The following is a 225334-nucleotide window of genomic DNA, read 5'->3' as shown; positions in this document are numbered from 1 at the left end:
CGCGCTCATTCCGCGTCCGGTCAGTGCGTCGCCGAGTGCGACGAAGTCGTAGGTCGGGCCGGGGATTCCGCCGACGCGGCAGATTTCGGCCAAAGCGTCGTCGTCGGCCAGCAGCGCACGGTGGATCCGGATGAGATCGGCATCGAGCGATCCGGTCCGTCGCTCCGCGTACGCGACCATCAGATACAAGCACAGCTGCTGTGCCGGGGTGTCCGGATGCGGGGCGAGTCCCCGCGACAGCTTCGTCCGCAGCGCGTCGAAGGTCTGCTCGATGTAGTGCAAGAATACCGGCCGCGGGCTGTGCAGGATCTTCGTCCGCACCTGATCGACCAGTGCCTCGCCTGCACCGAGCAGTGCGTCGACGGTTCGCGGTGTGAGACCGGGGACCTCGTTGTCGCTCATATTCTCTCCTAGCGCAACGGCCCCGGACCGTGACTGCGCACCGAGGCTCTTTGTCGAGCGCCACCGCTCTGCGCTGTCAACGGTAAGACATTCAGTATCTCGGTGCAAGTAGTCGGCGATGTGCTGGTCGGCGCACGTAATTCGTCTGCGGGAGCAGTGCGCTCAGGGCGTCTCGCTGGATCGTCTCGCTGACGACTGTGTGGTGTTTCCAGTTCTCGAGTCGGACGTTCCGCATACCCGCAGTTGTGTGCGCTGCTACAGTTGATATTACTGTATCGCCCACTATTTCGCTTCGGCGCGCCAAGACGCGACGGCGGACAACAGGATCTGGGTCGGCCTTCGGTGCGGAGGCGCGATCGCCCGCACGATCTCCGCTGAATTCCGATTGGAAACACATCACACATGAGCACTGGAACCGCCGAGGAGCCGATCAGCGACAGCGTGCTGGCGCCCGCCGCGATCCTGGAACTGCAGCGGCAGGCCTATCTGCGCGAAGGGCCACCCTCGGCGGCGGTCCGGCGGCACCGGATCGACCGGTTGCTTGCCATGGTTCTGGACAATCTCGACTCGTATGTCGACGCGCTGGCTCGCGATTTCGGCACCCGATCCCGAACCGGGATTCTGTTCGCGGAGATCATGGGCATGCTGTCCATCATCGAGCACACGCGCTCGCATACCGGCAAATGGATGCGTCCCCGTAACCCCAAGCCGACGGCTCGCCTATACGGGATCCGTGCCCAGGTGCAACCCACTCCGCTCGGTGCGGTCGGCATCATCGGACCCTGGAATTTCCCGCTCCAACTGGTCGTCGTGCCTGCGGCGGCCGCCTTCGCCGCCGGTAATCGGGTGATGATCAAGATGTCGGAGATCACCGCGCACACCGCGGAGCTGACCCGATCGCTGGTACCGGAGTATTTCGATCCGTCCGAGCTCGCGGTGGTGACCGGCGGTCCCGAGGTGGGCGCCGCCTTCGCCGAATTACCTTTCGACCATGTGTTTTTCACCGGATCTACCCGGGTCGGCCGACTGGTTCAGCGGGCCGCCGCGGCGAATCTGGTTCCGGTGACCTTGGAGCTCGGCGGGAAGAATCCGGTGGTCGTGGCACCGGATGCCGACATCGCCAGGGCGGCGGCGCGAATCGCTCGCGCGCGGATGATCAACGGTGGGCAAGTCTGTGTGAGTCCCGATTACGTCTTCGTGCCCGAAGGCCGCGTCGATGCCTTCGCTGACGCGCTCGGCGCGAGTTTTCGCGACATGTTCCCGGCCATCGCGGCCAACGAGGACTACACGGCCTGTGTCGACGAAGCGAATTACGACCGGGTTCGCGCCCTCATCGACGAGGCGCGTGCCCAAGGAGCGCGGGTCGAACAGATCGTGCCACCGGATGAGACGCTGCCCGATCCGAGCACTCGGAAGATCCCGCCGACCGTCGTCCGCGACATCACCGATGACATGCGGATCGCCACCGAGGAGGTCTTCGGGCCGGTTCTCGTCCTGCGGTCGTATGTGAAGCTGGCCGATGTCGTCGACAACCTGAGTGGAGGGGACTCGCCGCTGGTCGCCTACTGGTACGGGCCGGGAGGGCGGGACTTCCGCGCCTTCGTCAGGAATACGCGCAGCGGCGGTGTCTCCCGTAACGACTTCGCGCTCAATATGTTTCCGGAGAACGCACCCTTCGGCGGGGTCGGGGCCAGCGGTATGGGGGCGTATCGCGGGAAGGCGGGCTTCGACACGTTCACCCATTACCGCACCGTGGTCGGCACCGATCTCCCTTTCGTGGTCACCGCGCTGGCCGCACCGCCGTTCTCGCGGTTCATCCATCGCGTCATCGATATCGCGGTGCGCACTGCGCACCGGCGCACGCGTCGCCGTCTTGCGGCTCGTGATTCCGGACGCTGAGTCCCGGGCTCGAATCCTTCCCGGTTTCTCTAGAAATCGCTACCGTATGACTTACAGTTAGATCGACCGACTGCCTGCGCAGCACACGACCGAGGAGCCACTGTTGTCTCGTTCCGTGACCAGATCCGAACTGTCGACGACGCAATTCACGCTCGCGGCCGCCGCTGATGCCGCCGCGGCCGCCATTCCGGACCGGGAACTGATCTGCCAGGGCGATCGGCGCCACACCTTCGCGCAGATCGCTGAGCGTTCCAAGCGGTTGGCGGCCTACCTGTACGCCCGGGGACTGGGCTGCCACACCGAACGTTCGGCACTCGCGGACCACGAGGTGGGGCAGGACCTGCTGGGGATCTACGCCCACAACGGACACGAGTACGCGGAGGCGATGATGGGCGCCTTCCGGGCGCGGGTCGCACCGTTCAACGTCAACTATCGATATGTCGAGAGCGAACTGCGCCATCTGCTGGCGGATTCCGGTGCGACCGCGCTGATCTATCACGCCGCGTTCGCGCCACGGCTCGCCGAGGTGCTGCCCGAGTTGCCGGCACTGCGCGTACTGATACAGATCGCCGACGAGTCGGGTAACGAATTGCTGGACGGCGCGGTCGATTACGAGACCGTCATCGCCTCGACCGCGCCGGAACCGCTGCCCGTGCAGCCCTCTCCCGACGATCTCTATGTGCTCTACACCGGCGGCACCACTGGTATGCCCAAGGCTGTCCTGTGGCGCCAGCACGACATCTTCATGGCCGCCTGCGGCGGGCGGGATATGTTCAGCGGATCGCTCATCGGGTCGAACGACGAGGTCGCCGCTCGGGCGGCCGCGAATCCCGGTGTCCGGCTCATGCTCCTGCCGCCGCTGATTCACGGTGCGGCGCAGTGGGCGGTCCTGACGGCAATGATGACCGGCCAGAGCGTTTTCCTGTCCTCGGTTGTGGACCGCATCGATGCCGAGGAAATCGTGCGCACCATCGAGCGGGAGCGGGTGGCGATTCTGATCGTGGTCGGCGACGCGATGGCCCGTCCGCTGCTCGCCGCGATCGAGTCGAGTGCGGCGGACGTATCGTCGCTGGTGGCATTGGCCAGCGGTGGCGCCGTGCTGAGCCCGTCGGTCAAACAGCGGTGGATTGCCGCGGTTCCCGGTCTGGTCGTGATGGACGCCGTCGGTTCCTCGGAGGGCGGCACCCAGCTCAATCACGTCTCGTCGTCTGGATCCGTATCGACCGGCACATTCATCCCGGGGGCGGACACCTGCGTGGTGGCCGAAGACTTCGGTTCGGTGCTGGCAGCGGGCCACGACGGTATCGGATGGCTCGCGCAACGCCGCTTCACACCGCTCGGGTACAAGGGCGACGCTGCCAAGACCGCGATCACCTTCCCGGTCATCGATGGTGCGCGGTATGTGCTGCCGGGCGATCGGGCACGACTGCTGGCCGACGGATCCATCGAACTGCTGGGACGCGATGCGGTGACGATCAATTCCGGGGGCGAGAAGATTTTCGTGGAGGAGGTCGAGTTGGCGATCTCGTCGCATCCGGCCGTCGCCGACGTCGTGGTGGTCGGCCGCCCGAGCCAGCGTTGGGGTCAGGAGGTCGTCGCGATCATCGCGCCGGTCGACGGGACCGAGCCGACTGCCGAGGAATTGATTGCCCATGCCGCGGAATCCATTGCGCGGTACAAGCTTCCGAAGGCAGTGGTGTTCCGCCCGGAGATCGTGCGCAGTCCCGTGGGCAAGGCCGACTACCGCTGGGCGCGTGAACAAGCGATCGCCGCAGGCTGATTCGCGACAGAGATAAAGGAACCGAAGTGGACTTTGCCAGGGTCGAGCCGACCGCCGAAGATCAGGAATTCCTCGATCGGGCCCGGGATTTCCTCGCGGCCACCGTGACCGAGGACGTGCTGCGCCGCGCACACGAGTCCGGCGACGGATTCGTCGAGGAACTGCATCTGGCGATGGGGGCACAGGGGTGGCTCGAACGGGAGGCGAAAAGCGCGGCAGACGGGGGACTGACGCCGGTGCAGCGCCGGATCTGGGATCTCGAGCGGCGCCGGGCCGAGGTGCCACTGGTGACTTGGGGTGCCACCATGATGATCCTGCGCGCGGTCCGCGAGTTCGGCTCACCGGAGCTGCTCGAGGAGGTGCTGCCCGGGGTGTATCGCGGCGAGGTCCGGTTCGCCATGGGCTACACCGAACCCGAGGGCGGATCCGATATCGCCAACTGTGCGACGCGAGCTGTGCGCGCGGGTGCGGACTGGATTGTCAACGGGCAGAAGATGTTCACCTCCGGCGCGCACAACTGCGGGTACGTATTCCTGCTGACCGATACCGATCCGGACGGGCGCAGACATCGCAATCTGACCATGTTCCTGGTGCCGCTGGACTTACCCGGCATCGACATCCAGGGCCTGCGGACCGTGGACGGTGAACGCACCAATATCACCTACTACCAGGATGTTCGGGTTCCGGACCGGTACCGGCTCGGCGAGGTGAACGACGGCTGGCGGGTGCTCAACGGTCCACTGTCCGCCGAGCACGGCGCCGGGGGCGCCGATCCGAACGGGCTGGCCGATATCGCGATCATGAGCGGTTTCGGCACCACGATGGCCGCGGCCGCCGACCGCGTGACGGCAGTAGCGGCCGAGGCCGCGCCGGACGGCCGACGGCGCCTCGACGACGGATCGATCGCGTATCGGCTCGGCCGAGCCCACGCCCGGATCGAGGCGGCGCTGAGCGCGCCGAGTCTGTTCGGGCGCGTGGCCATCGCGCAGACCATGCGGGATATCGCCCCGGATCTCATGGATGTCCTCGGTGATGGGTCGGCGCTGACCGCGGGTGGCGGGGGAGCGGTGGCCGACGGCGCGGCCGAATACCTCTACCGGTGGGCGCCGTTGATCGGTATCTACGGCGGGACGCTGGATGTCTTCCGAAATATGATCGCGCAGTACATTCTCGGGCTGGGACGTCCGAACTACTCGGCTGCGAAATAGTCCGAAACAAAGCAGCCTTCCCCGCGCGAAACTCGAGGAATTGCAGCCCGAGGCGATGATGCTGCGGTTCGCACAGCACCGATCCCACCTACCACTACGGCAGCGGCTTCGGAATGCTGTCGTTCGCAACCCATCTGGGCCGGTGTGGTGAGCATGATATTCGGCCCGGTCGCCGGTGTGCTCGCGCGCCGGATCGGCGCCCGGATCCCCGCGATCATCGCCTGTGTGGTGATGATCGGCGTCGGTATCGGCTTCGCGCTGGCCACACCGCATTACAGCTGGCAGCTGTTCGGGGTACTCAACGGACTGTTCGGGATCGGTTTCGGATTGTTCTTCGCCGCCGCATCCATCCTGATGGTCGATGCGCTGCCCGAGGAACAGCGGGGTATCGGATCCGGCATGCTCGGTGTGACCATCGGCATCGGATCAGCGGTCGGGGCCGCCATCATGGCCGCTTTCCAGTCGGCCAATCCGATCAATGCCGAGGTCAGCGCGATGGGTCGGGGTGCGACACAACCGATTCCACAGGTTTTCGCCGACCAGGGCTATGTGCTCACTTTCTGGGTCATGTCGGGGTTGGCGCTGGTATCGCTGATCATGCGCCACGGACGCAGGCCGAGTACGGCGGGAATCGTCCACTAGCCATACAAAATTCGTCGTCTCGGCAGGCGGGTGCCCAGCCGGGACGACGAACCGTATCGGACAGTGCTACGAGGCCGGTGTGGCGTCACCGGTATTCGCGTGCGCCGACGAATTCAGCTGGATCAGCAGGCTCGCGTGATCGAGGATGCAGCGCAGACCGTATTCGAAATTGCGGTCGTCCGGTGCACCCGATCGCAGGCCCTTGGCCATGGCCTCGGCGAGCAGCGGTGTCGTCTCGGGTTCGACCAGAATGCTGTCGTAGTACGCCCGGCCCTCCGCCTCCAGCTCCTGGTTTTTGTCGTAGAGCCGTTGCAGCACAACCGATCCGCGAATATGCAGATTGACCGCCGAGTAGATGTCGAAGGCCTGCTCGACAGATAGGCCCGCTTCGACCAGACTGGCCACCGTCCGTTCCACCTGCTCGGCGCCCACCCGCCCGGCGTGCTGACTCAGCGCCGATCTGACCAGAATCAGATCGCAAAGGATCGGGCTCGCCAAAAAGGTGCGCCGCATGGTGCGCGCGTGATTGCCCAGCGTCTCACGCCAATTGCTCGCTTCGACGGACGGATAGGGCACGGCATACACATACAGTCGCAGCGCGCGGTCGGTCATCGCATTGAGCAGATCGTCCTTCTTGCGGAAGTACCAGTAGATACTGGTGACCCCGACATTGAGATGTTTACCGAGCAGCGGCATGCTCAGACCGTCGATCGAAACCTGTTGTGCGAGTTCGAAGGCGCCATCGATGATGTCCTCCGGATTCAGCGAGCCGCGTTCGCGTCGCTGCCGCCGCTCGACGGTGACCCGTTTCGCCATTGCTAACCTCCTGTGCCCCATGCCCCGGTGAAAACCGGCTCGCGTTTCTCGGCGAACGCGGCGAACGCCTCGATCACATCGGCGCCGGACAGGTTGATGGTCTGGGCGCGTGCCTCGTTGGCGAGCGCCTCGCGCATCGTCCGATCCGTTCCGTCGTTCAGCAGCGCCTTGGTCTGCGCGAGTGCCAACGGCGGTCCCGCCGCCAGCCGCACCGCCAGCTCGTCGACGAACTTGTCGACAGCCTCGTCGGGTTGTATCCATGTCACGAGTCCGAGGGCGTGCGCTTCCTCGGCACCGATCATGTCGGCCAGCAATGCCAGGCGCTTGGCCTGCTGCATGCCGATGAGTTTGGGTAGCAGCCAGGAGCCTCCGCAATCCAGTGACAGCGCGCGCCGGGAGAAGATCTGGCAGAACCGTGCGTCGGGGGTGGCCACCACCAGATCGCACCCGAGCGCGAGATTCCACCCCGCGCCCGCCGCCGCCCCGCGTACCTTCGCGACGGTGGGCACCGGCAGGTCGTGCAGTTGCTGCACGACCTCGTTGATGGTGCGCAACTCCCGGCTGGGATCGGGAAACTCGTCCATGCCCGCGGCATCGGAGATGTCGGCGCCCGAACAGAACGTGCCCGCGGACCCGGTCAGGACCACGGCGCGAACCTCACGACCGTGTGCGACCCGGCGGAACTGCTCGCGCAGCCCCGCCCACACCTCGCGGGTGAGCGCATTCTTACGGTGCGGGCGATTCAACGTCAGTGTCAGCACTGCACCCACTTGCTCGATGAGCAATACCGGTTCATCGGTCACAACATCGTCCTTTCATGTCCGGATCACGGGTTGGTCGGCACCGGGTCCGATGGCACCCCGGTCACGTAGGCGGGCAATGTCGTCAGAGCTGAATCCGGCTGCGGCCAGGACGGTTTCGGTGTGCTGCCCCAATGCGGGAATGGCCCCCATGGGCGGGTCGTATCCGGCGATGACGGGTGGTGGCAGCAGAGCCGGTACCGGACCGGCGGGCGTATCGATCGGCCGCCAACGTCTGCGGGCCGCGAGATGCGGATGGTCGATCACATCGGCGGGGGTGTTGTAGCGGGCGTTCCCGATTCCGGCGGCGTCGGCGCACAGCTGGACGGTGGCCAGGTCGTGCCGCGCGCACCACTGCGCGATCGTTGCGTCGAGTTCGCCCCGGTGGCGCACCCGTCCGGCATTGGTGGTGAATCGCGGATCATCGGCGAGATCGGGCCGGTCGAGAATGTCGCGGGCCAGGCGCTGCCATTCCCGGTTGTTCGTCGTGCCGAGCACCACGGTGTGGCCGTCGCCGGTGGGATAGGCGCCGTAGGGGGCAACCGCCGGGGAACTCATGCCGAGCGGCTGCTGATCGATTCCGGTGTGCCGGGTGTAGTTGAGCGCGTACCCCATCAATTCGGCCGCCGTATCGAACAGGCTCACCGACGCCGCAGTGGGTTTCGCCGCGGGCCCGCCCGGCGCTCGTCTGCCGCAGATCATCGCCACGATCGTCAACGCCGCGTACAGGCCCGAGCACACATCGGCGATCGGCGGACCGGGTTTGGCGGGGGCATTCGGGAATCCGGTGACCGCGCAGACCCCCGATTCGGCCTGAATCAGCAGGTCATAGGCTCTCTTGTCGGACAGCGGCCCGCCGGGGCCGTAGCCGTCGATCTCCATGGCGATCAGGTCCGGATGCCGCACCGCCAGATCATCTGCGGCCAGGCCGAGTGCGCCCGTCGCACCCGGTGTCAGATTCGAGACGAATACGTCGGCGGATTCCAGCAACCGGTGCAGAACCGCTTGTCCCTGCGGATCTTTGAGATCGAGCGTCACCGATTCCTTGCCGCGGTTCACCCACACGAAATGCGCGGCGAGGCCGTTGACCACATCGTCGTAGTCGCGCGCGAAATCGCCGCCGCGCGGATTCTCGATCTTGATCACCCTGGCACCGAAATCGGCCAGGGCGCGGGTGCACATGGGTGCGGAGACGGCCTGCTCCAGCGCCACGACGGTGACTCCGGCGAGTGGACCCGCGGTCGGATCGGCCATCACATCACCAGGCCACCGTCCACCGGCAGTACCTGACCGGTGATATAGGAGGCGGCATCGGAGGCGAGAAATACGAAGGCCCCCGCGACCTCGTCTGGTTCGGCCCACCGGCGCATCGGAATTCGATTCAGCATCTGTTCGGCGAACTTCGGATCGGTGCGGATCTTGGCCGTCATGGCGGTGGCCGCCGCGGGCGCCAGCGCATTGACGGTGATCTGCTTGCGCGCCAACTCACGGGCCAGCGATTTGGTCAACCCGACGATGGCGGACTTCGCGGCCGAGTAGTTGACCTGCCCGAGCGCCCCGGACAGACCTGCCGACGAGGTCACGTTGATGATGCGGCCGGTGCCGTCGGTGGGCAGATATTCCAGCGCCGCCTTCGCGCAACGGAACGCACCCAGCACGTGGATGTCGAGCAACAACTGCACCGACTCCTCGGTGGTATTGCCGAACATCGCCGGCGCGGTGACCCCGGCGTTGTTGACCACGATATGCAAAGTGCCACCGGCCAATTCGGCTGCCGTGGCGACGGCGGCGTCGGCGGCCCAGGCGTCCCGGACATCCAGTGCGGTGCTCGCGGCCCGCCCGCCGTCGGCAACGATCTTTTCCGCCGTGGTCGCGGCTGCCGCCGCGTCGAGATCGGTGACCAGCACCGCCGCGCCCTGATCGGCGAGCGCGGCGGCGACGGCCGCACCTATGCCGCTGCCTGCGCCCGTGACCAGTGCCGCGCGGCCGGACAGATCGAATCGGGTGCGATTCTGTTGCGGCTCAGGCGATGACATCGAAAGTCACCGGGAGTGTGTTGGGCGACCGGAACGGCTGGCCGAAGATATGTGGATCGCCCTCGGCTACCAGGGTGAATCCGGTCAGCCGACTCAGCAGGGCCTCCATGGCGACACGTGTCTCCATCCGGGCCAGGTGCAGGCCGAGACAGGTGTGCGCACCGGCGGTGAAGCTGATGTGCGGAATGTGGGTCCGGAAGATATCGAATTCCTCCGGTCGCTCCCAGCGGGTTTCGTCGCGGTTGGCCGAGCCCAGGCACAGATCGAGCACCGCGCCCCGCGGAATGGCGACGCCTTCCAGTTCGGCGTCCTCGGTCACATACCGCTGTACCAGTGTGAGCGGCGTTTCGTAGCGCAGCCCTTCCTCGACGGCCTGGGCGATCAGGTCGTGGTTGCGCTGCACCGCCTCGAATTGTTCTGGGTGCGTGAGCAATAGGTACAGCAGATTTCCGGATGACCGATACGTGGTTTCGAGTCCGGCGGGCAGCAGCAGCCGCAGGAACGAGTAGATGGCCTCCTCGGTCAGCTTCTCCCCGTCGATCTCGGCGGTCACCAGATCGCCGATGATGTCGTCGGTGGGTTCGGACCGCCGCTGTTCGATATGCCTGAGAAAGTACTCCTTCAGGTCGTTGGAAGCCTGCAGCGCCTGCGGAACCTTGTTGGCGTAGCTGATGATCGACACTGCCGCCGCGCGGAAGAAGGGCAGATCTTCTTCGGGGAGTCCGAGCAGGCGTGCGATGACACGGGTGGGGAATTCGAAGGTGAATTCCTTGACGAGGTCGGCGCTGCCGCGCTCGGCGAACTCGTCGATGAGCGCGTTGCAGATCGGCCGGACGATTTCCGGTTCCCATTGCAGCAGTGATTGCGGCTTGAATGCCGTGGCCACCAGATTCCGGTGCGCCCGATGATGTTTGCCGTCCATGGCGAGAATGGTCGGGCCCATGAACACACCGATCGTGGAATCGTAGAGCGTGGAACTGAATACCCGGCTGTTGCGTAGTGCGGTGCTCACCGCCGGGTAGGAGACGGCGGCATAGCTGTCCGATGGGCGCAGCGATTCCGGGGTCCGGGAGTAGTCCATGACCGTTCCGTGGAAGACACCACCGTCGCGCCGCTTGGCGGCGAAGAACGGGTAGGGGTCACGCAGGTCGAGGGCTTCTTCGGCCGATTGGTCTCGAACAGGGATATCCACAGCTCACCTCTACGTCGTCACAGCGGTCGGCACCTTGCCGGTACAAGCTACTGTAATATATACAGTATAGCTGTATCGACGGCATGCCGAGCTGGCGGAGATCGTTGTCGCGACAGGTCGTCGGCTATAGCTGAATGGGTGCCCCCGCGACCAGCGGCGCGACGAATCCGCCGTCTACGTGGATGTCCTGTCCGTTGATCCAGCGTGCCCGCGGTGAGCCGAGGAAGGCGATCACGGGCACGATGTCGTCCACGGTGGCATGCCTGCCGATCGTCGCCTTCACGGTGTCGAGGACGTCCTTGCCCATCGACGCCTCGAAGTCGGCCAGGATCGGCGTCTCGGTCGGTCCCGGACTCACGGTGTTCACCCGGATTCCGTACTTCCGCCATGCCGTCGGCGCCAGCCGCTTCGTGTAGATGATCGCGGCCTGCTTCGATGTGCTGTACACCGGATAGGACGGATCTTGGCTCTGCTGCCAACGCTCGACGGTCTCGGCGTCGGTCGCGGCGAGCAGCCCGGCCAGTTCGTCCGTGCGCTGCTGCCAGCCGAGGGCCGCTACCGAGGCGACTGTGACGATCGCGCCGCCCTGTCGCAGCCGCGGCAGCATCCCCTCGACCGTCAGCCGCATGCCGAGATAGTTCACTTTCAGAACGTCTGCGGCGGGTGCCGTGCCGGGCACACCGGCGACGTAGGCCAGTAGATCCCAGTGCGGACCGATCCGGTTCAGCAGCGCCGTGATCGCGGCGGCGTCGCGCAGGTCGCACTGTTCGTGCTGTGCGGCCCGGGTTTCGTTGGGGCGCAGATCCACCGCGAGCACGTGGTCGCCGTTGTCGTGGAAGTGGGTGGCGGTCGCTGCGCCGATTCCCGATCCGGCGCCTACCACCACGATTTTGCGTTGCCCGGAGTCCATGAATACCACCGTTCCGCTGCACGGATGTGCGTTATAGAATGCTTGACAGTAAGGGTCACTATAAATCAGGCTGTTGGCCGATACAAACGATCTGGGACGCAGTGCGCCCGCCGGATCGGACCCGCGTGAAGACGGATGGAACGGAAGTCCCGCTGATGAGCATGCCGATCGTCGACGAAGCCGCCAATGTTCTCGCGGACCCGACCGCGTATACCGACGAGGCACGATTGCACGGCGCGCTCACCGCGCTGCGGGCGAAGGCTCCGGTATCGCTGGTCGAGGTGCCCGCGTACAAGCCGTTCTGGGCGATCACCAAGCATGCCGACATCATGGCGATCGAGCGGGCCAACCGGCTGTTCACGAACTGGCCTCGACCGGTGCTCATGACAGCCGAATCGGATGACATGCAGGCGGCGGCCGGAATTCGCACGCTGATCCATATGGATGAGCCGCAGCACCGGGTCGTGCGCGCCATCGCCGCGGACTGGTTCAGCCCGAAAGCCATGAAGGCACTGGGTGAGCGGATCGACCAACTGGCCAAACGCTACGTCGACAAGATGCGCGATGCCGGTGGGGAATGCGACTTCGTTCAAGAGGTTGCGGTGAATTTCCCGCTGTATGTGATCATGTCGCTGCTCGGCGTCCCCGAAGCCGATTTTCCCCGGATGCTGAAGCTCACGCAGGAATTGGTCGGCAACGACGACGCCGAATTGCAGCGCAGCACACCGACGGACGAGAAGATGAACTCGCTGCTCGAAATGTTCGCGTACTTCCAGCATCTGACCGCGTCCTGGCGGGCGAATCCCACCGGAGACCTCGGATCCACGATCGCCAATGCGCGTATCGACGGCGAACCGCTCTCGGATGTCGACACCATGTCCTACTACGCCATTATCGCCACGGCCGGACACGACACCACCAGCAGCAGCATCTCCGGTGGCGTGCGCGCGCTGATCGAGCATCCCGATCAGCGTGAACGATTGCGTTCGGATCTGGATCTGATGCCGCAGGCGACCGAGGAGATCATCCGCTGGGTCACGCCGGTCAAGGCGTTCATGCGGACCGCTGCCGAGGACACCACGGTCCACGATGTGCCCATCGCGGCCGGGGAATCGGTACTGCTGTCCTACGTTTCGGCCAATCGTGACGAGGATGCCTTCGATGGCCCGTTCCGCTTCGATATCGAGCGTGAGCCCAACAAACACGTCGCATTCGGGTTCGGCGTGCATTTCTGTCTGGGTGCCGGACTGGCCAGGATGGAGATCAACAAATTCCTCACCGAGCTGCTGCCGAGATTGACCTCGATCGAGCTGAACGGTGTGCCCGAACTCAGTGCGACCACATTCGTGGGCGGGCTCAAACATCTTCCGATTCGCTACTCCCTGATGTGACCGGAACGCCGGACTCGAATCGACGAACGATCAATGCGGATTAGGACATAGCGATGACGAATGCCCAGACCTGGGACGAAACCCTCGAAGACCTCGGGCGCCGCCGTGCGCGCGCACAGGCCATGGGCGGGCCCGAACGGGTCGCCAAACATCGCGGCAAGGGCAAGCTCGACGCCAGGGCGCGCATCGAGCGGCTGCTCGATCCCGGCACCTTCCACGAATTCGGCACCCTGGTCGGTGGTGAGGTCGCCGCCGACGCGGTCGTGACCGGTTCCGGACTGATCGACGGCGCGCCCGTGATGGTGGGTGCCGAGGATTTCACGACCCTGGCGGGCAGTATCGCGCCGGGCAGCAATTCCAAACGCTACCGGTTGGCCGAACTCGCGCTGCGCAATAGGGTGCCGCTGATAATGCTGTTGGAGGGTGCGGGATTTCGGCCCACCGGCGACCATTACGGTCGGACACCGACCGATTTGCTGGCCCAGGCTCGATGCTCCGGCCGGGTGCCGATGGTCACCGGGGTGCTCGGCCCCTCGGCCGGACACGGTGCGCTGATCGCTCCGGTGGCCGATTTCGCGATCATGAGCCGCCAGGGCGCGATCTTCACCGCCGGGCCGCCGGTAGTGAAAGTGTCTACGGGGGAAGATATTTCGAAGGAGGAGCTCGGCGGTCCGGATGTCGCGCTGCCGAGTGGTCTGATCCACAACCTCGGCGAAACCGACGAGGATGTGCTCGATGCGATCCGCCGCTACCTGTCGTATTTCCCGTCGAGCGCCTGGTCTTATCCACCAGCGGTGGCACTTGACGAATCGGCGGACCCGCGGTCGACGCCGGAACTGCTCGACATCATCTCCCGCGACAATCGGCGTACTTATGATATGCGTGCGGTGCTCGATGTGGTCTTGGATCATCCCGACTGGTTCGAGGTGCAGCCCGACTTCGGCGAGGCGATCATCTGCGCGCTGGGTCACCTCGGCGGTCACCCGGTCGCGGTCCTAGCGAATCAGCCGCAGGTACTGGCCGGGTCGATCGATGCCGCCGCCGCTGACAAGGCCGCCCATTTCATCACCGTCGCGGACTCGTTCCACCTGCCGATCGTGTTCCTCGCCGACAATCCGGGCATGCTGCCGGGCAGCGAATCCGAGCAGGACGGCGTATTGCGTAGTGGCGCACGGATGTTCGTCGCACAAACGGCGGCAACGACACTGAAGCTGCATCTCACCCTGCGCAAGGCGTATGGATTCGGGTCCATGGTGATGTCGCTGATCGGATTCGACAGCCAGGTGGCCACCTTCGCGTACCCGGGCGCGACCATGGGCGCGATGAGCGCCGCCGCCCTGAGCAGTGCCTCGCATGCCGAGCAAGATCTCTCGGCCTCCCTGCGCGCCATGGAGCTGCAGGCGTCGTACCACTCGGCCGAGCATATGGGCTTCGACGAGCTCATCCGTCCCGAGGAGACGCGCAACGCGCTGCTGGTGTCACTGCAGCGGGGGATCTATGCTCGGCAGGCCGCCGCCGAGCCGGTTTCTCGCACGGTCATCGTGCCCTGATCGATGCCGGTACGGGGGCGCCGGACAGGTGGGCGGCGACTTTCGGTGTCCGCCAAAGGTATTGCGGATCAGTGTGTTTCGGCGGCAGCGCTGGCGGCGCGCCCGAGGAATGCGGCCACCACGCCACCGTCGACCAGCAGGTCGGTGCCGGTGACGAAGGCCGCGTCCGGGCCGAGCAGGAAGGCCGCCGCGGCAGCGATATCGTCCGGAGTACCTGCTCGCTTGGCCGCCGACATGCCGATCATGGCGCGCATCCCGTCGCCGGTGGCCGCCGAGGACAATTCCTGACGCCCCATCGCGGTGGAAATGACGCCGGGACTGATGGAGTTGATCCGGGCGCCACGTTCGCCCCATGGCACGCTCGCGGCGCGGACCTGTAAATGGTTGGCCCGCTTCGCGATTGCGTAGGCCAGGCCCGGTTCGGTCAGCGCCGCCGGCGCGAGGGCAGGCAGATTGAGCAACTCGTCGGTCGGCGTGGTGGCCAGCGCGGCCTCCAGATCCGCGGGCAGGGTGCCCATATGTCCGCCCATGCTCGCGATGACCACACCGGCTCCGCCGGGCGCGACGACCTGACCGAATTCCTCCAGCACCAGGCCGACGCCGACGAGGTCCACCCGCAGGATCGCCGCCGTCGGCGCCTGTGCGGGGGAGAGTCCGGCGGTGTGCACGATCTGGGTGACCGGTCCGAGGGACTCCGCCGTCTTTGCCAGTTCGGCGACCGAGTCGCGCGCGGAGACGTCGACGCTCGCGGCGATGACCGTATGACCGTCGTCCGCCATGGCGTCGGCGGCCGTCCGCAGTGTGGTTTCGTCGAAATCTGCGAGCAACACCTGTTTGCCACCGGCCTGCCGCCGTGCGATCGCTCGGCCCATTCCACCGGCGCCGATCACCACCAGCACGTCACGAATCATGCTTATCTCCATTCGTGCGACCGGGCACCTGCGCCCGGTAATCGGATTCTCTTCGATGGTAACGCTCTTGCGTAGGTGGTGTGCGTTGGCCCGTCTTGGCGCCAGCTTGGGTCATATTCGCACGAAATCGGATCACCCTGCCGTGGACCTGCCAATGGTCGGCCCGACCGGCGCTGGTGCCATGGCCGGGCAATACGTCGGGAACGAAGGTTGGTCGTCACTATTTTTGGGAAATCTAATTCTCAAGTACGGAAACGTCGTTATACTTCCGTGCGTGCTGGCGGCGGCGTCGGCTCGGGTGGCCTTCGGGTGGACCTGGGCAAAATTCGAGCAATCCGCCAGTCAACCATACTGTATTAACTACAGTATGTAAGTTGGCACTCGAGATGAGGATTTCCATGCGTGATTCACTCCTTCGCGCTGCGGTGGCGTGCTGTGGTTCGGCGGTCATTGCGGCCGCGGTTCTGACCGGTTGTTCGGACGACTCGAGTGCTGTGGCATCGACGTCGGCCGCATCGTCCAGCGCCGCCACTGCGGCAGCTTCGGTTGATTCGGCGACCACTAAGGCCGTTACCGATGCGTATGTGACCTTCTTCAACGGCGGGGCGCCCGCGGACCAGCGGATCGCGGTCGTGGAGAAGGGGCAGGTCTTCGCGCCGGTGCTACAGGCGCAGGCGGGCAACCCGCAGGCGCAGGGCACCTCGGCCACGGTGTCCGCGGTCAAGCCGGTCGACGCAACCCATGCCGATGTCACCTACACCCTGCTGATGGGCGGTAATCCGGTGCTGCCGGATCAAACCGGCCAGGCGGTAAAGGATGGCGCGCAATGGAAGGTTGCCGCCACGACATTCTGCGCCCTGCTGGCACTCCAGGGCGGTCAGTCCCCGGCCTGCTGACCGATCGCGAACCCGGAGCGCCCGGGTGCCGGAACGAATATCCGGCACCCGGGCGCTTTGCGTTTTCGGCGGCTGACGTCCGGATCCGGCCTTCGTTGGAACCCTTGTGCAATGCACTACCGATAGGTATACAGTAGACGTATCTATTCGACCTGCGGCAAGTTGTTCGACAGCAGCAGGTGGCACCCGGAATGGGCTGTCACACCGCACTATTCGGCCAACTCGGACCGCGCTACGAGGCTGCGCAAACCGCTGTCGTCGAAGCCGGTGCTCGGGCCACCGGACAGGTCGAAACGACCATCCGGCGAATTGAAAGGACGCTGATGACTGCGCTCGACCACAAGGCGATCGACGTCGACAACCACTACTACGAGCCGCTGGACGCGTTCACTCGGCACCTGGACAAGAAGTTCCGGCGGCGGGGTGTGCAGATCGTCCAGGATGGCAAGTACCACACGGCGATCATCGGCAACCGGGTGAACCGGTTCATTCCCAACCCGACCTTCAACCCGATCATTGTGCCCGGCTGCCTGGATCTGATCTTTCGCGGTCAGGTCCCCGATGGCGTGGATCCAGCGACACTGATGCAGGTCGAGAGCCTGGAAATGCGGCCCGAATACCAGGATCGGGATGCGCGCGTGGCCGTGCTCGACAAGCAGGGCATCGAAACGATCTTCATGTTCCCGACCTTCGGCTGCGGCGTGGAAGAGGCCCTCAGGGACGATGTCGAAGCGACGGCTGCATCCTTGCACGCCTTCAACTTGTGGCTGGACGAGGATTGGGGTTTCGACCGGCCGGACCACCGGATCCTGTCGGCCCCGATGATCTCGCTGGCCGATCCGGCGGCCGCGGTCGCCGAGGTTGAATTCGTGCTGGCTCGGGGTGCGCGCGTCGTCCATATCCGGCCCGCCCCGGTGCCCGGTGTCGGCAAGCCGCGCTCGCTCGGTGATCGCTCGCACGATCCGGTGTGGGCGCGACTGGCGGAGGCGAATGTGCCGGTCGCATTCCACCTCGGCGACAGCGGATATCTGAAGATCGCCGCAATGTGGGGCGGTAAGGATACGTTCGAGCCGTTCGGGCCGGGGGATGCGCTGGACAAGATCGTCGTCGACGACCGCGCCATCCACGACACCATGGCCTCGCTGATCGTCCACGGTGTGTTCGATCGGCATCCGAAGTTGCGGGTCGCCAGTATCGAGAACGGCTCGGACTTCGTGCATCGGCTGGCCAAGCGGATGAAGAAGCTGGCCAATCAGTCGCCGCGCGCATTCCCGAACGATCCGGTCGACACCCTGCGCGAGCACGTGTGGGTGGCCCCGTACTACGAGGACGATCTGCCGCTGCTCGCGGAAAAGATCGGTGCCGAGCGCATTCTGTTCGGCTCGGACTGGCCGCACGGCGAGGGGCTGGCCGAGCCGGTGGCCTTCACCGACGAGCTGGCTGCCTTCGACGCGACCGACGTGCGGAAGATCATGCGCGACAACGCTCTCGAATTCCTGGGGCTGCCCGTCGCAGCCACCGCGTGAGATCGAGGCCGCGTTGACCGAATGGAGTATCGGTGCCGTCTTCGACGCTGTTTCGGCGGCGGTGCCGGACCGGGCGATGACCGTCTGCGGCGAACGGCGCAGCACCTTCGGTGAGTCGGCGCCACGCATCCGGCAATTCGCGAATTTCGTTGCGGCACAGGGCTTCGGAGAGCACACGCCGCGGCACCGGCTCAACCGGTGGGAGTGCGGTCAGGACCGCATTGCCCTGCTCATGCGCAACGACCAGTATCTCGATGTGCTGCTCGGGTGTGTGCAGGCGCGCGTCGTCCCGGTGAATATCAACTACCACTACACCGCGCGCGAGATCCGGGAGCTGCTCGCGTATGTCCGGCCGCGCGGCATCGTCTACCACCGGTCGTTCGGGCCGGTCGTGGCCGAGACCGCGCCGGACGGCGTGGAACTGCTGATATCGGTCGACGACGGCAGCGACGCCACCGAACCGGCGGGCACGGTGGCATTCGAGGATGCCGTGCGCCTCGGGGACGCGGACCGGGTCATCGCGACGACACCCGACGATCTGGTCATGCTGTGCACCGGCGGCACGACCGGACGGCCCAAGGGTGTGCTGTGGCGGCAGAGCGATCTGTATGTGTCATCGATGAACGGCGCCGACCACGACTCCGCCGGTCCGCTACGCGATCTCGCACGGATGACCGGGCAGGTCTGGTTCGCGGTGTCGCCGCTCTCGCACGCCGCGGGCATCATGACCGCGCTCGCGGGACTGCTGGCCGGGCAGACGATCGTCCTGTACGACGATCGCGATCCCTTCGATCCGCGCATCGCGCTGGAAACCACGCAGCGTGAGAACGCCGCGCTGATGACGATCGTCGGTGACGCCTACGCCGGGCCGTTGGTACGCGAAATGCAAACGCGCCCTTACGATTTGTCGTCCTTGCTGGTCCTCGGGACCGGGGGAGCGGCGACCAACCCGCTGCACAAACGCCAACTGCTCGAGTTGCTGCCGCACGTCATGCTCGTCGAGGGTTATGGAGCCTCGGAGACCGGCGGTATGGCCTACGGGCGTAGTCGGCACGGCGCCGAGGTCGAGACGTTTGATCCAGGCCCCGGCGCGACCGCGGTGTCACCGGACCGCACCCGTTTTCTCGCACCCGGGGACGCCGAGATCGGGTGGGCGGCACGAATCGGCCGGGTTCCCCTCGGCTATTTCGAAGACCGCGCGGCCACCGAGCGCACATTTCCGGAGATCGATGGTCAGCGCATGGCTATCCCCGGCGACCGGGCGAGCGTCGATGCCGACGGCACCCTCCGATTGCTCGGCCGCGATTCGCTGGTCGTCAATACCGGCGGCGAGAAGGTTTTCGTCGAAGAGGTCGAGGAGGTGCTGCGGGCGCATCCGGGGATATTCGACGCATTGGTGGTGGGGCGGCCGAGTCAGCGCTGGGGGCAGGAGGTCGTCGCACTGATCTGCGGTCGGGTGGGGGAGGAAGTCACCGATGTGGCACTGCGGCAGGTGTGCAAACTCGAGCTTGCCGGATTCAAGGTGCCGAAGGAATTCATTTTCGTAGCGGAGATCCGACGCCTCGGCAACGGTAAGCCTGATTACCGCTGGGCCGCGAAACGGGTGGTGCGGGGCGTCGCGGAGGAAATTGGGGCATGACTGTGCGCAAAGTAATCGATGGTCTGGTGAACGTGCATTTCGGTGAGCGCGACCAGCCGGATTGGATGCTGAAGGTCCGGGACGACTATTTCAAGGGTCCGGCGTCGTTGTACACGCAAGTCGATCTCGCCGAATTGCTCGACGAGATGGATGAGCAGGGCGTCGAGAAGGCGGTCCTGATGTATTCGATGGCGAAACCGTCGAAGACCGCCCTGAAATTCGTCGAAGCGCGCCCGGACCGATTCGGTCTGGCTATCAACGGGGTCGACCTCCTGCATCCGATTCGGTCTCTGCGTGAACTCGATGCACTGGTCAAGGATCTGCCGGTGGTCTACACGACGGCCGGGCCGAGTTTCTGGGGCGACGGTCGATATCCGCCGACCGACGCGGTCTACTATCCGCTGTACTACAAATGCGCCGAGCTGGGTCTGCCATTGTGCATGAATACCGGAATACCGGGACCGCCGATTCCGGGCGAGGTGCAGAATCCCATCTACCTGGATCGGGTGTGCTTCCGGTTCCCGGAGCTCCGGCTGTGCATGATCCACGGCGCCGACCCGTGGTGGGATATCGCGATCCGGCTGCTCATGAAATACGAGAATCTTCGGCTCATGACCTCGGCCTGGTCGCCCAAACGGCTGCCGGAAAGTTTAGTGCATTTCATGCGGACCCGGGGCAAGCAGAAGGTGATCTTCGGCTCTGATTGGCCGGTGCTTCGCATGAGCCGGGTGGTGCCGGAAGCGCTGGCGCTCGACCTCCCCGAAGACGTGCTGGACAACTATCTCTACAACAACGCACAGGAATTCTTTTTCGGTGACCGAGCGGTCGCCGGCTGAGCCGCGCGGAACGAGGAGCAAGGGAAATATGGACCGCTACGAATTGCGCAGGCAGGATTACAGCCTGTCGGAAGACCAAACGGAACTCCAGGCCGCGTATGCGAAGTTCTTCAAAAGCCGGTGCCCCTTGGAGGTCGTGCGCGCGGCCGAGCCGACGGGTTTCGACAAGAATCTGTGGGAGCAGTTGTGCGGTACCGGCGCGACCTCCATGGCGCTGCCCGAAGCCGTGGGCGGCGACGGCGCGACGCTGGTCGACCTCGTGCTGGTCGCGGAGGAACTCGGCCGCGCCATCGCACCGGTGCCGTGGATTGATCACGTCTGTGCGGCTCGTCTGCTCGGGTGCCTCGGTGTATCAGGTGCCGAGGCGGCCGATGTGGTCGGAGGCAGACAAGTGGTCGCGCTGGATCCGCGCCTCGATGCCGTCGCCGGAATCCGGCTCATCCCGTCGGGGTCGGTTGCCGATCGGATCATCGTGCGCGACGGCGACGATATCGTCGCGCTGAGCTTCGCCAGCCGACCCGCGAAGGTCGACAATATCGGCCGTCTGCCGATGGCATGGGTCGATCCGGCGGCCGCCGACAGGCGGGTCGTGCTGGCCAGCGGCGGTGAGGCGCTCGCGAACTACGAGCTCGCCCTTGACGAATGGCGCGTGCTCACCGCGGCCGCGCTGGTCGGACTCGTCGAAGAGACGATGCGCATCGCGGCCGAATTCGCGAAAACCCGCTACACCATGGGGGTTCCGATCTCGACCCTGCAGGGCATCTCCCATCCGCTGGCCAATATCGCGATCGTCGCGCAGAGCGGGCGCAACCTGGCTCGGCGGGCCGCCTGGTTCCTCGAATACGAACCCGATGTCCAGCCCGGACTCGCGGCGGCGGCCTTTGTGTACATGGCCGAGGAAGCCGCCAAGGCGGCCACCATGGCCGTGCACGTCCAGGGCGGACTGGGTGTGACGAACGAGTCGGCCGCCTCGGCCTATTTGGTGCGTGCCCGGGGCTGGCCGCTGGCGGCGGGCGATCCGGGCGCCAGCGCCGTGCGAGTCGCCGAACTGTTCGCGCGAGCCTAGGACGGAGCTACCGATGGACTTTTCTCTCGTTGAACTCTCCGCCGAGGACGCGGCCTTCCACGACCGAGTGCGCACGTTTCTCGACACCCACGTCACCGACGAGGTGCGCCGCCGCGATCGCGAAACCGGTGACAACTTCGACGCGGGCGTGCACCTCGCCATGGGCGCCGAAGGGTGGCTTACGGCCGAGATGAATACCGGCGCCGACGGCGGCATGACCCGTGTACAGCGGCGGATCTGGGATCTGGAGAAGCGGCGCGTGCACGTGCCCTGGGTTACCTGGGGCACCACCATCATCGTGGCGCAATCCGTCGAACAGTTCGGATCGGCCGAGCTGCGCGAGGAGGTGTTGCCGCGCGTACTCACCGGCGAGGTCCGGTTGTGCCTGGGCTACACCGAGCCCGAGGGCGGTTCCGATGTCGCGATGTGCAAGACCCGCGCCGTCCGCGACGGGGACCAGTGGATCATCAACGGCGCCAAGATGTTCACCACCGGCGCGCACAACTGCCAGTACGTCTTCCTGATCACCAATACCGATCCCGAGGCGCGAAAACACAAGAGCCTCACCATGTTCCTGGTCCCGTTGGATACCCCGGGCATCGAGGTCCAGGGCATCCGGACGGTGGACGGCGATCGCACCAATACCGTCTACTACAGCGACGTCGGGATCGACGACAAATATCGGCTCGGCGAGGTGAACGGCGGCTGGCGCGTGCTCATGGAGCCGCTCAGTGTCGAGCACGGCGTGGTCGACGTCGCCGCGGACGGCCTGCAGGACGTGTCGGTGCTGGTGCATCAGGGCTTGGTGATGGCGACGTCGGCCGACAAGGTGGCGGCGATAACCGCGCGGCCTGGTCCGGACGGTCGTCGGCTGCTCGACGACGGGTCGGTCGCGTATCGACTCGGCCGCAGCATCGCCAGGATGGAGGCCGCGCTGTCGGCGCCGAATATGTTCGGCCGGGTCGCGATCGCACAGGCCATGCGTGACATCGCCCCGGATCTGATGGACATCCTCGGGTCCGCCTCGGCGTTGCCGATCGACACCGAGGGCGCCATCGATGACGGCGGCGCCGAATACATCTATCGCTGGGCGCCGCTGTGCGGAATCTACGGCGGCACCCTGGAGGTCTTCCGCAATCTGATCGCGCAGCACGTGCTCGGTCTCGGACGTCCCGACTATGCCGCGCCGGTGAAGGCGAAGGCGCGCTGAAGGGGGGAGCGCGGCACTCGACAAGGACACCAGCGCAATGAAATACGTACTCGAATACCCGAGCGAATTGCCGACCGCCTCGGATGCGTTCCTGCGACCGGAGGTGATTCGCGCGGTCGTCGCGGCGGCCGAGGAGTCCGGATTCTCGGCGGTGGCATTGAGCGATCATCCGGCCCCGTCGCTGAAATGGCGGCGCAGCGGCGGGCACAACACCCTCGACCCGATCGCGGCGCTGAGTTTCATGGCGGGCGTCACCACGCGAATGCGGTTGCTGACCAACCTGTATGTCCTTCCGTTCCGTAACCCCTATCTGTCCGCGAAGGCGCTCGGCAGTCTGGATATCGTCTCGGGTGGGCGGTTGATCGCCGGTGTGGGTGCGGGCTATCTGCGGGCGGAGTTCGCCGCCGTCGGCGTGCGTCACGAACGCCGCGCCGAACTGCTCGACGAGGCTTTGGGCGCGCTGCGGCGGATTTGGACCGAACCCGAAAAGCCGGTTGAGGGCCGAGATTTCGCGGCACCGGGGCCATTGTGGCTACAGGCCCCGGCGCAACGACCGCATCCGCCGATCTGGATCGGCGGCAATGGTCCGGCGGCCCTGCGGCGGTGAATTTCGTGCGGACGTTCGGGAAGGTCGTCATCGGCGAACGATGACCGCAGGGGTCGCGATACTCATGCCATATATATTACTGTAACACTATCAGTATCGGCGGTTTCCGCCCTGGCACGACTGGAGGTGTCACGTGAAGGTCCCCTTCACCTGGAAGGTCACCGGGTGGTTCATGGTGGGGTGGTCGGCCGAATTCCCGCAAGGTGAGGTTCGCCCGCTGCGATACTTCGGCGAGGATCTCGTCGCCTACCGTGACGAATCCGGTGAACTGCACATATTGACCGGGCACTGCCGCCATCTCGGTGCGCATATCGGCTACGGCGGCAAAGTGGTCGGCGACTGTGTCGAATGCCCGTTCCACGGCTGGCGCTGGGGCCCGGACGGCACCAATCGCCGCATTCCCGGCGAGGACCGGACCAACCGCGGTCTGCGATTGCGGGTCTACCCGGTCAACGAGCAGAACGGCTGCGTGTTCATGTGGCATCAGCCCGACGGCAAGGAACCACAGTGGGAGATGCCCGATATCCTGCGGCTGTTCCCGGAACTCGAGACCGACCCGGACAACTTCTATCGGCCGTATCCGGAGTTCTCCCGCAAGACCGAACGCGAGCCGGTGCATCCCCAGGTCGTGCTGGAGAACGGTCCGGACAGTTTGCATTTCGAGTATGTGCACGGCGCCACCGTCACCCCGCGGATGCTGGACTACAGCGTTGTCGACCACACCTGGAACTTCCTCACCGGCTGGCCCGACGCGCGCAGTGACGATCCGGACAAGATGGCTTTGAAGATCCACGCGCAGATGTTCGGTCTGGGTGGCTCCATCAGCGCGTTCGACGGATCGTCCAAGCACCGGCTGATTTTCGCCACGACGCCGGTCGACGACGAATGCTCGGACCTGTTCTATTCGATCTGGTGGCCGCGCAATCCGGGTGACGATTCCGACGTTCCGCCGCCGGAGGTTCGCGAACGCGTCGAGAAGCAGTTCCTGGTCACCGTGTGGGAAGACCTGAGCATCTGGCGGCATCAGAAGTACGTCGAGCGGCCGCCGCTTTCCCCCAAGGACGCGAAACCGTATCTGTCGCTTCGCAAGTGGGCAACCCAGTTCTACGATGTTCCGCCGGTCGGCACCGCATGAGTCGGCTCCCGCTGCCGGATCTGGTCGCACCCGAGCACACAGCCATCCTCACCCAGGAGTGCCAGGGCGCGGTCGTCGGGCCCGAGGCCGGTCTGCCCGCTCTCGCGGACGAGGCGCGCCGCGAGGCACTGCCCAATATCGGCAAGCTGCTGCCCGCAGCGCGCGCGGCCGGAGTTCGGGTGGTGCACTGCCTGGTATCGCGGCGGGCCGACGGCCAAGGAGCCAATCACAATGCCGAACTCTTCGCCATCGGCCGCCGCGGTGTCGCTGTCACTCCCGGCAGTGCCGGTGCGGCGCTGCTGCCCGAACTCGGCCCGGAACCGAGCGACCTGGTGCTCACCCGGGGACACGGCCTCGGGCCCATGGGCGGCACAGATTTGGACGCGGTGCTGCGCAATCTCGGTGTCTCGACCATTGTCGCGGTCGGGGTGTCACTCAATGTGGCCATCCCGAACCTGGTCATGGACGCGGTGAATGCCGCCTATCACGTTGTGCTGCCCCGCGATGCCGTCGCGGGGGTGCCGCGCGAGTACGGCACCGCCGTTATCGAGAACACGCTGTCTCTGCTCGCCACCGTGACCACGACAGCGGACTTGCTGCACGCTTGGGGACGCTAGCGACTGACCGTACCCGTACAGCTGATCGGTCCCGCGGCGGTTACTCGGCGATCTCGGCCAGTCGGATCCGCGCCAGCAGTGTGCGGATGCGGCCAGCCTTGCCTGCGCGCCCATGGCTTTCGGTGGTGCGAAATGGTTTCCGGGGTGCATCTGGCGGCGGCCATCGCCACCGCCGGCATCGCCCGGTCCGGAACGTTGGAGATCAGGTGGTGACAATCGTTGCCCCGGCCGTTCCCGGAGCGCCGTACAGCAGCGCGAAACCGGCCTTGGGAGCACCGGATACCTGACGATCCCCGGCGGTCCCGCGCAGTTGCAGCACGAGTTCGTGCAGTTGGCGCATTCCCGAGGCGCCGATGGGTTCGCCGTTCGCGATGAGTCCGCCGTCGGTGTTCACCGGCATCGCACCGGAGATCTCGGTGACACCGTCGGCGATCAGCTTCTCCTGGTCTCCGTCGGCGCAGAATCCGGCCTCGGCCATGTGGATGACCTCGGCCGCGGCATCGGTGTCCTGGAGTTGGAGGACGTCGATGTCCTTCGGTGCGATACTCGCGGACTCGAACGCCGCGCGCGCTGCGTAGACCGAGGGGGACACGTCTTCCTGCACCGGTGCGTAGGTCGTATTGACCTCGTACGCACCGTATTTGCGCGTGCGCACCGCGACAGCCCGCACGTATATCGGCTTGCTGGTGTAGCGGTGGGCGATGTCGGCTCGGCACATGATCACGGCGGCGGCGCCTTCGTCCGGCGCGCAGAACATGTAGTGGGTCAGCGGGTAGTTGAGCATCGGCGCGGCCAAGATGTCCGCCTCGGAGACCGCCTTGCGGCGGAAAGCGTTCGGATTCGATACGCCGTTGCGGTAGTTCTTGGCGGCGACCTTGGCCAGGGTCTGCACGGAGATCCCGTGGTCGTGCAGGTAGCGGTTGGCCTTCATCCCGAAGAACTTCGTGGTGAGGTATTGGCCGTTCTCGCCGTACCACTTGGGCATGCCGACGAGGGTGGGGTCGACGGTGAACGCGCCGCGTGGATGTTTGTCCATGCCGATCGCGATGCCGATGTCGTATTTGCCGAGCCGGATTGCGTCGGCGCAGGCTTCGGTGGCACTGGCCGAGGTGGCGCAGGCGTTGAAGACATTGGTGAAGGGGATCCCGGTCAGTCCCATCAGGCCCACGATCGCGTCGGGATTGGCGACCTCCCAACTGCCGCCGACGGCGAATTGGATGTCTCGCCATTTCAATCCGGCGTCGGCGAGCGCGGCGCGAATGGCGTCCGTCCCCATCTGCATCGCCGTCTTGCCTTCGAAGCGGCCGAATGGATGCATACCCACGCCGATGATCGCTACATCGTTGGTCATGTGAAAAATCCTGTCCCTCAGGCTGGTTGGAAGGCGAAGGTCAGCACCTCGTTGCCTTCGGGGTCGGTGCCGAGCGGCACTGCCGTCAGCGCTACTTCCATTCCGAATTCCAACTTGTCCGGGTCGTTTTCGGTGAGCCGAGCTTCGACCCGGATGACATCGCCGAGCTGCACCAGACCGACCCCGAAGGGAACGAAGGTTTTCGCCGTCTCGTCGCCGAGGTAGGGGGCTCCCGGGAGGAACCCCTGGGTGGTCCAGGCCACCAGGGTTCCGTTGCGCGGCAGTGTGATCGATTCGATCGACTGCCGACTGCACCGCGGGCACAGGTCTTGGATGGGGAAGACGGTCGCACCACACTCGCCACACGACCCGCCGACGAGCCGGAACTCTTCGTCCGGCCAGTTGGAGATCTCAGGGGCAATCATTCTGCGCATATTCGTTCCTCCAGCTTGTGGATACTTATACAGTAAGCCATACCGGAAGTGCTGTCACAACCGGCGGATCGCGAGGTCGAGCTGTCGCCGGTGCTGCTTGCGGCGGTCTCTAGAGAGCATTACGGTATTCATTTCGATACTATTGGCGAACGGTGGTGGATGATGTCGAAAGTGCCTGCTGGATTCGAGGACCTGCTGCGGCGTCCGATCGTCGGCGTGCTCGCGACCGTGACCCCGCACGGATCCCCGGATCAGACGCCTATGCGGTTCACCTGGGACGGCGCACATCTACGCATGAGCCACACGATTCCGCGGCGGAAGTTCACGAGCCTGCAGGCCAACCCGAACTATTCCTTCCTCATCACCGACCCGGACGCCCCTTCCCGGGTCTTGGAGGCGCAAGGATGGCTGGTCACCGTGAAAGGGGATGCGGACGGCTCGTTCTATTCGACGTTGAACGAGTTGTACGGCGAACCCGAGAAGGGCCTGCCCGCCGACGTGAACGATCGGGTCGTGCTGCTTCTCGACGCAACCAGGTTCATCGCCAAATAGCCAAGGAGACAAGACATGACGCAGCCGATTGATGCCCCGATCTTCGATGCCGATTCACACATGTACGAGACCGTCGAAGCTCTCACCCGATACCTGCCCGAGCAGTACCGGCAGGCCGTCCAGTATGTCCAGATCGGACGGCACACCCGGATCGCCATCAACGGCCGGATCACCGACTTCATCCCGAACCCGACCTTCGATCGTGTCGCCGCGCCGGGCGCACACGAGAAGTTCTTCGCCGGTGCGAACACCGAGGGCCTCACCCTGCGCGAAATGCAGGGCGCCGCAATCGAAGCACCCGCCGCCACCCGGAATCCGGACGACCGGATCATCGAACTCGACCGCCAGGGTGTCCGCGAAACGCTCAACTACCCGACACTGGCGAGCCTCGTCGAGCACTCCGCGGCCGATGATCCCGAACTGACCCTGGCCATCATCCACGCGCTCAACCAATGGATGCTGGAACACTGGACCTTCGCCTACCGTGATCGGATCTTCAGCACGCCGATCATCAACTGCGCCGAAGTCGACGGCGCCCGCCGCGAACTCGCGTATCTCCTCGACAACGGGGCGAAGGTGGCCTTGATCAAGCCGGCGCCGGTAAAGGGACTGCACGGATGGCGATCCCCCGCGCTGCCGGAGTTCGATCCGTTCTGGCGTGACGTGGAGAACGTAGGCCTGCCGATCGTGCTGCATGCCAGCCAGCCGCCGCTCGATGAGTACATCAACAAGTGGGAACCGCCCGCCACCAAGAACTTCATGGCCATGAGTTCATTCCGATGGCTGGCGCTCGGGCATCGGGAGATCTCCGACATGATCGGCAGCCTGATCTGTCACGGCACCCTCACCCGATTCCCCGAGCTGCGCATCGCCAGTGTGGAGAACGGCAGTTCGTGGATTCATCCCCTCTTCCACGATTTGGCGGACCTGACCAAGAAGATGCCGCAGAACTTCCCCGAAGACCCCCTGGAAGTTTTCCGGCGCAATATCTGGGTCAGCCCGTTCTGGGAGGGATCGGTCGCCGATGTCGTCGAGACGGTCGGGTGGGACCGAGTGATGTTCGGTTCGGATTACCCACACCCCGAGGGACTTCCGGAGCCGAAGAGCTATTGGAAATACGCCGAGGGTATGGACGAGCGCCGCACGTGGGACTTCATGGGCGACAACGCGCGCCGATTCATGGGACTACCTATCGCGAATCCCGATCCCGCCGCGCAGCAGCCACCGGTATTCGAGAGCAGCCGGTGAGCGTGACGCGTCCCCAGCCGTCCATCACACCCGACAACGAATTCTTCTGGACCTCCGGCGCGGACGGCCGCCTGCGCATCCGGGAATGTCTGTCCTGTGCCGCGTTGATCCATCCGCCGCAACCGGTCTGTCGCTACTGCCGCGGCGACCGGATGGGCGTGCGGGTGGTGAGCGGTTTCGCCACCCTCATCGGTTTCACCGTGAACCACCGCTTCCAGGTGCCCGGCCTGCCCACCCCATACGTAGTGGCACAGGTTGCCCTGGAAGAGGATCCGCGCGTACGGCTGACCACCAATGCGGTGGGATGCGAAGCGGGGCAGCTGACTCTCGGTATGCGCATGCAGGTGGAGTTCGAGCAGCTCGGCGACGTGTGGCTGCCACTGTTCCGCCCGGCGGATGAGCAGAAGCCGTTGGCTCCCTTGCCAATCGATGACATCGAGCCTGCCGCGGTGTCGCGCCACGTCCGGCCGATGGCGTCACCGGAGAAGTTCGAGGACAAGGTCGCGCTCACCGGGATCGGGATGTCGGAGCTCGGGCGGCGGTTGATGGCCGATCCGCTGTCGCTGACGGTGCACGCCTGCCGGGCGGCGGTCGAGGACGCGGGCCTGCGCCTGGAGGATATCGACGGGCTGTCGACCTATCCGGGATCCGGTGGCTTCGGCCCATTCGGCGAGGGCGGTGTCACCGCCCTCGAATCGGCCCTGGGTATCCGCCCGACCTGGTACAACGGCGGCGCCGAAACCTTCGGGCCCGGTGGTTCGGTCATCGCCGCGATGCTGGCGGTGGCCAGCGGGCTCGCCCGGCACGTGCTGTGCTTCCGCACCGTATGGGAGTCGACCTACGGAGAATTGATTCGTGCCGGGCGTATTTCGCCTTCCGGCGGGATTGCCGACGGCTGGTTCGTGCCGTTCGGCGCGGTGTCGGCGGCGCATCTGCTGGCGCAGACCGCGCAGCGCCACTTCCACCGGTACGGCACCGATCGCGAGACCCTCGGCGGGTCTGGCGATCGGATGCCGCCGCCATGGCCGAGATCCGGCAGATGTTCAGCGCCGCACCACGATTCGTCACCAATGTGCAAACCTAAGCCGGACACAACCTGAGTCTCGGATTGAGCGCGGCCGCATACCATCTCGGCACGTTGTCGTTCGTGGAGGAATGCGCAGTCGTTACGCGGGCCGAGAATCCGGCTTCCCCGCCTCGGCACTGAGCCAGCCCCCGGCCCCGTCGCTCGAATGACCACGACCGAAGATCTGCTGTAAGGCTGGATGGCGGTAGCGCGGAAGATCTGTTGCGAGCCTGGGGCCTAAGCGAACGACGCAAAGCTGCTGCGGTGCGGGTGCTTCTGTCCGCCCCGGTCGACGCTCGCTCCTGACCCGCCGGAGGCCCGAAGTTGGTCTGAAATGGCACTAAGACGAAAAGTCCCGAGAAGTTTCGGGGCGCCTCCCTCGGTATCGCTTTGAGCTGCGCGTTCGGCGATTTGTGGTTGGGTGAGTAGGGTGTCAAGAACGCAGGGCATTAGTTATCCACGCTCGTTTGGGGGCATAGTAGTAAAAATGAGAACTTTATTTAAGATTTATGTCGCAGTATTCTCATTGGGAATGTCCGCAGGCATTGGCTTCATGATCGGCCGAGCAATCGCAGTTCCGGGCACCACCGAGTGGTGGAAATCTGCGACTCAGCCAACAACAGTTTTGGTTGCAACACTCGGCGCCGTGACCGCAGCTCTGGTTGCCTACTTGAACGGACAGCTCACTCGTGAGCAGGATGACAGGCGAAAGAACATTGAGAGGCAGGACGAGCGACGCTCAGAATTGCACGAACGATATTCTGGTTCAGCAAAAATGCTTGCGGATGATAAACCAGAAATCCGTGCGGCAGGAGCGCATTCTTTAGTTGGACTGGTTGATGACTGGCATTACTTTGGAGAATCCAGTACTGCGGATGATTCAACGTTACCGGAGATGCAGGCATGCGTCCAGCTGCTTTGTTCGTATCTCCGCGGTGAGCGCCGTTTAAGCACTCAGTCGAATGAGCATCTATATGAAAATGGCGTTCGCTCGACAATTTGTGATCTAATCCGCGTAAATAGCGCAAAATGGAGGCGGCATGGCATTGAAGAACTTCACCTCGCCGGAGCGAACCTGCAGGGCAGCGATTTTCATGATGCAGATCTAACTGGCGCAAATCTTGAGTTGGTGGACTTTACCTCGGCGGATCTCACCGGAGCTACGCTAACTGGCGCCAATTGTTGGCAAACCAAGTTCGTTGAGGGTTCACTGCATGACGCAGATCTTTCGGGCGCAATACTTGTCAGCGCAAATTTCTATAAAGCCTCTCTGATTCACGCAAATCTAAGTGGTGCTGAGCTGTCGACTCACAAATTGGAGACGGAACTTTATCCGGCTCTTGCGCAATTTTTAGGTACAGAGGGACCATTTGAATATGCATTTAACTTCGACCCAGACAGAGAAATGTCGGATGAACGCCATGGTGTAAATTTTTCCGAAGCAGCACTTTTGGGCCTGAATCTTCGTGGTGCGGATCTGTCGGGCGTCAATCTGACGAATGCGATGATAGCTAGCGTAGAGCTAAATGATGCCAATCTCACGGGAGCGGAGTTGTCCGGTGCGACGTTGTTGAAAGTTATTCTGGCGGGTGCCACTGTGTCTCAAGAACAACTCGAATCTGCCTATATCCTATCCGCGATTCTCCCGAATGGGGAGCAGATTGGATATTTGACCGAGCTTGCAGCGATAAGGGCTGAGATGCAAGCCAGCAAGATTCGGTTTGAGGATCTAGTCCGACGCGCAGATGAAGTCACCGCGGAAACGCCTGCGGCCGAAAAGGAAACCATTAGTAGCGAATTTGACGCGCATCTTAAGAGTCTCGAAGAAAGGCGTGATAGATTTCTACGCTGGGAAGAAGTGCGCGAGCGTTGGTCTCAACGCAGCAGCGGCGGAAGGCCGCCTTCTGCCGAAAATATTAGTTCCCAAGGGGGCGGGACGCAGGCCGAGTCATCGAGTTGAAGCACCGTGGAGATCTGGGGCACACGCTATGAATAGTCGTGAACGACCAGTACATCCGTAGGCTTGCCGACGCGGACGCTATTTGAACCGAGTGGGGGCAAGCGGGGCACCTTCATGGACTGAGGTCTCGCCAACGTCTACGCCAATCCTTCTTCGTCGGTGTCTCGGGCGGGCATACCGTCTCTTCCATCGATGACTGTCACACGGATACCCGCATGTGTCGGCTCTACCGGGACTCGCACGCCTACCACCCATCCGGGCCATGCTCCGAGATCGAACCGGATTTGGAGCGTCACGAATTCCAAGGCCACATCCGATTCCCCAATAGCTAGCTTTGACTTTGCAGCGTTCGATAAAAGCGGTGATCCGTTGCACTTTTCACTTGCAATCTGACTACGGAGGCCGGCGGCGCGGTGCAGGTACGACCGCGCCCACCGACGCGGCTCCGCACGGTCGAACACCCCCGCTACCCGCGAACACCTCATCGAAACCCGCTCGCCCCGCCAAAGCATCCTCGGCCACTACATCATCTAGCACCAGCGACAAGCTGCTGCAGAATGAATAACCATGCAGCACAATGAAATACAACATCGCTCTATCCCCGACCGTAGCGGCCTTACCTTGAGTCAGTGACCGAAAAGGGCACTGGCGAGAGTAAGGCCTGCGTGGGCCTCTGGGACTGATCCTCACTCGACGCGAGGTCGGTCGTGTCCTCTGGCGAGGCCGCTCCCTCCGATCCTTGGCACCTCTAGCGGCCTGTCCGGCACGCTTGGTCGCTGCTGCCACTCGAGCAAGCACCGGCAATGTTACTGATTCAGCCAAGGCGGTTTCCTGATCGGCGTCGCCCGCAGCGGCGGCACGATGTCTTGTATCCGTGGCAATACCTCCGTGTCGTGCTCAGCCGTCGGAACTTCAGGGGCTGAGGTCGGTTGTGGTGGTAGCGAAGAGGTGTCTCCACAATGCGCTTCCGCCTCCATGTACTGCTCGTCATCCTCGCTGTGACGGATACTGGGCATGACCTCTGGTACGGCTGGAACGTGAATTACTCTCCACCACAACCCAATCCGAAAGCTCAATGCTGCCGTGAAGAGCACCGAGGCTGGCCAGAGGGTGGGGACAAGATGCAGCGACATGTTGGCTAGTCGTCCTCGGCCAGCAGCAAAAGATACGCCGCCTCCAAGTGCACGATGCACTCGTCCGGGTGGTGGAACCGGTGGATCTGCCGAAGCTCCCGAGCGCGTTCAACCGTCAACTCCATCAGCGAGACCTGGCACATGAACTCGGCGACCTTGCCGTCTGCTGACACAAATGTCCTGTGGCTCGGGGGATCTGACATCCCGTCGTGACTCATTACGTCACCCGCTCACATATGAGGTTCCCCCGCCTGGCCGGAGAGCGAATTATCTGGTTCCGGCTGGAACCCGTTGATGGTAGCTGGCTTCGAACTCGTCCGGTGATCGCCAACCCAGCTTCTTCTGGATGCGCTGGCTGTTGTACCAGCCGTCGATGTAGGCGAACAGGGCGTTCTCGGCTTCGTCGCGGGTGCGCCACGAGTGTCGGTAGACCAGCTCGGTCTTCAAGGTCGAGAAGAAATTCTCCATCAACGCGTTGTTATAGGATTATCCGGCTAATCAGGGCTGATCTTGTTCTGCCGGTTGGGTTTCGTGGTTATCCGGCTGATTTCTGGATGTCGGTGATGGCGGCGTCGAGTCGGGCGATGAGTTTGTGGTGTCGGTCGGCTTCGGTGATCCAGCCGCGGCGTTGGGCGTCGGCGGCGAGTTTGGTGGCGTCGGCGCGTTGGGCGGCGAGGATGGGCAGGTAGGTGAGGTCGGTGCGGAAGTTCGGGCAGTGTTCGCAGATGTTGGCGTAGGGGCAGGCGCCCTGGGCTGGTGCGCGCAGGCAGAATCCGCCTGCCAGACGGGATTTCAGTGCCGGGGTGTCGGTCCAGTTGTTGCCGCCGGTGATGTCGGCCAAGGGTAGGGCTTTGGTGCCGGCGGGTGTGGTGGGCAGGGCAGCGAGGTGGTCTTTGGCGAGGGTGAGGGCGCGTTCGTATTCGGTGCGGACGGTGGTGTCGAACAGTTTTCCGTAGCGCAGGCTCATCTGCGCGGACACGTGTCCGAGCAACGCCATCAGCGATTGCAGGGAGACACCAGCGTTGACCAGTGCGGTGGCGTAGGTGTGGCGTAGCTGGTGTGGGGTGACGTGGCCGATTCCGGCGGCTGTGGCGGCGCGGTCGAGTTCGTTGCGGACGGCTTGTTGGGCCAGGCGGCCGCCGTGGTGGGTGAACAGGAACTGGGCTGGTTTCCCGGTCCGTGGGTGCGGTAATGGTCTTCCGGGACTACGGATTTCGATGATCCGGTCGATCAGTTCGACGGTTTCCTCGTCGAGGGGGACCATGCGTTCGGTGTCGAGTTTGCCGAGCGGGACTTTCAGCCGGGCTCCTTCGCCAGCAATCTCGTGGAGGCAGTCGATTTCGAGGTCGAGTAGTTCCCCTATCCGTAGGCCGCAGGCGCGTGCGAGCAGCAATGCGGAGGCGGCGAGTTCGTGGTCGCTGGTGTGCAGGGCGTCGGTGAGGCGGCGGTCGGCGTCGAGGGGTATGTAGCGTGGCAGCGGGCGCGGGAGGCGGGGGATGTCGTTGCGGAACAACAGTTTCCGCTTCGGTGCGTGGTTCCATCCCCATTCGGTGATTTCGGTGAGGAAGGTGTTGACCGCGACGACGCGGCGGGCGTGGTCGGCGACGCCGATAGGTTCGCCGGTCTTGGTGCTGACCGCGTCGGCCAGGCTGGCCAGCCAGGGTTCGATGTGGCGGCGCCGGTCCAGCTGCGACAGCTGGGTCAGGGTGGGGTCGAGATCGGTGAGGAACCGGCCGAACCCGGTCAGGCGGGTGGCCATGCTGGAGACGGTGTGGCGGGTGCAGGTGCCGCGCTTGGCGTGCAGGTAGTCGATCATCGCCTCGGCGATCGCGGGGGTGATGCCGTCGAGGCGGACCGCGAAGTCCCAGGGGCCGCCGCGGCGGGGCGGTTCGGGCAGGATGCCGAGGTGGAACAGCACCAGATGTGTGTTGGCCAGTGCGGCCTTGTAGTGGTGCCAGCCTTTGCCGGTGCGGTGCTGGCGGTCGCGGCAGGCGTCGGCGAACTCGTCGAGATCGCCGGTGGTGAGTTGGTGCAGGCGGCGGCCGGTCTGGATCAGCAGCCGCGCCGGCGCCTGTGAGCCGGTGGCCGTGCGGACCCGTTCACTGAATCCGAGTTCTCTTGCGGCGGTGAGGTATCGAGCGAGATCGGGTCCGATCGGGGAGGCGTCGATCTCGCGCCAGAGGCTGGAGATCTTGCGTTCCAACAGATAGTCGTAGCCGGGCCGCAACCAGTCGTGCAGCATCAAGAACGTGATGAACGGCCGCGTCGAGGAATTCGCCGACAGCCGCAGCTCGAGCGGCTCGTCTGCCCAGTCTTGCGGGTTCGGGCCAACGTTGCAGGAACGTGCGCGCCGAACTGTAGTAGGGCGCGCTGCCGCGGTCTGTGCGCGCCAGTTCGGCCAGGTAGGTGTGGTAGATGTCGTCGGCGTCAGACCTGGCGGCGAATACGTGCGCGTGCGGCATCGAATTCCTCCTTCACCCGCTTCGGGGCCAGATGGATGTAGCGGGCGGTGGTGTCGACATGGGTGTGCCCGAGCAGTGCCTGCATCACCGACAGATCGACCCCGGCCTCGGCCAGCGCGGTGCCGAACGAATGCCGCAACGCGTGTGGATGCCCGGCCGTGACACCGGACAGTTGCCGGTGATAGCGGAAGATCGTCCGCAACCCGGCCGGGGTGAGCGGTTGCCCGCGGTGCGGGCCCTTGGCGACCAGAAACAAACGCGCTGAAGCCGATTCGGGTCGCTCGGCCAGCAGATAGCCCTGGATCACGCGGGCCAGGTCGCCGTCGAGCGGGACGGCGCGTTCGGTGGCGCCCTTGCCCCAGACCCGGATCCAGCCGCGACCGATGTCGACATCGGTGACGTCGAGAGCGAGCACCTCGCACGACCGCAACCCGCAATACAGCATCAGCCCGGCGATCGCGCGGTCGCGCCAGGTCCGCAGACTCGCCAGCAACCGTGCCGCCTCCGACACCGCCAAAGGCCTCGGCAGCCGTCGTGGTTCCCGCAGCCGAAGTGCCGATCGTGGTCGCGGTTTGCGCACCAGATGCGCCAGCAGTCCGGTCTTCTCACCCGGCACGAACCGTTGCGCTTCACGGCCTTTCGGCACCGGACTCGGCAAGGCCGGGTCGCGCATCGCGCGGAAGGCGAACAACCCCGACACCGCCACCAGCCGCCGGTTCACCGTCGCCGCCGCGTACCCGTCCAGGCGCCGGCCCGCCAGGTCCACCACGTTCGGTCCCGGCCGTCCCGGCAACCGCGCCGCCCGGCACGCCGCCAGATACCGCAGCAGCACCGGCGTGGTCACATCGTCGACCCCGAGGCCTTCACCGAGCAGCCATCGGCCGAACATCACCAGGTCGAATCCATAGGCCCGCACCGTTTTCGGTGAATAGTTGCGATCAGCCAGATAACCCAGATACTCATCGATCACCCGCAACCCATCGGCACCCGGTCCGGCCAGATACCACCGTCCGGCGTCGTGTTCCAGGCGCAGTCGATCACGGTTGTCCGTGCTCATGCCCGACAGGTCTACTCCAGGTCAGCCGACACGCGAACACACGAATCGCCGAACACCCCCGTACCCCCCTTGACCAGGGGAATCGGAGGATATTAGCCGGATAAGGGGCAATCACCGACCGAGCCCATGGATTGCGCAATCCCGTTGTCGGCCAACCGATTAGCGAACCGGATCGCCGTGTAAGTCGAACCCCTGTCGGAATGATGGACCAGTTCGCCATCGCGGACATCACGCGACCACACGCCGTATTCGAGCGCACCCAGCACCAGGTCGGTGTCGCAGCGATCGGAACTCTTCCAGCCGACGATCCGATTGGAGAATGCATCGCGCACCGCCGCCAGCCAGAACACCCCTTCACCGACCGGGATCCGCGTCGCGTCGGCCACCCATAGTTTGTTCGGTGCATCGGCGGTGAAATTCCGTTCGACCAGATCCGGAGCCGGTATGGCCCGCGGGTTCTGCCGCGTCGAGGGAATTCGCCATCTGCGCCGCCCGAACGCGCCCTGCAGGCCCGCCGAACGCATCAGCCGCTCGACTCGTTTGCGGCTCACCCCGATGCCGCGACGGACCAGCATCGCGTGCACGCGCGGAGATCCGTAGGTGCCGCCGGAGCTGGTATGAATGTCGACGATCTCAGCCAGCAACTCCTCGTCGGCGAGCTGCCGCGCCGACGGCGTGATCGTCCTCTTCCTCCATTCATAGAACGTCGAGGACGCGATACCGAGAACCCGTAATACGAGCTCGACCGGGAACTGCGGATGGTCTTTCACGAACCGCACGATCACCTCCGGGTCTGGTCGAGCTCCGAGGCGAAATACGCACTCGCAGAACGCAATACCGCGTTGACCCGCTCGAGCTCAGCGACGCGCTTCTTCAACTGTTTGTTCTCTTCGACCATATCGGTCGTCGGCCGGTCATGCCGTTCGCCGACATCAGCCTCGGCCTGGCGGATCCAGTGCCGCAACGCCTCGTGATGCACCCCCAACTGCGCCGCCAGCTTCCGAATCGTCGGCTTAGGATCCGACTCCCGATACAGCCTGACCGCCCGCGCCTTCAACTCGTCGGGGTACTTCTTCGGTGCCGCCACTGATGAACTCCTTCCGGTCCAATCGGACCACAGCTTGGAGCTCTCCAAGAAAGTGGGGGAACCTCACATATCCGGTGGCAGGCGTCTGCCCTCGGCAAGCTCCGTAATCAGGCAGTTGTAGGCGTCGCTCATCCGCGCGACCCGGAAGGCGTCTTCATGCGCCTGACTGTTGATGTAGCTCAACCACAGTTCGGCCATTCGGGAAATGACGAGGCCAACGGTCTCGGTATGCCAGACGCCTGATACATGCTGGCGCCCCTGTAGGGCGGTGGCGACTGAGCGGTCAATGGCCGTGGCGAGAGAGGCGAGGGAAGATTCTGCTGCAGTGAAGTCGCCGACAGCTCGGCGAAGTTCATTGCCGGACATGCCGTCCGGCTGCTGCATTCGTCGGATCGCTTCCTTGCGCTTGTGATGGATCGGGATCATCCGCGAGGCTGCGTCGATCACACTCGTCAGCGCTGCGTTGCCCTCTCCGCGAAATGCCTTGTGCAGTTGTTCCGCATTGGGGAGCATCACATCAACCGTCATGGTGGACTGTCCCTTACCGCGGTTTGCTTGCGAAGGGAACGGCGCAGCAGGCTGTCACCAAAGCCCGAAGTGCGGCAGCCTTTCTCGGGCAGCGCTTGGCGCGGCAGTTGACATGAAATTGCATCATGCGCTGCACCTCGGAAACGCAAAAGCTGTCTGGTACCTGATGACTTACTTGCTCGGCCTGAGCGGCACACTGGTGGATAGAGAAGATATTGAATGGCATCGGTGATGCGCCTTTCAACTGACGCGGCGGGGGCAAAGGCACCCGGCACCAAGGGCTTTCGCCACCTTCCCCAGCTCTCTGGGGAAGGTGCGCCGCCTCAGGAAAAACGGCGTCGACTTGGTACCGGGTACAGGTCTAACCGTGCCTGTTGGGCTGATTTCGGCGCGATCGTATAGCGGTGGGGTACCGTTGGGGTAATGACCGCATTTTCCCAGTTCAGACGGTTAATTCTCAATTCAACGCTATGGTCGACGATTGGAATTACCCAACGTACGCAACTTATTTGGCGCAAGGCGGCCTGCGACATGGAAAAGCCCGCCAGCTATACAGCTGGCGGGCTCGCGTTGTGCGTCGGTGTGGACTACCGCGCAGTGCGAGGAAATCCTAGATCCGAACTGCCGACGAAGGTGAATGCGTCACCGCTGGCGGCCAGCACATCGCCAATTCGCGCCAGCGTCAACGTGAGTGCCTGGACGGAATCGACCCCGACCGTGTAGCCCTCCTCCAGCAGCTCTTTTCCGCTGATCCGGAAAGGGCAGAAATAATCCTCGCTCTCCAGATACGACTGCGGCGAACCGATCTCGACCGTGACAGGTTCGTCGCCTCGATGCAGTGTTCGGACGGCAATCGGCTCGCCCAACTCCCAGCTGATCGGCATCTGACAATCCTATGCCGTCTGTGGGGGCAGCGTGGCATACGGCAGCGTGAGTGTGGCCCAACGGAAGGGATTGTGTTTGCCTGCAAGGCAATCGGCGTACCACTGGGCTATCAGTTCGTAGCACTCTCGCCGCCTATCCGAGGTGCTGAAGCGCGCTTGACAGCCGGGGATGAGTTCGTCGTAATACTGGTGCTCGCACCACTTTTTGACGGATTCCGGCACACCGGTATGCACCACGACCGTGGCAGTACAGTGGGCAGGCGTTGGTGTGGCCGATCCGTCCCCGATGCCAATGAGTACCGATCCGGTCAGAGCTGTGGCCAGGAGACAGACGCGAAAGATGTTGCGAAGCATGGGAAATCCCCCTTCGAGAGCTGTCGGTGTTACCTCCTAAGGGTCGCGGTGCGGGCGTTTTCGGCGCGATCGTGTATCGGTGGGGTAGTGTTTGGCTACCGTGTGTGTTTGCCCAGGTCAGGCGACGTAACGTAGGTGGGGCCATGGTGAGAGGGCGGGAGTGGACCGGGTTCGAGGCGGCGGCGCTGCAGGAAGCTATGCGGCGATCAGTCCGCGATTTTGCCGTGCTACTCGGCATCGAGACCACCACGGTTATCAACTGGCGGACGGGTTTGGGTGCGGTCAAGCCGCGTTCAAACACTCAGGCGATTCTCGACACCACGCTTGACCAGCGTGCGACGGTTGACGATCGTGCCCGGTTCGAGCAAATTTTGGTCGAGGGCGAAGCCTCCTGGCGAGAGCGGCACCAAGCGCTCCGCCGAAAGGAAGCGACAAAACATCAGCTGACCAGCCACGATCCGCCTCGAAACCCGACCAGCCCGTTTGTTGGTACGACCGTGCCGACTACTGTGGAGGACAGCCACCCCGCCATACCCGGCGGTGACTACCCCACGGAGATTACGGACATGAACCGACGCGAACTGTTGCGGCTCCTCAGCATCGCCACAACCGCGCTTGTCACGCCGGTGGTTGTCGACTGGGATCGCGTGCAGTTCACGGTGGCGTCGGGCCATGTCGACGCTGGCGTCCTCGATCAGTACGCCAGCCTCAATCGGTTGCTCTGGAAGAACTACGGCGAGGCGGAGACGAAGGCGGCGATCTTCAGTGCTGCTCGTGAACACCTGACCGTCCTGGTTGACGGGCTCCGCAGTCCCCATAGCGCCAAGCTCGGCCGTCGTCAGCTCGAACTGATCGCTGACGCTCTCCAACTGACCGGCGAAATTTTGCTCGACGGCAACCACTTGACGGAAGCTGCCCACTGCTATGCCTTGTCCGGCACATTCGCGGCCAACGCTCGCGCCCACGATCTGTGGGCCTGCGCGTTGACGCGCCATGCTTACATCGGCATTTTCGACAACAGATTTGATGATGCTCTGCCGCTGGTGGAGGAGGCGGCCGAGGTGGCTCGTCGGGGCGACAGTCTTCTCCCAACGCGCTATTGGGTCGAGAGTGTTCGTGCCCAGGTTCAGGCGGGGCGTGGTGAGGCCAACAAGTGCCAGCGGGCATTCGACACGGCGCGGGGTGTGCTCGACTTGGCGGAAACGCCGTCGCTGGGCTGGTTGCGCTTCTCGGGCGAACGCATCGATGAAGAGCAAGCCAGCTGCCTGATTCAGCTTGGCCAACCGGAACCGGCCGAACGGATCCTGACGCCGCTTCTAGAGCGTCCGCTGTCTACACGACGCCGGGCCAGTGTGCTCGTCGACTTGGCCGCGGCCGGGGCGCTCCGTGGCGATCCAGTGCAAACGGTGTCGTATGGCAGTGCGAGTGTCGACATTGCTCGTCGCACCCGGTCTGGATACCTCGGGCGTCGGCTCGGGCAGTTGCGGCCGCATCTGGCGGAACTAGAGGCTGATCGTCATGTGGCCCACCTGGAGCGTGAAATAACTAGGCTGGCAACGTCACCCACACACTGATGAGGAGCACTGTGAGCAGCGACAACGATCACGGCGGCAAGGTCTTTCGCGAAGCCTGGATCACTGGCGTTACCACGCATTACCCCGGTAAGCCGAAGGACAGCTACATCACGCCGTGGGAGAACACGCCGGACTGGGAGCGTGCCAGTGCGGCGGCGGTCTACCGTCAAGTGGTCGACTTCATCAAGCTCACCGATGGCGCCGCGACCCGTTTGAACCCAGAGTTGAAAGGGCAATTTGTCGCGATCTGCTGGATCGGACAAATTCTGGCGCGTATCCCGGATCCGAAACCGGGCTACATCGCGCCTTGGGATCAACTGCCGGAGTGGCAGCAGAAGACCGATATCGGCGTCTTCGAGGCGATCGAGCACGATGTGACGGCGTCCAAGTCGTAGGCTCCTTCTCCATCGTTCGGCGAAAGGTTCTCTCGCCCAACGACTTCACAGGCGCCGACGAAGTCGCCGACGCCTGGCGGCCTTCGAATCAGTTGTTGGGCGTGCGGCTGGTGAAATCGAAGGAGCCGCCGTCGATGCCCCAGGAGATGATCCGGTCGGGATGGATCCGAATGATCGCGCGCTCCTGGGGTGGGAACGGCGGCTCCTGGTCGTCGAGCGCCTCGGCCGTGCCGCGCACCTCGATGCCGCGAATAACGTACGGCTCCAACGAGACCTGCTGGTCGACGACGAACGACACCCGACTGCCCGCCTCGACGTTGCGGTACTTGCGGCTGTTCTGCATGCGCATACCGCCGATGTCGATGGTGCCGTCGGCATTCACCCGATAGCTGGTCGGGTTGTTCTGCACAACGCCGTCGGGCGATACCGTGGCGAGCCGACCGATCCCGGCCTCCGCGAGGAACTGCTGCTCGTTCGTAGTGAAAGTCACCGATGAAGCGTAGCGGGATGCCTCGGCAGCGATCACGCCATCCTTGGGTGCACGATTGCTCCTGCGCGTCAGTCGCTGGACGGCAGAGCTTTGGCCTGCTTGAGCTCCAAGGGGATGTCGTGCACCGCGAGCGTGCCGGATCCCGGTCGGGTGACGAGGATTTCGGCTCCCGTCTCGTGGACGTACCGTTTTCCGAGCGCGGTGCCGTCGGCGAAACGCGGGTCGAGATCGGCGGTCGTCTTCTCGGCTCCGACCGGCACCATGGGAGCGCCGCCGCAGCGCAGTCCGTCGAGAGCGTCGGTGGCTCTGATGACGATCACCTGGGTTTCGCAGACCTGACTTTCCAGCCGGGCGCCACTGTTGATCACGATGCTTCCTCGATGGTCGGGGTGAGTTCTTCGATCAGGTTGCGCCGCAGCACTTTTCCGGTCGGTGTGGTGGGCAGCTGATCGCGGAATACGATGCGGTCCGGTGTTCGCGACCCGCGTAGGTTGGCGCGGACGTGATCGCGCAGCACTTCCGGTTCCGGGTCGCAGTTGGGTGCCGGGACGACCACCGCGACGATGATCTGGCCCCATTGCGGGTCGGGGACGCCGACCACTGCGGTCTCGTGGACGTGCGGGTGTTCGACGAGCACATCCTCCAGTTCGGCCGGTGCGATGTTCTCACCGCCCCGGATGATGGTGTCGTCGCCGCGGCCGCCGAGGAACAGGTAGCCGTCTTCATCGAGGGTGGCGAGATCGTTGGTGGGGAACCAGCCTTCGCCGTCGAGCACCGAGCCGACATCGGTGTAGGCGCCTGACACCTGCGGGCCGCGGACGAACAGCGCGCCGGTCGCGCCCGGGGCGGCGATAGTGCCGTCTTCGGCACGGATCTGCAGTTCGATGCCGGGGACCGCGCGGCCGACCGAGCCGAGCCGTTTCGCGACGGCGGGATCGTCGGCGTGATGAGCGTTCTGGTGATCTTCGGGGGTGAGTACCGCGATGGTCGAACTGGTCTCGGTCAGGCCGTAGGCATTCGCCAAGCCGACATCGGGCAGCAGCTCGAGGGTCTTGCGCACGAGCGGCAGTGGCGCCTTCGAACCGCCGTAGGCGAGGGTACGCAGGGTCGGCAGTGTCACCGGCGCGCCCTCCAGCGTGCTGACGATCCGATCGAGCATCGTCGGCACCACGGTGGCGTTGGTGATCTGCTCGTCGTTGACCAGCCGGATCCACTCCCGTGGCTCGAACTGCCTGAGGTACACCATTTTTCGTCCCGCATAGAGATTCGACAGTGCCGCGCCGACGCCCGCGATGTGATACGGCGGCACACAGATCAGCGCGGCGTCGCCGGGCTCGGCCGAGCCGAAGTCGACGGTGCCCATGACGTAGCTGATCAGGTTGGCATGGGTCAGCTCTACCGCCTTGGGACGTGCGGTCGTGCCGGAGGTGAACAGTATGACCGCGACGTCTTCGGGTGCTGCCTCGACGATCTCGCTGTCCGATGCCGCGGCCCGCGTGGCGGCGAGGAACAGATCGGTGTCGATGACCTGTTTGCCCGAACCTTCGACCGCTTCGGCGTATTCGGCGTCGACCACCACCAGCGGCGCGGGCAACCGGTCGATCAGCTCACGCAGCGCCGAGGCGCTGAGACGGTAGTTCAGCGGAGTGAAGGCCCTTCCGGCTCGGGCGGAGCCGAACAGCAACAGAGGCACCATGACGCCACCGGTGCCGACGTATGCGACGTGTCCGACGCCCGACGAACCGATCAGTCCCGCCGCGCCGCGGGCCATCGCATCCAGTTCCGCGGTGGTGACCCGAACAGCGCCGGATACCACCGCGAGGCGATCGGGATCGTCGGCCTCGACCATGTCGAGCAATAGCGCGATGCTCAAACCTCAGCCCGCGTTCTGGGCGGTCGCGGCTTTGATCTGCGCCTGGAACTGCCGCAGCTTCTCCTCCGCCGCGGTCGACTTGTGGCTGCGAGCCTGAATGCTGACATCGTGGTCCCCGGCGGCCGCGCGCAACGCGCCGACGGTGGCCTTCTCCCTCGGCACATGGGCGAACGGGTCGAAGGAGTACCAGCGCATGGCGTTCAGGTGGGTCATCTTGTCGATCTCGTCATCGGGCACCTGCTCGCGCTGCAGCACCTCGTGCAGTGCCTCCGGAGCATCGGGCCACATCGAGTCGCTGTGCGGGTAATCGGCTTCCCACGAGATGTTGTCGATGCCGATCTCGTTGCGCAATCGCACACCGATCGGATCACTGATGAAACAGGTCAGGAAGTGGTCACGGAAAACCTCGGACGGCAGCTTGCCGCCGAAATCCTGCATGGTCCACGTCGAATGCATTTCGAAGGTGCGGTCGACGCGTTCCAGGAAGTACGGAATCCAGCCGGTGCCGCCCTCGGACAGTGCGATCTTGAGATCCGGATAGTCCTTGACGGGCCTGGACCACAACAGGTCCGCGGCGGCCTGCACGATATTCATCGGCTGCAGCGTGATCATCACATCCGGCGGCGAGTCGACCGCGGGAATCGAGAGCCGTCCCGATGATCCGATGTGGACGCTGCATACGGTATCGGTGTCGACCAGGGCCTGCCACAGCGGATTCCAGTACGGGTCGTGGAAACTGGGGTAGCCCAATGCCGCCGGGTTCTCCGTGAACGTCAGCGAATGCACACCCTTGTCCGCGCACCGGCGCACTTCCGCGGCGCACAGTTCGGCATCCCAGATCACCGGCAGCGCCATGGGAATGAAGCGCCCGGGGTAGGCGCCGCACCACTCATCGATGTGCCAGTCGTTGTAGGCCCGCACCAGGGCCAGCGAGAAGTCCGAATCGTCGGTGGCGAACAGCCGCGCCGCGAAGCCCGGGAACGACGGGAAGTTCATCGACGCCAGAATGCCGCCCGCGTTCATATCCTTGACGCGCTCATCGACGTCGAAGCAGCCGGGCCGGATCTCGTCCAGCCCTTCGGGTTCGAGCCCGTACTCTTCCTTCGGTCGCCCCGCCACCGCATTGAGCGCCACATTGGGAACCACGATGTCGCGGAACTTCCACATGTCGGCGCCGTCGTCGGTGTGTATCAACCGCGGCGCGTCGGCGGCGTACTTCTTCGGCAGGTGGTTTTCGAACATGTCCGGCGGTTCGATGATGTGGTCATCGACGCTGATCAGAATCATGTCGTTCTTGTCCATGTCCACACTCCTTCGTGGATATTACAGTATGGTTTACAATATAGCCCATGGCAGGGCCTCGCGGGATCGCCGACGGGATCCGGTTCAGAGGACCGCGCCCGCATCTTTGGCGGCGACGATCTCGTCCCAATTCATGCCGAGTTCGAGCAGGATGGTCTCGGTGTGCTCGCCGTACTCCGGCGAGCGGCTCGGCGGCGCCGGTGTCTCATCGAATTGCACTGGGGCGCTGACGGTTCGGTAGGACTTACCGGCGCTGTCGGTCAATGTCATCAGATAGCCATTGGCGGCCACCTGGGGGTCGGCGAGCACTTCCTGCGGGCTGGCGATGGTGGCCCATACGCCCGGCTCGTCGGCCAGGATCTTCTGCCATTCGGCGAGATCGCGTTGGGCGAAAGTCTCGCGGAGCTCGACCGTCGCGGCTTCGTGGTTGACGACCAGATTCGCCAGCGGAACGAACCGTTCGTCGGTGGCCATATCGGCCCGGCCGATGCGCTCGCAGAATCCCTGCCAATAGCGGTCCGCCTGCAGCAGCATCATCTGCACCCAGCGGCCGTCGCGCGTCTTGTACCGGTTGACGGCGGGATTGAGTGCGGTGCCCGCCGGGTTCGGCGGAATCCGGTCGATATCGTAGTAATCGGCCGCCGCGATATCCGGGGCCACGGCCCACATGCCCTGGGCCAGCAGTGAACTGTCGACGATCGGGGCGTGTCCGGTGCGCTCCCGGTGGAACAGCGCCGCCGTGACGCCGCCCGCCAGGGTAATGCCGCCCTGGAGATCGCCGAAGGCTGGTCCTTGGGCCACCGGATACTCGGCGTCGGGCGGGGTGAGAGCGTAGGCGGCACCGGCGCGCGCCAGATAGCTGGCACCGTCGAATCCGCCGCGCTCGCGTTCGGGTCCGCGGCTGCCGTGGCCGCTGCCCCGGGCGATGATGATCCTCGGATTGAATTCGCGAATTCGTTCGACGGACAAACCGGCGCGTTCGAGCGGCCCTGGCAGCCAATTGGTCAGGAACACATCGGCATTCGCGATCAGCTTGCCGAGGATCTCGTGTCCGCGCTCGGATTTGATATCCACGCCGATGCTGCGCTTGCCGTGGTTGCCGAGTTCCATCATGTAGTTGGCCCGCACCGGCGAGCGCGCGGGATCCAGACCGCCGACGACCAGGGCACGACATGGATCGCCGCCCCTGGTGTCCTCGATCTTGATCACATCCGCGCCCCAATCCGCCAGTGCGGCACCGGCGCTGGGCACATACGTCCACGACGCCAGTTCGACTACTCGGACGCCATTGAGCAGACCCGACATAGCAGCTCCCTTTCCTGCGATTGCTCACCGTCTGGAAGTAATATACGGTAATGCTTACAGTTGAGCATCCAGGATGGACAATCCCGGGCGGGTCTCGGACAACGTCGTCCGAAGGGGATCAGCGTTGCTTCCCGCGCACCCGGAGCTCACCGCCTGCCGCGCGCCGAGGCGATGACGCTCGGTAACTGCTGCCCGACGATCAGGAGGACATGTGAGGGAGCGCAGCGAGCGAACCATCCAGCGCAGCGTGCGGTGGCGCACGGCGGAGCCGAGCGCCTGCGAGGTGGAGTCGTGAGCGAGCGTCAGCGAGTGAACCATCAGCACAGTGCGCCTTCGCGCACGGCGGAGCCGAGCGTCAGCGAGGTGGAGTCGTGAGCGAGATCGTCGGGGAGGCGGCGGCGCCCATCGTCGAATTGGGTCGCCGCGCCGCCGAGCGAGCCGAATTCCGGATGCTGATCGACGGCGAGCTGGTCGCGGCGGCCTCGGGTGCCGCGTTCGACAACATCAGTCCCGCCACCGGCAACGTGCTCGGTAGCACGGCTGCGGCGGGTTCGGCGGATATGCTGCGGGCCATCGCGGCCGCGCGCCGGGCCTTCGATGAAACCGACTGGTCGACGAATCGGGCGCTGCGGCAGCGCTGCCTGGACCAACTGCAGCAGGCCCTCGAGGCCGAAAAGCATGAGCTGGGTGAGGAACTCGTCGCCGAGGCCGGAGCTCCGGTGATGACGCTGCGCAATGCGCAACTGGACTGGCCGCTGGCGGAGTCCCTGCGCTATCCGTCGCGGCTGATCGACGAGTTCGGCTGGGAGCGCGTGCTCGAAGGCGGCGGTCTGTTCGGTGATCGCAACGCGCGCACTGTGATTCAGGAACCGGTGGGTGTGGTCGCGGCGATCTGCCCGTCGAATTTCCCACTCGAGGTCGCGCTCAATAAACTCGGTCCCGCGCTGGCGGCGGGAAATACGGTGGTGCTCAAGCCCGATCCGAATACGCCGTGGCATGCCACCCGACTCGGACGGCTGATCGCCGAGGCCACCGACTTTCCGCCGGGGGTCGTCAGTGTCGTCCCAACGCCGTCCAACGAGGTCGCCGGATTGCTGGCGACCGATCCACGGGTGGACATGATCTCGTTCACCGGGTCGACGGCGGTCGGGCGCACGCTCATGCGGCTGGGCGCGGACACCATGAAGCGGACATTTCTCGAGCTGGGCGGCAAGTCGGCGCTGATCGTATTGGACGACGCCGACCCGGCGGCGGCGCTGCGCAGCGCGGTCGGTGTCTGCGTGCACGCGGGTCAGGCGTGCGCCGCGACCAGCCGGATGCTGGTGCACCGGTCGAAGTTCGACGAGATGGTCGCGAGCGTGGCCGCGGCGTTCGATGCGGTGCCGGTGGGTGATCCGGCGTTACCGGAAACCCTGGTGGGGCCGGTGATCAGCGCGGCGCAGCGCAGCCGCGTTCTGGATGCGTGCACGCGCGCGACGGTCGACGGCGCGCACCTGATCACCGGTGGTGCGGCGGTGCAGAATCTGCCGTCCCCGCTGACCGATGGCTATTTCGTCCAACCGACGGTATTCGTCTGCGACGATCCGAGCCTGCCGATCGCCCAGGAAGAGATCTTCGGCCCGGTCCTGGTGCTGATGCCGTTCTCCGATGACGAGGAGGCCGTACGCGTCGCCAACAACAGCGCCTACGGTCTTGCGGGCGCGGTGCTCTCGGGGTCGCTGGAGCGGGGGATGGGTATCGCGCGGCGCATCCGGACCGGCGCGATCGGTGTCAACGGGGGCATGTTCTACGGCGCCGACGCCCCCTTCGGCGGCTACAAGAACAGCGGCGTCGGCCGCCAGTGCGGCCTGGAGGGTTTCCAGCAGTACCTGGAGACCAAGACCATCGGCAGTCGAATTCCGAGGCGGCACTGAACAATTCGCGACGCCGTGGCCACTGCGGCGCGCGGCCCACCACTGAAGACGGAAAGGGTGTAACCCGTGGGGAAATTGGACAACAAGGTCGCGGTGATATCGGGTGCCGCGCGCGGGCAGGGACGTTCGCACGCGGTCAATCTGGCCGCCGCGGGTGCGAGCATCATCGCGCTGGATATCTGTGCCGACCTCGAGGGGAATACCTACCCGCTGGCCCGTCCGGAGGATCTGGAGGAGACGGCCCGGCTGGTCGAAAAGGAAGGTGTCCGCGTCCATCCCGTGGTCGTGGACGTGCGAGAACGCAGCGCGGTCTGGAGTGCCGTCGCGGCGGGTGTCGAGGCGCTGGGTCGGCTCGACATCGTGGTGGCCAATGCGGGTATCTCCGCGATGGGCAAGGGCCAGACCATGCGGTCGTGGTCGGATACCGTCGATACCGATCTGGTGGGCGTGTTCAATGTAATCCAGGCCAGCATCCCGTACCTCGGTGCCGGAGCGTCCATCATTGCGACCGGATCGCTGGCGGCCCAACTGGGCAGCTCCACCAAGCAGGGGCCTGGCGGTTCGGCCTACAGCTTCGCGAAACAGGTTGTCGCACACTACGTCAACGATCTGTCGATCCAGTTGGCGAAGCAGTCGATCCGGGTAAACGCTGTTCACCCGACCAATGTGAATACCGATATGCTGCACAACGAGGGCATGTACAAGGTCTTCCGGCCCGATAAGGAGTCGCCGACTCGCGTGGACGCCGAGGCGGCATTCCCCGCGATGCAGGCGATGCCCATCCCTTATATCGAACCGCAGGACGTCTCCAATCTCGTTGTCTTCCTGGCCGGTGACGACGCGCGCTACATCACCGGCAGCCAATTGCGGGTGGATGCGGGCGGTTTCGTCAAAGCCGTACCATGGGGCAAGGGCCGATGAACGAGACGGCGACCACCTACCGGCTGTTCCGCTGCCTGATCTGCGGATTCGAATACGACGAGGAACTGGGCTGGCCCGATGACGGCATTGCGCCCGGCACGAGGTGGGACGAGATTCCGGACGACTGGACGTGTCCGGACTGCGGCGCCGAGAAATCCGACTTCGAAATGGTCGAGGTCGCGCGATGAGCGTCCCGCGTCGGGGGCGGGACGATCCCGTCCAGATAGCAGGTATACCAAGATGATTCGGTGTACCGCTGGTGGCCGTGCCGCGTGAGTAGTGACATGCCGGCTTGTACTGTATGGCTAACTGTAAGGTGTATAAAAGGAATTGAGAACGCCGCGCCCTCGGGTGCGGCTCGATAGCTCAGAGGTTGAGAGATATGGCCAAACCTGTCATCGTCAGCGCCGTCAGGACTGCGATCGGACGATCATTCAAAGGGGCGCTGGCGAATGTGCCCTCCGAAACCCTGGCGACCACGATCCTGCCCGAGGCGGTCCGGCGGGCCGGTATCGACCCGGCCGCCGTCGACGATGTCATACTCGCCGAATTGAATTATGGCGGTGGCGATCTGGCGCGCCATGCCGCCGTGGCCAGCGGCATGCTGACCGTGCCGGGCCAGGCGGTCAATCGGCACTGCACGGGCAGTCTCACCGCGATCGGGAACGGCGCCGCGCACATCGTCTCGGGAATGGAGCGGGTGATCGTCGCGGGCGGTGTGCAGTCGCTGTCGACCGCGCCGATAATGAAATGGCGGGTGCCGGGCCGAGTCGAGCTCGAGTTCATCGAACCGTGGATGCCGCCGTCGCATCCGGAGACGCCGGACGCGCCGACCCTCGACATGGCGATCACCGTCGGCTGGAATACGGCCAAGAAGGCAGGCATCAGCCGCGCGGAGATGGATGCATGGGCACTGCGGTCGCATCAGCGCGCGGTTGCCGCGATCGATGCCGGAAAGTTCGTCGACGAGATCGTGCCGATGAAGATCCAGCAGCTCGATGGCTCGGTGATCGACTTCGCGGTCGATGAATTCCCGCGCCGCGATACCACTTTGGAACGGCTGGCGGCCCTGCCGGTGCTGCATCCGGAGATCGAGGGCTTCTCGATCACGGCCGGTAACAGCAGCGGGATCAACGACGCCGCGGCGGCGGTGACGCTGGTCGGCGACGACTATGCCGCCGCCGAGGGGCTCGAGGTCCTCGGCACGGTGCGGGCCTGGGCCAATGCCGCCGTCACCCCGGCCGACAACGGGCTCGCCGCGGGCAAGGTGATCGGCAAGATTCTGGACCGCGGGGGTCTGAAGCCCGCCGACGTGGCGCTGTGGGAGATCAACGAGGCCTTCGCGTCGGTGCCGATCGCCGCGGTGCGCGAGCACGGAATCGACGAAGAGTTGGTGAACTTCTCGGGCAGCGGATGCAGTCTGGGACATCCGATCTCGGCGTCCGGTGCACGCATGGTAGCCACTTTGCTCTACGAACTGCGCAGGCGCGGCGGCGGCATCGGCGTTGCGGCGATGTGCGCGGGTGGCGGCCAGGGCGGCGCGCTCATCGTGGAGGTCTGACCACCCTCGGCCGGGTTCCGGTTCGCTCGGTGCGGACCGGAGACCGGCCGCGGTGCTCATACTGAATGACTTATAGTAAGTATTTCTAAAGCTGTTGGAACGAGTGGAGGCTATCGGTGTCGGATGAGGTTCTGCGGGAACGCCGCGGGCGCACACTGGTGATCACGATCAACCGGCCGGATGCGCGCAATGCGATCAATACCGCGGTCAGTCAGGGGCTGGCCGACGCGGTCGACGAGCTCGACGAAAGCCCCGAACTATCGGTCGCTGTGGTGACCGGCGCCGGTGGGAATTTCTGTGCGGGAATGGATTTGAAGGCATTCTCGGCCGGTGAAATCGTGATCGTACCGGGGCGTGGCCTCGGCTTCACCGAAAAGCCGCCGGTCAAGCCGATCATCGCCGCGGTCGAGGGGTACGCGCTGGCGGGTGGCACGGAGGTGGTGCTGGCGACCGATCTGATCGTCGCGTCGAAAACCGCGAAATTCGGTGTGCCCGAGGTCAAGCGCGGCTTGGTCGCCGCGGGTGGTGCGCTGCTGCGGCTGCAACGCCGCATCCCTTATCAGAAGGCCGTCGAACTGGCGCTGACCGGTGACAATTTCACGGCCGAGGAGGCCGCGGCCTACGGCCTGGTGAACGTGCTCGCCGAGCCCGGTAAAGCGCTCGAGGAAGCACTGGCCCTGGCCGAGCGGATCACGGCGAACGGACCGCTTGCTGTCGCGAAAACCAAAGAGGTCCTGGTCAAATCCAGCGACTGGACCTCCGACGAGATGTGGCAGAAGCAGCTGGAACTGGTCATTCCGGTGTTCCAGTCGAAGGACGCGCAGGAGGGGGCGCTGGCCTTCGCGGAGAAGCGCGCCCCCAAATGGACCGGTGCGTAAGGGCTTTCGGCTCGCGCGCCGCATCACAATCGACCCATGAAGTAAGGAGACGCTGTGTCGTTCGAAGGTGAAGTTGTACTGGTGACCGGCGGTGCCGGTGGGTTGGGCGATGCCACGGTGCGCCGGTTGCACGGTGCGGGCGCCGCCGTCGTCATCGCCGACGTCAACGATGAGAAGGCGACGGCGCTGGCCGATGAACTCGGTAACAAGGTCGCCTATGTGCGCACTGACGTGCTCGATGACACAACCATCGAGGCCGCGCTCGCGAAGGCGGATGAGCTGGGTGTGCTGCGGTACGCGGTTATCGCCCACGGTGGTTTCGGTGTGCTGGAGCGCGTCATCAACCGGGACGGCAGCCCGGCGACGCTGAAGGGCTTCGCCGATACCATCGCGTTGTATCTCACCGGCACCTACAACGTGTTGCGCCTGGCCGCCGCCCGGATCGCGAAGCTGGACCCCAAGCCGAACGGCGAGCGCGGCGCGATCGTGATGACGAGCTCGATCGCCGGGTACGAGGGACAGATCGGTCAGTCCGCCTACTCGGCGGCCAAGGGCGGGGTGATCTCGCTGACCTTGTCGGGCGCACGGGATCTCAGTTCGGTGGGCATCCGGTTGAACAGCATCGCACCGGGCACCATCCATACGCCGCTGATGGACTTCCTCGGCGAGGAGCGGCTGGCGAAATTCGCCGCGTCGGTGCCCTTCCCGAAGCGGCTCGGCGCGCCGGACGAGTACGCCTCGCTCGCTCAGCACCTGCTGGAAAACCCGTACATCAACGGCGAGGTCGTGCGGATCGATGGTGCGCAACGATTCCAGCCGAGGTGAGTTGGGTCTGATGGGTGGGGGAGCGGGGGAGCCCGGCCCGGTGCACCGCGCAGCTCGGAGGCGCGGCTGCGTAGGTGGCACCTCGATCCCTCGCCGCAGGTGAACGGACGTTCGCGTGACGCTGTCGACGAGCCGATCACCAGCACGGTTCGCGAGGTTCTGAACACATCGCGGTCGCCGTTCCGAATTATGGGACGGCGATCGTTGTATTTCGGCCTCAGCGTACGGCTTTGTCGCGCCGTTTGGGTGGCCGCGCCACCAGCGTGGTGTCGGTGGATTCGGAACTATTCGACTGCGCTTCGGCTCGGACGCCCGCGAGCAGCCAGCGAATCGACATCGCGAAGTTCTTCTCGGTTTTATCCACCCGCGCCGCGGATTCCTCGGAAAGCTTCGGTTCACGCAGGCCGCGAACCTCCACGATGGTGTGATTGATCGTGAGATTGGCCAGCGCGCGACAGCACTCGACCGCAAGGCGAAATGGAAAGCCTTCGCGCCGAGTGGCATCCACCAAATCGTGGACATAGTCCATAACCGCATTGCGATCGTCGATCGTCATCAATTCGGTGAGGTACGGGTGTGCCCGCAATGCGTCATGCAGGGACAGGCACCACTGCAGTGCCGTCGACTCCCAATCCTCGTATTCGTGAAAGTCCAGTCGCAACAGCGAGAAATGCCGGGCCACCAGGGCGCGGATGAGTTGTTCCCGATTGCCGACCTGCTGATACAGCGTGCGCGTCGAGATCCGGAGTTCGGTGGCCAGCCGCCGCGTGCTCAGCGCAGCGGTACCCTCGGCATCCAGCAATGCCAGCGCATGATCGTAGATCGACTCGACGGGTATGAGCGGCTTGGCCATCGTTGCATTCTACGTGCGCTCGCCTGTCACGCTATTTCCCGCGATGGACCGCAGGGCTTCGACCAGATCGGCGATATCGGCGCTGTCGGGCGCATAGCCCGGAAAATAGCAGCAGACATCGGATGCGTACTCGCCGTAGCGCTCTCGAACCTGGTCCGCGCATTCCTCCGGAGTGCCGACGATCCCGTAGGCACGCACCATCGGCTCGGTGATCAAGGCCCGCATCTCGGCGTACTTGCCCTGTTTCGACAGCTCGTTGAGTTCGGGCTGCAATTGCTCCCACCCGTGCACTTCCAGAACCGCACGGTAGGGCGGGGTCGATCCATAGAAGGCGATGAGCGAGGCCACCCGATCGACGGCCGTCGCGAGTTTAGCCTCGGTGCGCCCGACCGCAACCATCGCCTGGGCGATGACCTGGAACTGGTCCAGCCCCCGCCGCGACTTCCGTAATCCCGCGGTAATGGCGGGCACGGTGCGCTCGGCGAAATGCCGGGTGCTGTTGAACGGCATGACCAGCAGGCCGTCGGCCACTTCGGCGGCCCTGCGGGTCATCACCGGCCCCAAGGCGCCCATGAGTACCGGCGGTGGTCCGAACGGGTTGGGACCAGGATCGAAGTTGGGCGGCATCAGCGTGTGGGTGAAGTACTCGCCGCGAAAGTCCAACGGCGCCTTGCGCTCCCATGCGGCGAAGATCGCCTTGACCGCGGCGACCGATTCCGCCATCCGATTCGCCGGTTTTCCCCATTGGCTGCCGTAACGCTTTTCGATGTGCACGCGGACCTGTGACCCCAGGCCGAGCCGAAATCGCCCGCCGCTGTATACCTGCAGGTCGTATGCGGCGTGTGCCAGATGCAGCGGACTGCGTGGCCCGGCTATCGCCACATTGGTCATCAGTTCCAGATCGGTTTCGCCCGCCGCCAGCACCAGCGGGAAGAAGACGTCGTGCTGTCCCTCGAAGGAAAAGATTCCATCGGCGCCCAGTGCGGCGATCGCACGGGCGCTGTCGCGGACTTCGGTCGGTGATCCGTCCACCTGCAAATGCACTTTCACCGGAATTGTTCCTCTCGATCATTTCGACCACGGCCGGGCAGGTCGAGCCCTTGTGGCCAGCCCGTGAAGTCTGATAAGAAATCACTGTAGTTTTATCCTGTGCAGCGTCTTCCGGCAACCGTCGACAAATGTGATGAGACGAGAGCGTGAGCGAATATCTTCATTCCCGGCAGCGGGGCGCGGTACGCGTTCTGACCATCGATCGGCCCGATTCGAAAAATGCACTGCACGGTCCCTTACGAAATGCCCTGTGCGAGACCATAGCCGACGCCGCCCGCGACGACACCGTGCGCGCCGCGGTGCTGACCGCGGTCGATCCGGTATTCAGTGCCGGGGTCGATTACAAACAACTCGCCGCGGTGGCCAGCTCGCCCGAGATCAATCCGGCCGCCGCCGCACGCGCGGCGCGTAAGCCGGTGATCTGTGCGGTGAACGGGGCATGCGTCTCCGGTGCGCTGGAGATCGCGCTCAGCTGCTCGTTCATCATCGCCTCGGAACGTGCTCGCTTCGCCGACACACACGCCTTGCTCGGCGTGGTGCCGACCTGGGGACTCAGCGCACTGCTGCCGCGCGCGGTCGGCATCCGGGCGGCCCGGCAGATGTCGATCACCGGTGCCTTCGTCGACGCCGACACCGCACTTCGGTTCGGCCTGGTGAATCATGTTGTGCCGCATAAGGATTTATTGCCGTTCACCCCCCGACTGGGGTCTGACGGTGCGCAATCTCGACGGTCTGGCGCGGGTCTGACAGCAGTCCGACCGGCACTGCGCTTGCGGTGCCGGTCGGTGCGGTGCCTATAGGCGGTAGTCGCGCAGTACGCCCTTGCTGATAATCCGTTTCTGGATCTCACTCGTACCTTCGCCGATCAGCATGAACGGCGCCTCGCGCATCAGCCGCTCGATTTCGTACTCGGTGGAATAGCCGTAGCCGCCATGGATGCGGAAACTGGCCTGGGTGACTTCGTTGCAGAATTCACTGGCCAGGTATTTGGCCATGCCCGCGGCCACATCGTTGCGTTCACCCGAGTCCTTGAGCCGGGCGGCATTGACCATCATCAGATGTGCCGCTTCGACTTTGGTCGCCATCTCCGCCAGGCTGAAACCGATGGCCTGGTGCTCGACGATGGGTTTGCCGAAGGTCGAGCGTTGCTGGGCGTAGCGGGCGCCGAGTTCGAATGCGCGGATGGCTATGCCACAGGCGCGCGCGGCGACATTGACACGGCCGACTTCGATGCCGTCCATCATCTGCTTGAAGCCCTCGCCCGGAATGCCGCCGAGCACCGTGGCCGCGGCCGCGACGTAGTTGTCGAACAGCAGCTCGGTGGTGTCGATGCCCTTGTAGCCCATTTTGTGGATCTTGCCGGGAATGGTCAAACCGGTTGCCACGGTGCCGTATCCGGCGGGCTTTTCGATCAGGAAGGCGGTGAGGTTGTCGTGCGGACGTTCGCGCCCTTCGTCGGTGCGGACCAGAACCGCGACCACGGTCGCCGTCGAGCCGTTGGTCAACCACATCTTCCGGCCGTCGATGACGTAATCGCCCGCCTCGTCGCGGACCGCTTTCGTGCGAATGGCGGCCACGTCCGAGCCGAGTTCGGGCTCCGACATCGAGAACGCACCCCGAATCTCGCCCGTGGCCATCCGGGGCAGAAAGTGCCGCTTCTGCTCGGGGGTGCCGTGGTGCTGAAGCAGATACGCCACGATGAAGTGGGTGTTGATCACCCCGGAAATGCTCATCCAGCCCCGGGCGAGTTCTTCGACGCAGAGTGCGTAGGTGAGCAGCGATTCGCCGAGTCCTCCGTATTCCTCGGGGATCATGAGGCCGAACAGCCCCATCTCCGCCATGCGGTCGACGATGGCCTGGGGGTAGGTGTCGGCGTGTTCGAGTTCCTGAGCGCTGGGAATGATCTCCTTGTCCACGAATGCGCGGACGGTATTCAGGATTTCGGTCTGGATCTCGGAAAGACCGTGCGTTCGTGCGAGTTTCACAGCACCACCACCGTTACCGTTTCCGCGACGCATGCGGGTTTGGACTGTCCTTCGTTCTCGATGGTCCAGCGGACGGTCAGCTGTGCCCGTGACTGCTCGACGCGCAGGTCCGCGATGGTCGCGCTGGCACGGATTCGGGTGCCCGAGCGGACCGCCGACGGGAAGCGAACGGTGTTGCTGCCGTAGTTGATTCGGGCCGTGCCGAAGTCGAGGCCGTAGATGTCGCGGCCCAGCAGCGGGATCAGTGAGAGCGTCAGGTAGCCGTGGGCGGTGGTCGCACCGTATGGTCCGCCCGCGGCGCGCCGGGGGTCGACGTGGATCCACTGGTCGTCGCCGGTGGCTTCGGCGAAGGCATCGATGCGCGCCTGGTCGACAGTCAGCCACGGGCCCGGTCCGATGGATTCGCCGACCGCGTTTCGCAGCTGGTCCAACGAGGTGAATACGCGCTTGGTCATGCCACCCTCTCGAAGACGGCGGCAAGGCCCTGTCCGCCACCGATACACATGGTTTCCAGCCCGTAACGCAGTTCGCGCCGGTGTATTTCGCGCGCGAGCGTCGCGAGCATTCGTCCGCCGGTGGCCCCCACCGGGTGGCCGAGCGAGATGCCGGAGCCGTGCACATTCGTGCGTTCGAGATCCTGCTCGCCGAACTTCCATTCGCGCAGTACGGCGAGGGCCTGGGCGGCGAAGGCCTCGTTGAGTTCGATCAAGTCGATATCGGCCAGGGTGAGCCCGGCCCGGCTCAGCGCCGCCTCGGTCGCGGGCACCGGGCCGATGCCCATGATGGCGGGTCGCACTCCCGCCACCGCCCACGATTTGAGGGTGACCAGTGGGGTGAGCCCGAGTTGTTCGGCTTTCTCACGCGTGGTGACCAGGCACATGGCAGCGGCGTCGTTCTGGCCGCTGGAGTTGCCCGCCGTCACCGTGGCATCCGAATCCCGCTGTGCGCGAATGGGTTTCAACTTGGCGAGTGCCTCGACGGTGGTATCGGCGCGCGGGTGTTCATCTATCTCGATCCGGCTTTCCGCACCCCGCGCGGATACGGTGACCGGGATGATCTGCTCGGCGCTCGCGCCGCTCTGCTGGGCCGCGACCGCACGCTGATGCGACAGCACGGCGAGTCGATCCTGCTCCACACGGCTGATCTCGTAGGTCTTGCGCAGGTTCTCCGCGGTCTCCAACATGCCGCCGGGGACCGGATGATGTTGTCCCCCCGCCGTTTCGCGGCCGCGCGCGAGACCGTCGTGCACCTGGACACCCCCGCGTGCCCCGCCCCACCGCATATCGAGCGAATAGAACGCGACATTGCTCATACTCTCGGCGCCACCCGCGACGACCACCTCGTTGGCGCCGCTCTGCACCTGCAGCACGGCCTGGATGACGGCTTGCAGACCCGAACCGCACCGCCGGTCGACCTGCATCCCGCCGACCGTGACCGGCAACCCGGCATCGAGTGCGACCACCCGGCCGATGGCGGGGGCCTCGCTGTTCGGATAGCAGTGGCCGAGCACAACGTCCTCGACCAGTTCGGGATCGATTCCGGTGCGCCGCAACAGACCTTGTAATGCGACGACGCCGAGGTCGGCCGCGGACAGCGACCGCAACGATCCACCGTAGCGTCCGATGGGGGTGCGGACGGGTTCGCAGATCACAACTTCACGCATGGAATTCGTCTCCAGGAGCAGGGAAATCGACGCCTCGGATCGCCCCGCGGCGGCTACATGAACCGCCCACCGGTCACCTCCAAGGTGGTGCCCGTCATATAGGAGGACAGGTCCGAGGCCAGGAACAGCGCGACATTCGCGACCTCGATCGGCTCACCGGCGCGTGACATCGGAATCTCGGACATCTTCTGCGCCCAAACATGTTCGGGCATCGCCAAGGTCATCGCCGAACGAATCAACCCGGGCTGGATGGCATTGACCCGTACCCCGTGTCCGGCCGTTTCCTTGGCCGCGGCCTTGGTCAATCCGATGATGCCCGCCTTCGCGGCGGAGTAGTTGGTCTGACCGGCCATCCCGACCTTGCCCGAGAGCGAGGATATGTTCACGATGCTGCCGCGCCGGGCTTCCCGCATGATCGCCGCGGCCAGCCTGGTGCCGTGCCAGGTGCCTTTGAGATGTACCGCGATCACCTCGTCGAAGTCCTCTTCGGACATCTTGCGCATGGAAGCGTCGCGGGTGATGCCCGCGTTGTTCACCATGATGTCGAGCGCGCCGAATTCGGTGAGCGCCGTATCGAGCAGGGCTGCGATATCGGTTGCCCGGGTGACGTCGCAGCGCACCGCACGCGCGACATCGGCGCCCAGAATTTGTTGTGTGTCACGGGGATTCAGATCACCCACCACCACACGTGCCCCGTGCTGCACGAATGTTTCGGCGATGGCGAGTCCGATGCCCTGGGCGCCGCCGGTGACAACGGCGACGCGGCCTTCGAGTAGCGACATGGATATGTCCTTAGTACTGAGCTCAGTATTGAGTGGAACCTAGGTCGACCGATATCTGGGCTGCGGTGATGAAGCGCGCTTCGTCGCTGGCCAGCCAGCACACGGCATTGGATACGTCCTCCGGCTCGGCGACCCACGCCGGGAGGAACGGCGTGGTCATATGTGCCAGTTGCGGATTCGATTCGAACGCCCGGCCCAGCGCGTTGACCATGTCACCGCTGCCCATGGGCGTATTGACCGCGCCTGGGTGCACGCTGTTCACGCGGATGTCGTGTTTGCCGAGTTCGGCCGCCAGTGATCGGGCCATTCCGGTGATGGCGTGCTTGCTGGCCGTGTAGTGCACCATGAAAGGCTGCCTCTTCACGCCCGCGGCGGAGCTGATCAGAATGATGGACCCGCCGCGGCCGCCATCGATAATGTGCTGGGCGCCTGCGACGACGGTATTCCAGGTTCCGATGACATTGACGTCGATGACATCCCGGAATGATTCGGGGGTGATCGCGTCCCAGGTTTCCGGGATGCAGATTCCGGCGTTGGCGACGATGGTGTCGAGGCGACCGAGGGTGTCGATACCCTCGTTCACGGCCTTGCTCAATCCGTCCAGGTCCCGGATGTCGACGGTGGAGGCAAGTATGCGGCGGCCGGTCGCTTCGACCAGGCGAACCGTCTCGGCGAGATCGTCGGGCGTCGCTGAATCATAGGGAACCGCTGGTGGGAGTGGGCCCGCCAGGTCGACGGCGATGATGTCAGCGCCTTCGGTCGCCATGCGCACCGCGTGCGCGCGGCCCTGACCTCGCGCTGCTCCGGTTATGAACGCCACCTTATCCGTGAGTCGGCTGGTCACTTGCTCTCCTTTGCCTGCGGCGTCGTATGCGGATGGATCATATCCGCGAGCGGAGAACCGGCCTCTCGTTACCGTATCGCCGATCGCCGAAATGTATATCGTATTGTCTATCGTAAGTGCAACGGTAGCCACTGTGGAGGTTGCCGCCTGGATCGAGTGAGGAGTGCGCGGATGTCGCGAGTCATCGGTTTTGTCGGTGCGGGACAGATGGGCGAACCGATGGTGGTTCGGCTGGTGCGTGCGGGCTATCGGGTGGTGGTCTACGCGCGCCGTGAACCGGTGCGGAAACGTTTGCGGGAATGCGGTGCGGAGGTGGTGGATTCGGTTGCTGTGGCGGCCGCGGCCGATATCGTGATCGTCTGTGTGTTCTCCGACGCGCAATTGGTCGAGGTCGTGGGCGGTCCCGACGGAGTGTTGGCGGCGGCGGGCCCGGATACGGTCGTGGTGTCGCATACGACGGGCGCGGTGTCGACGGTAAAGCAGTTGGCCGCAACGCATCCGGACGGACCGGTGCTGTTGGACGGGCCGGTGAGCGGTTCGGCCGAAGATATCGCGGCAGGGAAGTTGACGGTGCTGCTGGGCGGTCCGGCGTTGGCGGTGGAGGCGGCGCGCCCGGTGCTCGAGGCCTATGCCCGAACAATTGTCGCCACGGGTGGGCTCGGCAGCGCATTGGGTGTGAAACTGGTGAACAACGCGCTGTTCGCCGCGAATGCGCAACTAGTGGCACTCGGGGCGGAGGTCGGCAGGCGATTGGGCATCGAGGACAACGATTTGCTGGATGCGCTGGCGGCGTGCAGCGGTAACAGCTTCGCGGCCAGCTCTATTCGGCGCACCGGAGGATTCCCGAAATTCGAACAGTTGGCGGCGCCTTTCCTGCGCAAGGATGTTGCGGCCTGTGTCGCCGCGACAGCCGATCTCGGCGTCGATCTCGGCCTGCTCGGCACCGTCATCGCCGACGGGCCGTTCGAGCTCGGGTGATCACCGGTCCGAACAAGCCGGTACCGAGACGTCGTCGGTAGGCATCGCGACGTCCGATTGCCTCACGCGAGGCCGTCGACAACCGGCCGAGCACGTCGTCCCGTAACCCCATGTCCCACAACCGATCGCAGCGGATTCGTCGCTGGCGGGCAACAAGCCTGGGGATTTCCCGCGCAACGGGCAGCCCGCCGTGTTCGAGTGACCTTACCCACAGATACTGTCCGATCGGACAGTATCTGTCCGATCGGACAGTATCGTCGGTGTTATGGCAGGTCATCGAATCACTCTGCGCGACCAGCTCTTGGACGCGGCGTTGCGACTGTTCACCGTGCACGGCTTCGGCGGAACGTCGCTGCAGGACATCGCTACGGAGGTGGGATGTTCGAAGGCGTCGCTGATCTATCACTTCGCCAGCAAGGAAGCGATCGCCACCGAGTTACTGGCACCGACCTGGGACGCGGTCGAAGAACTACTCACAAGGCTTGATTCGCTGCCCGACGACCAAGTAGCCGCAGCGGCGGTCACGGGCTTCGTGGACCTGGCGATCCGCTATCGCCGCCATATGGCGCTACGGATGCTGCGAACAGCCGAGTTCGACGCCAATCCCGCACTGCGCAGCCGCACCGATCAGAACGTGCGCCTCCACGGGGCCATCGCGGGCCGGTCCCGGACGCCGGTACACCAGCTGCGCGCACGGATGGCGCTCGGCGCAGTCGTGGTGGCCATCACGACGGGACCGGATCCCTTCCCTGAGCACCTGCAGCACGAAGTGCTGCAGGGTGCGCTGCGACTACTCGAAACCAGTTCCGCCACAGCGGAACTGGACCACTGAGCGAGAAGGAGATACCGAATGGATTTCCCACGCAGGCGACTGCTGGGCACGACCATCCCGGCACTGTTGGTCGTCGGCGGGCTGATCGCGGCGACGACGGCATGTTCCGATGGCGATAGCGGCTCTCCCGGTCGGGCTTCGGGCGCGGCAGGTCCGGGAATGTCGTTGCTGACCCCGCAGCAACACCAGGTCGACGAGATCGCGTTGAAGCTGCTCGAAGATCCCGCCGTCAAGGCCGCGCGGGACGACGGCAAGAAGATCCTGGCCGCGCTGCCACAGGCGCAGCTGGAAGCAGGCAAGGCCACCCTCGACGGGGCCGTCGACGAGGCGGAATACCTCGCGGTGCGTTCGGTGGCTGCCCGCGTCCCCTCGACACCGACAATCATCTGGACCTCGGGTCCGGGATACTCCTGGGGCAACCAGCAGGTGCCGGGCAGTCGCTGGGCCGGTGACGGCCCCGACCGGATCTACCGATCGTTCGCCGCCGCACCGCAGGGGAGCTATGTCATCCACGGGCGCCGGGCCGCGAACCCGTCCAACGACGACTTCAGCTTCGAAGCCCGCTCCACCGCCACCATCGGGCCGAACCCGTCGGCCACACTGACCGGCCACGACATCGACATCGCATCCGATGGAACCTTCACAGTCACCGTCGATGCCCAGCCCACCGCACCAGGGCAGCGCAATCACCTCACGCTGGCTGCGGGTTCGCAGACCGTCGTGATGCGCGACACCCTTACCGACTGGTCGACCCAAACTCCCAACCAGCTGACCGTTACCCGCACCGACTCCAACCCGACAACCACCACACCACCCCCGGCCGATCTGGCGAACCAGGCCGCCGCGGAAGTGGTCCGGATCATCGAGCAGGATGCCGGATTCATCGCCGCCGCTAACGCGCAGCCGGTGAACTCGGCGCGCACCAACATCCGCCAGGCTCGAGACGGCGTGCCGGGCACCGCCGGATCGTGGGCGCCGTTCCACCTCGGACCCGATCAGGCGCTCGTGTTCACCATTCACCCGCACACCGCGTCCTATGTCAGCATCCAACTGACCGACCCGTGGTTCCGGTCCATCCCCTACTGGAACCACACCAGCAGCCTGACCAACCAGCAGATCAAACCCAACTCGGACGGCTCGGTCACGTACGTCGTGTCGCTCGAAGACCCCGGCTACTACAACTGGCTGGATCCCGACGGGCTCACCGACGGCATCTACCTGCTGCGCGTCGAAGATTTCGCCACTCCGCCCGCCGACCCCGGCGCTATCGTCGACGCCCCCGAGCTGATCGACCGCGCCGCGCTGCCCAGCGTGCTGGACCCCGGTATGCCGCGCGTCGACGCAGCCGGACGAGCAGAGCAACTCGACCAACGGGCCGTCGGCTATCAACGCCGACTCGCGCAATAACGGTCGCGCATCCAGATCCTCCGGCACTCACGAGGACACGTCCATGGCCCATCGCAATGCTCCGCTATTCGTCGAGAGCCGTCGCCGCCCAGTGCGTCGCTGCCAGACCCGGCCGATCGCGCACGTGGCCGCAGAGGTGGGCATCTCGCGTCAGTGTGCCTCGAAGTGGGGCAACCGACACCAGTTCGGTGACCTCGGTCTCGAAGACCGGTCGAGCGTGCCACATCGCCAGCCCACCGGGACCGACGCCGAAACAATCACCGCGATCGAGGCGATGCGTCGCGCGAACAAGTGTCCGCGCGTTGCATCGCGTTCGAACTCGGTGACCAGGGCCGGGCAATTGCGGTGCGCACCAGATCCCGGCACCTGGCCCGGCTTGGCGTCAACCGGCGGCGCTTCATCGACCCGACTGGCGAAATCGACCGCACCCCAGCCAAGATCACCGGACGATGGTCGGGCCACATGGTGCACATGGACGTCAAGAAGGACGGGCACATCCCCGACAGCGGCGGATGGCGAGTGCACGGCAAGAACTCCGAGCAGGCTGTGCGGTCGAGCGCGCCAAGAAGGCCGGAACCAAAGCGGGATATGTCTACCTGCGCTCGGCAGTCGACGGCTTCTCCCGCTTCGCCTACACCGAGGCGTTGGCCGATGAGAAAGGAGCCACCGCAATCGGATTCATGCACCGAGCGCGCGCCTTCTTCGCCGAACACGGCATCATCCACGTTCACCGCATCGTCATCGACGACGGAAGCTGCTACCGCGCACATAATTTCGCGCGAGCGCTACTGGGAGCCCACATCAGACCCCAAACCTACACTCCCCGCCGCAACGAGAAAGTAGAACGCTACCAAAGGATTCTGTCCGAAGAACTGCTCCTTGCCCGCGAATGGACCTCAGAACACCAACGCCGTGCCGCAATCGCCGTATGGAGTGTTCGCTCCAACTACCATCGACCCCACTGCGCCATCGAAAACCAACCTCCCGCCTCCACACACGCGTCACCAACCTCACGCCCTCATACGGCTAGCGCGAAAACATTAACGGCCCCAGCCCATTACGTGTTGGGCTGAGGCCGTTGCCTACGATCAGGTCTGGTTTACGCCGTGGGGCGGGTGAACTCACCGTCTTGCACGCCCGCGGTGAAGGCGTCCCACTCGCCTGGGGTGAATACCAGTGCCGGGCCGGTCGGATTCTTGCTGTCACGAACCCCTACGCCACCACCGTCCAGGAATGCCACCTGCACACATTCGTGGTTTCCGGAGCTGCGGGTGCTCTTGAACCATTTCGCACCCGCTAGGCGGTCATCGCTCACTGTCTCGAGTCCTTCCGTGCTACCTGCCGCAGCAGTGCCCTGCTGGCCACCGCATCCAGCGCTGTGTGCTGGATCGTCGCAGACGCCCGCCGGTGCAGCTCGACGTCCGTCTCTTCCTCAAGGTACATGTCGCCGGAGTAGTTCTCGACGTAGACGACGGTCGGTTCGGCTACACCGTTCGGTTTGGGTTCGAAGTCGAGGATTACGAACGGTCCGACTGGTGTGCCAAGTGGAAAGCCTGCCTTGAATGGCAGGATGCGGATCGAGATGTTCGGGTTGGTGCTCATATCCGCAAGATGTCGGCATTGAGCCGCTGTGATCGCCTCGCTTCCGACGATCGTGTGCAGAACACATTCGTGCAGGACGAGATCGACGGTGACCGGTGACTTCTTGCGGGTGAGGATTTTCTGGCGCTGCATCTTCAACTCGATCCGGCGATCGTGCTCCTCCTCGGATTCCTTCGGGAAGTGGATCCGATTCAATGCGCCAGCGTAATCGGCCGTTTGGAGCAGTCCGGGCACCAGATCAGGTCGCCAGATTTCCATCAACCGCGCGTCGGTCTCCAAGCGCATGTAGACGTCGAGGTTGGCTCGAATGAGATCGTTGTACGGGTTGTACCAAGTCTTTTCGGCCACCTGCCGCGCCAGCTCGATCATGGCCGCGACTTCATGGTCCGGGATTTCGAGGATCTTGCCGAGCTCGACGAGATCCCGGTCCAGCACCTTGCCGGGTTCTCCTCGTTCGAAACGCGCGTACCTACTGTGGCTCCACTGCATCGCTTTCGCGACCGCCTCCTGGGTGAAGGACGTGTTCGCCTCGCGCTGTCGGCGGACGAACTGCCCCAGCTGGCGTCGTGGCAGTGAAGTGTGTCCCGCAAAGACCATCGCAGCTCCTTGGCACTATCAGAAATGACAGGGGTCGAATGCCATAGTGGCAGGCGCCCTGCGGTTTTGAATCACTTTCGGAGAGTTGCTGATTCGGCAGTGTCGATTTGGCGGTCGAGTGATCTGATGTGGAGGCGCCTGGGCGGAAGGCTTTGATGCGAGACCCCGCCCGCTGGCTCGACGGTTCCATCCCATTCGAGGCCGGGTGCCCAAAGACTCGGTACGACCGGAGGTTCGCAATGATAACGAATAAGGAAGTGGCAGAACTGGATACACGCCGAAGTGCCCGGCCGAAAGCTGTCGGATTCGTGCGCGGTGACGTGTCCGGACTCGCAGCACCCCAGCACGCGAGCGTTGTGACACGGCATGCCGAGTCGTTGGGCTATCAGTACGTTTACACGATACGGCCGCCACAGGACACGCCCGATCCGATCGGATATGCCATCGGTATCGCGGCCGGGCTCGATGTGGCCGCGCTCGTTGTCTACGACCTGGCTCACGTCGACGATCAACCGGCGCGGGTATGCGAGGGCTTCGATCTCGAAACCGTCTGTCCCGCAACAACTTGGGCACGGGCAGCGGGCCCTGGGCCTTGTGCGGTGGGTGCGGCGTGATGAGCCAGGAATTGACCTTCGCCCTGCCGGAGATCTGCGAGTGCGCGGACATCGAACTGGCGCACGAACTGATGCGCAGGCACCGTACCTGCCGGATTCATCGGTGCGCGTGGAAGGCGGCGGCGTATTACACGCTGGTCGATGCCGGACGGCTCGTCCCGCAATCGGTGACCCCGCGCGAGCGGACCGCCGCCCGGGGGATCGCGTTCCCTCCGTCGGACAGCGAGCCGCGCGCCCGCCATGGGCTGCCCTTGCGCACATTGCACGAGGTGCTGGACAAGCTCAACGAGCTGGCATCGCCGATCTCCGGCGCATTCGCGAACGATCACGGCAACGACTGACTTCGAACGGGGGCCGGAATGAGCGAGCGTCGCAGCGAGATCGACGGCTGGCGGGCCGACTGGCGGATCGACCGGCACCGCATCCGAATAATGCTGGTCCGCAACCTATCCGAAGCGCAACCGCTACTGTCCGCCGCGACCCCTGCCGCCGCACCGGATCTGGCCGACCTGCGCGAGCGATTCCCGGAACTCTCTCGATTGTGGGATGCGATCCGGCATGAATATTGGCTCGAATTCTTTGTCCCCCAAGAATATTCACAGGGAACCATCTAGTGAAAGGTGTATCCGGTGACTTCCGATCCGGAATCGGTCCGAGAGCAGCAGCTCGCCAGTCGCGCCGAACGAGCGGGTTACCTGCTGGTGCGCGATCAGCGCTGGACACTGCTCGAAGCGGAAGACGGCGAAGCGCTGTATTCGACAGCGTCACTGGACCTCATCGAGCAATGGCTGTCCCAATGACACATCCGGCGGATACCCACCGCACCCCCGCAACTCGGTTCGCTGATAATTGTCCAGCAATTCGAGTCATTACGGGCGGTCCGGGACGAGCAGCTCGGCGCGTGAATCGTCCTGGCGTGCAACGTCGCTCGCCCGGCTACCGTGTCGGTGGGCGGTAGTACGGTGCGCCACATGGCCGCGAACCCGTCGAACCCGCACGACGCCTACTTCCGCAACGTGCTGGGCCGACCCGCCGAGGCGGCCTCGGAACTACGGCTGGTATTGCCGAAGGAGATTGTGGCGCGCCTGGATTGGTCCACGCTCGAGGTGCAGTCGGGCACCTTCGTCTCCGATGAGTTGCGGTCCCGCCAGAGTGACCTACTGTTCCGCACTCGCCTCGACGGCCGCGACGCGTTCGTCTATATCTTGCTGGAACATCAGAGCCGCAGTGACAATCTGATGCCGTTCCGGATGCTCGAATACGTCGTCAACATCTGGAACCATTACCTACGCTCCCAGCCCGATGCGCGACTGCTGCCGCCGATCATCCCGGTTGTCGTGCACGTCGGCCCGAACGGATACCGATGGACGGCCCCCATGGACGTGGTGGACCTGATCGACGCTGACGCCGACGTCCGAGCGGCGCTCGGAGAGTACCTGCCACGGTTGCGCTACGTACTCGACGACGTCAATGCCGTCGATCTGCCCGCACTGCTGCGACGGCCGCTGACACCCGCGGCCAAGGTGATGCTCTGCCTGCAGAAGATTGTGTCGGGCAACCCCGACCTGGTGACGCAGCTGCTGCTTCTGCGCCCCGAACTGCGGGCCATTATCGCAGGTCCAGGCGGGAAACAGGCCTTCAGAGCCATCGTGAAGTACATTTTGTTCGTCGGCGATATAGACGCCGACGACCTCGATCCCCTCACCGATCAACTCGGGACCGAAGCCAAGGAGGTCATCGTGACTACTGCCGACAAATTGCGTGCAGAGGGCGAAGCGCGTGGGGAGGCCCGTGGTGAAGCCCGTGGTGAAGCCCGTGGTGAAGCCCGTGGTCGGGCGGCGGCGTTGATTGAGCTGTTGACGTTGAAGTTCGGTCGGTTGCCCGCGTCGGTGGAGCAGGTGATCCGTGATGGTGGGTTGGAGCAGCTGAAGGTATGGACCGCGCGGGTGCTCACGGCGAGCAGTCTTGATGATGTCCTGGCCTGAGCGAGCGCGGATCGATCGACTCGGCCCGAAGCCGAGGAGGTCATTTTGACTGCCGCTGACAGGTTGCGCGCAGAAGGTCGTGAAGAAGGTCGCGCAGAAGGTGAAGCGCGGGGTGAGGCGCGGGGGCGCGCGACGGCGTTGATCGAGCAGTTGACGTTGAAGTTCGGTCGGCTGCCCGATTCGGTTGAGCAGGCTATTCGTGATGGTGGGTTGGAGCAGTTGAAGGTGTGGGCAGCGCGGGTGCTCACGGCGAGCAGTCTTGATGACGTGCTGGCTCGAGAGGGCGCGGCTCGAGGACGCGAGCGCCGACCGATCAACTCGGGACCGAAGCCAAGGAGGTCATCGTGACTACTGCCGACAAATTGCGTGCAGAGGGCGAAGCGCGTGGGGAGGCCCGTGGTGAAGTGCGCGGGCGGGCGGCGATGTTGATTGAGCTGTTGGCGTTGAAGTTTGGCCGGCTGCCCGATTCGGCGGAGGGGGCTATTCGTGGGGCCGGGTTGGAGCAGCTGAAGGTGTGGGCAGCGCGGGTGCTCACGGCGAGCAGCCTAGATGATGTGCTGGCATGATCGCCGTTTCAAGCCTTCGTGCTGTCGATACGGGTCTATTGCTGACGGCGTTGGGCGTTCTTGACGAGTCTGCCGCCGATGATCAGGCGCTGGATCTCGCTGGTGCCCTCGTAGAGTCGCAGCAGCCGGACATCGCGGTAGATGCGTTCGACGGCCACATCACGCATGTAGCCGGTGCCGCCGTGTACCTGTACCGCCAAATCGGCTACCTTGCCTGCCATTTCGGTGCAGTACAGTTTTGCGACCGATGGCGCGATGCGCCGGTCCTCACCCGCGACCCAACTGTGCGCCGCATCGCGGACCAGCGCCCGGCCCGCCATGACCCCGGTCTGCATGTCAGCGATCATGGCCTGCACTAACTGGAACTGACCGATCGCAGTGCCACCCTGAGTGGCGGTCGCGGCGTAGGCCACCGACTCGTCGAGGGCGCGTTGTGCGGCGCCGACCGCGAGTGCGGCGATATGGATCCGGCCGCGGGCCAGTGAGGTCATCGCCGCGCGGTAGCCGATATCCTCGCTGCCGCCGACCAGCGCCTCGGGGCCGACGCGCACATCTCGGAATCGCACCTCCGCCGTCCACGCGCCCTCCTGACCCATCTTGCGGTCCTTGGGTCCGACCTCGACGCCGGGGGAGTCCGCAGGCACGAGGAATACCGCGATGCCTGCGCCGTTTTCGTCGGCCGGACGGGTGCGTACGAAGGCGACGAACAGATCCGCCACGGGAGCATTGGTGATGAATCGCTTCTCGCCGTTGATGATCCAATCCGCACCGGAACTGACCGCCGTACTTCGCAACGATGCCGGATTGGAACCTGCCCCGGATTCGGTGAGTGCGAACGAGGCCACCACCTCACCGGAGGCGATGCGCTCGAGCCACCGAGACTTCTGTTCCTCGGTGCCGAATCCGACCAGTACCTGGCCCGCGATCCCGTTATTGGTGCCGAACATCGATCGCAGGGCGAGCGTGGTGTAGCCGAATTCCATTGCCAATTCGACGTCCTGTGCGAGATCGAGGCCGAGCCCGCCCCATTCCTGGGGGATCGCGTAGCCGAACAGCCCCATGGCCTTGGCCTGTTCGACGATATCGTCGGGCATCCGGTTCTCTTCGGCGATCTCGCGCTCCCGCTCGACGACGACGGTTCGGACGAACTTCCTGGTGTGAGCCAGGATTTCGCGGAAATCCTCCGGTGCGACCGCACAGCCGCCGGTGGACGAACTCGTCATGACATGGCCTCCTGGTTGACCGCCCGGCAAGTGTGTATGACCATTACTGTAATACCAGCGGTATGGAATACGGTAGCGCTCGTGCCCAGCCCCGGCGGACCGGTGCCAGACCTCCGTTCTCCATGTATTGGTGCTGTGATGAATGCATACGACGTCGGTCTATTGCTACTGCGAGCGTGCCTCGGTCTGACCATGGCCTCGAACGGATACGGCAAGATCTTTTCCGGCGGACGTCTCGCCGGAACGGCCGCCTGGTTCGACAGCATCGGGATGAAACCCGGGGCGCTGCACGCGCGCCTGGCGGCGGGCTGCGAGGTCGGCTTCGGTATCGCGCTCGCGCTCGGCCTGCTCACCCCGGTCCCCGCGGCCGGATTCGTCGCGCTCATGCTGGTGGCGGCGTGGACCGTCCATCGGTCCAATGGATTCTTCATCGTGGGCAATGGCTGGGAGTACAACATGGTGCTCGCGGTGGCGGCGATAGTCGTAGCGACGCTCGGCCCCGGGCGGATCAGCATCGATCGGCTGCTCTTCGATGCCGATCAACCCGATGGCTGGGTAGGTTTCGCGATCGCGGCCGGTCTCGGAGCGGCATCCGGCATCGGGCAACTCGCGATCTTCTACCGGCCGCAGGCTACGACGGATTCCTGATGACCAAACACAAGCGCGACGAAAATGCCAGCGGCACTGCCGAATTCGCGGACCAATTGGCGGCTCGACTCGCCGACTACGGCGACCGGCCGTGTATCGAGTTCGAGCAGCGGTGGTACACGGGCGAGGAGATCGTGGACTGCACCGTTGCCATCGAACTCGCGCTCGCCGATGTCTCCACATCCGAGCGGGTCGCCATCATTGTTCGCAACCGCGTACCGCATGCGGCGGCGGTGCTCGGATGCATCGCCGAGTCGCGCCCGATCGCGATGATCAACTCCTATCAGTCCACCGAGTCCATGGCCCGCGATATCGAGCAACTGCGGCCGAGCGCCGTGATCGCCGACCACCAGGATTGGACCGCGCCGGTGCTCGCGGCGTGCGAACGAGTCGGTAGTGCCGGAGTTGCGCTTTCATCGGATCCGCCGCGGATCGAGACGGTGCTACCACGCACTCGCAGTGCGGATCCGGTGGCAGAGGTACCCGGCTTGCATATCTTGACCAGCGGAACGACGGGACCACCGAAACGGGTGCCGATTCCGCTGTCCGCACTTGAACATACGGTCCGGACGATGACCGGCGGCGAACCCGCCGCTCCCGACGATCCGCCGGAACTGGTGTACTGGCCATTCGGCAGTGTCGGCATCTGCCAGTTGCTCGCCGGTCCGTTTCTCGGCAAGCGCATGGTGCTGCTGGAGAAGTTCAGCGTCGAAGAGTGGGTTCGCGCGGTCAAGACCTACCGGATCAGGCGCGCTGGCGTGCAGCCGACCATTCTGCGAATGATTCTGCAGGCCGATGTCCCACGCGAAGACCTGGCCTCGCTGGAATATCTGCCCGGTGGTTCCGGGCCGCTGGAACCGGAACTGCGCGCGGAATTCGAGCAGCGCTACGGTATTCCGCTGCTATGGGCATACGGCGCGACCGAATTCGCAGGCTCGGTCTGCGCGTGGACACCCGAGTTGCATCGGCGATTCGGTGCCACCAAGCAGGGCAGTGTCGGCAGGCCGCTGCCGGGTGTGCGGGTCCGCGTGATCGACGCGGTGACCGGATCCGAAGCGGCGGTCGGAGCGCAGGGCTTTCTGGAAGCCGAAGTGGCTGTGCTGGGCCCGGATTGGGTGCGCACGACCGATCTCGCTTCGGTGGATGCCGACGGTTTCGTCACGGTGCACGGCCGGGGTGACGGCGCGATCAATCGCGGTGGATTCAAGATCCTGCCCGAGACCGTACGCAAGGTGCTGCTCGGACATCCCGCGGTCCGCGACGCCTGCGTGGTCGGTGTGCCCGATGCGCGCCTCGGTCAGGTGCCCTTCGCCGCGGTGGAGGTGCGGCGCGACGCGCGTGTCCCGGTTGAGTCCGAACTGAAAGAACTGGTCCGGCAAGTACTCCCGAGCCATCATGTGCCGGTCGAGATAGCGGTGGTCGAACGATTGCCGCGCAATGCGGCATTGAAGGCGAAGCTGGACGAGGTGGCGGCCATGTACGGCCGCGAATGACTGCGCGGGCGAGTTCGCCCGCGGCACTGGCTCGCATCGCGGCAGACTTGACCGTGCTCGGCTACGGTTCTGGCCGACGAGTCCGGCCGCGCTCGGCTGCGGTTCCGGCTGGTGAATGCGGCTGCCCTCGGCTATGGTTCCGGCCGGTGAACCCGGCCGCGCACGGCTACAGCTCCGACGTACCGGTGTTGAAATTGACCGTGGCGAAGTTGACGGTCGCGAGTGCGGCCAACTCATCACCTGGGACGCCCCGCACTTCGACCTGAACGACTACCGACCGCTTACCCGCGTGCACGATCTTGGTCACGGCGCGCGCCGCGCCGTCGGTGATGGGACGGAAATAGCGGACACTCAGATCCGAGGTGACCACGCCGCCGCCGTTGGGTCGCGTCGCCAATGCCGCTGTGCCCGCGGCGATATCGGCCAGTGTCGCGATGAGCCCGCCCTGTAGTCCGCCCGAGGTGTTGACCACGTGTGGCGCGACCGGAAGCTCCCAAACGGGTGAGGCGTCCGTGCCGCCGTTTCGGCGGAATCCGATGTGGTCGAGGAGCCCACTGATCGCTTGCATCGCTGTCATGTCTTCGCTCACCTTGTCGTCGAACGCGCTGTATTTCAGTTGCTGCCGAGACGCGACAGCAGGTCGCGCAGTGCCGTGATATCGACCTTGCCCGTCGATCCGCGCGGGATGCCCTCATCGGATTCCAGCAGCAACCAGATCGTCGGCACCTTGAAGGCGCTGAGGCGTTGCCGGGCGTCGATGCGGAGTTGATCGACGGCGATACGGCCCACCACGGCCGCGGCCACCTGATCGCCGTGTCCCTGAAAGACATTGGTGACAAACGCGTTCTCGACACCGCCGATACCGCGCAGGGCTTGCTCCACTTCGCTGGGATAGACGGTGGCGCCGCTGACCTTGAACATATCGTCGGAGCGGCCGTGATAGAACAGGAATCCGTCTTCGTCGAGATGGCCGAGATCTCCGGTGGGGTAGAACCCGTCGATGGTCAGCAGGTCTTCGCGACTGCGTCGGCATATGCCGCGCAGCGTATGCGGTCCGCGGAGCTGGATCTCACCGACTATGCCCGCGGGTGCCGGGCGGCCGTCCGCCGGATCGACGATGCGCACCTGCATACCGGCGAACGGTCGCCCGCAGCTGCCCGCCGCGGTGTCGGGCATATCGGTGTCGGCGCGGTAACCGCAGTAGGGGCCGAAGGATTCGGTCATGCCGAACAGGTTGGCGCGTGCACCGCGTCGCGAGCGCTGCTCGGGCGGCAATAGTGCCTCGAGGCTGCCCGGCCGCAGCGCCGAGAGGTCGGCGCCGATCGTATCCGCTCGGCGCGCAAGTGCTTCGGCCTGATCGGGCCAACCGCGAAAGAGGGTGACCCGCTCGCGTTCGAGCAGTCGCAAGGTGGTTTCCGGTCGCGGAATCGCCTCGGTGATCAAGGTGGCTCCCGCCAGCATTGCGGACAGAATGCCACCACCGAAGCCGCCCACCCAGAAGAAGGGCATCGGCAGGTAGAGCCTGGTGCCGCGGTCGATGCATCGACTGGCGAGTCCGGAGCGCACGGCCCCGAATGCATTGCCGTGCGAGTGGATTACGCCCTTGGGCAGACTCCGGCTACCAGAGGTGAACATGATCGTGAGCGGATCGGCGGCGGCAACGGTGCGCGCCAGAGCGACGGCGACTTCGGTGGCCGCCGCGGTGACAGGCAGCCCAATCGCCTGATCGACCGTCCATACCCGCCGTAGCGCGGGTAGCGCCGGGTTTTGGATCGGCGCGTCGTCGGGTAGTCCCAGCTCGGTTCTGAGGCCCGCGATGTAGCGGTGCCCACGGAACTCCTCGACCGTGATCACGAATTCCACTGCGGCGACGCGTAATTGCACAACCAGTTCCGGCGTCTTCAGCAAGGTGCTGAGTGGGACCAGCACCGCACCGATACGCGTGAGCGCGACCGCGAACTGCACCCAGCGGACGCTATTGGGCATGATCAGCCCAACCCGGGTACCTTTCCCGACACCGGCCTCGACGAATGCCGCGGCCAGCTCGCGTGTCGTCGCGTCCAGTTCGGCGTAGGTCAGCCGCGTGGTCGGATCGATGACCGCCGCGTCGGCTCCATTGTGGTCGGCGCGCAGTCGCAGCAGTGCGTCGACGGTGCGTGCGCTCGCCGCGCCATCCTCAGGCATCGAACATCTTTCGGAGTCGTCGGACATCGACCTTGCCGCTGGAGAGCATCGGTATGTCCGCGGCGCGCGCGAACACGAACCGCTGGGGAATCTTGTACGCCGACAGTTCCGATCGCAGTCTTTCCCGCATGTCGTCGATGGCGCCGCCGTTCGGTGTCACGATCACCGCCGCGACCGTCTGACCTCGATCCGGACCGGGAATGCCGAGCACATGCGCGGTGGCTGCGGTGATCTTGGCGATGGCCTTCTCCACCTCGCCGGGGGAGACGTTCGCGCCCGCGGTCTTGATCATCGAAGCGTGTCTGCCGATGAAGTAGACGAAGCCGTCGGCGTCGACGCGCACCAGGTCACCGGTGCGGAACCAGCCGTCGGCGTCGAAACTCTCCTCTCGGCTGCGCTTGTAGTAGCCCTGCATGACATAGGGCCCACGGATGCACAGCTCGCCGATCTCACCGGTCTCGACGTCGGCACCGGTGTCCGGGTCGACGATCCTGATGTCGAACCCGGGAGCGGGCTTGCCGAATGATCCGCGGCGCTGCTCCGGCTGATCGGATTCGTCACCGCTGAGCAGCACGACACCGCCCGCCTCGGTCATACCGAGCATATTGTGGCGCAGCTCGGAATCGCGCGGGCGCACTTCTTCGGCCATGATCGAGTACAGGTTGCCGCGGCGCATGCTGGACAGATCGCGATCGGCGTAGCTGGGATGCCTGGCGAGGTGGGCGATGGCTGCCGCGAAACCATTTGTCATCGTGGGCTTTTCGGCCTCGAGCAGATCGAGGGTCGCACCGGCGTCGGTGGCGTTCGAGCACACCAGCGTCGATCCGGCGACCAGGGTCGCCAGCAGCCCGAAGGTGAATCCGCCGATCCAGAAGAACGGGGAGTTGCAGAACAGGATGTCCGCCCCGGTGAGGCCGCGGATCTCGTTCAAGTTCTGCTGGTGGTCGAGCAGCGCGGCGTGCGTGTGCACGACTCCCTTGGGCGCGCTGGTGGATCCGGAGGTGTAGATGATGGCCAGCGGGTCCGAGCCGTCGACATCGTTTTCCATCGCGGTCAGCAGCGCTTGGTCGACGGACTCGGCGAAGTGGGCGAGACCCTCGATGCTGCGGACGCGGTACAGGTCCGTGCTGTAGCTGATCGCGACGTGGCGCAGCTGCGGGACCATACTGCAGAACAACCTGCCCCCGGAGCCGAATTTCGAGCTGGTGAGCACCTCGGTCAGCCGTCGGACGTAATCGTGGGCGCGAAAGCTGTCGGCGGCCAGCAGAATTCGGATATCACCGTCGACCAACTGCTCGCGCATTTCCCTGGCGGTGGCGAAGGTCGAGAACGGGACGATCACGGCGCCGATCCGCGCGGCCGCCAGCGCGCCGACGACGAAGTCGGCGCTGTTGGGATACAGCAACCCGATATGTGTGCCTTTACCGGCCCCGAGCGCGATCAATCCGCGGGCGAGCCGGGCCGAGCGGCGCTGCGCTTCGCCATAGCTGAGGCGTTCGTCGTCGCAGATCAACAGCGGATGATCGGGGCGGGTTCGGGCATGCCGGTGCAGCAGCCGCGCCACGGTGGGGGACTCAGCGGCCATTGTCGCCTCGCGCGGCAGCCGCGGGTTCGGTGAAGTGCCGTCGCACCGCGCTCAGATCCGCTTTTCCGGACGGTGTTCGTGGAATGGCGTCGATGATGACGATCCGAGTGGGAATCTCGTAGGCCGCCAAACGAGTTCGGAGGAACACGACCAGCTGGTCGGTTTCGGCGGTCGCGCCGTCGCGCAGTTCCACCATGGCCACCGGTGTCTCCCCGAGACGCTGGTCGGGCCGGGCCACCACCGCCGCCCCCCGCACAGCGGGATGGCTTTCCAGGGCGTTGCGCACATCGTCGGGCATGATCTTGAACCCGCCCCGGATGATCGCCTGATCGGCCCGCCCCAGGATCCACAGAAATCCGTCGGCATCGAGGCGAGCGATATCGGTGGTGCGGATCCAGTCCGCCGACGGTCCCAGCTGGCCGGGGACAACCTCGAGCAGACCGGGCTGGTCGGCCCCGAGGACCGTACCGTCCTCGTCGACGACCCGCAGCCGAGCACCGCCGCTCGCGCGACCCACGCTGCCGCGCTTGACATTCCAGTATTGCCGGTGATCGGCGAGCGTCCAGCCCGCGACGCCGCCACCGAATTCCGTTGCGGCATAAGACGTCAAGACCGGGATCCCGAACTTCTCGTAGAAGGCATCGGCATCGGCGGCCGATAGCGGTGCCGTGCCGGAGGTGACGACGCGGATGCCCGCCAGATCGTCCTTGCCCAGATCCGAATGCAACACCGTGCGCAATGCGGCGGGCACCAGCGATACCGCGGCCGGGTGATGCGCACGCACCGCCTCGGCCCAGCTGCCGAGTTCGAACCGCGGCAACAACACGAACGGCCGGGCCTCGATGACACACTGCAGTATTCGGAATATGCCGCCGATGTGGACCAGCGGCGCATTGACGATCGCGACACCACGGCGGGGTTCGCTGGGCGGCGTCGCACGACTCGGGTCGGGGCCCAGTACACTGCGCGCGAGCATGTCGTAGGTGATATCGACGCGCTTCGGGGGCCCGGTCGTCCCGCTGGTCAGCATGTGCATCGCCACCCCCGGCTCGGCCGCGCCGAAATCGTGCGGCTGCCCGGTCGAGTGCGGTTCCACATCCAATTCCGATATCGACACCGTCGCCGTGCCCGATTCGGGCGTGACCAGCGCCGCGAGATCGCTGGCGCGACCGATGACCAGTGGTAGCCGCAGTGCGGCGATATCGGCTCGGATCCGGTCGTCACCGCGTCCCGGATTGATCACCACGACACTGCCGCCACCGAGCAGGACGCCGAGAAACGCGGCGACATGCTCGGGCCGGTTGCGCAGCAGGATGCCGACCTTTCGCGGCTCGGTCCCGGGCTCGGTGGTGTATGAGCGGATCCGGCGCGCCATATCGCCGAGCAGCCGCCACGAGAACCACCGATCGTCGTATTCGATCGCGGGCGCGTCCGGCCGTAGGTCGAGCACATCGGCGATGCGTCGGATCAGTGGATGGTCCGCGCCGGGGTAGTCGTTCATCACCGGATCCTCGGCTCGGTCGAAACACGGTGTGGCGCAGAATCATCAGCGAGTTGGGCGGTACCGATCGGATTGCCCAGGCGGGTGTAGATGAGGCCGTGGTCCAGCGCGGCTCGATAGGGCTTGTCGAGTGATTCCCAGATCGCCTTGACCGTGCCCTGCGTGGCCGCGGGCGGTTTGGCGGCGACGGTGGCCGCGATCTCGTGCGCGCGGGCCCAGAGTCGATCGCGCTCGACCACTTCGGTCACCAACCCTATGCGCAACGCGGTGTCCGCGCCGACGCGTTCGTCATTGCCCATCAGCGCCATCCGCAAGGTATCGCCGAGACCGACGCGTCGCATGAGCCCGACGGGTTCCAATGCGGAGACCAGCCCCGCCGAGACGTGCGAGTCGAAAAAGGTGGCCTCGGTCGAACAGATCACGATGTCGGCCTCGTTGACGAAATAGAACGCGCCTGCGGTGCAGAGACCGTGCACGGCGCACACCACCGGCTTCCACATCTTCTGCCACTTCGGGCTGAGTGCCTCACCGGGATCCTCGTGATGCCACACACTGGCGGGCTGCCCATAGGGCTTCTTGATATCCAAACCGGCACTGAATGCCCGATCACCCGCCGCACGCACCACGACGGCATGGACCGCATCGTCCAATTTGACGATATGCCAGGCACGTTCGATTTCCTCGCACATGGTGCGATCGAAGGCGTTGAGGCAGTCGGGCCGGTTCAAGGTGATGGTGGCGACCCGGTCGACCTGATCCACCTGGAGCAGAATGGTCTCGAACTCGGTATTCATCGGCACTGCCAATCCGGGGGCCGCTTCTCGATGAAAGCCTTGGGTCCCTCGAGCGCGTCCTCGGTGCGGGTGACGCGCTCGCGGAACGATTCGGCCAGCATCTCCGCTTCGTGCAGCGGCACGTCCAGGCCCTTGACGATGGCCAGGCGGGTGCCCCGAACCGCAAGCGGCGCATTGGAATTGACGATGTCGGCGATTTCGTGTGCGCGCTCGAGGAGCCGCTCGTGCTCGACCACCTCGGTGATCATCCCCAAGTCGTAGGCGCGCTGCGCGCTCATCCGTTCGTGCTTACCCGTCAGCGCCATGCGCAGCGCGACCGAACGCGGCAGCACCCTGGCCAGGCGCACCACCTCGCGGCCCGCGACCAGGCCGATGCTGACGTGTGGATCGAAGAAGCTCGCGCGCTCCGAGGCGATGACGATATCCCCGGTGGTGACCCAGTCGAGCCCTGCGCCGCAACACAATCCATTGATCGCGGCCAGGATCGGTTTGGTCATGGCGCGAAACGGCGGTGTGCCCTCCTGCGGTGCTTCCCATTGCTCATAGGTGGACAGATACGGTCGCTCGTTGATCACCTTGCCGTCGCCGGGGATCGCCTTCACGTCCGCGCCGGTGCAGAAGGCCCGCCCGACGCCGGTGACGATGATCGACCAGATCTTGTCGTCGTGCTCCGCCTCGTCGTATGCGGCCCGCAACTCGGTGATCATGTGCGGGCTGAGCGCGTTGAGGGCGTCCGGCCGGTTCAGTGTGACTGTGGCCGTATGCCCGTCGACGTCGTATCCGATGGTGTCGAACGGCATGGGATTCCTTCCTCGGCACGGCTGCTGACGCACGCTACTGATATATATACAGTAGACAGTACCGTTAGCCTTCTGCAAAGGTAGCGGATACGCATCGACGACGAAAAGAGGTCCGATGGCCGAGCATGGGCAAACACCCCCGGACGGCGCCACGGCCACGGCCGCGACCGGATCGGCGATTCGTTTCGGCGAACAACCGCTGCCGCAGACCATGGCCGCGGCCGCCGCCATCCGCAGGCTCAGCGGGTTACTGCTGTCGTTGGAACATCCCCATCCGACCGTCGACGCCATGCTCGGGCAATTCGGCGAATGGGAGCGCGAACTGGTCCTGGCGATCCCGCCGGATCCGGCGCCGCGGGTCGGCGCCACCCAAAGTGCTTCGCAGCGGGTCTATCTGGACCATGCCTCGGATATCGGCGCATACAATCCGTGTTTCCCGGAATACCGATTCGACCATCTCGGCATCGGCGCGGCCGTTGGCCGGGTCACCTTTCCGCTGGTGCACGAGGGGCCGCCCGGGCTCGTGCACGGTGGGTTCCTCGCGGTCTTCTTCGATGCCGTCGTCCAGCACCAGAGTTGTGCGGTCGGCCTGACCGGCAAGACTCGCTCGTTGCATGTCACCTATCGCCGTCCGACGCCGATTCTGGTCGAGCTGCGATTCGAGATCGTCCGGTCGGTGGGGGAGACCGGCATCGAATCGGCGGCGCGGCTGATTCTGGAAGACGAGGTGCTGTGCACGGCGGTCGTCCAGACGGTCGCGTTGCCACCCGAGCGGCTGACCGGCGCGCGATACGGAAAGCGATCGCCGAAAGAGAAGGAAGAGACACACAGATGACCAGTTCGAGTGCCGCCGACGGCCGCGTGCTCTACGACGTGGACCCGGACAACAGGATCGCCACTGTCACGCTGAACAATCCGAGTCGGCGCAACTCCTACGATGCGGCCATGCGTGACGGTCTGGCCCGATATCTGGACCAGATCGCCGAGGACGACGACATCACCGTCGTGCTGCTGCGCGGGGCGGGCGGTGTGTTCAGCACCGGCGCCGATATGAACAATGCCTACGGCTGGTACGGCGAAGGGGCCGGAAACGGCAAGCGGCCCACCAAGAGTCGCCCCAGCCAACGGCGGCGGCTGACGGTAGACCGCAAATCGTTCGACTTCTACCACAATTTCCTCGGCTTTCCGAAGGTCACGGTCGGCGAAATCAGTGGCTACGCACTCGGCGGCGGTTTCGAAATGGCGCTGATGACCGATATTTCGGTGATCGCGCGGGATGCGAAAGTCGGTATGCCCGCGACCCGCTTCCTCGGTCCCGCGCTCGGCAGCCTGCATATGTTCTTCCACCGGCTCGGTCCGGTGCTCGCGCGTCGGCTGCTGTTGACCGGCGACATCATCGAGGCGGGCGGTATCGAACAGCTCGGTGTCTTCACCGAGACGTGCGAGCCGGACGCGGTCACCGCGCGGGCGCGGTATTGGGCCGAGAAGGCCGCGAAGATGCCCGCGGACGGCGTCGTCATCGCGAAAGAGGCGTTCCGGCTCGTCGAACAGAGTCAGGCATATCAAGGCGAGGAAGTGGCCAGCTATCTCTTCCACGCATTCGGCACCAATCTGCAATTCGCCCCGGGTGAATTCAACTTCGTCAAGACACGTGCGGAGCACGGGACCAAGGAGGCATTCCGGCTGCGCGACGAACACTTCCATGTCAAGGAACCCGACGTGCCGTAGCGAGTCAGCTCACGGACGGCCCGGCGCGTTCGTTTCTCGCGGGGCCTCGATCAGCCGACTCGCGTCATCGAGAATGCATTTCAGACCGTATTCGAAGTTCCGCTCATCGGGTGCGCCCGATTTTCCGGTCCTTGGCCATCGCCTCGGCGAGCAGCGGAGTCGTTGTCACATTGGCGAGGTGGAGCCGCTTGCTATCGCCCCTGGAAATCCGGCGGGCGACGCTGCTGGAAGGCGGTCAGGCCCTCCTTGAAATCCTTGGTGCGGCAGGCGAGTTCGAGCGCGAAGAGTTCGTGGTTGAGTGCTTCGGGCAGGCTGGTGTGCTGGTTGTGATGGATGGCCTGTTTGGTGAGTCCGAAGGCGATGGTCGCCGCCGCGTTCAGGCGGGTGAGTAGCGCGTCGGTGTGCTGTTCGAGTTCGGCGGGGTCAGTGGCCTGATGGATCAGGCCCCAGTCGGCCGCGTCGGTGGCCCCGACCTTCTCGCCGAGCAGCAGTAATCGTTTGGCTCGGGTGAGGCCGACGAGGCGGGGCAAAAGCCAGGTGGATCCGGTGTCCGGGCTGAATCCACGGGCCAGGAAGGGCTCCCAGAACACAGCATCGGCGGCGGCGATGGTGAAGTCGGCCGCGAGCGCGAGGTTGCATCCCATACCCGCCGCCCAGCCGCGGACAGTGCAGACCACGGGCAGCTGAATGGTGTGGACGAGTTCGATGACGCGGTGCGCGGTATGCGGTATGCGGCGAACGAGGTCACCGGTCCGGGCGCGCTTGCCATTGCTGTTGGTGGCGACCCAGTCCACCCCGGAGCAGAAATCATTGCCCGCACCCTGGATGTGGATGACGCGCAGGGTGTCGTCGGTAGCGGCGGCGGTGAGCACGCCGACCAGATCATCGATCATGGTGGAGCTGAGTGCATTACGCCGGGCAGGGCGGTCCAGGGTCAGGCGCAGCAGGGAGCCGTCGCGGTGACTGTGCACCGTGCCGTCGGTGGTGTCGTCATCGCTCACTGTTGTACCCGCGCCTTCTCCGGCCGCTTACGGTCCGCGGCCTACTGTTAGAGATACAGTATCTGATACTGTCAGAGTCGGTGCGCTACGGGATGACCTGACCGATGCCGAGCAGATTGCCCTCGCTGTCACGGAACCACGCGCCTCGCTCGGCACGTCCCTTGCTCGGATAGTTGCCCTCGATGTCCATGATCCCGTTCACGGTGCCGTGGTATTCCTCGAACACCACGCCACGGGCACGCAGGCCCGCGACGGTTGCCTCGATGTCATCGACGTAGAAGCCCATTTGGGTGAACGAGCCGTCGGACGCACCGGCAGAGGCGAACAGGCAGAAGACACCCGTGGCGCCTTCATAGCGCAAGCCGCCCTCGCGTTCCTCGACCGGTTCGAGGCCGAGTTTTTCGGCGTACCAGCGGCGGGCTCGGGCCAAGTCCTGGGTGGGTATGCGGGCTTCGATGTGTGCGTTGCTGAGCATCCTCGTCATGGTAGCCAGCTGCTTGCACGGTTTCTGCCAGATCGCCGTTGCCTCGGATTCTCCTGTCGGCGAGCGACGATGCTGGAAGACTCGTGGGTCGAAACGGTCACCGTGACTGAGGGAGTGTGCGACGTGGAGGTCGTGTACAACATCGTCGTCGTCGCCCATCTGCTGGGTATGGCTGCGGTTGTCGGTGGGTATGTCGCCGGGCAGCCGGGTGTATCCGAGCTGATGGTGTGGGGTGCGCGGGCGCAGCTCGTCACCGGTCTGATCCTGGTGGGGATGGCGGATTCGATCGATTCGCTCGGCAAGGATCCGAATATGGCGAAGATCGGTACCAAGCTGGTCATCTCCGTGCTGGTCGCCGCATTCGCCGAGATCGGTCGTGCGGATGCCAAGAAGGGGAAGCCGGTGCCGTGGATGACGCACGCGTCCGGTGGTCTGGCGATCGTCAACGTATTCATCGCGGTGCTGTGGACCTGATCTGCACGCGCGCACGGCCTTCGACAGCGCGTCATCCGCGTCGTACCTTCGTTACAGGACGGAAGTAATGGAGGACATCGGATGCGGGTCGATATCGAATTCACCAGCGGCGCAGTGGCATTGCGGGGCTGGCTCTTCAGGCCGGAAGCGGCGTCGGGCCCCGTCCCGCTGGTGGTGATGACACACGGCTTCGCGGGCGTCAAGGAATGGGTGGCCCCGTTCGCCGAGGTGTTCAGCAAAGCGGGCCTGGCTTGTCTGGTGTACGACCACCCTGGATTCGGGACCTCCGATGGCGAACCGCGCTACGAGGTCGACCCCGTCGCCCAGATCGAGGGCTATCGCGATGCGATCACCTTCGCGCAAACCCTGGAGGGCATCGATCCGGAACGCATCGGCATCTGGGGAACCAGTTTCGCGGGCGGCCACGTGTTGGTGGTCGCGGCGACCGATCGACGTGTGCGCGCGGTGGTGTCGCAGGTGCCACTCACCAACGGCTGGGCCAACTTCCGCAGTCTGGTCCCCTCCATCATGCTGCCCGCGGTCCATGCGGCCATCGCCGCCGACCGGCAAGCCCGCGCCTCGGGCAAACCGCATCAGATGATCAAGGCGGCCTCCGACGATCCCACCGAACTCGTCGCCATGCCCGGTATAGAGGTCTACAACTGGTTGATGGCCAACGGCCCGCAGATCCCCACCTGGCGCAACGAGGTCACCCTGTCCAGCGTCGACAAGTTCCAGTCCTACGCCCCGGAAGCCTTCCTGCGGCGCGTCTCGCCGACGCCACTGCTGATGGTGATCGCCGATCAAGACACTCTGACGCCCAGCGATATCGCCCTGCAGAGCTACGCCGAGGCCCTGGAACCCAAACAACTGGCGCTGATCCCGGGTCCACACTTCGCCGTCTACCAGGAGCAGTTCGAACGAGCGTCGAGCGTCGCCCGCGACTTCCTGTTCGCCCAGCTGAGCGGATAACGCCTTCGAGCGAGTGGGTCGCGCGGAGCCTGGAACAGCGAGGGCGACGGCGTCGGCAGGGGCCAGCGTGTGGCCGAGAGCGCTCAGGTGTAGCCGGTCCGCGGGTCATACGCATGGATGTGTCGTGGCGGCGACGGGTTCGAAGTCGATGATGGTGACGCTCGACAGTCGGCGCATTCGGCATCGAGTGCACGAACGGATAGCCCGGAATGGGGCCCATGAACTCAGAGTGGCCGGAACCCGGCACCGACGGCGTCCGACTGATTCATCTCATCGAGGATTACGCCGATGTCGATCGCGACCGCCGGATCGTGCACCGCCGGCGCGGCGCCGCAGGCGACGTCGAAGACGGTCACGCCGGCCACCACGATCCCGATGTGCCCGATATTCATCCCGACCAGGCGGTCGCCGAGGGTGACCGGCCCACCCGAATCGCCCGGCCTGGAGCAGAGCTGGCTCCGGAACCACCACTCGTGCGTATCCCACACCACGCCACAGTCGAAGCCGGAGGTCCGGCCGTTCTTGCAGACGATATCGCCCGGTCGCGGCGGTGCACCGATGCCGCCGATGAAGGTCTGCGCCACCTGGCGAACCGGCGTGACCTTGGTGCGGTCGAATTCGATGACGGCGTAGTCGTTGCTGTGCCCGACCGCGGCGACGGTGCCGATGATGCCCACCTGCTGTGTCTCGGCCTGGACGGACATACCGAGGTCGGCGCAGTGTCCGGCGGTGAGTCCGACCATCCGGTCGGCGCTGTCATAGCCGACCGTGGTGAGCGTGCATACCGCTCGGCCCTCGATCAGGATGCCCGAGCCGCCGCCCAGGGGCGCCATCTGTGCGGCCGTCGCGTCGCCGGGGAGCCCCGAGGGCGCGATGACCGCGATGACCGCGGCCACCAGCACGCGTATCCCGATCCGGCCGATGGCAACCATGTCGCTAACTGTCCGCCGTGGTCGCAGCTTCTCGTGTTCGCTTTCGTTGCAGGTGGGAAACAGTTTGATGTCGCCAGCTGTGTCGTCCTGCTCGAGCGCGCCTGCGGTGCACACGGAATCTCCACAATTGACGCGGGTTCTCTCCACAGCGGGTGGCTAGGGTTTCGGTTCATGGAACAGCACGCGGCGGGCAATGGGCAGGCGGCGCGACGGATTCTGGTGGTCGACGACGAGGTGACCATCGCCGAATCGGTGGCGGTACGTCTGCGAGCCGAGGGTTTCACCGTCGATCTGGCGCATGACGGTCCGGGAGCGGTCGCGACGGCCGAGGCGGTGGTGCCCGATCTGGTCGTGCTGGATGTGATGCTGCCCGGCTTCGATGGTCTCGAGGTGTGCCGCCGCATCCAGGCCGCGCGTCCGATCCCGGTTCTCATGCTCACCGCGCGTACCGATGAAACCGATCAGCTCATCGGCCTCGGTGTCGGCGCGGACGACTACTTGACCAAGCCGTTCTCGCTTCGTGTCCTCACCGCTCGCGTGCACGCCCTGCTGCGCCGGGTGGATCGCGTCGCCGAGCGTGACGGCGCCACCATCATCGTCGGCGATCTACGCATCGATGTGGACCAGCGTCGTGTGTGGCGCGCCGATATAGAAGCGCAACTCACTCCGCTCGAATTCGACCTGCTGGCTCGCCTCGCACGACGCCCCCGCGTGGTGCTGGCCCGGGAACGATTGCTCGAAGAGGTGTGGGACTGGGCCGACGCCGCGGGCACCCGTGCGGTCGACAGCCATATCAAGGCATTGCGTCGCAAACTCGGCGCGGACGTGATCCGCACGGTGCACGGTGTCGGCTACGCGTTGGACGCGCGATGAGCGATCAGGCCACCGAGGATGTCGCGCGCGTGGGGGTGCAGTGGCGCGCAACTGTTTCGCGGAAGCTGCGCGGCATATCGGACGCGGTAGCGGAAGTGGTGCCGCGACCGTTGGATCCGGTGAAATCGATCAAGCTGAAGTTCGCGATTCTGATGCTCGGGTCGGCCGGGGTGGCATTCGGCTTCTTCCGGCTGCGGATCGGCTGGCTGCCGCCGAAGACGACGATCGCGGCGACGGTGATCGCGCTGATCACCTCGCAGATCCTCGCGCACGGCACCACTCGACCGCTGCGCGAGATGACCGCGGCGGCCAAGCGGATGGCGCAGGGCGACTACACCCGCCGGGTGCGGGCCAGCTCCCGCGACGAGGTCGGCCAACTGGCGGTGGCGTTCAATCAGATGGCCGCCGACTTGGCCGCCGCCGACCAACAGCGCCGCGACCTGATCGCCAACGTCTCCCACGAACTGCGCACCCCGATCACCGCGCTGAATGCGGTGCTGGAGAACATGGTCGACGGCGTATCCGAACCCGACGACAAAACCCTGCGCACCGCACTCGCCCAAACCGAACGGCTCGGCCGACTCGTCTCCGAACTGCTCGACCTGTCCACCATCGAATCCGGCGCGCGCGCCCTCGACCGCGAAGAGCTCAGCGTCACACCGCTATTGGCCGAGGTCATCGCCGAGGCCGAGGTGGCCGCTGCGGCGCTCGGGCGCGGCGTGCGTTTCCGCACCGATGTGCAACCAAGCAGTGCAAGCGTTTTCGCAGACCGCGCACGTTTGCATCAGGTGCTGCTCAACCTGCTCGACAACGCCGCCCGCCACGGACCCGCGGGCGGGGAGGTTCGCATCGAGGCCCGCGCCGACCGGGGCGGTCTCGTCATCGACGTTCAAGACCAAGGCCCCGGCATCCCGATCGCCGAGCGCGCCACCATCTTCGACCGCTTCACCCGCGGCGGGCGCACCGATGGCGGCGGCACCGGCCTCGGCCTCGCCATCTCGCGTTGGATAGTCGATCTACACGGCGGCACCATAGCCGTCGCCGATCCGGGCTCCCGCATCCGCGTGGTACTTCCGGCCCCTTGACGCTCAACATTCCGCAACCCGGACCTCGGAGGGTTCCGGGACGATCTCGCACACCCGTAGGAGGGGATATTCATGCCAGACCAAGTCGATCCATCGCAACCCGAATCACCGTCGCCATCCGCAGCGATATCGGAGCCGACGGTACGAGCCGAATCGGCAGCCGACGCACCGAACGCGGCCGACACGGGGACACCGTCCGAGCCCGACAACCTGTCCACGTCCGAATCCGTGGGTGATGCGCCGACCTCAACCGAGAATCCGGTTGCGGAGGCTGTCGTGGCGTCGTCCGCGTCGTCCGCTGAACGGGCGTCGGACGCATCGGATTCGACGAGCGCGGCTGTGGTGCGGACGGAATCGGGCGAACCTACTGGCATGTCGACGGCGGATCGGGGAGTGCTGTCGAGTATTGCCGACACGCCATCAGCAACGCCGCCGACCGCGCCGAGTGTGTGGTCGAGCCCGTCGAGTGTGCCGATTAGCCCGCCATCGAGTGCACCGCCGCCCATGATGCCGCCGGTTCCGCCGCCGAACTCCGCGTTGCCCGTGCCGCGACCGTGGCCTGTACAGGTGCCGAGATGGCGGCGGATCGCCTGCCCGCCAGGCGTATTGCCCGCAGCGGGCATCGCGGGTCTCGCGGGCGCGGTGTTCATCCCGTTGGACCGCCCCGGAATCGGCTGGGTGCTCGCCGGTTCGGTGGCAGCGGCCGCGGTATTCACAGTGGATCACCGCGCTCGTCGTACGGCAGAAGCGGCGGACTCGGCACAGCATTCGGCCGCGTCCGAGGAGACGAGGCGCGCCCCCGAGATACCCGGTGGGCGGACATTACTCGAAGATGCAGCCGCGCAGTCCGATCGCTCTGACATGAACAGCGGCGGTTCGGTGGAGGCCGATGCAGCGTCGATACCGAACTCGCCGGAATCGCCCATCTCGAAAGCGACCGAGCGCGGATCGGGGAGCTCGGATCCGGTCGGTACCGGCGGTCGGACGACTGTGGAAGACGGTGGTGCGGACGCTGATCCAGCTGGATCAGGATTCGGTGTCCGCGCTGTGAATTGGGGACGAGTGTGGTGGACGACCCTGGCGTTGGCGCTGCTGGCAGTCGGGGCGGTCCGGGCGGCCGGGTGGCTGTTCGCGCTGTGTGTCGTCGGGGCTGGGGTGGCCGGGTCGCTGGCTGTTGTCGGGCGGCGGTCGGTGTATGGCGCGTGGTACGACGTGATCGCGGTGCCGATCGAGTCGATCGCGGGCATTCCGTGGGTGTATTCGGCGTTCGGGCGGATCGGTGACGGTCCGGCGCGCCGGTCGTGGCGAGCCGGGATGTCGGTTGCGGTGACGCTGGCGTTGTTGGCGGTTTTCGTGCCGTTGCTGGGCGGCGCCGACGCGACATTCGCGAAACTGCTCGACGCGGTGACGCCGGAGATCGACGCGCCATCGGTTGTGCAGTGGATCGTGCTGTTCGCGGTACTCGGTCTGGGCAGCGTCGGGGCCATGTATCTGCTTGCGGGTCCGCGAGCCGCCGCGACGGGTGCTCCGTCCGCCGGAGGCCTGCGACGGTTGGAGTGGGCACTGCCGGTGGGCGCGTTGACCATCCTGTTCGCGGTCTTCGTCGCCGCCCAGTTCGTCGCGCTGTTCGGCGGTGACGACTACGTGCAGCGCACCGCGAATCTGACCTACGCCGAATACGCGCGCAGCGGATTCTGGCAGCTTTCGATCGTCACCATCCTCACCCTCGCTGTAATCGCCGTCGTGTTGCGTTGGGCTGCCAGGGAATCTGCCGCCGACCGGGCCTGGCTGCGGATCCTGCTGTGCGCGATCAGCATGCTGACGCTGATCATCGTGGCCTCCGCCCTCGGCCGCATGTGGACCTACCAGCAGGCCTACGGCTTCACGGTCCTGCGCCTGCTGGTCGAGGTATGTGAACTCTGGCTGGGGCTGGTGTACCTGTTGATGATCGCCGCCGTCCTTCGCTTGGACGGCACCTGGCTGCCGCGCGCCGCCATCGGCACCGCCATGTCGACACTGTTCGCGCTGGCCGTGCTCAATCCGGAAGGTCTTGTCGCGGAACGGAATATCGACCGCTGGGAGCACGGCAAGAACCTCGACACGCTCTACCTCGGCAGGCTCTCACCCGATATCGTCCCCGCCGTCGAGCGGCTTCCCGAACCGCAGCGCAGCGCAGCGCTCTCGACGATCCGCTTCGATCTCGACGAAGATACGTGGCAGGGGTGGAACCTCTCGCGCGCGAACGCTCGTTAGGGTCCATGGACTCAGCGCCCATTTCTGTCCTGATCCCGCGGATTCGTCGCGGGAGTGGGCGCTGAGTTCGACGGTATCCGCTAGCGCGGCGCGAGCAGCCCGGGTGTGTCCATCGTGTCGACCAGCCAGCGCCCATCGGGCTGCTCGGCCAGGTTGATCACGATGGACAGCTGCGAGATCTGGGGTTCCTGGGTGGCGTTCCCGAGGCGAAGCACTATTCCGCCAGGGTAACCACATCGCATCACGCCCCTGCGACACTGACCGAGTGATCGTCGGACTCGCTCGTCAACAGGACATCCCAGCCCTTCTGTCACTGGCGGCCCAGGTCGAGCACTGGTTCGGCCCGATGGTCGATGCCCCCGGCTTCCGCGAGGCCATGGAAAACAACATCCGGCGCGGCACGGCCCTGATCGCATCCTCGGGACCGAATGTCCTCGGCGGCTTGTTATTCGGTATCCGCGGAGCCCCGATCTACCACATTCGCTGGCTGGTCGTCTCCGAACACGCACGCGGCCGCGGTGTCGGCCGTGCATTGATAGCGGAGGCACAGCACAGATTCGTCCGAGCTCCCGCCACCATCGAGGTAGTCACTTTCGGCGTCGGTCATCCCGCCGCCAGCCCCGCCCGCGCGTTCTACGAAAGCCTCGGCTTCACCTCGGCCGAAATCGCCGCCACGGGCCCGGAAGGCGGCCCACGTCAGACCTTCCGGCGAACGGTCCCCATGTCGCCAGGGCCGCCGAGTGGCGCTGGTGTGCCGAAGCGCTGAAGGTTTCCGGCCTAGGTGAGAGCGCGGTGGACGGCGTCGGCGGGGTCGGTGGCGAGTTGGGCTGTGGGCATGGGATTTCCGGTGGCGTCCTGGACTTGCCAACCGCCGAGCGAGATGACGGGGATGGTGCCGCGGTGGCGGGCGAATGCGAGCTCGGAAAGGGTGCCCCAGGAACCACCGATCACGATGACGGCGTCAGCGGAGTGAATGAGGATCGCGTTTCGGGCCTCGCCCATACCGGTGTACAAGACGGCGGACAGGCCGCGACAAGCAGCAGACCGGTCGGTATCGGGGCGAACGCCGATGACGAGACCGCCCACGCCGGAGGCCCCCTCGGCGACCGCCGCCATAACGCCGCTACCACCGCCGCACAGCACAGTGGCACCGGCAGCCGCGAGCAGTCGCCCCACCTCCGCGGCCCATTCGGCCTCGATGGTTGTGCAATCGCGCGGTCCGCACACCGCGACCTGCGGAGGTATATGGGGACCCATGAAGTAGACAATAGTTGCCGGCAATCTCGGTCATCCGCGTGTGCGGCCCGGCCTCGCATGCCTGGTCCAGTCCCTTTCGCGCCGTAGGTCGGGCGAGTCTTCTACGCGCCTCAGCACCGTCCCGCCGCGGACGCCGCGGCAGGTCGGCTCAGTCCTGGACGCCCTGCAGGTCAGTCCGATTCGGCATGCCCTGTGGCTCGGCCCAGCGCGTACGCTGCACAGCGTGGTCCCGGCCCTGTCCGTCCACGCGCGGACCGAGGACGGCCAGGTATCACCGTCCACGAGCGCGCCGACGAGAAGGCCCTGCGCCCCGGCAGTTCGGGCCTGGACTCGTTCGCGCTGGAGGTCAGGTCCGTGATCCGCGACCAGCAGTCGGCCGCGCGGCCAGTATTTCCGCCTTGCGGAAGGCCTTCGATTCGGATATTCGGCCTCAGCGCGCCCAATCGGACTGCCTACGCGCGCTTGGCGAGCAACGTGTCGAGCTGTGTCGCGAATTCTTCGGTGGCGCTTCGGTATCCGACGTGGTCACCTGCGAATTCCACGATGTCGAGTCCGAGCCGCTGGCCGAGCACCGCATTGGGCAGCGCCGGGAAGGTGTCCTTCGAATCGTGTCCGACGACGAGGACGAGCTTCTCGGCGACGTGTTGCAGGGCGTCGAAATCCGGTGTGTATCGGACGTACTGGCGCATCTCGTGCTCCATCCAGAACAGCATGTTCTGCTGGACGCGCGCACTGATCGCGGCGGCTTCGGGCGTGGGCTCTTGGGCACCGGGCTGTTGCTGGCGCAGCCCGATTCCCTCGGCGAATTGGGAAATGGCGGCGACGAAGCCCTCGGACTTGCTGGTCCGGTAGACGTCGTCCAGAAAGGTGAGCCATTTGTCGGCATCGGGCAGTACGGTAGCCAGCGGCGGTTCGTGTGCGATGAGCGTGTGCACGAGTTCCGGTCGCGTCGTGAGCAATTCGAGCGCGACGATGGCGCCGGAACTGCTGCCGAGCACGGCGGCAGGTTGGTCGCCGAGGTGAGTGAGCAGCGCGGCGGCGTCGGCGCCGTCGAGTTGGACGTTGTGGTCCTGCCCTGGGCTACGGGAGAAGCCGCGCCGATCGTAGGAAACCACCGTATAGCGATCCGCCAGTCGCTCGGCGATCTGGTCGAAACTGCCCGCGTCGCCATTGCCGCCAGGGATGAGCAGCAGCAGTGGTCCGGTGCCGCGGATCTCGTAGTACAGCGTCGCGCCGGGCACGGCGAGGGTGTGGTTGGTGGGGACGTCCATGGGAAAGGCTCCTGGTAGATAGGACAGTTGCCGCAGCGCTTCCCGGATGACGGGCAGTGCCGCGATCGGCGGGTCGGCATCGACCCAGCGGTCGATGCCGACCTGCAGTGCCGTCGCGATCGCGCCCGCCATGATTCGCGGGAACATATCGGTGTGCAGGTCGCGGCCGGTGCGTGCGGCGATGGCCGTCGCGATGGCCTCCTGGATGACGGCCTGCGCCTTGAGATATTCACCCTGCAGCGCGGATTCGGCGGTGATCAGCCGGACGCCGCGGGTCCATGCCGGATCGGGAAGTTCGTCATCGCGGAATTCGGCGAGTACCGCGTGGATTACCGCGGGCCACAGCGCTTCGGCCGCCGGACGAGCGTGCAGTCCGTCCGCGATCCGCCGGGCCCGGTCGACCGCCACCGAGCACACGGCCTCGTACTTACTGGCGAAGTAGTTGTTGAACGTGCGTGGCGAAACACCCGCCGCCGCAGCGATGTCCTCGACCAGCACGGTGTCGAGCCCATGCTCGACCGCCAGCCGCAGCGCCGCGAATCCGAGCGCCTCCCGAGTCGCGAGCTTCTTGCGTTCCCGCAACCCGAGTACGAATGCCACACCCTTCACGATACGCAAACTTGCGTGCCCCGCAAGATTGCGCGATCAGAAAGTTTTGCGCCACAAAGGGATCGCAATCTCCGCAATCACTGTCATCCGAGACCAGAAGTGCCGCCACCTGTCTCGGCGAATTGCTCGCCGAACATCTACCGACTCTGGTCATGCGCTGCAGAATCAGTCGGTACTCGCGAGTCGGTCGATCACGTCATGCAATCCGGTGAAGTCCTCGCACATCCGGTGAGCTCCGGCAGAGGCTGGGGCTAATGCGGGGTGCTCAACTGAGATATTCGACAGCGCCGCCGTCCTGGATTCGGCGTGAATGCGCCGCGGCCGGGTCCGTCGACCCGGCAGGGCGCGAGTTGGCGACCGGCGGCCCTCGCCGCGTTGTTCCGAGGTCTAACCTGACTTGCGCAGCAACGAAATCCGCCCCACGCCCCAGGCGACTGCCACGGCGGCCAGGAGCGACAGCAGCGACGCGCTCATCCACGCCTGCTTGGTGAAGTGCTTCTCCTGCACGTCCACCCAGAAGTCGGTCCACACTCCGGCATCGCCCGGGTTGATCAGCTGGTAGACCGAAAGCCCCACCAGCCAAGCGAAAACCATGCCCCACCGTGACGGTGCGTCCGCCGAGGTGTCCCACTGGTCGCGCGCCCGCAGGAAGAAGTCCGCGACGAGCACGCCCAGCAGCGGCACGAAGACCGATCCGATCAGGCCGAGGAAGCCGAAGTAGTTCGCCATGTTCAGCCGCAGCGCGAGCAGCGTGATGAGGATGCCGAGACCGATCGAGAGCACCCGGCGGTCGACTCGCGGCGCGAGATTCTGGATCGAGACGGCCGTCGAGTACACATTCGCGAACGACTGGTCGGCCTCACGGAATACGAAGATGAAGAAGAACACCGCTCCGAGGGTGACGGTCAGGAACGGCGAATACACCCCGCCGTCGCCGGATGCGAGCGCCAGCGCGAACAGTCCGAGCACATACGCGATGATCTGGGTGAACGCATACGCCCCACTGGCCGCGCCGAATGCCGCGCCGGTGCTGCGGGAGTGCCGGGTGTAGTCGGCCGCCACCGGCACCCACGAGATCGAAACCGCGAGCGCCGCATCGGTGGCGACCCAGAAGAGATTCCAATCCACGCCGAACGGTCCGCCGCCCTCGGTGCCCGGGTTGGTGGTCAGATCCGGCAGACCCGCGCGGACGAACTGGATATAGAACCAGATCAACGCGATCACCACGCCGACGGTCACGAACCGCCGCAGCATCCGCACCGAACCCAGCGGCCAGATCGTCAGCACCGTTGTCAGCACACCCGCGGCGACCACGTAAACCCAGTGCGGACCACCGTCGAACAACTCTTCGGCCGCATCGCCGATGACGATCAATTCGAAGGTGCCCCAACCGATCAGCTGGGCGATATTGAGCACCGTCGGCAGGTAGCTGAGCTTCGCGCCGAACAGTCCGCGCAGCAACATCATCGCGGGCTTACCGGTCTTGGCTCCGGGCACCGCGGCCAGGCCGAGCATGAGCCCGCCGACCACCGTGCCGATGATCATCGCGAGAATGCCCGCGGCGATGGAGATCTGCGCGCCGCCATCGGAATTCGGCGCGAGCACCGTGTACGCGCCGGAGAATGCGAACAGGCTGACCCCGAGGTTCGCCCAGAACGCGCTCTGGTCCCAGAACGAAAGGACCTTCGGTGCAGGCTGGTCCAGGGTCAACGGTGCTTCGCGCCGCTCGGATCGATCAAGGGTGGGTGCAGACATCCCGGTACCGCTCTCCCTACGCCGGCATTACCCGGACAGGTTCATGCGGTCGGCGAAACGTGGGGTCCGCCCTCTCAGCCCGGCCGTGCCCGAGCTCCCGCGTTGGGGTTATTCGGGCGAAATGCTACACCCGCGCATCGGCGCGCCGGGCCGCGCCTTCGGACATTCCAGACAGGTTCCGCGGAGACGGCCCGAAAATCGCAGTCACCGCTCATACTGTGCGGGTATCGATGTGGTTATCGCTCGGTTATCTGCCGCTCATCGCTCACCTCGACTGGAATGAGTATGTGCCCATGATGCTGATTGCCTTGCACGAGACCGTCCTTGCTCAACTCGGGAATCCGACGCCCGAGGCCCCGCCCAATTCGGAGAAGATCCTGCAGATGGTTCGCTACCTGACCTGGTTCGTCCTGCTGTCGGGTGTCTCCGGAATCACCTACGCGGGCGGCCGGTTCGCCTGGGAGAAGTGGAGCGGCGGCACGCTGGACTCGCCGAAGATGCTCGCCGGCGCGATGGTCGGTGGTGTGATCGCGACCAGTGCGGGCACCATCATGAATGCTGTCGTGGGGAGCTGAAAGCCGTTGCGGGTGTTCGGCTGACGGTGGCTCCGGCCGTGGCGGCGGCGCGCGCGAAGACGACCGCGTCGCGAACCGCCGCACCGCCGGGATCATTGTTGAAGTAGACGTACACCCGCTCGCGATCCGACCATGTGTCGGACAGCCGTCGCGCCCAACTGGAAAGTGCCGTACGTCCGTAGCGCGGTGCGGGTGCCGCGCGTCCGGAATGCAGTCGCAGATAACCCCAGTCCGTCGTGCGCCACAGCGGCACGACGGGACGGGACTGGACGTCGGCCCAGCACAGCGTCGCGCCGCATTCCGTCAGCACGGCACGAACTTCCGGAATCCACCAGGACTCGTGCCTGGGTTCGACCGCGATCCGGACGTCGGGCGGAAAACAGCGTAGGCAGGCGTCGAGCAGTGCCGGATCGACCTGCAGCGTCGGCGGAAGCTGCAACAGCACCGGTCCGAGCTTGTCGCCCAGCGCGCGGGCGTGCTCCATCAAGCGTCCGACCGGCTCCTCGGGTTCGCGCAGCCGCTTGATGTGGGTGAGGAAGCGGCTTGCCTTGACCGCGAAACAGAAGTCCGGCGGTGTCCGCTCCCGCCATGCCGCGAAGGTCTCGCCGCTGGGCAGTCGATAGAAGGCATTGTTGCTCTCGACCGTCGCGAAGCCCGCGGCGTAGGTTTCGAGCCACGCACGCTGCGGAACGTTCGCCGGATACAGCACGTCGCGCCAGTCCCGGTACTGCCAACCCGACGTGCCGACGAGTAAGGGCACACCTCCATCGAAGCACTTTCCGATGACCCCCATTTCAACTACGCTGTGTAGTAGATACGGTCAGGGAGGGCGCGATGAGCGAACAATCGGTGGTCGAGCGGCGAATCGACTGGACGCGGTGGAGTTTTCTGCAGTGGGCCGTCTTCGTGATCGGTGTGGTCCACATCGTGTGGGCGATCGCGGGGTGGATCGCCGAGCCCAGTTTCGAACTCGGCGAACACGCACCGGCGACACCGGTGCTCGGCATGGACTACAACGGCTGGCACGCGGTCGCCGGGCTCCTGCTGTTCGGCCCCGCGCTGATCGTCGCGACCCGCAAGTCGTGGTCGGCCTGGTACTGCGTGCTCGCCGCAGTGGGCGGGGGGTTCGCGGTCGGGGTGTGGGCGCTGTTCTCGCACCACGTGCTGATCTTCAGCTTTCCGAGCCATGTCACCGACGCGATCGAGCACATGGTGACCGGTGCGACGCTGCTGGCGATCGTGGCGGTACAGGTCGTCCGGGACGGCGGTTTGCGTCCGGTATTCGGCCTGTCTCAGTAGCACCCTTCGAGGGTGGCGGCGGCGACCACATCGATGACGTCGCTGACATCGTCGTGCGCGCGCATAGCGGTGCGTTGTCGCCGGGCGCCGTTCCCACGTGCAAGAACTGTTTTGACGGTATCGGCGACGAACTGCTGGTCACCCGACTGCTCGAGCGCGGGGGTGAGGTAGTCCACGAGCTCGGCCAGCAGGGTGTGGGCCGGGAGGGCGCGGCCGCTGATCGTGTCGAGCCCGTCTCCGTCCAGGCCGGATCGGGCGGCCTTCCAATACGCGGCTCGCAAAACCTCCGCGGGCACCGGTGGCGGTGGCAGCCCGTCGTGGATCGCCGTCTGCGCCATCACGACCGCGGCGCGAATCAGCGTGGCCAGCAACGCCGTTTCCTCCACCGTCGCCGGTACGTCACTGACGCGCACCTCGACGGTCGGGTACGAGACCGAGGGCCGCACATCCCAATACACCATCGCCGTATCGAGAATGCTTCCGCTGGCGAACATCATCCGCACCATATCGTCGTAATCCGCGACCGAATCGAAGAACGGTGGGGGACCGGCACTCGGCCACCGCCGCCACATGATGCTGCGCCAGCTGGCGTATCCGGTATCGGTGGCGCGGTAGACCGCGGAATTGGCCGTCAGCGACAACAACACCGGTAACCAGGGCCGCAAATAATTCCCGACCAGCACCGCGATATCACGTGAAGGCACCCCGACATGGACATGGCAGCCGCACAAACCCTGCTCATGGGCGAGCAACCCGAAATGGTGTTCGATGAGTCGATAGCGCGGGGTATCGGTGACCGGATACGCGTCCGGCACCGTGGGCGGCACCGCCACCGCGAGCAGCCTGGCGCCGTTCTTCTCCGCGCAACTCGCCACGCTGCGGCGCAGTCGGCGCAGGTCATCGAGTATTTCGGAGGTCTGGGTGTGCACCCCAGTATTGATCTCGACCTGACAGCGCGTCAACTCCAGCTGCAGATCGATGCCGACGTCGGCGGCCGCCGACGCGACTTCGACATTCCGCGGACTCGGCGCACCCGTGATCGGATCCGCCAGGAGGAATTCCTCTTCCACGCCGACAGTGGGCAGGGCCGCGGCCATTACTGGAGTTTACTGCGCAAATCGCTGATCCGGACGGGTGCCGGAATCGTTTGAGTGCCCCCCGCCGGGGTAGGCCGACCGTAGTGAAGGATCGGCGAGAAAGGGGTCCGGTATGTCCGAGGAATTGCGCGGTGTGCGCGCATTGGTCATCACCGCGAATACCGGCGTCGAACACGACGAGCTGCTGATGCCGCTGGACTGGTTGCGCGGACACGGCGCCGTCGCCGTGCACGCGACCCCCGAACGTGGCGAGGTCCAGACTTTTCGACACGATGTCGACAAGGACGAGGTCGTGCAGCCGGATGCGGCGCTCAACGATCTCGAGGTCGAGGATTTCGACCTGCTCGTCGTGCCGGGCGGAACTGTCAACGTGGACAAATTGCGCGTCTGCGATCGCGCCGTGGAAGTGGCACAACAGTTCGTGCAGGCGGGCAAGCCCGTTGCGGCGATCTGCCACGGCCCATGGCTGCTCGTGGAGGCCGACGTCGTCGCAGGCAAGACCCTGACGTCCTACCACTCGCTGCGTACCGATGTCGTCAATGCCGATGGTCGCTGGATCGATCGGGCGGTGGTGCGTTCGGACGAGAACGGCTGGCCGCTGATCACCTCGCGCAGTCCCGGCGACCTCACCGAATTCACTGAAGCGATCGGCGCCGAGCTCACCGCGGGCCAGTCGGCCCAGGCCTTCGTCGGCGATGAGATCTTCTGATACCGATGAGTTCGCCGGACACGGATCGTCGTAGCTGATATGGACACGATCAACCTCGCCGACCGCTACGAGCTGCCGCCGATCGACTGGGACAGCATTCGCGAACGACTCGACGCGAGCATCGAACAAGCCCCCGGCGGCGGTGGCCCCGATCGGCACACCTGCTGGCTGACCACGATCAATCCCGACGGCAGCCCGCACGTCACCGCACTCGGCGCGCTCTGGGTGGACGGCGCCTTCTGGTTCACCACCGGCGCCCGAAGCCGCAAGGGCCGCAACCTGGCTCGCGATCCGCGCTGCTCGATGAGCGTGGCCACCCACGAATTCGATCTGGTCGTGGACGGTACCGCGACCAGGATCGCCGATCCCGCCGCCGTCGCCGATATCGCCCGGCGCTGGGCCGACGGCGGCTGGCCCTGTCGCGTCGACGACACCGGCGAGGCGCTCACCGCGGAATACAGCGCGCCCTCCGCGGGCCCGCCGCCTTGGCACGTGTACCGCCTGACCGCGCTCACCGCCACGGCGCTGTCCACCGTGGAACCCGGCGGCGCGACCCGCTGGCGGTTCTGATTCGCCGCACGTGCATTACCTGACGGGTAATCGTGTCGGGGCCGTGGGCTTCGTAGGATCGGCAGGGTGAGTACGCAGACAGCCGGTGACCTGTTGCGCCACTGGCGGCTCGAGCGCAGGCTCAGCCAGCTGGAATTGGCCGGGCGCGCCGAAACCTCCGCGCGGCACCTGAGCTTCATCGAAACGGGTCGCGCGAATCCGAGCCGCACCATGCTCGTGCACCTGTGCGAGCAGTTGGAGATTCCGTTGCGGGAACGCAATCGGCTGCTGCTCGCGGCCGGATTCGCACCCGCCTACGCCGAACCAACCCTCGATACGCCCGCGATGGATGCGGTGCGCGGTGCGATGCGCCAAATCCTCGCGGGCCACGACCCCTATCCCGCGCTGGCCATCGACCAGAGCTGGAATATGATCGACGCCAATTCCGGTGTGGCACTGCTGTTGACGGGCATCGACCCGAAGCTGCTCACCGCACCGGTCAATGCCCTGCGCCTGAGCCTGCACCCCGACGGTATGGCGAGCCGCATCGTCAATCTCGCTGAATGGCGCGGCCATATTTTCGAACGCCTGTCGCGCCAGATCGAAGTCACCGGTTCACCCGACCTGATCGAGCTCCGCGACGAACTGCGCGAATATCCCGGCGGCACAGTCGATCTCACCCTTCCCGAACCGGACCAGGCCGTGGTGCCGCTGCGCCTGCGTCACGAAGACCATGAACTGTCCTTCGTCAGCGTCACCACCGTCTTCGGCACACCGATGAACGTGACGGTCGCCGAACTCGCCATCGAATCGTTCTTCCCGGCCGATGACGAGACGAAGAAGCGCCTCAACGCTGCATCGTGATGAGCGGTGTCGCAGAGAGCGTGCCTCGTGCGTGATCGGTGATCGATGCGAGTGACAAGGCTGATTGCTCCGGCATTCGGCATGGCCGAGCCGGATACGCCCGCACTGAACCGAGCACACGGCGGCGATGCGCGCTGTTGTGTCCGGAGACTTCCCGGCACGAGCGAAAGCGGCGTCGCCAGCAGGCCCGACTATTTGCTGCGAACAACACACGGGCGCAGCGCATTCGGGTCCACCGAGCCTGTGACAACCCAGCGCGGTGATTTCGGACGCGGGAAAACTCGGTGAGGGCATGGCGCGCCGACGGACTTCTTCGTCGAAGTGGGGGGCCGGGCGGGTAGGTTCGGGAGCGTGGGCAGGGGACCGAGGTGAGGGGCGCGGCGAATCTCGCGGCACTGGTCGGCGTGACGGTGGAATCGATCACCGATCTGGGATCACAGCATTCGTGGACGTTGCATCGGGCAGTGCTCGGCGATGGTCGCGAGGTCTTCGTGAAGGCCGCGCACGACCAGGCGTCGGTATTCGAGGCAGAGGCGGCGGGGCTGCGGTGGCTCGCCGCGGGGGTGCCGGAGTTGGTGCCCGAGGTGCTGGCTGTCGATGCCGGGATGCTGGTGCTGCCCTGGGTATCGGCGGCCACGCCGACCGCGTCGGCCGCGGCGCGTTTCGGGCGCGAACTTGCTGCGCTGCACGCGGATTCGCCGGGATCCTTCGGTGCGCCGTGGTCGGGTTGGATCGCCGATCTGCCGCTGGACAACACCCAGCTCGGCGGTTCATGGGCGCGCTGGTACGCCGACTACCGCCTCGCACCCTACCTACCGCGTGCGGCCGCCGATCTCGGTCGCGACGGAATTCGCTTGCTGGAACGCGTGATCGAGAACATCGAAACCCTCGCGGGTCCACCCGAACCACCCAGCCGCATCCATGGCGATCTGTGGTCCGGCAATGTGCTGTGGACCGCCGACCGCGCGCTCGTCATCGACCCCGCCGCCCACGGTGGTCATCGCGAAACCGACCTCGCCATGCTCGCCCTCTTCGGCGCTCCGCACCTGGACCGAATCCGCGCCGCCTACCACGAAACCCACCCACTCGCCGACGGCTGGCGCGAGCGCATCCCCCTGCATCAGCTGCACCCACTCCTCGTGCACGTCGTCCTCTTCGGCGGCTCCTACCGATCCCGAACCCTCGCCGCCGCCTCGGCCGCCCTCGCCGCTGCGCACCCGTAAATGCCGAGATCGGGCGCGATCTCGAGGCCGAGTATCTGCGCCGAAAGCGAGTGCATGTCTCACTCGGGCCAGGACGCAGGCACGACCTCGTGCCGGGCGTGCTCGCCGTAATGCACGCCTGCCGCTCAGCCGCGCACCGTATTGGTGACGTTGTGCGCTGAATGATCGACCATGCAGATGGCCGCGCCTGTGTGGCGCGGCTGCACGGCGACACAAACCGGGTCCTGGCCGTTGCGCGGATTGCCGCAGTGGTGGTGCGCCTGAGCGCAGGGGCGAGTGAAGGTTCTTCGCCGAGGACGGTCCTGTCTGCTCCGAGGCTTCGGACTCAGCGGCGCAAGGTGCTCTCCCGTTGCATATGCGACAGTTTTTCGGGGTTTCGAACCGAGTAGATGCCGGTGATGAGGCCGTCGTCGATGCGCACCGCCATGACCGTGTCGAGCTCGTCGTCGAGCCGTATGACCAGCGCCGGGTAGCCATTGACCTGGGCCGGTTGCAGCGACAACGCAGCAGTGATTCTGCCCGGGAAGGCGGCCAGGAGGCGGGCCACCTTGTCGGCTCCGGTGACGGGCCGCGGCAGGGCTTGTTTGATTCCGCCGCCATCGCCCAGGAGCACGACATCGGGCGCGAGCATATCGAGCAGACCCTGGATGTCGCCGTTTTCGAGCGCCCGCTGGAACGCCGCGAGCACATCTCGGGTTTGGGCCGCCGAAACCGGCCCGCGAGGTCGGCGCGCGGCCACATGTGCTCGGGCCCGGTGGGCGATCTGACGGACCGCGGCCGGGGTTTTGTCGACGGCTTCGGCGATCTCGTCGTAGGGCAGATCGAACACCTCGCGCAGTACGAATACCGCGCGTTCGGTCGGGGCGAGTGTCTCGAGTACCAGCAGCATCGCCATGGAGACGTGCTCGGCGAGTTCGACATCGTCGGCGACGTCGGGTGTGGTCAGTAGTGGTTCGGGCAGCCAGGGGCCGATATAGGTTTCTTTGCGGCGTCCGAGTGTGCGTAGCCTGTCGAGTGATTGGCGGGTGGTGATCCGGACCAGGTAGGCGCGGTGGTCCTGCACGGTGTCGAGATCCACGCCTGCCCAGCGCAGCCAGGTTTCCTGTAGGACGTCTTCGGCGTCGGCGGCCGAGCCGAGCATTTCGTAGGCGACGGTGAAGAGCAGGTTGCGGTGGGTGACAAAGACTTCGGTGGCAGGATCCACGCTCACGACTGCGCCCCCGGCATCCGGAAGTGTGTGGCCACGGGTGGCTCCTGTCTGTTGGATCTCGACTGCGTCGTTCACCAGACGCCGGACCACCACATTCTGTGACACCGGGAGTTCGTGACGAGCCGCACCCCGGTTCAGCTCGTCTTCGCGATGACCTTCTCCGCGAACCGGGACAGGTGCGCGATCTTGGTGTCCAGCGATTCGGTATCCGGTTCGGTGGTGTACGGGTAGCGGAAGCCGACGATCACGTCGGTGACCCCCTTGTCCTCCAACCGCTTCACACCGTCCACCGTGAACCCGTCCAGCGAGATGACGTGGATCTCGAAATCCTTGCGGGTGCCGTATTCGGCGCGCAGGACATCGAGTTCGGCGAGCAGCCGGTCCAATTCGGCCGGATCGCCCCCGGCATGCATCCAGCCGTCGCCGCGCTGGGCCGCGCGCCGCAATGCCGGACCGCTGTGTCCGCCGATCAGAATCGGAATCGGCTCGGTGGGCACCGGGCTGATCTTGATGGGCGGCAGATCGTAGAACTCCCCGTGGTATTCGAAATAGCCGCCCGCGGTGAGTCCGCGCACGATGTCGATGCACTCGTCCATGCGCGCGCCGCGGCGTTCGAACGGGACACCCATGATTTCGAAATCATCCGGCCACGGGCTGATGCCGACACCGAACCCGAACCGGTTCCCGCTCAATGCGGCGATCGACGCGGCCTGTTTGGCCACCAGCACCGGTGGCCGGATGGGCAGCTTCACCACGAAGGGCGTCAGCCGCAGTGTCGTTGTGGCCGCCGCGATGGCCGCCGACAACACGAAGGCCTCGATGAACGGTTTGTCCTCCAGGAACTCGCGATTGCCGTCGGGCGTGTAGGGGTAGGTGGCATCGGATTCCTTCGGATACGCCACACTGTCGGCGATCGTCATCGACGTGTACCCGGCTGCCTCCGCGGCCTGTGCCAGCGGCACATAGAAGGTCGGGTCCGTCATGGTCTCGGCATAGGTGAATCGCATCTCAATCGCCTTCCATACTTTCGGCGCTGTGCGCCCTGTTCGATGCGGCGGACAGTCCCGCCGCATGTGCACCCGCGCGTCGCCCGAAGTACGACGCCTCGCCCAGACACGTCCCGCTGGAATAGCCGGAACTGTCCTGCGCCAGATTCGAGGCGCAGGCGCCCGCCGCATACAGCCCGGAGATCACCGATCCGTCGGCGCGAAGCACCGCACCATCGACCGAGGTCCGCAGCCCACCGAGGGTGAACCCGACGTACGTCGCCCGACCAGGTGTGAGATCGAAGGCACCCCATGGACCTTCCGCCAACGGTGTCAGCCAGTCGGGATGCTTACCGAACTCCGGATCGCGCCCCTGCGCCGCCGCGGCGTTGTAGTCCTCCAACGTCTTTCGCAGCGCATCGCTCGGCATGCCGAGCGCCGATGCCATCTCCGCTACCGAATCCCACCCGTCGACGGACTTCACCATCGGTAGCTCCGGCCACACCATATGCTTGTTGTCTACTATCAGGTACGCAGTCGAATCCGATTGTGCGACAACAGCAGCCGCGGTTCGACCGTGATAGGAATCCTCCGCCACGAACCGCCGCCCCGCCTTGTTCACGATCACCCCGTACAACAACTCGGCCGGAGGATAGAACGACGCGGTCATGAATGCCCCGTCCATCTGCGCCACATCACCGCCCGCCGACTGCCCGAGCCGAATGCCGAGCCCGTCATCGGACGGAACGCCCAGCGGCAGAAAGTGTTCGGCCAGCCGCGGCGTGTACGCGGCGATCATCTCCTGATTCATCACGTATCCGCCCGCGGCGAGCACTACCGCGCCGGCGGCCGCGCCGTCACGCCATCGCGCCCCGGCGACCCGGCCGTCCGCATCGACGACGAGCTGTCGCACCTCGGTCTCGCACCTGACCTCGATCCCCAACTCGCGCACCCGTTCAGCGAGCACCGTCATCACCTGCTGCCCACCACGCTCGGCGCGCGCATTCACCTTGTGCCCGCGCGGCGCGGGCCGCGCCTGTTCACGGTAGGGCCACACCTTCTCGTTGCCGGTCCACATCAGCCCCTCGGTGCCCGGCTGCACCACCGCCTTTCCGGGATAGAACGACCGCTCGAACTCGACCCCGTGCGCCTCCAGCCAGTCGAAATGCGCCACACTCTCGGCGCAGTACGCGCGAATCTTCGCCGCATCGGGCTCGGGAGTGACCGCCTCGAAGTAGGCGATCATCGCCTCGACACTGTCCGCATACCCGGTCGCCTGCTGCACCGCAGTACCCCCACCGAGATAGAAATGCCCGGCCGCCAACGCCGAAGCACCGCCCGCCGCACCCGTGCGCTCGAGTAGCAGCACCCGCGCCCCCGCTTCGGCGGCGCTGATCGCCGCGCACGCTCCGGCGATACCGAATCCGACCACGATCACCTGCGCGGTCCCATCCCACTCGACCGGTTCGGTAATGAGCTGGGGGAGTTCGGTTCCTACGCCCATGGGTTCGAAAACCCCTCCGGAATCAGGTAATCGAACATCGCCCGCATATCCGGCGACAGCCGCATGAGCTCGACGGCGGAGCCGAGTGCGCCGCCGTCGAGATAGGCGAACTCCATCCCGACGCCCTCGAACGCGCCGCGCGCGAGGATCTCGGCTCCGCTCGCGTTCGCCTCGGCCAGCGCCGCGTCATAGTCCTCGGGCACCCACGCGACGTGGTGCAGTCCGGGCCCGACTCTGTCCAGATGTTCGGAATACAGACTGGTCCCGGACTTGGGCTCGATCAACTCCAACTGCTGCCCGCCCGCATACCCCAATGCCACCGTGATCGTGTAATCGGCGGGCGCGCCACGCAATTCGCACGACTGCGGCCCGAAGCGCACGTCCGGGATGGTGAACCACTTCGCGACGCCGTATCGCTCGGCGAACTCGCGCTGGGCCGCCTCGATATCGCGCACCACCCAGCACAGCTGGAAGATCGGGCCCCGCGCGATGGTCATCGGATCACCTCGACTCTGCTGTGCAAAGACTGCTTCGTACCGCCCAATTAAGCACCTACGCTTAATGTAGTCAACACTCGGGTTTAGTATCGTGCTGATATGGCCACCGAGGATCCGCGTTCCGCACTGCTCGACGCGGGTGAACGACTCATCGCCGAACGCGGCGTGGACGTCCCGCTCCGCGATATCGCCGCGGCCGCGGGCCAGCGCAACAACTCCGCGGTGCACTACTACTTCGACTCCCGTAGCGGTCTGCTCGAGGCCATCGTCGACCGCCGCATGAACTGGCTCGAAGACCGCCGAATGGGACTGCTCGCCCAGTACGAGGCCGAGGGCACCGCACACGAGATCCGCACACTGGTCGCGATGCTCGCCGCCCCCATCCTCGAACTCATCTACACGGCACAGGTCACCCACTATGGCCGCTTCCTCGAGGTGGTGCGTGCCCATCCCGTGATCGCCGACGCCCGCCGTCTCGCCGGTGCCGACCGCGCCGCCGTCCGCATCATCGCCACCCGCCTGGACGCGGCCCTCCCGCAACTCCCGCCCCGCCGACGCCGCCAGCGCCTGGAAACCATGGCGACCGTCATGTTCGCCTTGATCGCCGACTACGAACGTGCGCTGGAAGCGGGCGTGCGCACCCCGGTCCCCAGCAGCGACAGCGCCGAGATCATCGACATGATCGTTGCGATGCTCACTGTGCCGGTGCGCGAAGCGACATCGGGCGGTTAGGTCAGGAGGTGATCGGGAGATCGAGGCTGGCCAGCAGATCGATCACACGCTGCTGGATATCGTCGCGGATCGGGCGCACGTCGGCCACCGGTAGCCCGGCCGGATCGTCCACGCCCCAATCTTCGTACCGGATGCCGGGCACCAGTGGGCACACGTCGCCGCAGCCCATGGTGATGATGACGTCGGCGGCCAGGATGATCTCGTCGGTCCAGGTCTTGGGGAACTCGTGGGAGATGTCGATGCCCACCTCGGCCATGGCCGCGACCGCTGCCGCGTTGAGCGCCCCGCTCGGCTCGGACCCACCGGACCAGGCCAATACCCGACCCTGTGCGTAGTGCTCGAAAAAGCCCAGCGCCATCTGCGAACGTCCGGCATTGAATGTGCACAGGAACAGCACCACCGGGACCGCGTGCTCGACGCGGCCCTCCACCTTGGCTCGTGCGTGCAGCTGCTGCCGGGCGAAGCGCTCGGCCAGCAGCGGCACGTACAGCTTCACCGGCGCGTGTGCCGTGATCTGCGAGTAGGAGTCGTGCAGGAAATGGTGAATCGTGTTGGCGTCGAACAAGATCGTGAACTCGCGGTGCAGCCGCCGCTCGGCACGGGCGAGTGCCGTGCCGTGCACTATGTCGAGGAGTCGGTACGCCGGGGTGATCTCGGCGTATCCGGCCCGGTTCGTCCGCTCGGGCGTAGACACAGTAGTGAGGGTGACACCGACGCCCCTGCGCGGCAACCAAACTGAGGATGAACCGTATCGAACCTGCAGGCCACAATGCGGCGTATCGCCGAAGAAGCCCCCTCGATACGGCGGCCGTCGCGAAAACCGTCAGCGCAGAGAACCTTCCGTCGGAGCGGATCGGTCACTGCGTCACGATGGCGTGTTCGGGACAGGCGCTCGCCGCGTCGGTGACTGCCTCCTGGTACCGGGTGGGAACCGACGGATCGATGGTTTCGGCATAGCCGTTGTCGGTGAGCCGAAAGACGGCCGGGCACAGCGCAACACATACGCCGTGCCCGCGGCAACGGTCGGCATCGACGGTGGCCTTCACCGGGGATCACCGGAAGTCCGGACAGGGCTGTCGCGCATCACCGGTCCGCCTCGGTGAAGGTGATGTGCAGTTCGCGCAATCCGCGTAGGAGGAACGTCGGTTCGTATCGATAGGTGCGGTGCTGGGCGGGGCCGTGGGCGCTCTCGTCGATATCGATGTCCTGGAGACGGTCGAGCATCCGGTCCAGGGTGACCTGTCCTTCGGTCCGGGCGAGCGGTGCGCCTGCGCAGGTATGGATGCCGCGGCCGAATGCGATGTGCTCGCGGGAGTTGTGGCGATCGAGCCGGAACTCGTCGGGATCCTCGAATTTGCGAGGGTCACGGTTGGCCGCGCCGATGCAGAGCATGACGACCGTACCTGCGGGGATCTCGACATCGCCGACTCGTGTGGTCTTGCGGGTCAACCGGAAGTCGACCTTGGTGGGGCTGTCGGTGCGCAGCGATTCCTCGATGAAAGGACCGACCAGGCTGCGGTTTTCACGTAGCAGCTGCTGGAACCGCGGGCGTTCGGCGAGCACCCGCACGGCCGAGCTCAGCAGTTTGGTGACCGTCTCCTGCCCTGCCGCGAACAAGAAGGTCGCCGGTCGCACGATATCGATGAGATCGGGTAGTGATCCGTCCGGATAGGTCGTGGACGCAAGGATGCCGAGGATGTCGTCGCGGGGCGTGGTTCTGCGGTTGCTGATGTATTCGCCGAAGGTCTCCTCCAGCCATTGCAGCGGGTTCGTGCCCACCGGTTCGTGGTCGAGCGCTCCCACTCGACTACCCGGCTCTTCGTAGCCGCCCAGCCGGGCTCGGAATTCGTCGCGGTCGCTGTCGGGAACGCCGAGCAGGTCAGCGATGGCCAGTGTGGCGAAGGGTTTGGCGTAGTCGCCGAGGAATTCGCACCGGCCCCCGGCGACGATGTCGTCGAACTGGCGATCGGCCAGCCGCCACATGTAGTCACGGTTCTCGGTGAGCCGTTTGGGAGTCAGCAATCGGCTCAGCAGGGTGCGGGTGCGCGTGTGCTGCGGCGGGTCCATGGTGACCATGTGCTCGAAGATCGGGAACTGGTGCCGGTGTTCATCGATCTGGGTGCTGATGTCGTCACCGACCGGAACAAAGGGCAACGGTGGGAAAGGTCCGCCGATAGCGACGCAGGCCGAGAAGGCATCGGCGTTGCGGAACACCTCGTTGGCTTCCTGATAGCCGGTGACCACCATGACCCCGTAGTGGGGTTCGCGGAACACCGGGTTCCGAGTTCGCAGATAGGCCAGATATTCGTACGGACTCTGGGCGACCGATTCATCGGAAAAGTAGTCGACGGAAGCCAAGTCGGCCATTACTCCCACCCTCTTCAGGTCAAGAATACATTGTTTGATCGATCGATCAGATTAGAGTGGGGAAGTAGTAGCACGCGCCGCGTTGGACGGTCAAGAGCGGCGAGAACCGCCGGGGATCCGCGAATGCTGATCCGTGCGAGCATCTGATGTCGGTAAACAGGTGTAACCTGTGCTTTCCGTGGATCTTTCCAGTCTGGGTGATGCTCGGGTGTTGTCGGCGAGATGCGCGGCGGCGCGTCGTTCGCAGCCGGGGTGCTGATCAGCCATTGACATCACGACGCCGCAGGTGTCCAATTTGATCGATCGATCAGAAATTGATGAAATGGGATCGGATTCGATCCGCGAACGAACGAGGTGCTTCATGGTTGGACGGGTCGAAGGCAAGGTCGCCTTCATCACGGGCGCGGCGCGCGGGCAGGGCCGCAGTCACGCGGTGCGGCTGGCACAGGAGGGCGCCGACATCATCGCCATCGACGCGTGCAAGCCCGTCAGTGGCAGCGATCAGATCGCGCCGTCGACCCCGGAGGATCTTGCCGAAACCGCGGAACTGGTGAAGGGGCTGGGCAGACGCATTGTCACCGCCGAGGTCGATGTCCGGGATTTCCAGGCGCTGAAGGCCGCCGTGGACAGCGGTGTGGAGCAGTTGGGGCGCCTGGACATCATCGTGGCCAACGCGGGCATCGGCAACGGTGGTGCGACGCTGGACCAGACCAGCGAGCAGGACTGGACCGTGATGATCGACATCAACCTTTCCGGCGTCTGGAAGACCGTGAAAGCCGCTGTGCCGCACCTGCTTTCCGGAGGAAACGGCGGATCGATCATCCTGACGAGTTCGGTGGGCGGACTGAAGGCCTACCCGAACACCGGGCACTACATCGCCGCCAAGCACGGAGTGGTCGGCCTGATGCGGACGTTCGCGGTCGAATTGGGACAGCACTCGATCCGGGTCAATTCGGTGCACCCGACCAATGTCAACACGCCGATGTTCATGAACGAGGGCACGATGAAGATGTTCCGTCCGGATCTGGAGAATCCGGGCGTCGAGGACTTCAGGCCGGTGGCGGAGTTCATGCATGTATTGCCGGTGGGTTGGGTCGAGCCGGAGGACATCAGCAACGCAGTGTTGTTCCTGGCCTCCGACGAAGCCCGCTACATCACCGGCCTTCCCATGACCGTCGATGCGGGGAGCACGCTGAAGTAGGGGCGCTCGCCCGCCGGATCCGTCGGGCGCATGCCGACGGATCCGGCAACAGAAGGGGCCTCACCTGGGCCGATCCGGTCTGCCTGCGGAATTTATCGACCGATCAAATGTTAGAGTGCCTTATGCGTAGCGCGATACGGCGAGGACAGTCAGGGTTCGGCGGCGCGGCGCGAAGGTGCGGCTGATGGCGGGGCGCAGCACCGCGAAAACGGCCGACATCGGCACCCGCCAGCGGTTGATGGCGGCAACCGAGGAAATCATGCGTGAGGATGGTTATGCCGCGGCGACCTCACGGCGGGTAGCCGAGCGAGCCGGAGTGAAGTCGGCACTGGTCTACTACTACTTCCCCACGATGGACGATCTGTTCCTCGCGGTGCTGAGCGACTCCGGCGATCAGGCGCTGGAGCGGATGCGCCAAGCCCTCACCGACGACGATCCACTGCGGGTGTTGTGGCTGATCAACACCGACACCGGTTACACCCGGCTCAGCACCGAGTGGATGGCGCTGGCCAACCACCGCAAGGTGATCGGCGCCGAACTGAAAACCTATGCCGAACGGGTGCGCGACATCGAGACCGCGGCCGTCACCATGGTCCTGCGCTCACACGGCGTCGACCTGTCGGTGTATCCGCCGGTGGTGATGGCAATCCTGCTCACCGGGGCAGCGCGCATCATCTGCAACGAAGGAGCGGTGGGCATGGTGCAAGGCCACGACCAACTGCGCGAATTCGTCGAGGGGTTCATCGCTCGATTCGCTCTCACGTCCACACCTGTGTCGACCGGTTCGGACTAAGGGATCAGGTCCAGCACGGTGGTGGATTTCACCTGCATGATCGCGGTGTTGATCGCCACCGCAGACGCAAGGACAAGGCCGGCCATCGGTTCGCGCAACGGCTCGTCGATCACCAGCGCGTAGGTTTCGGCCGACACGATCGCCCGTCCCAGGCCGGCGGTGGTTCTGATGATCCGGGCGATTTCCGCGTCGGTGTGATCGACGATTGTGAACCTTCGCGGTTCGAACAGCCGGTCCGCGTGGATAGTCCCGATCCGGGTGCCGTCGGCAAGCAGCGCGAAACGCTTCTTGCCCATCCAGTTCTCCTGGACAATCCGACCGATCGGCTCTCCCGCGGGCCCGTCGACGATGACCTTCGACTTGAACACTTTTCGGGGGCGCGTCACCGTGAGCGCAGGATTGTCCAAGGCATCTCGCATTTCGAGCCGGTGGGTGAAGAAATTATTGAATTCACCGAAAAAGCGAGTGGCCTTCTTTAGGCGACTCTGACCGACCTCCACTACGGACCCGAGCCGCTGGCCGTTCTCGTCCAGCACCGCGTACTCGGTAGACATCTCGATCAGCTTGGGCTTCTGATCGATAATCAGCACCGGCTCGGTGTAAAGCGTTCCACCACAATGTCGTCCGGCTATGGTCGGTTGTTCAGAAATTGGCATTGCTTTCCTCGTGATTGCGGCCCGGGGAAGCCCGGCTATGAATAGACTCCGCGACCGGCAGCGCCGCATCAAGGCACCCAAGGGTGGGGTCAGTGCCCCCGCTGCCCCCTATGACCATGCAGATGGTCCGGTTCGGAGAAACCCGTCGGGGTGGGCGATGTCCACCCCATGGGTGGCTATCGGCAACTGCACACGTGACCGAATCTATTTCTGCAACGAAGAAGTCTCACATAAGGGAGGACGCGCATACTGTGCATCTCATCGCCGTCATTGTGCTGACCGCAGTCATCGCCGGGCTCGTGCGCAGGTTGGTGATTCCGACGCGAAGTCGCAGCCTGGCCGCGCTTCCTGACGGGCCACAGCATCGGGTGCCGAATCTCGTTTACGCCCCGGTGCGTCCGATGCGGCTGCGTGGCCCGTTTATCGCACTCACCGCGCTGTGGTCGGCGCTGCTGGTGACCGAGATCGCAACGAATCCGGACGCGAGCAATCCGATGCTGTACATCTATTTGCTCGCGCTCGTCGCCTCGGCTGTCAACCTCACCGCGATGCACCTCCAATGGCGTTTCGCGGACGGAATCTTCGACCATCCCGCCTACACATCGGGTATGTGAATCGCGGTCGTGGTCATCATCGTGCTGATGCTCAGGTGGCGACGGGAGCCCGCCCGGCTCGTTCGATGAGGTGCTGGACCAGGTTGAGTAGTACGTCTTTGCAGGAGGTGCGGTCGCGGGCGTCGCACAGCATGACGGGGATGTGGTTGTCGAGGTCGAGTGCGTCGCGGACTTCGTTGATGGTGTAGACGGGTGCGCCGTCGAAGCAGTTGACGGCGACGAGGAATGGGAGTCCGCGTCGTTCGAAGAAGTCGACGGCGGCGAAGGAGTTGTCGAGTCGTCGGGTGTCGGCGATGACGATGGCGCCGAGTGCGCCGCGTGAGAGTTCGTCCCAGAGGAACCAGAATCGGTCTTGGCCGGGTGTGCCGAAGAGGTAGAGGACGAGGTCTTGGTCGATGGTGATGCGGCCGAAGTCGAGTGCGACTGTGGTGGTGGTTTTTTGTTCGACGCCGGATAGGTCGTCGATTCCGGTGCTGACTTCGGTGATCAGTTCTTCGGTGCGTAGTGGTGCGACCTCGCTGATCGAGGAGACCATGGTTGTTTTGCCGACGCCGAATCCACCGGCGATGAGAATTTTGACCGAAGCCGCCAGCTGCAGTGTCGTCATGGCAGCCGCGCTGGGGTGGATAGGTAGGTGCCGACACGTTGGACGGTGACGTTCATTTCGTAGGCCACCATGCCGAGGTTGGCTGATTCGGCTGCTTGTAGTGCCAGGCAGGCGTTGTCGCCCGCGGAGGTCACGAACAGCACCGCGCGGTCGAGTTCGATGACGGCTTGGCGGACCCCGCCGCCGTCGAAGCGGCTTCCGGCGCTGCGGGCGAGGCCGTAGAGGGTGGAGGACATGGCGGCGAAGTGTTCGGCGTCTTCGCGGGTCATGGTGGTGGAGCGGCCGAGGAGCAGGCCGTCGGTGGACAGGACCACCGCGTACCGGACACCGGCCAGTCGGTCGACGAGGTCGTCGAGGAGCCAGTTGAGATCACCGGGGCTGGAAGAAGTCACCGTTGCCTTCCTGTTCATCCGAGGGGTTGCCGATCGATGCGCCGAACCCTTCGGCGGATGTAGCGATCCGGCGTTGATCGGGGATGGCATGGCGGCCCTGCCTGGTCCCGTTTTCGATGGCGGACATGAGGTCTCGGGCCTGTTCCGCCGAGCGCGCTCGGTGTCGCGGTTGCTCGGCTGGAACCGGATTCGCCAGTTGCGGTGCGATACTTGCTTGTCGGCGCCTGCGGGGCAGGGCGGGCCGACTATCGAATTCGGTCGTCGGTGGCCCATCGAACGTCGGCTGCGCGTGCGGTGGCATGGGTGCCACCGCCGCCAGGGCAGTGCGTGTCCGGATTTCGGCGACCGTTGTGGTGGCCGAACGGTCGGTGGCGAGCATCAGCGGCCTGCTTCCCTCAGCCGATATCGTCGGCTCCGAAGCTAGTGGCGGCGCGGCCGTGTCAGGGGTCAGTACGGTCGCGGGGATGAGCACGATCGCGCGGATCCCGCCGTAATCGGACTCGGTCAGCCGCACCGAAATGCCCTGCCGAGCCGCCAGTTTCGCGACAACGAACAAACCCAGCCGAGAGTCCGCCGATAACGCCGCCAGACCGAAATGCGGTGGCTCACGAAGTATCTCGTTGATTCTGGCCGTCTCGGACGGCGGTATCCCCATACCCTGATCGTTGATCTCGACCGCCACCCCTTTTCCGACAACTGCGCCGGTCACCTCGACTCGCGATTGCGGCGGTGAAAACGAGGTCGCATTGTCCATGAGTTCGGCGAGCAGATGTGTGACGTCGGCGACAGCCGCGCCCGACACCTGGGTCTCGGGTAGTCGAGCGATGCGGACATGTGTGTAGTCGAGGGTTTCACCGACGGCGCTGCGCACCACGTCGATCAGCCGCACCGGATTGCGCCACTGTCGTCCCGGCTGCCCGCCGCCGAGCACAATGAGGTTCTCGGCATTGCGGCGCTCGCGGGTCGCGAGATGATCGAGCTTGAACAGCGTGTCCAGCATTGCTGGATCCTCTTCACGCGCTTCGGCTTCGTCGAGGATCTCGAGCTGTCGGTGCACCACCATCTGGCTGCGGTGAGCGATATTCAAGAAGACCGCCTTGACACCCTCACGGGTACGGGCTTCGTTCACCGCGCCCGCCACGGCCGCGGCATGCGCATGCTGGAATGCCTTGGCCACCTCACCGATTTCGTCGTGACCATAGTCCAGATCCGGTGATTCGGTCGCGGGGTCGATCACTTCACCCTCACCCAGCCGTCGCATCATATCGGGCAGCCGCTCGTCGGCGAGGGCGAGCGTTTCCCCGCGCAGTCGCCGCAGCCGACGGATGAATTGATTGGCCAGGACCACCGCGATCAGAAAGGCGACCAGGCTGATCGCGACCACACCGCCGCCCGCCCACGCGGATTTCGTGGTGGCGTCGGCGGCCTTGCTCTCGGCCAGCTGTTGCGCCTGCTCATTCTGCGCGAGCCAGATATCGACCAGGCCGCGATTCACCTCGGCGACCGAACTGCGCCAGTCCTCGGTACTGAACGGCAGCGGCGAGGATTGTCTGCCGGGTGTGCCGGTGGTGCCTGACGATCCGTTACCCGGTCCTACCGTATTGCGTTGGACAAGAGCATCTTCCATAGCCGTGAGTCGCTGCCACGCTTGGCTCGAGGTAAGAGTGTGCAGGCTCTGTTTCTGGTCCGGGCCGAGTGCGCTGGTGAGACTCACGACCTCGGAGTGGTAGAAGCCGATCTCACGCAGAAAATCCGCTATCGGAATGAGCGTCGTCCCGCTCGCGGCGGCCAGCACGCCTGCCAAAGCATCACTGCGTGACATCGCTTCGACTATTCGGAACAGTTGCACCCCGTCGGCGAGTTGTGCGGCGATTTCCGCGTCCGGCGCGGTTCGTGCGATGACTCTGGAGCCTTCGACGATGCCGTCGAGGAGTCGGTTGTAGAAAGCATATGCGTCGGCAATCGGCAGTTGGTCCGTGTCGATAGCAGTACGCGCCCGGGCCAGTTGGGCGTCGAGGGTGAGAAAATTCTCCGCGGTCGCACCGATTTTCGAATCGTCCACCGCGCGCACTCCGGTCGACCCGGCAATGAGGCTTTTGAACGCATTATCCAACTGCAGGCGCGCCGTACCCAGCGCGGGTACGGCCGCCTCTTCACCACCGAGAGCCGCCAACGTCAACTGACGTTCTTCCTGCACCGCCGCCACGAACACCCGAGCTGTCGGAATCACGTTGCGATTCTGCGAGGCCCACTCCTGAGCCTTATTCCCCTCGGCGACCAGGTATCCCGCGGTACTCGCGCCGACCACGAGCAGGGACAGGCTCGGGATGAGCGCGATCGCCAGAATCCGCGACCGGACCCCGAGTCTCACTCTGAACATCGGCCCAAGGTAGTACGGGCCGGACCGAATTGATTGTCCTCTTTCCATGCGGTGGAAACCGCACGGAGCGGTATGTGCGACAGACCGCCCCAGCAGAGGGCGACAGTGATTTCGACGGCTTGTTCCTTCGGTACGGGCCGCTCCGCGGACAGCCAGTAGCGCGCGGTGAACTGGCTGGCGCCGACAAGCCCGACCGCGAATGCCCACGCGCGCTGTGGACCGAGGCCGGAGTCTCGGACGAGTAGATCGTGTACCGCACCGACACAGGCCGCGGTGGCCTGCCCTATGCGCCACTGCACGGACGGCTCGGTGGGCACCTCGGACTCGAAGACCAGCCGGAATCCGTCGGGATCATCGTCGGCGAAGTCGAAATAGGCCTGTACCGCTGCCGATAGCCGCCCATGATTGTCGGCGGTCGAATGCAGGGCGTCGTGGACGGTGGACACGAGTCGGTCGAGATGCTGTTGCAATACCGTCAGATACAGCGTCAACTTGCTCGGAAAGTACTGGTACAGACTGGGTTTGCTGATACCTGAATGTCTCGCGACCTGATCCATGCTGGTCCCGTGGTAGCCGCGGGCCGCGAAAACCTCACCGGCGCTTGCGACTATCTCGCGGCTTCGCGCGGCACGAGCCGATCTGACCGCATGTGCCCGGGCCGTCGCCGCGTCGGTCGGCCCGGGCTGTGACATGTGGTCAGCGAGATCGGTCATAGGAAGCTCCCATCGGTGTCCGCGAGATACGCCGGTGCGACGGCTGCGCGGCGTTGCCGTCCGTATTGGATGACACCGATTGAGTATACTGTTATATGCTCAACTGAGTTCGATTCGTCAGCCCTCGCGCGACCGCCGTGTCAATTCGACTGTCGCCGCACGCAATTCGTCTGCCGAATCGATCGGGGTCGCATAGCCGACCCGTGTCCGCGCCACTCCGCGCGGCGTCACTACTCGCAGATCGAGCCCATAGCGATCGGCGCGTTCACAACTCGCCTCGGTCGCATCCGGATACCCGCCCAATACCTGCGCCATCGACAACAGCGCATCCGCATGATCGTCATTGAGGTGCGTGATCGCCCGCCCAGCCACCGGAACAATCGGATCCGGCGCGGCCGCCAGATACTGCTCCGCCGTCGCGGAATCCATCCGCCCGTACCCGCCGACCCATCGAACTCGCCGCACCCGCAACACCCACAGCGAGAAATCGCTGTAATCCACGTAGTACTTCGCCGCGGGCACCGCGGCCAGATGCGCCTCGCGCGCCGCCGCGGCCTCGGCACCGACCGGCCGCTCCGCCACCCCGGCCAGCGTGATCCTGGTACCGGCCAGCGGATCGGCCGGAACATCGGGCGACACCACCGACAAGCTGGCGCGCGGATCCGCCGCGAGATTGCGCCCGTGCTCGGCCATCCGCGATACGCACAGCACCGGCTGACCATCCAGCAGCCCGTAGGTGACGAACGACGCCCACGGGCCGCCGTCCTCGCTCAAACTCGCCAAGGTCGCGATATTCGTCGTCGCCGCAACAGTCCTGGCCTCCTCGGCCGCCGACGGACGAGCGGAATTCACCACGGGCGTGGTCGGCTGTGGAATCGAAGGCGCGTCGCCGGGATCACCGTGATCGAGAGTCATAGCGTCCATCCTCGCAGGGACCACGGTAGGGCCGACATCGCACACTGAAACGCCGAAGACCGCATCTCGAACCAGGCGATCGCGCGCGCAACGGCCGCGGATCGGCAAGACTGGCGTGCGTGACCCGATACGCATTCGACGCCGACCGCAACGCCCTCGTCGCCATCTGGGCGACCGGACGCGGCGATCTCTCGACCACGGTGGCCCAGCTGCCACCGATAAACCATGACCAGGCAACGAGTTTGGCGTCGAATCTGACCACCCTGTCCCGGTTCCAGTGGCGCACCTATACGCATCCGGCAAGTGCCGCAGGCGATCCCGACGTTCCCAATAGCGAGGCCTGGCGGCGCGCCGAAGAGCGCCGCAACTTCAAGGAGGTCGAGGCCGGAATCCGCACCCCCAACCTGCCGACCGACCACGGCCTCGTCGTTTCCTACAGCGGTGTGGTCGAATCCGCGCACCGTGTAGGCCGCACCCTGCACGCCGTCGACGATTCCGGCCTGCGTGACACCATCGCGGCCGAGGTCCGCACCGAACAGGCCGCCATCGAATCCGCCGAGCTCGGCGACCTGTCCGGGCGCGCGCGCCAAGCGGTCGAACTCTCACGCCCGGATGTCTCACCGGCCCAGGTCCAGGCCGCCGACGACCTGCTGCGCGCCGATCCCCTCGGCACCGTGGAACTGTTCACCGAACTCGACCCCGCCTCCGCATCCGTCGCGGCCGCGCACTGGCTCTACGCCGCCGCCGAGGTCGCGGGCGAACTCGCGGGCGTGCCCACCGCCGATGTGGTCGTCGAAGCCGACGATATCGAGGCACTGCAGGTCGAAACCCCGACCCTGGTGCTGGAGCGCCTGATCAGCGGTGAGACACCGACCGAGATCGTCGTCGACCTCATCGCCGAGGCCATGGCCGTCTCCGAAGGACACGTGCCCGCACCATGGGCGGTGGTGGCCCGCGTCGCCGAAATCGAAGAGCAGGCTCGCAAATTCGATCTCGACAGCGCCTCCCGCGCCGCCCTCCTCGATGAGTTCCGGATCAGCCGCCTCGACCCCACCCGCCCTGCCCTCGACCTCCTCGAAGATCTCCTCGACGGCATCCGCGGCTGCCTACTGCTCTACTCGGCCCACACCGCGGGCGACGACGCCGAAGTCGAAGCCCAATTCGCCGCCGACGTCAGAGGGGAAGCCGACACCCACTCCGACCAGCTGTTCTGACCCGGGCACCGCTGCTCAACCACAGCGCGCAGACATCTGACGCGCATCGGCGCCCAGCCAGCGGAGCAGCGCGTCGTAAACGGCGTCGTGGTTGAGCAGGGTGAAGTGGTTGGCTCCGGGGAGATGCAGGCCGTTGGCGTCATCGAAACCGATGCGGCGGGCCCGATTTCGGCCGGAGCCGCTGGCGGGCAGGACCAAGCCGTCGCCGATGATCCGGCCGAGCGGATGACGCGGGCTGTGGGTCACCGAGGCGGTGACGAAGTAGTGGTCGGCGCAATCGAGCAGCGGTATCTCGCGAATGACTCTGCGGCGCAAGGCGTCCGCGTCCATATCATGCCAATCCTTATCGACGAGCGACCCCTGGCGCAGGTCGCGAATGCCCGCACTGCGGCGGCGCAACAGCCGACCGAAGGGGCGGGTCTCCGGTACGTTCACCAATGCGGCCGAGGCATAGTGGACGAGCTGCTCCAACGGTGCACCCAAATGCGGTGATCCGAGACAGACGATCTGCCGCACCCGGCGCACCCACGGCAGGTCGGCCTGATCGGCGTCGTAGCAGGCGCCCCGCGCGATCAGGCCGCCCATGGAATGTCCGACGAGTGCGATCTGCTCGACCTGCACCGGCCAGTTCTCGACCAGCCGCTGCAGCATCCCGTTCAGCAGACGGGCGTTCTCCGAGATGTGCAGCCCGCTGTTGTATCGAACCATCAGCGCCGTGCAGTCGAGATCGGCTTCGAGCCGCTCGGCATAGCTGGGCCGCCCGCCGAGTCGCCAAGCGTGTTCGGTCTCCACCAGACCGTGCAGGAAAACCACGATGCGCGGGCGCGGGTTCGACACCACATCGCCGACCCACCCCGGCGCGACCGGTTCCCCATTGATCCGAAATGTCATCGGCCCGGCCAGAATCGGCAGCTCATCCTCGAGACTGTCGCCGATCAAACCCTGCAATGCCGCCAGGAATCCGGCCCCGTAGACCGTGCGTGAGGGCACCGGGGCGCCGGGTACGTCCACGGTGCGCTCCGCCAGGGCTCCCGCAGCTGCCGCGGTTCCGCCGACCAGCCGATACACCCCATCGGTAATCGCATCGTGCACCACCTTGACCGGCTGCGCGGCCGGTCCGACACCTAGTCGCACCGCCGCGAACACCCGGTCCGAGATGGCTCGATGCACCGCGGCGATCCCCTCGATCGCACCACCCAGTTCATCGCCCGCCAATCGCGCGAGCGCTTGCATCTCCGCCTGTCGTTGCCGCTCGGGCTCACTCATTCATTCAGTGTACAACTGTTCACTGAGATTTTCGTGTCGAAGCGGCGGCCTAAGACGGTATGTGGCTGACTCCGACCGCCCTTTCGGTGAGACTGCCGAGGTAGAGGGTGCCGTCGTGTTCGACGACCCCGGTGACCATCGCATAGTCGGTGCCCTCGGCCTGTAGGTCGTGCACGACCTTGCCGTCGAAGTCGACGGCCATCACCCAGACGGTGCGCGGCGGTTTGGGCTGTACCCATTCCGGTAGCGCCCAGACGATCCGGCGCAGGATACCGGGCAGGGGAAGTAGACGGTCCAGCAATGGATTTCGTGGGGACGGCAGGGTGATCCATACCAGACCATCGCTGCCGAGAGCCATATTGTCCGGGAAGCCGGGCAGGTTCTCGATCAGGCGGTCGTAGGTGCCCGCCTTCGGCCCGGTGAGCCAGTAGCGGGTCACCCGGTAGCCGCCGGTCTCCGCGACGAGCACGCTGGAGCCGTCGGGGGACAGGACCACGCCATTGGCGAATTGCAGTCCGTCGATGAGGGTTTCGAGCTTGCCGGACGGATCGAGGCGGAACAGGCGGCCGGTGCCGGAATGCTCCAGCAGGTCGCCCATCCATTCGTCCAGCGGATAACGACGCGACGACGAGGAAAAGTAGATGGTGCCGTCCGCGGCGCGAACCACATTGCTGGCGAAGGGGAGTGGTTCGCCGTCGACCTCGTCCACGAGCACCTCGATCTCGCCCGCACTGTCCAGCCGCAGCAGTCCGCGATGGAAATCGCAGATCAGCAGTGACCCGTCGGCATCGGCATGCATACCGAGCGGACGGCCGCCGGTATTCGCCAGCAGGCTCACCGTGCCGTCCGCGGGATCGATGCTGTAGACCGAACCGTCATCGACTCCCGCAATGATTCGCCCCTCGGCGGTGCGCACCACATCCTCGGGCGCCGCGCCGGGCAGTTCCCATCGCGTGATCTGGGGAAGTGGTGTGGCACTACGTGTTTCGCGAGCCCGGGGTGGGGTAGGTGGTGGTGTCCAGCGCTGCGGCTGCATTGTCGATCCGGCGACCATAGCTCACCCTATCCCGGTGCCGACGACCAGCTGCCGAGAACCGGCCCTCAATTACAACATATCGATACGTAGATATGCGCATCTAAACATAGATTGCCACACCTTGAATTCGAGAGCGAACAACGAAATCCGTCCGGCTCCGCCGAACGCAGCACGGATCAGGGGGAGGGCTCCCTTCGAGTAACGAAGGGGCGGCGAGTCGGAGTAGAGGGCAAGGAGATACGCGATACCAAGTCGTGTCGCAGGCATGGGGGAGAGGGGAGGCCGGTGCTCGACACCGGATTTCGGGAGTGGGCGCTTCCAGGCGTGTCAGCGGTGCAGGGCGGTCTCGTGCTGCAAACGCGACAGTTTCTGGGGATTGCGCACGGAGTAGATCCCGGTGATGAGGCCGTCGTCGATGCGCGCCGCTACGACGGCATCGATCTCGCCGTCGAGTCGCAAGATCAGCGCCGGGTGGCCGTTGACGAAGGCAGGCTGGGCCGATCGCGTGGTGAGGTTGCCGAGTGCGGCGGAGAGGAGGTCGGCCACTGCATCGGCCCCGACGATCGGCACCAGCGCGGCCTGTGCGAGTCCGCCACCGTCGCCGAGGAAGACGACATCCGGCGCGAGAATGTCGAGCAGGCTCTGCAATTCGCCGGTTTCGACGGCTCGCTGGAATGCCGCGAGCGCGTCTCGGGTTTCGGCCGCGGAGACCATCTCGCGTGGTCGGCGCGCGGCGACGTGGGACCGAGCCCGGTAGGCGAGCTGGCGGACTGCGGCCAGACTCTTGTCGACCGCTTCGGCGATCTCGTCGTACTCCAGATCGAATACTTCGCGCAGTACGAACACTGCCCGCTCGACGGGTGTGAGGGTCTCCAATACCAACAGCATCGCCATCGATACGCTGTCGGCAAGCTCGATGTCGTCGGCGACGTCGGGTGCGGTCAGCAGCGGTTCGGGCAGCCAGGGGCCGACGTAGGTCTCTTTGCGGCGCCCGAGCGTGCGGAGCCGGTCGAGCGACTGACGGGTGGCGATTCGGACCAGGTACGCGCGTTGATCTTGCACCGTGTCGAGATCGACGCCTGCCCAGCGCAGCCAGGTTTCCTGGAGGACGTCTTCGGCGTCGGCGGCCGAGCCGAGCATTTCGTAGGCGACGGTGAAGAGCAGGTTGCGGTGCGCGACGAATGCTTTCGTCGCGGGGGCCGGACGGCCGCTGTTGATGTCGCCGTGGTCGGCGGGCGTGGTCTGCGACATGCCGGGCATGGGCGGCTCCTGTTCGCTCTCGGGTGCGTCACCCATCAGACGTCCGATCCTGCTGTTTCATAACAGCGGGGCAGTGGTGGTGTGGGTCACATCGAAGCGCTGTTATGTGAATCGGGGTGCCGCCGTCTCATGGTCGTTCACATCAACACCGGAAGTTAGGACCGAAGTCATGGAACCCCGTTTCAACCTGAACGACAACGAGCTCGGCGCCAAGATCGGCAAGCGGTTCGCCAACACGAGCCTGGCGATCATGCAGTCGTCGCTGCCGAAGTCCACGGTGGAGCTGGTGGAGTTGCGCGCCAGCCAGATCAACGGCTGCGGTTACTGCGTCGACGCCCACACCAAAGAGCTGGCGGCCGCGGGCGAACCCGCGGTTCGGATCAACCTCGTTGCGGCATGGCGCGAGTCCACCGTGTTCAGCGAGGCCGAGCAGGCCGCGCTGGCGTTCGCGGAGGAGGGCACCCGACTTGCCGACGCGAATCGCGGTGTCGCCGACGAGACCTGGGCGCAGGTGCGTAAGCACTACGACGACGACCAGGTCGCCGCACTGGTCTACCTGGTCGCCATGATCAACGCCGCCAACCGGCTCCTGGTGATTACGCAGACCAGGGGTGGTTCGTACGTGCCAGGCACGTTCGAGAGCGTGGCGAGCTGATCCGTACGCGGATTCCGGCCCGGGATTGTTCGGGCCGGAATCCGCAGATGGGGGAGCGCTCAGACCTGCAGCAGCGCCCCGGACGACGTCGCGCCGGGGCCGGAGATCGGTTGCCGAGAAACGTATCCGGTGGAACTGCGATCACCAGTGCACCTGAAAATACATCGAACTATGTAGATATGCGTATTTAACTATTCAACTCCAACTACCACCTCACCTGATCCGAACAACGTCAAAAGACCGCACAGACCAGGGGAGCCTCTAGTCGCTGGGCCGCCGATAGTGCTTCGGCGGGCCCAGCGACTGGTCCTAGGGGCTGACCGAGAAGACGTGCCAGAGCACAGCAAGCGTGGCCAGCGTGAAAAACGGTGACAGAATCCAGGTTTCGACCTTGTTCCCGGTCCGTTCGATCACCGGCACGCAGGTGCGCAGCGGGAACGGCCAGAACAGTCGGCATCCCTTATCGGTGAGGCAATCACCGGCGAGGTGGGCCAGCGCCCCGAGTCCGACAGCGAACGGCAACCACGCCGGTTTATCGGTGATCCAGTGATCCATCGCGAACGTCCCTGCCGCGGCGAGGATTATGACCGTGCCCCACGACTCGATGCCCTCGCCGGAGGGGCACAGATGCAGTGCCCGCACCGCCAGCGCGAGCAGGAAGAACACCAAACCGAGTGTGAAATATCTTCCGAGCCAATGCTCACCCGCCCAGGTCCCGTAAGCGACGGCGATCACGAAGGCGAACGAGTGGGTTGCGTGCCGATGGCCACCGGAGATCCAGGAAATCAAGCGGCACAGGTGGTAGGAGATGGGGCCGAGCACATGCGCGATAGTGCCGTTCGGATGGTCCGCATCGGGCAGCAGCGCGGCCCCCGCCGTCAGGAAGGTACCAAGCAGTACCTCGACGGCACCGAGATGCGCGTCGCCGGTGGGCAATACCGGATAGACCAACGCCGAGATGGGTAGTGTGGCCGCTGCCACCGACCAGGCGAAAGCGCCACTGGTCGCATGTGAATGTCCTAGCACTACATGAAGGTTAGTTGACCACAACCCATTTCAAACAAACGAGACTAACCAGCCGGTGAAAACGTATCGGGGGGAGGGGATTTCACCGAAAGTGGCCAGACGCGATCGGTGTGCCCATTGTGCATGGAACAGCCGGCGAACGGTCCGTTGGGGTCGAACAGCACGTTCATATGACTGTCGGCATGGTCCAGAAACCATAGCGACAGACCCAATTCGGCGTTGAGCCGATAGAGTTCCCAGGATTGCCAGAGCGCCTCGAGCCGCGCCACGGCCTCGGTGTGCCGCCACCATTCCGGGCACCAGGCCAGGCCGTTGTCGGCCACTTTGCGCCGATAGACCTGCGCCAGGTAGTTCTCGACGAACTCCACGACCGATCCATAGACCTGTGTCCGCTGCTCTTTCATGGCGCCCCCGAGGACAGTGGCATTCCGAACTGCTTCGAGAGTAGTCACGAAATCTGCTGAGGTCCTTTGGGAAACCTTTGAAATAGCTATGCGGAGCGCCGCGAACGCGGATTCACAATGCGATCGAGTGCGTGCAGATCCGATTCCAGTGCGTAGAACACGCGCAGTGCGCCGACGAATGCGAAAAGGCTGACCACGCACAGGATCACAATGGGGCCGATTACCGTCTGCTGCTGTGCCGCGTCCAGGTAGACCAGACCGCCCGCCACTCCGATGAGGGGTACGGAGGCAGCGATGCCGAGATAGATCCGGCTGCGTCGGGCGAGCCGCCGTAATCGGATGGCGTCGTCGGGGGAGGTCTGTGCGGTGCCGAGTAAACCCGGGTAGTACCAGCGCAGTACGAAGAAGGTGACGGGGAAGTAGGAGTACACCACCGCGACCGCGGCCGCGACCAGATGGGATGCGATGAGGTTGATGGTGAATCCGGTGGACAGGTCGGCGGTGTAATGCAGCTGGGTCAGGAAGATCACCAGCGATAGCGCCCACCCGGCGAACCCGACCACCGCGATGCGGTCGCCGCATGCGAGAGTGTCGGCGCGCGCCTGGGCCAGGGTCTGTTCGTCGTAATGCTTGCCGCGCCGCAGTCCGTCGGGAACCAGGAACACCAGACGGCACCAATACAGCAGCGCGAGAATGCCGAGCGGGTAGCCGATCGCACCGAGCAGCGTCGCGAGGCGCTGGAGTTGAACGCTCGCCTCGGCGGTGAGTTGCGCGTCGAGCAGGCGGGTGTTGTGCGCGGAAAGATAGAGCACGCCGAGGAATTGCCCCAGCATGCTGGCCAGTGTCACGACCGGCATCGGCCGCATCCGCAGTTTGGCGCGGAAACTGCGCGCCGGTGGGTCGACGAGATCGCGGGCGGTGCGGTCCAGGGTGAGATCGAGCTGACTGGCGAGCTCGGCGCCGGTGGCGAAGCGGTCGGCGGGATCGGGGGACAGGCAGGCGAGCAGGGCATGCTGGAGTACCGGTGGGCAGTCCGGCGGGATATCGGCGGCGAAGCGGTCGGGAACCGGCTGGCGACGCAGTTCGATCATCCGTTCCAGTGAGGTATCCGATTCGCCCGCACTGCGTTCGTCGTCGAAGGGAAGTCGGCCGGTGAGCAGTTCCCACAGCACGACCGCGAGTGCGTATAGGTCGCTGCGCGTGTCGAGGTCGGCGGCGGTGGTGGACATGGTCGGATGGCAGGCCTCGAGCTGCTCGGGGGACATGTAGGCCAGTGAGCCGCCGAAGTAGGCGGCGGGACTGGCGCCGGGGATGTGGCGGCTGAAGCTGATATTGAAGTCGGCGAGTTTGGGTTGCCCGTCGACCGTGAGCAGTACGTTGGCGGGTTTGATATCGCGGTGCAGCACCCCGGCGTGGTTGGCGTAGTCCAATGCGGAGGCGAGTCGACTGCCCAGCCACGCAACGGTTTCCGGCCAGCTCAGCCGTGCGACCTCGGTGCGGGTGGCGGATGGTTGTGGTTCCAGCACCCCGCCGCTGGCGGCCGCCTGGTCGACGGCGTCGAGCAGTAGTCGACCGGTCTTGCCTTCGACGCCGGTGCGGCGTAGCAGCCGCAGTACGCCGAGCAGGGTGCCGCCCGGCACGTACTGCATGTACATCAATTTCAAGTGCTGATCGGCGATCTGGCGTTGATCGAAGACCCGCACGATGTTCTCGTGATCGAGCCGGGCCAGCGTCTGGCCCTCACTGCCGCGGTCATGGGAAATCTTGACCGCGACGAGCCGCTGCATCGAGCGCTGCCGTGCCAGGAAGACCCGGCCGAACGCGCCCTGGCCGAGCAGGATCAACATATCGAAATCGTCCACGGTCGCACCGGGTTTGATCGAGTCGAGCGTCGCGAGCGCGGCCGGATCGGTCAGGACGGTGGTGCGGAAGTGATCGCCGTCGAGGCGGTCGGCGATCCGCGCCATCTGCTGCGAATACCGCTGCTCGTATTCGGTGAGATCCAGATCCCGATCGAACTGGCGGCGCGCGGTGATCTCCTCGTAGATCAGGTCCGGAGGCAGTGGGGCGGTGTGGAGTTCGGGAAATTCGGTCAGGTACTCGTCGAGGCGCTTTTCAGATTTCTTGCGGATCGACCGGTGATGCAGATCCACCTTGATCAGCTCGATCAGCGCCGAGCGCCGCAGTGCGGTTTCGGTGGGCAGATGCGGGGTCAGCTCGGGTGGTTCGCCCGCGGCCTCCCACTCACCCGCGAAATCGGCGACCGCCCTGGCCAATACGGCCTGAGCAGCCATCGCGCGATCCCCACCGTGCTCCGGTGGTACCGCGCCGAGCTGGAAGTTCATCGTCGGCTCACTCGATCAAAGTTGGTGTCCCGGACAGAACCGAGAATATTCGATTATCGTCGTCGGCTGCTGATCTTCGCCACCTGTGGGGCTGGCCGGGTCGGTGGGTTCGTAGTTGAGTTGGGGTACGCGTAGCTCGACCAGCAGGAGGAGACATGACCACGCTGTCGGATCGACCCAACACCGCCTTGATAGTGATCGACGTGCAGAACGGTGTTGTGGCCGAGGCATTTCAGCGAGACGCTGTCGTGGCGAATATCGGCACGCTCGTCGAGAAGGCCCGCGAGGACGGTGTTCCGATCGTCTGGGTGCAGCACTCGAGCGAGGAACTCGTGCCGGGGACCGCGGCGTGGGAATACGTTCCGGAGTTGGTGCGTGCGGAGTCGGAATCGTTGGTGCACAAGGAGTTCGGTGATTCGTTCGAGGACACCGAGCTGGCGGAGATACTGGCGAAGGCCAGGGTGGGACATCTCGTGGTGACCGGTGCGGAGACCGATGCCTGCATCCGATCCACCATCCATGGTGCTTTCGTCCGCGGCTACGACGTGACGTTGGTCAGCGACGGGCATACGACATTCGACAAGAGCCGATGGGGTGCGCCGTTGCCGGAGCAGGTGATCGACCACACGAATCTGTACTGGCGGTATCAGACGGCGCCGTCGCGCACAGCGGCCGTCGTGGCGACGAAGGAAGTGACCTTCGGATGAAGGCACCCCCGCGAACTATGGGAGTTCGCGGGGGTGCCGGACGAGGACGACCGTCCTTATCGGTCGGTCATTCCTCCTTCATCACACCAGGTCGAACCGGTCCAGGTTCGACACCTTGACCCACGCGGCGATGAAGTCGTTGACGAACTTCTCCTTCGAGTCGTCGGTCGCGTAGACCTCCGCGAGGGCGCGCAGCTGCGAGTTCGACCCGAAGACCAGGTCGGCGCGGCTGCCGGTCCACTTGACCGCACCGGTGGCGCGGTCCTTGCCCTCGTAGGTTCCGTCATCGGCGGCCGACGGCTCCCACTTCGTGCCCAAATCGAGCAGGTTCACGAAGAAGTCGTTGCTCAACGATCCCGGGTTCGCGGTGAAGACGCCGAGCTGCGACTGCTTGTGGTTCGCGCCGAGTACGCGCAGACCACCGATGAGGACGGTCAGCTCGGGAGCGCTGAGGGTCAGCAGATTCGCTCGGTCGATCAGCAGGTACTCGGCGGGGACCCGGTTGCCCTTGCCGAGGTAGTTGCGGAATCCGTCCGCGCTGGGTTCGAGCGCGGAGAAGGACTCCACATCGGTCTGCTCCTGGGTGGCGTCGGTGCGACCCGGGGTGAACGGCACCTCGACGTCGTAGCCGGCGGCCTTGGCTGCCTGCTCGACCGCCGCGGCGCCACCGAGGACGACGAGGTCGGCGAAGGACACCCGGGTGTTCCCGGTCTGGGCGGAGTTGAAGGACTCCTGGATGCCCTCGAGCACGCGCACCACCTGGGCGAGCTCGTCGGGCTCGTTGACCTCCCAGCCGGCCTGCGGCTGCAGGCGGACGCGTCCGCCGTTGGCGCCGCCGCGCTTGTCACTGCCGCGGAACGATGCCGCGGCCGCCCACGTGGTCGAAACGAGCTGTGCAACAGTCAGACCCGAGGCCAGGATCTGGCTCTTGAGTGCGGCGATTTCGGCTGCCGCGACGAGTTCGTAGTCAACGGCCGGGATGGGGTCCTGCCACAGCAGCGTCTGTTCCGGCACCTCCGGCCCGAGGTAGAGGACCTTCGGGCCCATATCGCGGTGGGTCAGCTTGTACCAGGCCTTGCCGAACTCCTCGGTGAGCTCCTCCGGGTGCTCGAGCCAGCGACGGGTGATCTGCTCGTAGATCGGGTCGAGCCGCATCGAGAGGTCCGTCGTCAGCATGACCGGGGTGTGGGACTTCGACGGGTCGTGAGCATCGACCACGGTGCCCGCGCCCGCGCCGTCCTTGGGGATCCACTGGTTCGCACCTGCGGGGCTCTTGGTCAGCTCCCACTCGTACCCGTACAGGGTTTCGAGGAAGCTGTTGTCCCATTTGGTCGGGGTGGGCGTCCAGGTGCCCTCCAGGCCGGAGGTGATCGCGTCCTTGCCGACACCGGTGCCGAAGGCGCTCTTCCAACCCAGGCCCTGCTCCTCGAGCGGTGCGGCCTCGGGCTCGGGACCGACGAGCTCGGCATCACCGGCGCCGTGGGTCTTGCCGAAGGTGTGGCCACCCACGATCAGCGCCGCGGTCTCGATATCGTTCATGGCCATGCGGTGGAACGTCTCGCGGATGTCGACGGCTGCCGCGAGTGGATCCGGATTGCCGTTGGGGCCTTCCGGATTCACATAGATCAGACCCATTTGCACTGCGGCCAACGGGTTTTCCAGATCCCGGGTGCCGGTGTAGCGCTCGTCGCCGAGCCAGGTCCGCTCTGGACCCCAGTACACGTCCTCCTCGGGCTCCCACTGGTCGACCCGGCCGCCACCGAAACCGAAGGTCGGGAAGCCCATGTCCTCGAGTGCGACATTGCCCGCGTAGACCATGAGGTCGGCCCAGGAGAGCTTCTTGCCGTACTTCTTCTTGACCGGCCACAGCAGGCGTCGGGCCTTGTCGAGGTTTCCGTTGTCGGGCCAGCTGTTGAGCGGGGCGAAGCGCTGCATACCGGCACCGGCTCCGCCGCGGCCGTCGCTGATCCGGTAGGTGCCCGCGGCATGCCAGGCCATCCGGATGAAGAACGGTCCGTAGTGCCCGAAGTCGGCGGGCCACCAGTCCTGCGAGGTGGTCATGACCTCGATGATGTCCTGCTTCACCGCAGCCAGATCGAGGGTTTTGAATTCCGCGGCGTAGTCGAAGTCCGCGTCCATCGGGTTGGCCACGGCCGGGTTCTTCTGCAGGATATTGAGGTTGAGCTGGTTCGGCCACCATTCACGGTTGCTGCTTCCGCCCTCGGCTGGGGACTTGAGGCGACCGGACGTAACGGGGCAACCACCGGCGGCGGGTTCCGTATTGGCCTCTCCGATGGGCGGATGTTCCTCAGGCACGGCAATTCCTTTCGGGGGAGTGAGTGAATCGGGCTGTGATCACTGGTGTGATCCGGACATTTGCGCTGCCGAGCAGTCGGGGCACAGGCCCCAATAGATGACCTCGGCCTCATCGAGTACGAATCCGTTGTCATGTGATGCGGTCAGGCAGGGTGCGTCGCCGACGGCGCAATCGACGTCGGCGATGACGCCGCACGAGCGGCACACCACATGGTGATGGTTATCGCCGACTCGCGTTTCGTAGCGCGCGACGGATCCCATTGGCTGGATGCGCCGCAGCAGACCGGCGGCCGTCAGTGCGCGCAACACGTCGTATACCGCCTGATGGGATACCGCACCGAGCGTCGCGCGCACATGACCGAGGATCGAGTCCGTATCGGAGTGCGGATGCTCGTGCACGGCAGTCAGCACGGCAACCCGCGGCGCCGTAACGCGCAGCGACACCCCGCGCAACATACGCTCGAATTCCGAATTCGTGGACACGTTCAAGAGTATGACTCATTCAAGTCTTCACGGGGAGGGTTTTCCGAAATCTCGAGACGATCCCACAATCCGTGCTGCTCTCCGGGCTCGATCGCGTCTGATGAACCCACAAGATCCGCAGTCATCGCGGATTCTGTCAGCAGCCACCGACAGAGCCATTACTTGACATAGTGTTGATTATCGGCGTTACAACGGAGGGGCTGGGAGTGGGCGGCTCGTGTTGTATGACGTTGGCATGTATGGGATTTCGGGATTTCTGCCTGCTGGGCGGCTGGCCCGGTTACCGGCGAACCTGCGCACGGAACGCGTGCTGCGGATGCGTGATGCCTTGTTGCCCGTTCTTGTTGATGTAAATATTCCGATTGATCTTGGGTTTTGACGGAAGAAAATTGGATCCGCTCAGGCTCTCGGATCTCGACCGGTTGAGCCCGGCTCCCCTCTGCATCTCTGCCAGAACCCTAAATCGTCACAGTGACGATTTAGGGGTTCTGGCGGGGTATGGCGAGTTGAATTGGTTTCTGGTTATCAGGCCAGTGGTTGATGATTGGATCTGTTTTGCGGGTCCAGTTGGCGGCAGGCTGGGGTGATGTTGGTTCGGCGGCTGGTGGCGCTTTATGTCGGGTTGTGGTTGTACGGGTTTTCGATGGCGGTGATGATTCGGGCCGGGCTCGGCTTGGATCCGTGGGATGTGTTTCATCAAGGGGTGGCCGCGCATGTGCCGATCAGTTTCGGGGCGGTGACGGCGCTGACCGGAGTCGCGGTGTTGTTGGCGTGGATTCCGTTGCGGCAGTGGCCGGGCCTCGGCACGGTGAGCAATGTCGTGGTGATCGGCGTTTCGGTCGATGTCGGGTTGTGGATGTTGCCGGACTGGGATGTGCTGGCAGTCCGGGTCGGGGCGATGGGTGCCGCAGTGGTTTTGAATGCGGTGGCTACGGTGCTGTATATCGGCGCTGGTATGGGTCCTGGGCCGCGAGATGGACTGATGACTGGTCTGGTACGCCGGACTGGATGGTCGGTGCGATTGGTGCGCACCGGGATCGAAGTGTCGGTCTTGACGACCGGCTGGCTATTGGGCGGTAGTGTCGGCATCGGCACGGTGGTCTACGCGTTCGGAATCGGTCCGCTGATTCAGGTCTTGATCCCGTTCGCGAATCGGTATCTGCCGGGATTTCAGGCAGATCGGAAGGCTGAGCCCGATGTTGTCCCGGCGGTGCCTTGATCGCGGCCGAATCGAATCGCTGCCGCTTCGGCTCAGCCGCCAATGTTCGAATTGCCCTGGGTTGTAAGAAGATATCGCCGAACCACTCCCCTTCTCCCTTCCGGCCACCCCGCTCTAAATCGTCACTGTGACGAATGATGCCATCGCTTGATGGCCGAAAATGTTGATTTCCTGGCCGCAGTGCTCTCTCGGCAACTGTGTCACCGTTCATACAGTTGTCGACATGACTAGCACTCCGTCCGTGCTCATCGTCGGCGCCGGATTCGGCGGCCTCGCGGCCGCGCTGGAGCTGAAGCGCCGCGGCCATGACGCGTTCACCATCATCGATAAGGCCGACGGGCTCGGTGGGGTCTGGCAGGACAATACCTATCCGGGCGCCGCCTGCGACGCACCGTCGGATCTGTACTCGTTCTCCTTCGCCCCCAATGCGCACTGGCCGAAGCGCTTCGCCGAACAGCCCGACATCCTCGCCTACATGCGCGAGGTCGCACGCCGCTACGACCTCGACAAGCACATGCGTTTCGGTGTCGAGGTCGACTCGGCGGACTTCGATGCCGACCGTGGCATCTGGCAGGTGCGCACGACCGCGGGTGAGTTGCTCGAGGCGGATGTCTTCGTGCCTGCGGTGGGTCAGCTGTCGCGTCCGGTGTGGCCGAATATTCCTGGCATGGATTCGTTCACCGGCGATGCCTTCCATTCGGCGCGCTGGGATCACGACATCGAGCTGTCCGGTAAGCGGGTCGCGATCATCGGCACCGGTGCGAGCGCGATCCAGATCATTCCGGCGATTCAGCCGAAGGTCGGGCAGTTGACGGTGTTCCAGCGATCGGCGCCGTGGATCATTCCGAAGATCGAAAGCTATTACGCGCCACCGAAACTCAATGCGCTGGACAAGCTGTCGATCGTGACGAAGTTCCCGCTGATCCAGCGCGCGGAGCGGTTCGGCTGGTATTCGTTCTACGAGTTGGTGACCTCGGGACTGGAGGGCAACGGCCGCATCGCCGATGTGATCTCGGGGTGGGCGGACCGGCATCGGGCCTCGCAGATCTCCGATCCCGAACTGCTGGCCAAGATGACGCCGGATTACGAGGCGGGCTGTAAGCGCGGGCTGATGGCGAGCAACTACTACCCGGCGGTGGCGCAGCCGAATGTGCACGTCGAGACCTCGCATATCGCCGAGATCACGCCGACCGGTATGCGCACCGAGGACGGCACACTGTACGAGGTCGATGTGATCGTGTACTGCACCGGATTCAAGGCCACGGAGTTCTTGGCGCCCATGGCGATTCGCGGGATCGGCGGCAAGGAGCTGCGCGAGGTGTGGTCGGGCGGTGCGCGGGCCTACAAGGGCCTCACCGTGCCGCATTTTCCGAATATGTTCATCATGTACGGGCCGAATACCAACCTCGGTGCGGGGTCGATCATCTACATGCATGAGCGGCAGGCGCGTTATCTGCGCCAAGCGGTCGAGCATCTGCGCGAGGCCGGTGGCTATCTATCGGTGAAGCCTGAAGTGGAGGCGCGGTTCGACGAGGAGATCCAGGGGCGGCTCGAACATACGGTGTGGACCAAGTGCACCAGCTGGTATCGGGAGGCCAGCGGCCGGGTGACGGCGAACTGGCCGGGCCGGATGAGTGAATACGACAAGCGGACGCATTTCGATGTCGGCGACTACGAGCTCGTTCGCACCGGAAGGTAAGCCCATGACGCACTATGACGTACTGGTGATCGGTTCCGGTTTCGGTGGCAGTGTCAGCGCGCTGCGTTTGACCGAGAAGGGCTATCGGGTCGGTGTCCTGGAGACAGGGCGGCGCTTCGCCGATGACGAATTCGCCGAGAACTCCTGGCATCTGCGCGAGTACCTGTGGGCGCCGAAATTGGGCTGCTTCGGTATTCAGCGGATGACGCTGCTGAACGACACCTTCATCATGAGCGGTTCCGGTGTCGGTGGCGGTTCGCTGGTGTACGCGAACACGCTGTACGAGGCGCCGGATACCTTCTACGGCGATAAGCAGTGGGTGCATATCACCGATTGGAAGTCCGAGCTGGCACCGCACTACGACCAGGCCAAGCGCATGCTGGGGGTGACGACGAATCCGGCGACCACACCGTCGGATCGGGTGCTGCGGGAGGTCGCCGAGGATATGGGTATCGGCGATACCTACCGTCGCACGCCGGTCGGCGTGTTGTTCGCGGATAAGGAGACTCGGCCCGGAGCCGCGGTGGCGGATCCGTTCTTCGGTGGTATCGGACCTGAGCGGCGCTCGTGTACGCATTGTGGTGAGTGCATGACCGGGTGTCGGCATGGCGCGAAGAACACCTTGGTGAAGAACTATCTGTATCTGGCGGAGCAGGCGGGCGCGACCGTGCATCCGTTGACCACCGCGGTGTCGGTGCGGCCACTGTCCGGTGGCGGGTATGCGGTCGATACCGTGCGCACCGGGCGCTGGGTTCGTAAGGCGAAGCAGACCTTCACCGCAGATCAGGTGGTGTTCTCCGCGGCCGCGCTCGGCACCCAGCAGCTGCTGCACAATCTGCGGGATCGCGGTGTGCTGCCGAATATTTCGCTGCGCCTGGGTCATCTGGCGCGCACGAATTCCGAGGCGGTACTGGCGGCGCGAACACGAGACAAGGATTCGGATTTCACCAAGGGTGTCGCTATCACCTCCTCGATCCATCCCAACGCCTACACCCATGTGGAGCCGGTGCGTTACGGCAAGGGCAGTAACTTCATGGGTCTGTTGACGACGGTGCTGGTCGACGGGCAGGAGGGTAAGCGGCGCTGGGTGCTCGGTCTGCGGGAGATGGTGCGGTATCGGCGGGATCTGCTGCGCATGCACAATCCGGCGCACTGGTCCGAGCGGATGATCGGGCTGCTGGTCATGCAGAACGTCGACAATTCGATCATCACCTACAACAAGCGCGGTCTGTTCGGTAAGCGGATGACCACCAAACCCGGTGCGGGACAAGCTCCTCCGGCGTGGATTCCGGAGGGCAACGAGGTCACCCGGCGGGTGGCCGAGAAGATCAACGGCATTCCGCAGGGCTCCTGGACCGAGATGGCCGATATCCCGATCACCGGCCACTTCATCGGTGGCTGTGCGATCGGCGACTCCCCCGATACCGGCGTGGTCGATCCGTATCAGCGGCTCTACGGCTACGAGGGGCTGCACATCGTGGACGGTTCGACGATCTCGGCGAATCTCGGGGTGAATCCGTCGTTGACCATTACCGCGCAGGCCGAGCGCGTGATGTCGTTGTGGCCGAACAAGGGTGAACGGGATCAGCGTCCGCCGTTGGGTGCGCCGTATCGTCGGATCGATGCGATCGTGCCGAAGAATCCGGTGGTGCCGGAGTCGGCGCCGGGCGCGCTTCGGTTGCCGATCACTCCGGTCTGACGCCTTTGGGTTCGCGTTGACTCATGAACCCGAAGAGATAGCCCGCGATGCGGCGCATCTGGATTTCTTCGGTGCCCTCGGTGATGCGGTAGCGGCGGTGGTGGCGGTAGATGTGTTCGAACGGGGTGTGGCGGGAGTAGCCGAGGCCGCCGTGGATCTGCATGGCGCGGTCGGCGGCTTCGCAGCACAGGCGGTTGGCCCAGTAGTTGCACATGGAGACTTGTTCGGAGACGGCGAAGGTGCCGTAGCGATCCATGGACCAGGCGGTTTTGTGGATGAGGGCGCGCAGCATTTCGCATTGGGTGTGTAGTTCGACCAGTGGGAATTGGATGCCCTGGTGGGTGGACAGTGACGTGCCGAAGGGTTTGCGCTGCTTGGCGTATTCGACGGAGCGGTCGATGCAGTATTGGGCCGCGCCGAGGCTGGAGGCGGCTTGGCGGATGCGGTTCTCGTTGAAGAAATGCTGCACTACGGCGAGTCCGCGACCTTCGCCGCCGAATACCGCGGTCTCGGGTACTCGCACGTCGGTCAGCGTGATGTGTGCGTGGTCGGTGGGCATATTGAACGTCCACAGGTATTCCTCGACACGGAAACCTGGTGTGTTCGTTGGTACGAGGAACGCGGTGATACCCGCGGCGTCGCCCGGATTGCCCGCGGTGCGGGCGAAGATGAGGTCGGCGTCGGCGATGTGTACGCCGGTGTTCCAGGTCTTTTCGCCGTTGAGCACCCAGTCGGTGCCGTCGCGGACGGCGCTGGTTGCCATGTGGGTGGCGTCGGAGCCGTGATCGGGTTCGGTGATGCCGAACGCGAAGAAGCGGGTGCCCGCGGCGAGGCCGTCCACCCAGTCGGCTTGCTGTGCGGGGGAACCGTATTCGAGCACGAGCAGCAGACCGACATTGTTGCCGACGATGGCGTGCTCGTTCTGCAGATCGCAGTGCAGTCCGAGTCCGCGGCGGGCGAGGTGTTCGCGGATGACCGCCATGGCGAGGTTGGTGCCGTCGCGGCCGCCGTGGGCCGCGGGAAACGCGTAGCGCAGATGTCCGGCGGCGTCGGCGCGGCGACGGACCTCGGCCAGTAGTTCTTCCCATTCGGCGCGTGGGAGTCCGCCGCGATCCCAGTCGGTGCGGGCGTGTTCGCGGCGGTGGTCGAAGAAGCGGACATTGTCGTCGGCCTGCTCGAGCGGAATGATCTCGCGTTCGATGAATGCGTCGAGTTCGGCGAGGTAGTCGACCAGTTCGGGCGGTAGCTCGAAATCCATTGCGGCTCCTAACCGATGCGCGCGGGTGGGCGGATCTGCATGAGCAGATCCCATTCGATCTCCGAGATGCGGCGGCCGCTGGCGGCCATCACGACACTGCGCACGGTGCCGTCGAGGTGGGCGGCTGCTTGGCTGGCGAGGCCGATGCCCCACCAGAGCGTGCAGGCCACCTTCCACCAACGGAACCGGTCCGGGTCGAAGGTGCCGCCCGCGCGTTCGTAGCCTGCGATGAAGGCGGGGCGGGTGGCGAATCCGCCGATTTCGCGGGCGTCTTCGTGGAAGCGCCACATGCGCAGCGCCGGCCAAGCGGCATCGCGCATCGGGTCGCCGAAGCGGTGCGCGCCTTCCCAGTCGAGGATGGCGCGCACGCCGTCGGGACCGATGATGAGGTTGCCGTTGCGCAGGTCGGTGTGCAGCAGGCTGCGGCGTTCGGGTGTCGACGGCAGGCGGTTGACCAGCCAGCGTAGGGCCAGGGTGAATACGGGGCGGTCACCGAGCAGGGTGCGCACGCCGGTGATGAGTTCGGTGAGCAGCTGTTCGGCCGGATTTCCGGTCGGCACGCCGGGCAACTCGGGTGGGGCGAGTTGAGGGTCGATGGTGTGCAGGGTGGCCATGGCCGCACCGACCTGTTCGGCTACCCGGTCGCCGATTGCTTCGGCGTGTACCAGTCGTAAGACCTTGCGTGGCACGGTCTCTCCGTCGATGCGTTCGGACACCAGAAACGGTGCGCCGGTGTATCCGGCGTCGGTGCAGACCGCGACCACCGGCGGTACCGGTACGCCGTGCGCGCGGGCCAGTTCGCGCACCGCGGCCTCGACGGTGACCGGTGCCAGTTCGATCGCGTTCGGCACGAAGGTGGCGACCAAACGCAGGGTGCGAGTGCTTGTTTCGGCATCGAATGCGACGTTGGTTCGACGGGCACCGGTCGATAACCCGCTGATATTCGAAACCTGCACCGGTTGGCCGAATTCCGTGTGCAGGAAGCGGGCGAGCCCCGCCGCCGGATCCGAGGTCACGCGCCCTCCCAAGCGTCGTATCCGGGTTTGGCGATCCGCAGATCCGCCCGTACGACCTCGACCAGGGCCTGCCAGAGTGCCGCATCGTCGCCGTGGGGTACCGCTGCGAGCAGATCCCGCTCCTGTTGCGCGCCGTCATCACCGAGTTCGAGCTCCCGTTGCACGATCCGCGCGATATTGGCGCCGACTCGCGCCTGGTGCCGCAATGCCGGATCGAGGGCGGGCAGCAGTGTGTCTTCGAGGAGTTCGGCGAGTGCTGCCAGCAGCTCGGCGGCCGAGGGGCGATATTGCATCGTTACGAAATCCGTTCGTGCATAACAACTTCCGAGGTCTCGACTGGGCCGGTCGCCCACCACGCACCGGGCTGAAGCCGGGATCCGGCGGCGCGAAGGAAGACTATCGCTGTTACTTACATCTTGTCAGCAATGACAGGTTCGGTGTCGTCATCAGGTGACATTCGCCGATGCCAGGGCTTGCAGGAACTCGTGCATGCCCGCCAGTGTGTGCGCGGGCATCATGATGTCGCAATAGGGCAGGGCCGCTGCCATCGCACCGGTGGTCGGCTGGAATCGGGAGTCGCCCGCCCGGGGATTGAGCCAGATCACGCGCCGAGCCCGGCGTCGGATCCGGGCCATCGCTCGGGCGAGGACATCGGGGGTGTCGCTGTCCCAGCCGTCCGATGCGATGACGACGACGGCGCCGCGCACCGCGTTGCCGGACGGATTCGCGAGCAGCGTGCCGAGGCACTGTCCGATATGCGTGCCGCCGTAGCGGTCGACCACCTTGTGGTTGGCCCTGGCCACCGCGACCTCCGGGGAACGGTGCGCCAGCACCGAGGTCAGCCTGGTCAGCGAGGTGGAGAAGGCGAACACCTCGGGTCGATCGGGTGTGCGGCGCTGCATCGCGGCTCGCATCAGGTGTAGGTAGATCGTCGAATACGGTCGCATGGAGCGGCTGACGTCACAGATCATGACGATTCGGCGTGGGCGGCCACGGGGACGGGCGCGGACCAGGACCGCCGACTCCCAGCCGGTGCGGCGGGAGTTGTGCATCGTCGCCCGGAAGTCGATCCGCTTGCCGTGTGGATGGTTTTCATACCGCCTGCTGCGGCGCCGCGGCCAGTGCGCCGACGCCTGCTCGAGCCAGGCACCGACCGTGCGCAGATCGTCCGGGTCGAAGTGGTCGAACGGTTCCTGTGCTCGTGCCGCGAATCTGCTCGGCAGTACGTCCGGCAGCGTCACACCCGTGTCGGTCGATCGGTCGGCGCCGGTCGCTGATTGCAGCGTCGCCCAAGGGACCGCACCGCCTTGCCGACTCTGCCCCCGACCGCTCGTACCCGGCGCCGACACGTGTTCGGTCGGCAATCCGTGTGTTCGGCTCGGCGGGTCCACACCCAGCACCGCGTCGGCGAACACCGTGGCGAAGACCGCGTCGAAGGCGGCGAGATCCTGCATGCGATCGACGAGTGTGAGTCGCGCGGCCCAGTAGAGCTCGGTGCGCGACCACGGCGGCATGCGGCGCAAGGCCTGTACGAACAGCGCGGGCCCGCTCGGTGCGACCGCGACGCCACCACTCCGCAGCCGGGCGACCACCGCGACGGCGAATGCGGCCAGATCGACCCCGCGCAGCATGACCGCTCGTGTCATCGCTTCCCGCGTATCCGTCTGCGTACCAGGATGATTGCGAGCACGGCCGCCAGCCCGAGCACGATCGCGGGCGCATATTTCTCGAGCATCGTGGGCCCGACGAGATCGACGAGGTCCAGGGGTGCCGGTTCGGGTTGTGTGACCGGCTGCGGCCGCATCTCTGCGCTGTCCGGCCCAGCTACCGCGGCGGCCGAATTACTCGCCGCGAGTTTCGCTTCGAGGGATGACACGAATTGACCGAGGAGTTTCTCGGACACCTGCTGCAGCACCCCGCTGCCGAGTTGGGCGAGCTTGCCGACGATCTTGAGGTCGGTGTCCACGGTGACGCGGGTCTTGTCGCCGTCTTCGCGCAGTTGCGTGGTGATGGTCGCCGCCGCGTTTCCGGATCCGCGTGAATCCCGGCCGCTGCCGTTGATGACGGCGCGATGGTCGTGTTCGTCGCGCTCGACGAAGTTCGCTTTCCCGGTGAATTCGCTGGTCACCGGGCCGACTTTGACCTTCAGTTTGCCGAGGAACTCCTCGCCCTGCCAGCCGACCATTTGTGCGCCGGGCATGAGCGGGACCACTTGTTCGAGGTCGGTCAGCACCTGCCATGCCTGCTCGACGGATGCGTTGACGGTGAATTCGTTGGCGATCTTCATCGCAGTGTCCCTCTCATCCGGTGGCCAGGCTTCGGGTGTATTCGACGAATGCCGTGTGGACGGTGGTGCGGTCGTCGGGTGTCTTCGCCAGTGCGCTGAGCGCGGCGACCGCCTCCGGTGCGGTGAGATCGGCGACGTCGAGTGTTGCCAGCGCGGCGATCCAGTCGATGGTTTCGGCGACGCCGGGCGGCTTGTCGAGGTCGAGTTCGCGGGCGCGGCCCACGAATCGGGTGGCGTGTTCGATCAGCGCGTCGATTGCCCCGGGCACGGTGCGTCGCACGATCGCCACCGCGCGACTCGGCTCCGGGTAGTCGATCCAGTGGTAGAGGCAGCGCCGCCGCAGCGCGTCGTGCAGGTCGCGACTGCGGTTGGAGGTCAGCACCGCCAGCGGCGGGTGTTCGGCGACGAAGGTCCCGAGTTCGGGTACGGTCACCGTGGCCTCACCGAGGAATTCGAGCAGTAGCGCTTCGAATTCGTCATCGGCACGGTCGATTTCGTCGATCAGCAGCACCGGGGGCGTCGGACCGCGGTATCGGGCACAGCGCAGGATCGGGCGGTCGACCAGGAATGCCTCGGTGAACAGGTCGGCTTCGGTGAGGTCGGCGCCGCGCGCCTCGGCGAGCCGGATGCTGAGCAGCTGACGCTGGTAGTTCCAGTCGTACAGTGCTTCGCTCACGGTGAGTCCCTCGTAGCACTGCAGGCGGATCAGCGGTGCACCGAGCACGGTGGCCAGGGTTTTGGCCGCCGTCGTCTTGCCCACTCCCGGTTCGCCTTCCAGCAGCAGCGGCCGACCCAACGTGGTGGCCAGATAGAAGGCGGCGGCGGTCCCGGTGTCGAGCAGGTAGTCGTCGGCGTCGAATCGTCGGACCACGTCCTCGATATCGTCGAACGGCGACATCATGGCGATGTGGCGGCGCGGAGGCGCTCGTAGTCGTCCCAGGTGTCCACATCCAAGGGCATCGGCGCGTCGACGTCGAGTCGAGACACCGGGACGCGCCCCGACTCGATGATCTTCCACACGCCTTTGTCGCCGTGCAATCGGGCCAACTCGCCGAATACGCGGCGACTCAGCCAGAATGGATGCCCGACACCGTCGCGGTAGCGACAGACCGTGATCGCCGTGGACGTTGCCTCGGCGACCAGTCGCTCGACGGTCGCCGCCGACAGACCCGGTTGATCCCCGAGCATCAGCACCATTCCGGCAGCATCGGGGTGTACCACGCGCAGGGCCGAACGCAACGACGACGAACAGCCCGAACCGAAGTCCTCGGCCATGACCACCTGCAGCCCGGCGAGATCGATCTGCTGCCGGATCGCCGCGGCCGCGCCGCCGAGGGTGACGATGATCTGGTCGAAAGCACAGGAACGCACCATGTCGAGGGTGGCGCCGAGAACCGTCGTATTCCGGTACGGCAGTAGCTGTTTCGCAGTGCCGAGGCGCCGTGAGGCTCCCGCGGCGAGTACGACTCCGGTGACGACCCCGATTGTCATGAGCCCGTCTTCGCGAAGGAGGTGCGGCAGCCGGAGCTGCAGAACCAGTGCTCGACATCGCCGATGGTCAGATGCGGTGTGTCCGGCCCGACCGTCACGGTCATGCCGCACACCGGATCGAGCGCTTCGACCGCGACATCCACGGTGCGGGGTGTCACGGCCAAACCGTCTTTGCGGATCGCCTGGATCACTTGCGCGACAATCGAGACGGCGATTTCCGCGGAGGTCTTGGCGCCGATCGGCAAACCCACCGGGGTGCGCACGCGCGCTCGCTCGGCGTCGGTCAATTCGAGTTCGTCGAGAATCGATGCCCCCCGAATCCTGCTGGCCACCAACCCGACATAGCCCAGACCGGCATCGAGCGCGGCACGGATCAGCTCGGCTTCGGGGCCACCGTGACTGGCGATCACCATCGCGGTCGTATCGGCCAGCGACTCCGGCGAGTCGGCTCCGGCGACACTGCGCTGCACCCCGAATCCGACCAGTTCGCACATCTCGGCCAGCGCGTCGGCGATGGGTGTCGCGCCGCAGATGCGCACCAACGGCGCCGGGATCTGCGGCTCGAGGAATATCTCCAACGCTCCGCCGGACAGACACGGATTCACCACGACCGCCGCGCCGGGCGCTTCGGGAAACTGCAGATCGCCGTCGGGCAGTACGCGCAGCAGCACACTCTCGTGCGACTGCAGGGCACCCAGTGCCGCCTTGCGGACCGAGTTCTGGGCGCACTGGCCGCCGACGAACCCTTCGATCGTCCCGTCCTGCAACAGGATCGCCTCGTCCCCGGCGTGCGCCGAGGTCGGTTGCTGCGCGCGCACGACGGTCGCGTGCACGAACGGAGTCCGGGTGCGGACCAGCTGCTGTGCGCGCTCGCTCATCTTCATCGGTGATCCCATCGCCGGCACCCACTCAGATCGGCGGTGTGGCCCGCCCCTGCATCGCTTCCCACACCCGCGACGGCGTCAGCGGCATATCGGCGTGGCGAACTCCGAACGGCGCCAACGCATCCACCACGGCGTTGACCACCGCTGCGGGCGATCCGACCGTGGCCGATTCGCCGATGCCTTTCGCGCCGATCGGGTGATGCGGCGATGGGGTGACGGTGTAGCCGGTCTCCAGATGCGGAACTTCGAGTGCGGTCGGGATGAGGTAATCCATCAGGGATCCGCTCAGGCAGTTGCCGTCCTCGTCGAAGGCCATGATCTGCATCAGCGCCATGCCGATGCCGTCGGTGATGCCGCCGTGCACTTGCCCCTCGATGATCATCGGATTGATCCGGGTGCCGCAGTCGTCGACGGCGAGGAAGCGCCGCACCTGCACCACGGCTGTCCCCGGGTCGATGTCGACGACGCAGAAGTACGCACCATACGGGTAGGTGAGATTCTCCGGGTTGTAGCAGATCTGCGCGTCGAGTCCGCCCTCGATGCCTTCGGGCAGATCTCCGGCGCCGTGTGCTCGCATCGCGATCTGCTGGATCGTGACCGCCGCGGACGGATCGCCCTTGACGTGGAAGGAGCCCTTCTCCCACTCGAGGTCGGCGATGGAGACCTCGAGCATGCCGGATGCGATGATCCGCGCCTTGTCGCGCACCTTGCGCGCCACCAGTGCGGCGGCGGCGCCGGAGACCGGTGTCGACCGGCTGCCGTAGGTGCCCAGGCCGAACGGAGTCTGATCGGTATCGCCGTGCACCACGTCGATATCCTCGGGCGGGATGCCGAGTTCTTCGGCGACGATCTGGGCGAAGGTCGTCTCGTGGCCCTGCCCCTGGGTCTGCACCGCGATGCGCACAACGGCTTTGCCGGTGGGGTGGATGCGCAGCTCGCACCCGTCGGCCATCCCGAGTCCGAGGATGTCCATATCCTTGCGCGGACCCGCGCCGACGGCCTCGGTGAAGAAGGACATCCCGATGCCCATCAGCTCCCCGCGGGCACGCTTGTCCTGCTGCTCCTTTCGCAAGGTGTCGTAGCCGATCATCTCCATCGCCAGGCGCATGGTCTTCTCGTAGTCGCCGGAGTCATAGACCCAGCCGGTCTTGGTGGTATACGGAAACTGTTCGGGGCGAAGGAGATTGCGCAGCCGCAGCTCGGCCGGATCCATCTTCAGTTCATGGGCGAGGCAATCGACCAGCCGCTCGACGAAGTAGACGGCCTCGGTGATCCGGAACGAGCACGCGTAGGCGACGCCGCCGGGGGCCTTGTTCGTGTAGACCGCGGTCATCTTGCAGTAGGCGGCCTCGATGTCGTAGCTGCCGGTGAAGACGCCGAAGAAACCGGCCGGATACTTCAACGGCGCGGCGGTGCCGTTGAAGGCGCCGTGATCGGCGAGCACGGTCGACCGGATGGCCAGGATCTTGCCCTCGGCGGTGGCGGCGATCTCGCCGACCATGATGTAGTCGCGAGCGAATCCGGTGCTGGTGAGGTTCTCGCTGCGATCCTCCATCCACTTCACCGGTTTGCCCAGCAACAGCGACCCGACGATGGCGCAGACGTATCCCGGATAGATGGGCACCTTGTTGCCGAACCCGCCGCCGATATCGGGTGAGATCACCCGGATCTTGTGCTCGGGCAGCCCGGCCACCAACGCGTAGAGCGTGCGGTGGGCATGCGGCGCCTGGCTGGTCGACCACAGGGTGAGCTTGCCCGTCACGGGATCGAGATCCGCGACGGCGCCGCAGGTTTCCATCGGGGCGGGATGCACGCGCGGATAGACGATCTCCTGTTTTACGACGACGTCGGCGCGCGCGAACACCGCCTCGGTCGCGGCGGCGTCGCCGGTCTCCCAGTCGAAGCAGTGGTTGTCGCGCTTGCCCTCGAGATCGTCGCGGATCACCGGCATCCCGGGCGCCAGCGCGGTCCGGGCGTCGATCACCGCATCGAGCATCTCGTACTCGACGTTGATGAGCTCCAACGCGTCACGGGCGGCGTAGCGGTCCTCGGCGACGACGAAGGCCACCTCTTGGCCCTGGAACCGGACCTTGTCGGTCGCCAGCACCGCCTGCACATCGTTGGACAGCGTCGGCATCCAGGCCAGTCCCTTCGCCGCCAGATCCGCACCCGTGACCACCGCCCTGACCTTCGGATGTGCCTGTGCCGCCGAGACATCGACGCTCACGATCCGGGCGTGCGCGAACGGGGAACGCAGGATCGCCAAATGCAGCATGCCGGGCAGTGAGACGTCGTCGACGTAATTGCCGTGGCCGCGAATGAACCGTGGATCCTCCTTGCGCAGCATCCTGCCGTGACCGCACGGCTTGTGGTCGTTGTCGACACGGTCTTCGGGCCGGGACTCGACGGCGGTCATGACGTGCTCCCTACCGGTGTCGGCGGGGCGGCGGGTTCGGGCTCGACCGCTTCGCCGCGTTGTTCGGCCGCGGCCCACTGGATCGACCGCACGATGGTGGTGTATCCGGTGCAGCGGCAGATCTGGCCCGAGATCGCCTCGCGGATGGTCTGCTCGTCGGGCTTCGGGTTGCGGTCGAGCAGTGCGCGGGCGGTGATCATCATGGCGGGCGTGCAGAATCCGCACTGCAACCCGTGGCACTGCATAAACCCTTCTTGCACGGGATCGAGTCGGCCGTCCACCTCGAGCCCCTCGACCGTGCGCACCGCACGACCACCGGCCATGACGGCCAGCATCGTGCACGACTTCACCGGTTCGCCGTCGACCTCCACTACACAGGCGCCGCAGTTGCTGGTGTCACAGCCCCAGTGGGTTCCGGTGAGCCGCAACTGATCTCGCAGGAAATGCACGAGCAGGGTGCGTGGCTCGACCTGCGCGGTCACCGGTTCGCCGTTGACGGTCATGGTTACCTGCATGGCTAATTCCCTTCCGGTGCAGGGTGATTCAGTACGCGCTCGACCGCGGTGCGCAGCACGCGAATCGTCAGTTCGGACGCGAGATGTCGTTTGTAGTCCGCGCTGCCACGCGCATCGGAGACGGGTGAGCACGCCGCGCTCGCCCGGCGGCCCGCCTCGGCGAAGACCTCCTCGGTGGGCGGCTCACCGATGAGCACGTCCACCGAGGAGGCCAGCGCCGCCGGATCGGGGTCGACCGCGGTCAGACCGATCCGTGCGGCCGCTATCGCCTCGCCGCGCAGGGTCACCGTCGCGCCGGCCGCGGCGATCGCCCAGTCGCCGACGCGACGCGCCACCTTCGCGTAGGCGCTCGATGTCCGATGTCGCAGCGGGATTCGGATCTCGATCAGCAGTTCGTTGTGCGACATGGCGGGTTCATACGGGCCGACCAGGAAGTCGTCCATCGCGATTTCCCGGTCGCCGGACGGTCCGCGCGCCAGGCAGGTGGCGCCGAGGACGGTGCAGACCGTGCACAGATCTTCGGCGGGATCGGCCTGGCACAGCGAGCCGCCGATCGTGCCGCGGTTGCGTACGATCGGGTCGGCGATCACGCGCTCGGCGTCACGGAAGATCGGGCACACCGTGGCGAGGTCGTCGGATTCCAGTACATGTCGATGCCGGACCATGGCGCCGATGCGCACCAGGGTCGGATCTGTGACGATGTAACCGAGTTCGGCGGCCAGGTCGTTGATGTCGATGAGATATTCCGGATTGGCCAGGCGCAGCTTCATCATCGGCAGCAGGCTGTGCCCGCCCGCGACGATGCGCGCCTCCGCGCCGAGCCGGTCCAGTAGTCCGATGGCGTGATCCACGCCCGTTGCGCGCTCGTATTCGAATGGCCCAGGAACTTGCATGTGATCGACCTCACATCAGTGGGAATGAGCCAAGCCTCGGCCCCGCTGATGCAGCCGTCAAGACCGATTTAAGGAATCACTTAATTCGCTGTTCGCGCTGGTCGTGTGGTGGATCCGGCCGCCGGTTCCGCTCAGTGCGCCGCCGTGTCCGCCCCACCGTCGCGCGATGATCTCGGCCGCGATGGATACCGCCGTCTCTTCCGGTGTCCGCCCGCCCAGATCCAGTCCGATCGGGCTGGCGAGGCGGGTGAGTTGTTCGTCGGTGAGGCCTGCCTGCCGCAACCGGCCCAGCCGCTCGTCGTGCGTTCGGCGCGACCCCATGGCACCGACATAGCCGATCTGCGGCGCGCGCAGTGCCACCTCGAGCAGCGGAACGTCGAACTTGGGATCGTGGGTCAGTACGCAGACGACGGTTCGCGAGTCGACCGCGCCGGCCGCGATCTGCGCGGCCAGATAGCGGTGTGGCCAGTCGACGACGACCTCGTCGGCGGTCGGGAACCGGCCGGAGGTGGCGAAGACCGGTCGCGCGTCGCATACCGTCACCCGGTAGCCGAGGAATGATCCCTGCTGGGCGACGGCGGCGGCGAAATCGATCGCCCCGAACACCAGCATCCGCGGTTTCCGGGCATAACTGGCGACGAAAACACCCATGCCCTCGCCGCGGCGCTGCCCGTCCGGACCATAGGACAGCACTTCGGTGCGGCCCGCCGCGAGCAGCCCGCGCGCGTCATCGATAACCGCATCGTCTGCGCGCGCCGACCCCAGCGTGCCGTGCGCATCGCTCGGCCGGATCAGCAGCCGACGCCCTACCTGGGCGGTGTCGGGGTGCTCGATGACGGTCGCGATCGCGACCGGCCGGTGCTCGGCGATGTCCGCGGCGACCTCGCCGAGTTCCGGAAACGTCTGCCGCGAGATCGCTTCGACGAAGATGTCGATGATGCCGCCGCAGGTGAGACCGACAGCGAATGCGTCCTCGTCGGAGAGGCCGTACCGCTGCAGCACCGGAGAACCGGTCCGGATGACGTCGGTGGCGAGTTCGTAGACCGCGCCTTCGACACAGCCACCGGAAACCGAACCGCCGACCGTTCCATCCGGGGCGACGACCATGGCCGCACCAGGCGGTCGCGGCGACGAACGGAAGGTCCGCACGACCGTCGCGACCCCGGCCGTGCCCCCGGCGTTCCATGTTGTCATCAGATCCGTGAGCACGTCCTGCATAATGCGTCCTCCAGACGCGATGCAGCCGTCGGCGCTGCGTACACCTCCAAAGTAGACTCGGATTGTGACGCCCGCCCAGCTTCGGGCCTACTCGACCGTGGTGCGGCTCGGCTCCGTCCGTGCGGCGGCCAGCGAGCTGGGGATGTCCGATGCCGGTGTCTCCACCCACATCGCCCAGCTGCGCAAGGAACTCGACGACCCGCTGTTCACCCGCGTGGCATCGGGTCTGGCCTTCACCCCCGGCGGGCTGCGTTTGGCCAGCCGGGCGATCGAGATTCTCGGACTGCAGCGCCAGACCGCCATCGAGGTCAGCGAGGCGGCGCACGGTCGGCGGCTGCTGCGTATCGCGGCATCGAGCGCGTTCGCCGAACATGCCGCCCCCGGCCTCATCGACCTGTTCGCGGCGCGGGCGAAGGATCTGTCGGTGGAGCTGAGTGTGCATCCCACCAGCCGGTTCCGCAGCCTGATCGAGACCCGTGCGGTGGATATCGCGCTGGGGCCCGGGCGCGATGGCACCGACTCGACCATCACCGCCCGGCCGTTTCTGAAGTATCAGATCATTTCGGTCGTGCGCCCCGACAGCCCATTGGCCGACATCGCACCGCATCCGGCGCTGCTGCGGGAACAGCAGTGGTTGCTGGGCCCCAGCGCAGGCAATGTCGGCGGGCACATCGCGACGATGCTGCGCGAATTGGCCATTCCCGAATCACACCAGCGGATCTTCCAGAGCGACGCCGCCGCCCTCGAAGAGGTCCGCTGCACCGGGGGCGTCACCCTGACGATCGGCTTCGCCGTCTCCTCCGACCTCGCGGCCGGTCGGTTGCGCCACATCAAGGGACCCGGCCTTCAGGTATCCGATGAGTGGTGCGCGACCACCCTGCCACCCGACACCCGCCAGCCCGCGGTGTCGGAGCTGCTGCGGTTCATCACCACCCCGCGATGCACCCAGGCGATGATCCGCGGGTCCGGTGTCGGCGTCACCCGGTTCCGCCCGAAAGTGCATGTGACGCTGTGGAGTTGACGGCGGGGGTCAGTGGGATGCCGTGGATCCGAGCGGCCGCAACGACCACGGCATCGCCTCGATCGGGACTGTCGCAGCGGAGCTGTCCATCCGGGTCGTCTTGGATCCGGTCGTGAATTCGGGATCGGTTCCCATGATGACGCGGCCTTCATTGTTGACCAGCACTACCCGCTGACCGAATGTTTGGAAGCGCGGGAGCAAGACCTCCTCGATCGCGGCAACCGGCACATCGGCACCGGCGATTCCCAGGAATGTTCCCGATGTGATCGTGACCGGTATCGAGAATGTGCAGACGTATTCATCGCTGCAGGCGTAATCGAGGTGTGGCCCCTGTACCCATCGCCGACCCTGGTCGCGTGGAACGGTGAACCAGTCCATTTTGGTGTAGTCGTAGAAGTATTCGCTACCGGGATTCAATTCCAGGACCAGGCGTTTCGCGGTGGGAAGCCACCATTCGAGGTGCCGGGGGTGATCCGCCAGAACGCTGTCGGCCAGCACTGCGCCTGCGCCGTTGAACAATTTTCCGCGCGACGCGAGTTCGCCGAGGATGGTCTCGCGCAGCGGTGCCAGATCAGTTGCCCGGGGAGCGGACCGCAACTTCTCGGTGAGCCCATCCCACAGGGTTGTCAGCGCGGTCCCGATGGTTGCCAGCGATCGGTAGACCTCGTCAGCCAGTTTTGTGACGGAATCAGCGAGCGACTCGATGGTCGCGGGGGCCGGAAAGTTATCGGTGTCCCTCACTGAGCTCCAAGCGCAAAGCAACAAGGCGGCGGATGCGTGATTCCGTATGCGATTCTGCCAGTTCTCTGGCCCGGGCATCGTCTTCTTGTTCGATCGCGTCCACCACCTCGCGATGGGCGGTCGCCTCGACCGCGGGGTCCAGCTTCAGCCCCGGCAGCCAGAGCAAGGCGGAGAGCTCTGCCTGCAGACCGACCTCGGCACGGGTCAGCCGGGTGGACTGCGCGCACACCGCCATCTCGATGTGAAAGCGGCTGTCGGCCTGGCGGGCCGAGACAAGGTCGGAGCTGTCCTTCAGCCGGTCGGCCAGGGCGCGGAGTCCGGCTATATCGGCCCGCAAGCTGCGGCGCGCGGCGAACACGGCAACCGCCCCGGTGACGGCGAAGTGCTCGTCCCCCAGGTCGCGCAGCTCCTGAACGCTCATCTGTTGCAGCCGCGCCAGCGAGGTGGTCTCGAAGACCTCCGCCGAGGCGCTGATGAAGCTGCCACCCCCGCGCCCGCGCTTGGTGTGCACGATGCCCTGCTGCCGAAGTACAACCAGTGCCTCCCGCAGGGTCATCGTCGATACACCCAACTGGTTGGCGAGGTCGGTCTCACTCGGCAATTGCTGGCCATCGGCCATCACACCGAGGCTGATCGCGGCAGACAGCCGCTGCACTACGGCCTCGGTTTTCGGACCACCGCCCTCGAGCGGTGAGAGCACGGCGCCGAGCGCGGTCAATCCGGCCCTCTTCTGGTGGGACAACGCGACTCCTGGAGTGACGGGACCTGACACGATTCTACTCATTTAACAATTGAAATATGAACTATAAAGTTTTATGTAAACCTCTTGAACTATGAAATCTAATGTCTTAGGTTAATGGCACCGCCCCGCCTGGACACTTCGACGCGCCGACGTCACGATCGAAACAGGAATTTCCCATGTCCGAGAGCCCGACCTGCCATACGGAAGTCGACGGACTGTGTGTGACGTGGCGCATGGTTCAGCATCATGTGATCGCGATCGTCGCTGTGCACAAAGCATCCGACGCTTCGCCAGTGGCATCCTTCTGCCCCAGTAGCTACCCGGATCTCGCGCGAGCGCGAGAACTGCTTCCGGAACTGGCGAGGCTGTGGGATGCGGTCCGCCGCGAATTCTGGACGAAACTGATCCCGCCGCTGGGGGCCGGACAGCGGGCATTGACATAACCTCGCCGAGCACCATCGTCGCGGCGCATACTCAGCCTGAACCGCTTTTGGAAACGCCACCTCACTCATGTCCCGATCCGCTCGCCGTCCGGTGCAGCAGGAAGGTGGTTCGCCAGGCAATTGCGTGGGAATAGCCAGGTCAGAGTTCAGCGCCGAGACGACGATGGAGCGCCCCATGGACGACCACAGCGAACCCATGCCGCGGCCGACGGCGTTTCCACGTATCGACGACTACGGTTTCATCTCCGACTGCGAGGTCACCGCACTCATCGCCCCCAGCGGAGCAGTCGAATGGATGTGTCTGCCCCGCATGGACTCTCCCAGTGTCTTCGCGGCCATGCTCGATCGTTCCGCCGGTTCGTTCCGGTTCGCCCCCGCCGACTACATGGTGCCCACCGATCGCCGCTACGTTCCCGGCACGATGGTGATGGAGACGAGTTGGCGCAGTGGCGAAGGGTGGGCGACGGTCCGCGATGTGCTGCTGGTCGGGCCCTGGCGACATCAGGTACCCGGCCGTAGCGCCCACTGCCGAACCCCCACCGACTACGACGCCGAGCACATTCTGCTGCGGACGGTGCACTGTGAGACCGGGCAAATCCAGTTCGTGCTCGACTGCCAGCCGTCCTTCGACTACGGCAGGCATCGCGCGCATTGGGAGTACCTCGACAGTTACTACACCGCACAGGCCGGTGCCGACGGGATCGATCTGCAGCTGACGCTGAGCACCGATATGCGCTTGGGTCTGGAAGGCACGCATGCGCTGGCCCGCACCCTGCTGAAGGCGGGCGACACACGCTTTTGCGCGCTGTCCTGGGGTAGTCGTGACGCGCCCCGCGCCGTCGACGAGGCCGACGCACGGCTGCTGCGGACCATCCATCATTGGCGGCACTGGCTGGCCGGTGGGCGGTTCCCGGACCATCCGTGGGCTGCCCAGCTCACCCGCAGCGCGCTGACCCTCAAGGGGCTGACCTTCGCGCCCACCGGCGCCATCAGTGCCGCCGCCACCACGTCATTGCCCGAAACGCCAGGCGGACAACGCAATTGGGACTATCGCTACTCGTGGATACGCGACTCCGCCTTCGCGCTGTGGGGCCTGTACACGCTGGGCTTCAGCTGGGAGGCCAACGACTTCTTCTCCTACATCATCGGCTTGACCGAAGATGTCCGGGACATGCAGATCGTCTACGGCATCGGTGGCGAGAGCGACCTCACCGAGCAGACTCTCACCCACCTGCGTGGCTACGAAAATGCCCGCCCCGTGCGTATCGGCAACGGCGCATACCGGCAACGCCAGCACGATGTGTGGGGTGCCGCGCTGGACGCGGTCTATCTCTACGCGCGCAACCGGGACCGAATCGATGCGCGAGCCTGGTTGGTGCTGAGCCGGGCGGTCAAGAGCGCTCTCACCTACTGGCGCGAGCCCGACCATGGCATCTGGGAAGTACGCGGGGAGCCCCAACATTTCACCTCGAGCAAGGTGATGTGCTGGGTTGCCGCCGATCGCGGCGCCCGGCTGGCTCGCATCCACCAGGATCTCGAACGCGCGCAGCGGTGGCAACAGGCCGCAGACGAAATCCGGGCCGACATATGCGCTCAGGGCCTCGATTCCCGGCGGGTGTTCACCCAGTACTACGGCAGCACGGCGCTGGATGCTTCGACCCTGCTCATCCCGCTGGTTCGTTTCCTGCCCCCCGACGACGACCGGGTACGCAACACCGTGCTGGCCATCGCCGACGAACTGACCGAAGACGGCCTCGTATTGCGCTACCGCGTCGGTGAAACCGACGATGGCTGCTCGGGGGAAGAAGGCGCCTTCACGATCTGCTCGTTCTGGCTGGTCTCGGCGCTGTCGGAGATCGGCGAGAAGACACGAGCCAAACAGCTGTGCGAGAAACTGCTCGCCTACGCCAGCCCGCTGGGCCTCTACGCCGAGGAGATCGACCCTCGGACCGGTCGGCACTGGGGCAACTTCCCTCAGGCGTTCACCCACCTCGCCCTGATCAACGCCGTAATGCACGTCATTCAGGACGAACAAGCGATATTGCGGCAGGCGCTCGGCGGGGAATCGATCGCCCCACGACTCGACGATGCATCGTTCACACTCGGATACATGCACCGCTGACCCTGATCCTGGGGCCGGGGCATCCGCCGGGTCCGCGCGACGATCGCACCCGAAAGGTCAGCAGTCGCAACGCCGCTGGTCCGTGGAGCCTCGGCCCGCAGACCGGCCTCGGCGCGAAATCTACTCGCGCAGAACGACTTCCGAAGATTTCGAGCGATACCCGTTCGGCGTCGCCGACCAGCGGGCCGTGATCAACGCTACGGCAACCGATCCCGCGCGCACGTTCGAAACCGGTCTCGATCGGAACTGTGTACCCGGCACGGCAGGCGCCGCTACGATGAGACGGTAACTCTCTCAATGGTGTGGAGGAACACGGGATGGGTGCTACCACCGTCGCTCGGCAATGCACGTTGTGTGAGGCGCACTGCGGGATTCTGGTGACCGTCGAGGATGATCAGGTCACCCGGATCGAGGGCAATCCGGATGATGTGCTCTCACAGGGCTACATCTGCCCGAAGGCGACGGCAATGGGTGGGCTGCACCACGATCCGGATCGGTTGCGCACGCCGGTGCGCCGAGTCGGTGACCGGTTCGAGCCGATCGGGTGGGACGAGGCATTCAGCGAGATCGGTCGGCGGCTGCGGCAGGTGCGCCACGCACACGGGGCCAGCGCGATCGGCATGTACCTGGGAAATCCGGCCGCACACAGCTCGTCGGTGATCTACGGCGCACTGTTGCGCACGGTGCTGATGACGCGGAACTTCTTTTCGGCGTCCTCGATCGACCAGTTTCCGCAGGAGTTCGTGGCATGGCGGATGTTCGGATCGAATGTATTGATGCCAGTGGCCGATATCGACCGCACCGATCGACTCGTGATCATGGGCGCCAATCCGGCGGTATCGAACGGTTCGGTGACCACCATGCCCAATGCGAAGCAGCGCATTCGGGACGTGCGCACGCGCGGCAAGGTCGTTGTGATCGATCCGCGGCGCACCGAGACCGCGCGGCTGGCCGACGAGCATGTGGCCATCGCACCCGGCGGTGATGTATATCTGCTGCTGGCGATGCTGCAGGTGCTGGTCAGCGAAAACCTGTGTGCCGAAAGCAGGATTCGCGCGCAGTGCACCGGCTGGGACGAATTGCGCGCGCTGGTCGCCGAGGTGACACCGGAACTCGCCGCGCCGCTGACCGGTGTCGATGCCGAGACGATCCGGCGGCTGGCGCGCGAGCATGCGGCGGCGGATTCGGCACTGCTGTACGCCCGGATCGGGATATGCCACCAGGTGACCGGCACGCTGACACATTGGCTGGTCAACACCATCAACGCGGTCACCGGGAATCTGGATCGGCCCGGCGGGCAGATGTTCGCGACGCCGCCGATCGATGCGCCGCGATTCGGGAAATATCTGCCGGTGGGCCATGGAGCATGGACGGACCGCTCCGGCACCTACAAATCGTTCCGCTCCGAACTGCCGGTCGCGGTGCTGGCCGATGAGATCCGCACCGAGGGCGCCGGGCAGATCCGCGCGATGATCACCTACGCCGGTAATCCAGTCCTGTCGACACCGCAGCGCGGCAGACTCGACGCCGCACTGGACTCGCTGGATTTCTATGTCGCCGTGGATATGTACGTGACCGAGACGACCCGGCACGCGGACATCATCCTGCCGCCGATCTCCCCGCTGGAGCGCGAGGATGTGAACATTCTGTTCCCGGTGTTCAGTGTGCGGAACAATCTGCGCTACGACGCCCGCGTTTTCGAACCTCCGGCCGACGGACTCGAGGATTGGCAGATCATGGCGCGCTTGATCACCGAGCTGGTGCCGCTGCCCGCACGCCGGTTCACCACACGGGCGGTCAATGCGCTTCTGGCGCAGTTCAGTCCGATGCGGCTGACGACCCTCGGGGTGGCCGCAGGTCCGTACGGGGTGCTGCGGCGCGGTCGCAAGGGATTGTCTGTCGCGAAGGTGCGCGCCGCGGCCGGGGGGATCGATCTCGGTCCGCTGCAGCCGCGATTGCGCACGTTGATCGCGACGAAGGATCGCAAAGTGCATCTCGCGCCCGAGGATTTCGTCGCGGCCGCACGGGAATTGCTCGACGAGGCGCGCCGCGGCAATGCGCTGACCGCGCCCGCCGACGGCTACGACCTCAAACTCATCGGCCGCCGCCACCTGCGCAGCAATAATTCCTGGCTGCACAATGTCCCGTCCATGGTGAAGGGCCGCGACCGCTGCACCGCCCTCATACATCCCGCCGACGCCGCCGAACGTGCCCTCACCGACGGCACACCCGTCGCGGTCACCTCCCGCACCGGCTCGATCGTGGTCACCCTCGAGGTCAGCGACGATATCCGCCGCGGCACCATCGCCATCCCGCACGGCTGGGGGCACCGCGAACCCGGCGTCGGCTGGCAAGTGGCGGCGTCTCTCCCGGGCGCGAACGTCAACCTGCTGCACGACCCGTCGCTCACCGACACCTTCTCCGGGAACGCGGCAGTCAACAACACGTGGGTGACCGTGACTCCGGCGGTCCCCGAGCCGACTGCACCTGCCGCACCTGCGGCCGAAACGGCAATGCCGGCGGGCGCGACGGATGCGCCTATCGGGTGCTCACCACCCGCGCCCACACACGGCTCGCCTGCCCCGATGGCGAGCTCGACAGCATCGTCATCGATGAAGCCGCGCTGATGCCGGACTCACGCCGAAGGGCGGCCGGACCGAAACTGCCGGGCATCGCGTTTCGAATCGGCGCGCCGACCCGGCGGATCGACACCGGCCCCGTCGTCATCGAACACCCGATGTTCGACGGCAATGTCGCAAGCAGGGGGATCAGCCGTTCGAGGCCGATATCGCGGAGGTAACCTTCTGTACGACCTCATCAAGCGCAGGGATCATCATGGAACTTTCCGACCTGCGGATCTTCTTGGCGGTGTCCCGAACGAGCGGCATCACCAGGGCCGCTCAGGAATTGCACACGGTGCAGTCGAACATCAGCGCCCGGATCAATGCCCTGGAGAAGGAACTCGGCGTTTCTCTCTTCCGCAGGCACGCCAGGGGTGTAGCGCTGACGAACGCCGGGGAGCGGTTGCTTCCCTATGCGGAGCGTATCGACAGGCTCATGGACGAGGCACGATGCGCGGTAGATGACGAGGCCGATCCCAGCGGGTCGCTGCGAGTGGGGGCGATGGAGACGACGGCGGGGCTGAGACTTCCGGCGGTACTGTCCGCCTTCGCCGACAACCACCCTCGGGTGGACCTTTCGCTGACGACCGGACCGACCGACGACCTGGTCCACGCGGTTCTCGACTACCACCTCGACGGTGCTTTGGTGGCCGGCCCGGTGCGACTGGACGAACTCCTCGAAACCGAAGTCTTTGTCGAGGAGTTGGTGATCGTCACCGCTGGGCGGGTCACAGAACTCGACACGGTGTTGCGCAGTCCGAAGATCCTGGTCTTTCGGGCCGGCTGTTCGTATCGCAGGCGTTTGGAGAATATCTTGCTGGCTCGCGGCGCGGTCGGGGTGCGTTGCCTGGAATTCGGCACACTCGAGGGAATTCTCGGCTGCGTCGCGGCCGGAATGGGCATCACCTTGCTGCCCGCGGGAGTGGTGGAGCAGAGCGCCTCGCGGGAGCTGGTTCGCGTACACCCGCTCCCCGAAGCCGAACGGTGGGCGGGAACCGTCTTCGTACGACGGGCCGATGTTCCTCCCCCGCCCGCGGTCTCGCGCTTCCTCGATCACTTGCGCACGGCGAGCCAGACTCCGAACTTGCGGATTGTCGAGGGCGCGACCTCAGCGGAACAGCAATAGTTCTCTAATCCAGATGGCACCCATCACAAACAATCGTTGGATCTGAAATCACGACGGCCTTACGGTTCTTCCAGCACCGCTTCCCCCGGGCGTAACCAGCGGGGTACGACCCGATCGAAAGAGACTTCGCTGTGTTGCAGACCCGCCTCCCCGGCGCCTTCGACCTCGAGTATCCATCGTGCTCGCACCCATGGATACGGTGTCCGGCGCTCGTTTCGATGTCGCCACCATGATCGTGGGCGAGGTCGCTGGACTGGTTCACGACATCGCACCCGCTGGCGATATCGTCCGCCGTACCACGGAGGAGGCGGCCGAACTGCTGTGCCGCCCGGGACCCGAGCAGGCCACGATCGTCTCGTGACCTTCGAACGGGCTTCAGCTCGCTACCCACGGTGAACCAGTGGGCCGGTACCGGCTACCGCCGCATCGGTGCCGACCGTGTCGCCCTCGTCGTCACGCACCTCCGGGAGTCGATCACCACCACCCTGTGCCGCCACTTTCTGGTTCGGCCGCACACGACACCACCTGACCTCCGCTCCCGCCCACGAAAAATCGAACCGAAAGGAACATCCGTCATGGCCGACACCTGGCTTCCCACCCTGATCACCGCTGGACCCCAGGAAGGGTTCCAACTCGCAATGACCCTGTCCCGCAAAGTCATCGGGCTCACTCAGCCCGATGCCGAAGTTCGTCGTGGTCTACGACCGGTGTACTCCGCGGACGCGGAAAGCCTCATCGCCACCTCCCAGGTCGTGGCCACCAACTTCAAGACCATCGCCGCGGCGAACAACTACTGGCGAGACGCCGCCCAGTCGGTGACCGGCTGACCCGGACGATTCTTCAGCCGCACCATGGGGTGACCTGCACCCAGCCAGTGCCTTGACCGAACCCGCGCCGCCACAACGGTTGCCACGACCCGATAGGAGCCCTACCTGTGCCCCTGGTACGCATCGACCTCATCCGCGGACGCAGGCCCGAGGACATCCGGGCCATCGCCGACACCATCCAGCAATCTCTCGTCGATGTTCTGAAGATTCCCGAGCGCGACCGATTCCAGATCATCACCCAACACGATCCAGACGAGATCGTCGCCCTCGATGCCGGGCTCGGCTTCGAACGCACCCCCGGCACCGTCGTCGTTCACGTCTTCACCCAGCGCGGCCGCAGCACGCACGACAAACAACATCTGTACCGGACACTGGCCGACCAACTCGCCCGCGTCGGCGTCAACGGCAAGGACCTGTTCATCAGCTACTTCGAAAACGGCCCCGACGACTGGTCCTTCGCAGACGGCCGCGCCCAGTACATCGAGGGCGACCTCCCGATCCCCGGACGTCGACCCTAACAGCCGGGTGATCACAGCAAGCCTGCCCTGCTCGTGCACACTTCCCAGAGCGCACAGCCGCGGCCGGTGTCGGCGAAGTGATTATTCGACCGAGCCCACATCGGCACCATCGCCCAGCGCGGCCATTACGATCCAACCTTTCCCGAGGGACCCACGGTCGAGCAGAAACGGCCGCAGCAGGGATCAGCGGCCGACGCCGCCCCCGAGCACGGACACAACGGGCTCGCGACCGATGCCCGATCCCGGCCACCCGATCTTCCGGCGCGCTCAGACCGCCGGAACCAGATCGCAGGGCCGCACCGACGACCGAAGGGTGCTGCGGAATAGCTCAGAGGTGTCGGCCAGATCGGCCGACTGCGCGGCGGCGCGCAGCGCCTGGACTTTGAAAGTTCTCGCCGCATTGCTCACTTCATGGCGGACCACGCGCAACTGCGAGTCGATCGCCGCCGGACAATTCCCCCACAGCGTGATCTCGGTACGCCCCCTGCCCAGCACCTCGAACAGCCCCTCACGCACGCGGGCATCGGACTCGAGCAATTCCCCAGCCACCGCGACGGCCTGCGGAACCGGGCTGCCTACCCGCGCGGACAACGCCGTCACGAGGTCGAATGCGTCGGCCCCCAGAATCCGCAACGGCCGGACATCTTCGGAGTCGGACACCAGCACCGTGACCTCCCACCCAGCCAGCACCCGATCGCAGAGCCACCCCCCGGCGTAGCGGATCACATCGACCGTGCTGGGCGCGAGGACGCACAGCCGGTACCTCATGGGATAGCGACGTGCGCGAGCTCGCGAGCCAGCGAGCGTGTGTACCCCCGGAACGCTTCTATTAATGGAATCGAGGGGTCGAGCAACCATGTAGTTTCCATTCCGTTGAGAAAAGCGATGATCTCGACGGCCTTGACGGCGGGATCGAGGTCGGAGCGGTACCAACCGGCGCGCTGGCCGAGCCGGATGGTCGTGGTGAGGGATTCGACCGCCGCGCGGTACCGGTTCTGCAACCGTTCATGCAGCGGCGCGCCCGGGTCCAGGTTCTCGATGAGCAGGACCGTATACGAGCCGATCAGCTCCGGCGATCGTTGGAATCGGTCGGCCACCCCGTTGAGTACCTCGATGAGGTCGGCCTCGCGATCCCAGTGCAGGTCGTCGTCGTTGTCGCGGCTGTCGAGCACCTCGTGCAGCAGCTGCGACTTGGATTCGAAGTGATGCAGCAATCCCGCCGTCGTGACCCCGGCTTCCCGGGCGATCTGGGCGAGTGACGTGTTGCGCCACCCATTGCGCGCGAGCAGCCGTTGTGCGACCGCGAGGATACGCGCCTTCCGGTCCTCCCCCTTGGCGAGCAACGACTCGTATCGCCGTGGGGTGAGGGGCTGTTGACCGGACACCGAACTCCTTCGTTCAAACCTACTGAGCACACAGTAGGTTGGATTCCCGGAAGTGACAAGGGCCACAATGAGGAACCTCGGGATTGCCCGAAACCACCGGCTGTGACGGCGACATGCTCGACGTCGGATCACTCGGCCAAGTCGCGATTTCGTCAGAAATGGCCACATTGCCGTCCTGCGCTCTCTCTGCTCGGAACTGCGATATCGAGAGGAGAAGCCGGTGCGGACCACCTCCGCGGTGATGCTGGATACGAATCTCTGGTCGTCTATCGGCGATGATCGGGCATCAGCGGAGTTCGATGAGTTGGTGCGGCGGCGACCGCTGCAGGTGCTGCCATTGCCTGGCTGTCCCGGCCAGGAAGTCTGCCGATCACGTGGGTCTACGGCCACTTCGCGCGCGAGTCGACCCTCGCGCGGACCTAGGCGGATGCGGTCACACCTCGGTGCGCGCCGCCGAGACCGATCTGGGTGTTTGAACCGTGACCCGGTAGCCGAGGCGGAGTTCTCGGGCGGGGTGGGCGGCGGCGGTGAGGTGGAGCCAGCGGTGCAGGCCGGCGCGCGGGTCCGGGACGTAGGCGGCCTGGGTGTGGGTGATGCCGAACGGGAAGTTTCCGGATGCCGCGGTGGCGGTGGCGGTCATCAGATGCATCTCCGCCCACAGGTACGGTTCGGGCGCGTCTTCGGGCAGGGGACGGGTGTTCGGAAGGAAGAAGCCGAACGGTTCGGCCGGGGCTCCGGAGGTATGGATGAGCGTGCCGGTGACGAATAGTCGCACCGTCCCGGTATGCACCACACAGCTGGGTGTCAGGTGCAGAGGCGGGGCAGGTTGCAGCTCGAGCCGGAAAACCATGGGCCGACTGTACGGTGTCGCCATGTGCGCGAAAAGCACTGGAGCGTCACGAAGTTCGGTTGCTCACAGACCCGGCCGCACGCAGGTCGGTATCAGCGCCGACGCGTGCGCCGTAATTGTCCGATCTGTGCGAATCTGTTCGATCGCGCGGGAATGATGCGATCACCGCGTGGCTCGTCCACGAAAAGCTACACCTCGCGCAGCCGTTCGATCCGGGCCGGAACATGCTTGTGCCACGGTGTTCCGGCGATCGCATCGCGCCAACCGGCATCGGTGAGCTCATTCGCGGCCACACCGGTGCGGGTGCCATCGGGCAGGTCGAGGCCAAGCCCGTTCGGCAGCGAGGCATGCCCGGGCCGCATGCGGTCGTTGATCTCGACCGCGGCCACGGCGCTACCACGCCGGGTGGTGATGCGGACGCGCTCACCGCTGGTGAGACCGAGGGCAGTGGCATCGTCGGGACTGAGGCGCAGCGCGCCCTCCGGATCGCGGCGACGCCAGCTGTTGTCGCGGAAAATGGTGTTGGCGGTGAAGGATCGCCGTTCCCCGGCCGACAGGACGAAGGGGAATTCGGGACTGGTGTGCGTGGCGGGCGTGCCCGGGAGTTCGCGCAGCGCGTGCAGCAATTCCGGGATCGCCAACGGGATGCGCGGGTGCGGCACATAGTCCCAGGCGTCCGGATAGTCGTCGACGGTGAAGGTGACTCCGGAGCGGCCCGCGAGGATGGCGTCGAACAGTGCATCGGCATCGAGGTGACCCGCTCGACGCATTGCGGCGGGATGCACCTTCGCGACGCGCTGCACGAGCGCCCACAACACAGCGGCCGAGCGCGCACCATCGGGCAGGGTCGGGCCGAGGGTTTCATAGAGCAGGTAGGGGGCGAGTCCGCCGATCTTCTTGTTCATCGCCAACAGTGCGGCAAAGGCCAATGCGTAGGGGCGGCGGCCGAGTTTCGCGGCGGTCCGCAGCACCGTCAGCTCGGCACGACCGACGACGCCGAGTTCACGAAGCAGGCGCGCGTAGATCTCGCGTTCGGGCAATGTGCCGGGGAGCGGTTCGAGTACCGGCGCGCGCAGATGGAAGGTGTTGTGCGGGAACTCCAGATTGAAGAAGGTGGCCTCCCACTTCTCGAACTGGCTGGCCGCGGGCAGCACATAGTCGGCGTGGCGTGCGGTTTCGGTGAACGCGACATCGATGACCACCACCAGATCCAGTGCGTCCAGTGCGGCGCGGAAGGCGGCCGAATCGGCGAGTGAATGTGCCGGATTCGCGGATTCGATGATCATCGCCCGGAACCGGTCGGGGTGATCGGTGCGGATTTCCTCGGCGATCGAATTGCACGGCAGCATGCCGCCGAGGATCGGTGCGCCGGTCACCGGGCTGCGTTTGATGTCACGGCTGTAGCTCGCCAACGGCGCCATCCACGAATGTGGTTGCATGGCACCGGGTTTGGCGAAGTTTCCGGTGAGCAGCCAGAGCAGCTTGTTCAAATAGGAGATCAGGGTGCTGTTGGGGCTCTGCTGCACACCCAGGTCCTCATAGGTGGCCACACTGCTCGCGGTGCCGATCCGGTGGGCGGCGGAGCGCAGCGATTCCACTGGCACACCGCAGGTTTCGGCATAAGACGCGATATCGATATCGCGCAGCACCGCGATGACGGCCTCGACCTGGTCGGCGTGTTCGGTGAGGAATGCGTGATCGAGCAGATCGTCTTGCACCAGCACAGCGAGCATCGCGGCCAGGCACCACGCGTCGGTGCCGGGGCGTACCTGCAGATGGATATCGGCGAGATCGGCGGTTTCGGTGCGCACCGGATCGAGCACGATCATGGTCCGGGCCGGATCCTTGGCGATCTGCTGCAGGACGGTGCGGGCACGCGGCACACCGTGCGACTGCCAGGGGTTCTTGCCGAGGAAGACAGAAACCTCGGCATGTTCGAAATCGCCGGTGGTGTGGCCGCCGGTCAAATGCGCGTCGACCCAGCCCTCGCCGGTCTTCTCCTGGGCGAGCGCGGTCGAGCGATAGCGACTGCCCAGCGCCCGGCGGAGGGCGCCGCTGTAGGCGCCGCCGAGGTGGTTGCCCTGTCCCCCGCCCCCGTAGAAGAAGATCTTGTCGCCGCCATATGTGGTCTTGACCTCGGTGAGTCGCGCGGCGACCTCGGAAATCGCGGTGTCCCAGTCGATTTCGGTGAAACTGCCATCGGCTTCGCGGCGCAGCGGAGTGGTCAGGCGGGTGCCGCCGTTCTGGTAGTGGTCCAGGCGCAGCGCCTTGTTGCAGGTGTATCCGGCCGAGGCGACGTGGTCCTTGTCGCCGCGGATCTTGGCGAAGCTGCGGCCGTCGAGCTGGATCAGCAGGCCGCAGTTGTTCTCACACAGGATGCATGCGGTCTTATGCCATTCCTGTTGTGCCGCAGCATCATTGCGTCCAGGTCGCGCGCTGTTGTCGACTCGGCTGCCTTGCTGCGCGGCGGTACTCATCGATGCTCCTCTGAGTTGTCGTTGACGGAAGCGAAACCGCCGGTCGAAATATGGATGCGGGATCAACTGGTCTGGTCGACGCGAGTGCCGTCGATCCACGCCTTCGGCTCGGCCAGAAACGGTGTGTCGCCGAGCCGATCGAGATCGTCGAAGAAGGCGTCCTGGGTGCGAGTGGCCGCCTTACTGCTGCCGGTGGACAGGAATGCGGCGAGTTCGTGATTCAGACTGCGCGACAACGACCTCTCCGGGCCGAAATAGATGGCGCGCTTGAGCTCCCTGATGACGACCGGATTGCGCGCGGCCAGACGCGCCGCGGTGGCCTCGGTTTCGGCGAGCAACTCGTTCTCGGAGGTCAGCCGGTGCACCAGGCCCAAGCGCAGGCCCTGCTGTGCGCTGAGCGGTCCACCTTCGAGCGTCAACTCGATCGCCTTGGCCGCGCCGATCAGCCGCGGCAGGCGCTGGGTTCCGCCGCCGCCCGGAATGAGATTGGCGATCGATTCGATCTGACCGAGTTTGACGTGCTCGGCGTCGGCGGCATACCGGATATCGCAGGCGAGGGCGATCTCGTGCCCGCCACCGAGGGCCGGACCATTGATGGCGGCCAGGTAGACCACGCGAGATCGGTTCATCCGCAGGGTCGTTCGCTTCCAGCGGTAACCCCACGCCATGCCGGTACCGAGACCACCACCGAAACGCTCCAGCACATGCGCCGCACCCGGTACCCGCAGGCTCGTATTGAGCACCGGGATCAGCGGCGCCACCGCGCGGGCCGGGATGAACGGATGCGGCATCGCGAGCATGCCGGTCAGCGCGCTCGGATCCGCGTGGGTGAGGAACCGCCCGGGTAGACCGCCCGTGAGCACGATCGCGCCGACCGTGTCGTCGGTATCGGCCGCCGCGGTGAGCAGGTCCAGATCCCGTACGACGGCGGGTGTGACGAAGTTCAGCGGCGGCGCGACGATGGTCGCGGTGAGTACTCTCCCGTTCCGGGCCAGGTCGATCGTCTCCAAGTCGAGCTCGGCTGCTCGCGACATCGGCGTCTCCTCGGGTTCGTGGTGGGTGCGGTGGAAGCTGCACCCGACGCTGATTATGGTCCTCACCATAATCAGGATGTCAAGGGCACGCCCTGTCGAAACATTCGGCCGCAAACCCAGAAAAACGGCTCCGAGCGTGCATTCTCCGCAAGGTCGAACCGCCGAATGTCACCGGAAAAAACCCGGATCGATCGGGCGCTACGCGGAAGCGCTGATGGCGTTCGTCAGCTGAGCTTGCAATTCGTGGACGGTGTCCTCGAGCGGCGTGATGGCACGCTCGACGCGACACAGCGCGATCGCCCCCTCGACAGCGGCGACGGTGAGAGTGGCCATGCGCCGCGAACGCACCGGGTCGAGGCCGTGACGGCTGAGCATATCGGTGAGCGCGGCATTCCAGCGGGCGAAGACGGCGGCGGCAGATGCCGCGAATTCCGGTGCGTCGTCGTTGGTTTCGACGGCGACCGCGAAGATCGGGCAGCCCGCGCGGTAGTCGCTGTCGACGAGAGTCCGTCGCCACAGCGCGACGAACATATCCAGTGCGGTCCCCGGATCGTTCTCGCGGGTGATCGTTTCGATGAATTCCGACATCGACCCTCCGGCCGCGCTGAGCGCGTCGGTGATCAGCTGGGCGCGACCGCCGGGAAAGTGGTGATAGACCGACCCGCGAGGCGCCCCGGTATCGGCCAGCACCCGGTCCACGCTGGTGGCGCTCGCGCCATGGATGCGCAGGGATTCGATCGTGCCCGCGATCATCCTCCGGCGCGCGTCACGCTGCCGTGGGCGCGCCGGAGCCTCCTTATTCGTACGGCGTGTCGCTGCCATGTAGCCATAGTATGGGACACCCCATAACGCCGGGGTGTTCGTCTACCGCACGCGGCTGGCGTGGAAATCCAGCACCGCGGCCAAGGTCTCCCTGGGTGCTTCGAACTGGGGGTAGTGCCCGACCTTCGGCAACTCGACCACATCCGGATCCGGGATCAGTTCGCGATAGCGGCGCACCATGTGCGCACCCGATACCGGATCGAGCAGACCGTCGATCAGCCGGACCGGAACCGGTGTGTCGACCAGCGCGCCCACCCAGCGCGCCCGGTTCGCCTTGCGCTCACCCATATAGCGAATCAACTTGTGCCCGTTGCTCTTCCCGTGCTTGCTACACCACAGTATCCAGTACTGATCGAGCTCGTGGGAACTGGGTCGGGTGTCGGGACCGAAGACCCCGGCGAGGCTGCGACGGAACACACGCTCGGTACCCAGCACCCCGAGCAGCGGTCCCAGCGGACTCGCCAGCAACTTCTGCACCGGTCGCGCACGGTGGGTCTCGGGGAACAGTCCGCCGTTGAGCAGGCATACCGACTCGATCACCAGGGAATCGTCGCCATCGGCGCGGCGCTGCGCGTCGCGGGCCAGCAACTCCTGGGCGACGGTGTCGCCGTAATCGTGGGCCAGGATGTGCGTCCGGGAAATCCCCTGCTCACGCAGCAGATTCTCGTGGATATCGGCCTGATCGGCGATCCGGTAATCGTAATTGCGGGGTTTGGCCGACCAGCCGAAGCCGATCATATCCGGGGCAATGAGCCGCGCGAACCGCTCACGCAAACCCGGCCATACCGCGTGCCAGTCCCAGGACGCGGTGGGGAAACCGTGGATACAGAGCAGATTTCCGGCACCATCGCCGGTGCTGTCCTGCCAGAAGATCTGATGGCCGCGGTGGGTGTGGCGCCGACCACTCGCCCGCCAGGACGCAAACTCTTCCATGTCTACCTCCTTCGTGCCGACAACTATTGCGCGCGAACGCTACCGCCACAGCCATTCGGGGGAACCGAACCACACTGTCCGTGTCACGTACCACATGGTCTTTTCGAGCCGGGTGTTTGCTCTGCGAGAATGCCACAGTGCATGTCGCGATCGGCCTCGTTGTTCTAGTCGCCTCGGCGGCGTCGCTCGCGGCGCTCGCGCGACGGTTCGGGATATCCGAACCGCTGGTGTTGACGCTGGCCGGGGTGGTCGCGTCGTATTTGCCGCACGTTCCCGAGGTTCACCCGGATCCCGAGGTCATCCTGCTGGGTTTCCTGCCGCCGCTGCTCTACACCTCGGCGATTCGCACCTCCCTGGTCGACTTCCGGGCCAATGCGCGCACCATCGCGCTGCTGTCGGTGGGGCTGGTGCTGTTCAGCACGTTCACGGTCGCGGCGGTGGTGTGGTGGCTGCTGCCGGTGCCGTTCGCGGTGGCGGTGGCCCTGGGTGCGGTGGTCGCGCCGACGGATGCGGTGGCCGCGACCGGCATCGCGCGACGCATCGGGATGCCGCGCCGGATCGTCACCATCCTCGAAGACGAGTCGATGTTCAACGACGCGACCGCGCTGGTGACGGTGCGCACCGCGATCGCGGCGGCCGCGGGCACGGTGTCGGTGTGGAAGGCCGGTGGTGACTTCCTGCTGGCAGCGGGCGGTGGTGCGGCGGTGGGCATCGTGGTCGCTTATCTGCTGGCGATGCTGCGGCGGCGGATCACCGATCCGGTGCTGGATACCACGCTGTCGTTCCTTGCGCCGTTCGTCGCCTATCTGCCCGCCGAGGGGATCGAAGCTTCCGGTGTGATCGCGGTGGTGACCTGCGGCATGGTGCTGGGGCACGGTGCGCCGGCGTGGCAGAGCGCCGCCTCCCGGATCGCCGAACGCACCAACTGGCGCACCATCCAATTCATTCTGGAAAGCGTCGTGTTCCTGATGATCGGGCTGCAGATGCGTGCCATCATCGAGGGCGCGTGGGACAGCGACGACCTCGATCACCGCACCCTGATCGTGGCGGCGGTGGCGGTCGTGTTGGCGGCGATGCTGTCGCGGCCGCTGTGGGTGTTCCCGGTCGCGCTGCTCTCGCGCAAGCTCGGATTGTCGAATGCCGATGTGCCACTGAGTCATCCGGTGGTGGTGTCGTGGGCGGGCATGCGCGGTGTGGTCACCCTGGCGGCGGTGCTGCTGCTGCCCGCCGACACCGAGCAGTTGCCGGTGCTCAAACTGCTCGCGCTCGTCGTGGTCGCGGGAACGCTACTGCTGCAGGGGACTTCGCTGCCGTGGGTGGTGCGGCGGCTGCATGTGCGCGGCCCGAGTCGCGCGGAAAACGCGCTGCAGAAGGCGAATCTGCTGCAGCAGGCGACCGCGGCCGGACTGGCCGAGCTGGAAAAGCGCATCACCCCGGATACGCCGCCCGGTGTCGTCGAGACACTGCGCGATCGGGTCACCTGGAAGACCAACGCGGCCTGGGAACGCCTGGGGCGCCCGGAATCGGAACTGGCGACACCGACCGCCGAATATCGCCGGCTGCGGCTGGAAATGCTGCGCGCGGAACGGGAAACCGTACTGCGCGTGCGGGATTCGGGCGGCGCGGACTACGAGATCCTGCAGTACGTGCTGTCGCGGCTCGATCTCGAGGAATCGATGATCGACCGCTTCGACGAAACCGAAGAGGAACGCGTCGAACCGCTCGCCGCCCCGGCGGCGGCCGACAGCTGCGCGCATCTCGAGTCCGCGCCGCTGGTGCGTGAGCCCACCGAACCCGACGAGTGCAAGGAATGCATCGCCGAGGGGTATACCTGGGTGCATCTGCGAATGTGCCTGTCCTGCGGGCACATCGCCTGCTGTGACTCCTCGGTGGGCAACCACGCGACCAAACACTATGCAGGCACCGGACATCCGGTGATGCGCAGCGTGGAGCCCGGTGAGGCGTGGCGGTGGTGCTATGTGGACGAGCTACTCGGCTGAGCGGCGGGCGTGGGAGTAGATCAACCGCGCGTACTGGGCCAGCAGTTGGTCCAGTGAAATGTCCTCCCCGCCCGCGGCGATCTGCTGGTAGCCGATCAGCATCGACATGCCGAGCGCGGTGACCACCGCGGTGGTCTCCTCATCGCCCACAACGCCTTTGATCGCCTTGTGCACGGTGCGGCGGCGCGATTCGTCGACCCGCTTGAGTGCCAGATTCACCGATTCGTCGTTGCCGGCCCAGGCCCGGATCGCGGCCTCGGCGGCATGGTGCAGGCCCGCGGCGAGGTCGGACATGGCGCGGATGTCGTCGTCGGGATTGCCCTGGTTGAAGTTCAGCGTGCGCAGGATGATGACCTGGCGGTTCTCCCAATGCTCGAGCAGTGCGTCCACGAAGCCCTGCCAGCTGCCGAAATGGTGGTAGAACGAGCCGCTGGTGACACCGAGGCGGCGGCACAGCACGCCGATATTGAGGCCCTTGAAGCCGAGTTCGGCCAAGACCTCCAGAGCGGTGTCGAAGTACTGCTCCTTGGTGACCACTCGTGACATTCGCAGGCGCCGTTTCTGTTCGTGCGGGCAAGGCGGGAGGACCAGACAGTACCTCATCGTATGTCCGTCGCGCCGAAACGTAACGAAGTCCGCGCATTGCGGTAATCGCCGCGAAAGTACCCGTGACCGGGCGAAACATGCAGTGGCGTAGCGGAAGAGGGGTTTGCCGGGACGCTGCCGCTTCATTACAGAGCAATTGCTCTGTTATAGTCGTGGCATGCCCCGCCCACGGACCCATGACCCCGACACCGTGCTCGATGCCGCGGAGTCGCTGGCGGTGCGCTCAGGTCCGGCGGCGGTCACCATCCGGGCCGTCGCGGCGGCCACCGGCGTGTCCAACGGCGCGATCTATCACACCTTCGGCTCGCGCGCGGAACTGCTCGGACGCAGCTGGTTACGGGCGGCGGGGCGGTTTCTGTGGATGCAGACCGAGTCGGTCGAGGCGCATCTGTCCGCGAATGACGACACCTCGGGCGCGCTCGAGGCGGTAGTGGCCGCCGCCGAGACACCGGTGGAATTCGCGCGGCGATACCCGGATTCCTCGAAACTGCTGCTGACCGTCTCACGTGACGAACTGCTCGGCGACGAACTGCCCGAACAGATCGTCGCCGAACTCGCCGGAACCGATGACGCGCTGGTGCGACTGCTCATCCGGCTCGCACGTGCCCTGTGGGGCCGCGGTGACGCCGCCGCGGTCGATGTGATCACCACCTGCGTCGTCGATTTGCCGACCGGCATCCTGCTGCGCCGCGACCGGATCGCCGAACCCATTGCCCGCGAACACCTTCGCGCCGCCGTGCGCGCGGTGCTCGCGGTCGGCCCACCCGAATAACACCCGAAGTAAGGAACAACATGAGCACACTGAGCTACCACGAAAAAATCGCCGTCCTGGACCTCGGCGACGACGAAAATCGTTTCACCCCGGAGTTTCTCGACGCGGTCGACGCTCACCTCGACACCGCACTCGCCGAGGAGGCTCACGGTCTGGTGACCACCGCGAGCGGCAAGTTCTACTCCAACGGCCTCGACCTGGACTGGCTGGTCGCCAACGGTGACCGCACCCAGTGGTACATCAGCCGGGTGCAGGCCTTGTTCGCCCGCGTGCTCACCCTGCCCATACCCACCGCTGCCGCACTGCCCGGGCACGCCTTCGGCGCCGGCGCCATGCTCGCCCTCGCCCACGACTACCGGGTGATGCGCGCCGACCGCGGCTTCTTCTGTCTGCCCGAGGTCGATATCCGCATTCCGTTCACCCCGGGCATGGCCGCGCTGATCCAGTCCAAGCTGCCCCCCAAGGCCGCGGTGGCCTCGATGACCACCGGTCGCCGCTTCGGCGGAATAGATGCCTCAGCGCTGGATATTGTCGACGCCACCGCGGGCGAAGCCGCGGTCGCCACCGCCGCCATCGCCATGCTCGCCCCGCTCGGCGGTAAAGATCCCGCGACGCTGGGCGCGATCAAGAACACCATGTTCGGTCCGGTCGTCGCCAAGCTGACCGAATCCAGCTCCTAGTGTCCTGCGCCAGGAATTCGGTGAAGATATGAGGCGAGTCGATCCAGGATTTCATCGGCGGTCTTGGTCCAGGTGAATGGTTTCGGGTTCTCGTTCCAGTGGACGATCCAGTCGCGGATGTCGCGTTCGAGGGCCTGGACCGACCGGTGGGAGCTGCGGCGAAGTTTCTTGTCGGTGAGCAGCCCGAACCAGCGTTCGACCTCGTTGAGCCACGACGAGTAGGTGGGTGTGAAGTGCATGTGGAAACGCGGGTGCGCGGCAAGCCATTTCGCGACGATGGGGGCTTTGTGAGTGCTGTAGTTATCGCAGATCAGGTGCACGTCGAGGTCGTCTGGGACTTGTTTGTCGAGCTTGGTGAGGAACTTCTTGAACTCGGCGGCGCGGTGACGGCGATGGATCGACCCGATCACCTCGCCGGTGGCCACGTTCAACGCGGCGAACAAGGTGGTGATCCCGTGACGGATGTAGTCGTGGGTGCGCCGCTCGGGCATGCCCGGCATCATCGGCAGTACCGGCGCGGACCGATCCAACGCTTGGATCTGGGATTTCTCGTCCACACACAACACCAGCGCCCTCTCCGGCGGATCCAGATACAGCCCGACCACATCGCGGACCTTGTCGATGAACTGTGGATCATTGCTGATCTTGAACTCGTCGACCCGATGCGGTTTGAGCTCGAACGCTTTCCAGATCCGCCCGATCGTGGACTTGCTCAACCCGACCTCTTCGGACATCGACGCCCTCGACCAGTGCGTGGCGTCGACCGGCTGCCGCTCCAGCGTCGCCACCAGCACCGCCTCGACCTGCTCATCGGTGATCGTGCGCGGTGCACCCGGGCGAGGCTCATCGACCAGTCCCTCCAGCCGCCGCGCCACGAACCGGTTACGCCACTTGCCCACCGTCTGCGGCCAGATCCCCAGATCCGAGGCCACTTCCTTATTGGATTTGCCTGCCGCGCAACCCAATACGATCCGGCACCGCTGCGCCAGCGCTTGCGACGACTTCGCCCGACGTGCCCACCGCTGCAGCGTCTCGCGCTCATCGTCAGTCAGAATCAACTCGGCCACCGGCCTGCCCACACGCGCCACCGGCCGAACCTACCATTCTTCAACGGATCTCAGGCGCGGGACACTAGACGGTAGGTTCGGCACACATCAACAGAGGAGCCCGACATGACCGAGGCCGCCATCCTGCAACGCCAGGGCCATATCGCGATCATCACGCTGAACCGGCCCGAGGCGATGAACGCGGTGAACTCCGCGCTCTCGATCGCCGTCGGTGCGGCACTCGAGGAGGTTGCGGCCGATCGGGACCTGCGGGCCGCGGTGATCACCGGAGCCGGTCGCGCGTTCTGTGCGGGCGCGGACCTCAAGGAACTCGCTCGTGGCAACGGAATTCACGACCCGGGGCATCCGGAGTACGGATTCGCCGGGCTGGTCCAGCATTTCATCGATAAACCGCTCATCGCCGCGGTCAATGGATTCGCCCTGGGCGGTGGCACCGAAATCGTATTGGCGTGTGATCTCGCGGTGATGAGCGCCGATGCCGAACTCGGACTGCCCGAGGTCACCCGCGGGTTGTTCGCCGCCGCGGGTGGTGTGCTGCGGCTGCCGCGCCAGATCCCACCCAAGATCGCGCACGAGATGGTGCTCACCGGAGCACCGATCGATGCCGCGGCCGCCGCGCACTGGGGGTTGGTCAACCGGGTCGTCCCGGCCGATCAGGTGCTACCCACCGCGATAGAGCTCGCCGAGACGATCGCCGCCAACGCACCGCTGTCGGTGCGCGTGTCCAAGCGAATCATGCACCGCAGCAACGAATTCGGCTCCGATTGGGATGCGCCGATGTGGGATATGAGTTTCCGGGAGGCGGGACCGATCTTCGCGAGCAAGGATGCGCTGGAAGGGCCGCGCGCGTTCGCGGAGAAGCGTGCGCCGCGGTGGCGCGGGGAATGATGACGGAGGTTTTCGCGGTAAGTCATCTCGGGCGATAGGGCTGCGGAAGTCGTGTCGGACCCTCGGGGTGCGGCATACCCCGAGGCCGCGCTACTCGGATTCGCCCGCCGCAGTTGTATCCGGCGCATCCGTGAGGTGCTTGTCGAAGAACGCGAAGATACGACGCCAGGCATCGCGAGTGGCCTCGGCGTCGTAGCCGAGACCGGCGACCCGCAGCACCGGGTCGATGCCGAAGACGTTGGCGAAGCCGTGCATTGTGCCCGGGTAGGTCTTGATGTCGTGCTCGACGCCGAGATCGGTCAGCACACGATCCAGTTTGCGGCCCGCGCCCAGAAGTGAGGGATCGAGCTGGGCATAGCTGGCCACCACCGGGCATGCGCCCTCGAGTTGGGCGCGGTAGTCGCCGTAGAGGCCCGGATAGAACGGTGCGGCCGCGTCGAAACCCATTGGCGCGGTGAGCAATGCGAAGCCACCGCCCATGCAGCAGCCGATGACCGCCGTCTTGCCGGTGCAGTCGCGATCGACGACCAGGCGGTCGCGGGCGGCGAGGATCTCCCGGATCGCCGGGCTGGCGCCGGTGAAGATCAGCGACCGCATCACCGCCCGGATGCAGCGCACCCGGCCATTGGCGAACAGGTTCGGGGCGATCGTGAGATAGCCGTAGTCGGCGAGCATTTCGACATTGCTACGGATATCCGGACCGAAGCCGACACCGTCGTGCAGCACCACGACCCCGGGCCACGGACCGTCCCCGGTCGGGCGGGCCAGGATCGCTTCGAGAGCGCCGTCCGGTGCGTCGAGCTCGATGGTGTCCATGTCAGCAATGTAGGGGACTGTCCCAGACGTGTACAGCTATTGCGTGGCGAGCCGCTATCGCGCGGGAGGAATTTCGGAGTTGATCGTGAAATGCGCGGTGCCGCGGCCCCGGTTGGTTTAACCTCGGCCAACGCGGTGTCCCCGGTCAGCGCGTTGTCGAACGAAAGGCGACTTGTTCATGTTTCGGCTGCCGTGGCGCGCCCTCTCTGTCGCGACCACCCTGGCGCTCACCATATTCGCGGCCTCGCCTCTGGTCGCGGCCGACAGCGGTGACTACGCGAAATACGATCCCGACCCGACCGGCGACGCCTACCTCGATCAGCATTTCAATACCGACGGGCTGTCCAACGGCACGATCCTGTCGTCGCGATCGGTACAGATTCTGCCGCCGCTGGCCGCCACCAACGACTTCGCCGCCTGGCAGGTGTGGTTCAAATCCACTGCCGCCGACGGCACTTCGATCGCCGCGCTCACCACGATCATGAAACCGAAGACATGGAACGGCCGCGTCGTCAGCAATGACTACGCCATCGACAGTGTCGGGCTGCAATGCAATCCGTCCTACCAACTGACCCATTCGGTCTCCATCGAGGCGCCCGACATCACCCGCCAGCTGCTCGGGCACGGTTACGCGGTCGTGATGACCGACTACCAAGGGCCCAAGATGGCCTACGCACACGGGCCCACCCAGGCCCGCGAGGTGCTCGACGGAATCCGTGCCGCACTACAGTTTCCGGCGGCCGGACTCACGGGCAGCCCCACCACGATGATCGGCTACAGCGGCGGCGCGATCGCCACCGTATGGGCCGCGCAGCTGCAGCCCACCTATGCCCCCGAACTGCGGATCCTCGGCGCCGCCGCCGGTGGCACACCCGCCGACCTGAGCCTGCTGCGCAAAACGATGGACGGGAAACCGCCCGCCGGGGCGCTGTATCTGATGGCGGCGCTCGGGGTGGCCCGAGCCACGCCCGAGGCTTTCGACCTGCTCAACGACCTGGGGGTGCGGACCGCGCAGGAGAACAAGAACCTCTGCTCCAATGCCGCCCTGCTCGGCGCCGCACCGGTGGCGCTGCGCACGCTGACCAAGGTCGACCCGTACCCGACCGAAGTCGTCCAGCGGATCTACCGCGAAACCAAGGCCGGTGGACTGACCCCGACGATGCCGATCTACCTGTGGCACGGCCTGTTCGACGAATGGATTCCCGTCACCGGCGCACAGGCGCTACAGCAACAGTGGAAGAGCGCTGGGGTGGACGTGTCACTGACCCTGCTGCCGTGCGACCACGTCACCTGCGCGTTCACACCCGGGGCGATCGATCGGATCGACAAGTGGATGGGGGTCGCCTGACCGCGGTCCGACGTTTCCGGCACCCGAGAGCAGATTCGACTTCGGTGCACCACCGCGCGTGTGCTCGGTGGCATCCGCGAGCGTGCGAAGAAGCAACAGCCGCAACGGATCCCGGAGCGTCGATCCGCCAGCTCTCCGTGTGGCCGCAGCGGCCTGCGCCGAAATCGGCTCAGCTGTCGATATTTTGGCCGCAGCCCGCCATCGCCGCCAGCGAACGCGGATGTCAGCGGCGTGAGATCGCGCTCGGTCAGTAGCCGGGCGGAGCTGAGGCCGAGGCGGGTCGAGTTGCTGGGAAGTCTTGCGGCGGAAGTTGATTCGGTAACTATTCGGCTCCCGGCACGTCGACGACATCGGCCCTGCGAAGCAGGCCCGCCTCACATCGATCCCACCGATACCGATCGGGGCTTGCGGTGGCGGAGCACCTCGTGAGGGTCCGTTGTACGGACCCGGTGCGTGGTGGTGGTAGCTCATGTGCGAATCTCGAGGTGTCGACTCAGGGAAAGGGCTACTCATGATGCTCGGTATGGTCCTCGGCGACTTCGGTGCTCGCGCTTCGACGCGGGACCGCTAGTCCGTCCGTACAGCCCCGGCTGCCTCAGGCCGTTCTCCCGCTCCTCGTCGAAGCGCTCTCCGTGCCAACGCACGTCCGATCACGAGGAGCACCCCATGTCGACCATTCACTGGACCGAAGCAGACACCGTCCACAGCGCGCAGTGGCATTCCGAAAGCGCGGCCGCGGCGCCCGCGCAGATCACCGTCGCCGATGACCGTATGCGTGCCGATACCGCCTATCGCCTGGCCTGCCGGGGGACGGCGCTGCTGTGGCGCGGCGATTTTCACAACGCCCGTCAGCTGTTGCGGGCACTGAGCCGCCGCATCGATCGCAAACCCGTACCGGCGGGCGCGGGACCGGCCGAATCCTTTCACCTCTATCGGCGCGCTCGTGGGCAGCGGGCACGGGTGTTGGGCAGGCTGATCGTGGAATTGGAGCCGGACCATTCCCTGGCATTGCGCCGTGCCCCCGATGTTCGGCAGGCGTGCACCGAGGTATACGGGTCCGCGCATGAGCCGATGGTGATCGCGTTGACCGAACTACTCGGAGCGATCGGAGCGCACGAGTGGCGTGAAAACGGTGTCGTGGTACCGGCTCTCGGAACGCGGATCCATCCGCACTACGGGGTGTTCTCCCCCGTGCGCGGCGAATACGTCGATCTGGTCGCCGCGGCACCGTTGCCGGCCCGGCACCACACCGCATTCGACCTCGGAACCGGAACCGGCGTGCTCGCGGCGGTGCTGGCCCGCCGCGGCGTCGGCCACATCGTCGCCACCGATATCAATCCGCGCGCACTCGCCTGCGCCCGCGACAATATCGACCGTCTCGGGCTCACGAGCCGCATCGATGTCCAGGGCCCAGGCCTGTACCCCCACGGCCGCGCACACCTGATCGTCTGCAACCCGCCGTGGCTCCCGGTCCGTCCGACCTCCACCGGCGTCTACGACCAGGAAAGCGCCATGCTGCGCGCCTTCCTGGCCGACCTCCCCGCTCATCTCGAACCCGGCGGCGAGGGCTGGCTGGTCCTATCCGATCTGGCCGAACGCCTCGGCCTGCGCACCCGCACCGAACTCCTCACCGCCATCGACTCGGCAGGACTGCGCGTCATCGACCGGATCGACACCCGACCCCACCACTCCCGACCCCGCGACACCACAGACCCGTTCCACGCAGTCCGAGCAGCAGAAGTGACCTCCCTGTGGCGCCTGGCCACCCGGATACCGTGCCAGCACCCGAAATTCATCAAGGGCACCGGCTGATCCCCGGTCGGTTTCGGGGTCCATCCTCGACCCGCATCGCGCCGGAACCATCCGCGACGGCGCATGTGGACCCCGCGACCGCCTGCAGAACTGGGGAGCGAGAGTCGCGATCTGTCCTCGACTCGCCATCGTGGCGCCAGGAAACTCGCTTCGAAACCCGAAGCGCACTGGCCGCGTTCATCCGTCGGCTTCCGAAAGGGTACTCGCCCCGACCCGGTGGCTCGGGTGCGTCGCGAACCTTCGCGAGCCGTGACCGCGAGCGCGGAAGGCAGACAGGCACGGGCGAAATCGGGTGAAAACGGCACGCGGGGGTTGGGTGGCAACTTACGGTCGGGAAGAAAATGTGGCCGTAGTGATTGTGGTGTGCGATGACCGAACCGAATACCTCCTGTGCCGCCTTCCAGCGGGTGGCGGCGATCGATCCCGACGCGATCGCGGTGCGCTCCATCGGTGGCGGGCATGCCCTGACCTGGCGCGAGTACGCCGAGCAGGTGCGGCATATCGCGGCGGGATTGCACGCGCTCGGGATCGGGCGCGGGGATACGGTCGCGCTGATGATGGCCAATCGGGTCGAGTTCTATCCGATCGAGGTGGGCGCACAGCACACCGGCGCGACCTCGTTCTCGGTGTACAACACCCTCGCACCCGAGCAGTTGAACTACGTGTTCGGCAATGCGGGCAATCGGGTGGTGATCTGCGAGGAACAGTACGTCGAGCGGGTCCGCGCCTGTGGAGCGCAGATCGAGACCATCGTGTGCATGGATGCCGAGCATGCGGGAACGATCAGTCTCGCGGAGCTGAAGGCCAAGGGCCGCAACGATTTCGACTTCGAGGCGACGTGGCGTTCGGTTCGGCCGGACGATATCGCGACGCTGGTCTACACCTCGGGTACTACCGGAAATCCGAAGGGCGTCGAGATCACCCATGCCAACCTGACCGCCGAGGCGCACGCCTTCAATGCCGTACTCCCGGTGGAATTCGGCGACCGGCAGACCTCCTACCTGCCGACCGCGCATATGGCCGACCGGTTCACCGCGCTGTACCTGCAGGAGTACTACGGCATTCAGATCACCGTCGTGCCGGACCGCAACCAGCTGCCGGCGGCGCTATTGGATGCGCGTCCGACGATTTGGGGTGCGGTGCCACGGGTGTGGGAGAAGTTCAAGGCCGCGGTCGAGTTCTCGGTCGCCAACGAGCCCGACGAAACGACAAGGACCGCACTGCGATGGGCACTCGGCGTGGCCGCACGCAAGGCCGCAGTGCTACTGGAGGGTGGAACCGTCGATGCGGAGCTGGCCACCGAATGGGCAAAGGCCGACGAGTCGGTGCTGTCGAAGCTGCGCGCCAAACTCGGCCTGGACCAGGTGAAGTGGGCGATGTCGGGTGCCGCGCCGATCCCGCCGGAGACCCTCGGTTTCTTCTGCGGTCTCGGCGTCCCCATCTCCGAGATCTGGGGTATGTCCGAACTGACCTGTGTGGCCAGCGCCAGCCCACCCGCCGAGGCGCGCCTGGGCACCGTCGGTCGCATGCTGCCCGGTTCGGAGGCCAAAATCGCCGACGACGGCGAATTCCTGGTCCGCGGACCACTCGTCATGAAGCGCTACCGCAAGGAACCGGGCAAGACCGCCGACGCGATCGACGCCGACGGCTGGCTGCACACCGGCGATATCCTCACCCGCGACACCGACGGCTACCTACGCGTGGTCGACCGCAAGAAGGAACTCATCATCAACGCGGCCGGAAAGAACATGTCCCCGGCCAATATCGAGAACACCGTCAAGGCCGCCACCCCGCTGGTCGGCTCGATCGTCACCATCGGCGACACCCGCCCCTACAACACCGCCCTGATCGTGCTCGACGCCGAATCCGCGACACCCTATGCGACTCAACGCGGTCTGCCCGACGCCTCCGCTCCCGCCTTGGCCGCCGACCCGGGCGTCATCGCCGAAATCGCCCAGGGCATAGCCGCGGGCAATGCGAAACTGTCCCGCGTGGAACAGATCAAACGCTTCACCATCCTGCCCACCTTCTGGGAGCCCGGCGGCGACGAGATCACCCTCACCATGAAACTGCGCCGCAAGCCCATCGCGACCAAATACGCCACCGAAATCGAAACCCTCTACGCCCCAACCCTCTCCGTCACCACCCACGAACCAGCCACCCAAATCCCCTCCGAGGTCTGACCCCGCGCTTCTCACGCCTCGGCGCGCAGGGCGTCGACGGGGCAGGTGTCGATGGCGAGTTGGGCGTCGGCGTGGTCGGGAGTAGGGATGGGGTCGGTGAGGATGCTGACTGTGCCGGAGTCGTCGACCTGGAAGATGTGCGGGAGTAAGGCTTCGCACATGGCGTGGCCTTGGCAGCGGGTTCGGTCGGCGGTGATTCTCATGCGGGACGCCGGGTTTCGACGCGTGCGGCTTGCAGCCGGATCGGGAGGCCGTCGAGTGGGATGGGGCCGGTCGCCCAGCCCATCGGCGGCGCATATCCGGCGGGTACCGACCACTGGTAGTGCAACAGCATGCGATGCATGATCGCCTTGACGGTCATGCCGCCGAAGTACAGGCCGATGCACTTGTGCGCGCCGCCGCCGAAGGGCGCCCAGACGTAGCGGTGGGATTTGTCCTCTTGGCGTTCGGCGGTGAAACGCTCCGGATCGAAGACATCGGGGTCGTGCCACCAGCGGTCGATACGCATCGCCGAATGCGAGCCGATGACGACAATGGTGCCCGCGGGTAGGAAGTGGCCCTGGATCGCGGTGTCGCGCACCGTCTCCCGGATCTGCTGACCGACCGGGGAGTACATCCGCAGGATCTCCTTGAACACCAGATCCAGGGCGGGCAGCCGGTCGAGATCGTCGTAATCGAGCGAATCCTTGCCCAGCGCTTGCGATTCGGCGCGCAGCCGGTCCTGCCACTCCGGATGCAAACCGAGTTGATAGCCCATCATCGCCAGCGCGATGGTGCTGGTGTCGTGCGCGGCCATCAGCACGAAGATCAGATGGTCGACGATGTCCTGATCGGTGAAGGTATGGCCCTCATCGCTTGCGGTGTGGCACAGCACGCTGAACAGGTCGTCACCGGTGCCCGCACGTCTGGCGGGCATTTCCCGGCGGCAGTAGTCCTCGAGTACCTTGCGCCCGCGCAAGCCCTTCGCCCACACACCGCCGGGCAGATTGGTGCGCACCAACGCCTGCCCCCCGCGCACCGCATCGATGAACGCACGCTCGAGCCGCGCCGCCTCTGGACCGAGGCGTGCGCCCATGAACACCTCCGACGCCATGCGCAGCAGCACATGTTTCGTTGCCGGGAAAAGTTGAAAGTCGTTGGCGGGCAACCAGTCACTCATGCCGCGAGCAATCGCCGGTGTGGTGATGTCGAGATAGCCGACCAGTCGAGGCCGGGTGAAGGCCTGCTGCAGAATGCGCCGGTGGTATCGGTGCTCCTCGAAATCGCGCAGCAGGATGCCGCCGCGGAAGAACGGTCCGATGAAGAAGTCGTAGCCCCCCTTGGCGGAGTAAACCTTGTCCCGGTCCGCGAGCACCTCCTCGATCGCCTCCGGGCTCACCACCATCACGACCTGCCGCCCGAGCAGTCCAGACCACTGCACGGGACCGTATTTCTCGAAGCGCCGCCGCGCGAAATCGAGGTTGTCCGTCATGGCTGGGAGGGCGTGCCCGATCACCGGTAAGCCGTAATCGCCTAGTATCGGCCGCAATTCGCTACCGGCGGGTGGTTCGGCGAGGGCTCGGGTCCGTGACGGATAACGCTCGGCCAGCGCGGATGCGGCGTACTTTGCCCGTCGGCCCATCGTCGACATCATGGTCGTCCTCTCGCATCCTTGCGAAAATCGTGTGATCCACACCATACAGGAATCAATGGTTTCCGTAAACGGTTGTTTCCTGATTTGCCTGCGGCATACTGAGCCTGTGACACGGGCAGCGACCGGGATCTACCGCGGCACCTCCGCCGAGCAGCGGCGCGAGGATCGCCGCCGTCGTCTGATGGATGCGGCCCTGGAGATCATCGGCACCCAGGGGTGGGCGACCACCACGGTGCGCGGAGTCTGCGAACAGGCCAAGGTCGGCCCGCGCTTCTTCTACGAGAGCTTCTCGGACCTCGACGCCCTGGCCGCCGCCGTGCACGACGAGATCATCGACACCGCCGTCCGCAGTTCCCTCGACGCCCTCGCCGCCGCACCCGAGGGGATTCCGGCCAAAACGCGTGCGGCGGTCACCGGGATCGTCACCTCCGTCATCGACGACCCGCGCCGCGCCCGCATCGCCTTCGCCGAAGCCCACGGCAGCGAAACCCTGATGCGCCGCCGCGCCGCCGCCATGCGCACCATCGCCGACGTCGTCGCCGATCAGGAACGCGCTCTCCTCGCGCCACCACCGGGCAGCGACACCCTGGTGCGCGCGGTCTCGCTGATGATCACCGGCGGCGCCGCCGAACTGATCCTGGCCTGGCTCGACGGCGGCATCGACGTCACCCGCGACGAACTCATCGACCTCTGCGTCGAATTCGTCCTCACCTTCGCCGACAACCTGGCCACCATGGCCGCCCGCCTGCCACCCAGACCAGTTCCCTGAGCGGCGCTTCGGTCCGGATTGCATCGCGAGCTGGTCGGGTCCATCGCCTCGATCGGAGTGCGGCGACCGTATGGCTGGCAGCGTTCGCGCAGGTCGATGGCTGTGCAAGGCTGGCGTTGGCTTCCGCACACGACGCTGTGCCGATCGAGTGCAGAGTCCCGAGGCGTGGTGGGTTACGAGCGGGAACAAGTATCGGCCGAGGTAGCCGGGAGGTGCTCGCCGTAAGCCGCTCTGGGAGTTGTGCTGGTGGTCATGCGGTGGGACTGCGACACTCGACGAGGTGCGTGGCTGTAAGACGCTGTGGGAGTTGGGGTTACAGCGGGAAGGTCAGGCAGCGGGGGTTGACGTAGTCGACCGGGTCGTGCAGGGGGCGCAGGTTCGGGCGGTGGTCCGTGGGGATGCGCGACAGTTCGCCACGCAGTGGGATGTCGTAAGTGGCGGCGGAGGCGGTCAAGCCGGGAAGCCAGTTGTCGTGGTGGCTGGGAACGAACAGTGCGGGACGGATGGCCTCGATGTAGCGGCGCGGGTCGCGAAGACCATTGCTGATCTGGTTGAAGCCCTGGACCGCGCCGATCTGGACGTCGGTGGGTGGAAGGTCGGCGAAAACGTCGAAGACCTGCGGGGCCTTCTCGGTGAGCGGCCCCGAGGAATCGTGCCAGACCAGCGTGAATCCGGGAACGCGGAATTGGTAGAGGAGGGTGCCGCCCTCCGGATCGCCGAGGCGCGGCGCACTCTGCAGGACACCGGCCAGCGTCGGTGGATGTCGCACCAGAGCGCCCAGTTCCGGCAGCGGGAACAACGGCGCGGACCCGCCGGGCCGCTCGGGAGCGGTGCGCGCGGAGTGCAGGTGACGAACCGCGGTGACCTCCACCGGTCCCACAGTGAACTCGTGCCGCTCCCCCGGCAGCGACGCACCGTCCCCGAGCGCGACCGTCCGGAATGTCGGATCCGCCACCTGCGCACGGATATTCACGCCGTGCTCGGCGGTTCCATACACGACTGCCCCCGACGCCTCGGCGATCCGACCCGCATCAGCGGCATGATCGAAATGCCCGTGCCCGATGAATATCGCCTCCGGCGCCAGATCCGCCAGATCCTGCGCCGTCGCGGGCACATAACCGGTGCTCGTCAGCCGCGGCACCCACGCATCCAGCAGAAACACCGACCCGGCCAGCGCGAACGCATAGGTCGTACACCCCACCCAGGACAACACCACCCGATCCGCACGCACCGCACCCGTATCCGGATCCACCACGTCCGTCCCGAAGAACCGCACCCGCGCCGCCACCGTCCGCGGATCCGCCTGCGCGGCCGAGGCCTGCAACCGCCCCGCCGCCAACGCCGTACCCGCGCCGATCACACCACCGAGCGCCGACCACCGCCCCACCAAGCCCCGAGGATGAATGCCGCACACCCGTGTACAACACCACGGATCACCGCCCCGAACAACCCAGACCCTGTCCGGCGGCCGCACCGAGCCGACATTCCTGACCACACAAGCACTTTCGCCCCCACCAGATACGCAGGCTGAAGCGAGTGAAGGAGCGCGTCGAAGTGCTCTGGGCGGCCGCCGACAGTTGCGCGCGTCTGCGCGCCGCGCCGCTGATCAAGTGAGCTGATCGAATCCGCTCGGGCGCGATTGGTTACAGGTCGTGCGGCGGTTTCGGCGCAAGTGATAACCACCTCGATGGCCCGAGATCCACGAGTGGAGCTCACGGACCTGTCGAGTCCATGCAGCGGACGGCTTGTACACGCCCTGCAGTTCGCATCCAGCGGTAGCCGCGATCTCGAGACGCGGCGCGAATCTCACGGCACCGTCCGCCGCCGTGGCATGCCGAGTTGGGGCCCGCCGCGGCGACGGACAGGACGCGGACGCCGCTTCCGTCCGGGGCGGGTTACCACTGTGACGCCTATCGAATCCACGGCTGGGGAGCGCAGATGGCACGGTGAAGTGCAACCACAGTCCACAGCATCCGCTGATCTCTGTTCAGGCGGGGCGGATCACAGCTGTACGCCCAGCAGACCGTCCACGGCGGTTGCGATCAGGGCTGGGGCATCGCTGTCTCGACCTCCGTAATTCAGGGCCTGGTTGGCCCAGTTGTCCACGGCGGCAAGGGCTTTCGGGGTGTCGAGGTCATCAGCGAGGTGTTGGCGGAGGCGGGCGACGGTGTCCTGGGCGGCAGGGCCGGAAGCGAGCGCGGTGGCTCGGCGCCACAGGTCCAGGCGGGCGGTGGCGGCGGCGAGGACGGCGTCGGTCCACATACGGTCTTGGCGGTAGTGACCGGCGAGCAGGCCGAGGCGGATCGCGGCCGGGTCGACGCCCGCGGCGCGCAGCTTGGAGACGAGCACCAAGTTGCCGCGCGACTTGGACATCTTCTCGCCGTCCAGGCCGATCAGACCGGCGTGCACGTAGTGGCGGGCGAAGCGGCGGCCCGCGATCAATGCCTCGGCGTGTGCAGCGGAGTACTCGTGGTGCGGATAGATCAGGTCGCTACCGCCGCCTTGGATATCGAATTCGGGGCCGACGCGGTTGAGCGCGATCGCCGCACACTCGATATGCCAACCCGGTCGCCCGGCACCGAACGGTGCCGGCCAGGACGGCTCGTCGGGACGCGCCGCGCGCCACAGCAGTGCGTCGATGGTGTCGCGCTTGCCGGGACGGTCGGGATCGCCACCGCGTTCGGCGAACAGGCGATCCATGGTTGCGCGGTCGTAGCCCGATTCGTAGCCGAACTGCTCGGTGGCATCGGCGCGGAAGTAGATGTCCGGATATTCGGCATCCTCGACCGTGTACGCCGCGCCCGAGGCCAGCAGCTTCTGCACGAATTCGATGACCTCGTCGACGGACTCCACGGCGCCGATGTAGTCGCGCGGCGGCACGATGCGCAGGGCGGACATGTCCTCGCGGAACAGATTGATCTCGCGGGTGCCCAGATCGCGCCAGTCCACACCGTCGCGGGCGGCGCGCTCGAACAGCGGGTCGTCGACGTCGGTGACGTTCTGCACGTAGTGCACCTCGTGGCCCGCGTCGCGCCACAGCCGGTTGACCAGGTCGAACGTCAAGTAGGTGGCGGCGTGGCCGAGGTGGGTGGCGTCGTAGGGGGTGATCCCGCAGACGTACATGGTGGCCGTAGGGCCCGGGGTCACCGGGCGAACCTGCCGGTCGGCGGTGTCGTACAACCGCAACGGTGGCCCTGCTCCGGGAATTGTCGGTAGGGCGGTATCGGACCAGGACTGCATGATTCGAGGGTAAAGGTGTGGTGGAGGCCATTGCGCCGCACCCTGCTCCCAACGATAGGTTGTATGCCCACCACCCCGGATCTGACCTGCCCCGATGTCGCAAAAGTCGGCTGTCAATGTTTGCCGTCCTGCGGATCGAATTGCCGTGAGTGGCGCAGGTCACTGTCGCTGAGTTCGCCGTGTGCACGGGGCTGTCCGAATTCGGCCGCGGCCGAGTGCGATCGCGCTAGGTTGGACGAGTGACTGTTCTCGGTGCGGTGTCGATGCCCCAAGTTTCCCCCGAACATTTGGTCGCGGTCGCGGCCGCAGCCGAGGACAGCGGTCTCGAGGAACTGTGGTTGTGGGAGGACTGCTTCTGGGCCGGTGGAATCACCACCGCCGCAACGGTGTTGGCGCGGACCGAGCGGGTGCGCGTCGGGATCGGGGTGATGCCGGTGCCGCTGCGTAATGTGGCGCTCACCGCCATGGAGGTGGCGACGCTGTTGCGGCTGTATCCGGGCCGGGTGATTCCGGGTTTCGGGCACGGTGTGCAGGACTGGATGGGACAGATCGGCGCGCGGGTCGAATCGCCGATGACGCTGCTACGAGAACATCTGGTTGCGCTGCGCGGCTTGCTGAACGGTGAAAAGGTCAGCGCCGCAGGCCGATACGTGCACCTCGACAATGTCGCCCTGGAATGGCCGCCGACCACGTCCCCGCCGATCACCGCCGCCGCGACCGGCCCGCAGACCCTGCGGCTGTCCGGTGAACTCGCCGACGCCACCATCCTCACCGGACGAACCACCCCCGACGGTGTTCGCGCCGCCCGTGCGCGCATCGAGGAAGGCCGCGCGAAAGCCGCACGCACCGAACCGCATCGGGTCATCGTCAACCTGCTCACGGCCACCGGCCCCGGCGCGGCCGAACGCTTGACGGCGGCCCAGCAACGCAACTCCAGCGAGCACCCACCCGAGGCAGGCGTCGCGGGCGACGCACAAGCCGTCGCGGATGCCGTCCGCCGCTACGTCGACGCAGGCGCCGACACCGTAGTCCTCGAACCCACCGATGACGATCCGAACCTGATCGAATTCGTCCGCTTCGCCGGTGCCGAAGTCCGCCCGCTGCTCAACTGAGCGCGCCACCCCCGGCTGCGGTCGGGCTCCAGCGGCGCGAGCGGATTGCCCCGCCTCGGCGAGCAATCGGTATCGAATGGCGGGTGAAAGATCCGGACCGCGACTGTCCACCAGGGCGGCCGCCGACTCCTGCGCCAGGCCGGTCAGCGCGAGTTCGGGCATCTGCAGAACGCCGCACGAATCCCCGCCCCTCCGCGCCAGGTCGGAAAGCGGAAACCGTAATCCCATCAGGCAGCACATGCGCCCTGACACTCGATGCAATACGGCACCGCCCGCACATCGCAAGCGGACGCCGACGGTATCCCCGGGCTGTGCCGACTTCAGCTCAGAACGCGGGCCACGGAATCGGCCGCGACGTGCGCGGCACCGGCATCACCGGGTTGTCCAGCAGTTCCTGCGTACGGTCGGCGAGGGCCTCGATCTCGGCATCGGTGAGATGCGGTGCGAGATCATCGGCGACCGAAGCGGGCAGTTCCTCGGCGAAGGCGGCGATATCGGTCATCAACCCGTCAGAGATCGGTTTACCCGCCCAGCCCCACAGCACCGTGCGCAACTTGTGCTCACTGTGCAGGCAGATGCCGTGATCGACGCCGTAGACCTGCCCGTCGACACCTTCCAGCGCATGCCCGCCCTTGCGGTCGGCATTGTTGAGCAGCACGTCGAGCACCGCCATCCGCTGCAGTCGCGGATCGTCGGCATGGATCAGCGATACCTCGTTACCCGCCGGATCCTCGGCACGCAGCACCTCACAGAACCCCTCCGGCACCGCACCCAACGGCACCAGATCCACCAGATCGAGCCGGTTGCCCTGATCGGTGTGGTTGTCCACCGACTCCACCCACCGCTGGACCATGCCCGGCCCATAGGGTCCATCGCGCAGAATTGTCTCCGGAATGACACCCCACCCGAGTGCATCCGAGACCCGATACGAGGCCACCTCACGCCCGGCCAGGGTGCCGTCCGGGAAATCCCATAGTGGCCGTTCCCCGCGCACCGGCTTGTAGACCACGCGAACGCCGTCCGTATCGCAGACGAGGGTGACATTGCTCGCGGTCGTCACCCGACCGATCACCGTCAATTCCGCGGTGTGCCACCGAGGCTCGGCCACGGACTACTCCTCTAGCTCGGCGGCGCCGAAAATATCCCCGCGCTTGTATCCGTTGGTTCGCACACACATATGCCCGCGCGAGGAAAGCGGTTCCCCGCACAGCGGACACGGCGGCCGACCCGCCGCGATCACCCGGGTGGAGCGCAACGCGAACTCCCGCGCCTGGATCGGGGTCAGGAACACCCGCACCGCGTCGGGGCCCTCCTCGGTGTCATCGAGCACCACCGACTCGTCGACCTCGGTTTCGGTGATCGCCAACAGTTCCACCACCACCGCGCCCGCATCGGCGTCCCAACCCAGGCCCATGGTGCCGACCCGGAACTCGGCGTCGATCGGGGTCACCAGCGGGTCGCTATCGGAGATGTCCTCGGCCTGCGGCGGCACCTCGGCGCCGAAGCGGCGCGCGACCTCGTCGAGCAGCAGACCCATCCGGTCGGCGAGCACCTTCACCTGTTGCTTCTCCAGCAACACGCTGACCACCCGTGGTTCCTGCACGGCCTGCAGGTAGAACGCGCGATCGCCCGGCTCACCGACGGTCCCGGCGACAAAACGATCGGGGGTGCGAAATACGTGGATTGCGCGAGACATCTGCACCTCCTGATACGTGACCCTGATCGACTACCCGCGGCGCTGGACTCCGCAACACGCCACCTACTCGTTTACAAGGAATCTCGAAGCTCCGCATTCCCATTATCCGCACTCGGGGTACCACCAAGCTCGCCACCGGGAACCGGACCGGCTTCGGGCTCCGCGGGCGACCCGGAATCCGAGGCGGGCCGTTGCGGTTTGATTGCCAAACCGGACAGATCCGCCCCCGTGTCGTTGAGCCGAACCACATACGGCGCGGTCGGGGTGTAGCGCACGATGCTGAGCGAGGCGGGTTCGACCACGATGCGCTGGAAACCGTCGAGGTGCAGGCCGAGCGCGTCGGCGAGCACGGATTTGATCACGTCACCGTGTGTGCACGCCACCCACAGCACGTCGTGACCTGCCTTCTCGGCGAGCCGTCGATCATGCTCGCGCACCGCGGCCACGGCACGGATCTGCACCTGCGCCAGACCTTCGCCGCCGGGAAAGATCGCGCCCGAGGCGTGCCGCTGCACCACCTTCCACAGCGGTTCGGTCACCAGATCCGCGATCGCCTTGCCGGTCCAGTCGCCGTAGTCGACCTCGATCAAACGATCGTCGTACTCCGGTTCCAGACCGAGCTTTTCCGCAAGCGGTGCGACCGTGCGCTGACAGCGCAGCAGCGGCGAATGCACGATGTGCTCGATCGGCAGCGCGGCGAGCCGTTCGGCGACGGCGCGAGCCTGGGTATCGCCGTGCTCGGTCAGATCGACGCCCGCACTGCGCCCGGCCAGGGTGCGGGCGGTATTCGAGGTCGAAACACCGTGCCGCAGCAGGATCACCGTCATGGCACCAGCCTAACGATCATGTCGCCGACACCACTCCGCTCGCGAGCAGGCCCATGACCGTCAGCCCGAGCACGATGCGGTAGCCGACGAACCAGTCAAGGGAATGTTTGCCGACGAACTTCAACAGCCATGCCACCGACGCATACCCGACCACGAACGCCAGAATCGTCGCGACCAGCAGTTGTGGTCCGCTGGCATTGAGGCCCTCACCCGCTGGTTCGAACGCGTCGGGCAGGCTGAACAGGCCAGACGCGGTCACCGCGGGAATGGCGAGCAGGAACGAGAACCGCACCGCCGCTTCACGCTCGAGTCCGAGGAACAGACCCGCCGTCGCGGTCGCACCGGAACGCGACACACCCGGGACCAGGGCCAGACATTGCGCGAAGCCCATGATCAAACCGTCACGGGTGGTCAGCTGCTCGATCGGGCGGATCCTGCGTCCGTAGTACTCACCAGCGGCGATGACCAGCGCGAACGCGACCAGCATGAACGAGATCAGCCATAAATTGCGGGCGCCGGTGCGGATCTGATCCTTGAACAGGAACCCGAGCACCCCGATCGGGATCGTCGCGATGATCACATACCAGCCGATGCGGTAGTCGAGTTCACGCTGCGCCTGCTCGTCCAGGACGCGCTTGTGATCGGCGGTGATGACCGGAAGGCGCATGGTGGGCTGGTCGTGCAGCGGCAGCTCCGGCTCGCCACGCTTTGTCAGCCGATCGCGCAGCCCGGCGAACCACGCGAGGATGATCCGCCAGATGTCCTTGGCGAAGAAGACCAGCACCGCCGCCTCGGTGCCCAACTGGGTGACCGCAGTGAACGAGGCGCCCGCGTCGTCGCCGAAGAACACCCCCGAGACGATGCGCAGATGCGCCGAAGAGGAGATCGGCAGAAACTCCGTGAGACCCTGCACCAGACCAAGTACCAAGGCCTGAACCCAGGTCATCGACTCGCCGACCACGAACCAGCCTCCACTTCCGCCCGAAATATGTGTTCCTACTGGGCAATTGGTCCGGCGATCGGTCGCATCACAGTGACCACCGCCGCAATCTCGCAGCGACAGTACAGTGTCGAGATGGCGGCGGCATGCTCGGCTCGACCGTGCGACCCACGGTGCTGGTGGGCGTCGAGTTGCGTATCCACACTCTAGGCTTGGCGCCGTGACGATTGCGCGGACACGGTGATGGAACAGCGGACGGTCGGCCGCAGCGGCCTACGGGTGTCCCGGATAGGACTTGCCACCCACACCTGGGGGGCGCATACCGATACCGACGATGCGGCGGTGCAATTGGTGGCGTTCGCCGAGGCCGGCGGCACACTGGTCGACACCTCCCCGGCCTATGCGGGCGGTGCGGCACAACGGATCCTGGCCGAACTGCTCGGTGATCTGGTCTCCCGCGACGATCTGGTGCTCAGCGGCTGCGCGGGTGTCGCGCCGCGGACCACGCCCGCACCCGTCGGGCCGACCGTTCCCGAACCGGAGCCGGTGCGACCGGCCGTGGACACCTCCCGTCGCGCGCTGTTGCGCCAGCTCGATCGGACACTGCTCGAACTGGGCACCGACTATCTCGATATCTGGCATGTCGCCGCCTGGGACCCGGCGACCCCGCTCGACGAGGTCGCCGCCACTCTCGAATTCGCGGTGCGCTCCGGACGCGTCCGCTACGCCGGTGCGCGCGGGTTCAATGCCTGGCAGGTCGCCAGCCTCGCCGCGGTCGCGCCCGTCACCGTCGCGCAGACCCCGTACTCGCTGTTGGTCCGTGACACCGAAACCGATTTCATCCCGGCCGCGCAGCATCACGGTGTGGGGCTCATCGCGACCGCACCGCTGGCCGGGGGCATTCTCACCGGCAAATACCGTGACGGGGTGCCCGCCGATTCGCGCGGTGCGGACGAGGCGACCGCCGCCGAGATCCGGCACCGGCTCGACGACCACGCGACCCGGGTGGTCGAGGCGCTGGTGACCGCCGCCGACGGACTGGCCACCTCACCGTTGGCCGTAGCCCTCGCCTGGATCCGCGACCGTCCCGGCATCGCGAGCATGATCGTCGGCGCGCGCGATATCGGGCAGCTCACCGGGGTGCTGGCCGCCGAGACATTGGAACTGCCGCGTGCCATCGCGGCCGCGCTCGACGATGTCAGCGCACGCGCGGCGGGGTGATTCGATGAGGGAGGCTAGCCTTACCTGCATGAGGTTTCTCGACCGTGTCCGATCCGGCGGGGTGCGTTCCCTCCTGGCCGTGCTGGCATTGGCCCTGCTGGTCGGTTCGGCCTGCGGAACCGGCAGCGATGCCACCGGTAGCGGCGGACGCGGGCCGGTCACCGCGAAACTGGAGAACCTCGATCCGGTGCCGATCGGGCCCGAACCCACACCCACGCTGCCCGCGACCGTCCGATCATTCGACGGGGCCGAAGTCACGGTCACCGATGCCAGCCGCATCATCGCCGCCGACCGCTTCGGCACACTCGCGCAGACGGTCTGGGCGTTGGGTATGGGCGCCAAAATGGTGGGGCGCAGCACCGCGGCCGGATTTCCCGCGGTCGCGAATCTGCCCATCGTGACCGGTGGCAGCGGTTCGCTGAACGTGGAATCCGTTCTGGCACTGCGCCCTTCGGTCTTTCTCACCGACAGCACCAGCGCCGCTCCGCAGGTGCGCGAGCAGCTGCGCGCGGCCGGGGTGACGGTCGTCTATTTCGATCCGCAGCGCACCATGGACGGCGTGCTGCCGCAGATCGAGGCGGTCGCCGCCGCGCTCGGCGTACCCGATCGCGGCCAAGCCCTGGCCCAACGCACCCGTGGCGAAATCGCCGCCGCCAGTGCCGCGGTACCCAAACAGGACAAACCCCTCACCATCGCCTTCCTCTACCTGCGCAGCACCGCCATCACCATGCTCGCCGGACCCGGCTCCGGGGCCGATGCCCTCATCGCCGCACTCGGCGCGCGCGATGCGGGCACCGAGGCCGGATTGCCCGAACCGTTCGTCGCGATCACCAGTGAGGCCATGATCGCGGCCGCACCGGATGTGCTGCTGGTGATGTCGGACGGGCTGAAGTCGGTCGGCGGCGTCGACGGGCTGGAAAAGGTGCCCGGCATCGCGCAGACACCCGCCGGGCGCAACAAGCGCGTGGTCGATATGGCCGACTCGGTGGTGTTGAGTTTCGGCCCGAACACCGGCCGCGTGATCGCGGCCCTGAGCGAGGCCGTGTACGGCACCGAGCCCGCATGAGCCGCGCGTCACGGTGCGGCGATCGGGCCGCGCTCGGGAACGTCGGTGACGTGCGGACGGCACCTCGCGGGTGTGTGGCCGGACATCGCGGCGGTGCCGTGACGCGCGAGCGGGCCACGAGTGCACTTTGCGAACAGGTGCGAGTGTGAACGAGAGGGCCACTGGGACAACCGCGACCGACTCGGCGATGCCGCACAGTCCGCATCCGGTCGCGCCGAAGTCGCGGGGCTGGTCGCGGACTGCGATCGTATTCGCCGTGGCGGTGGCGGCGCTGGTCGTGCTGGCGTTGGCGTCCGCGGCGATCGGGCAGGTGCCGACGACCCCCGCCGAGGTCGCGGGCAGTGTGCTGCATCGGATCGGGTTGGACTGGGGGCCGATGCCCGCGCATCCGGCCGGTGAGGTGACGCTGTGGGAAGTGCGATTTCCCCGCGTGGTGCTCGCGATCCTGGTCGGGGCCGCATTGGCGACAGCGGGTGCATTGCTGCAGGGAGTGTTCGCGAATCCGCTCGCCGAACCCGGTGTGATCGGAGTGTCGGCCGGGGCGGCGGTCGGTGCGGGCACGGTGATCGTGGTGGGTGGTGCGTTCGTGGCAGCGTGGTCGGTGGCCGCGGCCGCTTTCGTCGCGGGGCTATTGACCACGCTGCTGGTGTATCTGCTGTCGCGATCGAATGGGCGCACCGAGGTGGTCACGCTGGTGCTCACCGGTGTCGCGATCAATGCCTTCGCCGGTGGGCTGATCGCGTTCCTGCTGTTCATCGCGACCCCCGCCGCCCGCGATCAGATCGTGTTCTGGCAGTTGGGCAGTCTCAACGGAGCCACCTGGGATGCGGTACATGTCGTCGCTCCGCTGGCCGCAGTCGGGATTCTCGCCGCGGTCCTCATCGCGCCCCGCCTGGACCTGCTGGCCCTCGGTGAATCCGCCGCGCGGCATCTGGGCGTCGATGTGGAGCGCTTGCGGCGCAACGTCATCCTCGTGGTCGCCGTCCTCGCCACCGCGGGTGTCGCCTTCACCGGCATCGTGCTGTTCGTCGGACTGATCGTGCCGCATGTGGTCCGCATGCTCGTCGGCCCCGCCCACCGCATCCTCATCCCGTTGAGCGCCATCATCGGCGCGGTAGTGCTCCTCGCCGCCGACGTGGCCGCCCGCTCGCTGGTCCACAACGCCGATCTCCCCCTCGGCATGCTCACCTCACTCATCGGCGGCCCCTTCTTCTTCTGGCTGCTGCGCCGCACGCGTGCTCATGCTGGAGGTTGGGCATGATTCACGAAATCTCCTGGGGCGCAAACGATCCACAAGCCGTCCGCGCGTGTCGTCGCGCTCCCCTGCCCCGAAGGATTCGCACTCTTTCCCCGGATCATCACCATTTGCGGGCACCGGCAACAGATGCGGATCCAGATGAGTGGTGTGGATCCTTCGGCGGCGTGGGAGCCAACCAGGGCCGCCGCCTCGACGGGACAGCGAGCGGACCATCGGGATGCAGCTCGATGGCGGGTCAACCAGACAGCTCGAGCGCGGATTCCTGGTGGCGTCGCGCGTCGGTGCTGGGCCGCAGCCCGGGATTCGACGGGCGGGCCGCGCCGATCGGCCAACAGGCAGTGCACGCCGGAATGCCGAACCCGGCGGCGCTGCGAGGCGAGATCATCAGCGAAGGGGCGTGCAGGCTCGTCGGCCGGGGGTACATGCCGGAGCCCGTGGGCGGGGCGGAGGTGTGAGCGGGGTGCTGGAGGGATTGAGTTCGGTGTTCGCACGGACGCATGAGCTGCCGGTGCCGCCGGAGCGGGGCGCGGTGACGCTTCGGGCCAGCGGAGTGAGCATCGACAGGCGTGGTGCTTCGGGCGCCCATCCGCGCCGGGTTCTCGAAGCCGTCGACTTCGACGTGGTCGCTGGCGAGATCGTGGCGTTGGTGGGGCCGAACGGGGCGGGCAAGTCGACACTGTTGGCGGCGCTCGCGGGTGAGTTGGAGCCGAGCGAGGGCACGATCGAACTCGACGGGCGCGCACTGGGCCACTGGTCGCATTTGGATATGGCGCGGCGTCGGGCGGTATTGCCGCAGAGTCATACCGTCGGATTCCCGTTCACCGCTCGTGAGGTCGTCGCCATGGGTCGTGCGCCGTGGGTGCGTACCCAGCGGCGCGATTTCGATGACGAACGGATCGCCGCCGCCATGACCGCCGCCGATGTGGAACACCTTGCCGCCCGGGCATTTCCGACGCTCTCCGGTGGTGAACGCGCCCGCGTCGCCCTGGCCCGCGTGCTGGCCCAGGACACCGGGACACTGCTACTGGACGAACCCACCGCCGCCCTCGACCTCGGCCACCAGGAAGCGGTGCTGCGCCTGGTCACCGCCCGAGCCGCCGCGGGCGCCGCCGTTGTCGTCGTCCTGCACGACCTCGGCATCGCCGCCGCCTACGCCGACCGAGTCGCGGTCCTGGAATCCGGCCGCATAGCCGCTGACGGCCCGCCCCGCAAAGTCCTCACCACCGAGCTCCTCACCCGCGTCTACCAACACCCCGTCGAAGTCCTCAACCATCCGATAACCGGTGCCCAACTGGTCCTTCCCGTCCGCCGCTGACCCAGTTGCTGTCTGCGCGTCGCAGCAGGCCGGTCTTGGCTCGAGCACGGTTGAACGGCACAGGCCGGTCCACCAACACGGGGGCGGAATCCTCGACGACCTGTAACCGGCATGCCAGCTCGTCGCTGAACGATTCGCCGCTCGAAACCCACCGCATCGGAGACCAGCCCAGCCACGCAAGGCGTTGCCCGCCCGAACTATTCGGAGTTGTGCCCACGAAGCCGATGACATACTCGATCGGGTTCAGCGAGGATTCGGGTTCGACTGCGGAGAGTCGACCTCAGGCCTGATGCCACAGCAACCGCAGTGCACCGTTGATCGCCCACAGCGCGAAGAACACGATTCCGCCAAGGGCTGTGCAGGCAAACCCGATCAGCACGGCCGCGCCGCCGAACCAGACGATCTCCAACAGGGCCCGCCACGGCCCGGTGAGTGGGTATCGCGCATTCTTGCCGCCGCCCGCGGCGAACAGCGCCCACACCACGACGAATACCGCGGGGACGCCGATTCCGGCGATGATGCGCACGATGAGATTCGCATCGAGGGTGAAACCCCAGATCGCCGCTCCGGCAAGCACACCCAATTCCAGCAGAAACATCAGGGCCAGATTCGCGCCCTTCAGCACAGTCATTCTCGATCCTCTCGCCCGCTGAGCGCTCAACGCCAGATCAGCTTCAGCACCGCGGGTGTCAACAGCATGCGGACCACCGACGCGTCCAGGACCAGCGCCGCGATCATGCCGTAGGCGATGTACTTCATCAACACCAGATCGGAGAAGCCGAACGCGCCGGTCACCACGATGAGAATCGCTGCGGCAGAAGTGATTACGCCGCCGGTGTGGGCGATGCCGTAACGGATGGCTTCCGGCGGCGACGCACCGTCCGCGCGTGCCTCGGCCATCCGCGACAGCAGGAACACTTCGTAGTCGGTGGACAGCCCGAACACCACTGTCACGATCAGCGCCAGCACCGCGAACATCAGCGGCCCCGGCGTGAAGTCGAAGATCCCGGCCCCGTGCCCCTCGACGAACACCCAGGTGAGCACGCCCAGTGTGGAGGCCAGACTCAATGCGCTCATCGAAACGGCCTTGAGTGCCAGCACAATCGAACGAAATGCCAGATACAGCATCACCAACGCCGCGGCCGCCAGGAGACCGACCAGCAACGGTAGTCGCACGAGCAAACCATTGATGCTGTCGCGCTCGAGCGCGGGCACCCCGGTCACCATGATGTCCACCCCGGAAGGTTCCGGAATCGCCCGCAGCGCGTCGATCACCGCGTCCGCATCGCGCTTGTCGGCGAGACCGGCATTGAGCACATTGATCCCGTCCTTGGTCGGCGCGCTCGGCTCGAAACGACCGGTTAGACCGTGAATCCGGCTGGCTTCGTAGCGGATATCGCCGAGCTGCTGCGGATTCGCACCCACCACCACCAGCTTGATCGGCTCGGTGCGAAAACTCGGGAACAGCTCGTCGAAGCGTTCCTGCGCGACGCGCGCCGGATTGTCCGCGGACAGATACCGTTCACTGATCCCGCCGAACTCGATATTGCGAATCGGAACGATCAGTGCGAGCAGCCCGAGCACGATCGGCACGACAACCGTCCACGGCCGCCGCATCGCCCGCGTCGCCAACCGCGAGAAGAATCCGGCGTCGATCTGCGCCTCGGTTTTGGTGCGCGAGAACCGATGCCAACCCCACAGGTCGATCCGCCGCCCGACAATGCTCAGTACCGCGGGCAGCGCCGTCACCGACAGCAGCGCGGCGAGCAGCACCGAACTGATGCCGCCATAGGGCACCGACCGCAACACCCCGTTCGGGAAGATGAACAACGCCGCCAAGCTGATCGCGATGATCGCGGCCGAGAACAGTACGGTGCGCCCGGCCGTGGCGACGGTGCGCGCCGTCGCGTCCTCCACACTGTGCCCGGCGGCCAACTCCTCCCGGAACCGGGTCACCGTGAACAGCCCGTAGTCGATCGCCAACCCCAGACTCACCAAGGTGACCACCGCACTGGCGAAGACATTCACGTCGATGTGATCGGTGAGCATCCGGATGGTGCCCTGGGTGCCGAGCACCGTCATCCCGCCGATCAGCACCGGCAGCAAAGCCCCGACGACCCCGCCGAAAACGAAATACAACAGGATCGCCACGATCGGCAGCGCGATGATCTCGGCGCGGCGAATGTCGTCCTGCATGCCTTGGTTGATGCCCTCGACAATCGGCTGCAGCCCGGCCAACTGCACCGTGGTGCCGCCGGGTCCACCGCCCGCGCGCCCCGCGCCCAGCTCGCCCTTGATCGCGGTGTAGTTCTCGACCGTCGCGGTGCCTTCCCCGCGCAATCCGACGCTGGCGAAGGCGTGGGTGTGCGAGGCGTCGGTGGCCTGCGCGGCGAAGGGGCTGTCCCAGTAGCTATCGATCTTCAGGACCTGGTCGGGGTGACGGGCCAGCAGTTGCTTCAGTGAATTCGTCACTGCCGCACGCACTGTCGGGTCGTCGACGGTCATACCCGCGGGCGCGGTGTACAGCAGGATGATGTCGCTGTCGGTATCGCGACCGAAGGTGGCATCGGCGATCTTGGCGGCCGCCACCGATTCACTGCTCTCGTCGAACCAGCCCTCCTGGGTCAGCCGGCCCGCCAGATCCCGGCCGTACCAGCCCGAGAGCAGCACCACGACAATGGCTGTACCCAACACCAGATAACGGTGGCGGTGGATGAGACGTCCCCACCGCAGCGAGCCGGATTCGATCATCTAGCCGCAGGCCGCGGTGCGGTAGTCGGCCGAGCGCAGAATGCCGCACAGATCGGTGCGCGAGATCTTCCACTTGCCGTCGAGCAGCACGAAATGCACGACGGTGGTGCGGACCGCGGTGCCGCTGCCGTCCTTGTCCAGCCGCATGGTCGCGGTCAGCGTGCCGTCGCGGTTGTCGAAGACCGGGTCGGTGACGCCGTAGATGGCGCGTGGATTGTCCTGCAGTGCCCGGTACATATCCGGGATGGCGTCGCGGAAGGCCTCGCCGTCCTCGATGAGGTCGGTGCGCTCGGAGTCGGGCAGCGCCGGATCCAGGGCGCGTTTGATCTGCGCGTCCAATTCGGCGGCCGTCGGCAGCGGCCGGTGCGCGGCGCTCGAGGAGGCCGCGATCGAGGACGACAGCGAGGCATTGGCCGAGGAGCGCGCGGCATCGACCGAGGCCTCGTCCGGTCCGGTGCTGCACGCCGCAGCCACCGCGACGAGGGCGGCCGCGGTCAGCGCGGAACGGGCGAATCGTGTGGTTGGCATCACCATCTACATACCATCTATGACTGAACTGATCCGGCCCAGCAGTGCCCGCACGGTTGTCATGTCCCGATCCGGGACCGCCTCGACCGGTTCCGCGTCCGGAATCATGTCGCGCACCAGCGCCACGACACTGCGTTCGTCGTCGAGGTCGATATCGGTGGCGCGGGCCTGCGCGACGGCGACCACATCCTCCGGTCCCGGTACATCGCTGTCGAGGTCGGCGCGGTAGATCTCCAGCACCACGGTGGCGCGCACGGTGCGGAAGGCGTAGGGCCTGCCATCGGCCGTGGTGCCGAATCCGTGAGCAAACGGACCAACGGTTATGTCATCGATGGCAAATCCCGATGGATGGTCGGCTTTCAACCGGATCTCCCTGAATTGGACATTGTTTCGAGTCAACCGTAACCCCCATCGCCGACATTCTGCGTCAGCGACGACCCCGGTAGGCCGGTCACGTGCACCATCATGGTCAGATGGTGCGGTAGCGGATGATTCGTCGTAGTAAGGAGTTCGGTGGATGCGCCCACATGGTTCACTGCCCGCAGCGCTCGCTGGTGTGGTGGTGCTGGCGCTGATCGCCGGATGTTCCTCCGATTCCGATAGCGACAAGCTCGAGACCCGACCGGCGGCCACCGCGGCGGTCGCCCCCGAGCAGCGCGCGCAACCCGCCGGGGATGTGTGGAGGCTCGACAACCCGGTCGGCGGACTGTTCGCCGAGGCGGGCACCGGACAACTGGTTGCGCTCGAAGCCAGCCACGACACCAGCACGATGTTGTTCGTCGTCGACCCCGCAACGTTCACCCGTGTTGATCCCACCGGCGCGCCGGACGTGAAGATGCGCACCCTGCTACTGCCCGCCCATGGTGTCGGCTTGACGCAGGGCAAGCCCGGCGAATTGCTGATTCCCGGCGACCACCGGATCATGCGCGTCGACATCACCTCCGGCGTCACCACCGAGGTGCCCGTAGACGGCGATGCCAGATCGGTGCGCTATCGCGACGACGGCACGATGTTCGTCGGCACCGCAGACGGCAAGGTGCGCGAACTGTCCCCCGACGGCAAGGTCGCCGAAACCATCTCCGGCCTGGCCTCTGCCGACGCACTGGCCATCACCGGCGACCATGTCTCGGTCCTGGACCGCCGTCAGACCTCGCTCACCCAGCTCGACCTCGGCAAAGACCGCCTCGGCCTGGCGCTGCGCGCGGGTGACGGCGCGACCAATCTGATCACCGACCCGTTCGGCCGGATCATCGTCACCGACACTGCGGGCGACGAACTGCTGGTCTACACTGCCGGACCGCTCGTGCTGCGGCAGCGATTCCCGGTAAGATCGTCGCCTTACGCGCTTGCCTACGATCAGCGGTCCGACACCGTGTGGGTGACGTGTACCCAGAGCAACGAAATCGTCGGATTCGACCTGTCGACGGGTATACCGAAAGAGGTGGGCCGTTATCCGACGGTTCGACAGCCGAACTCGGTGACCATCGACGAGCGCACCGGTGACCTGTTCGTCGGTTCCGCGACCGGAGACGGTCTGCAACGGATCCGCGCGGACCAGCGGAAGAAAGGGCAGTGATGGCGCCACAATCACGCGCAGCGCTACCGGCGAGCTGGGAAACCACCAGTGACGACTATGAATATGTGCCGCTGCGGCTCCCACCGGAGGTGACCCGGGTGACGGCGTCGATGCGGCTGGCCATCCAAGCCGAATTCGGCGGCTGGGAACTGTCGCGGGTGCGCGCCTACACCGACGGCAGCAGGCGGGTGCTGCTGCGGCGCCGAAAAACCGCACTACTACCCCAGCCCGAACCGGGAATGTGAGGCCATGTATTCACTGCTGCTGCGCCTGATGTTTCTGCTGCCGCCGGAACGCATCCACCATCTGGCGTTCACGGTCATGCGGCTGGCCGCCCGGTTCGCGCCGTCGCGCTGGGTGATGACCAGAGTGCTGACCAGCGACGATCCGATCCTGCGCAACCATGCCTTCGGCATCGACTTCCCGGCGCCGCTCGGGCTGGCCGCCGGATTCGACAAGAACGCCGACGGTGTGAATGCCTGGGCGCCATTGGGGTTCGGATTCGCCGAAATCGGTACCGTCACCGCGCAGGCCCAGCCCGGCAATCCCGCGCCGCGGCTGTTCCGGCTGCCCGCCGACCACGGTCTGATCAACCGGATGGGTTTCAACAACCACGGCGCGGCCGCCGCGGCCGAACATCTGCGCAACCGCCGCGGCGGGGTGCCGATCGGCGCGAATATCGGTAAAACGAAAATCGTCGAACCCGCCGACGCCGCGGCCGACTATGCGGTGAGCGCGTCGCTGCTCGGGCCGCTGGCCGACTTCGTCGTCGTCAATGTCAGCTCGCCCAACACCCCAGGCCTGCGGGATCTGCAGGCCGTCGAATCCCTGCGCCCGGTCCTGCAGGCCGTCCTCGACAGCGTCGAGGTCCCGGTGCTGGTGAAAATCGCCCCCGACCTGTCCGACGACGATGTCGACGCCGTCGCCGATCTCGCGGTCGAACTCGGCCTGGCCGGGATCGTCGCCACCAACACCACCATCCGCCGCGATGGTCTGCGCACCGATGCCGCCGAGGTGGCGGCCATGGGCGCGGGTGGCCTGTCCGGTCCCCCGGTCGCCGAGCGTTCCCTGGAAGTGCTGCGTCGGCTCTACCGCCGTGTCGGCGACCGTCTGGTGCTGATCTCGGTCGGCGGCATCGAAACCGCCGACCAGGCCTGGGAGCGCATCCTCGCCGGTGCCACCCTGCTGCAGGGCTACACCGGTTTCATCTACGGCGGACCGTTCTGGATGCGCCACATCCACCGCGGTATCGCCCAGCGACTGCGCGAGGCCGGTTACCACTCCATCGCCGAGGCAGTCGGCGCGGATCACGTCGCACGTACCTGATCCCGACCGGTCGTTTCGTGCGGTCGATGTATTGTTGCGGGACATGCCATTTCGCGCGTGCGCGGCCTAAGCTGGTGTGCGGCAAGACATATCGAATGCAGCACCCAGAGGGGGCGGCGCATGGTCCCGCACGACCCGGGAACGGATGCCGAACCACCGCGTTCGCAGGCTCCTCGCGGCGTGGTCACGGTGGTCGGAGGCGCAGTCAACGATCACATCTATCGCGTCGATCATGTTCCGGCCGCCGGGCCGCCCGCACGCGGTAGTTTCGTGGAACATCCCGGCGGCAAAGGACTCAACCGTGCCGTCGCGGCGGCACGACTCGGGCTGCGGGCGCGACTGATTTCGGCGATCGGCGACGACGACGCGGGTAGGCGGGTTCTCGCCTATCTACGGGCGGAACAGGTGGACACCGGACAGGTGCGCATCGTGCGCGGCGTGATGACCGCGGTGACCGCGGTCATCGTCACCGGCGCGGGCGTGGCCACCGCGGTCGGTTGCCGCGACGATCGCATCGTGCCCGATGTGGAGCACATCAGAGATGTGCTCGCCGGCGCGCATGTGGTGTTGCTGACGTTCGAACAGCCGATCTCGGTGATCGAGCGGGTACTGGTCGCCGTCCGGAGCCTGCGGCCCGCACCCGTGCTGATCGTGCACGCCGCGCCGCCGGTCGACGCACCCGGCGACCTGCTCCGGCATCTCGACACGATCGACTATTTGATCGGGGCGCCATGGGAACTCGGTGACCTGGCCGGCATGCGCGATGCGGATTTCGACTCATCGGTTGCGCCGTGGTTGCGTGCGCACGGTGTGCGTAGTGTCTGCGCGGTCGAGCACCTCGCGTGCCGCGTGCGATCCGACAAGGTGAATCTAGACCTGCCAGCGAATCCAGCAGCGCAACACGGAGATTCGCCTGGCGGTGGTGCTGCATTCGGTGCCGCGCTGGCGTATCGGCTGTTGCTGACCGAGTGTCCCGCCAGCGGCCCGGACTACTACTGGGCAACTGCCGCGATGGCATCCACCTCGGTGGCGGGGCCGGTGCCGGAAGGTATGCCGACTGCCGCCACGATCGATGAGATCGTGGCGAGGCATCCCGCGCCGCGCTGACATCGGCCGCCTCCCCTCCCGGCGGCCGATGCCTCCGCGGCGCCGCACGCTATCGGAACACCCACGGTGCCCTGTCGGCGTGCAGCGACATCCGGGAGTGCCCGGTGGATTCGCAGTCCAGTGGGTTGTCCTGAATTCCGTTGGGACGCTGGCGTAGCCGAGCCAGCATCCGCTTCGACAGCAGGACCACCGCCTGCTCCCAGATGATGCCGACCCGCCCGGCCAGAATGGCCGCGTCGGCGTGCGCATGCCGATCGTGCACGATGTCCGGATCGCTGAGGATCTCGTCGAGTTCCATGCCCGCCAGCGCCTGTTCGCGGGTCAGCAGCCGATCCGGGAGCCAGCTCAGTCGCCAGACCGCGGCCCCCGACCCGGTCTGGCGGTATGCCGACTCGGGGGTGATGTCGCTGATCATGGTCCAGTCGGTGGTGTCGACGGTCATGGGTGCCTCCGGTGTAGCAATTCGAGCCCGATGAGCTCGAGGGGTATTCCGATCTGGCCGGCGCAATAGAAGGCCCGTGCGTGAACCGTCGAGTCGTGCCGGAAATCCTGGGTGCTGAAGATCTCCGCGAGATCCATCCCCGCCAAAGCTTGTTCCCGCGTCAGCAGCCGTTCGGGCAGCCAGCTCAGCCGCCACGACTTGGCCCACTTGTCCGCCAGCCGGTAGGCCGACTCCGCAGTGAGATCGCTGGTCATCGACCAGTGAGTTACGTAGATGGTCACGAATGCCTCCTGTCGAGCATCCGTTGGTGCAGCGTGTGCAGTGCCTGCCGCACGGTGATACCGAGTTGATCGGCCAATGCCCGCGCGTGCGCGTCGTGGTCCGATGCCGGGTCCGGGTGGCTCAGAATCTCCTGCAATTGCATTCCGGCCCAGGCCTGTTCGCGGGTCAGCTGGTCGGGTATCCAGCTCAATCGCCATGCCGGTTCTTCGCGCCCTGCCCGCCACGCCCATTCGTCGGGCGTGACGCTGCTGGTCATCGACCGGCTGCATTCGTAGATCGTCACGGCTGTCTCCAGGGGTGCCAGAGCTGTCGCCGACCGCATTTCGGGCGCACTGAGCCCCGGTGGACCGCCGCGTCGCGGTCAGCCGGGCTCGCTGCTGTCGGATGGAGCAGGCGACGAAGTCGGCTTGATCGGGTGAAATGTTCTCCCGGCGAACGTGATTCGTTCGCCTAGACCGTGGCGCGGTTCGGAACGAGTTCGGTTTCGGCACCACCGGCTCTTGGCTCCCCGCGCCGCCGTGCGTGCCGTATCAGCAGAATCACTCTCATCACCAGGCCCTCCCGAGTCATCTGGCGGACGACACTCGGTCGCCGTAACTCAGTGTGGCATTTGCCATTCACTAAGGTCAATTGCCGTTGTAAGTTGGTAATTGCCGGTTCACTTGACGGCTAAACCCCGGACGATTGGCATATCGTGAGTAGGGCACAGGAAACGATCGCAACGTCATGGAGGACAGGCCCGCCTATGGTCCAGCAGGACTCTCGCACGGTTGCCATCCGCAACATCCTCACCAGGCTCAGCAAACGCTCGGGGCTGAGTGCGGATCGGTTGCGTACCACGGAAATCGATGTTGCTCCCCTGCTCGATCTGCCTGTTGTCAAGGAGCGAGCGGGCCGCGAGGGCATCTCGGTGGAGCAGGCCGTCCTGCCGGTAATCCGTGACCTCGCCAGGCAATTGGCGCCGACGCACCGCCTGATCGCCGACGCCGAGTTGTCGCTGGGGCTGCTGCGCGAAAAGCCACCGCACGGAATCGATCTGGCCCGGCTCTACGCGGCCGATCTCGGTGAGCGGCGTGAATATCTCACCGCACAGTGGGAACTGTTGCATCGCACGATCGGGGCGGATGACATCACCTCCCCGCCGAGTGTGCGCTCCCTGCGGGCGACGCCCGAGCGCCGGGCGTTCACCGCGTTGGCGGGGCAACTCGTGGCTGCCTCGACCTACGCGGGAAGATCCGGATACCGGTTCATACCCGAGCCGAAAGTGCTTGTGACACTGCCTGATTCGCAGCCACAACGCGGTGTTGTGACAGTCGTCGGGGACTCGGTGATCGATCACATCTATCGCATCGGGCAGATTCCGGTGGCGGGCAAGTCGACGCCGGGCGGATTCGAGATGCACGCGGGCGGCAAGGGGCTCAATCGTGCGGTAGCAGCAGCACGGCTGGGACTTCAGGTGCGACTGCTCTCCGCCGTCGGTGCCGACGACGCGGGCAGATACATCCGCAACTATCTGGAAACCGAGAACGTCGACACCGGGTTGGTCAAAGAGGTCGCCGGCGCGCAGACCCAGGTGACGGCGGTGATGATCACCAGCACCGGGACCTCGAGCTACATCAGCTGCAAGGATGAACGGATCCGGTTGGGTACGCATGACCCCCGCGATCCGGAAGTGCGCGCCGCTCTCGCCGCCTCGAACGCGGTGCTGCTGACCTTCGAACAGCCGATCGAAGTCGTCGAGCGGATCATGGCCGCCATCCGCGGCCTGGACCCGCGTCCGCTGCTGCTGGTGAACGCCACCCCGGCGATCGAAAAGCCCCAGTACCTGTACGGCTACCTCGACACGGTCGACTATCTGGTCGGAACCACGGGCGAACTCGGCAAGATGCTGCCCGGGGAAGATATCGGCTCCGCCGAGAACATTGCACAACGGCTTCGCACGCTGGGCGTACGGACGGTGTGTGTCATCGACGGCTTCCACTGCACGGTGCGATCCGATGCCGTCAACACCCGCATCGACGACTTCCCCGCCGCGCTCGACGACTCACCGGGTGCGGCGGCCGCGTTCTCGGCCGCGCTGGCGCACAAACTCGTCGGGGCCGCCGGACCGGTCGACGACCGGGTATTCCGTTGGGCCACTGCGGCAATGGTCGCGACCCAGTCCTTGGGCGATGTGCCGGACGCGATGCCGAGGGAACGCGATATCGATAGGATCGTCAAGATCGCTGCCATCGAGCCGACGACGGGCTGAGCGCATACGATGCCTCGAGGCCCCGCTGAGGCGGCCCCCCGGTTGGTGTGTAAATTGACTCGCACCCCGTCACGGGCGGACGATACGGCGATCGGCGAGGCCACATCACCTGCAAGTTCATCCCATGAATCGGAGGACCAGCGTGACCGAAGCGGCGTCTAGCCTCGATGAGACCGGGCACCGCTTGACCCGCCGGGGTCGCGAACTACAGGTCGGCATCGTGCCGATATCGCACCGCGTCGACGGTGGGCACGCACTGGTCTTCGGGCCTGCGACAGACGGATCCCCGGGAGTCAGCGATGGCTGTCTGGTGCGGATCCACTCCCGCTGCCTCTACGGCGACGCACTGCGTTCCGATGACTGCGACTGCGGCCCCGAGCTCGATATGGCCATGGACATGATCCAGCGTGAGGGCGCGGGCGTGCTGATCTATCTGGAGCAGGAGGGCCGCGGCGCCGGGCTGATCAACAAGGCGCGCGGGCTACAGACCAGCGAACGCTTCGACATCGACACCTTCGCCAGTTATGCCCGGCTGGAGCTGAGCGCCGATTCGCGATCCTACGAGTCGGCCGCCCGGTGCCTGCGCGATCTCGGCCTGACCTCGGTGCGACTGCTGACGAACAATCCGGAGAAGGTGGAACCGCTCGAACGAGCCGGACTCACGGTGGCCAGGGTGCCACTGCACACCTGGCCGCGCAGCGAGCGAGCGCGAAAGTATCTGCAGGCCAAACGGCGTCATCGCGGACATCAGATTCCCAGGGTCCTGGCTGTCGCGACCGTTGAGCATGTCGAGTGGGAGCGACGGGCCCGTGCCCGGGTGGCATCGCTGGCGATTCCGGTGATGACACTGCCCTGTGCCCTGCTCGGATACTTCGGTGTCGCCGCGATTTCGGCGGCCACGGGGTTGGTGGTGTTGGGGCTGTGCATGTGGCCCGACGTGCTCGGGTTGCACCGATCTGCTCGACGTATGCGCCCTGCGACGCGGCGGCCGGTGGTCGCGGTCGATCCCCATGCGGAGCGGGTCGAGGCGTTCGGCGACTTCTCCGCACCGGGAGAACCGCGCCGAGTGACACCTCGACGGTCCGGCCGTCGACGCAATCGCACAATGGCGCACGCCGGTGCCGACCACGCCGACTCGTAATCGCGAAAACAGTACGGCCCCAAGGCTGCTCGATCGAAAGCCTCGGCGGTGGTGCTCATTGGCTCTCACACTGTAGGCGGTGGCCGGGTGTCCGCCCTGGCCGAGCTGCCGAGCAACCGGGTCGCAGACGCGGGTGGACGGCACGCGGACCGGTGCATCGCGCAGGCCTTTCCCGCCACCGGGTCTGCGCGATAGGCCAGGCGCACAGTCGCATTCGCAAATTCTTCGCAGTTGTGATTCAGGCCACACGGCAGAGATCTGGTGTGGCGCAGTAGTATGCAGATCAGTCGGTCGATGATCTTGCGCCGCACCAGCGCGGCACAACCTATCCCGAACCACCGCCCCGACCGGCTGGCGATTCCGTCTGCGAGCCAAAGCATCTCGGCGTCCGGACGGGACGGGCATCGGTGCCGCGAGCGTACCGATGTCGCTCGATCGACCTCGTGCAGCGCGAACGACGCGCGAAGCTCCCGCGCACACGGCGCCGCGATCGGGCAAGGACACCAGGCTACAAATCCGGGTCGCGAAATCGGAGGTCACCGTGGTGGACAACTCGAGCACTCTCGGCGAGACCGCCCATCGGTTCACCCGCAATGGGCGGGAACTGCAGCTTCGTGTGATGGCAGTGGCCGGCGGTGCCGAGTACGGGCATGTGCTCCTATTCGGTGAGGTAAGCGACGGATGTCTGGTCCGGATCCACTCGCGGTGCTTGTACGGCGAATCGCTGGGCTCACAGGATTGCGACTGTGGGCCCGAGCTCGACACGGCGTTGGATCGGATGTGGGAAGAGGGTGGCGGCATTCTGATCTACCTGGAGCAGGAGGGGCGGGGAAGCGGACTGATCGCGAAGGCGCTCGGCTACCGGGAGAGCGAGCGTCGTGGCACAGATACGTTCGCAAGCTACGAAAGTCTCGGACTTCCCGCGGACAACCGAACCTATCTCGACGCGGCCAAAAGCTTGCGGGATCTCGGGCTCACCAGGGTGCGCCTGCTCACGAACAATCCCGCGAAGGTCGAGCAGGTGCGTTCAACCGGCCTGGCGGTCACCCGGGTGCCGTTGCATACCGAACCGCTGAGCCAACGGGCAGCGGAGTATCTGGAGGCGAAACGGCGCCGCCGCGGCCACATGATCCCGCCATACGGCGTGCTGAGCGAGCCGGGCATGGAATCCGTGCTCGAGCGACCGGCGCCCCTTCCGGGTATCTGGTCGCGGCTCGGACCTGCACTGCGCCCGCGCCACACGGTCCGGCGCGTGCGCGTCAAAGTGCGGCCAGGCACGCTTCGTCGGATCTGGCTGCGGGGCGCGGATCTGCCGTGGGGCCGTGACAATGGGTCCGATTCGTCCGTATCGAAGTAACGCACACGATTACCCCGACGTGGCTACCATGAGTGAGCCGCGCCACACGGTGCTATCCCACCGCGTGACACGATGAGATAGAGTCGCTTGCAATTTATCAGGAGCAGCGGGTCTCGAACCGCGTGGAAACCATGCGGTCGCGCCGGGCGCGGTTCACGCCACAGATATCGGGAAACGGGAAGATGACGACAACAGAAATCGGTTTCGCGCACGAGTCCGGCAAGACGGTGTACACGGTGCCGGAAGCATTCCAGGAGACCGTGAAGCTACGACCGGATCAGGTCGCGTTGCGGACGGTCGGCGGTACCACGGAGATCAGCTGGCGCGAATACGGTGAGCGGGTGCGCACGCTCGCGGCGGGGCTGTCCGGCCTGGGCGTCGGCCACGGCGACAGCGTCGGCATCATGCTCACCAACCGGCCCGAGTTCAATCTGATCGATACGGCCGCACTGCATTTGGGCGCAACTCCGTTCTCGATCTACAACACCAGCTCTCCCGAGCAGATCAAGCATCTGTTCACCAATGCGGAGAACAAGGTGGTGATCACCGAGCGCGCCTTCCTCGACGTGATCAAGAGCGCGGGCGTCGAGCTCGAGCACATCGTGGTGGTGGACGGTCCGGCCGCCGATACGGTCGGCCTGGCCGACCTCGAGGCGAATCCGGCCGCCGACTTCGATTTCGATGCCGCTTGGCAGGCAGTCACCCCCGACGATCTCGCCACGCTGATATACACCTCGGGCACCACCGGCCCGTCCAAGGGTGTGGAGATCACCCACCGCAATGTGCTGGCCCAGATCATCGCGCTGGTCAACGGCCCACTGCGGGTCGGCTTCGACGACCGCGCCATCTCCTATCTGCCCGCCGCGCACGTCGCAGACCGCATTTCCGGCCATGCCATCAGCTTGCTCACCGGCATCCTGATCACCTGCGTGCCGGATCCGCGCGAGATCGCCGCGGCGCTGCCCGACGCACACCCCACGATCTTCTTCGGGGTGCCCCGGGTGTGGCAGAAGATCAAGGCCGGTATCGACGGCAAGCTGGCCACCGAAGCGAGCCCGGTGAAGAAGGCGCTGGCGAACTGGGCCATCGATACCGGCATCGCCGCCGCGCGCGCCGAGCTGGCGGGTAAGGGCCGCAGCCCGGTGCTCGCCGTGCAGTACAAGGTCGCCGACGCGCTGGTGCTCTCGAAACTGCGGGCGGCCCTAGGCCTGGACAACCTCAAGGTCGCCGCCTCAGGTGCCGCCGCGATCCCGGCCGAAACCCTCGAATACTTCCTCGGACTCGGGTTCACCGTCAGCGAGGTGTGGGGCATGTCGGAGACCACCGGCGTGGCCACCTACACCGAATTGGCCAAGCCGCGGCCGGGTTCGGTCGGCCGGGCCGTCGAGGGCCTCGAGGTGCGGCTCGGCGAGGACGGTGAACTGCTGGTGCGCGGCCCGATCGTCACCCCCGGCTACCGCAAGCAGCCCGAGAAGACCAAGGAGGCGCTCGACGCCGACGGCTGGCTGGCCACCGGGGACGTCGCCACCATCGATGCCGACGGCTATGTGCGCATCGTGGATCGCAAGAAGGAACTGATCATCAACGAGTCGGGTAAGAACATCTCCCCGACCAATATCGAGAACGCGGTCAAGGCGGCCTCCTCGCTGGTCGGTCACGTGGTAGCGATCGGTGAGGCCAAACCGTTCATCTCCGCGCTGATCGTGCTCGATCCGGACACCGCCGCCATCCGGGCCAAGGAATTCGACGCTCCCGCCGACGATCTGGTCGCGCTGGCCACCCGCAAGGAGATCCTGGACGAGGTGCTGGCGGCGGTCGTCGCGGGCAACCGCAAGCTGTCGCGGGTCGAGCAGATCAAACGGTTCACGGTGGTCGGCAAGCCGTGGGAGCCGGGCGGGGACGAGCTGACCCCGACGATGAAGCTCAAGCGCAGCCCGATCGCGGCGAAGTACGCCGAGGAGATCGCCTCGCTGTACACCACGCCGCTGCCCGAATCGGTGGTGAACGTCTCCTGACGATCGGTGGCCCTGAGCAAAAGCTCAGGGCCACCGTCGTTTTCCCGGCAAATGCTAGGCGACCTCGTACTTTGCGACGATGGTGGCGCGGGCCACGGTGTGCGAGAACAGGTTGAAGCCGAGGAAGGCAGGCGTGCCGTTCTCGTCGATCTCCAACCGCTCCACATCCACCGCATGCACGACGATGAAGTAGCGGTGGTACCCGTGTCCGGCCGGTGGCGCCGCACCGACGTATCCCGGGAACGCGCCGTCATTGCGCAATGTGACCGCACCCTCGGGCAGGACACTGCCCTCACTACCGGCTCCGCGTGGCAGCGAGGTGGTGCTCCCCGGAATGTTGGCCACCGCCCAGTGCCAGAAACCGGCGGCGGTCGGCGCATCCGGATCGTAGACGGTGACCGCGAAACTCTTTGTCTCCGCAGGGAATCCGGACCAGGACAGCTGCGGCGAGACATCCTTGCCGCCCGCGCCGAAGACGCCGCTGACCTGATCGTTGCCGAAGCTCTCGCCATCGGCGACATCCTCCGAGGTCACCGTGAAGCTGGGCACCTCGGGCAGCGCGTCGTACGGGTTGTAAGAGTAGTCGGGCACGGTGGATCCTTTCGATCGTCAGCTGTTCAACAGGAAGTGTTCCAGCACCCGGGTGCCGAATTCGAGTGCCTGCACCGGAACCCGCTCGTCGACACCGTGGAACAGTGCCGTGAAGTCCAATTCCGGTGGCAGCTGCAGCGGTGCGAATCCGAAGCAGCGAATACCCAAGCGGGCGAAGGCCTTTGCGTCGGTGCCGCCGGAGAGCATATAGGGCACGGTCCGGCCCTGCGGGTCGTGGGCGAGAATGGCGGCGTTCATCGCGTCGACGAGATGTCCGTCGAATGTCGTTTCGTAGGAGTCGAGTTTGGTGATCCACTCGCGCTCGACATCCGGGCCGATCAGCTCGTCCACCTCACGCTCGAACGCGGCCTGCCGCCCCGGCACCACGCGACAATCGACGACCGCCTCCGCGGTCTGCGGGATCACATTCGCCTTGTATCCCGCCTGCAGCATGGTCGGATTCGCGGTATCGCGCAGTGTCGCGCCGATGATGCGGGAAATCGTGCCCAACTTCGCGAGCTGACCCTCGATATCAGGACTCGACGGATCGAACTCCAAGCCGGTCTCCTCGGCGACCGCGGCCAGGAATTCGGCGACCGAATCCGAAAGCACCAGGGGGAAGGTATGTTTGCCCAGACGCGCCACCGCGGCGGCCAGAATCGTGACGGCATTGTCCTCGTGCAGGAACGAACCGTGACCGGCACGGGCCTTGGCCCGCAACCGCATCCAGCCGAGCCCCTTCTCAGCGGTCTCCACCAGGTACAACCGACGGTCGGTGCCGTCCGGGCGCGGCACGGTCAGCGAGAAGCCGCCGACCTCCCCCACGGCCTCGGTGATCCCGTCGAACAGGTCGGGCCGATTCTGCACCAGCCACTGCGAACCCCACTTGCCGCCGTTCTCCTCATCGGCGAGGAAGGCGAAGACGATATCGCGCGGCGGCACCGTCCCCTCGATCTTGAACTGGCGCGCGATGGCCAGCATCATGCCGACCATATCTTTCATATCGATCGCGCCGCGCCCCCACACATAGCCGTCGCGCACCGCACCCGAGAACGGGTGCACACTCCAGTCCGCGGCCTCGGCGGGCACCACATCCAGATGTCCGTGGATCAGCAGCGCGCCGCGGCTCGAATCGGCTCCCTTCAACCGCGCGAATACATTTCCGCGACACGGCGCGCCCGACTCCACGTACTCGGTTGTGTACCCTGCCTGATGCAATTGATCGGCCACCCACTGCGCACATTCGCGCTCGCCCTTGGTGGTGGCCAGATCCCCGGTGTTGGAAGTGTCGAACCGGATCAGCGTACTGACCAATTCGACCACCTCGGACACGGCACGAGATGTGGTGTTCGGACCGGATACTTCGCCAGTTGCAGACACGTACCCTTTCCTACCACCTGACACCGCCCGCAGGGTGCCATGGCGGTACCCGCCATGATCGCGAGGTGCGCAATCGCGGGTCGATTCACGCTGATCGCAATCGCGGGTGCGGTGTGGTCGCGATATTGCGGGGTATGTCTCGGTTGAAGCCTTGACCGGAAAGCCCTGCCGATGAAGTTCCCGAATCTGCCATTACCGCCCATCGACAGCGCGACCGACTGGGTCGCGCGGCAGGTGCGAGCGCGGGTTCCCAAGGCGGATATGAGCGACCGGGATCCGGCCTTCATCGCCTGCGCCGTCGAACCGTCGTGGCAGCTGGCCCGCGCGTACTTCCGCGCTGACGTGCGCGGAATGGAGCAGATACCCGATGACGGGCCGATATTGTTGGTCGGCAACCACTCCGGCGGCAATGTCTCGCCCGAGGCGCTCGTGACCACCCTCGCGTTCGCGCACTATTTCGGACCCGAGCGGCCCTTCTACCAACTCGCCCACAATCTGGTGATGGCCGTGCCGATCCTCGGCTCGTTCCTGTCCCGCTTCGGCACGTTGGCAGCCGATCCCGACAGCGCCAAGGCCGCGCTGCGCAGTGGCGCGGCAGTGCTGGTCTATCCCGGCGGCGACTGGGAGGTGCACCGCCCGACCTGGGAGGAGGACCGGCTCGATTTCGCCGGACGCACCGGATTCCTCCGACTGGCCTGGGACGAACACGTGCCGATCGTGCCGTTCGTGAACTACGGCGCCCAGCAGAACGCCCTCATGCTCACCCGCGGCGACCGGATAGCGCGGCTGCTACGGCTGGATCGGACACTGCGGTTGAAAGTGTTCCCGATTTCGCTGGCGCTGCCGGGGGGCTGAATATCAGCGACCTCGCGGGGCATATCCCATTGCCCACGAAAGTGACCGTCGAATTCCTGCCGCCGATCGACCTGCACGAGATATTGGGGCCCGAGCTGGATGTGGATCGCGGCTACGAGTACGTCACCGGGATCATGCAGGAGGCATTGTCGAGGCTGGCCGAGGAACGGACGCTGCCGATCCTGGGATGAGCTCTCACGTGGGCAGGTGGACGCGCCCGGCGCCGATCCGGTCGATGCGGTCGCGGCCCCACGCGCCCAGCGGTTCCAGCGCCGCATTGAGGGCGATGCCCAATTCGGTCAGCCGATACTCGACCTTCGGCGGCACCTCGCGATAGATCTCACGATCCACGATGCCGTCCTCCTCCAGCTCCCGCAACTGCTGGATCAGCATCTTCTCCGAGACGCCGGGCAGACCCTTGCGCAGTTCACCGAAGCGGCGCACGCCGTGATTCGCCAGCTCCCACAGGATCAGCGCCTTCCACTTCCCGCCCACCACATCCATCGCCGCGTCGATGCCGCAGAAGTACGGTCCGGATCTCTTGGCACCCATCGCTACCTGTCCCACATACGCATCGGTAAGTACTGGATCAAATAGTAGGTACTCGTCGCAGGCTCGGGCAAGCGACCGCGCAACACCGACAATTGCCAGCTAAACCCGCGATTTGGTCAACGCCGCCACATCCGATAACCTTGCTGAGCACACCGGTCCGGGTGGCGGAATGGCAGACGCGCTAGCTTGAGGTGCTAGTGCCCTTTATCGGGCGTGGGGGTTCAAGTCCCCCTCCGGACACAGACAGTGCGCCAACCCGTGGCCGTGGGTTCTTCTCGGCCGTGACCGTGTGGTCGTGGTGGTTGTAGGTGAGTTTCAGTCCGAGTTCTCGGTAAACTTCCAGTTTGTCGCCGGGTCGGCGGGTCGCAGAATCGCCAGCAGTCCACCGAGTGCATCCACCAGTTGACGGATTTCGTCACGGCTCATTCGTTGCGCAGGGACGACGCGGGCTGTGGTGAGTTGAGCGGCCAGGACCGCCCGTTCGCGGTGCACGTCGCTGCTCCACGCGGCGACCATCGCCGGGTCCGCACCGGCCTCGAGAGCGGCGCGATGTCTGGCGAGTTTGCGGTCGCATTCGGCGATCTATCGGCGTAGTGGCTCCGATGTCGCCGCCATATCGGGTTGCGCGGCCTCCAGCTTGGTCAGCGTGTATTCGACGGTGTCGGGTTCGAATACCTCTGCGAGCCAGTTGTCGGTGGGTCGATGAGCACGTCTTCTTTCACGAAGACGTTGGTGGGTGTTCGAGGCTGTTGGCGATGGCGTATTCCTGTGGGTAACGGCACCGATAGAAGGCTGCCCTGTGGCACCAGTCGCCCTGCATCTTCCGTCCGTACGCCTGGATGTGTTCAGGTGGCGTCGTAGGACCGACCAGATGAAGATCTCGGCCACGTGCCCGACACGCTCGCCGGTGGCGCATGCGAGTCCACAGCCAACTCGAACAGGCTCACACGCAAGAAGGGGCGAGCCCGATGCCGAGTCGGCCTCAGCGACACGGCCACTGCCGTGACCAAGCTGCGAGAAGCCGTCGAGATCTACCAGCGGCGCACCCGGAGCCGACCCGCCGCGGCCTACCTCGCCACACCGGAAACCCGCCGCCATTCAAAGGTCATGCTTGGTCGCTGACCCGAATACCGGAGACCTCCCGCAATTTGCACGCCTGACACGCCAACGCAGACAACAGCTTTCCCAGAACACTTCGACACAGCCCTAGTCCTCGTCGGGAAGTTCGGGTACCGCCGATCTCGGTTGTGACAGTACGGTTTCTACCGCAACGGCGACGAAACCGCCGCCGATGGCGACTATTCGGTTGGTCGATCGGCTCCAGTAAAGGGCCGAGTAGCTGGATTTGTCGTCGAACATTTCTGGGGGGAGGGGGATATGGGTACGGTCGTTCGGGAAGTAGAGGGCGCCGACGTTGCCTTCGTCGTTGCCGCCGAATTTGAGTAGGAGGCTGTCGTCCGGGCCCGGGCGGACGTCCATGACGTTGGTCCAGGCTTCGGCGTGCCGGATTGGCGTGCCGCCTCGATGGATCTCGTGCAGGTCGCGGCCGGACTGGTAGAAGAATCCGTCGGTGCCCGCGGGCGCCGAGGTGAAGTCGACGAAGGAGCGTTGTGCGGCCATCTCGAAGGTGCGCACGCAGCCGGTGCCTGCGGGGTCGAGTTCGTAGCCGTTGCCGTCCCAGATCAGGACGGTGCTACCGTCAGCCAGTCGCGCGGCCCCGGTGACCGGGCGGGCGGCGTCGCCGAGTGAACTCTTCACCACAGTGCCCGGTGTGATGCCCGGAATCTGTTCCCAGGCACCGGATTCCGTGAGCCACAGCGGGCCGGGCAGCGGGTCGCCGAGCTGCATGCCGCCGAATCTCAGCAGGTGCCTCTTCACCTCGTGCAACACCACGGGGCGCGTGCCGAGGAAGTAGCACTCGTGGGAATACAGGTCGGCCCCGTCCGGTCCCTTGGCCGGTAGTACCCGCGGTGCATCCGTGTCGCCGTCCACCAGGATCGGCCCGAACACGCGCGGGCGTGCCTTGGTGTCGACGGTGGAGTATGCCAGCCACCCGCCCTCGGAGGCCCGTGCGGCCGCGACCCAGAATTCGTTGCGCTGCAACGCCAATCGCGGCGGCCACGACTCGAGATCCCACAGTTCCACCTGCGGTGACTTGCCGTCGCTGTGCGACATCAGGAAGCCGTCGACAATGTCGTCGAGCACACTCGCGATGGGCGATGCGGGTGCCGTCTCCACCGCTGCGGCAGTCGTGCCGTCGTTGCCGAGGTACTGCGCCCACATCAGTTCCGGATCGCCGGGGAACTCACCCGCCGCGGGCACCGCGAGATCCGTTGCCTCCCAGTATCCGAGCTTGCGATCCACCGCCGCGCGCAGCGTCGCCACGATCCCTCGGTAGTTCCGCTGGGTACCCTTCGGCAACGGCGCGAGCTGCTCCTGCACCCAGGCCAGCACCTCGGCGACATGTTCGGCGGGCACATATAGCCCCGTCGTATAGTTCCCGCCGAACCAGCCCGAGGAGAACCGTCCCCGCACCTGCGGATGCGCCGCAACCACATCGGCGAACAGCGCGTCCGGCGTGTACTCGACCTTCGGGTCGAACACCGCGTCCGGAAACACCCGTCCCGCTTCGAATGCCAGGCTCAGCGCCAGCCCCCGCTCGTAGCGGTACGGCAGCATCGAGGCGCTGAACATGACCGCTGCCACCGACACGGCCTCCGCCGCCGCGTGCCCATCCGTCCCGAGCAGCAGCTCGCGTACCTGCCGCCACATGTCCGCTGCTTTCGGATGCACTCGATCCAATGCGGTCGGCTCGGTCGAACTCCCGAGCAAGCGGGGCACGAACTGCTCCCTGATCGCGTCCTCGTCCACCAGGTGCAACGTGCAGTCGTATCCCATACGCCCTCCATCTCGTACGCCCCCACATGCAACCACGCCGGTGCCCGAGCACCCAGAATTGGTGGCAGTCGCGGGCTCAGAAGGGACTGTTGAAACAGTTCACCAAGACCGTCCTGGAGACGGCATTGAACGAGGAGATCACCGAGCATCTGGGCTGGCTTCGAGAAGGGCGGAACCGTCACGCCACCACTATTTGCCGATGACCAGCAGATTTCGGTGTTGCAGCAGGTTGGCGTAATGGTCGATACCCCCTCCCGACACCAGTGCTGAACCCGAGGTCGGCCCCGACAACAGCAAGCTGTTGTCGGGGCCGAAACTGTATGTGAAGTTGTAGGGCCTGGTAGAGGTTTGCCTTGTCAGGTCGGGCACTGCGGCGAGGACGGCTGAAATATCGCCGAGTAAGTCGATGAGCTTCCGGATCTCTGTCTCAGTCAACTGGGGCGTGTAGGGCAGATTGTGTAGTTCTGCTCGATCTGCCGCTTTGTCTGTATGTGCCGCGTTCATCGCCGAGACCAGGGCCTGCGGGTCCACACCCGCCTCGATGGCGGCAAGGTAACGTCCGAGCCGGGCCTCCGCGTCGGCGATACGCCGCCGAAGCAGTGCCCGCTGCGTGTCGCGGTCGTCATCGTTCTGGGCGCCAAGCAGAGCAGCCACGGTGTGATCGGGATGGGTGCGATCGAACAGGGTGGCCAGCCAACGATCAACCGATGCGGTGATGGTGTCCTCGCGCCGATGGACACGGCCGCGATCGAATCCCGAATACGGCACCGGGCCAACCGCATCTGCCGGGATTACTTGTCCGACGTAGGTTGTCGAGGTGTCCCTCGACGTCTCCTTCGATGCCCTGTACACCTCCGGGCACCTTTGGAAGCATTGATCCAGCGATTCGGTCGAATCAACCGCACCGACACCCGTCAACCCTCCGACGTCGTAGTCCACGCCCCCATTACGGCCGCCGACGTGCAAGTGCTGACGGGTGGGCTGACGGTGTCTACGAGCGCGAACCCACCGAACTCACGATGGGCATCCGCACCGCGAACGACAGCGCCACCTCGACGAACAAACCCTCGGCACTGGCTCGACCAGCTCTACCAGACCGAAGGGGGACAGCAATGGACAGACCAGGTGCGCCGCCATCGTGACCGCTTCGCCAACGACTTCCTCAGCTTCACACTCCCGTTCGACGACTCCCGCGCCCAGCTAGCCGACAGATTCGACGAACTATTCGACAGTGTCGAAGCCATCCTCGCCGAGGACCGCAACCATTACGCCGCCGCGCTCGACTCCTTCGACAACCCAGGTGCCGGTCGGCTACTCGGCAGCCAATACCTGATTCCACTCCCTCACTACGGCCGATACCTCGGCACTTTCGACCAGCAGCTGAAAGTTGTTGTAATCAACGCCGATTACAGCCCAACCAGCGGGCCGGAACGAATACACCGCGATACCCGCGGCGACGACTACCAACTCGGCGAGGTCATCTGAGCGAGACACTGGACGTCTACCTCATCGCCGCAATCGGCAATCAATACTCCGGCCCCTCAGTCCCTCTAGGTTGGCGGCCTTATTTGCCGAGTCCATTCTCCGTCGACGCCGCCGGAATGGGGCAGAACTAATACCGCCCAAGGGATCTCGGCGAGATAATGCCCTGCTCCCCGCGCCTACGAGAAAGCTTGAAACTCCCATGTGGTCGAGCTGGTTCGATATCCTCACTGGCGGAACGACTTTCGGCCATACGCCGCGATGCCATACGGATCCGTCCGGGCTATATTGCTGGAGCGGGTAGTACGGCTGCGAGTGTTGTTATGTGGGAAGGACATCGACTGATGACAGTGCGGCGAGCAGCGGCGGGGGTCGTGGTGTCGGCAGGGATCGGTGCGTTGATGTGTGGAATACAGGCGACGCCGGCGCAGGCGGATCCGCTACCGCAATGGGCGCCGTTCGGCACCACGCTCTACACCTTCGGGGATGCGAATTTCTGTGCTGGGACGATCGGCGTGGCGGTGGAGGCCGCACCGCATCTGCCCGGCCACGTGCTGGCCCACGTGACACCACTGGGTTATCAGCGCGGGCCGTGCGGCAATCACGTGATGCTGGGATGGGTGGGCTCAGCGGGTGCGCGGGCGCAAGATGTGTATGTGCGCACCGATGCGGCGCCGGGCGACACCGTGACCGTGGACCTGTGGGTGGGGATGGGTCCGGCCAAGATCATGGCCGACACTTGGCCGATCCAGGGCCCGTTCGCGGAGTGGTATCTGCTGGTGCCTTAGCCGCGCGCCAGGGGTGCGGGCCACCAACTGCGTTATGCGTACCGAGGGCGATACCCGGACATTGTGAGCAGCGTTGGCATGCCTGCGCTCGGCGTCGCGGCCGCGCGCCAGCGGATCAGGCGTCGCGGGTCAGGTCGGGGTCGACCCGCCGCCGCGCTCGATCCGCACTGCGTTTCCGGTGACCCGAATGCCGGTTGCGGCTGGATCGAGGTCGACCAGCAGCTGGCTCGGCCGCCCCATATCGACGCCCTGGGTGATGGTGATTCGGCCCGAATCGGCGTGACCGATGTCGCGGAGGTATCCGCCGAAGGCCGCCGCTGCGGCACCGGTTGCGGCGTCCTCGACGACTCCGCCGATGGGGAAGGGATTGCGGGCCTGGAAGTGGCGATCGTCCTCGTGCCAGAACAGGTGCACCGTCGTCCATCCGGCTTCGCGCATGACTGCACCGAGGGCGTCGAAGTCGTAGTCCAGGGCGGCGAGGCGTTCGCGGGATGCGGCGGCCAGCATCAGATGGTCGTTGCCGGCATAGGCAACCCGGGGTGGAAAGGCCGGATCGAGATCGGTTGGGTCCCAGCCGAGCGCTGCCAGCGTGTCGGAGATCTCGGTCGCGGTCGCCGCCCTGGAATGCGTTGCGACGCTGGTCAATGTCGCCGTCGGGCGATCGTCCGCGGTACTGGTTTCGACGACGATATCGCCGATATTGGTTCGGAAATTCAGTGTGCCGGGGCCGATGCGTTCGGTGAGTGCCACCGCGGTCGCGACGGTGGCATGCCCGCAGAAATCGACCTCTGCGAGTGGGCTGAAATAGCGCACCCGGTAGTGCCGGTCGTGTGTGTGGTTCAGGAAGGCCGTTTCCGAATAGCCGACTTTCTCGGCGGTTCGCTGCATCTCGGAGTCGTCGAGTCCGGTCCCGTCGAGGACGACCCCGGCGGGGTTGCCGCCGGCCGGATCGATACTGAATGCGGTGTAGCGCAGTACTTCGGTGCTCATATGTCCCATGCTCGCACCGCACAGCGATCGAGTCTAACGATGTATTTTGATTAACTCCATCGGAAAATTCGATAGCATCGGAAGTATGGACACTCGTGTGCTCGCCACGTTCGTCGCACTCGCGAGGACCGGCAGCTTCACTGCGACCGCGGTCGAACTACACCTGGCCCAGTCGACGGTGACCGCACACATCAAGGCGCTCGAGGCCGAGCTCGGGCTGCGGCTGCTCGATCGGTTGCCGGTCGGCGCGACGCTGACCGACGCGGGGCGGCGGACCCTGGAGAAAGCGTCTCTGGTCCTCGATGCCGAAGCAGCGTTGCGCACCGATCCGGATGTGCGTGGCCCGATCGAGGGAACGGTCGGCATAGTGGCACCGGAATCCTTGTGCGGGCACCTGCTTCCGGCAGTGATCGCGGCGTTGCAACGGCGTCATCCTGGAGTCGAGGTCACGCTGTCCCCGGCGGGCACGACCGACGCGACCCACGCGCTGCGTGCCGGCCGGTATGCGCTTGCGTTGATTCTCGAGCCGTCGCTCGAGGTACCCGATCTCGTTGTCGATCAGCTGGGCACCCTTGAGCTCGCATTCGTTACCGATCAGCGTCAATCGGTGACAGCGCGATCGTGGGCGGAGTTGGCCAAGCAGCGATGGTTCCTTCTCGAAGAGGGCTGCACCTACAGCGACGAGGTCGCTCGGTGCCTGCGGGACAGTGCGGCAGTGGTTCGCACGACTCGGCTGGGCAGTATCGAGGCCACCCGGGCCTGCGTCGCCGCCGGACTCGGACTGGCCGTACTGCCCGATTTCGCCGTCGACGAGCGGCGGCTGGCTCGTTTCGCCGGGCCGGCGATCGTCGAACCCGGATTGCTGCTGGTCCGTCACCGCCGCCGATCGACCGGCCGTGCACTCGACGCGGTGATCGAGGAAATCCGGCGCGGTGCAACGAAGCTGCTTGCGCCGGGTCGGCGACCGCAGCGTCAAATGTGAAGTGCCCCAACCTATTCGTTTCCCAGAGTTCGTCGCCGACCGCACGTGGCGCAGCAAACGTTGACGCTGATGCGCTCCGCGCATGATGCACACCCCTTTCGGCAAAGTCCCCAACAGCGTGGTTCCGGGAGACACCGTCCAACTGCAACTGACTTAGAGGCCACGCAGATAGGCGCTGTGTTGCGGTCCGTGAAGCCAGGCGAGCCAAGGCGATGACCAAGTCCACATTCGTGGACCACTATTCTCAACTGAACGATCTCGTCCGGGTTGTGATGCGAATCAGTTCCGCTGTCCCGGACCCCACAACCCACGACATTCAAGAAAGCTGCAGGTCAGCGGCATATACCAGGTTGGGGACATGGGTCAGCTCCCCCTCCGGACACGATCCATAACCCCAACCGTGCGGGGTCGAGAGATGTCTCGACCCGCACGGTTCGTTTGGCGGGGTGGTAGGTCATCTGCAGGTTGAGGTGCTGGTAGACGTCGGCTTTGTACCTGCAGTGAGCTCGCCGGGCTGGAAGAAAGGTCGCTGATGCCACCACCTGTCTCGTCCGTGGCCGCCAAGTGGGAGATCGTCGCCATCCATCTGCCGTGAACGGCGAGATGAGCTGGGTATGACCGGTCCGGCGCTCGCGAAGGCTGCGCAACTGTGGTGAAGTCGTCTGCCGCGGTGGTAGTGCGGCGCTTGTCGAGTGGATCGTGCCGCTGGGCACTGCGGGCGATTAGTCGGGGAGATTGTTGCGGTCGCGTTGGCAGGTGAGGTCGGTATCGGGGAGGGTGCCGTCCCGGAAGTAGGTGTTGACGGTGTCGGTGGCGCAGTGGCTTATGTCGGAGCCGAGGACGCCGTGAACGCGGGTGTCTGCCAGTGTGACCATTCGTGACGCGGTCAGGTCCTGGTGTAGTGCAAGGCCTTGCTGGTAGGCGGTGCGGGTGTCGCGGGTTGCCTGCAGGATCAGGGCTGGTGTCGGGTTGTGCACGGCGGTGGGTGGCTCGATAGGGTCCGGCCAGAACGCGCAGGCGGTGATGTTGTTGGCGAACGCACCGAACACCGGTTGGGTCGCCCGGACACTTTCGATATTGCGGCGATACCAGGCCAGATCTCGGGGTGCGGCCTTGTCGCCGCACAGGACCGCGGCCATGCCCGAGGCATCCAGCGGAACGGGACCGTTGATCTTCGCTTTCAGCTGCTCCATGTCGATGGGCAGCCCGGACACTGCGTCGGATACGGTCCGCACGAGCTCGGCGAGGTTGGTGTTCTTCTTCGGATTGGACAACAGCGACAGCAGCATCATCGGCACGGTGTGTTCGTCGATGAGATAGCCGTTGCCGATGACCGGATGGGCGGCGGCACGTCGGATCATGTCCTCGACGAAGGCTCGGACCTGCGGTCCGCTGCTGCCGAAGTGGTAGTCGGTGTCGTGGCGGGCGGCCCAGTTCGCCCAGTCGTCGAGCCCGGCCTCGTTGACGGCGCCCATGTCCTGGTAGGTGCCGATCCAGTAGCGGTCCGGGTCGATGGCGCTGTCCAGCACGATGCGGTCACTGTGCTGAGGGAACATCTGCGTGTACACCGCGCCCAGGTAGGTGCCGTAGGAGTCGCCGTAGTAGTTGAGCCCGCGTTCACCGAATGCGCCGCGGATGACATCCATATCTCGTGCGGTATTGCGGGTGGTGATGAACCGGGCCTTCTCAGGATCGGGTACTACGCAGGATGCCGCGAGCGCGGCGGCCAGGGTGGCGTCGCGCGCATAGCCGAAGGAGTCGAAGCCAGCCGAGAACAACATGGTGGGCAGCGGCAGCGCACAACTCATTCGGTCCGATCGGCCGATACCACGCGGGTCCATGCCGATCAGGTCGTAGCGGGCACGGACATCCGTTGTCAGCCGATCCCGCAGGTCAGCGATCATGCTCAGGCCCGGACCGCCGGGACCGCCGGGGTTGGACAGCATGATCCCGCGTCTGAGTTCCGGGTCGGTGGCCGGGATACGCGAGATCGCTACGGTCAGCGTGCGCGAGTCCGGTCGGTTGTAGTCGAGCGGTACGACAACGCCCGCGCACTGAGCCCCCGCGCCGTCGAGCGCCGCGTCGTTACACGGCTTCCAGTCCAGCTGCTGGTGATAGAACGACTCCAGCCCACCGGGGATGTCATCGACCGGATCGGCGCTCGCCGGTCCCACGGGCAAGGTGGCGAATGCAGCTGCCGATATGACCCCGACAACGAGCCATCGAATCCATGTTGTCGGCATCGCATCTCCTGTCCGCGACCTCCGTGTACGCATCCCTGATTCCGCCGCACAGCCATTTTCGGGGTCTCGAACGAGCACCATACTGCCGTTTGCTGAAACCGGCTCGGCGAGGCAGTGATTTCCCCGAGCCTCACCCACGCTCTCCTCGGTCAGATCGGTGTTGCGCCTCCGACGTCAGGTTTTGCGAGGCGAGTCGACGTGTACAAATCACAGACTGGTTGCGATTGCGTCGAATGCCAAGAAATTGCCTGCAATATCGCGAGCAAACACCCGTATCGGCTCGGTCCAGGAGAGCTTTTTTCTGCTTTCTGGGCGGCCGCAACATTTGTTGAAAACTTTATAACTGTAGATATGAAATCGTTATGCTACCGTGATCCAAACTCTCAGTGGAGTGACCGGTTGGTGCGGGCCCAGAGTGCCTGCGCGTCGGATAGTTGGACGCGGGAGGCGTGATGGAATCCGGGCATCTGTTGTCGACATATCGGGAAAATGCTTGCCGCACAACGTGTTCAGCTACCGGTGTGCCTGGACTGCCGGTCGACGGCGCGCCCTGGCAACCAGTGATGTGGTGGCGGATCGGTCTGCGATGGTTTGCGCCCCTCACGCTCGCCATGATCATGCTGGCGGCAGCGTTGTCTATGCCGGTCGCGCGAGCCGCGGTGCTGTCCCCTGGTGACGATCCCTTCTATGCCGCACCCTCCGATCTCGCGTCACATCCGAACGGCGCGGTGCTCGGGGCCCGGACGATCCCACTGCTCGGTCTGCCGATACCTGTGGCGGCGTGGCAATTGCGTTATCGCACAACTGATTCCGAAGAGCATCCGCAGCTGGATGTGACCACGGTGCTGGTGCCGCCGGTGCCCTGGAACGGGCCGCGGCCGGTGTTGTCGTACCAGGTACCCGAGAACAGTCTGGACACCCGGTGCGCGCCGTCGGCCACGCTGCGCGGCGGAAGCGACAGCAACATGGCGAGCGCCATGCAGGATGCGCCGTTCATCGCGGACGCACTGCTGCGGGGATGGGCCGTCGTGGTCAGCGATTACGAAGGGCCGCAGTCCCGGCTCTTCGACGGCGTGACATCCGGGCGTGGAGTCCTGGACGGAATCCGGGCCGCACGGTCCTTCCAGCCGGCCGGCATCGATGCTGCGAGCCCGATCGGCGCCTGGGGATACTCGGCCGGAGCCTTCGCCACCCTGTGGGCCACGCAGTTGCGTCAGGAATATGCACCAGACGTGCGGTTCGTCGGCACCAGCGCCGGCGGAATCCCCACCGATATCCCGGCCGTGGCACAACGCGCCGACGGCGCCGTGGGGGCGATACTGATTCTGCTCGGGCTGGCCCGCAATGAACCCGACTCCCGGTTGGCCGACTTGCTGAACGACCGGGGCCGCCGCGCGCTGCTCGCCGCGGACACCTCCTCCTGCGGGTCGGATCTGGCTCAGGAATACTCCGACATCCACGTCGACGACTTGGCCGCCGTGCCGAATCTGTTGGCGCAGCCCGCTTTCCGCAACGCCGCCATGCCCAATGAACTCGGCCGTACCACCCCCGACACCCCGCTGTACCTGTACCACAGCGTCGCCGACGAGAAGATCCCCGTCGCCGGCTACACCGCCCTCATCGATACCTACTGCGCTCAGGGCGCCACCCTCACCGCGATCCACTCGCTGTTCCCGACGCACATCGGAGCCGCCGCGGGCGAAGCCTTCGGCGGCATGAACTTCCTCGCCGACCGCTTCGCCGGCGCCCCACAAGCCCCGGGGTGTGTGGTGCAGTAGGTCGTGGATCTCATCAGCGAAATCCTCACCGACCACCAATCGCAGAGCGTGTCCGGCGACTCCGGTGCGGCTGCGGGAGTCGATATTGGGCAGCCACCAGGGCTGCGAGCAGAACCAGTTCGAGACCGGGCACCAGCCGATGCCCCGGGGCGAAACTGTTCGGCAGGCAGACCTGCAGCGCGACCGCGGCCACGACCGCCGCCGCCACCGGCCACCTCGACTGCACGATCCGCGTCAACACCGGTGAGGGTTGCTGCTCCTCGGCGAGATCGAGTAGCCGCTCGGTTCTACGCAACTGTTCCTGTAACTGTCGCAGCGCCTGCCGGGCTGTCGACCCTCCCTGCTCCCCCGAGCCGGATCGATCCAGTTTGTCCACCGATTACCTCCACCAAGCGGCGGCACCGCCGCACACCCCCGACATCATCACCCAGACCGGACAAACCCGCACCACGGCTGCGGCGAACTCCCACATCCACGGCAGCACTCAGTCCACGCCACAGTTCGTGCGCAGCGCCAGTTGCCCTCCGGGGACGGCGGATACGGGACTATCTACGCGAAATTGCCGATGGTTAGCGGCCGCAACAAGATTCGGCCGGATCCGGAGAAATCATCCGCCGACCGGGATTCAGCCGCCATCCGGGTTCATCCGGGTCGGGCGAGATGGATGCAGTTTCAACTCGCCCGATATCGAGTGTTGATGGCGAGTATTCACATCAGACTTGACCGGTCGGATGGGCATGCCTCGTAATCCCCTGTCCGCCGTTACCGAAATGTATTGTGCGCCAACATGATTGCTCATCTAGTTGGTTCGGTGGCGTGGGGTTGTCACTTCTTGCGGCCGCGTAGGAGAAGGAACGCCATGTATGCGGCACCGAGGACTGCCAGCAGCGCCGCGATCCCGATACCGGTGAACAACGAATCCAGCATGATGATGAGTGTAAGACGTTGCGATGCACTCCGGTTGGTGTTCGCGCCGCAACTCGGTCAGCCAGGGATGACGAAGCGGCCGAGTTGGGGTGCCGCCTCGCCGGGGTGTCTGGCATGGAAGCCTTCACCGATGGCTTGCATTTTCCAATCCGCTCCTGCGCGAAAGACTTTCGCCATCGCCAGGGCGGTGTACGGCATTGCGCCGGTGAGACGGTAGCGGGCGAGTTCGGCGCCGGTGGTGTCGTCGACCAAGCGACAGAACGCGTTGGTGACCTGTTCGAAGGTTTGCCCTTGGTAGGAGGTGACGACGAACAACAGCGTGGTGACGTGCGTTGGTACGCGGGTGAGGTCGACGAGGATGGTTTCGTCGTCGCCTTCACCCGCGCCGGTGAGGTTGTCGCCGTGGTGGCGGATCGAACCGTCCTTGGAGGTGAGTTGCCCGTAGTAGGCGACGTCGGTCAGATCGGCTCCGGCGAACATCGCGACCCAGGCGTCGAGATCGATCTCGATGGCGCGGCGACCGAAGAGTCCGCCCTTCTTCGCCGGGTCCCAGCCCAACCCCATCCGGATGTGGGTGAGCGCGACACCATGGTGTTCGGTGAGCTTTACCGCCACGGAACGGAATGGAAATTCCGGGCCATCGGACAGGGCTATGCCTCCGGCCTCGCCGGGATCGCCCGCGACTACGGCGTCAACATCTAACCCTGCCGATCGAATTTCGCTGATCGCCAGATCGTCGAGGGCCGCCTTCGAACGAGTCCGCAACGCCTTCTGGCGCCTGGTCGACGGCGCCACCAACACCGAACTCACCCGCGCCAACCTCTGCAGCGGCGGCCCCCACACCGGCATGCTCGTCGCCGAACTCCACCGCGGGCACGGCACCTGGAAACTACAATCCCTCGGCCAACCCATCCAAGCCGCACACCCACTGGAAGCCGTCAACCAAATCGGGCCCTACCTGTGAAATATCGTTGTCAATAGGACTGTGGATTGCCCCTTTATCAAGCGGTAGTTGGAGATTCCGCTGAATGGTGGTTCAGGTCGGCAATCGATTACCGCGCATTCAGAGGTGGTCGATGTCTGGCCCGAGACCCACGCGTCGCGTGAGTGACGTCTTCATCTGTCTGACCTCCAGCGCCCGGGTTAGCGCCCTTGGGGGCGATCATGCAGCCCGGGGCATCCGGTTCGAGGTCCGTCCGCCCGGCTCGCCGGAACCGGGTGGAGTCGATCCGCCGACCGGATCAGAGCCCTGCCGGGTACGGCGCTCGCCTGGTCTCGTAGCGGAGCAGATTGAAGAAGTCCGTCATTGCGACGGCGACGGGCGCGTCGCGGGTGAGGATCGCCGCGGCGGTCTCCGGGATCCCGGTTGGCGCCTGGCCTGACGCGTACGCACGCAGGCGGGACTCGCGCTGATCGCGCCCGGGACCGAAGAGCTCGGTCACCAGCCACTGCCCCGTGTACATGGCGGCGTAGCAGCGGTCGTAGTTCCGGTGCCGCTCGAAGAAGGCGAGCTCGTCCTTCGCCAGTTCGAACCGGGAGGAGATCGCCAGTCCGTAGTCCGCGAAGTAGAGGCGCTCGCCGTCGGTGAGGAGATTCTGAAAGTGGGCGTCGAAATGCAGCAGGCCGTTGGCGTTCATGAACGCGATACCTGCCGCCAGGTCCCGATCCGCCATTGCCAACGCGCGGTCGGCGGCCTCACTGCCGGCCCGGAGCTGCTCACCGAGCCAGCCGAACAGGTTACGCGGGATGTATTCCAGGAACAGCGCGATGCTCGCCGAGGACGAGCGCTGCTCCTCGAGGCGCCGCCGGACCTGCGCCCCGCCTTCCCAGTAGTCGACGACCCGATCGACATCGGCCAGCTCCTCGGGCAGCGGCGTCGTATCCGGCAGCACCCGCCAGTGGTACATCAATGGGAAGCCCGCGAACTCGCCCGCGAGCGCCCAGTTGGTGGTCATGGCATGCGCGGCGAGTTCGCGCCACGCTCCGAACCCCGGGCCGCCGATACCGTAGTGGCAAAACATCGGCAGCTCGAAGAGATTGGCCGTGGAATGGACGTTCTCCGGCCGCAGTTCCAAGTCTGTCAGCGGTACCCGCTTGACGAACACCGGCCCCCCGGCGACCTCCAACAACACCGACTTCCCGCCGATGCCCGATCCGACCGGCTCCGCGGCGTCCAGGGCCTGCTGCAGCGCGCGATCGCTGAGCAGAGCCAAGGACGTCGCGACGGAACCATATGCGGCAAGGCGCGTTTCGGAGCACAGGGACGACATGGACATCAGACTGTACTAGCGCTCCAGGACGGTGAAGGTGATGTTCGCCCGGCACTTCCCCCGAACAATGCCAGCGACGCCCACAGCGCCAAGACGTGGTCGACGTCCCCGGCGTGGTCGAGTCCGCCGATGCGGACCGGGCGCAGGCCGAGGTCGATAATCAGCCACATGGTCGACTGTGTCGAGGCCACAACCGCCTGGACGCCGGCGAACGGTGCACGCTGACTAAAGCCTAAGTCGAATACACGCTCATAGCCGCTGATCGCACTGACCGAACCGGTCGGCGTGTGATCGCTTACGGGATGCAGTCGTAGCCGTTTACGTAGGCCGGAGCATTCGCAGTCGGTGTTCTCCAAATCGTTTGGGTTGCTTTTGGTTTCGTAGGACAACCAGGCAGCCTTCATCTGAGCGAGAACATCCTGTATTACCGCTGGGCGAGCGGTCTGCCCGCCGAGATGGACTGCGACGCAGAACATCCGGAAACTAGCCGATTTCCGGTGCTGTGTTCGCGTATGCGAGAGGTGTCCGCCTCATTCGGTGTCTCATCATCGATCCAGCCGCACCGACCCATCGATATGCTCTCGCTTCGGCTGCCGCGGGGCGTGGCCGGAATCACCAAAGCCCGCAACCGAACCCGGTTCGTCTGAGATCATCACACCATGTCCCGCAGGAATGAGCCGGACGCTCAGCGCGCCGTCGAGTCAGCCTTGGAGCCAGGCGAACAACTGCTGACAATGCTCTCGGCAACGGTGTCGAACTGGGGTGACGGGGGTGGCTACTACATCGTCTGGCCTGTCGTTACATTGTTGCGAGTACTGAACCGGCGCCAGCGGGCACGAGCGGCGGGTCGATCGCAGGGACTGCGACTTCGCCTGGCGTTCATTGTCGCGGTGACGTCCCAGCGGGTGTTGTTCTTCGCGGCCCGAAGGGGCTGGCGGCCGGGCGCATCCTGCGGCGAGCTTTCCCGCGATCGCATTACCGGCGTCATGGTTGGGAAAGCAGTGCTGGCAGGTTACCCGCCCCGGGAGTTGCGTTACGTCGTGGTGCGTATGGCCAGCGGGCCTGATCTGTCACTGCGGGTCGCGGCTGAATCGGCGTGGTGGCTCCGAGACGAATTCGGCGCCGCTGAACGGAGTCGGTGACGCCGTTTCACCGGGCTCTCGGACATCAAAACACGCGGGCGAACCGGTCGGCACCAACACACGCGGCGAGTGCCCGAAAGCGTCATGACAGCGGACACGAACGCCAGCACGCGCCGACGATCAATCACCCACTGCGCCATGGCAGTTCGCAGGCACCGGTAGTCCGCCGGGGGCGGCGGCACGCTCCCGCAGCAGCAGGTAGCTGCTCTGGTATTTCACGCTGACCCGGGCGGCGCTGCGGTGCCGGATCGAAGCCAACCGGACAGTTCTGCTGGCCCGAGAGCAAGCTCGGCGTCGTCCCAGGCACGGGCGGCTCACAGCAACTCACCTGTGTAGTCAGCAAGGCCAAGGCGATGGACCTGGTCCTGACCGGCCGCATCGACGCTGAGGAGGGTGCACGACATCGCGGCGAAATTGAATGGATCGTCAGTGAAGCGAATGTCGGGGCGGGCTGGATCTCACAGTCGAGTGTAGTTCGCCTGGTCCTGCTCGAACGCTGTCAGAATCTCCGGTGTCAGCGTCTGGCGGGTGTTGGCGACGGCGACCAGATAGTCATCGACGTCGGCGGGTTCGGTCGTTTCCTCGCGCATCGCGCGTTCGAACGCCGACTGGGCCCCGGCACGGGCGGCGTACTCGATGTCCGCGGGGGTGAAGTGCGCCGTGGCGCGCACCAGGTGGTCGAGGTCGATGGATTCGGCTGCGGGGCCGAGGTAGCGCTCCCAGATCGCTTTGCGCGCGGGCTCATCGGGCGGACCGACCGGTATCACGTAGTCGAAGCGGCCCGGCCGCAGGAACGCCGAATCCAGCGAGCGGACCGAGTTGGTGGCGCAGATCAGCAAGCGGCTGTAGTCCTCCCGGAAAACCGGAATCAGCTTGAGCAGTTCGTTCGTCACACCATGCGCCGGACTGGTCGCCGTTCCCGCACGCGTACCGGCGATCTCCTCCACCTCATCGATGAACAAAAGCACTTCGTCGAGTTCACCCAAATCCGCGAACACCTCACGCAGTGACGCCGCGAGCCCACCACTCGCCGTCGCGGCCAGCCGAGACGGGAACAACTCCACGAATGGCCACCCGAGCCGTGAGGCGACCGCTTTCGCAAAGCTGGTCTTACCGGTCCCCGGCGGCCCGAACAGAATCACGCTCTTGGGCGGCCGAACCCGATAACGCTCAGCGACATCCGGGTTCGCCAACGGCAATACGATCCGCCGTTCTATGATCTCCTTCTCCCGATCCATCCCCGCCATCGACTGCCACAATCCGGGTGGCAGCAGCCGCCCGCCCAGCTCGGACAGCAAACCGGCCTGCGCGGGTGCGAGCGGTTCGACCAGTTCGTAGTAGATGAGACCGGTCCTGCGTGCGTATCCGGAATTCTCGAACGCTACCGACCCGGTGGCGCCCTCGGGAACGAGCGCGCAGATCCGCCGCACGCCATCCGCGCGCAGCCGCCGCTCCAATTCGGTCAGCAACGCACTACCGATACCTCGCCGCCGCCACTGCGCCCCCAGCGCCACCAGCAGAACCCACGCACGCTCGCCCTTGATCTGCGCGACCGCCATGCCGACGATCTCCTCGCCCACCTCGGCCACCACCGCGGGCTGCCCCGCCCGCGCCGACGCCAACACCTCCGCCAACGCGAACACCGGCTCATCTACGGTCGTCATGCGGCTCTGCTCCCAGATCTGAATCGCCTGATCCAGATCAGCGTCGCGAAATTCGCGCAGTCGCCATACCGGCATACACACCTCCAACCGCCATCGAAGGGTGGGTGGACCGAAGCGCTCCTCCCAGTAAACACCTACAGCACCTGTGAGCAAGCCATTCTCTGAACTCCGCCGGACAGGCGGATCGGTGCCTGTGCGAGCGGTGGCAACGATGCCGCCGTCAGCAGCAAACCACTGGCACGACGGAGCTGGGTGATCGGCTGCTCCCCGCCCCGGCGGCGCCGAGTCGTTCGCGACCACGCTGCCGAACCACTCGACGTAACACCACCTGAACGCGAACTGCTCACATCTCGGGGCGGCCAATCCGGCTTCGCACGCCGACAGTGCTGTCGGCGTCAAGGAAGTTGCAGGTCAGAGGAATACACCAGGTTGGGAAGATGGGTCAGCTCCCCCTCTGGACACAGACAGTACGCCAACGTGTGGCCGTAAGTTTGTCTCGGCTGTAACTGTGTGGTCGTGATGGTTGTAGGTCAGTTTCAGTCCGAGTTCTCGGTAAATCTCCAGTTTGTCGCCGGGCTCGGCGGCCCGCAGAATCGCCAGGAGCCGACCCAGGGCATCCACCAGTTGGCGGATTTCGTCACGGCTCATTCGGTGAGCAGGGAGCGCGCGAGTCGTCGCTGCGGTGATCGACTCGATTCGGCCAGCATCGCGCTGGGCGCGGTTCGCGCGCCGACCCTGTGCATCGTGGGCGCAGACGATCACGTCGGTCTGGAATCGAGTCGGCGCGCCCAAGCCGCGATGCCTGGCCAGGCGAAGTTCGCCGTCGTGCCCGGAGCCACGCACCTGTTCCCCGAACCCGGCGCGCTGTCGGTGGTCGCCGACCTCGCGGGCGACTGGTTCACCGACCAGTTCAGCGCCAATACAGCCGAAAAGCACACCGCCGCAACCGGATAGCCCGCGACGGTGCCGATGGATACGAATTGTCACGCACCGAAGACGGCGCGCAGGGCTGT

At 65.5% G+C, this 225334-nt stretch carries 225 protein-coding genes, 1 tRNA gene, 6 pseudogenes and 1 riboswitch (2 of these 233 cut by a window edge); of the genes and pseudogenes, 108 read left to right on the top strand and 124 right to left on the bottom strand.

The features are described from left to right. A protein-coding gene (locus ACQPZ2_RS23625) for a hypothetical protein (protein ID WP_433520445.1) crosses the window boundary here: on the bottom strand, nt 1-402 show its 5' portion. It extends 39 nt beyond the left edge of the window; only the first 402 of its 441 coding nucleotides appear in the window; the start codon lies at nt 400-402; the stop codon falls past the left edge of the window. A gap of 402 nt (nt 403-804) precedes the next feature. Between ACQPZ2_RS23625 and ACQPZ2_RS23620 the strand changes: the two genes are divergently transcribed. The 4 genes from ACQPZ2_RS23620 to ACQPZ2_RS23605 all read left to right on the top strand — a co-directional run bounded on the left by ACQPZ2_RS23620 (nt 805) and on the right by ACQPZ2_RS23605 (nt 5931). Then, entirely contained in the window at nt 805-2301 is a 1497-nt protein-coding gene (locus tag ACQPZ2_RS23620; protein ID WP_433520444.1) for an aldehyde dehydrogenase family protein, read from the top strand. Between the two features lie 103 nt (nt 2302-2404). Continuing rightward, nucleotides 2405-4081, top strand: a complete 1677-nt coding sequence (locus ACQPZ2_RS23615; RefSeq protein ID WP_433520443.1) for an acyl-CoA synthetase — start codon at nt 2405-2407, stop codon at nt 4079-4081. Nucleotides 4082-4107: 26 nt separating this feature from the next. Then, nucleotides 4108-5289 (top strand): acyl-CoA dehydrogenase family protein, encoded by a 1182-nt coding sequence (locus tag ACQPZ2_RS23610; RefSeq protein WP_433520442.1) that lies wholly within the window; start codon nt 4108-4110, stop codon nt 5287-5289. Between the two features lie 153 nt (nt 5290-5442). Further along, a complete protein-coding gene (locus tag ACQPZ2_RS23605; RefSeq protein WP_433527502.1) occupies nt 5443-5931 on the top strand; it encodes an MFS transporter in 489 nt (162 codons plus the stop codon). Between the two features lie 66 nt (nt 5932-5997). On the opposite strand, the gene ACQPZ2_RS23600 is transcribed toward ACQPZ2_RS23605, so the two are convergent. From ACQPZ2_RS23600 to ACQPZ2_RS23575, 6 genes are all read right to left on the bottom strand, one after another. After that, nucleotides 5998-6747 carry a TetR/AcrR family transcriptional regulator C-terminal domain-containing protein gene (locus ACQPZ2_RS23600; protein WP_433520441.1) on the bottom strand — a complete coding sequence of 250 codons (750 nt, stop codon included), beginning with the start codon at nt 6745-6747 and terminating at the stop codon, nt 5998-6000. A gap of 2 nt (nt 6748-6749) precedes the next feature. Continuing rightward, nucleotides 6750-7550 (bottom strand): enoyl-CoA hydratase/isomerase family protein, encoded by an 801-nt coding sequence (locus tag ACQPZ2_RS23595; RefSeq protein ID WP_433520440.1) that lies wholly within the window; start codon nt 7548-7550, stop codon nt 6750-6752. A 12-nt stretch (nt 7551-7562) separates the two neighbouring features. Further along, a complete protein-coding gene (locus ACQPZ2_RS23590) occupies nt 7563-8801 on the bottom strand; it encodes a CaiB/BaiF CoA transferase family protein (protein ID WP_433520439.1) in 1239 nt (412 codons plus the stop codon). Further along, a complete protein-coding gene (locus ACQPZ2_RS23585; protein WP_433520438.1) occupies nt 8801-9583 on the bottom strand; it encodes an SDR family NAD(P)-dependent oxidoreductase in 783 nt (260 codons plus the stop codon). The genes ACQPZ2_RS23590 and ACQPZ2_RS23585 overlap by 1 nt, the downstream gene beginning before the upstream one ends. Continuing rightward, nucleotides 9570-10775 (bottom strand): cytochrome P450, encoded by a 1206-nt coding sequence (locus ACQPZ2_RS23580; RefSeq protein WP_433520437.1) that lies wholly within the window; start codon nt 10773-10775, stop codon nt 9570-9572. Before ACQPZ2_RS23580 ends, ACQPZ2_RS23585 begins: the two co-directional genes overlap by 14 nt. Before the next feature lie 124 nt (nt 10776-10899). Beyond that, nucleotides 10900-11685, bottom strand: a complete 786-nt coding sequence (locus ACQPZ2_RS23575; RefSeq protein WP_433520436.1) for a coniferyl-alcohol dehydrogenase — start codon at nt 11683-11685, stop codon at nt 10900-10902. A 155-nt stretch (nt 11686-11840) separates the two neighbouring features. Here ACQPZ2_RS23575 and ACQPZ2_RS23570 point away from each other — a divergent pair, with 155 nt between their 5' ends. Both ACQPZ2_RS23570 and ACQPZ2_RS23565 read left to right on the top strand, forming a co-directional pair. After that, nucleotides 11841-13076 carry a cytochrome P450 gene (locus ACQPZ2_RS23570; RefSeq protein WP_433520435.1) on the top strand — a complete coding sequence of 412 codons (1236 nt, stop codon included), beginning with the start codon at nt 11841-11843 and terminating at the stop codon, nt 13074-13076. A 53-nt stretch (nt 13077-13129) separates the two neighbouring features. Beyond that, nucleotides 13130-14626 (top strand): acyl-CoA carboxylase subunit beta, encoded by a 1497-nt coding sequence (locus ACQPZ2_RS23565; RefSeq protein ID WP_433520434.1) that lies wholly within the window; start codon nt 13130-13132, stop codon nt 14624-14626. A 68-nt stretch (nt 14627-14694) separates the two neighbouring features. Here the strand turns inward: ACQPZ2_RS23565 and ACQPZ2_RS23560 are convergent, their stop codons facing one another. After that, entirely contained in the window at nt 14695-15537 is an 843-nt protein-coding gene (locus ACQPZ2_RS23560) for an SDR family oxidoreductase (RefSeq protein WP_433520433.1), read from the bottom strand. A 398-nt stretch (nt 15538-15935) separates the two neighbouring features. On the opposite strand from ACQPZ2_RS23560, the gene ACQPZ2_RS23555 reads away from it, so the two are divergent. From ACQPZ2_RS23555 to ACQPZ2_RS23515, 9 genes are all read left to right on the top strand, one after another. Next, nucleotides 15936-16433: a hypothetical protein gene (locus tag ACQPZ2_RS23555; RefSeq protein ID WP_433520432.1), complete on the top strand. Its 498-nt coding sequence runs from the start codon at nt 15936-15938 to the stop codon at nt 16431-16433. 323 nt (nt 16434-16756) lie between these two features. Next, nucleotides 16757-17959 carry an amidohydrolase family protein gene (locus ACQPZ2_RS23550; protein ID WP_433520431.1) on the top strand — a complete coding sequence of 401 codons (1203 nt, stop codon included), beginning with the start codon at nt 16757-16759 and terminating at the stop codon, nt 17957-17959. 13 nt (nt 17960-17972) lie between these two features. Continuing rightward, a complete protein-coding gene (locus tag ACQPZ2_RS23545; protein WP_433520430.1) occupies nt 17973-19598 on the top strand; it encodes an AMP-binding protein in 1626 nt (541 codons plus the stop codon). After that, nucleotides 19595-20434 (top strand): amidohydrolase family protein, encoded by an 840-nt coding sequence (locus ACQPZ2_RS23540; protein WP_433520429.1) that lies wholly within the window; start codon nt 19595-19597, stop codon nt 20432-20434. Before ACQPZ2_RS23545 ends, ACQPZ2_RS23540 begins: the two co-directional genes overlap by 4 nt. A 28-nt stretch (nt 20435-20462) precedes the next feature. Continuing rightward, nucleotides 20463-21500, top strand: coding sequence for an acyl-CoA dehydrogenase family protein (locus ACQPZ2_RS23535; RefSeq protein ID WP_433520428.1), 1038 nt, complete (start codon nt 20463-20465; stop codon nt 21498-21500). 13 nt (nt 21501-21513) lie between these two features. Next, the gene (locus tag ACQPZ2_RS23530; protein WP_433520427.1) at nt 21514-22710 is read left to right on the top strand and encodes an acyl-CoA dehydrogenase family protein; all 1197 of its coding nucleotides are present in this window, start codon (nt 21514-21516) and stop codon (nt 22708-22710) included. Between the two features lie 37 nt (nt 22711-22747). Beyond that, nucleotides 22748-23317 (top strand): TIGR03619 family F420-dependent LLM class oxidoreductase, encoded by a 570-nt coding sequence (locus ACQPZ2_RS23525; RefSeq protein WP_433520426.1) that lies wholly within the window; start codon nt 22748-22750, stop codon nt 23315-23317. 133 nt (nt 23318-23450) lie between these two features. After that, the gene (locus ACQPZ2_RS23520; protein WP_433520425.1) at nt 23451-24452 is read left to right on the top strand and encodes an aromatic ring-hydroxylating oxygenase subunit alpha; all 1002 of its coding nucleotides are present in this window, start codon (nt 23451-23453) and stop codon (nt 24450-24452) included. After that, the gene (locus ACQPZ2_RS23515) at nt 24449-25069 is read left to right on the top strand and encodes a cysteine hydrolase (RefSeq protein ID WP_433520424.1); all 621 of its coding nucleotides are present in this window, start codon (nt 24449-24451) and stop codon (nt 25067-25069) included. The genes ACQPZ2_RS23520 and ACQPZ2_RS23515 overlap by 4 nt, the downstream gene beginning before the upstream one ends. 202 nt (nt 25070-25271) lie before the next feature. Here ACQPZ2_RS23515 and ACQPZ2_RS23510 read toward each other — a convergent pair whose 3' ends face one another. Together ACQPZ2_RS23510 and ACQPZ2_RS23505 are read right to left on the bottom strand one after the other, a co-directional pair. Next, nucleotides 25272-26420, bottom strand: a complete 1149-nt coding sequence (locus ACQPZ2_RS23510) for a thiolase family protein (protein WP_433520423.1) — start codon at nt 26418-26420, stop codon at nt 25272-25274. Between the two features lie 17 nt (nt 26421-26437). Then, nucleotides 26438-26854: a Zn-ribbon domain-containing OB-fold protein gene (locus tag ACQPZ2_RS23505; RefSeq protein WP_433520422.1), complete on the bottom strand. Its 417-nt coding sequence runs from the start codon at nt 26852-26854 to the stop codon at nt 26438-26440. 48 nt (nt 26855-26902) lie between these two features. On the opposite strand from ACQPZ2_RS23505, the gene ACQPZ2_RS23500 reads away from it, so the two are divergent. The 4 genes and pseudogenes from ACQPZ2_RS23500 (at nt 26903) to ACQPZ2_RS23485 (ending at nt 31680) form a co-directional block, all read left to right on the top strand. Next, entirely contained in the window at nt 26903-27406 is a 504-nt protein-coding gene (locus ACQPZ2_RS23500; protein WP_433520421.1) for a pyridoxamine 5'-phosphate oxidase family protein, read from the top strand. A gap of 15 nt (nt 27407-27421) precedes the next feature. After that, a complete protein-coding gene (locus ACQPZ2_RS23495; protein WP_433520420.1) occupies nt 27422-28654 on the top strand; it encodes an amidohydrolase family protein in 1233 nt (410 codons plus the stop codon). Continuing rightward, nucleotides 28651-29649: pseudogene (locus ACQPZ2_RS23490) on the top strand (OB-fold domain-containing protein); the annotation flags it as partial. The gene ACQPZ2_RS23495 and the pseudogene ACQPZ2_RS23490, both read left to right, overlap by 4 nt. Nucleotides 29650-30207: 558 nt before the next feature. After that, entirely contained in the window at nt 30208-31680 is a 1473-nt protein-coding gene (locus ACQPZ2_RS23485; protein ID WP_433520419.1) for a pentapeptide repeat-containing protein, read from the top strand. Nucleotides 31681-32818: 1138 nt separating this feature from the next. Here the strand turns inward: ACQPZ2_RS23485 and ACQPZ2_RS23480 are convergent. From ACQPZ2_RS23480 to ACQPZ2_RS23445, 8 genes are all read right to left on the bottom strand, one after another. Next, the gene (locus ACQPZ2_RS23480; RefSeq protein WP_433520418.1) at nt 32819-32986 is read right to left on the bottom strand and encodes a hypothetical protein; all 168 of its coding nucleotides are present in this window, start codon (nt 32984-32986) and stop codon (nt 32819-32821) included. A gap of 94 nt (nt 32987-33080) precedes the next feature. After that, a complete protein-coding gene (locus tag ACQPZ2_RS23475; protein WP_433520417.1) occupies nt 33081-33284 on the bottom strand; it encodes an IS3 family transposase in 204 nt (67 codons plus the stop codon). A gap of 64 nt (nt 33285-33348) precedes the next feature. After that, nucleotides 33349-35055, bottom strand: a complete 1707-nt coding sequence (locus tag ACQPZ2_RS23470; RefSeq protein ID WP_433520416.1) for a tyrosine-type recombinase/integrase — start codon at nt 35053-35055, stop codon at nt 33349-33351. A gap of 185 nt (nt 35056-35240) precedes the next feature. Further along, nucleotides 35241-36332 carry a tyrosine-type recombinase/integrase gene (locus ACQPZ2_RS23465; protein WP_433520415.1) on the bottom strand — a complete coding sequence of 364 codons (1092 nt, stop codon included), beginning with the start codon at nt 36330-36332 and terminating at the stop codon, nt 35241-35243. Between the two features lie 92 nt (nt 36333-36424). Further along, complete coding sequence (locus tag ACQPZ2_RS23460) at nt 36425-37111, bottom strand: IS3 family transposase (protein ID WP_433520414.1); 687 nt, start codon at nt 37109-37111, stop codon at nt 36425-36427. 2 nt (nt 37112-37113) lie between these two features. Beyond that, the gene (locus tag ACQPZ2_RS23455) at nt 37114-37419 is read right to left on the bottom strand and encodes a transposase (RefSeq protein WP_433520413.1); all 306 of its coding nucleotides are present in this window, start codon (nt 37417-37419) and stop codon (nt 37114-37116) included. A 63-nt stretch (nt 37420-37482) separates the two neighbouring features. After that, nucleotides 37483-37947, bottom strand: a complete 465-nt coding sequence (locus ACQPZ2_RS23450; RefSeq protein ID WP_433520412.1) for a hypothetical protein — start codon at nt 37945-37947, stop codon at nt 37483-37485. A gap of 587 nt (nt 37948-38534) precedes the next feature. Further along, nucleotides 38535-38831: a DUF6968 family protein gene (locus ACQPZ2_RS23445; protein ID WP_063039224.1), complete on the bottom strand. Its 297-nt coding sequence runs from the start codon at nt 38829-38831 to the stop codon at nt 38535-38537. Between the two features lie 497 nt (nt 38832-39328). Here ACQPZ2_RS23445 and ACQPZ2_RS23440 point away from each other — a divergent pair, with 497 nt between their 5' ends. Further along, a complete protein-coding gene (locus tag ACQPZ2_RS23440) occupies nt 39329-40759 on the top strand; it encodes a hypothetical protein (RefSeq protein WP_433520411.1) in 1431 nt (476 codons plus the stop codon). Between the two features lie 11 nt (nt 40760-40770). Next, nucleotides 40771-41154, top strand: a complete 384-nt coding sequence (locus tag ACQPZ2_RS23435; protein ID WP_433520410.1) for a hypothetical protein — start codon at nt 40771-40773, stop codon at nt 41152-41154. A gap of 88 nt (nt 41155-41242) precedes the next feature. On the opposite strand, the gene ACQPZ2_RS23430 is transcribed toward ACQPZ2_RS23435, so the two are convergent. The 5 genes from ACQPZ2_RS23430 to ACQPZ2_RS23410 all read right to left on the bottom strand — a co-directional run bounded on the left by ACQPZ2_RS23430 (nt 41243) and on the right by ACQPZ2_RS23410 (nt 46124). Next, on the bottom strand, nt 41243-41644 hold the full coding sequence (locus ACQPZ2_RS23430; RefSeq protein ID WP_433520409.1) for a PPOX class F420-dependent oxidoreductase: 402 nt from the start codon (nt 41642-41644) through the stop codon (nt 41243-41245). A 68-nt stretch (nt 41645-41712) separates the two neighbouring features. Beyond that, nucleotides 41713-42012, bottom strand: coding sequence for a hypothetical protein (locus tag ACQPZ2_RS23425; protein ID WP_433520408.1), 300 nt, complete (start codon nt 42010-42012; stop codon nt 41713-41715). Further along, nucleotides 42009-43517: a class I adenylate-forming enzyme family protein gene (locus tag ACQPZ2_RS23420; RefSeq protein WP_433520407.1), complete on the bottom strand. Its 1509-nt coding sequence runs from the start codon at nt 43515-43517 to the stop codon at nt 42009-42011. Before ACQPZ2_RS23420 ends, ACQPZ2_RS23425 begins: the two co-directional genes overlap by 4 nt. Before the next feature lie 3 nt (nt 43518-43520). Continuing rightward, complete coding sequence (locus tag ACQPZ2_RS23415; RefSeq protein WP_433520406.1) at nt 43521-44819, bottom strand: amidohydrolase family protein; 1299 nt, start codon at nt 44817-44819, stop codon at nt 43521-43523. Between the two features lie 84 nt (nt 44820-44903). Next, entirely contained in the window at nt 44904-46124 is a 1221-nt protein-coding gene (locus ACQPZ2_RS23410; protein ID WP_433520405.1) for a CaiB/BaiF CoA transferase family protein, read from the bottom strand. Nucleotides 46125-46573: 449 nt separating this feature from the next. Between ACQPZ2_RS23410 and ACQPZ2_RS23405 the strand changes: the two genes are divergently transcribed. From ACQPZ2_RS23405 to ACQPZ2_RS23380, 6 genes are all read left to right on the top strand, one after another. Continuing rightward, a complete protein-coding gene (locus ACQPZ2_RS23405; RefSeq protein ID WP_433527501.1) occupies nt 46574-48037 on the top strand; it encodes an aldehyde dehydrogenase family protein in 1464 nt (487 codons plus the stop codon). Between the two features lie 66 nt (nt 48038-48103). Next, a complete protein-coding gene (locus tag ACQPZ2_RS23400) occupies nt 48104-48958 on the top strand; it encodes a mycofactocin-coupled SDR family oxidoreductase (protein ID WP_433520404.1) in 855 nt (284 codons plus the stop codon). After that, nucleotides 48955-49146 carry a rubredoxin gene (locus ACQPZ2_RS23395; protein WP_433520403.1) on the top strand — a complete coding sequence of 64 codons (192 nt, stop codon included), beginning with the start codon at nt 48955-48957 and terminating at the stop codon, nt 49144-49146. Before ACQPZ2_RS23400 ends, ACQPZ2_RS23395 begins: the two co-directional genes overlap by 4 nt. A gap of 194 nt (nt 49147-49340) precedes the next feature. Beyond that, nucleotides 49341-50519 (top strand): thiolase family protein, encoded by a 1179-nt coding sequence (locus ACQPZ2_RS23390; RefSeq protein ID WP_433520402.1) that lies wholly within the window; start codon nt 49341-49343, stop codon nt 50517-50519. A 116-nt stretch (nt 50520-50635) separates the two neighbouring features. Next, nucleotides 50636-51397 (top strand): crotonase/enoyl-CoA hydratase family protein, encoded by a 762-nt coding sequence (locus ACQPZ2_RS23385; protein WP_433520401.1) that lies wholly within the window; start codon nt 50636-50638, stop codon nt 51395-51397. A gap of 54 nt (nt 51398-51451) precedes the next feature. Continuing rightward, on the top strand, nt 51452-52222 hold the full coding sequence (locus ACQPZ2_RS23380) for an SDR family NAD(P)-dependent oxidoreductase (RefSeq protein WP_433520400.1): 771 nt from the start codon (nt 51452-51454) through the stop codon (nt 52220-52222). Between the two features lie 217 nt (nt 52223-52439). Here the strand turns inward: ACQPZ2_RS23380 and ACQPZ2_RS23375 are convergent, their stop codons facing one another. Together ACQPZ2_RS23375 and ACQPZ2_RS23370 are read right to left on the bottom strand one after the other, a co-directional pair. Further along, entirely contained in the window at nt 52440-53075 is a 636-nt protein-coding gene (locus tag ACQPZ2_RS23375) for a TetR family transcriptional regulator (RefSeq protein ID WP_433520399.1), read from the bottom strand. A gap of 9 nt (nt 53076-53084) precedes the next feature. Then, nucleotides 53085-54125 (bottom strand): TIGR03617 family F420-dependent LLM class oxidoreductase, encoded by a 1041-nt coding sequence (locus ACQPZ2_RS23370; protein ID WP_433520398.1) that lies wholly within the window; start codon nt 54123-54125, stop codon nt 53085-53087. A gap of 146 nt (nt 54126-54271) precedes the next feature. Between ACQPZ2_RS23370 and ACQPZ2_RS23365 the strand changes: the two genes are divergently transcribed. Next, entirely contained in the window at nt 54272-54925 is a 654-nt protein-coding gene (locus ACQPZ2_RS23365) for an enoyl-CoA hydratase-related protein (RefSeq protein ID WP_433520397.1), read from the top strand. Here the strand turns inward: ACQPZ2_RS23365 and ACQPZ2_RS23360 are convergent. The 5 genes from ACQPZ2_RS23360 to ACQPZ2_RS23340 are packed head-to-tail and all read right to left on the bottom strand — an operon-like array spanning nt 54920 to nt 59399. Next, the gene (locus ACQPZ2_RS23360; RefSeq protein ID WP_433520396.1) at nt 54920-56143 is read right to left on the bottom strand and encodes an acyl-CoA dehydrogenase family protein; all 1224 of its coding nucleotides are present in this window, start codon (nt 56141-56143) and stop codon (nt 54920-54922) included. The genes ACQPZ2_RS23365 and ACQPZ2_RS23360 overlap by 6 nt on opposite strands. Continuing rightward, nucleotides 56107-56565 (bottom strand): MaoC family dehydratase, encoded by a 459-nt coding sequence (locus ACQPZ2_RS23355; protein WP_433520395.1) that lies wholly within the window; start codon nt 56563-56565, stop codon nt 56107-56109. The genes ACQPZ2_RS23360 and ACQPZ2_RS23355 overlap by 37 nt, the downstream gene beginning before the upstream one ends. Next, nucleotides 56562-57773 (bottom strand): acetyl-CoA C-acetyltransferase, encoded by a 1212-nt coding sequence (locus ACQPZ2_RS23350; RefSeq protein WP_433520394.1) that lies wholly within the window; start codon nt 57771-57773, stop codon nt 56562-56564. The genes ACQPZ2_RS23355 and ACQPZ2_RS23350 overlap by 4 nt, the downstream gene beginning before the upstream one ends. Nucleotides 57774-57826: 53 nt before the next feature. Further along, a complete protein-coding gene (gene fabG / locus ACQPZ2_RS23345; protein WP_433520393.1) occupies nt 57827-58555 on the bottom strand; it encodes a 3-oxoacyl-ACP reductase FabG in 729 nt (242 codons plus the stop codon). A 22-nt stretch (nt 58556-58577) separates the two neighbouring features. Further along, nucleotides 58578-59399, bottom strand: a complete 822-nt coding sequence (locus ACQPZ2_RS23340) for a mycofactocin-coupled SDR family oxidoreductase (RefSeq protein WP_433520392.1) — start codon at nt 59397-59399, stop codon at nt 58578-58580. A 171-nt stretch (nt 59400-59570) separates the two neighbouring features. On the opposite strand from ACQPZ2_RS23340, the gene ACQPZ2_RS23335 reads away from it, so the two are divergent. The 4 genes and pseudogenes from ACQPZ2_RS23335 to ACQPZ2_RS23320 all read left to right on the top strand — a co-directional run bounded on the left by ACQPZ2_RS23335 (nt 59571) and on the right by ACQPZ2_RS23320 (nt 63646). Next, a complete protein-coding gene (locus tag ACQPZ2_RS23335) occupies nt 59571-60377 on the top strand; it encodes an NAD(P)-dependent oxidoreductase (protein ID WP_433520391.1) in 807 nt (268 codons plus the stop codon). 265 nt (nt 60378-60642) lie between these two features. Further along, nucleotides 60643-61209: a TetR/AcrR family transcriptional regulator gene (locus ACQPZ2_RS23330; protein ID WP_433520390.1), complete on the top strand. Its 567-nt coding sequence runs from the start codon at nt 60643-60645 to the stop codon at nt 61207-61209. An 18-nt stretch (nt 61210-61227) separates the two neighbouring features. Next, entirely contained in the window at nt 61228-62616 is a 1389-nt protein-coding gene (locus ACQPZ2_RS23325; protein WP_433520389.1) for a hypothetical protein, read from the top strand. 43 nt (nt 62617-62659) lie between these two features. Beyond that, nucleotides 62660-63646, top strand: a pseudogene (locus ACQPZ2_RS23320) (integrase core domain-containing protein). A gap of 69 nt (nt 63647-63715) precedes the next feature. On the opposite strand, the gene ACQPZ2_RS23315 reads toward ACQPZ2_RS23320, so the two are convergent. After that, a complete protein-coding gene (locus tag ACQPZ2_RS23315) occupies nt 63716-63931 on the bottom strand; it encodes a DUF397 domain-containing protein (RefSeq protein ID WP_433520388.1) in 216 nt (71 codons plus the stop codon). Beyond that, nucleotides 63928-64815: a helix-turn-helix domain-containing protein gene (locus ACQPZ2_RS23310; RefSeq protein ID WP_433520387.1), complete on the bottom strand. Its 888-nt coding sequence runs from the start codon at nt 64813-64815 to the stop codon at nt 63928-63930. The genes ACQPZ2_RS23315 and ACQPZ2_RS23310 overlap by 4 nt, the downstream gene beginning before the upstream one ends. A gap of 257 nt (nt 64816-65072) precedes the next feature. Here ACQPZ2_RS23310 and ACQPZ2_RS23305 point away from each other — a divergent pair, with 257 nt between their 5' ends. The 7 genes from ACQPZ2_RS23305 (at nt 65073) to ACQPZ2_RS23275 (ending at nt 67980) form a co-directional block, all read left to right on the top strand. Beyond that, the gene (locus tag ACQPZ2_RS23305) at nt 65073-65429 is read left to right on the top strand and encodes a hypothetical protein (RefSeq protein ID WP_433520386.1); all 357 of its coding nucleotides are present in this window, start codon (nt 65073-65075) and stop codon (nt 65427-65429) included. Continuing rightward, nucleotides 65429-65770 (top strand): hypothetical protein, encoded by a 342-nt coding sequence (locus ACQPZ2_RS23300; protein WP_433520385.1) that lies wholly within the window; start codon nt 65429-65431, stop codon nt 65768-65770. The genes ACQPZ2_RS23305 and ACQPZ2_RS23300 overlap by 1 nt, the downstream gene beginning before the upstream one ends. A gap of 18 nt (nt 65771-65788) precedes the next feature. After that, a complete protein-coding gene (locus ACQPZ2_RS23295; RefSeq protein ID WP_433520384.1) occupies nt 65789-66043 on the top strand; it encodes a hypothetical protein in 255 nt (84 codons plus the stop codon). Between the two features lie 15 nt (nt 66044-66058). Beyond that, complete coding sequence (locus tag ACQPZ2_RS23290) at nt 66059-66229, top strand: hypothetical protein (protein WP_433520383.1); 171 nt, start codon at nt 66059-66061, stop codon at nt 66227-66229. Nucleotides 66230-66400: 171 nt separating this feature from the next. Then, the gene (locus ACQPZ2_RS23285) at nt 66401-67414 is read left to right on the top strand and encodes an Rpn family recombination-promoting nuclease/putative transposase (RefSeq protein WP_433520382.1); all 1014 of its coding nucleotides are present in this window, start codon (nt 66401-66403) and stop codon (nt 67412-67414) included. 45 nt (nt 67415-67459) lie between these two features. Then, nucleotides 67460-67762: a hypothetical protein gene (locus ACQPZ2_RS23280; protein WP_433520381.1), complete on the top strand. Its 303-nt coding sequence runs from the start codon at nt 67460-67462 to the stop codon at nt 67760-67762. Then, nucleotides 67759-67980: a hypothetical protein gene (locus ACQPZ2_RS23275; protein ID WP_433520380.1), complete on the top strand. Its 222-nt coding sequence runs from the start codon at nt 67759-67761 to the stop codon at nt 67978-67980. The genes ACQPZ2_RS23280 and ACQPZ2_RS23275 overlap by 4 nt, the downstream gene beginning before the upstream one ends. A 35-nt stretch (nt 67981-68015) precedes the next feature. Here ACQPZ2_RS23275 and ACQPZ2_RS23270 read toward each other — a convergent pair whose 3' ends face one another. Beyond that, the gene (locus ACQPZ2_RS23270; RefSeq protein ID WP_433520379.1) at nt 68016-69203 is read right to left on the bottom strand and encodes an acyl-CoA dehydrogenase family protein; all 1188 of its coding nucleotides are present in this window, start codon (nt 69201-69203) and stop codon (nt 68016-68018) included. A gap of 138 nt (nt 69204-69341) precedes the next feature. On the opposite strand from ACQPZ2_RS23270, the gene ACQPZ2_RS23265 reads away from it, so the two are divergent. Together ACQPZ2_RS23265 and ACQPZ2_RS23260 are read left to right on the top strand one after the other, a co-directional pair. Beyond that, nucleotides 69342-69851, top strand: coding sequence for a DoxX family protein (locus ACQPZ2_RS23265; protein WP_433520378.1), 510 nt, complete (start codon nt 69342-69344; stop codon nt 69849-69851). Continuing rightward, a complete protein-coding gene (locus ACQPZ2_RS23260; RefSeq protein WP_433520377.1) occupies nt 69851-71344 on the top strand; it encodes a class I adenylate-forming enzyme family protein in 1494 nt (497 codons plus the stop codon). The genes ACQPZ2_RS23265 and ACQPZ2_RS23260 overlap by 1 nt, the downstream gene beginning before the upstream one ends. 166 nt (nt 71345-71510) lie before the next feature. Here the strand turns inward: ACQPZ2_RS23260 and ACQPZ2_RS23255 are convergent, their stop codons facing one another. From ACQPZ2_RS23255 to ACQPZ2_RS23230, 6 genes are read right to left on the bottom strand one after another with little or no spacing between them, the layout of a single operon-like run. Further along, entirely contained in the window at nt 71511-71921 is a 411-nt protein-coding gene (locus ACQPZ2_RS23255; RefSeq protein WP_433520376.1) for a PaaI family thioesterase, read from the bottom strand. 35 nt (nt 71922-71956) lie between these two features. Continuing rightward, a complete protein-coding gene (locus ACQPZ2_RS23250; RefSeq protein WP_433520375.1) occupies nt 71957-73528 on the bottom strand; it encodes a class I adenylate-forming enzyme family protein in 1572 nt (523 codons plus the stop codon). Beyond that, entirely contained in the window at nt 73521-75113 is a 1593-nt protein-coding gene (locus ACQPZ2_RS23245; protein WP_433520374.1) for a class I adenylate-forming enzyme family protein, read from the bottom strand. Before ACQPZ2_RS23245 ends, ACQPZ2_RS23250 begins: the two co-directional genes overlap by 8 nt. Next, entirely contained in the window at nt 75103-76614 is a 1512-nt protein-coding gene (locus tag ACQPZ2_RS23240; protein WP_433520373.1) for a class I adenylate-forming enzyme family protein, read from the bottom strand. Before ACQPZ2_RS23240 ends, ACQPZ2_RS23245 begins: the two co-directional genes overlap by 11 nt. Next, nucleotides 76614-77414: an enoyl-CoA hydratase/isomerase family protein gene (locus tag ACQPZ2_RS23235; RefSeq protein ID WP_433520372.1), complete on the bottom strand. Its 801-nt coding sequence runs from the start codon at nt 77412-77414 to the stop codon at nt 76614-76616. The genes ACQPZ2_RS23240 and ACQPZ2_RS23235 overlap by 1 nt, the downstream gene beginning before the upstream one ends. Next, entirely contained in the window at nt 77405-78208 is an 804-nt protein-coding gene (locus tag ACQPZ2_RS23230) for an enoyl-CoA hydratase/isomerase family protein (RefSeq protein ID WP_433520371.1), read from the bottom strand. Before ACQPZ2_RS23230 ends, ACQPZ2_RS23235 begins: the two co-directional genes overlap by 10 nt. Before the next feature lie 115 nt (nt 78209-78323). Here ACQPZ2_RS23230 and ACQPZ2_RS23225 point away from each other — a divergent pair, with 115 nt between their 5' ends. Together ACQPZ2_RS23225 and ACQPZ2_RS23220 are read left to right on the top strand one after the other, a co-directional pair. After that, entirely contained in the window at nt 78324-79043 is a 720-nt protein-coding gene (locus ACQPZ2_RS23225; RefSeq protein WP_433520370.1) for a PaaI family thioesterase, read from the top strand. Then, the gene (locus ACQPZ2_RS23220; RefSeq protein WP_433520369.1) at nt 79040-79936 is read left to right on the top strand and encodes an enoyl-CoA hydratase/isomerase family protein; all 897 of its coding nucleotides are present in this window, start codon (nt 79040-79042) and stop codon (nt 79934-79936) included. Before ACQPZ2_RS23225 ends, ACQPZ2_RS23220 begins: the two co-directional genes overlap by 4 nt. A gap of 9 nt (nt 79937-79945) precedes the next feature. Here the strand turns inward: ACQPZ2_RS23220 and ACQPZ2_RS23215 are convergent. The 3 genes and pseudogenes from ACQPZ2_RS23215 to ACQPZ2_RS23205 form a co-directional block, all read right to left on the bottom strand. Continuing rightward, nucleotides 79946-80099: pseudogene (locus ACQPZ2_RS23215) on the bottom strand (TetR/AcrR family transcriptional regulator); the annotation flags it as partial. 28 nt (nt 80100-80127) lie between these two features. Further along, nucleotides 80128-80937: an enoyl-CoA hydratase/isomerase family protein gene (locus ACQPZ2_RS23210; protein ID WP_433520368.1), complete on the bottom strand. Its 810-nt coding sequence runs from the start codon at nt 80935-80937 to the stop codon at nt 80128-80130. Between the two features lie 85 nt (nt 80938-81022). Continuing rightward, nucleotides 81023-81412, bottom strand: coding sequence for a VOC family protein (locus ACQPZ2_RS23205; protein WP_433520367.1), 390 nt, complete (start codon nt 81410-81412; stop codon nt 81023-81025). Between the two features lie 177 nt (nt 81413-81589). On the opposite strand from ACQPZ2_RS23205, the gene ACQPZ2_RS23200 reads away from it, so the two are divergent. Together ACQPZ2_RS23200 and ACQPZ2_RS23195 are read left to right on the top strand one after the other, a co-directional pair. Beyond that, nucleotides 81590-81895 (top strand): hypothetical protein, encoded by a 306-nt coding sequence (locus tag ACQPZ2_RS23200; RefSeq protein ID WP_433527500.1) that lies wholly within the window; start codon nt 81590-81592, stop codon nt 81893-81895. 81 nt (nt 81896-81976) lie between these two features. Further along, complete coding sequence (locus tag ACQPZ2_RS23195; protein WP_433520366.1) at nt 81977-82867, top strand: alpha/beta hydrolase; 891 nt, start codon at nt 81977-81979, stop codon at nt 82865-82867. Nucleotides 82868-83091: 224 nt separating this feature from the next. Here the strand turns inward: ACQPZ2_RS23195 and ACQPZ2_RS23190 are convergent, their stop codons facing one another. Then, nucleotides 83092-83799: a S1 family peptidase gene (locus ACQPZ2_RS23190; protein WP_433520365.1), complete on the bottom strand. Its 708-nt coding sequence runs from the start codon at nt 83797-83799 to the stop codon at nt 83092-83094. 171 nt (nt 83800-83970) lie between these two features. On the opposite strand from ACQPZ2_RS23190, the gene ACQPZ2_RS23185 reads away from it, so the two are divergent. The 3 genes from ACQPZ2_RS23185 to ACQPZ2_RS23175 all read left to right on the top strand — a co-directional run bounded on the left by ACQPZ2_RS23185 (nt 83971) and on the right by ACQPZ2_RS23175 (nt 88010). After that, nucleotides 83971-84672, top strand: coding sequence for a response regulator transcription factor (locus ACQPZ2_RS23185; protein ID WP_357477356.1), 702 nt, complete (start codon nt 83971-83973; stop codon nt 84670-84672). A 152-nt stretch (nt 84673-84824) separates the two neighbouring features. Continuing rightward, entirely contained in the window at nt 84825-85757 is a 933-nt protein-coding gene (locus tag ACQPZ2_RS23180) for a HAMP domain-containing sensor histidine kinase (protein ID WP_373864788.1), read from the top strand. A 567-nt stretch (nt 85758-86324) separates the two neighbouring features. Then, nucleotides 86325-88010, top strand: a complete 1686-nt coding sequence (locus ACQPZ2_RS23175; protein ID WP_433520364.1) for a DUF4153 domain-containing protein — start codon at nt 86325-86327, stop codon at nt 88008-88010. Nucleotides 88011-88090: 80 nt separating this feature from the next. On the opposite strand, the gene ACQPZ2_RS23170 is transcribed toward ACQPZ2_RS23175, so the two are convergent. After that, nucleotides 88091-88225, bottom strand: a complete 135-nt coding sequence (locus ACQPZ2_RS23170; RefSeq protein ID WP_433520363.1) for a hypothetical protein — start codon at nt 88223-88225, stop codon at nt 88091-88093. Nucleotides 88226-88275: 50 nt separating this feature from the next. Here ACQPZ2_RS23170 and ACQPZ2_RS23165 point away from each other — a divergent pair, with 50 nt between their 5' ends. Beyond that, entirely contained in the window at nt 88276-88776 is a 501-nt protein-coding gene (locus ACQPZ2_RS23165) for a GNAT family N-acetyltransferase (RefSeq protein WP_433520362.1), read from the top strand. A gap of 11 nt (nt 88777-88787) precedes the next feature. Here ACQPZ2_RS23165 and ACQPZ2_RS23160 read toward each other — a convergent pair whose 3' ends face one another. From ACQPZ2_RS23160 to ACQPZ2_RS23150, 3 genes are all read right to left on the bottom strand, one after another. Next, the gene (locus ACQPZ2_RS23160) at nt 88788-89267 is read right to left on the bottom strand and encodes a dethiobiotin synthetase (RefSeq protein ID WP_433520361.1); all 480 of its coding nucleotides are present in this window, start codon (nt 89265-89267) and stop codon (nt 88788-88790) included. Between the two features lie 452 nt (nt 89268-89719). Beyond that, nucleotides 89720-91138 (bottom strand): alpha/beta fold hydrolase, encoded by a 1419-nt coding sequence (locus tag ACQPZ2_RS23155; protein ID WP_433520360.1) that lies wholly within the window; start codon nt 91136-91138, stop codon nt 89720-89722. A gap of 396 nt (nt 91139-91534) precedes the next feature. Further along, entirely contained in the window at nt 91535-92902 is a 1368-nt protein-coding gene (locus ACQPZ2_RS23150) for a purine-cytosine permease family protein (RefSeq protein WP_433520359.1), read from the bottom strand. Beyond that, nucleotides 92899-93013: riboswitch (TPP riboswitch) on the bottom strand. It overlaps the preceding gene by 4 nt. A 182-nt stretch (nt 93014-93195) precedes the next feature. On the opposite strand from ACQPZ2_RS23150, the gene ACQPZ2_RS23145 reads away from it, so the two are divergent. Continuing rightward, nucleotides 93196-93477, top strand: a complete 282-nt coding sequence (locus ACQPZ2_RS23145) for a hypothetical protein (RefSeq protein ID WP_063044385.1) — start codon at nt 93196-93198, stop codon at nt 93475-93477. On the opposite strand, the gene ACQPZ2_RS23140 is transcribed toward ACQPZ2_RS23145, so the two are convergent. Then, a complete protein-coding gene (locus ACQPZ2_RS23140) occupies nt 93452-94270 on the bottom strand; it encodes a DUF72 domain-containing protein (protein ID WP_433520358.1) in 819 nt (272 codons plus the stop codon). The genes ACQPZ2_RS23145 and ACQPZ2_RS23140 overlap by 26 nt on opposite strands. 41 nt (nt 94271-94311) lie before the next feature. On the opposite strand from ACQPZ2_RS23140, the gene ACQPZ2_RS23135 reads away from it, so the two are divergent. Continuing rightward, nucleotides 94312-94776, top strand: a complete 465-nt coding sequence (locus ACQPZ2_RS23135; RefSeq protein WP_433520357.1) for a DUF4383 domain-containing protein — start codon at nt 94312-94314, stop codon at nt 94774-94776. Here the strand turns inward: ACQPZ2_RS23135 and ACQPZ2_RS23130 are convergent. Continuing rightward, on the bottom strand, nt 94770-95873 hold the full coding sequence (locus tag ACQPZ2_RS23130; RefSeq protein ID WP_433520356.1) for a glutamate--cysteine ligase 2: 1104 nt from the start codon (nt 95871-95873) through the stop codon (nt 94770-94772). The genes ACQPZ2_RS23135 and ACQPZ2_RS23130 overlap by 7 nt on opposite strands. Before the next feature lie 112 nt (nt 95874-95985). On the opposite strand from ACQPZ2_RS23130, the gene ACQPZ2_RS23125 reads away from it, so the two are divergent. From ACQPZ2_RS23125 to ACQPZ2_RS23110, 4 genes are all read left to right on the top strand, one after another. Continuing rightward, entirely contained in the window at nt 95986-96582 is a 597-nt protein-coding gene (locus tag ACQPZ2_RS23125) for a DJ-1/PfpI/YhbO family deglycase/protease (RefSeq protein ID WP_433520355.1), read from the top strand. A gap of 39 nt (nt 96583-96621) precedes the next feature. After that, nucleotides 96622-97152: a pyridoxamine 5'-phosphate oxidase family protein gene (locus ACQPZ2_RS23120; protein ID WP_063044405.1), complete on the top strand. Its 531-nt coding sequence runs from the start codon at nt 96622-96624 to the stop codon at nt 97150-97152. Between the two features lie 57 nt (nt 97153-97209). Continuing rightward, a complete protein-coding gene (locus ACQPZ2_RS23115; protein ID WP_433527499.1) occupies nt 97210-97995 on the top strand; it encodes a helix-turn-helix domain-containing protein in 786 nt (261 codons plus the stop codon). Between the two features lie 368 nt (nt 97996-98363). Beyond that, nucleotides 98364-99218 carry a fructosamine kinase family protein gene (locus tag ACQPZ2_RS23110; RefSeq protein WP_433520354.1) on the top strand — a complete coding sequence of 285 codons (855 nt, stop codon included), beginning with the start codon at nt 98364-98366 and terminating at the stop codon, nt 99216-99218. Nucleotides 99219-99543: 325 nt separating this feature from the next. On the opposite strand, the gene ACQPZ2_RS23105 is transcribed toward ACQPZ2_RS23110, so the two are convergent. The 4 genes from ACQPZ2_RS23105 to ACQPZ2_RS23090 all read right to left on the bottom strand — a co-directional run bounded on the left by ACQPZ2_RS23105 (nt 99544) and on the right by ACQPZ2_RS23090 (nt 103415). Continuing rightward, a complete protein-coding gene (locus ACQPZ2_RS23105; RefSeq protein ID WP_433520353.1) occupies nt 99544-100428 on the bottom strand; it encodes an RNA polymerase sigma-70 factor in 885 nt (294 codons plus the stop codon). A 134-nt stretch (nt 100429-100562) separates the two neighbouring features. Continuing rightward, a complete protein-coding gene (locus tag ACQPZ2_RS23100) occupies nt 100563-101435 on the bottom strand; it encodes a TIGR03619 family F420-dependent LLM class oxidoreductase (protein ID WP_433520352.1) in 873 nt (290 codons plus the stop codon). A gap of 1 nt (nt 101436) precedes the next feature. After that, nucleotides 101437-102918, bottom strand: coding sequence for an FAD-binding protein (locus ACQPZ2_RS23095; protein WP_433520351.1), 1482 nt, complete (start codon nt 102916-102918; stop codon nt 101437-101439). Continuing rightward, entirely contained in the window at nt 102909-103415 is a 507-nt protein-coding gene (locus ACQPZ2_RS23090) for a VOC family protein (protein WP_433520350.1), read from the bottom strand. The genes ACQPZ2_RS23095 and ACQPZ2_RS23090 overlap by 10 nt, the downstream gene beginning before the upstream one ends. 99 nt (nt 103416-103514) lie before the next feature. On the opposite strand from ACQPZ2_RS23090, the gene ACQPZ2_RS23085 reads away from it, so the two are divergent. Beyond that, the gene (locus tag ACQPZ2_RS23085) at nt 103515-104147 is read left to right on the top strand and encodes a TetR family transcriptional regulator (RefSeq protein WP_433520349.1); all 633 of its coding nucleotides are present in this window, start codon (nt 103515-103517) and stop codon (nt 104145-104147) included. 1 nt (nt 104148) lies between these two features. Here ACQPZ2_RS23085 and ACQPZ2_RS23080 read toward each other — a convergent pair whose 3' ends face one another. The 3 genes from ACQPZ2_RS23080 to ACQPZ2_RS23070 all read right to left on the bottom strand — a co-directional run bounded on the left by ACQPZ2_RS23080 (nt 104149) and on the right by ACQPZ2_RS23070 (nt 106514). Next, the gene (locus tag ACQPZ2_RS23080; RefSeq protein WP_433527498.1) at nt 104149-104799 is read right to left on the bottom strand and encodes a three-helix bundle dimerization domain-containing protein; all 651 of its coding nucleotides are present in this window, start codon (nt 104797-104799) and stop codon (nt 104149-104151) included. 205 nt (nt 104800-105004) lie between these two features. After that, complete coding sequence (locus ACQPZ2_RS23075) at nt 105005-105193, bottom strand: ferredoxin (protein WP_433520348.1); 189 nt, start codon at nt 105191-105193, stop codon at nt 105005-105007. Nucleotides 105194-105230: 37 nt separating this feature from the next. Then, a complete protein-coding gene (locus tag ACQPZ2_RS23070) occupies nt 105231-106514 on the bottom strand; it encodes a cytochrome P450 (protein WP_433520347.1) in 1284 nt (427 codons plus the stop codon). Between the two features lie 361 nt (nt 106515-106875). Here ACQPZ2_RS23070 and ACQPZ2_RS23065 point away from each other — a divergent pair, with 361 nt between their 5' ends. Together ACQPZ2_RS23065 and ACQPZ2_RS23060 are read left to right on the top strand one after the other, a co-directional pair. Continuing rightward, nucleotides 106876-107715, top strand: coding sequence for a mycofactocin-coupled SDR family oxidoreductase (locus ACQPZ2_RS23065; RefSeq protein WP_433520346.1), 840 nt, complete (start codon nt 106876-106878; stop codon nt 107713-107715). Between the two features lie 184 nt (nt 107716-107899). Further along, on the top strand, nt 107900-108508 hold the full coding sequence (locus ACQPZ2_RS23060; protein WP_433520345.1) for a TetR/AcrR family transcriptional regulator: 609 nt from the start codon (nt 107900-107902) through the stop codon (nt 108506-108508). On the opposite strand, the gene ACQPZ2_RS23055 is transcribed toward ACQPZ2_RS23060, so the two are convergent. Further along, nucleotides 108505-109164 carry a phospholipid scramblase-related protein gene (locus ACQPZ2_RS23055; protein WP_433527497.1) on the bottom strand — a complete coding sequence of 220 codons (660 nt, stop codon included), beginning with the start codon at nt 109162-109164 and terminating at the stop codon, nt 108505-108507. The genes ACQPZ2_RS23060 and ACQPZ2_RS23055 overlap by 4 nt on opposite strands. Before the next feature lie 251 nt (nt 109165-109415). On the opposite strand from ACQPZ2_RS23055, the gene ACQPZ2_RS23050 reads away from it, so the two are divergent. Further along, nucleotides 109416-109778 carry a hypothetical protein gene (locus ACQPZ2_RS23050; protein ID WP_433520344.1) on the top strand — a complete coding sequence of 121 codons (363 nt, stop codon included), beginning with the start codon at nt 109416-109418 and terminating at the stop codon, nt 109776-109778. Between the two features lie 31 nt (nt 109779-109809). On the opposite strand, the gene ACQPZ2_RS23045 is transcribed toward ACQPZ2_RS23050, so the two are convergent. From ACQPZ2_RS23045 to ACQPZ2_RS23025, 5 genes are all read right to left on the bottom strand, one after another. Continuing rightward, nucleotides 109810-110385: a GTP-binding protein gene (locus ACQPZ2_RS23045; RefSeq protein WP_433520343.1), complete on the bottom strand. Its 576-nt coding sequence runs from the start codon at nt 110383-110385 to the stop codon at nt 109810-109812. Next, nucleotides 110382-110777 (bottom strand): roadblock/LC7 domain-containing protein, encoded by a 396-nt coding sequence (locus ACQPZ2_RS23040; protein WP_040690503.1) that lies wholly within the window; start codon nt 110775-110777, stop codon nt 110382-110384. The genes ACQPZ2_RS23045 and ACQPZ2_RS23040 overlap by 4 nt, the downstream gene beginning before the upstream one ends. Continuing rightward, on the bottom strand, nt 110755-113157 hold the full coding sequence (locus ACQPZ2_RS23035; protein WP_433520342.1) for a nitrate- and nitrite sensing domain-containing protein: 2403 nt from the start codon (nt 113155-113157) through the stop codon (nt 110755-110757). Before ACQPZ2_RS23035 ends, ACQPZ2_RS23040 begins: the two co-directional genes overlap by 23 nt. Further along, nucleotides 113145-113870, bottom strand: a complete 726-nt coding sequence (locus ACQPZ2_RS23030) for a TetR/AcrR family transcriptional regulator (protein ID WP_433520341.1) — start codon at nt 113868-113870, stop codon at nt 113145-113147. The genes ACQPZ2_RS23035 and ACQPZ2_RS23030 overlap by 13 nt, the downstream gene beginning before the upstream one ends. A 117-nt stretch (nt 113871-113987) precedes the next feature. Continuing rightward, entirely contained in the window at nt 113988-114785 is a 798-nt protein-coding gene (locus ACQPZ2_RS23025; RefSeq protein WP_433520340.1) for a HugZ family protein, read from the bottom strand. A gap of 119 nt (nt 114786-114904) precedes the next feature. Between ACQPZ2_RS23025 and ACQPZ2_RS23020 the strand changes: the two genes are divergently transcribed. After that, nucleotides 114905-115999: a hypothetical protein gene (locus ACQPZ2_RS23020; RefSeq protein ID WP_063044035.1), complete on the top strand. Its 1095-nt coding sequence runs from the start codon at nt 114905-114907 to the stop codon at nt 115997-115999. A 15-nt stretch (nt 116000-116014) separates the two neighbouring features. Here the strand turns inward: ACQPZ2_RS23020 and ACQPZ2_RS23015 are convergent, their stop codons facing one another. The 3 genes from ACQPZ2_RS23015 to ACQPZ2_RS23005 form a co-directional block, all read right to left on the bottom strand. Then, a complete protein-coding gene (locus ACQPZ2_RS23015; protein WP_433520339.1) occupies nt 116015-117265 on the bottom strand; it encodes a lipase family alpha/beta hydrolase in 1251 nt (416 codons plus the stop codon). 49 nt (nt 117266-117314) lie between these two features. Further along, entirely contained in the window at nt 117315-118319 is a 1005-nt protein-coding gene (locus tag ACQPZ2_RS23010; RefSeq protein WP_433520338.1) for an SMP-30/gluconolactonase/LRE family protein, read from the bottom strand. Nucleotides 118320-118628: 309 nt separating this feature from the next. Further along, on the bottom strand, nt 118629-119561 hold the full coding sequence (locus ACQPZ2_RS23005; protein ID WP_433527496.1) for an RNA polymerase sigma-70 factor: 933 nt from the start codon (nt 119559-119561) through the stop codon (nt 118629-118631). A 169-nt stretch (nt 119562-119730) separates the two neighbouring features. On the opposite strand from ACQPZ2_RS23005, the gene ACQPZ2_RS23000 reads away from it, so the two are divergent. Further along, nucleotides 119731-120216, top strand: a complete 486-nt coding sequence (locus tag ACQPZ2_RS23000; protein WP_433520337.1) for a carboxymuconolactone decarboxylase family protein — start codon at nt 119731-119733, stop codon at nt 120214-120216. 309 nt (nt 120217-120525) lie between these two features. Here ACQPZ2_RS23000 and ACQPZ2_RS22995 read toward each other — a convergent pair whose 3' ends face one another. The 3 genes from ACQPZ2_RS22995 to ACQPZ2_RS22985 form a co-directional block, all read right to left on the bottom strand. After that, nucleotides 120526-121242 (bottom strand): metal-dependent hydrolase, encoded by a 717-nt coding sequence (locus ACQPZ2_RS22995; protein ID WP_433520336.1) that lies wholly within the window; start codon nt 121240-121242, stop codon nt 120526-120528. A gap of 44 nt (nt 121243-121286) precedes the next feature. Further along, the gene (locus ACQPZ2_RS22990; RefSeq protein WP_245721097.1) at nt 121287-121610 is read right to left on the bottom strand and encodes a DUF4913 domain-containing protein; all 324 of its coding nucleotides are present in this window, start codon (nt 121608-121610) and stop codon (nt 121287-121289) included. A 122-nt stretch (nt 121611-121732) separates the two neighbouring features. Next, nucleotides 121733-123991 (bottom strand): serine/threonine-protein kinase, encoded by a 2259-nt coding sequence (locus ACQPZ2_RS22985; protein WP_433520335.1) that lies wholly within the window; start codon nt 123989-123991, stop codon nt 121733-121735. Between the two features lie 155 nt (nt 123992-124146). On the opposite strand from ACQPZ2_RS22985, the gene ACQPZ2_RS22980 reads away from it, so the two are divergent. Then, nucleotides 124147-124698, top strand: a complete 552-nt coding sequence (locus ACQPZ2_RS22980; protein WP_433520334.1) for an isochorismatase family protein — start codon at nt 124147-124149, stop codon at nt 124696-124698. Between the two features lie 81 nt (nt 124699-124779). Here ACQPZ2_RS22980 and katG read toward each other — a convergent pair whose 3' ends face one another. Both katG and ACQPZ2_RS22970 read right to left on the bottom strand, forming a co-directional pair. Beyond that, nucleotides 124780-127014, bottom strand: coding sequence for a catalase/peroxidase HPI (gene katG, locus ACQPZ2_RS22975; RefSeq protein WP_433520333.1), 2235 nt, complete (start codon nt 127012-127014; stop codon nt 124780-124782). Nucleotides 127015-127053: 39 nt separating this feature from the next. Continuing rightward, on the bottom strand, nt 127054-127470 hold the full coding sequence (locus ACQPZ2_RS22970) for a Fur family transcriptional regulator (protein WP_387293809.1): 417 nt from the start codon (nt 127468-127470) through the stop codon (nt 127054-127056). 244 nt (nt 127471-127714) lie between these two features. On the opposite strand from ACQPZ2_RS22970, the gene ACQPZ2_RS22965 reads away from it, so the two are divergent. The 4 genes from ACQPZ2_RS22965 to ACQPZ2_RS22950 all read left to right on the top strand — a co-directional run bounded on the left by ACQPZ2_RS22965 (nt 127715) and on the right by ACQPZ2_RS22950 (nt 132114). Then, nucleotides 127715-127876 carry a hypothetical protein gene (locus tag ACQPZ2_RS22965; RefSeq protein WP_433520332.1) on the top strand — a complete coding sequence of 54 codons (162 nt, stop codon included), beginning with the start codon at nt 127715-127717 and terminating at the stop codon, nt 127874-127876. Nucleotides 127877-128083: 207 nt separating this feature from the next. Next, a complete protein-coding gene (locus ACQPZ2_RS22960; protein ID WP_433520331.1) occupies nt 128084-128716 on the top strand; it encodes a YczE/YyaS/YitT family protein in 633 nt (210 codons plus the stop codon). A gap of 223 nt (nt 128717-128939) precedes the next feature. Beyond that, on the top strand, nt 128940-130415 hold the full coding sequence (locus ACQPZ2_RS22955; protein ID WP_433520330.1) for a flavin-containing monooxygenase: 1476 nt from the start codon (nt 128940-128942) through the stop codon (nt 130413-130415). 4 nt (nt 130416-130419) lie between these two features. Next, the gene (locus tag ACQPZ2_RS22950; protein WP_433520329.1) at nt 130420-132114 is read left to right on the top strand and encodes a GMC oxidoreductase; all 1695 of its coding nucleotides are present in this window, start codon (nt 130420-130422) and stop codon (nt 132112-132114) included. Here ACQPZ2_RS22950 and ACQPZ2_RS22945 read toward each other — a convergent pair. The 12 genes from ACQPZ2_RS22945 to ACQPZ2_RS22890 all read right to left on the bottom strand — a co-directional run bounded on the left by ACQPZ2_RS22945 (nt 132101) and on the right by ACQPZ2_RS22890 (nt 144092). Beyond that, nucleotides 132101-133372, bottom strand: coding sequence for an acyl-CoA dehydrogenase family protein (locus tag ACQPZ2_RS22945; RefSeq protein WP_433520328.1), 1272 nt, complete (start codon nt 133370-133372; stop codon nt 132101-132103). The two genes, ACQPZ2_RS22950 and ACQPZ2_RS22945, sit on opposite strands and share 14 nt — an antisense overlap. Before the next feature lie 8 nt (nt 133373-133380). Continuing rightward, a complete protein-coding gene (locus ACQPZ2_RS22940) occupies nt 133381-134388 on the bottom strand; it encodes a phosphotransferase family protein (RefSeq protein ID WP_433520327.1) in 1008 nt (335 codons plus the stop codon). Then, complete coding sequence (locus ACQPZ2_RS22935) at nt 134385-134681, bottom strand: DUF6285 domain-containing protein (RefSeq protein WP_433520326.1); 297 nt, start codon at nt 134679-134681, stop codon at nt 134385-134387. Before ACQPZ2_RS22935 ends, ACQPZ2_RS22940 begins: the two co-directional genes overlap by 4 nt. A gap of 153 nt (nt 134682-134834) precedes the next feature. Beyond that, nucleotides 134835-136034, bottom strand: a complete 1200-nt coding sequence (locus tag ACQPZ2_RS22930; protein WP_433520325.1) for a vWA domain-containing protein — start codon at nt 136032-136034, stop codon at nt 134835-134837. After that, nucleotides 136031-136675 carry an SRPBCC family protein gene (locus tag ACQPZ2_RS22925; RefSeq protein ID WP_433520324.1) on the bottom strand — a complete coding sequence of 215 codons (645 nt, stop codon included), beginning with the start codon at nt 136673-136675 and terminating at the stop codon, nt 136031-136033. Before ACQPZ2_RS22925 ends, ACQPZ2_RS22930 begins: the two co-directional genes overlap by 4 nt. 13 nt (nt 136676-136688) lie before the next feature. Then, nucleotides 136689-137576 carry an AAA family ATPase gene (locus tag ACQPZ2_RS22920; RefSeq protein WP_433520323.1) on the bottom strand — a complete coding sequence of 296 codons (888 nt, stop codon included), beginning with the start codon at nt 137574-137576 and terminating at the stop codon, nt 136689-136691. Next, a complete protein-coding gene (locus ACQPZ2_RS22915; protein WP_433520322.1) occupies nt 137573-138166 on the bottom strand; it encodes a nucleotidyltransferase family protein in 594 nt (197 codons plus the stop codon). Before ACQPZ2_RS22915 ends, ACQPZ2_RS22920 begins: the two co-directional genes overlap by 4 nt. Continuing rightward, nucleotides 138163-139050, bottom strand: coding sequence for an XdhC family protein (locus ACQPZ2_RS22910; RefSeq protein ID WP_433520321.1), 888 nt, complete (start codon nt 139048-139050; stop codon nt 138163-138165). Before ACQPZ2_RS22910 ends, ACQPZ2_RS22915 begins: the two co-directional genes overlap by 4 nt. A 25-nt stretch (nt 139051-139075) precedes the next feature. Next, nucleotides 139076-141466 carry an aerobic carbon-monoxide dehydrogenase large subunit gene (locus ACQPZ2_RS22905; RefSeq protein WP_433520320.1) on the bottom strand — a complete coding sequence of 797 codons (2391 nt, stop codon included), beginning with the start codon at nt 141464-141466 and terminating at the stop codon, nt 139076-139078. After that, nucleotides 141463-141981 carry a (2Fe-2S)-binding protein gene (locus tag ACQPZ2_RS22900; RefSeq protein WP_433520319.1) on the bottom strand — a complete coding sequence of 173 codons (519 nt, stop codon included), beginning with the start codon at nt 141979-141981 and terminating at the stop codon, nt 141463-141465. The genes ACQPZ2_RS22905 and ACQPZ2_RS22900 overlap by 4 nt, the downstream gene beginning before the upstream one ends. 2 nt (nt 141982-141983) lie before the next feature. Beyond that, nucleotides 141984-142874, bottom strand: a complete 891-nt coding sequence (locus ACQPZ2_RS22895) for an FAD binding domain-containing protein (protein WP_433520318.1) — start codon at nt 142872-142874, stop codon at nt 141984-141986. A 57-nt stretch (nt 142875-142931) separates the two neighbouring features. Then, nucleotides 142932-144092 (bottom strand): XdhC family protein, encoded by a 1161-nt coding sequence (locus ACQPZ2_RS22890; RefSeq protein ID WP_433520317.1) that lies wholly within the window; start codon nt 144090-144092, stop codon nt 142932-142934. Between the two features lie 64 nt (nt 144093-144156). Between ACQPZ2_RS22890 and ACQPZ2_RS22885 the strand changes: the two genes are divergently transcribed. Beyond that, the gene (locus tag ACQPZ2_RS22885) at nt 144157-145113 is read left to right on the top strand and encodes a LysR family transcriptional regulator (protein WP_433520316.1); all 957 of its coding nucleotides are present in this window, start codon (nt 144157-144159) and stop codon (nt 145111-145113) included. A 9-nt stretch (nt 145114-145122) separates the two neighbouring features. Here the strand turns inward: ACQPZ2_RS22885 and ACQPZ2_RS22880 are convergent, their stop codons facing one another. Both ACQPZ2_RS22880 and ACQPZ2_RS22875 read right to left on the bottom strand, forming a co-directional pair. Further along, entirely contained in the window at nt 145123-145854 is a 732-nt protein-coding gene (locus tag ACQPZ2_RS22880) for a cache domain-containing protein (RefSeq protein ID WP_433520315.1), read from the bottom strand. Then, on the bottom strand, nt 145838-146572 hold the full coding sequence (locus ACQPZ2_RS22875) for a FadR/GntR family transcriptional regulator (RefSeq protein ID WP_063044011.1): 735 nt from the start codon (nt 146570-146572) through the stop codon (nt 145838-145840). Before ACQPZ2_RS22875 ends, ACQPZ2_RS22880 begins: the two co-directional genes overlap by 17 nt. Before the next feature lie 200 nt (nt 146573-146772). Here ACQPZ2_RS22875 and ACQPZ2_RS22870 point away from each other — a divergent pair, with 200 nt between their 5' ends. From ACQPZ2_RS22870 to ACQPZ2_RS22850, 5 genes are all read left to right on the top strand, one after another. Continuing rightward, complete coding sequence (locus ACQPZ2_RS22870) at nt 146773-147039, top strand: hypothetical protein (protein ID WP_063044010.1); 267 nt, start codon at nt 146773-146775, stop codon at nt 147037-147039. 163 nt (nt 147040-147202) lie between these two features. Continuing rightward, nucleotides 147203-149161 (top strand): glycoside hydrolase family 15 protein, encoded by a 1959-nt coding sequence (locus ACQPZ2_RS22865; RefSeq protein ID WP_433520314.1) that lies wholly within the window; start codon nt 147203-147205, stop codon nt 149159-149161. A gap of 317 nt (nt 149162-149478) precedes the next feature. Beyond that, nucleotides 149479-151788, top strand: coding sequence for a molybdopterin oxidoreductase family protein (locus tag ACQPZ2_RS22860; RefSeq protein ID WP_433520313.1), 2310 nt, complete (start codon nt 149479-149481; stop codon nt 151786-151788). A 208-nt stretch (nt 151789-151996) separates the two neighbouring features. Beyond that, nucleotides 151997-152908 carry a LysR substrate-binding domain-containing protein gene (locus ACQPZ2_RS22855; RefSeq protein ID WP_433520312.1) on the top strand — a complete coding sequence of 304 codons (912 nt, stop codon included), beginning with the start codon at nt 151997-151999 and terminating at the stop codon, nt 152906-152908. Between the two features lie 178 nt (nt 152909-153086). Beyond that, complete coding sequence (locus tag ACQPZ2_RS22850) at nt 153087-153269, top strand: hypothetical protein (RefSeq protein ID WP_433520311.1); 183 nt, start codon at nt 153087-153089, stop codon at nt 153267-153269. Between the two features lie 22 nt (nt 153270-153291). Here ACQPZ2_RS22850 and ACQPZ2_RS22845 read toward each other — a convergent pair whose 3' ends face one another. After that, nucleotides 153292-153423 (bottom strand): hypothetical protein, encoded by a 132-nt coding sequence (locus ACQPZ2_RS22845; RefSeq protein WP_433520310.1) that lies wholly within the window; start codon nt 153421-153423, stop codon nt 153292-153294. A 60-nt stretch (nt 153424-153483) separates the two neighbouring features. Here ACQPZ2_RS22845 and ACQPZ2_RS22840 point away from each other — a divergent pair, with 60 nt between their 5' ends. Beyond that, nucleotides 153484-153735 carry a hexameric tyrosine-coordinated heme protein gene (locus ACQPZ2_RS22840; RefSeq protein ID WP_433520309.1) on the top strand — a complete coding sequence of 84 codons (252 nt, stop codon included), beginning with the start codon at nt 153484-153486 and terminating at the stop codon, nt 153733-153735. A 107-nt stretch (nt 153736-153842) separates the two neighbouring features. Further along, nucleotides 153843-154253 (top strand): tautomerase family protein, encoded by a 411-nt coding sequence (locus ACQPZ2_RS22835; protein ID WP_433520308.1) that lies wholly within the window; start codon nt 153843-153845, stop codon nt 154251-154253. A 267-nt stretch (nt 154254-154520) separates the two neighbouring features. On the opposite strand, the gene ACQPZ2_RS22830 is transcribed toward ACQPZ2_RS22835, so the two are convergent. The 7 genes from ACQPZ2_RS22830 to ACQPZ2_RS22800 all read right to left on the bottom strand — a co-directional run bounded on the left by ACQPZ2_RS22830 (nt 154521) and on the right by ACQPZ2_RS22800 (nt 161754). After that, a complete protein-coding gene (locus ACQPZ2_RS22830) occupies nt 154521-155021 on the bottom strand; it encodes a hypothetical protein (protein ID WP_433520307.1) in 501 nt (166 codons plus the stop codon). Next, on the bottom strand, nt 155018-155638 hold the full coding sequence (locus tag ACQPZ2_RS22825) for a TetR/AcrR family transcriptional regulator (RefSeq protein WP_433520306.1): 621 nt from the start codon (nt 155636-155638) through the stop codon (nt 155018-155020). The genes ACQPZ2_RS22830 and ACQPZ2_RS22825 overlap by 4 nt, the downstream gene beginning before the upstream one ends. 433 nt (nt 155639-156071) lie before the next feature. Next, complete coding sequence (locus tag ACQPZ2_RS22820) at nt 156072-156488, bottom strand: hypothetical protein (protein WP_433520305.1); 417 nt, start codon at nt 156486-156488, stop codon at nt 156072-156074. A 188-nt stretch (nt 156489-156676) separates the two neighbouring features. Continuing rightward, nucleotides 156677-158965 (bottom strand): molybdopterin-dependent oxidoreductase, encoded by a 2289-nt coding sequence (locus ACQPZ2_RS22815; protein ID WP_433520304.1) that lies wholly within the window; start codon nt 158963-158965, stop codon nt 156677-156679. A 62-nt stretch (nt 158966-159027) separates the two neighbouring features. Next, the gene (locus ACQPZ2_RS22810) at nt 159028-159999 is read right to left on the bottom strand and encodes an enoyl-CoA hydratase/isomerase family protein (protein ID WP_433520303.1); all 972 of its coding nucleotides are present in this window, start codon (nt 159997-159999) and stop codon (nt 159028-159030) included. 198 nt (nt 160000-160197) lie between these two features. Continuing rightward, nucleotides 160198-160821, bottom strand: a complete 624-nt coding sequence (locus ACQPZ2_RS22805) for a TetR/AcrR family transcriptional regulator (RefSeq protein ID WP_433520302.1) — start codon at nt 160819-160821, stop codon at nt 160198-160200. A gap of 42 nt (nt 160822-160863) precedes the next feature. After that, complete coding sequence (locus tag ACQPZ2_RS22800; protein ID WP_433520301.1) at nt 160864-161754, bottom strand: alpha/beta fold hydrolase; 891 nt, start codon at nt 161752-161754, stop codon at nt 160864-160866. Nucleotides 161755-161891: 137 nt separating this feature from the next. Here ACQPZ2_RS22800 and ACQPZ2_RS22795 point away from each other — a divergent pair, with 137 nt between their 5' ends. Then, the gene (locus tag ACQPZ2_RS22795) at nt 161892-163754 is read left to right on the top strand and encodes a Na+/H+ antiporter (protein WP_433520300.1); all 1863 of its coding nucleotides are present in this window, start codon (nt 161892-161894) and stop codon (nt 163752-163754) included. On the opposite strand, the gene ACQPZ2_RS22790 is transcribed toward ACQPZ2_RS22795, so the two are convergent. Further along, a complete protein-coding gene (locus ACQPZ2_RS22790) occupies nt 163743-164300 on the bottom strand; it encodes a TetR/AcrR family transcriptional regulator (RefSeq protein WP_433520299.1) in 558 nt (185 codons plus the stop codon). The genes ACQPZ2_RS22795 and ACQPZ2_RS22790 overlap by 12 nt on opposite strands. Before the next feature lie 217 nt (nt 164301-164517). On the opposite strand from ACQPZ2_RS22790, the gene ACQPZ2_RS22785 reads away from it, so the two are divergent. Together ACQPZ2_RS22785 and ACQPZ2_RS22780 are read left to right on the top strand one after the other, a co-directional pair. Next, a complete protein-coding gene (locus tag ACQPZ2_RS22785; protein WP_433520298.1) occupies nt 164518-165132 on the top strand; it encodes a helix-turn-helix domain-containing protein in 615 nt (204 codons plus the stop codon). Nucleotides 165133-165152: 20 nt separating this feature from the next. Next, nucleotides 165153-165812, top strand: a complete 660-nt coding sequence (locus tag ACQPZ2_RS22780; protein ID WP_433520297.1) for an enoyl-CoA hydratase-related protein — start codon at nt 165153-165155, stop codon at nt 165810-165812. On the opposite strand, the gene ACQPZ2_RS22775 is transcribed toward ACQPZ2_RS22780, so the two are convergent. Next, nucleotides 165809-166900, bottom strand: a complete 1092-nt coding sequence (locus tag ACQPZ2_RS22775) for an IS630 family transposase (RefSeq protein WP_433520296.1) — start codon at nt 166898-166900, stop codon at nt 165809-165811. The genes ACQPZ2_RS22780 and ACQPZ2_RS22775 overlap by 4 nt on opposite strands. Before the next feature lie 84 nt (nt 166901-166984). Here ACQPZ2_RS22775 and ACQPZ2_RS22770 point away from each other — a divergent pair, with 84 nt between their 5' ends. Then, nucleotides 166985-167767, top strand: a complete 783-nt coding sequence (locus tag ACQPZ2_RS22770; RefSeq protein WP_433520295.1) for a crotonase/enoyl-CoA hydratase family protein — start codon at nt 166985-166987, stop codon at nt 167765-167767. A 90-nt stretch (nt 167768-167857) separates the two neighbouring features. Here the strand turns inward: ACQPZ2_RS22770 and ACQPZ2_RS22765 are convergent, their stop codons facing one another. Then, nucleotides 167858-168583 (bottom strand): dienelactone hydrolase family protein, encoded by a 726-nt coding sequence (locus ACQPZ2_RS22765; RefSeq protein ID WP_433520294.1) that lies wholly within the window; start codon nt 168581-168583, stop codon nt 167858-167860. A 178-nt stretch (nt 168584-168761) separates the two neighbouring features. Between ACQPZ2_RS22765 and ACQPZ2_RS22760 the strand changes: the two genes are divergently transcribed. The 3 genes from ACQPZ2_RS22760 (at nt 168762) to fadD11 (ending at nt 173926) form a co-directional block, all read left to right on the top strand. Then, nucleotides 168762-169931, top strand: coding sequence for a lipase family protein (locus ACQPZ2_RS22760; protein WP_433520293.1), 1170 nt, complete (start codon nt 168762-168764; stop codon nt 169929-169931). 666 nt (nt 169932-170597) lie between these two features. Next, complete coding sequence (locus ACQPZ2_RS22755) at nt 170598-171743, top strand: methyltransferase (RefSeq protein WP_433520292.1); 1146 nt, start codon at nt 170598-170600, stop codon at nt 171741-171743. Between the two features lie 368 nt (nt 171744-172111). Continuing rightward, entirely contained in the window at nt 172112-173926 is a 1815-nt protein-coding gene (fadD11, locus tag ACQPZ2_RS22750) for a fatty acid--CoA ligase FadD11 (RefSeq protein WP_433520291.1), read from the top strand. Nucleotides 173927-173937: 11 nt separating this feature from the next. Here the strand turns inward: fadD11 and ACQPZ2_RS22745 are convergent, their stop codons facing one another. Next, nucleotides 173938-174129: a ferredoxin gene (locus ACQPZ2_RS22745; RefSeq protein ID WP_433520290.1), complete on the bottom strand. Its 192-nt coding sequence runs from the start codon at nt 174127-174129 to the stop codon at nt 173938-173940. Next, a complete protein-coding gene (locus tag ACQPZ2_RS22740) occupies nt 174126-175547 on the bottom strand; it encodes a cytochrome P450 (protein WP_433520289.1) in 1422 nt (473 codons plus the stop codon). Before ACQPZ2_RS22740 ends, ACQPZ2_RS22745 begins: the two co-directional genes overlap by 4 nt. Before the next feature lie 118 nt (nt 175548-175665). Between ACQPZ2_RS22740 and ACQPZ2_RS22735 the strand changes: the two genes are divergently transcribed. Further along, a complete protein-coding gene (locus tag ACQPZ2_RS22735; RefSeq protein ID WP_433520288.1) occupies nt 175666-176328 on the top strand; it encodes a TetR/AcrR family transcriptional regulator in 663 nt (220 codons plus the stop codon). A 313-nt stretch (nt 176329-176641) separates the two neighbouring features. Here the strand turns inward: ACQPZ2_RS22735 and ACQPZ2_RS22730 are convergent, their stop codons facing one another. Together ACQPZ2_RS22730 and mshC are read right to left on the bottom strand one after the other, a co-directional pair. Continuing rightward, nucleotides 176642-177715, bottom strand: coding sequence for an MBL fold metallo-hydrolase (locus ACQPZ2_RS22730; protein ID WP_433527495.1), 1074 nt, complete (start codon nt 177713-177715; stop codon nt 176642-176644). 614 nt (nt 177716-178329) lie between these two features. Next, entirely contained in the window at nt 178330-179568 is a 1239-nt protein-coding gene (gene mshC / locus ACQPZ2_RS22725) for a cysteine--1-D-myo-inosityl 2-amino-2-deoxy-alpha-D-glucopyranoside ligase (protein WP_433520287.1), read from the bottom strand. Between the two features lie 239 nt (nt 179569-179807). Here mshC and ACQPZ2_RS22720 point away from each other — a divergent pair, with 239 nt between their 5' ends. Further along, a complete protein-coding gene (locus ACQPZ2_RS22720) occupies nt 179808-180680 on the top strand; it encodes an LLM class flavin-dependent oxidoreductase (protein WP_433520286.1) in 873 nt (290 codons plus the stop codon). A gap of 325 nt (nt 180681-181005) precedes the next feature. Here ACQPZ2_RS22720 and ACQPZ2_RS22715 read toward each other — a convergent pair whose 3' ends face one another. The 4 genes from ACQPZ2_RS22715 to ACQPZ2_RS22700 form a co-directional block, all read right to left on the bottom strand. Beyond that, nucleotides 181006-181788, bottom strand: a complete 783-nt coding sequence (locus tag ACQPZ2_RS22715; RefSeq protein ID WP_433520285.1) for an SCO1664 family protein — start codon at nt 181786-181788, stop codon at nt 181006-181008. Between the two features lie 3 nt (nt 181789-181791). Next, nucleotides 181792-182376 (bottom strand): DUF3090 domain-containing protein, encoded by a 585-nt coding sequence (locus tag ACQPZ2_RS22710; RefSeq protein WP_040691105.1) that lies wholly within the window; start codon nt 182374-182376, stop codon nt 181792-181794. A 71-nt stretch (nt 182377-182447) separates the two neighbouring features. Continuing rightward, entirely contained in the window at nt 182448-183203 is a 756-nt protein-coding gene (locus tag ACQPZ2_RS22705) for a histidine phosphatase family protein (protein WP_433520284.1), read from the bottom strand. A 16-nt stretch (nt 183204-183219) separates the two neighbouring features. Continuing rightward, nucleotides 183220-184149: an undecaprenyl-diphosphate phosphatase gene (locus ACQPZ2_RS22700; protein ID WP_433520283.1), complete on the bottom strand. Its 930-nt coding sequence runs from the start codon at nt 184147-184149 to the stop codon at nt 183220-183222. 237 nt (nt 184150-184386) lie between these two features. On the opposite strand from ACQPZ2_RS22700, the gene ACQPZ2_RS22695 reads away from it, so the two are divergent. From ACQPZ2_RS22695 to ACQPZ2_RS22675, 5 genes are all read left to right on the top strand, one after another. Beyond that, nucleotides 184387-185364, top strand: a complete 978-nt coding sequence (locus ACQPZ2_RS22695) for an aldo/keto reductase (RefSeq protein WP_433520282.1) — start codon at nt 184387-184389, stop codon at nt 185362-185364. A gap of 28 nt (nt 185365-185392) precedes the next feature. Next, entirely contained in the window at nt 185393-186430 is a 1038-nt protein-coding gene (locus ACQPZ2_RS22690) for a heme/hemin ABC transporter substrate-binding protein (RefSeq protein ID WP_433520281.1), read from the top strand. Nucleotides 186431-186617: 187 nt separating this feature from the next. Continuing rightward, a complete protein-coding gene (locus tag ACQPZ2_RS22685) occupies nt 186618-187691 on the top strand; it encodes a FecCD family ABC transporter permease (protein ID WP_433527494.1) in 1074 nt (357 codons plus the stop codon). A 224-nt stretch (nt 187692-187915) separates the two neighbouring features. Beyond that, nucleotides 187916-188143, top strand: a complete 228-nt coding sequence (locus ACQPZ2_RS22680) for a hypothetical protein (RefSeq protein WP_433520280.1) — start codon at nt 187916-187918, stop codon at nt 188141-188143. Further along, on the top strand, nt 188140-189003 hold the full coding sequence (locus ACQPZ2_RS22675) for a heme ABC transporter ATP-binding protein (protein ID WP_433520279.1): 864 nt from the start codon (nt 188140-188142) through the stop codon (nt 189001-189003). The genes ACQPZ2_RS22680 and ACQPZ2_RS22675 overlap by 4 nt, the downstream gene beginning before the upstream one ends. A 280-nt stretch (nt 189004-189283) precedes the next feature. On the opposite strand, the gene ACQPZ2_RS22670 is transcribed toward ACQPZ2_RS22675, so the two are convergent. Genes ACQPZ2_RS22670 through ACQPZ2_RS22655 form a run of 4 tightly spaced genes read right to left on the bottom strand, consistent with a single transcriptional unit; the run spans nt 189284 to nt 192645 of the window. Beyond that, entirely contained in the window at nt 189284-189634 is a 351-nt protein-coding gene (locus tag ACQPZ2_RS22670; RefSeq protein ID WP_433520278.1) for a YrdB family protein, read from the bottom strand. 26 nt (nt 189635-189660) lie between these two features. Beyond that, nucleotides 189661-191754, bottom strand: coding sequence for an MMPL family transporter (locus ACQPZ2_RS22665; protein WP_433520277.1), 2094 nt, complete (start codon nt 191752-191754; stop codon nt 189661-189663). Then, nucleotides 191755-192282, bottom strand: coding sequence for a hypothetical protein (locus tag ACQPZ2_RS22660; protein WP_433520276.1), 528 nt, complete (start codon nt 192280-192282; stop codon nt 191755-191757). Between the two features lie 6 nt (nt 192283-192288). After that, nucleotides 192289-192645: a hypothetical protein gene (locus tag ACQPZ2_RS22655; RefSeq protein WP_433520275.1), complete on the bottom strand. Its 357-nt coding sequence runs from the start codon at nt 192643-192645 to the stop codon at nt 192289-192291. 154 nt (nt 192646-192799) lie between these two features. Between ACQPZ2_RS22655 and ACQPZ2_RS22650 the strand changes: the two genes are divergently transcribed. The 4 genes from ACQPZ2_RS22650 to ACQPZ2_RS22635 all read left to right on the top strand — a co-directional run bounded on the left by ACQPZ2_RS22650 (nt 192800) and on the right by ACQPZ2_RS22635 (nt 196291). Next, on the top strand, nt 192800-193858 hold the full coding sequence (locus ACQPZ2_RS22650; protein WP_433520274.1) for a YncE family protein: 1059 nt from the start codon (nt 192800-192802) through the stop codon (nt 193856-193858). Further along, nucleotides 193858-194103, top strand: coding sequence for a DUF5703 family protein (locus ACQPZ2_RS22645; protein ID WP_040691094.1), 246 nt, complete (start codon nt 193858-193860; stop codon nt 194101-194103). The genes ACQPZ2_RS22650 and ACQPZ2_RS22645 overlap by 1 nt, the downstream gene beginning before the upstream one ends. Before the next feature lie 4 nt (nt 194104-194107). Further along, nucleotides 194108-195184, top strand: a complete 1077-nt coding sequence (locus tag ACQPZ2_RS22640) for a quinone-dependent dihydroorotate dehydrogenase (protein WP_433520273.1) — start codon at nt 194108-194110, stop codon at nt 195182-195184. Between the two features lie 120 nt (nt 195185-195304). Next, nucleotides 195305-196291 (top strand): PfkB family carbohydrate kinase, encoded by a 987-nt coding sequence (locus ACQPZ2_RS22635; protein WP_433520272.1) that lies wholly within the window; start codon nt 195305-195307, stop codon nt 196289-196291. Nucleotides 196292-196340: 49 nt separating this feature from the next. Here the strand turns inward: ACQPZ2_RS22635 and ACQPZ2_RS22630 are convergent, their stop codons facing one another. Genes ACQPZ2_RS22630 through ACQPZ2_RS22620 form a run of 3 tightly spaced genes read right to left on the bottom strand, consistent with a single transcriptional unit; the run spans nt 196341 to nt 197298 of the window. Continuing rightward, the gene (locus ACQPZ2_RS22630) at nt 196341-196733 is read right to left on the bottom strand and encodes a hypothetical protein (protein WP_433520271.1); all 393 of its coding nucleotides are present in this window, start codon (nt 196731-196733) and stop codon (nt 196341-196343) included. Beyond that, nucleotides 196730-197014 carry a hypothetical protein gene (locus ACQPZ2_RS22625; protein WP_433520270.1) on the bottom strand — a complete coding sequence of 95 codons (285 nt, stop codon included), beginning with the start codon at nt 197012-197014 and terminating at the stop codon, nt 196730-196732. The genes ACQPZ2_RS22630 and ACQPZ2_RS22625 overlap by 4 nt, the downstream gene beginning before the upstream one ends. After that, complete coding sequence (locus ACQPZ2_RS22620) at nt 197011-197298, bottom strand: hypothetical protein (protein ID WP_433520269.1); 288 nt, start codon at nt 197296-197298, stop codon at nt 197011-197013. Before ACQPZ2_RS22620 ends, ACQPZ2_RS22625 begins: the two co-directional genes overlap by 4 nt. 462 nt (nt 197299-197760) lie before the next feature. On the opposite strand from ACQPZ2_RS22620, the gene ACQPZ2_RS22615 reads away from it, so the two are divergent. From ACQPZ2_RS22615 to ACQPZ2_RS22600, 4 genes are all read left to right on the top strand, one after another. Continuing rightward, entirely contained in the window at nt 197761-199266 is a 1506-nt protein-coding gene (locus ACQPZ2_RS22615) for a PfkB family carbohydrate kinase (protein WP_433520268.1), read from the top strand. 142 nt (nt 199267-199408) lie between these two features. Beyond that, complete coding sequence (locus ACQPZ2_RS22610) at nt 199409-200407, top strand: GTP cyclohydrolase II (RefSeq protein ID WP_433520267.1); 999 nt, start codon at nt 199409-199411, stop codon at nt 200405-200407. A 541-nt stretch (nt 200408-200948) separates the two neighbouring features. Beyond that, entirely contained in the window at nt 200949-201764 is an 816-nt protein-coding gene (locus ACQPZ2_RS22605; protein WP_433520266.1) for a GTP cyclohydrolase II, read from the top strand. A gap of 182 nt (nt 201765-201946) precedes the next feature. Next, nucleotides 201947-203779: an AMP-dependent synthetase/ligase gene (locus tag ACQPZ2_RS22600; RefSeq protein ID WP_433520265.1), complete on the top strand. Its 1833-nt coding sequence runs from the start codon at nt 201947-201949 to the stop codon at nt 203777-203779. A gap of 54 nt (nt 203780-203833) precedes the next feature. On the opposite strand, the gene ACQPZ2_RS22595 is transcribed toward ACQPZ2_RS22600, so the two are convergent. Together ACQPZ2_RS22595 and ACQPZ2_RS22590 are read right to left on the bottom strand one after the other, a co-directional pair. Next, nucleotides 203834-204370 carry a YbhB/YbcL family Raf kinase inhibitor-like protein gene (locus tag ACQPZ2_RS22595; RefSeq protein ID WP_433520264.1) on the bottom strand — a complete coding sequence of 179 codons (537 nt, stop codon included), beginning with the start codon at nt 204368-204370 and terminating at the stop codon, nt 203834-203836. 18 nt (nt 204371-204388) lie between these two features. Beyond that, nucleotides 204389-205750 carry a M20/M25/M40 family metallo-hydrolase gene (locus ACQPZ2_RS22590; RefSeq protein WP_083897936.1) on the bottom strand — a complete coding sequence of 454 codons (1362 nt, stop codon included), beginning with the start codon at nt 205748-205750 and terminating at the stop codon, nt 204389-204391. Nucleotides 205751-205921: 171 nt separating this feature from the next. On the opposite strand from ACQPZ2_RS22590, the gene ACQPZ2_RS22585 reads away from it, so the two are divergent. Together ACQPZ2_RS22585 and ACQPZ2_RS22580 are read left to right on the top strand one after the other, a co-directional pair. Next, entirely contained in the window at nt 205922-206605 is a 684-nt protein-coding gene (locus tag ACQPZ2_RS22585; protein ID WP_433520263.1) for a lysophospholipid acyltransferase family protein, read from the top strand. Between the two features lie 29 nt (nt 206606-206634). Beyond that, on the top strand, nt 206635-206796 hold the full coding sequence (locus tag ACQPZ2_RS22580) for a hypothetical protein (protein ID WP_433520262.1): 162 nt from the start codon (nt 206635-206637) through the stop codon (nt 206794-206796). Nucleotides 206797-206800: 4 nt separating this feature from the next. Here ACQPZ2_RS22580 and ACQPZ2_RS22575 read toward each other — a convergent pair whose 3' ends face one another. Continuing rightward, entirely contained in the window at nt 206801-207157 is a 357-nt protein-coding gene (locus tag ACQPZ2_RS22575; protein WP_063043951.1) for a winged helix-turn-helix transcriptional regulator, read from the bottom strand. Between the two features lie 155 nt (nt 207158-207312). Between ACQPZ2_RS22575 and ACQPZ2_RS22570 the strand changes: the two genes are divergently transcribed. Then, nucleotides 207313-207397 (top strand) — tRNA-Leu (locus ACQPZ2_RS22570). Between the two features lie 75 nt (nt 207398-207472). Here ACQPZ2_RS22570 and ACQPZ2_RS22565 read toward each other — a convergent pair. The 3 genes from ACQPZ2_RS22565 to ACQPZ2_RS22555 all read right to left on the bottom strand — a co-directional run bounded on the left by ACQPZ2_RS22565 (nt 207473) and on the right by ACQPZ2_RS22555 (nt 211021). Continuing rightward, nucleotides 207473-207673, bottom strand: a complete 201-nt coding sequence (locus tag ACQPZ2_RS22565; protein WP_433520261.1) for a hypothetical protein — start codon at nt 207671-207673, stop codon at nt 207473-207475. 690 nt (nt 207674-208363) lie between these two features. Further along, nucleotides 208364-210055, bottom strand: coding sequence for a hypothetical protein (locus ACQPZ2_RS22560; protein WP_433520260.1), 1692 nt, complete (start codon nt 210053-210055; stop codon nt 208364-208366). A gap of 189 nt (nt 210056-210244) precedes the next feature. Then, nucleotides 210245-211021, bottom strand: a complete 777-nt coding sequence (locus tag ACQPZ2_RS22555) for a hypothetical protein (RefSeq protein WP_433520259.1) — start codon at nt 211019-211021, stop codon at nt 210245-210247. A 159-nt stretch (nt 211022-211180) separates the two neighbouring features. Between ACQPZ2_RS22555 and ACQPZ2_RS22550 the strand changes: the two genes are divergently transcribed. Beyond that, nucleotides 211181-211540: a hypothetical protein gene (locus ACQPZ2_RS22550; RefSeq protein WP_433520258.1), complete on the top strand. Its 360-nt coding sequence runs from the start codon at nt 211181-211183 to the stop codon at nt 211538-211540. A 341-nt stretch (nt 211541-211881) separates the two neighbouring features. Beyond that, nucleotides 211882-212325: a hypothetical protein gene (locus ACQPZ2_RS22545; protein ID WP_433520257.1), complete on the top strand. Its 444-nt coding sequence runs from the start codon at nt 211882-211884 to the stop codon at nt 212323-212325. A gap of 129 nt (nt 212326-212454) precedes the next feature. Here the strand turns inward: ACQPZ2_RS22545 and ACQPZ2_RS22540 are convergent, their stop codons facing one another. Continuing rightward, on the bottom strand, nt 212455-213315 hold the full coding sequence (locus ACQPZ2_RS22540; protein ID WP_433520256.1) for a PhzF family phenazine biosynthesis protein: 861 nt from the start codon (nt 213313-213315) through the stop codon (nt 212455-212457). Nucleotides 213316-213400: 85 nt separating this feature from the next. Between ACQPZ2_RS22540 and ACQPZ2_RS22535 the strand changes: the two genes are divergently transcribed. After that, nucleotides 213401-214297, top strand: coding sequence for a LysR family transcriptional regulator (locus ACQPZ2_RS22535; RefSeq protein ID WP_433520255.1), 897 nt, complete (start codon nt 213401-213403; stop codon nt 214295-214297). Between the two features lie 722 nt (nt 214298-215019). Here ACQPZ2_RS22535 and ACQPZ2_RS22530 read toward each other — a convergent pair. Next, the gene (locus ACQPZ2_RS22530; RefSeq protein WP_433520254.1) at nt 215020-216540 is read right to left on the bottom strand and encodes an alpha/beta fold hydrolase; all 1521 of its coding nucleotides are present in this window, start codon (nt 216538-216540) and stop codon (nt 215020-215022) included. 521 nt (nt 216541-217061) lie between these two features. Here ACQPZ2_RS22530 and ACQPZ2_RS22525 point away from each other — a divergent pair. Then, nucleotides 217062-218318: a lipase family protein gene (locus ACQPZ2_RS22525; protein WP_433520253.1), complete on the top strand. Its 1257-nt coding sequence runs from the start codon at nt 217062-217064 to the stop codon at nt 218316-218318. A 25-nt stretch (nt 218319-218343) separates the two neighbouring features. Here ACQPZ2_RS22525 and ACQPZ2_RS22520 read toward each other — a convergent pair whose 3' ends face one another. Beyond that, nucleotides 218344-218694: a hypothetical protein gene (locus ACQPZ2_RS22520; RefSeq protein WP_433520252.1), complete on the bottom strand. Its 351-nt coding sequence runs from the start codon at nt 218692-218694 to the stop codon at nt 218344-218346. A 608-nt stretch (nt 218695-219302) separates the two neighbouring features. After that, a pseudogene (locus ACQPZ2_RS22515) lies at nt 219303-219839 on the bottom strand (TerD family protein); the annotation flags it as partial. Here ACQPZ2_RS22515 and ACQPZ2_RS22510 point away from each other — a divergent pair. Together ACQPZ2_RS22510 and ACQPZ2_RS22505 are read left to right on the top strand one after the other, a co-directional pair. Then, nucleotides 219831-219947, top strand: a pseudogene (locus ACQPZ2_RS22510) (TerD family protein); the annotation flags it as partial. The pseudogenes ACQPZ2_RS22515 and ACQPZ2_RS22510 overlap by 9 nt on opposite strands. Beyond that, nucleotides 219898-220209 carry a TerD family protein gene (locus ACQPZ2_RS22505; RefSeq protein WP_433520251.1) on the top strand — a complete coding sequence of 104 codons (312 nt, stop codon included), beginning with the start codon at nt 219898-219900 and terminating at the stop codon, nt 220207-220209. The pseudogene ACQPZ2_RS22510 and the gene ACQPZ2_RS22505, both read left to right, overlap by 50 nt. 277 nt (nt 220210-220486) lie before the next feature. On the opposite strand, the gene ACQPZ2_RS22500 is transcribed toward ACQPZ2_RS22505, so the two are convergent. Together ACQPZ2_RS22500 and ACQPZ2_RS22495 are read right to left on the bottom strand one after the other, a co-directional pair. Then, the gene (locus ACQPZ2_RS22500) at nt 220487-221521 is read right to left on the bottom strand and encodes a protein kinase family protein (protein ID WP_433520250.1); all 1035 of its coding nucleotides are present in this window, start codon (nt 221519-221521) and stop codon (nt 220487-220489) included. Beyond that, nucleotides 221521-221919, bottom strand: a complete 399-nt coding sequence (locus ACQPZ2_RS22495; RefSeq protein WP_433520249.1) for a hypothetical protein — start codon at nt 221917-221919, stop codon at nt 221521-221523. Before ACQPZ2_RS22495 ends, ACQPZ2_RS22500 begins: the two co-directional genes overlap by 1 nt. 255 nt (nt 221920-222174) lie before the next feature. Here ACQPZ2_RS22495 and ACQPZ2_RS22490 point away from each other — a divergent pair, with 255 nt between their 5' ends. Both ACQPZ2_RS22490 and ACQPZ2_RS22485 read left to right on the top strand, forming a co-directional pair. Beyond that, nucleotides 222175-222657 (top strand): hypothetical protein, encoded by a 483-nt coding sequence (locus ACQPZ2_RS22490; protein ID WP_433520248.1) that lies wholly within the window; start codon nt 222175-222177, stop codon nt 222655-222657. Between the two features lie 266 nt (nt 222658-222923). Beyond that, nucleotides 222924-223053: pseudogene (locus tag ACQPZ2_RS22485) on the top strand (enoyl-CoA hydratase); the annotation flags it as partial. A 62-nt stretch (nt 223054-223115) separates the two neighbouring features. On the opposite strand, the gene ACQPZ2_RS22480 reads toward ACQPZ2_RS22485, so the two are convergent. Then, nucleotides 223116-224396, bottom strand: a complete 1281-nt coding sequence (locus tag ACQPZ2_RS22480) for an ATP-binding protein (protein ID WP_433520247.1) — start codon at nt 224394-224396, stop codon at nt 223116-223118. 441 nt (nt 224397-224837) lie between these two features. Here ACQPZ2_RS22480 and ACQPZ2_RS22475 point away from each other — a divergent pair, with 441 nt between their 5' ends. Then, the gene (locus ACQPZ2_RS22475) at nt 224838-225275 is read left to right on the top strand and encodes a hypothetical protein (RefSeq protein ID WP_433520246.1); all 438 of its coding nucleotides are present in this window, start codon (nt 224838-224840) and stop codon (nt 225273-225275) included. Between the two features lie 29 nt (nt 225276-225304). Here the strand turns inward: ACQPZ2_RS22475 and ACQPZ2_RS22470 are convergent, their stop codons facing one another. Further along, nucleotides 225305-225334, bottom strand: partial view of a winged helix-turn-helix transcriptional regulator gene (locus ACQPZ2_RS22470; RefSeq protein ID WP_433520245.1) — the final stretch only. It continues 594 nt past the right edge of the window; the window shows 30 of its 624 coding nt (coding positions 595-624); its start codon lies beyond the right edge, outside the window; the stop codon is at nt 225305-225307.

It is taken from the genome of Nocardia pseudovaccinii (genome assembly GCF_050942345.1).
GTDB lineage: Bacteria > Actinomycetota > Actinomycetes > Mycobacteriales > Mycobacteriaceae > Nocardia > Nocardia pseudovaccinii.
The sequence above is the reverse complement of the archived record's forward strand: the minus strand, read 5'-3'. Positions and strand labels throughout refer to the sequence as shown.

Coding starts and splice junctions, on each gene's coding strand:
- ACQPZ2_RS23620 (WP_433520444.1), top strand. CDS start 805: ATGAGCACTGGAACCGCCGAGGAGCCGATCAGCGACAGCGTGCTGGCG.
- ACQPZ2_RS23605 (WP_433527502.1), top strand. CDS start 5,443: ATGATATTCGGCCCGGTCGCCGGTGTGCTCGCGCGCCGGATCGGCGCC.
- ACQPZ2_RS23600 (WP_433520441.1), bottom strand. CDS start 6,747: ATGGCGAAACGGGTCACCGTCGAGCGGCGGCAGCGACGCGAACGCGGC.
- ACQPZ2_RS23590 (WP_433520439.1), bottom strand. CDS start 8,801: ATGGCCGATCCGACCGCGGGTCCACTCGCCGGAGTCACCGTCGTGGCG.
- ACQPZ2_RS23585 (WP_433520438.1), bottom strand. CDS start 9,583: ATGTCATCGCCTGAGCCGCAACAGAATCGCACCCGATTCGATCTGTCC.
- ACQPZ2_RS23575 (WP_433520436.1), bottom strand. CDS start 11,685: ATGGACTCCGGGCAACGCAAAATCGTGGTGGTAGGCGCCGGATCGGGA.
- ACQPZ2_RS23570 (WP_433520435.1), top strand. CDS start 11,841: ATGAGCATGCCGATCGTCGACGAAGCCGCCAATGTTCTCGCGGACCCG.
- ACQPZ2_RS23565 (WP_433520434.1), top strand. CDS start 13,130: ATGACGAATGCCCAGACCTGGGACGAAACCCTCGAAGACCTCGGGCGC.
- ACQPZ2_RS23560 (WP_433520433.1), bottom strand. CDS start 15,537: ATGATTCGTGACGTGCTGGTGGTGATCGGCGCCGGTGGAATGGGCCGA.
- ACQPZ2_RS23555 (WP_433520432.1), top strand. CDS start 15,936: ATGCGTGATTCACTCCTTCGCGCTGCGGTGGCGTGCTGTGGTTCGGCG.
- ACQPZ2_RS23550 (WP_433520431.1), top strand. CDS start 16,757: ATGACTGCGCTCGACCACAAGGCGATCGACGTCGACAACCACTACTAC.
- ACQPZ2_RS23540 (WP_433520429.1), top strand. CDS start 19,595: ATGACTGTGCGCAAAGTAATCGATGGTCTGGTGAACGTGCATTTCGGT.
- ACQPZ2_RS23535 (WP_433520428.1), top strand. CDS start 20,463: ATGGACCGCTACGAATTGCGCAGGCAGGATTACAGCCTGTCGGAAGAC.
- ACQPZ2_RS23530 (WP_433520427.1), top strand. CDS start 21,514: ATGGACTTTTCTCTCGTTGAACTCTCCGCCGAGGACGCGGCCTTCCAC.
- ACQPZ2_RS23525 (WP_433520426.1), top strand. CDS start 22,748: ATGAAATACGTACTCGAATACCCGAGCGAATTGCCGACCGCCTCGGAT.
- ACQPZ2_RS23515 (WP_433520424.1), top strand. CDS start 24,449: ATGAGTCGGCTCCCGCTGCCGGATCTGGTCGCACCCGAGCACACAGCC.
- ACQPZ2_RS23510 (WP_433520423.1), bottom strand. CDS start 26,420: ATGACCAACGATGTAGCGATCATCGGCGTGGGTATGCATCCATTCGGC.
- ACQPZ2_RS23505 (WP_433520422.1), bottom strand. CDS start 26,854: ATGCGCAGAATGATTGCCCCTGAGATCTCCAACTGGCCGGACGAAGAG.
- ACQPZ2_RS23495 (WP_433520420.1), top strand. CDS start 27,422: ATGACGCAGCCGATTGATGCCCCGATCTTCGATGCCGATTCACACATG.
- ACQPZ2_RS23485 (WP_433520419.1), top strand. CDS start 30,208: ATGAGAACTTTATTTAAGATTTATGTCGCAGTATTCTCATTGGGAATG.
- ACQPZ2_RS23470 (WP_433520416.1), bottom strand. CDS start 35,055: ATGCTGCACGACTGGTTGCGGCCCGGCTACGACTATCTGTTGGAACGC.
- ACQPZ2_RS23465 (WP_433520415.1), bottom strand. CDS start 36,332: ATGAGCACGGACAACCGTGATCGACTGCGCCTGGAACACGACGCCGGA.
- ACQPZ2_RS23450 (WP_433520412.1), bottom strand. CDS start 37,947: ATGACGGTTGATGTGATGCTCCCCAATGCGGAACAACTGCACAAGGCA.
- ACQPZ2_RS23445 (WP_063039224.1), bottom strand. CDS start 38,831: ATGCCGATCAGCTGGGAGTTGGGCGAGCCGATTGCCGTCCGAACACTG.
- ACQPZ2_RS23440 (WP_433520411.1), top strand. CDS start 39,329: ATGGTGAGAGGGCGGGAGTGGACCGGGTTCGAGGCGGCGGCGCTGCAG.
- ACQPZ2_RS23415 (WP_433520406.1), bottom strand. CDS start 44,819: ATGGACAAGAACGACATGATTCTGATCAGCGTCGATGACCACATCATC.
- ACQPZ2_RS23410 (WP_433520405.1), bottom strand. CDS start 46,124: ATGTCGGGTCTGCTCAATGGCGTCCGAGTAGTCGAACTGGCGTCGTGG.
- ACQPZ2_RS23405 (WP_433527501.1), top strand. CDS start 46,574: ATGCTGATCGACGGCGAGCTGGTCGCGGCGGCCTCGGGTGCCGCGTTC.
- ACQPZ2_RS23395 (WP_433520403.1), top strand. CDS start 48,955: ATGAACGAGACGGCGACCACCTACCGGCTGTTCCGCTGCCTGATCTGC.
- ACQPZ2_RS23390 (WP_433520402.1), top strand. CDS start 49,341: ATGGCCAAACCTGTCATCGTCAGCGCCGTCAGGACTGCGATCGGACGA.
- ACQPZ2_RS23375 (WP_433520399.1), bottom strand. CDS start 53,075: ATGGCCAAGCCGCTCATACCCGTCGAGTCGATCTACGATCATGCGCTG.
- ACQPZ2_RS23360 (WP_433520396.1), bottom strand. CDS start 56,143: ATGCGTCGCGGAAACGGTAACGGTGGTGGTGCTGTGAAACTCGCACGA.
- ACQPZ2_RS23355 (WP_433520395.1), bottom strand. CDS start 56,565: ATGACCAAGCGCGTATTCACCTCGTTGGACCAGCTGCGAAACGCGGTC.
- ACQPZ2_RS23350 (WP_433520394.1), bottom strand. CDS start 57,773: ATGCGTGAAGTTGTGATCTGCGAACCCGTCCGCACCCCCATCGGACGC.
- fabG (WP_433520393.1), bottom strand. CDS start 58,555: ATGTCGCTACTCGAAGGCCGCGTCGCCGTTGTCACCGGCGGCGCCCAG.
- ACQPZ2_RS23335 (WP_433520391.1), top strand. CDS start 59,571: ATGTCGCGAGTCATCGGTTTTGTCGGTGCGGGACAGATGGGCGAACCG.
- ACQPZ2_RS23330 (WP_433520390.1), top strand. CDS start 60,643: ATGGCAGGTCATCGAATCACTCTGCGCGACCAGCTCTTGGACGCGGCG.
- ACQPZ2_RS23325 (WP_433520389.1), top strand. CDS start 61,228: ATGGATTTCCCACGCAGGCGACTGCTGGGCACGACCATCCCGGCACTG.
- ACQPZ2_RS23310 (WP_433520387.1), bottom strand. CDS start 64,815: ATGGTCTTTGCGGGACACACTTCACTGCCACGACGCCAGCTGGGGCAG.
- ACQPZ2_RS23300 (WP_433520385.1), top strand. CDS start 65,429: ATGAGCCAGGAATTGACCTTCGCCCTGCCGGAGATCTGCGAGTGCGCG.
- ACQPZ2_RS23295 (WP_433520384.1), top strand. CDS start 65,789: ATGAGCGAGCGTCGCAGCGAGATCGACGGCTGGCGGGCCGACTGGCGG.
- ACQPZ2_RS23285 (WP_433520382.1), top strand. CDS start 66,401: ATGGCCGCGAACCCGTCGAACCCGCACGACGCCTACTTCCGCAACGTG.
- ACQPZ2_RS23270 (WP_433520379.1), bottom strand. CDS start 69,203: ATGACGAGTTCGTCCACCGGCGGCTGTGCGGTCGCACCGGAGGATTTC.
- ACQPZ2_RS23265 (WP_433520378.1), top strand. CDS start 69,342: ATGAATGCATACGACGTCGGTCTATTGCTACTGCGAGCGTGCCTCGGT.
- ACQPZ2_RS23260 (WP_433520377.1), top strand. CDS start 69,851: ATGACCAAACACAAGCGCGACGAAAATGCCAGCGGCACTGCCGAATTC.
- ACQPZ2_RS23255 (WP_433520376.1), bottom strand. CDS start 71,921: ATGACAGCGATGCAAGCGATCAGTGGGCTCCTCGACCACATCGGATTC.
- ACQPZ2_RS23250 (WP_433520375.1), bottom strand. CDS start 73,528: ATGCCTGAGGATGGCGCGGCGAGCGCACGCACCGTCGACGCACTGCTG.
- ACQPZ2_RS23245 (WP_433520374.1), bottom strand. CDS start 75,113: ATGGCCGCTGAGTCCCCCACCGTGGCGCGGCTGCTGCACCGGCATGCC.
- ACQPZ2_RS23240 (WP_433520373.1), bottom strand. CDS start 76,614: ATGAACGACTACCCCGGCGCGGACCATCCACTGATCCGACGCATCGCC.
- ACQPZ2_RS23230 (WP_433520371.1), bottom strand. CDS start 78,208: ATGCCGTTCGACACCATCGGATACGACGTCGACGGGCATACGGCCACA.
- ACQPZ2_RS23225 (WP_433520370.1), top strand. CDS start 78,324: ATGGCCGAGCATGGGCAAACACCCCCGGACGGCGCCACGGCCACGGCC.
- ACQPZ2_RS23220 (WP_433520369.1), top strand. CDS start 79,040: ATGACCAGTTCGAGTGCCGCCGACGGCCGCGTGCTCTACGACGTGGAC.
- ACQPZ2_RS23205 (WP_433520367.1), bottom strand. CDS start 81,412: ATGCTCAGCAACGCACACATCGAAGCCCGCATACCCACCCAGGACTTG.
- ACQPZ2_RS23200 (WP_433527500.1), top strand. CDS start 81,590: ATGGCTGCGGTTGTCGGTGGGTATGTCGCCGGGCAGCCGGGTGTATCC.
- ACQPZ2_RS23195 (WP_433520366.1), top strand. CDS start 81,977: ATGCGGGTCGATATCGAATTCACCAGCGGCGCAGTGGCATTGCGGGGC.
- ACQPZ2_RS23190 (WP_433520365.1), bottom strand. CDS start 83,799: ATGGTTGCCATCGGCCGGATCGGGATACGCGTGCTGGTGGCCGCGGTC.
- ACQPZ2_RS23185 (WP_357477356.1), top strand. CDS start 83,971: ATGGAACAGCACGCGGCGGGCAATGGGCAGGCGGCGCGACGGATTCTG.
- ACQPZ2_RS23180 (WP_373864788.1), top strand. CDS start 84,825: ATGCTCGGGTCGGCCGGGGTGGCATTCGGCTTCTTCCGGCTGCGGATC.
- ACQPZ2_RS23160 (WP_433520361.1), bottom strand. CDS start 89,267: ATGGGTCCCCATATACCTCCGCAGGTCGCGGTGTGCGGACCGCGCGAT.
- ACQPZ2_RS23150 (WP_433520359.1), bottom strand. CDS start 92,902: ATGTCTGCACCCACCCTTGATCGATCCGAGCGGCGCGAAGCACCGTTG.
- ACQPZ2_RS23145 (WP_063044385.1), top strand. CDS start 93,196: ATGATGCTGATTGCCTTGCACGAGACCGTCCTTGCTCAACTCGGGAAT.
- ACQPZ2_RS23140 (WP_433520358.1), bottom strand. CDS start 94,270: ATGGGGGTCATCGGAAAGTGCTTCGATGGAGGTGTGCCCTTACTCGTC.
- ACQPZ2_RS23135 (WP_433520357.1), top strand. CDS start 94,312: ATGAGCGAACAATCGGTGGTCGAGCGGCGAATCGACTGGACGCGGTGG.
- ACQPZ2_RS23130 (WP_433520356.1), bottom strand. CDS start 95,873: ATGGCCGCGGCCCTGCCCACTGTCGGCGTGGAAGAGGAATTCCTCCTG.
- ACQPZ2_RS23125 (WP_433520355.1), top strand. CDS start 95,986: ATGTCCGAGGAATTGCGCGGTGTGCGCGCATTGGTCATCACCGCGAAT.
- ACQPZ2_RS23120 (WP_063044405.1), top strand. CDS start 96,622: ATGGACACGATCAACCTCGCCGACCGCTACGAGCTGCCGCCGATCGAC.
- ACQPZ2_RS23100 (WP_433520352.1), bottom strand. CDS start 101,435: ATGCGATTCACCTATGCCGAGACCATGACGGACCCGACCTTCTATGTG.
- ACQPZ2_RS23095 (WP_433520351.1), bottom strand. CDS start 102,918: ATGGGCGTAGGAACCGAACTCCCCCAGCTCATTACCGAACCGGTCGAG.
- ACQPZ2_RS23090 (WP_433520350.1), bottom strand. CDS start 103,415: ATGACCATCGCGCGGGGCCCGATCTTCCAGCTGTGCTGGGTGGTGCGC.
- ACQPZ2_RS23085 (WP_433520349.1), top strand. CDS start 103,515: ATGGCCACCGAGGATCCGCGTTCCGCACTGCTCGACGCGGGTGAACGA.
- ACQPZ2_RS23070 (WP_433520347.1), bottom strand. CDS start 106,514: ATGGCCGACTTGGCTTCCGTCGACTACTTTTCCGATGAATCGGTCGCC.
- ACQPZ2_RS23065 (WP_433520346.1), top strand. CDS start 106,876: ATGGTTGGACGGGTCGAAGGCAAGGTCGCCTTCATCACGGGCGCGGCG.
- ACQPZ2_RS23060 (WP_433520345.1), top strand. CDS start 107,900: ATGGCGGGGCGCAGCACCGCGAAAACGGCCGACATCGGCACCCGCCAG.
- ACQPZ2_RS23055 (WP_433527497.1), bottom strand. CDS start 109,164: ATGCCAATTTCTGAACAACCGACCATAGCCGGACGACATTGTGGTGGA.
- ACQPZ2_RS23045 (WP_433520343.1), bottom strand. CDS start 110,385: ATGACGACACTGCAGCTGGCGGCTTCGGTCAAAATTCTCATCGCCGGT.
- ACQPZ2_RS23035 (WP_433520342.1), bottom strand. CDS start 113,157: ATGTTCAGAGTGAGACTCGGGGTCCGGTCGCGGATTCTGGCGATCGCG.
- ACQPZ2_RS23030 (WP_433520341.1), bottom strand. CDS start 113,870: ATGACCGATCTCGCTGACCACATGTCACAGCCCGGGCCGACCGACGCG.
- ACQPZ2_RS23025 (WP_433520340.1), bottom strand. CDS start 114,785: ATGACTCTCGATCACGGTGATCCCGGCGACGCGCCTTCGATTCCACAG.
- ACQPZ2_RS23015 (WP_433520339.1), bottom strand. CDS start 117,265: ATGAGTGAGCCCGAGCGGCAACGACAGGCGGAGATGCAAGCGCTCGCG.
- ACQPZ2_RS23010 (WP_433520338.1), bottom strand. CDS start 118,319: ATGGTCGCCGGATCGACAATGCAGCCGCAGCGCTGGACACCACCACCT.
- ACQPZ2_RS23005 (WP_433527496.1), bottom strand. CDS start 119,561: ATGCCCGGCATGTCGCAGACCACGCCCGCCGACCACGGCGACATCAAC.
- ACQPZ2_RS23000 (WP_433520337.1), top strand. CDS start 119,731: ATGGAACCCCGTTTCAACCTGAACGACAACGAGCTCGGCGCCAAGATC.
- ACQPZ2_RS22985 (WP_433520335.1), bottom strand. CDS start 123,991: ATGAACTTCCAGCTCGGCGCGGTACCACCGGAGCACGGTGGGGATCGC.
- ACQPZ2_RS22980 (WP_433520334.1), top strand. CDS start 124,147: ATGACCACGCTGTCGGATCGACCCAACACCGCCTTGATAGTGATCGAC.
- ACQPZ2_RS22970 (WP_387293809.1), bottom strand. CDS start 127,470: ATGTTGCGCGGGGTGTCGCTGCGCGTTACGGCGCCGCGGGTTGCCGTG.
- ACQPZ2_RS22960 (WP_433520331.1), top strand. CDS start 128,084: ATGTTGGTTCGGCGGCTGGTGGCGCTTTATGTCGGGTTGTGGTTGTAC.
- ACQPZ2_RS22955 (WP_433520330.1), top strand. CDS start 128,940: ATGACTAGCACTCCGTCCGTGCTCATCGTCGGCGCCGGATTCGGCGGC.
- ACQPZ2_RS22950 (WP_433520329.1), top strand. CDS start 130,420: ATGACGCACTATGACGTACTGGTGATCGGTTCCGGTTTCGGTGGCAGT.
- ACQPZ2_RS22945 (WP_433520328.1), bottom strand. CDS start 133,372: ATGGATTTCGAGCTACCGCCCGAACTGGTCGACTACCTCGCCGAACTC.
- ACQPZ2_RS22935 (WP_433520326.1), bottom strand. CDS start 134,681: ATGCAATATCGCCCCTCGGCCGCCGAGCTGCTGGCAGCACTCGCCGAA.
- ACQPZ2_RS22930 (WP_433520325.1), bottom strand. CDS start 136,034: ATGACACGAGCGGTCATGCTGCGCGGGGTCGATCTGGCCGCATTCGCC.
- ACQPZ2_RS22925 (WP_433520324.1), bottom strand. CDS start 136,675: ATGAAGATCGCCAACGAATTCACCGTCAACGCATCCGTCGAGCAGGCA.
- ACQPZ2_RS22920 (WP_433520323.1), bottom strand. CDS start 137,576: ATGATGTCGCCGTTCGACGATATCGAGGACGTGGTCCGACGATTCGAC.
- ACQPZ2_RS22915 (WP_433520322.1), bottom strand. CDS start 138,166: ATGACAATCGGGGTCGTCACCGGAGTCGTACTCGCCGCGGGAGCCTCA.
- ACQPZ2_RS22910 (WP_433520321.1), bottom strand. CDS start 139,050: ATGAAGATGAGCGAGCGCGCACAGCAGCTGGTCCGCACCCGGACTCCG.
- ACQPZ2_RS22905 (WP_433520320.1), bottom strand. CDS start 141,466: ATGACCGCCGTCGAGTCCCGGCCCGAAGACCGTGTCGACAACGACCAC.
- ACQPZ2_RS22900 (WP_433520319.1), bottom strand. CDS start 141,981: ATGCAGGTAACCATGACCGTCAACGGCGAACCGGTGACCGCGCAGGTC.
- ACQPZ2_RS22895 (WP_433520318.1), bottom strand. CDS start 142,874: ATGCAAGTTCCTGGGCCATTCGAATACGAGCGCGCAACGGGCGTGGAT.
- ACQPZ2_RS22890 (WP_433520317.1), bottom strand. CDS start 144,092: ATGCAGGACGTGCTCACGGATCTGATGACAACATGGAACGCCGGGGGC.
- ACQPZ2_RS22870 (WP_063044010.1), top strand. CDS start 146,773: ATGTCCGAGAGCCCGACCTGCCATACGGAAGTCGACGGACTGTGTGTG.
- ACQPZ2_RS22865 (WP_433520314.1), top strand. CDS start 147,203: ATGGAGCGCCCCATGGACGACCACAGCGAACCCATGCCGCGGCCGACG.
- ACQPZ2_RS22860 (WP_433520313.1), top strand. CDS start 149,479: ATGGGTGCTACCACCGTCGCTCGGCAATGCACGTTGTGTGAGGCGCAC.
- ACQPZ2_RS22855 (WP_433520312.1), top strand. CDS start 151,997: ATGGAACTTTCCGACCTGCGGATCTTCTTGGCGGTGTCCCGAACGAGC.
- ACQPZ2_RS22840 (WP_433520309.1), top strand. CDS start 153,484: ATGGCCGACACCTGGCTTCCCACCCTGATCACCGCTGGACCCCAGGAA.
- ACQPZ2_RS22830 (WP_433520307.1), bottom strand. CDS start 155,021: ATGAGGTACCGGCTGTGCGTCCTCGCGCCCAGCACGGTCGATGTGATC.
- ACQPZ2_RS22820 (WP_433520305.1), bottom strand. CDS start 156,488: ATGGTTTTCCGGCTCGAGCTGCAACCTGCCCCGCCTCTGCACCTGACA.
- ACQPZ2_RS22815 (WP_433520304.1), bottom strand. CDS start 158,965: ATGAGTACCGCCGCGCAGCAAGGCAGCCGAGTCGACAACAGCGCGCGA.
- ACQPZ2_RS22810 (WP_433520303.1), bottom strand. CDS start 159,999: ATGTCGCGAGCAGCCGAGCTCGACTTGGAGACGATCGACCTGGCCCGG.
- ACQPZ2_RS22805 (WP_433520302.1), bottom strand. CDS start 160,821: ATGGCAGCGACACGCCGTACGAATAAGGAGGCTCCGGCGCGCCCACGG.
- ACQPZ2_RS22800 (WP_433520301.1), bottom strand. CDS start 161,754: ATGGAAGAGTTTGCGTCCTGGCGGGCGAGTGGTCGGCGCCACACCCAC.
- ACQPZ2_RS22790 (WP_433520299.1), bottom strand. CDS start 164,300: ATGTCACGAGTGGTCACCAAGGAGCAGTACTTCGACACCGCTCTGGAG.
- ACQPZ2_RS22785 (WP_433520298.1), top strand. CDS start 164,518: ATGCCCCGCCCACGGACCCATGACCCCGACACCGTGCTCGATGCCGCG.
- ACQPZ2_RS22780 (WP_433520297.1), top strand. CDS start 165,153: ATGAGCACACTGAGCTACCACGAAAAAATCGCCGTCCTGGACCTCGGC.
- ACQPZ2_RS22770 (WP_433520295.1), top strand. CDS start 166,985: ATGACCGAGGCCGCCATCCTGCAACGCCAGGGCCATATCGCGATCATC.
- ACQPZ2_RS22765 (WP_433520294.1), bottom strand. CDS start 168,583: ATGGACACCATCGAGCTCGACGCACCGGACGGCGCTCTCGAAGCGATC.
- ACQPZ2_RS22760 (WP_433520293.1), top strand. CDS start 168,762: ATGTTTCGGCTGCCGTGGCGCGCCCTCTCTGTCGCGACCACCCTGGCG.
- ACQPZ2_RS22755 (WP_433520292.1), top strand. CDS start 170,598: ATGTCGACCATTCACTGGACCGAAGCAGACACCGTCCACAGCGCGCAG.
- fadD11 (WP_433520291.1), top strand. CDS start 172,112: ATGACCGAACCGAATACCTCCTGTGCCGCCTTCCAGCGGGTGGCGGCG.
- ACQPZ2_RS22745 (WP_433520290.1), bottom strand. CDS start 174,129: ATGAGAATCACCGCCGACCGAACCCGCTGCCAAGGCCACGCCATGTGC.
- ACQPZ2_RS22740 (WP_433520289.1), bottom strand. CDS start 175,547: ATGGGCCGACGGGCAAAGTACGCCGCATCCGCGCTGGCCGAGCGTTAT.
- mshC (WP_433520287.1), bottom strand. CDS start 179,568: ATGCAGTCCTGGTCCGATACCGCCCTACCGACAATTCCCGGAGCAGGG.
- ACQPZ2_RS22710 (WP_040691105.1), bottom strand. CDS start 182,376: ATGTCTCGCGCAATCCACGTATTTCGCACCCCCGATCGTTTTGTCGCC.
- ACQPZ2_RS22705 (WP_433520284.1), bottom strand. CDS start 183,203: ATGACGGTGATCCTGCTGCGGCACGGTGTTTCGACCTCGAATACCGCC.
- ACQPZ2_RS22700 (WP_433520283.1), bottom strand. CDS start 184,149: ATGACCTGGGTTCAGGCCTTGGTACTTGGTCTGGTGCAGGGTCTCACG.
- ACQPZ2_RS22695 (WP_433520282.1), top strand. CDS start 184,387: ATGGAACAGCGGACGGTCGGCCGCAGCGGCCTACGGGTGTCCCGGATA.
- ACQPZ2_RS22690 (WP_433520281.1), top strand. CDS start 185,393: ATGAGGTTTCTCGACCGTGTCCGATCCGGCGGGGTGCGTTCCCTCCTG.
- ACQPZ2_RS22685 (WP_433527494.1), top strand. CDS start 186,618: ATGCCGCACAGTCCGCATCCGGTCGCGCCGAAGTCGCGGGGCTGGTCG.
- ACQPZ2_RS22680 (WP_433520280.1), top strand. CDS start 187,916: ATGGCGGGTCAACCAGACAGCTCGAGCGCGGATTCCTGGTGGCGTCGC.
- ACQPZ2_RS22670 (WP_433520278.1), bottom strand. CDS start 189,634: ATGACTGTGCTGAAGGGCGCGAATCTGGCCCTGATGTTTCTGCTGGAA.
- ACQPZ2_RS22665 (WP_433520277.1), bottom strand. CDS start 191,754: ATGATCGAATCCGGCTCGCTGCGGTGGGGACGTCTCATCCACCGCCAC.
- ACQPZ2_RS22660 (WP_433520276.1), bottom strand. CDS start 192,282: ATGCCAACCACACGATTCGCCCGTTCCGCGCTGACCGCGGCCGCCCTC.
- ACQPZ2_RS22650 (WP_433520274.1), top strand. CDS start 192,800: ATGCGCCCACATGGTTCACTGCCCGCAGCGCTCGCTGGTGTGGTGGTG.
- ACQPZ2_RS22645 (WP_040691094.1), top strand. CDS start 193,858: ATGGCGCCACAATCACGCGCAGCGCTACCGGCGAGCTGGGAAACCACC.
- ACQPZ2_RS22640 (WP_433520273.1), top strand. CDS start 194,108: ATGTATTCACTGCTGCTGCGCCTGATGTTTCTGCTGCCGCCGGAACGC.
- ACQPZ2_RS22635 (WP_433520272.1), top strand. CDS start 195,305: ATGGTCCCGCACGACCCGGGAACGGATGCCGAACCACCGCGTTCGCAG.
- ACQPZ2_RS22630 (WP_433520271.1), bottom strand. CDS start 196,733: ATGACCGTCGACACCACCGACTGGACCATGATCAGCGACATCACCCCC.
- ACQPZ2_RS22615 (WP_433520268.1), top strand. CDS start 197,761: ATGGTCCAGCAGGACTCTCGCACGGTTGCCATCCGCAACATCCTCACC.
- ACQPZ2_RS22600 (WP_433520265.1), top strand. CDS start 201,947: ATGACGACAACAGAAATCGGTTTCGCGCACGAGTCCGGCAAGACGGTG.
- ACQPZ2_RS22585 (WP_433520263.1), top strand. CDS start 205,922: ATGAAGTTCCCGAATCTGCCATTACCGCCCATCGACAGCGCGACCGAC.
- ACQPZ2_RS22575 (WP_063043951.1), bottom strand. CDS start 207,157: ATGGGTGCCAAGAGATCCGGACCGTACTTCTGCGGCATCGACGCGGCG.
- ACQPZ2_RS22565 (WP_433520261.1), bottom strand. CDS start 207,673: ATGGTCGCCGCGTGGAGCAGCGACGTGCACCGCGAACGGGCGGTCCTG.
- ACQPZ2_RS22560 (WP_433520260.1), bottom strand. CDS start 210,055: ATGGGATACGACTGCACGTTGCACCTGGTGGACGAGGACGCGATCAGG.
- ACQPZ2_RS22545 (WP_433520257.1), top strand. CDS start 211,882: ATGACAGTGCGGCGAGCAGCGGCGGGGGTCGTGGTGTCGGCAGGGATC.
- ACQPZ2_RS22540 (WP_433520256.1), bottom strand. CDS start 213,315: ATGAGCACCGAAGTACTGCGCTACACCGCATTCAGTATCGATCCGGCC.
- ACQPZ2_RS22535 (WP_433520255.1), top strand. CDS start 213,401: ATGGACACTCGTGTGCTCGCCACGTTCGTCGCACTCGCGAGGACCGGC.
- ACQPZ2_RS22530 (WP_433520254.1), bottom strand. CDS start 216,540: ATGCCGACAACATGGATTCGATGGCTCGTTGTCGGGGTCATATCGGCA.
- ACQPZ2_RS22505 (WP_433520251.1), top strand. CDS start 219,898: ATGCCTCCGGCCTCGCCGGGATCGCCCGCGACTACGGCGTCAACATCT.
- ACQPZ2_RS22500 (WP_433520250.1), bottom strand. CDS start 221,521: ATGTCCATGTCGTCCCTGTGCTCCGAAACGCGCCTTGCCGCATATGGT.
- ACQPZ2_RS22495 (WP_433520249.1), bottom strand. CDS start 221,919: ATGAAGGCTGCCTGGTTGTCCTACGAAACCAAAAGCAACCCAAACGAT.
- ACQPZ2_RS22490 (WP_433520248.1), top strand. CDS start 222,175: ATGTCCCGCAGGAATGAGCCGGACGCTCAGCGCGCCGTCGAGTCAGCC.
- ACQPZ2_RS22480 (WP_433520247.1), bottom strand. CDS start 224,396: ATGCCGGTATGGCGACTGCGCGAATTTCGCGACGCTGATCTGGATCAG.